This window comes from Amycolatopsis sp. (assembly GCF_025464955.1).
Taxonomy (GTDB): Bacteria; Actinomycetota; Actinomycetes; order Mycobacteriales; family Pseudonocardiaceae; genus Amycolatopsis.
This window is the reverse complement of record NZ_JAODNM010000030.1, coordinates 1-227631: the sequence shown is the minus strand read 5'-3', so window position 1 is coordinate 227631 and position 227631 is coordinate 1. Positions and strand designations below refer to the sequence as shown.

219 protein-coding genes, 1 tRNA gene and 4 pseudogenes (1 of these 224 only partly in view) are annotated in these 227631 nt (G+C 68.2%); 118 read left to right on the top strand and 106 right to left on the bottom strand.

The window, feature by feature from the left end; genetic code table 11:
* Window positions 1-650, top strand: partial view of a dipeptidase gene (locus JWQ81_RS05830; RefSeq protein WP_297538310.1) — the end only. It extends 706 nt beyond the left edge of the window; 650 of the gene's 1356 nt are visible here — the last part of the coding sequence; the start codon falls outside the window, past its left edge; its stop codon occupies window positions 648-650.
* A gap of 322 nt (window positions 651-972) precedes the next feature.
* Window positions 973-1821 (top strand): membrane dipeptidase, encoded by an 849-nt coding sequence (locus tag JWQ81_RS05825; protein ID WP_366942260.1) that lies wholly within the window; start codon window positions 973-975, stop codon window positions 1819-1821.
* Between the two features lie 102 nt (window positions 1822-1923).
* On the opposite strand, the gene JWQ81_RS05820 is transcribed toward JWQ81_RS05825, so the two are convergent.
* Complete coding sequence (locus tag JWQ81_RS05820; RefSeq protein ID WP_297538306.1) at window positions 1924-2346, bottom strand: nuclear transport factor 2 family protein; 423 nt, start codon at window positions 2344-2346, stop codon at window positions 1924-1926.
* Window positions 2347-2454: 108 nt separating this feature from the next.
* On the opposite strand from JWQ81_RS05820, the gene JWQ81_RS05815 reads away from it, so the two are divergent.
* The 4 genes from JWQ81_RS05815 to JWQ81_RS05800 all read left to right on the top strand — a co-directional run bounded on the left by JWQ81_RS05815 (window position 2455) and on the right by JWQ81_RS05800 (window position 5723).
* Window positions 2455-3411: a YafY family protein gene (locus JWQ81_RS05815; RefSeq protein ID WP_297538304.1), complete on the top strand. Its 957-nt coding sequence runs from the start codon at window positions 2455-2457 to the stop codon at window positions 3409-3411.
* 153 nt (window positions 3412-3564) lie between these two features.
* Window positions 3565-4203: a TlpA disulfide reductase family protein gene (locus tag JWQ81_RS05810; RefSeq protein ID WP_297538302.1), complete on the top strand. Its 639-nt coding sequence runs from the start codon at window positions 3565-3567 to the stop codon at window positions 4201-4203.
* Window positions 4200-4979, top strand: coding sequence for a cytochrome c biogenesis CcdA family protein (locus JWQ81_RS05805; RefSeq protein ID WP_297538300.1), 780 nt, complete (start codon window positions 4200-4202; stop codon window positions 4977-4979). Before JWQ81_RS05810 ends, JWQ81_RS05805 begins: the two co-directional genes overlap by 4 nt.
* A gap of 36 nt (window positions 4980-5015) precedes the next feature.
* Window positions 5016-5723, top strand: coding sequence for a hypothetical protein (locus JWQ81_RS05800; protein WP_297538298.1), 708 nt, complete (start codon window positions 5016-5018; stop codon window positions 5721-5723).
* Window positions 5724-5746: 23 nt separating this feature from the next.
* On the opposite strand, the gene JWQ81_RS05795 is transcribed toward JWQ81_RS05800, so the two are convergent.
* From JWQ81_RS05795 to JWQ81_RS05770, 6 genes are all read right to left on the bottom strand, one after another.
* Window positions 5747-6172: a YkvA family protein gene (locus JWQ81_RS05795; RefSeq protein ID WP_297538296.1), complete on the bottom strand. Its 426-nt coding sequence runs from the start codon at window positions 6170-6172 to the stop codon at window positions 5747-5749.
* A 76-nt stretch (window positions 6173-6248) separates the two neighbouring features.
* Window positions 6249-7781 carry a 2Fe-2S iron-sulfur cluster-binding protein gene (locus JWQ81_RS05790; protein WP_297538294.1) on the bottom strand — a complete coding sequence of 511 codons (1533 nt, stop codon included), beginning with the start codon at window positions 7779-7781 and terminating at the stop codon, window positions 6249-6251.
* Window positions 7736-8653, bottom strand: coding sequence for an FAD:protein FMN transferase (locus JWQ81_RS05785; protein ID WP_297538292.1), 918 nt, complete (start codon window positions 8651-8653; stop codon window positions 7736-7738). Before JWQ81_RS05785 ends, JWQ81_RS05790 begins: the two co-directional genes overlap by 46 nt.
* A gap of 16 nt (window positions 8654-8669) precedes the next feature.
* Complete coding sequence (locus JWQ81_RS05780; protein ID WP_297538290.1) at window positions 8670-8987, bottom strand: hypothetical protein; 318 nt, start codon at window positions 8985-8987, stop codon at window positions 8670-8672.
* 1 nt (window position 8988) lies between these two features.
* On the bottom strand, window positions 8989-9393 hold the full coding sequence (locus JWQ81_RS05775; RefSeq protein ID WP_297538288.1) for a hypothetical protein: 405 nt from the start codon (window positions 9391-9393) through the stop codon (window positions 8989-8991).
* 137 nt (window positions 9394-9530) lie between these two features.
* A complete protein-coding gene (locus JWQ81_RS05770) occupies window positions 9531-9950 on the bottom strand; it encodes a heavy metal-responsive transcriptional regulator (RefSeq protein WP_297538286.1) in 420 nt (139 codons plus the stop codon).
* Window positions 9951-10034: 84 nt separating this feature from the next.
* Here JWQ81_RS05770 and JWQ81_RS05765 point away from each other — a divergent pair, with 84 nt between their 5' ends.
* Window positions 10035-12269: a cation-translocating P-type ATPase gene (locus JWQ81_RS05765; protein WP_297538284.1), complete on the top strand. Its 2235-nt coding sequence runs from the start codon at window positions 10035-10037 to the stop codon at window positions 12267-12269.
* A gap of 20 nt (window positions 12270-12289) precedes the next feature.
* Here JWQ81_RS05765 and JWQ81_RS05760 read toward each other — a convergent pair whose 3' ends face one another.
* A complete protein-coding gene (locus JWQ81_RS05760; protein WP_297538282.1) occupies window positions 12290-13252 on the bottom strand; it encodes a M56 family metallopeptidase in 963 nt (320 codons plus the stop codon).
* Window positions 13249-13620, bottom strand: a complete 372-nt coding sequence (locus JWQ81_RS05755) for a BlaI/MecI/CopY family transcriptional regulator (protein WP_297538280.1) — start codon at window positions 13618-13620, stop codon at window positions 13249-13251. The genes JWQ81_RS05760 and JWQ81_RS05755 overlap by 4 nt, the downstream gene beginning before the upstream one ends.
* Before the next feature lie 156 nt (window positions 13621-13776).
* Between JWQ81_RS05755 and JWQ81_RS05750 the strand changes: the two genes are divergently transcribed.
* The 5 genes from JWQ81_RS05750 to JWQ81_RS05730 are packed head-to-tail and all read left to right on the top strand — an operon-like array spanning window position 13777 to window position 17811.
* The gene (locus JWQ81_RS05750; RefSeq protein WP_297538278.1) at window positions 13777-13980 is read left to right on the top strand and encodes a hypothetical protein; all 204 of its coding nucleotides are present in this window, start codon (window positions 13777-13779) and stop codon (window positions 13978-13980) included.
* Entirely contained in the window at window positions 13973-14896 is a 924-nt protein-coding gene (locus tag JWQ81_RS05745) for a cytochrome c biogenesis CcdA family protein (protein WP_297538276.1), read from the top strand. The genes JWQ81_RS05750 and JWQ81_RS05745 overlap by 8 nt, the downstream gene beginning before the upstream one ends.
* Window positions 14877-15554, top strand: coding sequence for a peroxiredoxin family protein (locus tag JWQ81_RS05740; RefSeq protein ID WP_297538274.1), 678 nt, complete (start codon window positions 14877-14879; stop codon window positions 15552-15554). The genes JWQ81_RS05745 and JWQ81_RS05740 overlap by 20 nt, the downstream gene beginning before the upstream one ends.
* Window positions 15551-15838 (top strand): glutaredoxin family protein, encoded by a 288-nt coding sequence (locus JWQ81_RS05735; protein WP_297538272.1) that lies wholly within the window; start codon window positions 15551-15553, stop codon window positions 15836-15838. Before JWQ81_RS05740 ends, JWQ81_RS05735 begins: the two co-directional genes overlap by 4 nt.
* A complete protein-coding gene (locus JWQ81_RS05730) occupies window positions 15835-17811 on the top strand; it encodes a copper resistance CopC family protein (RefSeq protein ID WP_297538270.1) in 1977 nt (658 codons plus the stop codon). Before JWQ81_RS05735 ends, JWQ81_RS05730 begins: the two co-directional genes overlap by 4 nt.
* 4 nt (window positions 17812-17815) lie before the next feature.
* Here the strand turns inward: JWQ81_RS05730 and JWQ81_RS05725 are convergent, their stop codons facing one another.
* Window positions 17816-19231 (bottom strand): PLP-dependent aminotransferase family protein, encoded by a 1416-nt coding sequence (locus tag JWQ81_RS05725; protein WP_297538268.1) that lies wholly within the window; start codon window positions 19229-19231, stop codon window positions 17816-17818.
* A 37-nt stretch (window positions 19232-19268) separates the two neighbouring features.
* On the opposite strand from JWQ81_RS05725, the gene JWQ81_RS05720 reads away from it, so the two are divergent.
* Window positions 19269-20165 (top strand): DMT family transporter, encoded by an 897-nt coding sequence (locus tag JWQ81_RS05720; RefSeq protein WP_297538266.1) that lies wholly within the window; start codon window positions 19269-19271, stop codon window positions 20163-20165.
* Here JWQ81_RS05720 and JWQ81_RS05715 read toward each other — a convergent pair.
* Window positions 20074-20472 (bottom strand): SDR family NAD(P)-dependent oxidoreductase, encoded by a 399-nt coding sequence (locus tag JWQ81_RS05715; protein WP_297538264.1) that lies wholly within the window; start codon window positions 20470-20472, stop codon window positions 20074-20076. The two genes, JWQ81_RS05720 and JWQ81_RS05715, sit on opposite strands and share 92 nt — an antisense overlap.
* A 65-nt stretch (window positions 20473-20537) precedes the next feature.
* Between JWQ81_RS05715 and JWQ81_RS05710 the strand changes: the two genes are divergently transcribed.
* Window positions 20538-21302 (top strand): SGNH/GDSL hydrolase family protein, encoded by a 765-nt coding sequence (locus tag JWQ81_RS05710; RefSeq protein WP_297538262.1) that lies wholly within the window; start codon window positions 20538-20540, stop codon window positions 21300-21302.
* Between the two features lie 193 nt (window positions 21303-21495).
* Window positions 21496-22764, top strand: a complete 1269-nt coding sequence (locus JWQ81_RS05705; RefSeq protein WP_297538401.1) for an MFS transporter — start codon at window positions 21496-21498, stop codon at window positions 22762-22764.
* Window positions 22765-22767: 3 nt separating this feature from the next.
* Here JWQ81_RS05705 and JWQ81_RS05700 read toward each other — a convergent pair whose 3' ends face one another.
* On the bottom strand, window positions 22768-23394 hold the full coding sequence (locus JWQ81_RS05700; RefSeq protein ID WP_297538260.1) for a LysE family transporter: 627 nt from the start codon (window positions 23392-23394) through the stop codon (window positions 22768-22770).
* A 171-nt stretch (window positions 23395-23565) separates the two neighbouring features.
* On the opposite strand from JWQ81_RS05700, the gene JWQ81_RS05695 reads away from it, so the two are divergent.
* Window positions 23566-24153, top strand: coding sequence for a pyridoxamine 5'-phosphate oxidase family protein (locus tag JWQ81_RS05695; RefSeq protein ID WP_297538258.1), 588 nt, complete (start codon window positions 23566-23568; stop codon window positions 24151-24153).
* Window positions 24154-24167: 14 nt separating this feature from the next.
* On the opposite strand, the gene JWQ81_RS05690 is transcribed toward JWQ81_RS05695, so the two are convergent.
* On the bottom strand, window positions 24168-25040 hold the full coding sequence (locus JWQ81_RS05690; protein WP_297538256.1) for a LysR substrate-binding domain-containing protein: 873 nt from the start codon (window positions 25038-25040) through the stop codon (window positions 24168-24170).
* Window positions 25041-25217: 177 nt separating this feature from the next.
* Between JWQ81_RS05690 and JWQ81_RS05685 the strand changes: the two genes are divergently transcribed.
* Window positions 25218-26132, top strand: coding sequence for a TIGR03620 family F420-dependent LLM class oxidoreductase (locus JWQ81_RS05685; RefSeq protein WP_297538254.1), 915 nt, complete (start codon window positions 25218-25220; stop codon window positions 26130-26132).
* 290 nt (window positions 26133-26422) lie between these two features.
* Here the strand turns inward: JWQ81_RS05685 and JWQ81_RS05680 are convergent, their stop codons facing one another.
* From JWQ81_RS05680 to JWQ81_RS05660, 5 genes are all read right to left on the bottom strand, one after another.
* Window positions 26423-27811, bottom strand: coding sequence for an SPFH domain-containing protein (locus JWQ81_RS05680; protein ID WP_297538252.1), 1389 nt, complete (start codon window positions 27809-27811; stop codon window positions 26423-26425).
* 52 nt (window positions 27812-27863) lie between these two features.
* Window positions 27864-28298, bottom strand: a complete 435-nt coding sequence (locus JWQ81_RS05675) for an NfeD family protein (protein WP_297538251.1) — start codon at window positions 28296-28298, stop codon at window positions 27864-27866.
* Window positions 28299-28378: 80 nt separating this feature from the next.
* The gene (locus JWQ81_RS05670) at window positions 28379-29188 is read right to left on the bottom strand and encodes a DUF3097 domain-containing protein (protein ID WP_297538250.1); all 810 of its coding nucleotides are present in this window, start codon (window positions 29186-29188) and stop codon (window positions 28379-28381) included.
* Between the two features lie 69 nt (window positions 29189-29257).
* On the bottom strand, window positions 29258-30025 hold the full coding sequence (locus tag JWQ81_RS05665; RefSeq protein ID WP_297538399.1) for an SCO1664 family protein: 768 nt from the start codon (window positions 30023-30025) through the stop codon (window positions 29258-29260).
* Window positions 30026-30082: 57 nt separating this feature from the next.
* The gene (locus JWQ81_RS05660) at window positions 30083-30658 is read right to left on the bottom strand and encodes a DUF3090 domain-containing protein (protein ID WP_297538248.1); all 576 of its coding nucleotides are present in this window, start codon (window positions 30656-30658) and stop codon (window positions 30083-30085) included.
* A gap of 103 nt (window positions 30659-30761) precedes the next feature.
* On the opposite strand from JWQ81_RS05660, the gene JWQ81_RS05655 reads away from it, so the two are divergent.
* Both JWQ81_RS05655 and JWQ81_RS05650 read left to right on the top strand, forming a co-directional pair.
* Window positions 30762-32702, top strand: a complete 1941-nt coding sequence (locus tag JWQ81_RS05655; protein ID WP_297538246.1) for a prolyl oligopeptidase family serine peptidase — start codon at window positions 30762-30764, stop codon at window positions 32700-32702.
* Window positions 32699-33604: an LD-carboxypeptidase gene (locus JWQ81_RS05650; RefSeq protein WP_297538244.1), complete on the top strand. Its 906-nt coding sequence runs from the start codon at window positions 32699-32701 to the stop codon at window positions 33602-33604. The genes JWQ81_RS05655 and JWQ81_RS05650 overlap by 4 nt, the downstream gene beginning before the upstream one ends.
* Window positions 33605-33651: 47 nt before the next feature.
* Here the strand turns inward: JWQ81_RS05650 and JWQ81_RS05645 are convergent, their stop codons facing one another.
* Window positions 33652-35076, bottom strand: a complete 1425-nt coding sequence (locus JWQ81_RS05645) for a DHA2 family efflux MFS transporter permease subunit (RefSeq protein WP_297538242.1) — start codon at window positions 35074-35076, stop codon at window positions 33652-33654.
* Between the two features lie 272 nt (window positions 35077-35348).
* Here JWQ81_RS05645 and JWQ81_RS05640 point away from each other — a divergent pair, with 272 nt between their 5' ends.
* On the top strand, window positions 35349-36086 hold the full coding sequence (locus JWQ81_RS05640) for a class I SAM-dependent methyltransferase (protein ID WP_297538240.1): 738 nt from the start codon (window positions 35349-35351) through the stop codon (window positions 36084-36086).
* Between the two features lie 43 nt (window positions 36087-36129).
* Here JWQ81_RS05640 and JWQ81_RS05635 read toward each other — a convergent pair whose 3' ends face one another.
* On the bottom strand, window positions 36130-37347 hold the full coding sequence (locus JWQ81_RS05635; protein ID WP_297538238.1) for an erythromycin esterase family protein: 1218 nt from the start codon (window positions 37345-37347) through the stop codon (window positions 36130-36132).
* Between the two features lie 112 nt (window positions 37348-37459).
* Between JWQ81_RS05635 and JWQ81_RS05630 the strand changes: the two genes are divergently transcribed.
* Window positions 37460-38161 (top strand): MerR family transcriptional regulator, encoded by a 702-nt coding sequence (locus tag JWQ81_RS05630; RefSeq protein WP_297538397.1) that lies wholly within the window; start codon window positions 37460-37462, stop codon window positions 38159-38161.
* A 10-nt stretch (window positions 38162-38171) separates the two neighbouring features.
* Window positions 38172-39362: a UDP-galactopyranose mutase gene (gene glf, locus JWQ81_RS05625; protein ID WP_297538236.1), complete on the top strand. Its 1191-nt coding sequence runs from the start codon at window positions 38172-38174 to the stop codon at window positions 39360-39362.
* A 33-nt stretch (window positions 39363-39395) separates the two neighbouring features.
* On the opposite strand, the gene JWQ81_RS05620 is transcribed toward glf, so the two are convergent.
* A complete protein-coding gene (locus tag JWQ81_RS05620; RefSeq protein WP_297538235.1) occupies window positions 39396-40271 on the bottom strand; it encodes an alpha/beta fold hydrolase in 876 nt (291 codons plus the stop codon).
* A 39-nt stretch (window positions 40272-40310) separates the two neighbouring features.
* Here JWQ81_RS05620 and JWQ81_RS05615 point away from each other — a divergent pair, with 39 nt between their 5' ends.
* The gene (locus JWQ81_RS05615) at window positions 40311-40739 is read left to right on the top strand and encodes a TIGR03668 family PPOX class F420-dependent oxidoreductase (protein WP_297538233.1); all 429 of its coding nucleotides are present in this window, start codon (window positions 40311-40313) and stop codon (window positions 40737-40739) included.
* 40 nt (window positions 40740-40779) lie between these two features.
* Window positions 40780-41292 (top strand): GNAT family N-acetyltransferase, encoded by a 513-nt coding sequence (locus JWQ81_RS05610; RefSeq protein WP_297538231.1) that lies wholly within the window; start codon window positions 40780-40782, stop codon window positions 41290-41292.
* Window positions 41293-41298: 6 nt separating this feature from the next.
* Here the strand turns inward: JWQ81_RS05610 and mptB are convergent, their stop codons facing one another.
* The 10 genes and pseudogenes from mptB to JWQ81_RS05565 form a co-directional block, all read right to left on the bottom strand.
* Complete coding sequence (gene mptB / locus JWQ81_RS05605; RefSeq protein ID WP_297538229.1) at window positions 41299-42936, bottom strand: polyprenol phosphomannose-dependent alpha 1,6 mannosyltransferase MptB; 1638 nt, start codon at window positions 42934-42936, stop codon at window positions 41299-41301.
* Between the two features lie 99 nt (window positions 42937-43035).
* Window positions 43036-44685: an ABC transporter ATP-binding protein gene (locus JWQ81_RS05600; protein WP_297538395.1), complete on the bottom strand. Its 1650-nt coding sequence runs from the start codon at window positions 44683-44685 to the stop codon at window positions 43036-43038.
* 11 nt (window positions 44686-44696) lie between these two features.
* Window positions 44697-45596, bottom strand: coding sequence for an ABC transporter permease (locus JWQ81_RS05595; RefSeq protein WP_297538228.1), 900 nt, complete (start codon window positions 45594-45596; stop codon window positions 44697-44699).
* Window positions 45593-46615, bottom strand: coding sequence for an ABC transporter permease (locus JWQ81_RS05590; protein WP_297538226.1), 1023 nt, complete (start codon window positions 46613-46615; stop codon window positions 45593-45595). Before JWQ81_RS05590 ends, JWQ81_RS05595 begins: the two co-directional genes overlap by 4 nt.
* A 12-nt stretch (window positions 46616-46627) precedes the next feature.
* On the bottom strand, window positions 46628-48391 hold the full coding sequence (locus tag JWQ81_RS05585; protein WP_297538393.1) for an ABC transporter substrate-binding protein: 1764 nt from the start codon (window positions 48389-48391) through the stop codon (window positions 46628-46630).
* Between the two features lie 339 nt (window positions 48392-48730).
* The gene (locus JWQ81_RS05580; RefSeq protein ID WP_297538203.1) at window positions 48731-49735 is read right to left on the bottom strand and encodes an asparaginase; all 1005 of its coding nucleotides are present in this window, start codon (window positions 49733-49735) and stop codon (window positions 48731-48733) included.
* Window positions 49736-49878: 143 nt separating this feature from the next.
* Window positions 49879-50313 (bottom strand): DUF397 domain-containing protein, encoded by a 435-nt coding sequence (locus JWQ81_RS05575; protein ID WP_297538201.1) that lies wholly within the window; start codon window positions 50311-50313, stop codon window positions 49879-49881.
* Between the two features lie 12 nt (window positions 50314-50325).
* A pseudogene (locus JWQ81_RS44800) lies at window positions 50326-50478 on the bottom strand (helix-turn-helix transcriptional regulator); the annotation flags it as partial.
* A gap of 445 nt (window positions 50479-50923) precedes the next feature.
* Window positions 50924-51535: a TetR/AcrR family transcriptional regulator gene (locus tag JWQ81_RS05570; protein WP_297538199.1), complete on the bottom strand. Its 612-nt coding sequence runs from the start codon at window positions 51533-51535 to the stop codon at window positions 50924-50926.
* Between the two features lie 431 nt (window positions 51536-51966).
* The gene (locus JWQ81_RS05565) at window positions 51967-54918 is read right to left on the bottom strand and encodes a carboxypeptidase regulatory-like domain-containing protein (protein WP_297538197.1); all 2952 of its coding nucleotides are present in this window, start codon (window positions 54916-54918) and stop codon (window positions 51967-51969) included.
* Between the two features lie 84 nt (window positions 54919-55002).
* Here JWQ81_RS05565 and JWQ81_RS05560 point away from each other — a divergent pair, with 84 nt between their 5' ends.
* Window positions 55003-55452, top strand: coding sequence for a MarR family transcriptional regulator (locus JWQ81_RS05560; protein WP_297538195.1), 450 nt, complete (start codon window positions 55003-55005; stop codon window positions 55450-55452).
* A gap of 109 nt (window positions 55453-55561) precedes the next feature.
* On the opposite strand, the gene JWQ81_RS05555 is transcribed toward JWQ81_RS05560, so the two are convergent.
* On the bottom strand, window positions 55562-56758 hold the full coding sequence (locus tag JWQ81_RS05555; RefSeq protein ID WP_297538193.1) for a cytochrome P450: 1197 nt from the start codon (window positions 56756-56758) through the stop codon (window positions 55562-55564).
* Between the two features lie 224 nt (window positions 56759-56982).
* On the opposite strand from JWQ81_RS05555, the gene JWQ81_RS05550 reads away from it, so the two are divergent.
* Window positions 56983-57972 (top strand): helix-turn-helix domain-containing protein, encoded by a 990-nt coding sequence (locus JWQ81_RS05550; RefSeq protein ID WP_297538191.1) that lies wholly within the window; start codon window positions 56983-56985, stop codon window positions 57970-57972.
* Here the strand turns inward: JWQ81_RS05550 and JWQ81_RS05545 are convergent.
* From JWQ81_RS05545 to JWQ81_RS05535, 3 genes are read right to left on the bottom strand one after another with little or no spacing between them, the layout of a single operon-like run.
* Complete coding sequence (locus JWQ81_RS05545) at window positions 57902-59182, bottom strand: acetyl-CoA hydrolase/transferase C-terminal domain-containing protein (RefSeq protein WP_297538189.1); 1281 nt, start codon at window positions 59180-59182, stop codon at window positions 57902-57904. The two genes, JWQ81_RS05550 and JWQ81_RS05545, sit on opposite strands and share 71 nt — an antisense overlap.
* Window positions 59179-60009: a CoA ester lyase gene (locus tag JWQ81_RS05540; protein ID WP_297538187.1), complete on the bottom strand. Its 831-nt coding sequence runs from the start codon at window positions 60007-60009 to the stop codon at window positions 59179-59181. The genes JWQ81_RS05545 and JWQ81_RS05540 overlap by 4 nt, the downstream gene beginning before the upstream one ends.
* A complete protein-coding gene (locus JWQ81_RS05535; RefSeq protein WP_297538185.1) occupies window positions 60006-60557 on the bottom strand; it encodes a MaoC family dehydratase in 552 nt (183 codons plus the stop codon). The genes JWQ81_RS05540 and JWQ81_RS05535 overlap by 4 nt, the downstream gene beginning before the upstream one ends.
* Window positions 60558-60666: 109 nt before the next feature.
* On the opposite strand from JWQ81_RS05535, the gene JWQ81_RS05530 reads away from it, so the two are divergent.
* Window positions 60667-62328 (top strand): AMP-binding protein, encoded by a 1662-nt coding sequence (locus tag JWQ81_RS05530; protein WP_297538183.1) that lies wholly within the window; start codon window positions 60667-60669, stop codon window positions 62326-62328.
* Window positions 62329-62340: 12 nt separating this feature from the next.
* Here JWQ81_RS05530 and JWQ81_RS05525 read toward each other — a convergent pair whose 3' ends face one another.
* Together JWQ81_RS05525 and JWQ81_RS05520 are read right to left on the bottom strand one after the other, a co-directional pair.
* Window positions 62341-62976, bottom strand: coding sequence for a GntR family transcriptional regulator (locus tag JWQ81_RS05525; protein ID WP_297538181.1), 636 nt, complete (start codon window positions 62974-62976; stop codon window positions 62341-62343).
* A gap of 102 nt (window positions 62977-63078) precedes the next feature.
* Window positions 63079-63753 (bottom strand): HAD family hydrolase, encoded by a 675-nt coding sequence (locus JWQ81_RS05520; protein WP_297538179.1) that lies wholly within the window; start codon window positions 63751-63753, stop codon window positions 63079-63081.
* Between the two features lie 355 nt (window positions 63754-64108).
* Between JWQ81_RS05520 and JWQ81_RS05515 the strand changes: the two genes are divergently transcribed.
* Window positions 64109-64957 carry a PaaX family transcriptional regulator C-terminal domain-containing protein gene (locus JWQ81_RS05515; RefSeq protein ID WP_297538177.1) on the top strand — a complete coding sequence of 283 codons (849 nt, stop codon included), beginning with the start codon at window positions 64109-64111 and terminating at the stop codon, window positions 64955-64957.
* Between the two features lie 489 nt (window positions 64958-65446).
* Here the strand turns inward: JWQ81_RS05515 and boxB are convergent, their stop codons facing one another.
* Complete coding sequence (gene boxB / locus JWQ81_RS05510; RefSeq protein WP_297538175.1) at window positions 65447-66868, bottom strand: benzoyl-CoA 2,3-epoxidase subunit BoxB; 1422 nt, start codon at window positions 66866-66868, stop codon at window positions 65447-65449.
* Window positions 66869-66870: 2 nt separating this feature from the next.
* Complete coding sequence (boxC, locus tag JWQ81_RS05505; protein WP_297538174.1) at window positions 66871-68571, bottom strand: 2,3-epoxybenzoyl-CoA dihydrolase; 1701 nt, start codon at window positions 68569-68571, stop codon at window positions 66871-66873.
* A gap of 273 nt (window positions 68572-68844) precedes the next feature.
* Here boxC and JWQ81_RS05500 point away from each other — a divergent pair, with 273 nt between their 5' ends.
* The 5 genes and pseudogenes from JWQ81_RS05500 (at window position 68845) to JWQ81_RS05480 (ending at window position 72900) form a co-directional block, all read left to right on the top strand.
* Window positions 68845-69234 carry a GntR family transcriptional regulator gene (locus tag JWQ81_RS05500; RefSeq protein ID WP_297538172.1) on the top strand — a complete coding sequence of 130 codons (390 nt, stop codon included), beginning with the start codon at window positions 68845-68847 and terminating at the stop codon, window positions 69232-69234.
* Window positions 69231-69419 (top strand): ATP-binding cassette domain-containing protein, encoded by a 189-nt coding sequence (locus JWQ81_RS05495; protein ID WP_297538170.1) that lies wholly within the window; start codon window positions 69231-69233, stop codon window positions 69417-69419. The genes JWQ81_RS05500 and JWQ81_RS05495 overlap by 4 nt, the downstream gene beginning before the upstream one ends.
* Before the next feature lie 151 nt (window positions 69420-69570).
* Window positions 69571-69699, top strand: a pseudogene (locus tag JWQ81_RS05490) (ABC transporter ATP-binding protein); the annotation flags it as partial.
* 496 nt (window positions 69700-70195) lie between these two features.
* The gene (locus JWQ81_RS05485) at window positions 70196-71422 is read left to right on the top strand and encodes an MFS transporter (protein ID WP_297538168.1); all 1227 of its coding nucleotides are present in this window, start codon (window positions 70196-70198) and stop codon (window positions 71420-71422) included.
* A 170-nt stretch (window positions 71423-71592) separates the two neighbouring features.
* On the top strand, window positions 71593-72900 hold the full coding sequence (locus tag JWQ81_RS05480) for a diguanylate cyclase (protein WP_297538166.1): 1308 nt from the start codon (window positions 71593-71595) through the stop codon (window positions 72898-72900).
* Here the strand turns inward: JWQ81_RS05480 and JWQ81_RS05475 are convergent.
* Complete coding sequence (locus JWQ81_RS05475) at window positions 72897-73637, bottom strand: TetR/AcrR family transcriptional regulator (protein WP_297538163.1); 741 nt, start codon at window positions 73635-73637, stop codon at window positions 72897-72899. The genes JWQ81_RS05480 and JWQ81_RS05475 overlap by 4 nt on opposite strands.
* 70 nt (window positions 73638-73707) lie before the next feature.
* Between JWQ81_RS05475 and JWQ81_RS05470 the strand changes: the two genes are divergently transcribed.
* From JWQ81_RS05470 to JWQ81_RS05455, 4 genes are all read left to right on the top strand, one after another.
* A complete protein-coding gene (locus JWQ81_RS05470; RefSeq protein ID WP_297538162.1) occupies window positions 73708-73830 on the top strand; it encodes a hypothetical protein in 123 nt (40 codons plus the stop codon).
* A gap of 64 nt (window positions 73831-73894) precedes the next feature.
* The gene (locus JWQ81_RS05465; RefSeq protein ID WP_297538160.1) at window positions 73895-75001 is read left to right on the top strand and encodes a DNA alkylation repair protein; all 1107 of its coding nucleotides are present in this window, start codon (window positions 73895-73897) and stop codon (window positions 74999-75001) included.
* A gap of 193 nt (window positions 75002-75194) precedes the next feature.
* Window positions 75195-76022 (top strand): M55 family metallopeptidase, encoded by an 828-nt coding sequence (locus JWQ81_RS05460; protein WP_297538158.1) that lies wholly within the window; start codon window positions 75195-75197, stop codon window positions 76020-76022.
* Window positions 76015-77331 carry a M20/M25/M40 family metallo-hydrolase gene (locus JWQ81_RS05455; protein WP_297538156.1) on the top strand — a complete coding sequence of 439 codons (1317 nt, stop codon included), beginning with the start codon at window positions 76015-76017 and terminating at the stop codon, window positions 77329-77331. The genes JWQ81_RS05460 and JWQ81_RS05455 overlap by 8 nt, the downstream gene beginning before the upstream one ends.
* A 4-nt stretch (window positions 77332-77335) precedes the next feature.
* On the opposite strand, the gene JWQ81_RS05450 is transcribed toward JWQ81_RS05455, so the two are convergent.
* Entirely contained in the window at window positions 77336-77920 is a 585-nt protein-coding gene (locus JWQ81_RS05450) for a helix-turn-helix domain-containing protein (protein WP_297538154.1), read from the bottom strand.
* 79 nt (window positions 77921-77999) lie between these two features.
* Here JWQ81_RS05450 and JWQ81_RS05445 point away from each other — a divergent pair, with 79 nt between their 5' ends.
* From JWQ81_RS05445 to JWQ81_RS05435, 3 genes are all read left to right on the top strand, one after another.
* The gene (locus JWQ81_RS05445; protein ID WP_297538152.1) at window positions 78000-79016 is read left to right on the top strand and encodes an NAD(P)/FAD-dependent oxidoreductase; all 1017 of its coding nucleotides are present in this window, start codon (window positions 78000-78002) and stop codon (window positions 79014-79016) included.
* A gap of 25 nt (window positions 79017-79041) precedes the next feature.
* Window positions 79042-79668 (top strand): cyclopropane-fatty-acyl-phospholipid synthase family protein, encoded by a 627-nt coding sequence (locus JWQ81_RS05440; RefSeq protein ID WP_297538150.1) that lies wholly within the window; start codon window positions 79042-79044, stop codon window positions 79666-79668.
* A 241-nt stretch (window positions 79669-79909) separates the two neighbouring features.
* A complete protein-coding gene (locus tag JWQ81_RS05435) occupies window positions 79910-84226 on the top strand; it encodes a GH92 family glycosyl hydrolase (protein ID WP_297538148.1) in 4317 nt (1438 codons plus the stop codon).
* Window positions 84227-84290: 64 nt separating this feature from the next.
* Here the strand turns inward: JWQ81_RS05435 and JWQ81_RS05430 are convergent, their stop codons facing one another.
* Window positions 84291-84683, bottom strand: a complete 393-nt coding sequence (locus JWQ81_RS05430; protein WP_297538146.1) for a hypothetical protein — start codon at window positions 84681-84683, stop codon at window positions 84291-84293.
* 109 nt (window positions 84684-84792) lie between these two features.
* On the opposite strand from JWQ81_RS05430, the gene JWQ81_RS05425 reads away from it, so the two are divergent.
* The 4 genes from JWQ81_RS05425 to JWQ81_RS05410 all read left to right on the top strand — a co-directional run bounded on the left by JWQ81_RS05425 (window position 84793) and on the right by JWQ81_RS05410 (window position 91968).
* Entirely contained in the window at window positions 84793-85542 is a 750-nt protein-coding gene (locus JWQ81_RS05425) for an SDR family oxidoreductase (protein ID WP_297538144.1), read from the top strand.
* Window positions 85543-85603: 61 nt separating this feature from the next.
* A complete protein-coding gene (locus JWQ81_RS05420; protein WP_297538142.1) occupies window positions 85604-88783 on the top strand; it encodes a GH92 family glycosyl hydrolase in 3180 nt (1059 codons plus the stop codon).
* A complete protein-coding gene (locus tag JWQ81_RS05415) occupies window positions 88780-90864 on the top strand; it encodes an FUSC family protein (RefSeq protein ID WP_297538140.1) in 2085 nt (694 codons plus the stop codon). The genes JWQ81_RS05420 and JWQ81_RS05415 overlap by 4 nt, the downstream gene beginning before the upstream one ends.
* Window positions 90865-90978: 114 nt before the next feature.
* Window positions 90979-91968: a malate dehydrogenase gene (locus JWQ81_RS05410; RefSeq protein ID WP_297538138.1), complete on the top strand. Its 990-nt coding sequence runs from the start codon at window positions 90979-90981 to the stop codon at window positions 91966-91968.
* Between the two features lie 50 nt (window positions 91969-92018).
* On the opposite strand, the gene JWQ81_RS05405 is transcribed toward JWQ81_RS05410, so the two are convergent.
* Window positions 92019-92885: a helix-turn-helix transcriptional regulator gene (locus tag JWQ81_RS05405; protein ID WP_297538136.1), complete on the bottom strand. Its 867-nt coding sequence runs from the start codon at window positions 92883-92885 to the stop codon at window positions 92019-92021.
* Window positions 92886-92976: 91 nt separating this feature from the next.
* Here JWQ81_RS05405 and JWQ81_RS05400 point away from each other — a divergent pair, with 91 nt between their 5' ends.
* The 4 genes from JWQ81_RS05400 (at window position 92977) to JWQ81_RS05385 (ending at window position 95747) form a co-directional block, all read left to right on the top strand.
* Complete coding sequence (locus JWQ81_RS05400; RefSeq protein WP_297538134.1) at window positions 92977-93165, top strand: zinc finger protein; 189 nt, start codon at window positions 92977-92979, stop codon at window positions 93163-93165.
* On the top strand, window positions 93162-93434 hold the full coding sequence (locus tag JWQ81_RS05395; RefSeq protein WP_297538132.1) for a hypothetical protein: 273 nt from the start codon (window positions 93162-93164) through the stop codon (window positions 93432-93434). The genes JWQ81_RS05400 and JWQ81_RS05395 overlap by 4 nt, the downstream gene beginning before the upstream one ends.
* A 33-nt stretch (window positions 93435-93467) precedes the next feature.
* Window positions 93468-94085, top strand: coding sequence for a hypothetical protein (locus JWQ81_RS05390; protein WP_297538130.1), 618 nt, complete (start codon window positions 93468-93470; stop codon window positions 94083-94085).
* Between the two features lie 105 nt (window positions 94086-94190).
* Entirely contained in the window at window positions 94191-95747 is a 1557-nt protein-coding gene (locus JWQ81_RS05385; protein WP_297538129.1) for a metallophosphoesterase family protein, read from the top strand.
* On the opposite strand, the gene JWQ81_RS05380 is transcribed toward JWQ81_RS05385, so the two are convergent.
* Complete coding sequence (locus tag JWQ81_RS05380; protein ID WP_297538128.1) at window positions 95736-96596, bottom strand: helix-turn-helix transcriptional regulator; 861 nt, start codon at window positions 96594-96596, stop codon at window positions 95736-95738. The two genes, JWQ81_RS05385 and JWQ81_RS05380, sit on opposite strands and share 12 nt — an antisense overlap.
* A 120-nt stretch (window positions 96597-96716) precedes the next feature.
* On the opposite strand from JWQ81_RS05380, the gene JWQ81_RS05375 reads away from it, so the two are divergent.
* Window positions 96717-97556: an SDR family oxidoreductase gene (locus JWQ81_RS05375; protein WP_297538126.1), complete on the top strand. Its 840-nt coding sequence runs from the start codon at window positions 96717-96719 to the stop codon at window positions 97554-97556.
* A gap of 71 nt (window positions 97557-97627) precedes the next feature.
* Here the strand turns inward: JWQ81_RS05375 and JWQ81_RS05370 are convergent, their stop codons facing one another.
* Window positions 97628-100420 (bottom strand): glycoside hydrolase family 3 C-terminal domain-containing protein, encoded by a 2793-nt coding sequence (locus JWQ81_RS05370; protein WP_297538124.1) that lies wholly within the window; start codon window positions 100418-100420, stop codon window positions 97628-97630.
* A gap of 284 nt (window positions 100421-100704) precedes the next feature.
* Here JWQ81_RS05370 and JWQ81_RS05365 point away from each other — a divergent pair, with 284 nt between their 5' ends.
* Window positions 100705-101211, top strand: coding sequence for a hypothetical protein (locus tag JWQ81_RS05365; protein WP_297538122.1), 507 nt, complete (start codon window positions 100705-100707; stop codon window positions 101209-101211).
* A gap of 209 nt (window positions 101212-101420) precedes the next feature.
* Here the strand turns inward: JWQ81_RS05365 and JWQ81_RS05360 are convergent, their stop codons facing one another.
* From JWQ81_RS05360 to JWQ81_RS05350, 3 genes are all read right to left on the bottom strand, one after another.
* Window positions 101421-103472, bottom strand: coding sequence for a M3 family metallopeptidase (locus JWQ81_RS05360; protein WP_297538120.1), 2052 nt, complete (start codon window positions 103470-103472; stop codon window positions 101421-101423).
* Between the two features lie 117 nt (window positions 103473-103589).
* On the bottom strand, window positions 103590-104312 hold the full coding sequence (locus JWQ81_RS05355; protein ID WP_297538118.1) for an MSMEG_4193 family putative phosphomutase: 723 nt from the start codon (window positions 104310-104312) through the stop codon (window positions 103590-103592).
* Window positions 104313-104367: 55 nt separating this feature from the next.
* On the bottom strand, window positions 104368-105207 hold the full coding sequence (locus JWQ81_RS05350; RefSeq protein ID WP_297538117.1) for an undecaprenyl-diphosphate phosphatase: 840 nt from the start codon (window positions 105205-105207) through the stop codon (window positions 104368-104370).
* A gap of 153 nt (window positions 105208-105360) precedes the next feature.
* Between JWQ81_RS05350 and JWQ81_RS05345 the strand changes: the two genes are divergently transcribed.
* The 4 genes from JWQ81_RS05345 to JWQ81_RS05330 all read left to right on the top strand — a co-directional run bounded on the left by JWQ81_RS05345 (window position 105361) and on the right by JWQ81_RS05330 (window position 108211).
* Window positions 105361-106329 (top strand): aldo/keto reductase, encoded by a 969-nt coding sequence (locus tag JWQ81_RS05345; protein WP_297538115.1) that lies wholly within the window; start codon window positions 105361-105363, stop codon window positions 106327-106329.
* A 141-nt stretch (window positions 106330-106470) separates the two neighbouring features.
* Window positions 106471-107487: a hypothetical protein gene (locus tag JWQ81_RS05340; RefSeq protein WP_297538113.1), complete on the top strand. Its 1017-nt coding sequence runs from the start codon at window positions 106471-106473 to the stop codon at window positions 107485-107487.
* Complete coding sequence (locus tag JWQ81_RS05335) at window positions 107484-107711, top strand: DUF5703 family protein (protein ID WP_297538111.1); 228 nt, start codon at window positions 107484-107486, stop codon at window positions 107709-107711. The genes JWQ81_RS05340 and JWQ81_RS05335 overlap by 4 nt, the downstream gene beginning before the upstream one ends.
* Window positions 107712-107734: 23 nt before the next feature.
* Window positions 107735-108211, top strand: coding sequence for a hypothetical protein (locus JWQ81_RS05330; protein ID WP_297538109.1), 477 nt, complete (start codon window positions 107735-107737; stop codon window positions 108209-108211).
* An 81-nt stretch (window positions 108212-108292) separates the two neighbouring features.
* Here JWQ81_RS05330 and JWQ81_RS05325 read toward each other — a convergent pair whose 3' ends face one another.
* From JWQ81_RS05325 to JWQ81_RS05310, 4 genes are all read right to left on the bottom strand, one after another.
* Window positions 108293-109177 carry an alpha/beta fold hydrolase gene (locus JWQ81_RS05325; protein ID WP_297538107.1) on the bottom strand — a complete coding sequence of 295 codons (885 nt, stop codon included), beginning with the start codon at window positions 109175-109177 and terminating at the stop codon, window positions 108293-108295.
* Entirely contained in the window at window positions 109177-110499 is a 1323-nt protein-coding gene (locus tag JWQ81_RS05320) for a M20/M25/M40 family metallo-hydrolase (RefSeq protein ID WP_297538105.1), read from the bottom strand. Before JWQ81_RS05320 ends, JWQ81_RS05325 begins: the two co-directional genes overlap by 1 nt.
* A 29-nt stretch (window positions 110500-110528) precedes the next feature.
* A complete protein-coding gene (locus tag JWQ81_RS05315) occupies window positions 110529-111434 on the bottom strand; it encodes an NADP-dependent oxidoreductase (protein ID WP_297538103.1) in 906 nt (301 codons plus the stop codon).
* A gap of 82 nt (window positions 111435-111516) precedes the next feature.
* The gene (locus tag JWQ81_RS05310; RefSeq protein WP_297538101.1) at window positions 111517-112164 is read right to left on the bottom strand and encodes a TetR/AcrR family transcriptional regulator; all 648 of its coding nucleotides are present in this window, start codon (window positions 112162-112164) and stop codon (window positions 111517-111519) included.
* 146 nt (window positions 112165-112310) lie between these two features.
* Between JWQ81_RS05310 and JWQ81_RS05305 the strand changes: the two genes are divergently transcribed.
* Window positions 112311-114782 carry a glycoside hydrolase family 3 C-terminal domain-containing protein gene (locus tag JWQ81_RS05305; RefSeq protein ID WP_297538100.1) on the top strand — a complete coding sequence of 824 codons (2472 nt, stop codon included), beginning with the start codon at window positions 112311-112313 and terminating at the stop codon, window positions 114780-114782.
* 82 nt (window positions 114783-114864) lie between these two features.
* Here JWQ81_RS05305 and JWQ81_RS05300 read toward each other — a convergent pair whose 3' ends face one another.
* Window positions 114865-115401: a CHAP domain-containing protein gene (locus JWQ81_RS05300; RefSeq protein ID WP_297538099.1), complete on the bottom strand. Its 537-nt coding sequence runs from the start codon at window positions 115399-115401 to the stop codon at window positions 114865-114867.
* 250 nt (window positions 115402-115651) lie between these two features.
* Window positions 115652-116569 (bottom strand): XRE family transcriptional regulator, encoded by a 918-nt coding sequence (locus JWQ81_RS05295; protein ID WP_297538098.1) that lies wholly within the window; start codon window positions 116567-116569, stop codon window positions 115652-115654.
* Window positions 116570-116679: 110 nt separating this feature from the next.
* Here JWQ81_RS05295 and JWQ81_RS05290 point away from each other — a divergent pair, with 110 nt between their 5' ends.
* The 15 genes from JWQ81_RS05290 to JWQ81_RS05220 all read left to right on the top strand — a co-directional run bounded on the left by JWQ81_RS05290 (window position 116680) and on the right by JWQ81_RS05220 (window position 131350).
* Window positions 116680-116901, top strand: a complete 222-nt coding sequence (locus tag JWQ81_RS05290; protein WP_297538097.1) for a hypothetical protein — start codon at window positions 116680-116682, stop codon at window positions 116899-116901.
* Window positions 116902-116912: 11 nt separating this feature from the next.
* Entirely contained in the window at window positions 116913-117902 is a 990-nt protein-coding gene (locus JWQ81_RS05285) for an adenosine deaminase (protein WP_297538096.1), read from the top strand.
* Window positions 117899-119167 (top strand): APC family permease, encoded by a 1269-nt coding sequence (locus JWQ81_RS05280; RefSeq protein ID WP_297538095.1) that lies wholly within the window; start codon window positions 117899-117901, stop codon window positions 119165-119167. The genes JWQ81_RS05285 and JWQ81_RS05280 overlap by 4 nt, the downstream gene beginning before the upstream one ends.
* 168 nt (window positions 119168-119335) lie before the next feature.
* Window positions 119336-120208 (top strand): alkaline phosphatase family protein, encoded by an 873-nt coding sequence (locus JWQ81_RS05275; protein ID WP_297538093.1) that lies wholly within the window; start codon window positions 119336-119338, stop codon window positions 120206-120208.
* A gap of 466 nt (window positions 120209-120674) precedes the next feature.
* Window positions 120675-121088, top strand: coding sequence for a hypothetical protein (locus JWQ81_RS05270; RefSeq protein ID WP_297538091.1), 414 nt, complete (start codon window positions 120675-120677; stop codon window positions 121086-121088).
* A 78-nt stretch (window positions 121089-121166) separates the two neighbouring features.
* Window positions 121167-121364, top strand: a complete 198-nt coding sequence (locus JWQ81_RS05265; RefSeq protein ID WP_297538089.1) for a VOC family protein — start codon at window positions 121167-121169, stop codon at window positions 121362-121364.
* A gap of 202 nt (window positions 121365-121566) precedes the next feature.
* Entirely contained in the window at window positions 121567-123216 is a 1650-nt protein-coding gene (locus JWQ81_RS05260; protein WP_297538087.1) for an alkaline phosphatase family protein, read from the top strand.
* 128 nt (window positions 123217-123344) lie between these two features.
* Window positions 123345-124268 (top strand): ABC transporter ATP-binding protein, encoded by a 924-nt coding sequence (locus JWQ81_RS05255; protein ID WP_297538085.1) that lies wholly within the window; start codon window positions 123345-123347, stop codon window positions 124266-124268.
* Window positions 124265-125113, top strand: coding sequence for an ABC transporter permease subunit (locus JWQ81_RS05250; protein WP_297538083.1), 849 nt, complete (start codon window positions 124265-124267; stop codon window positions 125111-125113). Before JWQ81_RS05255 ends, JWQ81_RS05250 begins: the two co-directional genes overlap by 4 nt.
* 6 nt (window positions 125114-125119) lie before the next feature.
* A complete protein-coding gene (locus JWQ81_RS05245; RefSeq protein WP_297538081.1) occupies window positions 125120-125830 on the top strand; it encodes a response regulator transcription factor in 711 nt (236 codons plus the stop codon).
* Between the two features lie 27 nt (window positions 125831-125857).
* Window positions 125858-126562 carry a response regulator transcription factor gene (locus tag JWQ81_RS05240; protein ID WP_297538080.1) on the top strand — a complete coding sequence of 235 codons (705 nt, stop codon included), beginning with the start codon at window positions 125858-125860 and terminating at the stop codon, window positions 126560-126562.
* Window positions 126559-127998, top strand: a complete 1440-nt coding sequence (locus JWQ81_RS05235; protein WP_297538078.1) for a HAMP domain-containing sensor histidine kinase — start codon at window positions 126559-126561, stop codon at window positions 127996-127998. The genes JWQ81_RS05240 and JWQ81_RS05235 overlap by 4 nt, the downstream gene beginning before the upstream one ends.
* Window positions 127999-128120: 122 nt before the next feature.
* Window positions 128121-128762, top strand: a complete 642-nt coding sequence (locus JWQ81_RS05230) for a DUF998 domain-containing protein (RefSeq protein WP_297538076.1) — start codon at window positions 128121-128123, stop codon at window positions 128760-128762.
* Window positions 128759-130804 carry a glycosyltransferase gene (locus JWQ81_RS05225; protein ID WP_297538074.1) on the top strand — a complete coding sequence of 682 codons (2046 nt, stop codon included), beginning with the start codon at window positions 128759-128761 and terminating at the stop codon, window positions 130802-130804. The genes JWQ81_RS05230 and JWQ81_RS05225 overlap by 4 nt, the downstream gene beginning before the upstream one ends.
* A 153-nt stretch (window positions 130805-130957) precedes the next feature.
* Window positions 130958-131350, top strand: a complete 393-nt coding sequence (locus tag JWQ81_RS05220; RefSeq protein WP_297538072.1) for a DUF1707 domain-containing protein — start codon at window positions 130958-130960, stop codon at window positions 131348-131350.
* On the opposite strand, the gene JWQ81_RS05215 is transcribed toward JWQ81_RS05220, so the two are convergent.
* The 4 genes from JWQ81_RS05215 to JWQ81_RS05200 are packed head-to-tail and all read right to left on the bottom strand — an operon-like array spanning window position 131335 to window position 134277.
* Window positions 131335-132120 carry a hypothetical protein gene (locus JWQ81_RS05215; protein ID WP_297538070.1) on the bottom strand — a complete coding sequence of 262 codons (786 nt, stop codon included), beginning with the start codon at window positions 132118-132120 and terminating at the stop codon, window positions 131335-131337. The genes JWQ81_RS05220 and JWQ81_RS05215 overlap by 16 nt on opposite strands.
* Before the next feature lie 45 nt (window positions 132121-132165).
* Entirely contained in the window at window positions 132166-132327 is a 162-nt protein-coding gene (locus JWQ81_RS05210) for a hypothetical protein (RefSeq protein WP_297538068.1), read from the bottom strand.
* A 13-nt stretch (window positions 132328-132340) separates the two neighbouring features.
* Complete coding sequence (locus JWQ81_RS05205) at window positions 132341-133606, bottom strand: HAMP domain-containing sensor histidine kinase (protein WP_297538065.1); 1266 nt, start codon at window positions 133604-133606, stop codon at window positions 132341-132343.
* Window positions 133603-134277 (bottom strand): response regulator transcription factor, encoded by a 675-nt coding sequence (locus JWQ81_RS05200; protein WP_297538063.1) that lies wholly within the window; start codon window positions 134275-134277, stop codon window positions 133603-133605. Before JWQ81_RS05200 ends, JWQ81_RS05205 begins: the two co-directional genes overlap by 4 nt.
* Before the next feature lie 204 nt (window positions 134278-134481).
* Here JWQ81_RS05200 and JWQ81_RS05195 point away from each other — a divergent pair, with 204 nt between their 5' ends.
* Complete coding sequence (locus tag JWQ81_RS05195; RefSeq protein ID WP_297538060.1) at window positions 134482-136950, top strand: glycoside hydrolase family 2 TIM barrel-domain containing protein; 2469 nt, start codon at window positions 134482-134484, stop codon at window positions 136948-136950.
* 150 nt (window positions 136951-137100) lie between these two features.
* On the opposite strand, the gene JWQ81_RS05190 is transcribed toward JWQ81_RS05195, so the two are convergent.
* From JWQ81_RS05190 to JWQ81_RS44795, 3 genes are all read right to left on the bottom strand, one after another.
* The gene (locus tag JWQ81_RS05190; protein ID WP_297538058.1) at window positions 137101-139176 is read right to left on the bottom strand and encodes a putative Ig domain-containing protein; all 2076 of its coding nucleotides are present in this window, start codon (window positions 139174-139176) and stop codon (window positions 137101-137103) included.
* 146 nt (window positions 139177-139322) lie between these two features.
* Entirely contained in the window at window positions 139323-139679 is a 357-nt protein-coding gene (locus JWQ81_RS05185; RefSeq protein ID WP_297538056.1) for a GGDEF domain-containing protein, read from the bottom strand.
* On the bottom strand, window positions 139630-139770 hold the full coding sequence (locus JWQ81_RS44795; protein WP_366942262.1) for a diguanylate cyclase: 141 nt from the start codon (window positions 139768-139770) through the stop codon (window positions 139630-139632). Before JWQ81_RS44795 ends, JWQ81_RS05185 begins: the two co-directional genes overlap by 50 nt.
* Window positions 139771-140566: 796 nt before the next feature.
* Between JWQ81_RS44795 and JWQ81_RS05180 the strand changes: the two genes are divergently transcribed.
* From JWQ81_RS05180 to JWQ81_RS05165, 4 genes are all read left to right on the top strand, one after another.
* Window positions 140567-140649, top strand: a tRNA-Leu gene (locus JWQ81_RS05180).
* 111 nt (window positions 140650-140760) lie between these two features.
* Window positions 140761-141231: an AbrB/MazE/SpoVT family DNA-binding domain-containing protein gene (locus tag JWQ81_RS05175; RefSeq protein WP_297538054.1), complete on the top strand. Its 471-nt coding sequence runs from the start codon at window positions 140761-140763 to the stop codon at window positions 141229-141231.
* On the top strand, window positions 141228-142265 hold the full coding sequence (locus tag JWQ81_RS05170) for a site-specific integrase (protein WP_297538052.1): 1038 nt from the start codon (window positions 141228-141230) through the stop codon (window positions 142263-142265). Before JWQ81_RS05175 ends, JWQ81_RS05170 begins: the two co-directional genes overlap by 4 nt.
* 129 nt (window positions 142266-142394) lie before the next feature.
* Window positions 142395-142550, top strand: coding sequence for a hypothetical protein (locus JWQ81_RS05165; RefSeq protein WP_297538051.1), 156 nt, complete (start codon window positions 142395-142397; stop codon window positions 142548-142550).
* A 48-nt stretch (window positions 142551-142598) separates the two neighbouring features.
* Here JWQ81_RS05165 and JWQ81_RS05160 read toward each other — a convergent pair whose 3' ends face one another.
* Complete coding sequence (locus JWQ81_RS05160) at window positions 142599-143627, bottom strand: hypothetical protein (RefSeq protein WP_297538049.1); 1029 nt, start codon at window positions 143625-143627, stop codon at window positions 142599-142601.
* 50 nt (window positions 143628-143677) lie between these two features.
* On the opposite strand from JWQ81_RS05160, the gene JWQ81_RS05155 reads away from it, so the two are divergent.
* Complete coding sequence (locus JWQ81_RS05155) at window positions 143678-144451, top strand: hypothetical protein (RefSeq protein WP_297538047.1); 774 nt, start codon at window positions 143678-143680, stop codon at window positions 144449-144451.
* Window positions 144452-145366: 915 nt separating this feature from the next.
* Here the strand turns inward: JWQ81_RS05155 and JWQ81_RS05150 are convergent.
* From JWQ81_RS05150 to JWQ81_RS05100, 11 genes are all read right to left on the bottom strand, one after another.
* The gene (locus JWQ81_RS05150) at window positions 145367-145705 is read right to left on the bottom strand and encodes a hypothetical protein (protein WP_297538045.1); all 339 of its coding nucleotides are present in this window, start codon (window positions 145703-145705) and stop codon (window positions 145367-145369) included.
* An 8-nt stretch (window positions 145706-145713) separates the two neighbouring features.
* Complete coding sequence (locus JWQ81_RS05145; protein ID WP_297538043.1) at window positions 145714-146304, bottom strand: hypothetical protein; 591 nt, start codon at window positions 146302-146304, stop codon at window positions 145714-145716.
* 251 nt (window positions 146305-146555) lie between these two features.
* Window positions 146556-147380 (bottom strand): inositol monophosphatase family protein, encoded by an 825-nt coding sequence (locus JWQ81_RS05140; protein WP_297538041.1) that lies wholly within the window; start codon window positions 147378-147380, stop codon window positions 146556-146558.
* Window positions 147381-147408: 28 nt separating this feature from the next.
* The gene (locus JWQ81_RS05135; protein ID WP_297538039.1) at window positions 147409-147756 is read right to left on the bottom strand and encodes a hypothetical protein; all 348 of its coding nucleotides are present in this window, start codon (window positions 147754-147756) and stop codon (window positions 147409-147411) included.
* Window positions 147753-148193, bottom strand: coding sequence for an NUDIX domain-containing protein (locus tag JWQ81_RS05130; protein ID WP_297538037.1), 441 nt, complete (start codon window positions 148191-148193; stop codon window positions 147753-147755). Before JWQ81_RS05130 ends, JWQ81_RS05135 begins: the two co-directional genes overlap by 4 nt.
* A 49-nt stretch (window positions 148194-148242) precedes the next feature.
* Window positions 148243-148965: a 7-carboxy-7-deazaguanine synthase QueE gene (locus JWQ81_RS05125; RefSeq protein WP_297538035.1), complete on the bottom strand. Its 723-nt coding sequence runs from the start codon at window positions 148963-148965 to the stop codon at window positions 148243-148245.
* Window positions 148962-149522 (bottom strand): 6-carboxytetrahydropterin synthase, encoded by a 561-nt coding sequence (locus tag JWQ81_RS05120; protein WP_297538033.1) that lies wholly within the window; start codon window positions 149520-149522, stop codon window positions 148962-148964. Before JWQ81_RS05120 ends, JWQ81_RS05125 begins: the two co-directional genes overlap by 4 nt.
* 501 nt (window positions 149523-150023) lie before the next feature.
* Window positions 150024-151220 carry an FAD-dependent monooxygenase gene (locus tag JWQ81_RS05115; protein ID WP_297538031.1) on the bottom strand — a complete coding sequence of 399 codons (1197 nt, stop codon included), beginning with the start codon at window positions 151218-151220 and terminating at the stop codon, window positions 150024-150026.
* The gene (locus JWQ81_RS05110; protein ID WP_297538029.1) at window positions 151217-152362 is read right to left on the bottom strand and encodes an MAB_1171c family putative transporter; all 1146 of its coding nucleotides are present in this window, start codon (window positions 152360-152362) and stop codon (window positions 151217-151219) included. The genes JWQ81_RS05115 and JWQ81_RS05110 overlap by 4 nt, the downstream gene beginning before the upstream one ends.
* Window positions 152359-152898 (bottom strand): ImmA/IrrE family metallo-endopeptidase, encoded by a 540-nt coding sequence (locus JWQ81_RS05105; protein WP_297538027.1) that lies wholly within the window; start codon window positions 152896-152898, stop codon window positions 152359-152361. The genes JWQ81_RS05110 and JWQ81_RS05105 overlap by 4 nt, the downstream gene beginning before the upstream one ends.
* A gap of 69 nt (window positions 152899-152967) precedes the next feature.
* Complete coding sequence (locus JWQ81_RS05100; protein WP_297538025.1) at window positions 152968-153426, bottom strand: helix-turn-helix domain-containing protein; 459 nt, start codon at window positions 153424-153426, stop codon at window positions 152968-152970.
* A gap of 191 nt (window positions 153427-153617) precedes the next feature.
* Here JWQ81_RS05100 and JWQ81_RS05095 point away from each other — a divergent pair, with 191 nt between their 5' ends.
* From JWQ81_RS05095 to JWQ81_RS05075, 5 genes are all read left to right on the top strand, one after another.
* Window positions 153618-154235, top strand: coding sequence for a GGDEF domain-containing protein (locus JWQ81_RS05095; RefSeq protein ID WP_297538023.1), 618 nt, complete (start codon window positions 153618-153620; stop codon window positions 154233-154235).
* 136 nt (window positions 154236-154371) lie between these two features.
* The gene (locus tag JWQ81_RS05090) at window positions 154372-154935 is read left to right on the top strand and encodes a winged helix-turn-helix transcriptional regulator (RefSeq protein WP_297538021.1); all 564 of its coding nucleotides are present in this window, start codon (window positions 154372-154374) and stop codon (window positions 154933-154935) included.
* A 48-nt stretch (window positions 154936-154983) separates the two neighbouring features.
* Complete coding sequence (locus tag JWQ81_RS05085; RefSeq protein WP_297538019.1) at window positions 154984-156276, top strand: helix-turn-helix transcriptional regulator; 1293 nt, start codon at window positions 154984-154986, stop codon at window positions 156274-156276.
* Window positions 156273-156827, top strand: coding sequence for a flavoprotein (locus tag JWQ81_RS05080; protein ID WP_297538017.1), 555 nt, complete (start codon window positions 156273-156275; stop codon window positions 156825-156827). Before JWQ81_RS05085 ends, JWQ81_RS05080 begins: the two co-directional genes overlap by 4 nt.
* A 37-nt stretch (window positions 156828-156864) precedes the next feature.
* Window positions 156865-157725, top strand: coding sequence for a hypothetical protein (locus JWQ81_RS05075; protein WP_297538015.1), 861 nt, complete (start codon window positions 156865-156867; stop codon window positions 157723-157725).
* Between the two features lie 192 nt (window positions 157726-157917).
* Here the strand turns inward: JWQ81_RS05075 and JWQ81_RS05070 are convergent, their stop codons facing one another.
* The 13 genes from JWQ81_RS05070 to JWQ81_RS05010 all read right to left on the bottom strand — a co-directional run bounded on the left by JWQ81_RS05070 (window position 157918) and on the right by JWQ81_RS05010 (window position 167636).
* The gene (locus JWQ81_RS05070) at window positions 157918-158505 is read right to left on the bottom strand and encodes a PIG-L family deacetylase (protein WP_366942261.1); all 588 of its coding nucleotides are present in this window, start codon (window positions 158503-158505) and stop codon (window positions 157918-157920) included.
* Window positions 158506-158543: 38 nt separating this feature from the next.
* Complete coding sequence (locus tag JWQ81_RS05065; protein ID WP_297538011.1) at window positions 158544-159398, bottom strand: 5'-3' exonuclease H3TH domain-containing protein; 855 nt, start codon at window positions 159396-159398, stop codon at window positions 158544-158546.
* Window positions 159398-160516, bottom strand: a complete 1119-nt coding sequence (locus JWQ81_RS05060; protein WP_297538009.1) for a glycosyltransferase family 4 protein — start codon at window positions 160514-160516, stop codon at window positions 159398-159400. The genes JWQ81_RS05065 and JWQ81_RS05060 overlap by 1 nt, the downstream gene beginning before the upstream one ends.
* On the bottom strand, window positions 160509-161075 hold the full coding sequence (locus tag JWQ81_RS05055; RefSeq protein ID WP_297538007.1) for a phosphoribosyltransferase: 567 nt from the start codon (window positions 161073-161075) through the stop codon (window positions 160509-160511). Before JWQ81_RS05055 ends, JWQ81_RS05060 begins: the two co-directional genes overlap by 8 nt.
* 86 nt (window positions 161076-161161) lie before the next feature.
* On the bottom strand, window positions 161162-161698 hold the full coding sequence (locus JWQ81_RS05050; protein WP_297538006.1) for a hypothetical protein: 537 nt from the start codon (window positions 161696-161698) through the stop codon (window positions 161162-161164).
* A 39-nt stretch (window positions 161699-161737) separates the two neighbouring features.
* Window positions 161738-162238, bottom strand: coding sequence for an XRE family transcriptional regulator (locus JWQ81_RS05045; protein WP_297538004.1), 501 nt, complete (start codon window positions 162236-162238; stop codon window positions 161738-161740).
* 188 nt (window positions 162239-162426) lie between these two features.
* Window positions 162427-163389: a radical SAM protein gene (locus tag JWQ81_RS05040; protein WP_297538002.1), complete on the bottom strand. Its 963-nt coding sequence runs from the start codon at window positions 163387-163389 to the stop codon at window positions 162427-162429.
* Window positions 163386-164423, bottom strand: coding sequence for a glycosyltransferase (locus JWQ81_RS05035; protein WP_297538000.1), 1038 nt, complete (start codon window positions 164421-164423; stop codon window positions 163386-163388). The genes JWQ81_RS05040 and JWQ81_RS05035 overlap by 4 nt, the downstream gene beginning before the upstream one ends.
* Window positions 164420-164911 (bottom strand): DUF6884 domain-containing protein, encoded by a 492-nt coding sequence (locus tag JWQ81_RS05030; RefSeq protein ID WP_297537998.1) that lies wholly within the window; start codon window positions 164909-164911, stop codon window positions 164420-164422. Before JWQ81_RS05030 ends, JWQ81_RS05035 begins: the two co-directional genes overlap by 4 nt.
* Complete coding sequence (locus JWQ81_RS05025) at window positions 164908-165459, bottom strand: SUMF1/EgtB/PvdO family nonheme iron enzyme (RefSeq protein WP_297537997.1); 552 nt, start codon at window positions 165457-165459, stop codon at window positions 164908-164910. Before JWQ81_RS05025 ends, JWQ81_RS05030 begins: the two co-directional genes overlap by 4 nt.
* Before the next feature lie 3 nt (window positions 165460-165462).
* Window positions 165463-166242: a reverse transcriptase domain-containing protein gene (locus JWQ81_RS05020; protein ID WP_297537995.1), complete on the bottom strand. Its 780-nt coding sequence runs from the start codon at window positions 166240-166242 to the stop codon at window positions 165463-165465.
* A 204-nt stretch (window positions 166243-166446) separates the two neighbouring features.
* Complete coding sequence (gene queC / locus JWQ81_RS05015; RefSeq protein WP_297537993.1) at window positions 166447-167151, bottom strand: 7-cyano-7-deazaguanine synthase QueC; 705 nt, start codon at window positions 167149-167151, stop codon at window positions 166447-166449.
* Window positions 167152-167153: 2 nt separating this feature from the next.
* Window positions 167154-167636, bottom strand: coding sequence for a hypothetical protein (locus JWQ81_RS05010; protein ID WP_297537991.1), 483 nt, complete (start codon window positions 167634-167636; stop codon window positions 167154-167156).
* Window positions 167637-167722: 86 nt separating this feature from the next.
* Here JWQ81_RS05010 and JWQ81_RS05005 point away from each other — a divergent pair, with 86 nt between their 5' ends.
* Window positions 167723-168007, top strand: coding sequence for a hypothetical protein (locus JWQ81_RS05005; protein ID WP_297537989.1), 285 nt, complete (start codon window positions 167723-167725; stop codon window positions 168005-168007).
* A 238-nt stretch (window positions 168008-168245) separates the two neighbouring features.
* On the opposite strand, the gene JWQ81_RS05000 is transcribed toward JWQ81_RS05005, so the two are convergent.
* A complete protein-coding gene (locus JWQ81_RS05000) occupies window positions 168246-168617 on the bottom strand; it encodes a hypothetical protein (RefSeq protein ID WP_297537987.1) in 372 nt (123 codons plus the stop codon).
* A gap of 674 nt (window positions 168618-169291) precedes the next feature.
* On the opposite strand from JWQ81_RS05000, the pseudogene JWQ81_RS04995 reads away from it, so the two are divergent.
* The 3 genes and pseudogenes from JWQ81_RS04995 to JWQ81_RS04985 form a co-directional block, all read left to right on the top strand.
* Window positions 169292-169474 (top strand): annotated as a pseudogene (locus JWQ81_RS04995) (helix-turn-helix transcriptional regulator); the annotation flags it as partial.
* Window positions 169475-169780: 306 nt separating this feature from the next.
* Window positions 169781-170695 carry a hypothetical protein gene (locus JWQ81_RS04990; protein ID WP_297538403.1) on the top strand — a complete coding sequence of 305 codons (915 nt, stop codon included), beginning with the start codon at window positions 169781-169783 and terminating at the stop codon, window positions 170693-170695.
* 31 nt (window positions 170696-170726) lie between these two features.
* Entirely contained in the window at window positions 170727-171407 is a 681-nt protein-coding gene (locus tag JWQ81_RS04985; RefSeq protein WP_297537985.1) for an SDR family oxidoreductase, read from the top strand.
* A gap of 22 nt (window positions 171408-171429) precedes the next feature.
* Here JWQ81_RS04985 and JWQ81_RS04980 read toward each other — a convergent pair whose 3' ends face one another.
* Window positions 171430-172068 (bottom strand): prepilin peptidase, encoded by a 639-nt coding sequence (locus JWQ81_RS04980; RefSeq protein ID WP_297537983.1) that lies wholly within the window; start codon window positions 172066-172068, stop codon window positions 171430-171432.
* Window positions 172069-172466: 398 nt separating this feature from the next.
* Between JWQ81_RS04980 and JWQ81_RS04975 the strand changes: the two genes are divergently transcribed.
* From JWQ81_RS04975 to JWQ81_RS04925, 11 genes are all read left to right on the top strand, one after another.
* On the top strand, window positions 172467-172934 hold the full coding sequence (locus JWQ81_RS04975) for a hypothetical protein (RefSeq protein WP_297537981.1): 468 nt from the start codon (window positions 172467-172469) through the stop codon (window positions 172932-172934).
* Between the two features lie 2 nt (window positions 172935-172936).
* Complete coding sequence (locus JWQ81_RS04970; RefSeq protein WP_297537979.1) at window positions 172937-173968, top strand: hypothetical protein; 1032 nt, start codon at window positions 172937-172939, stop codon at window positions 173966-173968.
* Window positions 173969-174092: 124 nt separating this feature from the next.
* Window positions 174093-174797: an SAF domain-containing protein gene (locus JWQ81_RS04965; protein WP_297538391.1), complete on the top strand. Its 705-nt coding sequence runs from the start codon at window positions 174093-174095 to the stop codon at window positions 174795-174797.
* Window positions 174797-175708: a chromosome partitioning protein gene (locus JWQ81_RS04960; protein ID WP_297537977.1), complete on the top strand. Its 912-nt coding sequence runs from the start codon at window positions 174797-174799 to the stop codon at window positions 175706-175708. Before JWQ81_RS04965 ends, JWQ81_RS04960 begins: the two co-directional genes overlap by 1 nt.
* Window positions 175705-177210: an ATPase, T2SS/T4P/T4SS family gene (locus tag JWQ81_RS04955; RefSeq protein WP_297537975.1), complete on the top strand. Its 1506-nt coding sequence runs from the start codon at window positions 175705-175707 to the stop codon at window positions 177208-177210. The genes JWQ81_RS04960 and JWQ81_RS04955 overlap by 4 nt, the downstream gene beginning before the upstream one ends.
* Window positions 177207-178124, top strand: a complete 918-nt coding sequence (locus JWQ81_RS04950) for a type II secretion system F family protein (protein ID WP_297537973.1) — start codon at window positions 177207-177209, stop codon at window positions 178122-178124. The genes JWQ81_RS04955 and JWQ81_RS04950 overlap by 4 nt, the downstream gene beginning before the upstream one ends.
* Window positions 178121-179014, top strand: a complete 894-nt coding sequence (locus JWQ81_RS04945; protein ID WP_297537972.1) for a secretion system protein — start codon at window positions 178121-178123, stop codon at window positions 179012-179014. Before JWQ81_RS04950 ends, JWQ81_RS04945 begins: the two co-directional genes overlap by 4 nt.
* A 44-nt stretch (window positions 179015-179058) precedes the next feature.
* Window positions 179059-179247, top strand: coding sequence for a hypothetical protein (locus JWQ81_RS04940; protein ID WP_297537970.1), 189 nt, complete (start codon window positions 179059-179061; stop codon window positions 179245-179247).
* A 442-nt stretch (window positions 179248-179689) separates the two neighbouring features.
* Window positions 179690-180049 (top strand): TadE/TadG family type IV pilus assembly protein, encoded by a 360-nt coding sequence (locus tag JWQ81_RS04935; protein WP_366942259.1) that lies wholly within the window; start codon window positions 179690-179692, stop codon window positions 180047-180049.
* Between the two features lie 137 nt (window positions 180050-180186).
* Window positions 180187-180597, top strand: coding sequence for a TadE/TadG family type IV pilus assembly protein (locus tag JWQ81_RS04930; protein WP_297537968.1), 411 nt, complete (start codon window positions 180187-180189; stop codon window positions 180595-180597).
* A gap of 95 nt (window positions 180598-180692) precedes the next feature.
* Window positions 180693-181118: a hypothetical protein gene (locus tag JWQ81_RS04925; RefSeq protein ID WP_297537967.1), complete on the top strand. Its 426-nt coding sequence runs from the start codon at window positions 180693-180695 to the stop codon at window positions 181116-181118.
* A gap of 76 nt (window positions 181119-181194) precedes the next feature.
* Here JWQ81_RS04925 and JWQ81_RS04920 read toward each other — a convergent pair whose 3' ends face one another.
* The 3 genes from JWQ81_RS04920 to JWQ81_RS04910 form a co-directional block, all read right to left on the bottom strand.
* Window positions 181195-182487: a hypothetical protein gene (locus JWQ81_RS04920; protein WP_297537966.1), complete on the bottom strand. Its 1293-nt coding sequence runs from the start codon at window positions 182485-182487 to the stop codon at window positions 181195-181197.
* A 998-nt stretch (window positions 182488-183485) separates the two neighbouring features.
* Window positions 183486-183803: a helix-turn-helix transcriptional regulator gene (locus JWQ81_RS04915; RefSeq protein ID WP_297537965.1), complete on the bottom strand. Its 318-nt coding sequence runs from the start codon at window positions 183801-183803 to the stop codon at window positions 183486-183488.
* A 4-nt stretch (window positions 183804-183807) separates the two neighbouring features.
* Window positions 183808-184875 carry a tyrosine-type recombinase/integrase gene (locus JWQ81_RS04910; protein WP_297538388.1) on the bottom strand — a complete coding sequence of 356 codons (1068 nt, stop codon included), beginning with the start codon at window positions 184873-184875 and terminating at the stop codon, window positions 183808-183810.
* A 247-nt stretch (window positions 184876-185122) separates the two neighbouring features.
* Here JWQ81_RS04910 and JWQ81_RS04905 point away from each other — a divergent pair, with 247 nt between their 5' ends.
* Window positions 185123-185560, top strand: coding sequence for a hypothetical protein (locus JWQ81_RS04905; RefSeq protein WP_297537963.1), 438 nt, complete (start codon window positions 185123-185125; stop codon window positions 185558-185560).
* A 128-nt stretch (window positions 185561-185688) separates the two neighbouring features.
* Entirely contained in the window at window positions 185689-188811 is a 3123-nt protein-coding gene (locus tag JWQ81_RS04900) for a BTAD domain-containing putative transcriptional regulator (RefSeq protein ID WP_297537960.1), read from the top strand.
* A 69-nt stretch (window positions 188812-188880) separates the two neighbouring features.
* Here JWQ81_RS04900 and JWQ81_RS04895 read toward each other — a convergent pair whose 3' ends face one another.
* Window positions 188881-189354: a winged helix-turn-helix transcriptional regulator gene (locus JWQ81_RS04895; protein WP_297537958.1), complete on the bottom strand. Its 474-nt coding sequence runs from the start codon at window positions 189352-189354 to the stop codon at window positions 188881-188883.
* An 832-nt stretch (window positions 189355-190186) separates the two neighbouring features.
* On the opposite strand from JWQ81_RS04895, the gene JWQ81_RS04890 reads away from it, so the two are divergent.
* The 7 genes from JWQ81_RS04890 (at window position 190187) to JWQ81_RS04860 (ending at window position 195185) form a co-directional block, all read left to right on the top strand.
* Window positions 190187-190399, top strand: a complete 213-nt coding sequence (locus JWQ81_RS04890) for a hypothetical protein (protein WP_297537956.1) — start codon at window positions 190187-190189, stop codon at window positions 190397-190399.
* 39 nt (window positions 190400-190438) lie between these two features.
* Window positions 190439-191647 (top strand): AAA family ATPase, encoded by a 1209-nt coding sequence (locus JWQ81_RS04885; RefSeq protein WP_297537954.1) that lies wholly within the window; start codon window positions 190439-190441, stop codon window positions 191645-191647.
* Window positions 191648-191691: 44 nt separating this feature from the next.
* Window positions 191692-193443, top strand: a complete 1752-nt coding sequence (locus tag JWQ81_RS04880) for a vWA domain-containing protein (RefSeq protein WP_297537953.1) — start codon at window positions 191692-191694, stop codon at window positions 193441-193443.
* 76 nt (window positions 193444-193519) lie between these two features.
* Window positions 193520-193774: a hypothetical protein gene (locus tag JWQ81_RS04875; RefSeq protein ID WP_297537952.1), complete on the top strand. Its 255-nt coding sequence runs from the start codon at window positions 193520-193522 to the stop codon at window positions 193772-193774.
* A gap of 109 nt (window positions 193775-193883) precedes the next feature.
* Window positions 193884-194480 (top strand): hypothetical protein, encoded by a 597-nt coding sequence (locus tag JWQ81_RS04870; protein ID WP_297537950.1) that lies wholly within the window; start codon window positions 193884-193886, stop codon window positions 194478-194480.
* Window positions 194477-194854, top strand: a complete 378-nt coding sequence (locus tag JWQ81_RS04865) for a hypothetical protein (RefSeq protein WP_297537948.1) — start codon at window positions 194477-194479, stop codon at window positions 194852-194854. The genes JWQ81_RS04870 and JWQ81_RS04865 overlap by 4 nt, the downstream gene beginning before the upstream one ends.
* Window positions 194847-195185, top strand: a complete 339-nt coding sequence (locus JWQ81_RS04860) for a hypothetical protein (protein ID WP_297537947.1) — start codon at window positions 194847-194849, stop codon at window positions 195183-195185. The genes JWQ81_RS04865 and JWQ81_RS04860 overlap by 8 nt, the downstream gene beginning before the upstream one ends.
* 548 nt (window positions 195186-195733) lie before the next feature.
* Here JWQ81_RS04860 and JWQ81_RS04855 read toward each other — a convergent pair.
* The gene (locus JWQ81_RS04855; protein WP_297537945.1) at window positions 195734-196444 is read right to left on the bottom strand and encodes a helix-turn-helix domain-containing protein; all 711 of its coding nucleotides are present in this window, start codon (window positions 196442-196444) and stop codon (window positions 195734-195736) included.
* A 318-nt stretch (window positions 196445-196762) separates the two neighbouring features.
* Between JWQ81_RS04855 and JWQ81_RS04850 the strand changes: the two genes are divergently transcribed.
* Complete coding sequence (locus JWQ81_RS04850) at window positions 196763-197596, top strand: hypothetical protein (RefSeq protein ID WP_297537942.1); 834 nt, start codon at window positions 196763-196765, stop codon at window positions 197594-197596.
* 92 nt (window positions 197597-197688) lie between these two features.
* A complete protein-coding gene (locus tag JWQ81_RS04845; RefSeq protein ID WP_297537940.1) occupies window positions 197689-198126 on the top strand; it encodes a hypothetical protein in 438 nt (145 codons plus the stop codon).
* Here the strand turns inward: JWQ81_RS04845 and JWQ81_RS04840 are convergent.
* Window positions 198095-199057, bottom strand: a complete 963-nt coding sequence (locus JWQ81_RS04840) for a bifunctional lytic transglycosylase/C40 family peptidase (protein WP_297537938.1) — start codon at window positions 199055-199057, stop codon at window positions 198095-198097. The two genes, JWQ81_RS04845 and JWQ81_RS04840, sit on opposite strands and share 32 nt — an antisense overlap.
* Window positions 199054-200109, bottom strand: a complete 1056-nt coding sequence (locus tag JWQ81_RS04835) for a replication-relaxation family protein (protein WP_297537936.1) — start codon at window positions 200107-200109, stop codon at window positions 199054-199056. The genes JWQ81_RS04840 and JWQ81_RS04835 overlap by 4 nt, the downstream gene beginning before the upstream one ends.
* A gap of 150 nt (window positions 200110-200259) precedes the next feature.
* On the opposite strand from JWQ81_RS04835, the gene JWQ81_RS04830 reads away from it, so the two are divergent.
* The gene (locus JWQ81_RS04830; protein WP_297537934.1) at window positions 200260-200835 is read left to right on the top strand and encodes a hypothetical protein; all 576 of its coding nucleotides are present in this window, start codon (window positions 200260-200262) and stop codon (window positions 200833-200835) included.
* A 26-nt stretch (window positions 200836-200861) separates the two neighbouring features.
* On the opposite strand, the gene JWQ81_RS04825 is transcribed toward JWQ81_RS04830, so the two are convergent.
* The 7 genes from JWQ81_RS04825 to JWQ81_RS04795 are packed head-to-tail and all read right to left on the bottom strand — an operon-like array spanning window position 200862 to window position 210795.
* Window positions 200862-203474 carry a DUF87 domain-containing protein gene (locus tag JWQ81_RS04825; RefSeq protein WP_297537933.1) on the bottom strand — a complete coding sequence of 871 codons (2613 nt, stop codon included), beginning with the start codon at window positions 203472-203474 and terminating at the stop codon, window positions 200862-200864.
* Between the two features lie 59 nt (window positions 203475-203533).
* Window positions 203534-205486: a DUF87 domain-containing protein gene (locus JWQ81_RS04820; protein ID WP_297538387.1), complete on the bottom strand. Its 1953-nt coding sequence runs from the start codon at window positions 205484-205486 to the stop codon at window positions 203534-203536.
* Window positions 205486-206766 carry a PrgI family protein gene (locus JWQ81_RS04815; protein WP_297537930.1) on the bottom strand — a complete coding sequence of 427 codons (1281 nt, stop codon included), beginning with the start codon at window positions 206764-206766 and terminating at the stop codon, window positions 205486-205488. The genes JWQ81_RS04820 and JWQ81_RS04815 overlap by 1 nt, the downstream gene beginning before the upstream one ends.
* Window positions 206763-206987, bottom strand: a complete 225-nt coding sequence (locus tag JWQ81_RS04810) for a hypothetical protein (protein WP_297537929.1) — start codon at window positions 206985-206987, stop codon at window positions 206763-206765. The genes JWQ81_RS04815 and JWQ81_RS04810 overlap by 4 nt, the downstream gene beginning before the upstream one ends.
* Window positions 206984-209239, bottom strand: coding sequence for a hypothetical protein (locus JWQ81_RS04805; protein ID WP_297537927.1), 2256 nt, complete (start codon window positions 209237-209239; stop codon window positions 206984-206986). The genes JWQ81_RS04810 and JWQ81_RS04805 overlap by 4 nt, the downstream gene beginning before the upstream one ends.
* A 3-nt stretch (window positions 209240-209242) precedes the next feature.
* Window positions 209243-209773 carry a pilin gene (locus tag JWQ81_RS44790; RefSeq protein WP_366942258.1) on the bottom strand — a complete coding sequence of 177 codons (531 nt, stop codon included), beginning with the start codon at window positions 209771-209773 and terminating at the stop codon, window positions 209243-209245.
* On the bottom strand, window positions 209764-210795 hold the full coding sequence (locus JWQ81_RS04795) for a hypothetical protein (protein ID WP_297537925.1): 1032 nt from the start codon (window positions 210793-210795) through the stop codon (window positions 209764-209766). The genes JWQ81_RS44790 and JWQ81_RS04795 overlap by 10 nt, the downstream gene beginning before the upstream one ends.
* A gap of 564 nt (window positions 210796-211359) precedes the next feature.
* Between JWQ81_RS04795 and JWQ81_RS04790 the strand changes: the two genes are divergently transcribed.
* The 10 genes from JWQ81_RS04790 to JWQ81_RS04745 all read left to right on the top strand — a co-directional run bounded on the left by JWQ81_RS04790 (window position 211360) and on the right by JWQ81_RS04745 (window position 224222).
* The gene (locus JWQ81_RS04790) at window positions 211360-212412 is read left to right on the top strand and encodes a hypothetical protein (RefSeq protein WP_297537923.1); all 1053 of its coding nucleotides are present in this window, start codon (window positions 211360-211362) and stop codon (window positions 212410-212412) included.
* Window positions 212409-213599 carry a DNA methyltransferase gene (locus JWQ81_RS04785; RefSeq protein WP_297537921.1) on the top strand — a complete coding sequence of 397 codons (1191 nt, stop codon included), beginning with the start codon at window positions 212409-212411 and terminating at the stop codon, window positions 213597-213599. The genes JWQ81_RS04790 and JWQ81_RS04785 overlap by 4 nt, the downstream gene beginning before the upstream one ends.
* Window positions 213596-215059, top strand: a complete 1464-nt coding sequence (locus tag JWQ81_RS04780; RefSeq protein ID WP_297537919.1) for a DNA cytosine methyltransferase — start codon at window positions 213596-213598, stop codon at window positions 215057-215059. Before JWQ81_RS04785 ends, JWQ81_RS04780 begins: the two co-directional genes overlap by 4 nt.
* Window positions 215056-215976, top strand: coding sequence for a hypothetical protein (locus JWQ81_RS04775; protein ID WP_297537913.1), 921 nt, complete (start codon window positions 215056-215058; stop codon window positions 215974-215976). The genes JWQ81_RS04780 and JWQ81_RS04775 overlap by 4 nt, the downstream gene beginning before the upstream one ends.
* A 63-nt stretch (window positions 215977-216039) precedes the next feature.
* Entirely contained in the window at window positions 216040-216765 is a 726-nt protein-coding gene (locus JWQ81_RS04770) for a recombinase family protein (protein WP_297537911.1), read from the top strand.
* A 181-nt stretch (window positions 216766-216946) separates the two neighbouring features.
* Window positions 216947-217537, top strand: a complete 591-nt coding sequence (locus tag JWQ81_RS04765; protein WP_297537909.1) for a hypothetical protein — start codon at window positions 216947-216949, stop codon at window positions 217535-217537.
* Window positions 217537-218586 carry a site-specific integrase gene (locus JWQ81_RS04760; protein ID WP_297537907.1) on the top strand — a complete coding sequence of 350 codons (1050 nt, stop codon included), beginning with the start codon at window positions 217537-217539 and terminating at the stop codon, window positions 218584-218586. Before JWQ81_RS04765 ends, JWQ81_RS04760 begins: the two co-directional genes overlap by 1 nt.
* Window positions 218587-218885: 299 nt before the next feature.
* Window positions 218886-219794 carry a hypothetical protein gene (locus JWQ81_RS04755; protein ID WP_297537905.1) on the top strand — a complete coding sequence of 303 codons (909 nt, stop codon included), beginning with the start codon at window positions 218886-218888 and terminating at the stop codon, window positions 219792-219794.
* A 94-nt stretch (window positions 219795-219888) separates the two neighbouring features.
* Window positions 219889-223194, top strand: a complete 3306-nt coding sequence (locus JWQ81_RS04750) for a hypothetical protein (RefSeq protein WP_297537903.1) — start codon at window positions 219889-219891, stop codon at window positions 223192-223194.
* Between the two features lie 44 nt (window positions 223195-223238).
* The gene (locus JWQ81_RS04745) at window positions 223239-224222 is read left to right on the top strand and encodes a PIN domain-containing protein (protein ID WP_297537901.1); all 984 of its coding nucleotides are present in this window, start codon (window positions 223239-223241) and stop codon (window positions 224220-224222) included.
* Between the two features lie 172 nt (window positions 224223-224394).
* Here JWQ81_RS04745 and JWQ81_RS04740 read toward each other — a convergent pair whose 3' ends face one another.
* The 4 genes and pseudogenes from JWQ81_RS04740 to JWQ81_RS44785 form a co-directional block, all read right to left on the bottom strand.
* Window positions 224395-225402: a recombinase family protein gene (locus JWQ81_RS04740; RefSeq protein WP_297537899.1), complete on the bottom strand. Its 1008-nt coding sequence runs from the start codon at window positions 225400-225402 to the stop codon at window positions 224395-224397.
* Window positions 225403-225948: 546 nt separating this feature from the next.
* Complete coding sequence (locus JWQ81_RS04735; protein WP_297537898.1) at window positions 225949-226272, bottom strand: hypothetical protein; 324 nt, start codon at window positions 226270-226272, stop codon at window positions 225949-225951.
* Window positions 226269-227303 (bottom strand): RHS repeat-associated core domain-containing protein, encoded by a 1035-nt coding sequence (locus JWQ81_RS04730; RefSeq protein ID WP_297537897.1) that lies wholly within the window; start codon window positions 227301-227303, stop codon window positions 226269-226271. The genes JWQ81_RS04735 and JWQ81_RS04730 overlap by 4 nt, the downstream gene beginning before the upstream one ends.
* A 12-nt stretch (window positions 227304-227315) precedes the next feature.
* Window positions 227316-227459: pseudogene (locus JWQ81_RS44785) on the bottom strand (RHS repeat domain-containing protein); the annotation flags it as partial.
* Between the last annotated feature and the right edge of the window lie 172 nt (window positions 227460-227631).

The following is a 227631-nucleotide window of genomic DNA, read 5'->3' as shown; positions in this document are numbered from 1 at the left end:
CCGACGGGTTCTACGACGGGATCCCCGACCTCAGCGCGGCCCGGCGGGCCGAGATCGCCGCCGTGCCCTTCGACGACGAGGGCTACCGCGGCGGTCTCGGCGTCGACGAGGTCTTCGGCGAGGCAGGCTATAGCACGCTGGAGCGCCTGTGGGAGCGGCCGACGCTGGAGATCAACGGGATCACCGCCGGGGGCAAGTACACAGTCATTCCGCATATCGCGACCGCGCACGTGTCGTGCCGGCTCGTCCCGGGCCAGCGCCCGGAACGGGTATTGAGCGCGATCACCGACCACGTACTCGCACGGAAGCTCACCGGCGTCCGCGTCGCCGTCCGGCCCGACGAGGGAGCTGTTCCGGCGTACACGATTCCGGCCGACCATCCGGCGATCCGGGCCGCGTCCGCCGCACTGGCCGAGGTGTACCCGGAGCAGGAGGTCCTGCTGGCGGTCATCGCCGGGACGCTGCCGGCCACCGCATTGTTCGAGGAAGTGCTGGGGGCCAAGACGTTGTTCTTCTCCTTCTCCACGGCCGACGAGAACCTGCATGCCCCCAACGAATTCCTGCGGATCTCCCGGCTGCGTGAGGGAATGCGGGCCTGGGAACTGTTGTGGCGGCTGCTCGCGGACGGCCCGCATCGGCTGGCCCGATGAGCGAGTACCGCTCCTACGGCTACCTCTCGCCGGGTACCGATCTGCCTGAGTTCGACCTGGCACCGGAGTTCGGCCGGGTTCCTCCGTACACCGCGGACCTGACCGCGGCAGAGGCCGAACGCTCCGCGCGGCTGCTGCACGACAACATCGTGATCAGCCTGCACGACCATCCGGTGCGGTTCCCCCGCGACATGCGCGAGACACCGGACTACAACCGCACGGGACGGCAGCACACGGCCTTCTCCGGGCTGCTGGCGTCGGGTATGACCGTGGTGTTCGACAACATGATGGACGGCACCGCCTGCGTGACCGGCAACGCGCCGTGGCGCTGGCAGGACATCATCACCGACCTGGGCATGCGGACATCGCACACCAGGACGACGTGGCCGTCATCCGGACCCTCGCCGACATCGAGCGGGTACACCGCTCCGGGCAGGTGGGTCTGGTGTTCGGGCTGGAGGCGGCGACCCCCATCGAGAACGAGATCGACCGGCTCGACGTCCTTTTCGGACTGGGGCTGCGCCAGATCGGGATCGCGTACTCGGACTCGAACGCGCTCGGCAGCGGGTTGAACGAGCCGTCCGACGGCGGCCTGACCACGTTCGGGCGGCGTGCGGTCACCCGGATGAACCGGCTGGGGCTCGCCATCGACGTGTCGCATTCCTCGGACCGGACCGGCCTGGACGTCTGTGGCGCCAGTGAGCATCCGGTGTTCATGACGCACGCCGGTGCACGGGCGGTCTGGGACACCGGCCGGATGAAACCCGACGACGTGTTACGTGCCGTCGCCGAGACCGGTGGGGTGATCGGGATGTCCGCGGCGCCGCACACCACCTTGTCGCGTAGCCATCCCCTGCACGACATCCATTCGGTCATGGACCATTTCCGGTACTGCGCGGACCTGGTCGGCATCGAGCACGTCGCGTTCGGGCCCGACACTCTCTATGGCGACCACGTCGGCCTTCACACCGTGTTCGGGCACCTGCTCGGCAAGACGACAGGAGACGGACCGCCCCACGAGAAAGTGCCCTATGTGGACGGATTGGAGAACCCGACGGAGAACTTCGGCAACATCTGCGGGGAATTGGTCCGAGACGGGCTCTCCGACAGCGAGATCGCGGCTGCGCTGGGCGGCAACATCCTGCGGGTGCTGAAGGAAGTCTGGGCATGACCGCTGCGCTCGGCCGCGCCGGGCGTCGTCTGAGGTTCCCCGGATCCACGCAACTCGCCGTCGAGTTGCGATGGTGGTGGAACCTGAGGGCCGGCGGCGGAACTAGCCGAGCGCCTGGATCACGGCGTAGGAGTCGAGGTAGTCGCGCCACTGCGTCACCTTGCGGTCCTTGATGGTGATCACGGAGACAAAGCGGTTGCCGTAAGGGCGTCCGTTAGCCACCAACCTGCCGTGCACGGCGTACTCGAGGACGACGACCGACGCCTCCCGGTCGTGGTGGACCCTCAGGTCGCTGAAGCTTTCCAGCACGATCGTGTCGCCGTAGTGGCGGTACAACTCGGCCAGGCCGTCCCGGCCCTCGACCTTCCTCGGATAGCCGGGAACCGTCACCACGTACTCCGTCACGGCGTCGTCGGCAAAAAGTTCGAAGAAGTGTCCGCCGTCGACCAGCCCGTCGAGTCCTGTCTCGATCGCGCGGAAGAACGGGTCGAGGGCTTTGAAGTCGTCCAGGTTTGCCATTGTCATGTCCGGTCCTTCGTTCGGTGCCGGACTGGGCTGTCCAGTACTCATGACCGACACGCTAGGACGTGACCAGGACAGTTACTGTCCTGGTCACGTCCTAGACTGACCGATGTGATCAGCACATCAGCGCGGCTCCTTCGGCTGGTATCGCTGCTGTCGACGCGTCCGGCGTGGACGAACCGTGACCTGGCGGAGCGGATGGAGGTCACCGAACGCACCATCCGGCGGGACATCGCCAAGCTCCGAGACCTCGGCTACGGCATCGACTCGGATGCGGGGCCGTGGGGCGGCTACCGCCTCAGCGCGGGCACCACCGTGCCACCGCTGAGCCTGGACGACGAAGAAGCGTTCGCCGTCGCGGTGGCATTGCGCGAAGTCGGGCTCAGCGGTGTTCTCGGCAGCGATCAAGCCGCCATGTCCGCACTGCTGAAGCTCCAGCGGCTACTGCCCGCGCGCCTCGCACGCCGGTTGGCTCAACTGGACGGGGCGTTCGTGCACACCCCCAGGCCGGTCGAACGCCATGGCCGCCCGGCCGTGTTGCTGGAGCTGGCCACCGCATGCCGGGAAGGCGCCCGTGTCCGACTGTCCTATCGCGACATGAACGGCAAGGACACCGTCCGCGAAATCGATCCCTACCAACTGGTGCGCACCAGCCATCGGTGGTACCTGGTCGCGCTGGATGTCGCACGTGGACAGTGGCGGACGTTCCGCGTCGATCGGGCCACCGAAGCTCGCACGATCGGCCAGTCGAGGTCGATCACCCACCCGCCCGACGCCGCCCTGCTCGTCGCCCGCATGCTCACCAGCAACTACCCGCTCTACACGAAAGTCCGGTTCCCGGTTTCACTGGAGCGGGCGCTTGAGCTAGTCCCGCCGAATCGTGGCGTTCACGAGGCCGATGGCGGCGACGCGACCGTTGTCACCATCGGCGGTTCGGATGCTGACGAACTCACCACGTACCTGCTCAGCCTCGCGACCCCGCTCCGCGTGCTGTCTCCGGACGACGTACGCGATGAGGTGCGGCGACGGACCCGAGAACTGCTCGTCGAAAACGAGACTGACGATTGAGCGTCGGCACGTTCGAGAAGCGCGATCAGCGGCCAGATCGCGGCGAGCGGCGTGAACCAGCCGAAGGTGTAGGTACGCAGGGTGCCAGGGACTCCTCCCGGACCGTCTACTAATCTACGTAGTAGATACGTATTTCAAGGGTGAGGAGTGGGCATGAGGCGGACAAATCGCCGCTGGGCCGTCGTCGGTGTCTCCCTCGCCCTGACACTCGCGGCGTGCAGCACCGGCACCGACGCCGTCTCGCCGGGCTCGACGTTCTCCTTCGTCGCGCCCGGCGGCAAGACGAAAATCTTCTACGACCCGCCCAGCGCCCGCGGCGTGAGCCCGGACATCTCCGGCGACGACCTGCTGCGCCCCGGCACCCACATCGGGCTGGCCGACTACCCTGGCAAGGTGGTCGTGCTCAACATCTGGGGCTCCTGGTGCGGCCCGTGCCGCGCGGAAATGCCCGAATTGCAACGCGTCTACGATCACACCAAGAACTCCGGAGTGACACTGCTCGGCATTGACGTCCGCGACGACACCCGCAGCGCGCCCCAGGACTTCATCCGCAACATCGGCGTCACCTATCCCTCGATCTACGACCCGCCCGGCCGGTCCCTGCTCACGCTGGAGGGCTACCCCCGCAACATCGTTCCCTCCACCATCGTCCTGGACCGCCACCACCGAGTCGCCGCGGTGTTCCTCATGGCGCTGCTGGCCGCTGACCTTCAGCCGGTCGTCGACCGCCTCGCCGCCGAGCCACCGCAACCAATGCCCGCGTCGGCAGGTTCACGGGGTGTCACGTCGTGAGCCTGACCGACGTCGCCGTGTCCGGCCCGTTGGCCTTGGCCTCGCTGCTGGCGATCACCGCCGGCGCGGTGTCCTTCGCCTCGCCGTGCTGCCTGCCACTGGTCCCCGGCTACCTCGCCTACCTCGCCGGGCTGGTCGGCGCGGAAGCCCCACCCGTCGATTCCGCCGGCGCGACCCGGCGCAGTTCCGGGCGGTGGCGGGTCGCCGGGGCCGCGATGCTGTTCGTCGCCGGGTTCGCGGTGGTGTTCATCGGCGCCACGATGGCCGTGCTGGGCGTCTCCGACGCGCTGCTGGCCAACGAGGAACTGCTGCAACGCATCGGCGGGGTCATCACCATCGCGATGGGTCTGGTGTTCCTCGGCGCGTTCCCACTGCTGCAGCGCGGCATGAAAATGCGCCACAAACCCCGGGACGGGTTGTGGGGTGCACCGCTGCTGGGCGCGGTGTACGGGCTGGGCTGGACCCCGTGCCTCGGCCCGACCCTGGCCGGAGTGATCGCGCTCGCCAGCGGCACCAACGTCGGCCCCACCACCGGACGAGGCCTGCTGCTGATCAGCGCGTACTGCCTCGGCCTCGGGTTGCCGTTCATCGCCCTGGCCCTGGGCGCCCGGTGGGCGGTCGGAGCCACGAGCTGGGTACGCCGGCACATCCGCCGCGTGCAGCAGGTCGGCGGACTGTTCCTCATCGCCATCGGCGTCGCGCTGGTCACCGGGCTGTGGGGCGAGGTCATCGGCTGGCTCCGCGGCCCGATCAGCGGTTTCACCGTCCCGCTGTAACTTCCATCAACGAATCCCGCAGCACAGGAGAACCTCATGGCAGGAAAGAACAACTCCAAGTCCGCCCAGGCGCGGTCCGCGCAGAAAGCAGTCGCGCGGGCCCGGTCGGGCCAGCGCCGCGGCGGGGTGCTGTTCGCCGGCGGCGCCGCGATCGTGGTGGCCCTGCTGGTCGTGGTGATCGTCGTGGTCGTCAACTCCCGGGGAGGGTCGGACACCGCCGCGCCGGACTTGAGCGGGCCGCCGGCAACCACCGCGGTCGGGCGCGACACCCCGCCGCCGTGGCCAGCGCCCGCCGACGCGGCCGGGGCGGTCCGTGCGGCCGGGCTGCCCATGCTGTCCGCGGAGGGCACCGTCGAACACATCCATGCCCACCTCGACGTCCTCATCGACGGCCGAGGAGTCGAGGTGCCCGGCCTGATCGGGATCGACCAGGCCGGCGGCAGCATCAGCCCGCTGCACACCCACGACACCACCGGGGTCATCCACATCGAGTCGCCGGTGGCCCGTGTGTTCACCCTCGGCGAGTTCTTCTCGGAGTGGGGTGTCAGCCTCACCGCCGACAACATCGGTGCCCTGCACACCGCCGAAGGCAAGACCCTCCGTGCCTACGTCAACGGCCACCTGCGCCCGGGCAACCCGGCCGCGTTGACGATGAACGCTCACGACGAAATCGCCCTGGTGTACGGACTCCCCCAGGCGTCGGCGCCCGTGCCGTCAAGTTTCACCTTCCCTGCCGGCGAATAGCGTGTGAGGTACGCCAGTGGCAGTCACGACGTCGCTGGCGTGGGGAGGCCGGTGAGGCGGCACAGGACTGTGAACCCGTCCTCAGTACCTGGCCAGTGCGCGTGGACCGCGTCGAGGCCGGCGCGACGTACGACTCCGCGCAGGACGGCGGTGACGATGATCGCGTCGTCCGCATAGCCGAGCACAGGGATGACGTCGGGGATCAGGTCGATCGGCGAGGCGAGGTAAATCAGCAGCAGGCCGAGCCGGACCCGCACCCCGCGCGGGAGCGTCGTGTCGGCAGCCAGTCGACGCACCAGCCGCAGCACGTCGGGCAGCAACCGCAGCGCTTCGCGCAGCAGACCCCCTTTCGGGCGCACGAGCGCCAGCACCAGCACTAGGGCCAGCCACGCCACGACGAGCGCGACGCCGACGCTGATTACCAGGTCCCACCAGAACGACCCCGTCATGCCCGTCCTTCACGCTCTGTCGGCACGCCGAAAACATGTCAGCCACCACCATACGATTCGATACGGGCCGGTCCCGCTACAGGTCCACGACCAGTCGCGGGCCGCGGGAGCGGGAAACACACGGGTAGATCACATCGGTGCGGTCGCGCTCGCTTGCGGGCAGTACGTCGTCGCGGTGGTCGGGGGTGCCGTTCAGGACGCGGAGTTCGCAGGTGCCGCAGAAACCTTGCTCGCACGAGGATAGCGCGGCAGGGACGGCGTCGCGGATCACCGCGAGGAGGCTGCGGTCTGCCGGGACGGCCAGGACTCGGCCGCTGCGGGCCAACTCGACGTCGAACGTCGCGGTAGTGTGCGGTCCGGTCGAGGTCTGTCGGGGGGCGAAGCGTTCGACGTGCAGATGCCGGTTCGGGAAGTCCGCGGCCATGGCCTGTTCGACTGCGGCGATGAGTGCTTCCGGTCCGCAGCAGTACACCACCGCTCCCTCAGGTGTGGCCGACAGCGCTCGAGTGAGGTCGGGAAGTCCGTCGGTGTCCTGGGCAACGAGGTGGATCCGGTCGCCGGTCGGAGCGGGTAGTTCGTCGGTGAAGGCCATGCTGTCGCGAGATCGGCCGCCATAGAGGAGCTGCCAGTCGATGCCGGCGCTCTCGACTCGGCGGATCATCGGCAACAGCGGCGTGATGCCGATGCCACCCGCGACAAACAGATAGTGCTCGGCCAGCGTGAGCGGAAAATGGTTGCTGGGACCCCGTACGGCGATAGCTTGTCCGGCGCGCAGCTGATGGATTTCGCTGGAGCCGCCGCGGCCGCCCGGCACTCGCAGGACCCCCAGCCGATAGCCGGCGCGGTCGGCGGGATCGCCGCACAGCGAGTATTGGCGGACTCTTCCCGACGGCAGCACGAGATCGACGTGCGCGCCCGGTTCCCACGCAGGTAGCCGGTCGCCATCGACGGCGGCGAGGCGCAGCGCGACGACGTCCTCGGCGGCCCAGCGCAACTCGGTGACCCGCACGGGCCACTCACCGGGTTCTCGGCGTCCTGGCGGCGAAATCGCGGATCCGGTGTCCTGAGTGGACGTCGTCGGCTGGTCGGGGTGCCGCCCGCGCAGGAGGCGGTAGGCGCCAAGGAACATGAACAGGCCGCCGAGGATGACCGCGCTCCCCCGGGCCAGTGTCGTGTCGGTTCCCGCGGTCAGCGCGTGCACAGTGACGAGAACGAACACCGCGAACGCCAGCCGGTGCACGTTTTTCCACCAGGTCCGCGGGATGCGCGCGGTCAGCAGCGAGGTGAGCAGGACCGCCGCCATCAGGTAGAACGCGGTCACGCCCCACGCCACGGCGACCGGGCGGTAGCCGGAGGTGAACGGGACCAGCACCTGCGGCAGACCGATGTCCACCCATTTGTCGATGGTCAAGGTCAGCAGGTGCAGGGCGAGGAACACGGCCGAGAGGACCCCGAGGAAGCGGTGCAGGTCCAGCAGCCGCCCCGAGGCGACCCGCGGGCCGAGAATCCGAGTGGCCAGCAACAGTCCGTGGACGACGGTGGCCGATGAGATCCACCAGGCGGTCAACCCGCTGGCGCGGGCGATGTACCACCAGATCTGGGAGTCCACTGCGCAAACCTTTCCAGCGGCCCAACGCGGTGGGCTGTACCGTCCTGCATGGTCAGGATCGCTGCGACACCATGGGTTTCCAGAATGGCGGACCCGTGTTCGAGGTCCGCGATCAGCGCCGCCTTGGCCAGGATTTCCGCCCAGTGGGCGTGCGCGGCGACGACGGTGACAGCGGCCACCGCGCTCGTTGCCGACGCGCCGGTGCGGGGGTCGATCAGATGGTGACGTTTCGTGCCGCCGTGGTGCCAGCGGCGACGCAGGCTGGTGGAGGTTGCCACCGCCCCCGAGGTCAGCGACACGGACGCCAGATCGCGGCCTGGACGGGTTTCGTCGCTGACCGCCACAACCCAGCCTCCTGAGGAGGGCGGTGTTCCCGCGACGCGGACATCCCCGCCGAGGTTGACGCATGCTCCGGCGGCGCCGCGGGTGAGGAGCTCCTCGGCGAGCAGGTCCGCGGCGTAGCCCTTCCCGATTCCGCCCAGGTCGATCCGGACTCCCAGCGGCAGCCGGGCGCGGCGGCGAGCGAGGTCGATGCCGGCGCATCCCGGGGTCGCGGTTGTGGGTGCCCGAGAGTCGACGGTGGCGGGAAGGGTCTCGAAGCTGTGGGTGTAGCCGGCGTTTTCCAGCGCCGGGAGCACCGTGGGGTCGTACAGTCCGCCGGTCAGTTCCCACGCCTCTACGGCCCGCCGCAGTATCGCCACGGTGACCGGCGTGAGCCGCACCCACCGGCCCGCTGAGGTGTTCAGGTGGCTGATTTCGCTGTCCGGACGGAATCGTGACCACCGGCCTTCCCATTCCGCCAGGCGTAGCCGGGCGTGCCGTAGCAGCCCAGGCGGGCCTGCTACGGCAATGACGTGTGCGGTGGAGCCCATGCTGGTGAATCGGGCTTCAACTGCCATTGCTGCGCGTCATCGGGGCCGCGGAAGTCACAGCGGCGGGTGCGGCCTGCGCGGGTGACGGCGTGGTCGACGGTGATCCTGCGGATGACGAACAACCACTGCCGGTGGACCGGGTCACCGGCGTGGCTCCACCGGCAGTGGCCGCGGGAATCGCCGCGCTGATCGGGGAAATTGTCGCGTCCGCGACAGCGTGTGGGCTCAGTGCCGCGACGACAGCGGTCAGCAGAGCGGCGCCTGCCACGGTCAGGCTCCCGATGAGCACTTTGGCCGCCGTTTTCTTGTCGGTCTGCTGCGGGTCGGCGACCATGTCACATGCCGCCCATGCCCATGCCCATACCCATGCCGCCCATGGATTGCTGCGAGGCGGCGCTCGGTGCGGGCATCGCGGTGGACGGCGCCGGGGCGGCAGAGCCGCTCATCGACTTGGGCATGTCGCCTGATTCCTTGCCCATGGTCATTCCCTCCTCCATCCCCATCCGCATCGCTTGGAGCTGCATTTGCATCTCCATGTCCATGCTGGGGCTGCCGTTTGCCGGAAGCGGCGGAGCGGGCACGGCCGCACTCGCCGCAACTGGTTGCGGAGTGGGAGTAGCAGTGCTCGAGGAGCTGCTGTCGGCGATCGCGACCGTGGCGATACCGACGGAAATGCCGGCGATCGCGATTCCGGCGGCGATGGAGAGCGTGGCGCGATGTCCCAGTTTTCCCAGAGCCATGACTTCAGCCTTTCCATTCTGCCGGTGGGGATTGGTGGCGATACCCGCCATTCTACTATCTACGTACGTAGATAGTAGATCAAGTCGGGACCGCGCTCCGCAACCCCCGGCAGATGGTCGACCGCCGGCGAGACGTGTCAGAGCTTCGCGATAGCCACGGGGTCGGTGTCGAGGATCCAGCAGACGCCCGACTCGTCATGCGGCGTCGGGGCACCCTGGTCAGCCCGGTCAAGCAGCGTCTGCAGGTGGGATTCCAGGGCGGCGAGTTCGGCGAGTTGACCACGAACCTGACCCAGCCGCGTGGTGAGGACGTCTCGGACATGCCCGCAGGGTGCGTCTCCGCGATCGCGGACGGCCAGAATCTGACGAACGTCCTGCAGCGACAATCCGGCCGCCTGACCTCGGTGGATGAACCGCAGCCGGTCGGCGATCTCCGGTTCGTAGTCGCGGTAGCCCGAGGACGTGCGCGCCGGCGGGGGCAGCAGGCCAGCGTCCTCGTAGAACCGGATCGTCTTCGTGCTGGTCCCGGTGAGCTTCGCCACGTCGCCGATCTTCATCCACTCATCTCCTTGACCTTCCAGCGCACTGGAAGGATAACACTCGCAACCGAGCCGACAGCCCACACACTCGGAGGCGCCGTGATGACCAACCGGACCATGATCGACACCCCTTCGCCGACCCCACCCACCCCACCGACCCCTACGACGGCGAGCCTGGAGTTCGCCGTCCACGGGATGACGTGTGGCTCGTGCGCCGCCCGCATCCAGCGCACCCTGGGCCGACAGGACGGCGTGAGCGCCGCGGAGGTCAACTTCGCCACCCGTGTCGCCCACGTGACCCTCGCCGACCACCACACCGACCCGGACGAACTGCAGTCCGCAGTGGACAAGATCGGCTACCGGCTCACCCCGCTGGCACCGGCCGCGCCTGCCGTCTCCGACGGTGACGAACAGGCCGCGGCGCAACGATCCTGGCTGCGCCGGATGATCGTGGGCTGGCCCCTCGCGCTGCCCGTGGCGTATCTGGCGATGTTCTCCGGGTCGATCGGGTCGCAACCGTGGGCACGATGGACCGAGCTCGCGCTCACGACCCCGCTGCAGTTCTACGTCGGCTGGCCGTTCCTGCGCGAAGCCGCCCGCCGGGCCCGCCACGGCACCGCGAACATGGACACCCTGATCGCGATCGGCACCCTCGCCGCCTATCTCTTCTCCACCGCGCAGCTCCTGTTCGGCGGCGGCGATACCTACTTCGAAAGCGCCGCGCTGATCATCGTGCTCCTCGCGGTGGGCCGCTACGTCGAAGCGCTCGCCACCGGCCGCGCCGGCAACGCCATCCGGGCGTTGCTGGAACTCGGCGCGAAACAGGCCCGCGTCCTGCGGGACGGACTAGAACTGATGATCCCGGTCGCCGAGGTCCGCATCGGTGATCTGATGCGGGTGCGCCCCGGAGAGAAGATCCCCACCGACGGCCACGTCACCGACGGCTCCAGCGCGGTCGACGAGTCCATGCTGACCGGCGAGTCGATGCCCGTGGACAAGACCCCTGGGGCGAAGGCGGCCGGGGCTACGGTGAACACCAGCGGGGCCCTGACCGTGGCAGCCACCGCCGTGGGATCGGACACCGCGCTCGCCCAGATCGTGGCGATGGTATCCGCCGCGCAGGCCGGGAAAAGCCGCGCGCAACGCCTCGCCGACCGCATCTCCGCGGTGTTCGTGCCCGTGGTGATCGCACTCGCGGCGGCCACCTTCCTCGCCTGGTGGCTCGGCGGGCACGACCCGGTCGCCGGGCTGGTCGCCGCGGTCGCGGTGCTGATCGTCGCCTGCCCGTGCGCACTCGGCCTGGCGACCCCCGTCGCGATCATGGCCGGCACCGGGCGGGGCGCGAAACTCGGCATCCTCATCAAGGGCGTCGAGGTCCTCGAACGCACCCGGAACATCACCACGGTGGTGTTCGACAAGACCGGCACCCTGACCCGCGGTGAGATGTCCCTGACCACCGTCCTCGCCGCGGCCGGCACCGACGACACCGAGCTACTGCGCCGCGCTGGCGCGGTCGAAGCCGACAGCGAGCACCCGATCGGCCACGTCATCGCCGCGGCCGCCCGGCAGCGAACCGGGGATCTGCCCCCGGCGCGGGATTTCGCCGCGGTAGCCGGGCACGGGGTCCGCGCCGACGTCGAGGGCACCGTGGTGACCGTCGGGCGACGCGGGATGCTCACCGAAACGGGGCTGGCCGTACCCGACGGGCTGGACCAGCGCGCGCAGGGGCTGGAGACCGAGGGACGCACCGTGGTGTTCGTGGGGTGGGACGGCGCGGTGCGGGGTGTGCTCGCGGTGGCCGACACGCTCAAGGACAACGCCACCGAGGTTGTCGCGCGGCTGCACCGCATCGGCCTGAAGGTCGTGATGATCACCGGAGACAACGCGCGCACCGCGCAGGTCGTCGCGGCCAAGGTGGGGATCGACCGGGTCCTGGCTGAAGTTCTGCCCTCGGAGAAGCAAGCGGAGGTGTCCGCGCTGCAGGCCGCCGGAGAGGTTGTGGCGATGGTCGGTGACGGCATCAACGACGCCCCGGCGCTGGTGCGGGCGGATCTGGGTATCGCGATCGGTACCGGCACCGATGTCGCGATCGAGTCCAGTGACCTGACGTTGATCAGTGGGGACCTGGGCGGAGTCGCGACGGCGATCAGGTTGTCGCGGCGCACCTACCGAACGATTCTGCAGAATCTCGGCTGGGCGTTCGGCTACAACGTGCTGGCGATCCCGCTGGCCGCGTCCGGCCTGCTCAACCCGATCATCGCCGGTGCCGCGATGGGCTTCTCCTCGGTCAGCGTGGTCGCGAACTCCCTGCGGCTGCTCCGGTTCCGCGACAAGTGAACCGCTCTGCGGCCGCCGGATCAGCACGCCATCGGACCGCACACGGACAGCCCGGTGGCGGCCAGCAGCCCGATCAGGACAGGCCCGGCGGCCACCCCGCCCGCGACCGCGGTCAAGGCGAGCCGCGTCCGCAACCGGCGGGCAGGTGCCGCAGGGGCGGCGAGACGCTGAGCCCGGGCGAGGACACCGACGCCGGTGGCACCCAGAGCGCCGGCCGGGATCGGCGCGACGCCGGACAGGGCAAGCAGTGCGGTGAGGACGTTCCGGGATCCGTGACGGCGTGCGGCGGTGTCGTCGGCGCACATTTCCAGCAGCCGCGCGACTTCGGACGCACCGGTCGTGAACAGGCCGACGCGCGGGAGGATCGCCGCCACACCTCGGGTGGCGGCCAGGATCAGGTGGTGGCGTCCGCTCAGATGGGCCTGTTCATGGGCGAGCACGGCCGCGAGGTGAGGTCCGTCGAGGGCGTCCACCGCGGCGCTGGTGACGACGATCGTGTGCGGCCGCCCCGCCACGCAGTAGGCGAGTCGCTGCGGGGCGTCGAGCACGATCGCCTCGACGCCGGCGATGCGGCGTCCGGTGAGCCGGGCCGACCGCGCGTGGTCATGGGTACTGGTCCGCGCGCGGGCCAAGGACCGGCCGAGCCGCCACGCCACGGCGGCGACCGCTCCGGCGGCGACCACGGTGAGGCCGACAAGTCCTGTTTGGACTTCGACGCCGTAGCGGCCCGTGGCGACCGAGCGCAGCAGCGCGAAGCATGCGGCGAGGACCGTGTCGCCCGGCCGGTTCCAGTTGCGCGCCATGTCCTGCGCAAGCATCACGACGGCGACGGTCCCGGCCGCCATGACGGTGCCGATCGCGGTCAGCCAGGCCGCGACGCCCAGGCGGGGTGCAACACCGCTGCGAGTGAGCCGCAGCAGCGGCCGTGGGGCGAGCACCGTGACGGCGGCGGTGTAGATCAGCAGGCAGGACGCGATGCTCATCCGGCGTCCTCGGTGTCGTTCAGCCGGGCCAGGGTGGCGCGCAGGGCGGCGGATTCCTCGTCGCTGATCTGTTCCAGGAAGTGGCTCAGCACCAGTGAGGGGTTGCCGCCGTCGTCGAGGGCGTCGCGCATCAGCCGGGCGCTGTGCTGCTCGCGGGTCAGGGTGGGCCAATAGAGGAAGGCTTTGCCTTGGCGTTTGCGGGAGAGCCACCCTTTGCGGTGCAGGTTGTCCATCGTGGACATGACCGTGGTGTAGGCGATCTCCCGGTCCAGGCGCAGGTCCTCGAACAGCTCGCGCACCGAGGTTGTGCCCTCCCGGTTCCACAGGCGGTCCATCACGACCGTCTCCAGTTCCCCGAACCCGCCCACGCCACTCCCTCACTGTTCGCTGAGCCGCTGCTCCGTCCCAGGGTACTTCGCCGCCGGCGGCCCGCTCAGCCCCTCGACTTCACCAAGATACTATCTACGTACGGAGATAGTAGGAACGCGCCGGTCACTGCCGGTCGCGGGACGTGAGGAGAGGCGATGCACACCCTGCTCTTGCTGGTCTGCCCCGTGGGAATGGGCCTGATGATGCTGCTCATGGGCCGCGGTACCCGTACCCGCGACACCACCAGCCCCGATCCGGGGACGGCGCAGGAGCTCGCCGCGCTGCGTTCGGAGCTCGCGGAGCTGCGGACCCGGCGGGAAGCGCCGGAACCCGAGCTCACCGGGTCGATTCGTGGGTGAACTGCTGGTCGGGACGACGTTGCTGACGGCGTTCCTCGGCGGTGTGGTCGCGTTGCTGGCGCCCTGCTGTGTGTCGGTGATGCTGCCCGCCTACCTCTCCACCGGGTTCCGCCACCGCGGCGGGGTCGTCCCCGCGACGCTGGTCTTCGGTGCCGGGGTGGCGACGGTGATCCTGCCGATCGGGCTCGGCGCGACGTTCCTGAGCCGCCTGCTGCTCACCCAGCACCTGTGGGTGTTCTCCCTCGGCGGCGCCCTGATGATCGCCGCCGGCGCCGCGACCCTGGCCGGCTGGAAACCGAACCTCCCGATGCCCGGCGGGCGCACGGTGAAGCAGGGCAGCTTCGGGTCGGCGTATGTACTGGGCGCGTTCTCCGGCGCGGCCAGCGCCTGCTGCGCCCCGGTACTCGCCGGTGTCGCGGTCCTCTCCGGCGCCGCGGCGTCGTTCCCGGTGGCCCTGGCCATCGGGGCGGCTTACGTCGCGGGCATGGTCACCCCGCTCGCGCTCGTGGCGCTGGCGTGGGACAAGCGCCGCGAACGCGCCACCCGGCTCCTCACCGACCGCACCGTCACGATCAGGGCGGGCCGGTGGACGCGGCAGATGGCACTGGGCAGCGCGGTCAGCGGCCTGCTGATGGTCGGAATGGGCGCGTTGTCGGTGGTGCTGGCGTTCACCGGACCCGGCATGGCAAGCGGCGGCTGGCAAACCACGCTCAGCGCCTGGCTGCAACATCTCAGCGCCCTCGCGCTCGACGCCCTGTCCTGGATACCGGGCTGGGTCCTGATCGCCGTGCTGGCACTTGGCTTCGCCCTCCTGATCCGACGAGCAACCCGGACGTCGTCACGCGCCGCCGAGGACAACCACCAATCCGACCCCCTGACCGTCGAGGAGAACCGCAGTGAGCAAGACCAGCGATAGCACCGCGCCCCGCCGATCCACCCGCCCCACCGGAGTCAGCCGGTCGACGCTGGTCGTCGTCGCGCTTGTCGCTGTCCTGGCGCTGGGGGCGTTGTTCCTGGTGTACCAGGACTCCCACACCACGGAAGCCCGCGCCACGGGCTCGAGTGATGCCAGCGGTTTCGCGCACGTCGCGGGCCAACCCGGTGTGGGCGTCCCGGCTCCGCCGTTCACTCTCGCCTCCAGCTCCGGTGGACAGGTCAGCTTGGCCGGGTTCCGCGGGAAGACTGTGCTGCTGTACTTCCAGGAGGGCTTGTCGTGCCAGCCGTGCTGGGACCAGATCCACGACCTGGAACAGAACCAAGCCGCGGTGAAAGCCGCCGGGGTAAGCGCGGTCGTGTCGATCACCACCGACCCGGCCGATCTGATCCGGCAGAAGGTAACCGACGAGAAGCTCACCACCCCGGTGCTCTCCGACCCCACTCTCGCGGTCTCGCAGGCCTACAACGCCAACCAGCACGGGATGATGGGCGACATGCGCGACGGCCACAGCTTCATCCTGGTCGGCCCCGACGGCACCATCCGCTGGCGCGCCGACTACGGCGGTGCCCCCGACTACACCATGTTCCTGCCCACCAGCAAGATTCTCACCGACCTGGCCGCCGAGCGGACAGCGTGACCGAACCGCCGCTTGTGGTGATCACCCTGCTCACTCAGCCCGACTGCGGGTTCTGCGACCATGCCAAGACCGTCCTCGACCGTCTCGGCACGCACTATCGCCTGCAGGTCAACGAAATCGACCTGGCCGGCGCCGAAGGCCGGCGCCTCGCGACGCAAGCGGGGGTCCTGTTCGCGCCGGGTGTGCTCGTGGACGGCAGACCGTTCTCGTTCGGACGGCTGTCGGAACGCAAACTCCGTCGAGCCCTGGAAACCGTTACGACGCAGCACGATCGCAGACCATGAGGCGCACCAACCGGCTCGGGCATCGGATCGTGGCGGTCTCGGTTGTCGCGGCTGCGCTCTGGCTGCTGCTGCCCGGCCCTGCGGCGTCGGCGCACGCCACGCTGCTGGGCAGCACACCCCCGGCCGGCTATGCGGTTCCGACCGCGCCCACCGAGCTCACCCTGGACTTCGACGAACCCGTCAGCATCACCGCCACACCGCTGATCCTCACCGGTGCCACCGGCCCGCAACCCGCTCTGGGACGCGCCGGACTGTCACTGGGCGGGCGGCGCTTGTCCGCGCCGGTGTCGGGGCATCTTGCCGACGGCGGCTACCGCCTGCACTGGGAGGTCACCGCCGAGGACGGCGACCTCGTCTCCGGCATCAGCACGTTCGCCGTCGGCACCGCTGCCCCCATCCCGGCCGGCGGCGTGGTCTCCGGCGACGCGATCGACTCACCACTGGTGATCGTCCTGCGCTGGGCTCTGTTCTCCGGACTGTTCCTCGCACTGGGCGGGCTCGCCGGCGACGTCCTGGCCCGCCGCGTCGCGCGCGAAGCCAGCACCGACGACACCGAGCCGCTGCCCCCACGACCATTACTACTGGCAGGCGCCACCCTGGGGACACTCGCCGCGATCGGTCTCGCCCTCAACCAGCGCGGTCTCGCGCTGACAGCGTCTCCGGCCGGTCTCGTGCTGCTCGTCGAAGTCGCCGGGTTCGCCCTGGCCGCCGTACTGGCCATCGTCGCTCGCACCCTCCCCCGGATCACCGGTGTCGCGAGCGTTCCACTGCTCGCGGTCGTGGTCGCGGAAGGCATGCGGGCACACCCGCATGCGGACTCCCCCGTCCTCGGCACCGCCCTGACGATCGTGCACCTGCTCGCCGCCGGGGTGTGGGTCGGCGCCCTGGTCCAGGTGCTGCGGGTGGCACTGACGTGGCGGAGCCGGGCGGGGTGGACCCGTTTGCTGGTCTACGACTACGCCCGCCTCGCCCTGGTCCTGCTGGCGCTCGTGGTCGCGACCGGCACCGCGGAAGCACTCATCGTGCTTCCATCGCTGGTGTCGCTGGTCGACACCTTCTACGGCCTGGTGCTACTCGTCAAGATCGTCTTGGTCGCCGCCGTCATCGTGCTCGCCGCGGCGGGCAGGCGAAGGCTGGGCCGTTCCCGCCGGAACCGCACAGTGCACCCGCTCGGCCGGAGCGCGCGCGGCGAAGTCGCCATCCTGACCGGGGTGCTCGTCGTGACGTCGGTGCTCGTGTCGGTGGCGCCGGCGCGACCGGTCAGCAACGACCTCGCCGCGCCACCGCCGGTGACCGGCGTGGTCGTTCCCGCGGGCACGCTGGCCGGACAGGTAACGGTTATCGCCACCGCCAGCAGCGGCCGGCTCGTCGTCCGGATGAGCACACCCGACCGCGACGACCTCGGTACCGACAACGCCGACACCCCGACCGCCGGCACCGCACCGCCCTACCAGCTGGCGGCAAGCGTCACCGCCAACGCGGCAAGCCAGCGCGCGCTGACGCTGCGGGGCTGCGGCGCGGGCTGCTTCACCACGCCCGTCGACTGGGCCGCCGGGATCAACGACGTCCGGCTGAGTATCGCCGCGCCACCCTGGCATGGAGGCGACGTCGACCTGGACATCCCGTGGCCCTCCCGCGCCGACCCCGCCGTACTGGCCCAGGTGCTCACCGCGATGCACGCGGCGGCGCGCATCGTCGTGCACGAGGCTGTCACCAGCGATTACGACGGCTACCCCGGCGCGGAGTCGGTGCTTCCGCTCAGTGGCACGGAGTTCCTCGCCACCGAGCCCTACGGCAACGGCGGCATCACGCCCGTTGTGCTCGCCACCACCGAGTCAGGTACGGAGCTCGGGTTCGGCTTCCCCCAGGGACAGGTGGTCCGGCTGTTCGTCGGTGCCGACGACCGCATCCTGCGCGAGGAGTACGTCACCCCCAACCACCTGATCACCCGCACCTTCGAGTATCCGGCGTGACGTCTCACGGCTGGTTGTTGCGGGCCAGTGCCTCGCCGATCCGGCGGGCGCCGTCGGGAAACGCGCCGGGGTTCGGACCGGAGTAGTTGAGCCGCAGGTACGAAGCGGGGGGTTCGGCGGGAAACCACTCGTGGCCCGGCGCGACGAGCACCCCGGCCGTTTCGCAGTCCCGGACGAGCCGTGACAGGTCGGTGCTGTCGGGGAGCCGGACCCACAGGTTGAGCCCGCCCTGGGGCAGCCCCTCAAGGTGCGCGGTAGGGACGTGCTCGAGCAGTGCCTCGGCGAGCAGGTCCCGACGCGCAGCCAACTGGTGACGGAGGCTGCGCAGATGAGTGCGCCACGCGGGCTGCGTGACCACGTCGAGCGCGACGGCTTGCAGCAGGCCGCTGACGTACATGGACACGACGTGAAGGTCGGCCAGGATGCGTTCACGGGCCGGGCCACGCGCGATGATCCCCGCGATGCGCACCGCCGGGGAGACGTTCTTCGTCAGTGACCGCAGGTACACGACGTGGCCGCTGTCGTCGCGAGCGGCGATGGGCGTCGGGTCGGCGGTGATCCCGAAGTCGTGCGCCCAGTCGTCCTCGATCAGGAACGCGCCGTGGTGGCGCACGATGTCCAGTACCTGGTCGGCCAGACCGGGTGACCACAGCGCGCCGCTGGGGTTGGCGAAGTTCGGCTGGGCATAGAAGGCTCGGGCGCCGGTCCGGCCGAACGCGCGGGCCAGCTCTTCGGGGTCCGGTCCGTGCGTGCCGCTGGGCACGGGCACGATCTGCACGCCTGCCTGCATGGCGGCGTGGATGGCACCCCAGTAGGTGGGTGACTCCACCAGCAGCGGCCGACCAGCGCCGACCAGCACGCGGAACATACTGCTCAGTCCGCTCTGGCTGCCCGGCAGGATGAGCACGTCGCTGGGCGCGGGCGGCGTGACGCCGACCGGTGCGGCGGTGCCGAGTTCGTTCGCGAACCACGCCTGGAGTTCCGGCAGGCCCGCGGCCGGGGGCCGGTTGACGACCGCGTCGCTGCGGGCGGCACGGGTGAACGCGGCCCTGACCAGGCGCTCGGGCAGCAACTCGCGGTCCGGGTAGCCCGAGTGCAACGCGATCACGTCGTTCGAGGCGGTCCGCAGCGGCGTGGACAGCTGTGCCGTGCGGTTGTCCGGCGTTCCGAGCGCGGCGGTCTGCCAGCCGTAGTCGTTCGGGCGGGCGACACGGATCGCACGCACGAAGGTGCCCACGCCGGGACGGCTCTCGACCATGCCCTGCGCGGTCAACGTCCGCAGCGCCTTCTGCACCGTGACCGGACTCGCCCCGTACCGCGACACCAGCGCCCTGGTCGAGGGCAGCCGCGCACCCGGCGGGGCCGTCGCGAGCCACTCGCGAAGTCCCGAAACTATCCGCGAACTGCTATCGTCCGACATGACACTGAATAGTAGCGCTACTCGCCCAGCGCCCGCTGTGCTATCCCCCTCCCGGGCCGGACTCCGGTGGGGTCTGCTCGGGGTCGCGGCGTTCTCCTTCACCGTCCCGTTCACCCGGATCGCCGTCGAGACCGGCACGATGTCGCCGCTGTTCATCGGGTCCGGCCGCGCCATCATCGCCGGACTGCTCGCCGCCGCGGCGCTGACGATCACGAGGCAGCGCCTGCCCCGCGCGTCCCAGTGGGGACGTCTGGCGATCGTCGCCGGTGGCGTGGTCGTCGGCTTCCCGGTGCTGACCTCGTACGCCCTGACCACCGTGCCCGCCGGCCACAGCGCCGTCGTGATCGCGATCCTGCCCGCCGCGACCGCCGTGACGGCCGTGGTCCGTGGCCGCGAACGACCCCGCGCCTCGTTCTGGGTCATGGCCGCTGCGGGCGTGGTCGCCGCCGTCGGGTTCGCCGCGGTGCAGGGCGGCGGGTTCACCGGCCTGCACCGGGCCGACCTACTGCTGATCGGCGCCGTGGTCGCGGCCGCCATCGGCTACGCCGAAGGAGGGCTCCTCGCACGCGAACTCGGCGCCTGGCAGACCGTGTCCTGGGCGCTCGTGCTCGCCGCGCCGCTGATGATCGCCCTGCTGGTCGTGGCGTTGGCTCAGCATCCCGTGAGCGGCACCCCGATCCAGTGGGCCGCGTTCGCCTACCTGGGCGTGGTGAGCATGTTCCTCGGCTTCTTCGCCTGGTACCGCGGACTCGCCATCGGGCCGATGGTGCGGGTCAGCCAGGTACAGCTGGTCCAGCCCGTGCTGGGGATCGCCTGGGCGGCGTTGTTCCTGCGCGAACAGCTCACCTGGCCCACGGTGCTCGGCGGTATCGCGGTGATCGCGTGCGCCGGGATCGCCGTCCGCGCCCGGTTCGGCCGACCGCCTGCGGAGTGAGTTCGGCGTCAGTCCGACGAGCGCCGTGGCCAGCCCGGATCGCGGGCAGGAACGCCTGGGATACGGCTGGCACCCCGACAACGTTGATCTCCAGTTGTTCGCGCAGGCGGTCGAGAGGCAGGTGTTCTATGGGGCCGGAAAAGGTGACTCCAGCGTTGTTGATCAAGCCGCTGAGCGGTCCGATGTCCTTCGCTGCCGCTGCCGCTGCCAGCTGCGCAGCGTCGGTGACGTCCAGCGCTATCGGCCGGATACGCTCGTGGACTGGAGCGTGAAGTGCGCCGCGGCATTCAGTATGACCCGGTGCCACCGGTGTGAAGTGATCACGCCGACTGGCTCGACGGACGACGAACGCGGCTGGGATACGATCCGGACATGAGCAAGCGCTTAGTCTGCCTCGGCGACTCCTTCACCGAGGGCGTCGGGGATGACGACGACTCCTACCCCAACGGCGTGCGCGGCTGGGCCGATCGGACGGCTGAGCAGCTGGCCATCGGGAATCTCGAGTTCCAGTACGCGAACCTCGCCGTGCGCGGCAAGCTGCTCGCCCAGGTGCTCAGCGAGCAGTTGGACGCTGGTCTGGACATGCGCCCCGACCTCGTGACCCTGTACGCGGGCGGCAACGACCTGATGCGGCCCAAGGTCGACATCGACGCGCTCATCGACGAGCTGGACAAAGCGGTCCGCCGGTTCGTCGAGTCCGGGGCGAAGGTGGTCCTGTTCACCGGTGTGGACGGCGTCGAAGACGCCCTGTTCCGCAAGATGCGTGGCCGCGTCGCCATCTACAACGAGCACATCCGGCTCCTCTCGGCCCGGCACAACACCGTTCTGGTGGACATGTGGGCTATGCGGCAGCTGCGCGACCGCCGCCGGTGGGCCCCCGACCGCCTGCACCTCAACGCGTTCGGCCACACGGAGATCGCGATCGCCCTCCTCGACGCCCTGGGCGAGCCCCACACGCTGGTGCCGGCCGCGCTCGGCGTCCGCGAGTACGTCGATCCGCGTGCTCAGCGGCGCGAGAACCTGCAGTGGGCCAAGGAATACGCGCTGCCGTGGGTCCAGCGCCGCCTGCGCGGGGAGTCCTCTGGCGACACGATCCCGGCCAAACGTCCCGTGCTCGCCCCCGTCGTCACGCCCTGAGGGGGCTCCGCCACCAAACTGAGCCATTCGATCTTCTGGTCTGGACAACCACCGGGTCCCTCGTGAGAGGGTGTGCACCCACCGGTGATGCCGGTCACAGGAGGCGGTCAGCGTGACACTCGACAGCGAAGAAGCCGGCAAGGCTCTGGCCACCGACGACAGCGATCGGCGTAAACAGGTTCGCCGGGCGGCCATGGCCGGGGCCATCGGGACGACCATCGAGTGGTACGACTTTTTCTTGTACAACACCGCCGCGGCCCTGATTTTCCCGCACCTGTTCTTCCCGGCGTCCAGCGGTTACGCCGGCGCGATGCAGTCCTTCGCCACGTACGCCGTCGGCTTCGCCGCCCGCCCGGTCGGCGCGGCGATCTTCGGCCACTGGGGCGATCGGATCGGCCGCAAGAGGACGCTCATCGTCACCCTGCTGATGATGGGTATCTCGTCCGGGATCGTCGGAGTGCTGCCCGGTACCGCGCAGATCGGCGTCGCGGCCCCGCTGATCCTGGTCGCGCTGCGGCTGATCCAGGGCATCGCGATCGGCGGTGAATGGAGCGGATCCGTTCTGCTCGCGATGGAATGGGGAGACCAGCGCAAACGCGGACTTCTCGCCAGCTTCGCGCAGGTCGGTGTGCCCGTCGGGCTGGTGCTGGGCACCGGGGGCATGACCCTCCTTTCGGCGACGCTGTCCGACGCGGCGTTCGCGTCATGGGGCTGGCGGCTGCCGTTCCTCGCGAGCCTCATCCTGGTCGGCGTCGGACTGGTGATCCGGTTGCGCATCCTGGAAACCCCGATGTTCGCGAAGGTCGTCGCCGACAAGAAGACGTCGGCGAACCCGGTCGGCGAGGTGATCAAGCGGCACTGGCGGGAGATCCTGCTTTCCGCTGGGCTGCGCTTCAGCGAGCAGATGCCGTTCTACCTCTTCACCAGCTACGTCCTGGTCTACGTGGTCGCGGAACGCCACTTCAGCAAGACGTTCGTGCTCAACGCCGTGCTCGTCGGAGCCGCGCTCGAGCTGGCGTTCATCCCGTGGTTCTCCCATCTCTCCGATCGCTTCGGCCGGAAACGGGTGTATCTCACCGGTTCGGTGCTGACCGGCTTGATCGCCTTCCCGTACTTCGCCGTGCTGACCAACAGCGGGCAGGCGGTGATCTTCCTGATGATCGTGGTTTCCATGATCCCCCATGGCATGCAGTACGGGCCGCAGGCAGCGCTGATCAGCGAGAGCTTCCCGACCCACCTCCGCTACGGCGGCGCCGGACTCGGTTACCAGCTCGCCTCGGTGTTCGCCGGCGGGCCCGCGCCGCTGCTCGCGACGTACCTGCTGCACGCCACCGGGACGCCGTACTCGATTTCGATCTATATTGTGCTTTCCGCTGTGGTGACGGTGTTGTGCGTCGCGCTGCTGCCCGACCGGTCGCATTCGGACATCACCAGCGACTCGACCTATCTCCGCAAAGCCTGAAGCTCAGCTTGTCAGCAGTCGCACCGCCAGCACAGTGATCACCACACCGGAAGCCAACGCGGTCACCAGGCGGGCTCGCCGGCCGGCGAGCGCACGTCCGAGTACCGCACCCCCGACCGCGAGGAAAGCTTGCCAGCTGGCCGAAGCGCCGAATGCAGCAAGGACGAATACCGTCCGCGCGCCAACTGAGTCCGCCACGGCCGAATGGTCGCCCGTCACCAATGCGGCGAAGTAGACGACAGTCGTCGGGTTGACCAACGTGACCCCCAGCAGGCTCACGTACGCCCGGGTGCCGTCGACCGGCGGAGGCGTCTGCACCGCGGATGCGGTGGCGCGTCGGTGGGTTCGGACGGCGTTGAGGGTGATTCGGACGGCGAGCGCGATCAACATCAGCGCTGAGACCACGCGCAGCGGTCCCGCAACGGGCGTGATCACCGCGGCGAGTGCCGTCCCGCCGAGAACCGCAACCAACGCGTACAGGCCGTCAGCAGTCGCAACGCCAAGAGACGCGGCCAATCCCACCCGGAGGGACGTTCTCGCGGACACCGTCACCAGGTACGTCCCGACCGCGCCGACCGGCATCGCGATGCCGTAGCCGGCTACGAGGCCCGCGACGAGCGCCGCGGTCATGACAGCGCGACAGAGGGCCTTCCCGCCGGGCCGACCTGCTGCTGGACCGGCGCGGCGGCGACGGTGGTCAGCAACTTCGGGGCGCTTGTCGAGGTCATGGGCTTATCGTGCGGGGCGTCCGGTCCGGCGGCAACAGGTTTTCGACAGTCGGAAGGCGGCATACTCGAAACCATGGGAAAGAGCTATGACCGGATCGACGGCAGGCTGCGGACGTTCATCGAGGAGCAGCCGGTCTTCTTCGTGGCGAGCGCGCCCCTGGCCGACGACGGACACGTCAACGTGTCCCCGAAGGGCCGCTCGGGTTCGCTCACGGTCCTCGACGAACGGACCGTCGCCTACCTGGACTTCGGTGGGAGCCACGCGGAGACGATCGCGCATCTGCGGGAGAACGGCCGGATCACCGTGATGTGGTGCGCCTTCACCGGTCCGCCGAACATCGTCCGGATCCACGGCCGCGGCATCCCGGTGTTCCGCGACGATCCACGGTTCCCCGAGCTGATCAGCCGGTTCGGTGACGCCGACGCGCCGGGGTTGCGGGCGATCATCGTGGTGACCGCGGAACTCATCAGCGACACGTGCGGGTTCGCGGTGCCGTTCATGGACTACCGCGAGGAGCGTTCACTGCACTCCGACTACTTCGACCGCAAGACCGACGAGGAGTTCGCCGCGTACTGCGAAGGCAAGTCGACCAACCACGCCAGCATCGACGGTCTGCCCGCGCTTCCCCTGCCGCTGCCACCGCGCGCCTTGAGCGCGTGACAGCGTCTTGAGTCTCACGTCGGACCGGTGAGTTGGGCTTCGGCGTACCTGCGGAAGGCCGCCACCAGGCGGCTGCGGTCGTCGGCGCGAGTGGCCAGCACGACGTGGCTCGGCTCGACGCCGTCGAGCGGCACGGTGGTGAGATCGGGGCGGACGCTGCTGATACCGGCGGCGGCCGGGATGATCGCCACGGCCTGACCACTGGCGACGAGTTCGAACTTGTCCTCAATGGACTTCGCCACGGGACCGCCGGATCCTGGTTCGACGCCGGTGAAGGCGTCCCCGGCAGGATCGGACGCCCGGATCCGGGGTTCGTCGACGAGGTCGTCGAGAGTGACGGATTCCTTGCCTGCCAAGCGATGGCTCACCGGGACGAGCACCACCCGGGGTTCGTCATAGAGCACCGTCACGCGCAGCTTGTCGGTGGGGAAAGGCAATCGGGTGACGGCCGCGTCCACCCGGTGGTCCAGCAGCGCCGCGCGCGGTTCGTTCCAGTCGAGGTACCGGGTTTGCACTTCGGCGTCGGGGTGCCGGTGACGCAGCTCGCGCACCGCCGGAGTGATGATCATGTTGGTGATGAAGCCGATGATGATCCGGCTGGGCTGGGCGGCGGCCCGGGTGCGCGAAACGGCCTGCGCGGTGGACCGCAGCGACGCCTTGGCCAGCGGCAGGAAGACTTCGCCGGCCTCGGTGAGCGTGCTGCCTTGTGGGGTGCGGTCGAGCAGGCGCGCGCCCACTTGCTGCTCGAGGCGGGCGATCTGCCGGCTCAGCGACGACTGGGTGAGGTGGAGGGCGGCTGCCGCGCGGCCGAAGTGTCGATGCTCGGCGACGACGGTGAAACACCGCACCAGCCGAAGGTCGAGGTCCACCGGAGGCGAGTCGGACATGCGTCCAGCGTACCCCTCAGGAGTCCACCAATCGGACACATACCTGCAGTGAGCTGCGGTGATGCGCAAATCGGGATGCTGCTTGCGAAACATTCATTGGACGTCGAGTGCGCTGCGTAGCCAAGCTGGAACCACCGGGCGAGCACGGTCACGGTGCCGCATTTCCGAGGAGGAGCTATGGATACGACCACGGTGGTAGGGGCCGGCCGCCGAACGCTGGGGCCGGTCGGGGTGTACCTGCCGCTCCCGTTCACCAGCGCGCCTTCGATCGACCTGCAACGCAAGGCCGTCGGGCGGCTGGAACGCGCCGGCTACCGCACCGCCTGGACCAACGAGGTCGTCGGCGGCAAGGACGCCCTCGTGCATCTTTCCGTCCTGCTGGCCGCCACCCAACGGATGGCCTTCGCCACCGGCATCGCGAACATCTGGGCCCGGCCTCCCCAGATGGCGCACGCCGCGTCGGCACTGCTGGCTCAGGCCTATCCCGGCCGGTTCGTCCTCGGGCTCGGGGGCGGCTACCCGCAACAGGCGGAAAGCGTGGGCCGGACGTTCGGCAGCCCGCTGGCCACCATGCGCGACTACCTGGACCGCATGCACGCCGAGACCTGGCCGCCTGCCCCCGACACGGCATATCCCCGGATCATCGCCGCGAACGGTCCGAAAATGCTCGCGCTGGGCGGCGAGGTCGCCGACGGCGTGCTACCGGCCGGGCTGCCGCCCGAGTTCACCGCGAGGGCGAGGCAGGAGCTCGGCCCGGACAAGCTGCTGGTCATCGGACTGACGATCATCCCGGACACCGACGCCGACCGGGCGAAGGCGGCCGCCCGGGACACGGTGGCGGCCCGCCTCGACCAGCCGTGGTACTCGGCCGGCATGGCCCGACTCGGTTACTCCGACGACGAGATCGCGCAGGTGAGCGACCGGCTGGTCGAGGCGACCGTCGCCTACGGTGACCCGGCCGCGATCGCGGTCAAGGTCCGCGAACACCTGGCCGCCGGCGCGGATCACGTGACGCTCATGCCCTCGACCGACGCCGACTTCACCCTCGGCATCGACCAACTCGAAGACCTCGCCCCAGCACTGGTGTCCTGAAAAAACCGGGCATCTTCGGCGGCGCTCCGGTCGTATCCGTGGGGTCGGGAGCGTGGAACTCAGCGCGCTGAGTGTGGAACTCGCGGCGTGCACCGGGCGGTGTCGGCGAGTCCCACCCTCGCGGAGCCGAGTCCCACACCCAGCTCCCCCACCACCGCAACTCGACGGCGAGTTGCGATGGTGACCGAGCCCAGCGGCTTGGAGGGATGCCGAACGTGGGACTCGCCCTGAGTATTGAGAAAACTCAGGGGATCTACCGCGAACGGTAGATCCCCTGAGCGGGCGGAAGATCAGCGGTGCGGACCACCGAAGGGGCCCTGCTGCGGGAACGGGCCGCTGGGCGGTCCGTTGGGTCCCGCGGGGGGTGGCGACTGTCCCGGCGGCGTCTGGCCCAGGGGCGGGCCCTGGTAGCCGCCACCGGCAGGACCGGTGAGCGGTTGCGGACGCGGCGCCGGACTCAGGCGCTGCGGCGCGGGCTGCTGGGCGGTCCGGTCCGGTGCCTCGTCCTCGGCGGCACCGCCCTGCGGTTCGTCGGAGGCCGGACGCACCGGCGCGGGACGCGAGACGGAACCGAGCGGGCCCGGGACCTCCTTGCGGGCAACGGCTTCCGCGGCCGCGACCGCTTCGGCGACCCGCGGGTCGGTCGAGGTGTCGAACCAGTCGGACACCTCGTCGTCCTCCATGTCCGGCTTCGCGACCTCGTCGTACTGGGCGGGCTCGTACCGGAAGACGCCGTCGTCACCGGGCGCGCCGAGCGCCTTCGCGAAGCCTTCGAGTGCCTTGCCGTAGTCGCTCGGGATCATCCAGACCTTGTTGGCGTCGCCCTGTGCCAGCTGCGGCAGCGTCTGGAGGTATTGGTACGCCAGGACTTCCGGCGTCGGCCGACCGGCCTTGATCGCCGCGAACACCTTTTCGATCGCCTTGGCCTGCCCCTGTGCCTGAAGGTATCGCGCGGCTCGCTCACCTTGGGCGCGCAGGATGCGCGAGGTCCGCTCGGCCTCGGCCGCCATGATCGTGGCCTGCTTGGCACCTTCGGCCGCCAGGATCTGGCTTTGCTTCTGACCTTCGGCCGTCTTGATCGAGGACTCGCGCTGACCTTCGGCGGTCAGGATCATCGCGCGCTTCTCCCGGTCCGCGCGCATCTGCTTCTCCATGGAGTCCTGGATGGACGGCGGCGGGTCGATCGCCTTCAGCTCCACGCGGGCGACCCGGATCCCCCACCGGCCGGTCGCGTCGTCGAGGACGCCGCGCAGCTGGTGGTTGATCGAGTCACGCGAGGTCAGGGTCTGCTCGAGGCTCATCCCACCGACGACGTTACGCAGGGTCGTGGTGGTCAGCTGCTCGACGCCGACGATGTAGTTGGAGATCTCGTAGACCGCGGCGCGCGAGTCGGTCACCTGGAAGTACACGACGGTGTCGATCGACACCGTCAGGTTGTCCTCGGTGATCACCGGCTGCGGCGGGAACGAGACGACCTGCTCGCGCAGGTCGATCCGGGACCGCACCTTGTCCAGGAACGGCACCAGGAACGTCAACCCCGGCGAAGCCACGGTGCGGAACCGTCCCAGCCGCTCGATGACGGCGGACTGCGCCTGCGGGACCACCATGATCGATTTCGCGACCGTGATGATCACGAAGAGCACCACCAGCACGACAACGACTATTGCTATCGTCGACAAGACTTTTTTCCCTTCTCGCTCCGATATTTCGAGCCATATTTCGAGCTGTGGTTCACGGTTCCGCCGCCACGACCGCGGTGGCACCGGAGATCTCCACGACCGTCACCGTGGTGCCCGGTTCGAGACTGTGTCCTTCGGAAAGGCTGCGGGCCGACCAGACGTCCCCGGCCAGTTTGATCCGGCCGCCGCTTTCCGCGTCCACGGTGGAGATGACGACGGCGCGGGCGCCGATCAGCGCGTCGGTGTTGGTCCGTGTCCCCGGCCCGCCGAGGAAGCGCCGCTTGAGCGCCGGGCGCCCCAGCACGAGCAGGGCGACCGACACCACCGCGAACACGGCGACCTCGACCACCACGTTGTCGGTCAGGGCCGCGCCGCCGGCGCCGAAGAGCGCGGCGACCCCGAGCATGATGAGGACGAAGTCACCGGAGAGGACCTCCGCCATCATCAGCACGAGGCCGACGATGAGCCATACCAATGCCGCTGTCATGGACATATCGTGTCAGAAACGCACTGTATGCACCGGGGGGACGACTCGACGTGACCTCCGCGTGACCTGGCGTGAGCGGTTCATCCGACCTCTCCGACGGTGACGAAATCGATCAGCCGTTCCACCGCGCCGATCAGCGGGGTTTCCAGGTCGCGGTAGCTGCTGACCGCTGCCAGCACCCGCTGCCAGCCCTGATACGGCTCGCCCCAGCCAAGCGCGGTACAGATCCCGACCTTCCACTCGATCGAGCGGGGCACCGACGGCCAGGCCTTGATCCCGACGGCGGCCGGTCTGACCGCCTGCCAGATATCCACGTATGGGTGACCGGTGACGAGCACGTTCTCGTCGCGGACGGCTCCGACGATCCTCGACTCCTTGCTGCCCTTGACCAGATGGTCGACCAGTACCCCGAGCCGGCGTTCCGGACCGGTGCCGAACTCGGCGACGCGCTCGGCGAGGACGTCGACGCCGTCCAACGGTTCGACGACCACGCCTTCGACCCGCAGGTCGTGGCCCCAGACCCGTTCGACCAGCTCGGCGTCGTGCTTGCCCTCGACCCAGATCCGAGAATCCTTGGCGACCTTGGCCTGATGGCCTTGGACACGCACCGAGCCGGACGCCGACACCTTCGACACCGGCGGCGGCGCGGCCTTCGGGGGGACGAGCGTGACATGTTTGCCGTCGACCAGGAATCCGGCCGGTTCCAGCGGGAACACCCGATGGTTGCCGTGCCTGTCCTCGAGGACGACGTTGCCGTATTCGAGGCGCACCACCGCCCCGCAGAAGCCGCTGCCGGCTTCCTCGACCACGAGGTCGCGTTCGGCCGCTACCTCGGGGATCTTCCGGCGGCGAGGCCCGGCCAGCACATCGTCATAGGAATGGGAGCGCACGGAGTGCGACGCTAGAGCCCGGACGCACCGACGTCACCGCGCCACGCCGGACTAGGACACTCACGAGTCCTAGAACAGTGGCCAGGGAACCGCTCGCCAATCGTCACCAGGGGCGGGGAAAATCCCTTCGGTGACAAGCTGCTCGGCTCGCTCATAGATGGCGCGGATCTCGAAACCGGTGAGGTGTGACGCGAGCGTCTCGCCGAGCGGGCCTTCGAGGTCTGCCATCAGGGTGTGCAGTTTGAGGAGCGACTCTTCGGGGATCGGTTCGCCGATCCAGCCCCACAACACGGTGCGCAGCTTCGGGTCGGTGTGGAAGCAGATGCCGTGGTCCACGCCATACGCGCGGCCGTCGAGGCCGGCCAGCAGGTGGCCGCCCTTGCGGTCGGTGTTGTTGACGACGACGTCCAGCACGGCCAGGTCGCGCAGGCCGGGGTGGTTGGCGTGGGCGAGGACGGCGGGCTCGCCGTTGCGGTCGTGCGCGTGGAGCACAACCCGCCAGTTGTCGGGCAATTCCTCAGGGGCGCGGACATCGACGAGCTCGTCTTCGCCGGTCTCCACCCACAGCTGGACCATGCCCTCGCCGAACGGCCCGTCGCGCAGGGTCGTCGGCGGGATCGCGCCGAGGTCTACCGACTGCGAAACCAGGTAGGCCGCGACCTCGCGCCCGGCGAGGGTGCCGTCGGGGAAGTCCCAGAGCGGTTTTTCCCCGGAAACCGGTTTGTAGACCGCGTTGCTGACGACCCCGGCGAGTTCGATCTTGCAGAACAACGTGACGTTCGAGGCGTCGACCAGCCGTCCTTCGACCTCGAGCCGCCCATGGGTGAGCAATTCCATGGCCGCCGGATCGGTGAGGTCGACGGCCGGCTCGGGTGCGTCTGCCACTGGTTCGGCTCAGTCCTCGAGTACGTCCGCGTCGCGGCGGTAGCCGTTCTGCCGCGGGCAGATGTGACCGGCCGGGTCGAGCGGCTCGGCGCAGAGCGGGCAGGGGCGGCGACCGGCGTTGATCACCCGGTCAGCTCGCTCGGCGAACGCTCTGGCGGCGACCGGGCTGAGGAACACGCGGACCGCGTCCGGGCCCTCTTCGGTGTCGTCGAGCACGACGGTTTCGTCGACCTCGCCTTCGGTGACGGCGAGCAGTTCGATCACCACCGCGCTGCTGTCGGCGTCCCAGCCGAGCCCCATGGTGCCGACGCGGAACTCCTCCTCGACCGGCACGGTCAGGGGGCCGACGTCGACGAGGTCGTCCGGGACTTCCTCGGGGATGTCCGCGCCGAACCGGTTGGCGACCTCTTCGAGCAGTGAGTCGAGGCGCTCGGCGAGCACCGCTACCTGTTGCTTTTCGATCGTCACACTGATCGTGCGGACGTTCTCGGACGCCTGGAGGTAGAAAGTGCGGTCGCCTGGTTCCCCGACGGTACCGGCGACGAACCGGTCGGGCTGGCGGAAGACATGGATTACGCGAGGCATGACACCTAGAACCCTAAGCCACACCCCCGTCCCCGGCATCTGCCGCCCCGCATTCGGTGGCCGATCCCACCCCTTGGCGACCAGGCGACTGCTAAGTTCAGGTGTGTCGACGATCGCGCCTTATGGAACCTGGACCTCGCCCGTCTCCGCCGCCGATGCCGCAGCCGCCGGGGGTGGGGCGGACTGGCTGGACGTGGTGGACGGTGAGGTCTGGTGGACCGAAGCCCGCCCTGGTGAGGGCGGCCGGGTGGCGCTGGTGAGAGCCGCCACCGGGGGCACGATCGACGAACTGCTCCCCGCGCCGTGGAACGCCCGCAACCGCGTGCACGAGTACGGCGGCCGGCCGTGGGCGGTGGTCGACGGGTTGGTCGCCTTCACCCACTGGGACGACCAGCGCGTCTATGTGCGCGACCTCACCACGGGCCGCGTGACGCCGATCACCGCCGATCCCGAAACGCCGCATGGCGTCCGCTACAGCGGCCTGCGGCCGGGGCTCCCCGGTGAGCTGTGGGTCGTCCGCGAGACCAGCGTCGGCCCGCTGCCGACCGACGTCGCGCGCGACCTCGTCGCCCTCGACGTTCAGGGTGGCGAGCCGCGAGTACTGGCCGCCAGCCACCACTTCCTGACCTCGCCGCAGCTCTCCCCCGACGGTGCGCACGCCGCGTGGCTCGGCTGGGACCACCCCGCGATGCCATGGGACGGCACGGAGCTTTGTGTGGCCGAAGTGGCGCCGGACGGCACCTTCGGACCGCACCGAGTCCTCGCCGGCGGACCTTCGGTCGCTGTGTGCCAGCTCGAATGGGAGAGCGCAGACAACCTGCTCGCGCTGCTCGATCCGGCCGGCTGGTGGAACCTGCACCGGATCTCGCTCGACGGCACGGTGTCGAACCTCGCGCCCGTGGCCGAGGAGCTCGGTGGTGCGCTGTGGAAAATCGGCTCCAGGTGGTTCACCCCGCTCGGCGCGGGCAGGCACGCCGTGCTCAACTCCGGTCGGCTGGCCGTGCTCGACGAGCGGACAGGCGACGTGTCACTGGTCGCCTCCGCCGCCGAACTGACCGCATGGAGCCCGTGCATCGCCGCCTGTGCCGGCGGAGTGGTGGGCGTAGCAGCAGGTCGACGCAGCGAGAGTGCGGTGGTCCATGCGGGCCTCGATTCGTCATCGCTGGTCGAGCTCCGCCCGCCCGCGGTGCAGACCGTGTCCCCCGAGTACGTCCCGAAACCGATCGAGCGGGTGTTCACCACGGCTGCGGGCGAGCCTGTGCCCGCGTACGTCTACCCGCCGTCGAATCCGGGGTTCACCGCGCCGGACGGGGACCTGCCGCCCTACGTCGTGCACGTCCACGGCGGGCCGACCGGGCGCAACTACCCGACCCTCGATCTCGACTTCGCGTTCTTCACCAGCCGGGGCATCGGGGTCGTCGCAGTCAACTACGGCGGCTCGACCGGGTACGGCAGGCGATTCCGTGAGCGGCTGCGCGAGCAGTGGGGTGTGGTCGACGTCGAGGATTGCGTCGCCGTGGCGGAAGCGCTGGTCGACGAGGGGACGGCCGACCGCGACCGGCTGGCCATCCGCGGCGGCAGCGCCGGCGGGTTCACGTCGGCGGCGTCGATGACCACCGTCCGCACCTACCGCGCGGGCACGGTGAAGTACCCGATCCTCGACCTCACGCAGTGGACCGGTTCGGGGGGCGAGACGCACGACTTCGAGTCGCGCTATCTCGACGGGCTGATCGGATCGCTGCCGGAGCACGAACAGCGCTACGCCGAGCGGTCGCCGATCAACAATTCGACGGCGCTCGTCGGGCCGGTGCTGTTCCTGCAGGGCCTCGAGGACCTGATCTGCCCGCCGCAGCAGGCCGACCGTTTCGTCGCCGCGCTGCGGGGCAGGGACATCCCGCACGCCTACTTGACGTTCGAGGGCGAGCAGCACGGCTTCCGCAAGGCCGAGACGATCATCGCCGCGCTGGAAGCCGAGCTTTCCTTCTACGGTCAGGTGTTCGGCTTCGAAACCCGCGGAATCCCCGAGCTGGACCTGCACCGGTGAGGCCGCCTCGCTTGGCGCGGGGCGCCACGATCGCGTTGGTCGCCCCGGCCGGTCCGGTCCCGGAGCAGTTGGTGGACGCGGCCGTGCCGGTACTCGAGTCGTGGGGTGTGCGGGTGCGGATCGGCGACTGCGTCCGCGCTCACAGTTCTCCGGTGAAGTACCTCTCGGCGTCCGACGAGCGACGCGCCGCGGAGTTCAGCGACGCTTGGCTCGATCCGGATGTCGGCTGTGTTCTGGCCGCCCGCGGCGGTTACGGCAGTATGCGGATGCTCGACCTGCTGGACTGGACGGCGTTGGCGGCCGCACCACCGAAGGTGTTCGCCGGGTCCAGCGACGTCACCGCGCTGCACGAGGCCATCGGCATCCACTGTGGACTGACGACGTTGTTCTCCCCGATGCCGGCAAGCACCAACTTCGACGATACCGCCGCCGAGCACCTCCGCCAGACCTTGTTCGAGCCGGAGAAGGTGCTGACGCTGACCGCGTCCGGTGGTGAAGCCCTGCGCGGCGGGGCTGCCCGCGGGAAGACCTTGGGCGGCAACCTCGCTCTCGTCACCGCCGGTATCGGGGCTCCGGAGCACGTCACCGCGCGCGGCGCGATCGCGGTGCTGGAGGACGTCACCGAAAGCATCTACCGCATCGACCGGATGCTGACCCAGCTGCTGCGTTCAGGCTGGTTCGACGGGGTCGCCGGGATCGTGCTGGGCTCGTGGACGGCCTGCGGCGACCTCGCCGACGTCCGGGCGCTGATGGTCGACAGGCTGGTGCCGCTCGGTGTCCCGGTTCGCTGGGAGTTCGGCTTCGGCCACCTCCCCTCCGCGCCGACCGTCCCCCTGGGCGTCACCGTCGACCTCGACGCCGACGCGGGCACCCTCACCCTCGCCGAACCCGCGCTTGCGTAAGCGGCACGCTCGTGAGTGTTCCGGCCGCTTAAAACCGGCCAGAACGTTCACGAGCGTGCCGTGCGCGGGTTGCGCAGAATGGCCACGGCGATGCCCGCGGCGAGCAGGACGAGGACCGCGCTCGTGGCGAACGCAAGGTGGTAGCCGCCGGTCAGCGCGGACGGTCGATCTTCGCCGGTCGCACTCAGCGACGTCGTCCGCGTCGCGGCAAGCACGGCCAGCGCCGCGAGCCCCAACGCTCCCCCGACCTGCTGCGAGGTGGTGAACAGGCCCGACACCAGCCCGGCCTCGTCGGCCTTCGTCCCGGACATCCCCAGCCCCATCAGCGCGGGCATCGCCAGGCCGAACCCCAGCCCGATCAGGAGCGACGCCGGCAGGAAGTCGGCCGCGAAAGCGCCGCGCGCAGGGAGAAACGTCAACCAGCCGAAACTCACCACGATCAGGCCGAGGCCGGTGAGTAGCACGGCGAGCTCGCCGAACCTGACGTTCAGGCGGGCCGACATACCCAGTGAAACGGCCGCGATGACCACCGCGATCGGCACCATGGACAGACCCGTTTCCGACGCGTCCAAGCCGAGAACCTGCCGTAGGTAAAGCACGGCGAGGTACTGGAAGCCGAACATCGCGCCGATCAACAGGATCTGCACGAGGTTGACCCCGGACACCGTGCGGGAGCGGAATGTCCCCAACGGCAGCAGCGGTTCCGCTGCTTTGCCCTGCCGCACCAGGAAAGCTGCCAGCAACAATAAGGACAGCGCACCGAAGCCGAGCGTGTGCGCTGAAACCCAGCCGAAGTCCGCGACCTCGACCACCGCGTAGACGCCGACCATCAGCGCGGTCGTCACCAGCAACGCTCCGGAAAGGTCGGCGCCACGACGTCGGTCCGCTCGGGGGTCGCGTTCGAGCAGCCGGACGGCAAGCCCCATCGCGGCCAGTCCGATCGGGACGTTGACGAAGAAGATCCAGTGCCAGCTCACGGCCTGCGTGATGACCCCGCCGGCGAGCGAGCCGAGTGAACCACCCGCTGCCTGGACGAAGCTGAACGCCCCGATGGCCTTCGCCCGGTCGCGCGGCTGCGGGAACAGCGTGACGATCATGCCGAGGATGACCGCTGACGCTGCCGCGCCGCCCGCCCCCTGCACGAACCTGGCGGCGACAAGCATGGCCGGCCCGGACGAGACCCCGCACCACACCGACGCCGCCGTGAACAGCGCAAGCCCGAACAGGAACACCCGCCGGGCACCGAACAAGTCGCCCAGGCGCCCGGCGAGCAGCAGCAGTCCCGCGAACGCGATCACGTAGGCGTTGACGACCCACGCCAGACTCGACGCGGAAAACCCCAGGTCGGCCTGGACCGCCGGAAGAGCGACGTTGACCACGGTCTGATCGAGGATCACCATCAGCGCCCCGGCGCACAGCACGGCCAAAGCCAGCCGGCGCGACCGGACTTGGGGCGGGGTGAGTGTATCCACGGTGACCTCCATAGGTGCATGTTCTGTAACAGCACCCATGATCTGTTCCCGTGGAGGTGCGCGGAAGAAGGCACTTTCCTGTTTCAGGGGCACATCGGTGTACCCCTGCAGCTCAGGCCCCCGGCAGCCGCGGAATCACCCTGGGGCGTGGGCCGTTGCCCAGGTCGGCCATGGCCGCGGCGAAGTCCTGCGACGCGCATGCGAGCGTGGGACTCAGCGGCGTGGGTGTGGAACTCGCGGTGTGCCAGGCAGGCTGTGCCAGGATCGGTTGTATGCCTTCCACCTTCGAGAGCTCTGCCGGGTCCGTCGACGAGGCCGTGGTCAACGACTACGACACCTTCGGGGAGGCGTATGCGGCCGAAACCGAGACCAGCCTGATCAACGCCTATTACACGCGGCCCGCGATCTTGGACCTGGCCGGGGAGGTGACCGACCGGCAGATCCTCGACGCCGGCTGCGGCTCCGGCCCCCTGTTCGAGGCGCTGCGCGGGCGGGGCGCCATCGTGACCGGCTTCGACTCCAGCACCAAGATGGTGGAACTAGCCCGGCAGCGACTCGGCGACACCGCGGCCCTGCAGGTCGCCGATATCGGCAGCCCGCTGCCGTTTCCCGACGGCACGTTCGACGATGTCATCGCGTCCCTGGTACTGCACTACCTGGAGGACTGGACCGCACCGCTGGCCGAGTTGCGGCGCGTGCTGCGGCCCGGCGGCCGACTGATCATGGCCGTCAATCACCCCACTGTTTTCAAGCTGCTCTATCCCGAAGCCGACTATTTCGCGACCGTCAAGTGGTCCGAGGAGTACACCTTCAGCGGCCAGAAGGGCACGCTCACGTACTGGCACCGGCCACTGCACGCGATGACCGACGCCTTCACCGCAGCCGGCTTCCGCACAGCCGTCATCAGCGAGCCGCACCCAGCACCAGGCGCCCGCGAGCGGTTCCCCGACGACTTGGGGGAAAGGCAAGCTTTCCTGTGCTTTCTGTTCTTCGTACTCGAAGCCGTCTGACTGTCGCGACAACGCGGAGGCCAACCACGCTGGCGGCGACTCGCTACCAGTACTGATGCTGTTTTCCGTCGGTGTCGGCGACGAAGATGACCGCGTCGGCGCCTTCCAGCGCGGCCGGGTCGAACGGGAGGTGTCCGCGCACGATCGGTTCGCCCATGCCGATCGACGAGGGAAGCGCCGCACGGAGGGCCGGTGTCCGGAACAACGCGCGTCGGGTAGTCGCCTCGGCCAACACGCCCTGGAAGGTGTCAGGGGCGCTGTGCGGGTTGGCGTCGGTTGCCAGGAACACATATCGCTCGCCGAGAGCGAGCCCGGCGAGCGCGCCGGCGCTCCCCCAGCTCGCCTCGGCCTCGCCGACCTGCATGTGGGACTGCGCACGCTGAAGGTGCACGTTGTGCGCGAACACCAGACTCGGTCCACGTTTCTGCTCCTGGGCCACGATGTCCAGGAGGTTCTCGGCCATCATCTCGGTACGCAGACTGAGCAAAGTCGCGATGCGGTCGGGTGCGGAGCCGGCCATGGCCGCGTGATAGCGCAGCAGGCCCTGGGCGGTGCGCGCATGCGCGACGGCGTGGTCGTAGCCGGGCGGGTCGACAGGGCGGAGGCCGGGTGCCGCGCGGCGCAGCGCGCTCGCTAGGTCGTCCGCGACGATGCGGAGGGCACGAGCGTGGTCGGAGCCGCCTATGGACACTGCGGGGTCGAACGCCGCCGCCTCGGTCTCCCAGTTCGCGTCCTCGCCGAGCAGCACGTCGAGCTCGCGGACCGATTCGGGCCGCAGCGCAGCGGGCAGGTAGTCGTTGACCGCGGACAGTGCGCGTCGCGGGCTCGGCGCACTGTAAGTCTCCGTGGGCGCGTCGAAGCCGTAGAAGCGAACCCGGTCCTGCGGCGCGCGGCCGGCATTGTGTGCGCGGAGCCATTCAACGAGCTCTCGGTTACCCGGCACGGCGCCGAACCCGTGGCTGAAGCCGGACGCGAGCACCTTGTCGATCTCTCCCGCGCCTCCGGCCACGTAGCCGTCGACAACGGACGCAGCGAAGAAGTCGGTCTCCAGCACGATTGACCGGTACCCCCGCTCGACGAGGTGACCAAGGATTTCGTTGCGCAGCAACGGGAATGCCTCGATTCCATGGGTCGGTTCGCCGAGGGCGAGCAGGATCGGCGGCTCGGCCCGCGCAGCGAGCAGGTCGTCGATGCCTCGACCCAGGCTTGCCGGGTCGTCGAGTTGGCAGGCGATCTCACGCAGTGATGTGGCAGTGGACATGGATACCCCTTTCGGAATGCACTGCCTTCGACAGTATCGTTGAAGAATCGAGTGAAACTTCCCTGACATCGACCTCTGCTTGATAGGTTCAAGCCTCAAACGGAGGTGCGAGCTGCGACCCATCGACCTGGCCCGGGAACACGGATTGTCCGCCCAGGCGATCCGCAACTACGACGACGCCGGCGTCCTCCCGCCAACCGAGCGCAGCGATACCGGCTACCGGCGCTACACACCACTGCACGCGCAGGCCTTGCGCTCCTTCGTCGCGTTGCGCGGCGGCCACGGGCACCAGCAGGCAACCGAGATCATGCGCGCGACCAACCGGGGCGACACCGAGTCTGCGTACCGGCTCATCGACGCCGCGCACGTCGCGCTGCTCGCCGAGCGCGGCACCCGCACCGAAGTCGCGACGGCCCTGGGTGCGCTGTCCACCACGGCACCCGTTCCGGTCAACGGCCGACCGCTGACGGTGGGCGAACTCGCGCGCCGGCTCGGCGTACACCCGGCGACGCTGCGGACCTGGGAGACCGAGCGCATTCTGCGTCCCGAACGCGACCGCGCGACGGGTTACCGCGAATACGGACCGGACTGCGTGCGCGACGCCGAGATCGCGCGGCAACTGCGCCGAGGCGGGTACCCGCTGCGCCAGGTCGCGCGGTTCCTCGAGTCGCTGCACGAAGCGGGCGGAGCGGACGCGCTCAGTGCGTTCCTCGACTCCTGGCAGGCCAGGCTGACCTCGCGCAGCCGTGCTCTGCTCGCCGGTGCGGCACAGCTCGACGCCTATCTCACTCTGCTCGATCAGGCCACCCGGTAACATTCCGCGGGTGAATCTCGTGGGATATGACCTCGTTGTTGTCGGTTCCGGGTTTTTCGGTCTGACGGTCGCGGAACGCGTGGCGAGTCAGCAGGGCAAACGCGTCCTCGTGCTGGAGCGCCGGCCACACCTCGGCGGCAACGCGTACTCCGAGCTCGAACCCGAGACGGGGATCGAGATCCACAAGTACGGTGCACACCTTTTCCACACCTCGAACAAACGCGTGTGGGACTACGTCACCCGGTTCACCGAGTTCACCGACTACCAGCACCGGGTGTTCTCGATCTATCAGGGCAACGTCTATTCGTTCCCGCCGAACCTGGGTTCGATGTCGCAGTTCTTCGGACGGACCCTCTCACCGACCGCGGCGCGGGAACTGATCACCGAGCAAGCCGGCGAGGTCGATGGCGAGAGCGCCACCAACTTCGAGGACAAGGCCATCTCCCTGGTCGGTCGCCCCCTCTACGAGGCGTTCTTCAAGAACTACACCGCGAAGCAGTGGCAAACCGACCCCAAGAACCTCCCTGGCGCCAACGTCACGCGCCTGCCGATGCGGTTTACCTTCAACAACCGCTATTTCAACGACACCTACGAGGGCCTGCCTGTCGACGGGTACACCGCGTGGCTCAATCGGATGGCCGAGCACCCGAACATCGACGTCAGCCTGAACACCGATTTCTTCGACGTGCGCGACGACATCCCGGCCGGCATTCCGGTGGTCTACACCGGGCCGCTCGACCGCTACTTCGACTACAGCGAAGGTTGGCTGGGTTGGCGCACCCTGGACTTCGAGCAGGAAGTCCTGCACGACTGCGGCGACTTCCAAGGCCTTCCGGTGATGAACTACGCCGACGACGACGTCGCCTTCACCCGGATCCACGAATTCCGGCACTTCCACCCGGAGCGGACATATCCGCAGGACAAGACCGTCATCGTGCGGGAGTTCTCCCGGTCCGCCGAGAAGGACGACGAACCCTACTACCCGATCAACACCCCCGAGGACCGCGAAATGCTCGGCCGGTACCGGGCGCTCGCCAAGAAGGAAGCCGCGCAGCGGAGCGTGCTGTTCGGCGGGCGGCTCGGGACCTACCAGTACCTCGACATGCACATGGCGATCGGGTCGGCGTTGAGCATGTACGACAACAAGATCGCGCCATTCCTCACCGAAGGGCGGCCGCTGGACGGCTCACTGGAGGGCTGACTCGAACCGCACCCGCACCCGCCCGCGTTGCGCTCAAAGGACGCGACGCAGGAACGCCAGGATCTCGGCGTTCATCTGTTCGTGGAACCGTGGGCGGTCGAAGCCCGGCGGGTCCTGCGAAGGTGGGAACGCCGGGTTGATCATCTGCGGGGGAAACGGGCTCAGGAAAGAGAAATGGCCGGCGTTCGTGATGGCGCGGTGTTCGACGAGGGCGCTGTCCGGTACGCCGTTCTTGACGATTTCGGCCTGCCAGAGCGGCGTGTGCTGGTCCTTCTGCCCGGTCAGCAGGAAGATCGGGACGTCGACGTCCTTCAGCGCCCCCTCTTCCATGAACCACGGGGTCGCGGGCGCCAGCAGCACGAGGGCTTTGATCCGGTCGTCCGCGACGACGTCGACCGGATGCGGCTGGTGGTCATCGGTCTCGTTCGGGAACGCCATGGGGCGTCCCCCCGCGAGAGCCAGCGCGGTGTAGCCGCCCTGGGAGTGTCCGACGATCGCGACCTTGCCCGGGACCAGCTGCGGACCGAAGACCCGGTCGCCGTGCGCCCAGTCGATGACCAACCGGAGGTGGCGCGGGCGGTTGGCCAGGTTGGCCGCCGTACCGGCGAGCTCGTTGTTGTCGCGGTTGTTGAGCGGGTGTTCGGGAAGCACCACCACGAACCCCTGCCTCGCCAGATATGCGGCGAGGTCGCGATAGAGCAGGTGCGATCCCCCGGTACCGTGGGAGATCACGACCAGCGGATACGGGCCGGGCGCGACGGGGCCGTTCATCGCTACTTCGGCGACGTAGGGGCCGAGGCGTTCGGGGCGTTCGGGAGTCTCGGTGGGGTACATGATCAGCGCGGGGAACGCCCGGCCCATCTCGGTATCGGTCAGTTCGAGCGACCGGCAGCCGGCAAACTTGCTCATGCGGGGTTCACTCGCGCAGGGTACAGCTAAGTTCTAGGTATGCGACTGGGTCCCGATGCCGCCCGCGCCCGTTTCGCCGAAGCACGGGTGGCGACGTTGGCCACCGTCGGCGTCGACGGGGTCCCGCACCTCGTCCCCGTGACGTTCGCCGTAGCCGGGGACGCGATCTTCTTCGTCGTCGATCACAAGCCGAAAACGACCACCGACCTGCGACGGCTGCGCAACATCGCAGCGAATCCGGCGGTCAGCTTCCTCGTCGATGTCTATGACGAGGACTGGACAGCGCTGTGGTGGGCGCGCGCGGACGGCGTCGCGAGGGCGTTGGGAGATCCGGCTGACCGCGTCGAACCTGTACGAGCGCTCCAGTCGAAGTACGCGCAGTATCGGGAGCGTCCGCCGACCGGTGTTGTCGTCGCCACCACCGTCGCCCGCTGGAGTGGCTGGGCCGCCACCGACCCGACCCGGTAAAGCGGATGCCCGCGGAGGGCGGAGCGGGGAGGATGACCGGATGTTCGTCCGCCCTGAACGTCCTGAGGACGTCGAAGCTGTCCATGATGTCGTCGGGTTCGCCTTCGCCAGTGCCGAGAAGCCGGAGCCTCCGATCGAGGTGGCTTTGCTGAAGGAGCTGCGAGGCGATGCCGGTTGGCTACCGAAGCTGTCGCTGGTCGCCGTCATCGCCGGCGAGGTCGTCGGGCACGTCGTGTGCACCCGCGGGCGGGTCGACGACAGCCCGGCGCTCGGGCTCGGCCCGCTCGCGGTGCGCCCTTGCCGGCACCAGCAAGGCGTCGGCAAGGCGTTGATGCATGTGGTGCTCGGTGCCGCCGACGCCTTGGACGAGCCGCTGGTCGTTCTTCTGGGTGACCCTGGCTACTACCACCGCTACGGGTTCGTCACGGCTTCGGAGCTCGGCATCTACTCGCCCGATCCGGCCTGGGGCCGGTACTTCCAGGCTCGGCCACTCTCGGCGTACCAGCCCATTGCCGGGAAGTTCGCCTACGCGGAGCCGTTCGACCGACTCTGACGCCGGCTAGCCCGTGACGGGAGCGACTGTGTCCGGGGTGTTCGCGGCGGGCGGGCGGGGCAGGGTGAGGAACTCTTCGTCCGGTTTGCGCCACGCGGCGATCAGGCCCAGCGGGTCCGGCCGGAGGAGCGAGGCGGCGGCGTAGAGGCTCGCGGCGATGACGATGGCGATGAACCACCAGTCGTAGAGGCCCTGTTCGCCCGTCGGGTAGTAGACGAGCACGAGGAATACCGACACCGCGACGACGACCGCCAGGTGCTTGCGCTGCCACTTGAACGCCGAAGCGATGACGAAACCCCAGGTCAGGTACCAGGGAAGGGTAGGCGGCGCGATGATGGCGAGCGCGAGCAGCGCGACCGACATGCGGAACACGGCCTGGTTGCCGCCGTTCCTGGCCAGCCACCACTGGCGGATGATCAGGGCGACCAGCCCGATCCAGCCGATCAGCCTGGCCACCGTCACGAACGGTGACGAAGGCACGTTGATGATCAGGTTGACCAGCGTATGGAAGATCTCGCCGATGCCGGTCGGGAAGTTGAGCCAGTTGGCGATCAGGCTCGGTGCCTGCAGGCCGGTGATCCAGCCGAAGTTCAGCGAACCCATCGACGCCCAGGTGCCGAGGAAGAACACCACCGCGAAGATACCGACCGACGGCAGCAGGGCGCGGACGAAGTTCTTCACCTTGCTGTCTTCGGGCAGGTGGTTGGCCCAGATCCAGACCAGGAACGGCAGCGCCAGCACCACCGACGGCTTGATCAGCGCGGCGACGGTGACCAGGAAGATCGACAGCGCGTGTTTGCGTTCCAGCACCGCGACCACGCCGGGGGCGAGGAAGCCGAGCATCAGCAGTTCGTTGTGCGGGCCGCCGAAGAGGTGGATCACCGTCATCGGGCTGGCGATGGCGAGCCACATCGTGATCGGCAGCTTGCCGCCGAGGTGCTTGACGAGCCTGGGCAGCGACCACAGGATGCCGCCGAGCCCGACGACCAGCGCGAGCCGCATCAGGATGACACCAAGGATCAGGTTGTCCCCGCTGATGGAGACGATGCCCTTGGAGATCAGCAGGAACAGCGGCCCGTACGGCGCGGGCGTGGTCTGCCAGAGCGGGTGCACGTTCTGCACGACGTTCTGCAGCACCTGCAGCTCGATCGGGCCGTTCTTGTACGGGTCGAGCCCGTTGAGCAGTTGGGCGCCCTGGCCGAGGTAGGAGAAGACGTCGCGGGTGAACAGCGGCGGCGAGATCAGCAGCGGCGCCATCCACGCCGCGGCGGCCGCCACGATCGGCTTGCTGCCGACGCGGCCGTCGAGCGCGTAGCGACCCAGGCGCACCCACGCCCACACCACGAGGCCGAAGCCGGTGTACAGCACGAGGTTGGCCAGCACACGGCCGTGTCCGTACCGGATCCAGGACAGCGGACCGCTGCCGAGGATGGGGTCGCGGATCAGGATGCCGCCGGCGCCGAGCGCACCGAGCATCAGCAAGGTGCTGCCGATGGTCCCCATCGCGATCGTGCGGTACGGGAACCGGGAGGGCACCTTGAGCCGGTCGGCCAGCGGGCGCGCCGGGGCCGGCCGAGTCGTCTGCGCGGTGCCGAGGCCGCTGGTGGGCCCGGCCTCCGGCGCGGGGTCTGTGGTGGTCGCCATGTCGAGGTTGGAGATTACACACCGCGTCCGGTCCGGCTCGCGGCAGCCAGCCCGTTTCCGCGCGCCCCGGCCGTTCCTGTGGCCCGGCTGTCGGACCGCTCAGGCTGTCTCCACCCGGCGGACGCCCCCGGGCAGGGCGGCCAGCAGTGTTTTCGTGTACGCGTGCCGGGGATCGAGCAGGACCTGCTCGACCGTGCCGTTCTCGACGATCTCGCCCCGGTACATCACCGCGACGCGGTCTGCGATGTTCCACGCCAGGCCGAGGTCGTGGGTGATCACCAGCGCGGCGAGGCCGAGTTCGCGCCGTAAACCGAGCAGTAGCGCGAGGATCTCCCCGCGGACGGACGCGTCGAGCGAAGCGACGGGTTCGTCCGCCACCAGCACACTGGGCTCCAGCGCGAGCGCGCCGGCGATGACCACGCGCTGCCGCTGGCCGCCGGAAAGCTCGTGCGGCAGCCTCGACAGGTAGGTCTCGGCCGGACGCAGTTCGGCCGCTTCGAGCGCTTTGGTGACGATTGCCCGTTCGTCCCCGGCCAGGCGGTGGATCCGAGGCCCCTCCGCGACGGCCTCATAGACGCTGTGACGCGGGTTGAGCGCGCTCGTGGGGTCTTGGAGCACGAGCTGCACCTGTCGCCGGTAGGCACCCGCACCGGCCCCGGATCGGGGCACCGGCGCGCCGTCGTAACGCACCACGCCCGAGGTCGGCTTCTGCAGGCCGAGCAGTGTCCTGGCGAGGGTGGTCTTACCGGACCCGGACTGGCCGACGAGCGCCACGATCTCGTCGCGGTGCACTTCGAGGCTTACCCCGGCGACCGCGTCGACGTGCGCGCCGGTGCGATCGCGGAAGGTGACCCGGAGGTCTTCCGCGGCGAGCAGCGGACGCCGGTCGGTCCCGGAATCCCGGACAGGTTCGGGCGGGATCGGGCTGCTCGACGCCGGCGCGTAGCGCGAAACCTCGTCGCCCACGGTCGGGAACGCGGCCGCGAGGGCCTTGGTGTGCGCGTGTTCCGGTGCCGCCATGAGTTCCGCGCTGGGCCGGTGCTCGACGATCTCCCCGCGGTACATCACCGCGATCCGTGCGCAGGTCGCGGCGAGCACCGACAGGTCGTGGCTGATCATGACCAGCCCGAGCCCGCGTTCGGCGACCAGTGTGCTCAGCAGGTCGAGTACCTGCGCCTGCACGATCACGTCCAGGGCGGTGGTCGGCTCGTCGGCGATGATCAGCCGCGGTTCGCAGGCCAGCGCCATCGCGATCATCACGCGCTGCTTCTGGCCGCCGGAGAGCTCGTGCGGGTACGCCCCGGCTCGGGATCTGGGCAGGTCCACCTGTTCGAGCAGTTCGCCGACGCGGGCGTTGACCCCCTTGTCACCGAGTACCTCGCCGGACGGGGCGTGCAGGCGGATGGGCTCGGCGATCTGGTCGCCGATCTTGCGCACCGGGTTGAGCGCGTGCATCGCGCCCTGGAAGACCACCGACGCCTCCGCCCAGCGCACCGCGCGCAGCCGGCCCCACTTCATCTTCGTGACGTCTTCGCCGTCGAGCAGGATCTCCCCCGACACGGTCGCCGAAGACGGCAGCAGCCGCAGGACACTCATCGCGACAGTCGACTTGCCCGACCCCGACTCCCCCGCCACGCCGAGGGTGTCACCGGCTTCGAGCCGCAGGTCGACGTTGCGCACCGCCGCCACGTCACCGCCGCCGGTGCGGTAGGTGACGTCGAGGTTTTTCAGTTCCAGCAACGGGTTCACCAACAGGGGGTTCACGAGCGCTGTCCCTTCAGCCGCGGGTTCAGCACGGTTTCCAGCGCGCGGCCGACGAGGGTGAAGGCCAGCACGATCACGACGATGGCGATACCGGGCGGGAGCAGGTTCCACCACGCTCCTCTGGTCACCGCGCCGTTGTTGAGCGCGGTCTCCAGCATCGAGCCCCACGACACGGCGTTCGGGTTCCCGACGCCGAGGAACGCCAGCGTGGCGTCGGCGATGATCGCGTTGCCGACGACCAGGGTGGTGTTGGCCAGCACCAGGGGCATCACGCCGGGCAGGACGTGCTTGCCGATGACGTGCAGGTGCCCTCCGCCCAGCGCCCGGGAACGCTCGATGTAGGGCCGTCCTTCGATGGTCAGCGTCTGCGCCCTCACGAGCCGGGCCGTCGTCGGCCACGCGGTGACCCCGATGGCGATGATGACGGTCGTCGCCCCCTGCGGGAGCACCGCCGACAACGCGATCGCCAGCACCAGCGACGGCAGCACCAGGAAGAAGTCGGTGAACCGCAGCAGCAGCGCGGAGATCCAGCCGCCGAAGTGCGCGGCCGCGATCCCGACCACCGTGCCGATCAGGACGGACAGGATGGTCGCGGAGAAGCCGACGAGCAGCGAGATCCGGGTGCCCCACAAGGTCAGCAGCAGCACCGAACGGCCGTCGATGTCGGTGCCCAGCAGGAACTGCGCGCTCGGCGGCTGGAGCAGCCCGCCCTTGGCGTTGGTGACGTCGAGCCCGGACTGGTCGACGATCCAGGGGGCGAGCACGGCGAACAGGACCGTGAGCGTGAGGAAGCCGAGCCCGATCAGGCCGCCCTTGTTGCTCGCGAACTCGCGCCACATCTTGGCCGCGCTCGCGCGGCGGCGCTGCCACGCGATGGCCGAAGCGTTCGACGTCATGCTGTCCGCACCCTCGGGTCGAGCACGCGGTAAAGGAGCTCCGCGAGCAGGTTCATCAGCACGACAGCGCCGGCCATGACCACGAAGACGCCTTGCAGCACCGGAAGATCCGGTCCGTGGATGGCGGTGTAGAGCAGCTGCCCGATCCCGGGCCAGCTGAACACCGCCTCGACCGACACCGCACCGGACACGACCATCCCGAACTGCAGGAAAACCAGGGTGACCGTCGGCAGCAGGGCGTTGGGGACGGCGTGGCGGCTGCGGACGAGGTCGTCGCGCAGGCCTTTCGCCCGGGCGGTGGTCAGGTACTCGGCGTTCATCTCCCCGAGCAGCGACGAGCGCATGACCAGCATGTACTGCGCGTAGAACACGACGAACAGCGTCACGCACGGCAGCACGAGATGGTGTGCGACGTCGATTCCCTGCGCCCAGAACCCCGGCCCGGCGTCGGGCGAGTGCATGCCGCGGCTGGGGAACAGGCCGCCCGTGCCGACGAGCAGCAGCAGGCCCAGCCAGAACTGCGGGACCGACCACAGGGTCAGCGCGATCCCGGTGTTGGCGCGGTCGAAGAAGCTGCCGCGGCGCCACGCGGACCGGACGCCGAGCCACAAACCCAGCGCGACGGCGATCAGCGTCGCCGAGCCCACCAGCAGCACGGTCGGCCAGATCCGTTCGGCGATCATGTCGGCGACCGGGCGGTTGTCGATGTAGGAGGTTCCCATCTCCCCGTGCAGCAGGCCGATGAGGTAGTCGACGAACTGGCGGAGGACCGGCTCGTCGAGTCCCATCCGGGTGCGCAGCTCGGCCAGCTGCTGCGGGTCGGTGGGCCGGTCGCGGGTCATGAAGGTGACCGGGTCGCCCGGCAGCAGCCGGAACAGGAAGAACCCGAGGATCACCACGAGGATGAGGCTGGCCACCGCCTCGGCGATTTTCGTGGCCACGTAACGGAACAGGCCGCTGCCGCCGCGGCGCTCACCGGGATCGGTGAGCGCCGACGGCTGGTCGAGTACCTCGGTCACCTTTGCTGCGCCCTATTCCCGGTCGTCCGAGGTCTTGCGGCGAGAGACGACGAAGAAGCCGCCACCGGCGAGTACCAAGACCACGACCACGCCGATACCAATCCACAGGCCGGTGTGGCTGTCGCTACCCGACGCCGACGTTGTCGCGGTACCGGCCGGGGTAGCGCCCCAGTAGCCCCAGTAGCCGGTCTGCTCCAGGATCACGCCGTTCGGTTCGGGCTGCTTCATGAACGAGGAGAAGTTGTCCGAGCGGTAGGCCTCGAGCGCGTTGTCGTAGTCGAGGACGACGTTGACGGCCTGGCTGTAGAGCCGCGCCTGAGCCTCCTTGACGATGACCGCGCGCTTCACGGGGTCGAACTCGGTGGCCTGCTGCTTGTAGAGCGACTCGAACTGCGTGTCGCAGAAGGACGTGTCGCTGCTGCCGCCCTTGCCGTCGGCGTTCGGTCGGCTGGCGCAGGTCTGCAGCGACAGGGCGTAGTCCGGGTCCGGGCTGGTGCCCCAGCCCGAGATGGCCAGGTCGAAGTTGCCGGCAGTGGTCCGGGCGTCGACGTCGTCGTCGGAGACCAGCTGCGGGGTCACGCCGATGCCGATGCTCTTGAGCCACCCGGTGATGTACTCCGTGGTGCGCTGGTCGAACGCACGGCTCGCGTGCGCGACCAGCCGCAGGGTGACCTTCTTGCCGTCCGGGCCGCTGCGGATGCCGTCGGCGCCCTTCGGGTATCCGGCCTGGTCGAGAGCGGCATTGGCGGCGGCCGGGTCGAACCCGAGCTTCTCGGCGGGGCTGGGTGCCCAGGTGTAGTCGGCGAAGATCGGCGGGACGACGCTGGTGCCGACCTGGGCGTAACCGCCCATGACGCGGTCGACGATGGTCTGCGGGTCGATCGCCTGCGCGATGGCCTTGCGGACCCGGATGTCCTTCAGCGCGGGGTTGGGGTCACCGATCGGGGTGTTGGTGCTGGACTCGGCACCGAAGTTCATGATGATCTCGTTGTAGCGGTGCCCCGGCGCGCTGTTCGTCGTGATGTTCGGCTGGCCCTTGAGGGTGTTGAACTGCGTCGGGGTGAGCCGGTTGATGATGTCCACTTCGTTGTTCTGCAGCGCGCTGACCGCGGCCTCGGCGTCCTTGAAGATCAGCCACTGGACGTTGTCGACCTTGGGCGCGCCGCGCCAGTAGTCCTTGTTCGCCTTGAACTTGACGTACTCGCCCGGTTTGTAGTCGGTGATGATGAACGGCCCGTCGCCCACGCCGATTACCGGGATCGAGTCGGTCTCGGCCGAGCTGAGGTCCTTGATCGGCGCCCAGACGTGCTCAGGCACGATCGGCACGTCGATCGCGAGCATGTTCGCCTGCGGAACCTTGTTCTTGATCACCAGCGTGTAGTCGTCGGTCGTGGTGACCGAGGCGAAGTTGGTGACGTAGGAACCGTTGACCGTGCGCGCGGTCGCGTCGGTCAGCATCCGGTTGAAGGTGAACGCGGCGTCCTTCGCGGTGACGGGCCGGCCGTCGGACCACTTCATGCCGTGGCGGATGTGGAAGGTCCAGGTGAGCTTGTCCGCGGAGTTCGACCACGTCTCTGCCAGCGCGGGCGCCGGCTCGGTGTTCGTCGACGACGGCAGCGTCAGGAACTCGTAGTTCAACCTGGCGATCTGGGTGGAGGCCAGCAGGTCCCCGGTGAACGGGTTCAGATGGTTGATCCCGGTGACGATCGCGACCCGCAACGTCTTGCCGGGTTGTTGCGCCTGCGCGGGGGCCGCGAACGGGCCCGCCGCGAGCATTCCGGTGGCCAGCACCGCTACGAACGCGCGAACGCGTCTCCTTTTCGCCGACTTCGTGAACCATGTCGACCGCGTTTTGCCCACCACGACCACCTCTGCTTGCTCGATTGGCCTCGCCCCAAGAGGTGAAAAGTAACCACATGCAGTCATAGCCGCGCAATATCTCACCAGCCGCGGCCGACCCGGTCCGTTGATCACCGGTCACCCCTGTCGCGGCACCCTATTACGTTCGGTCACCGGATTTGGGGGTTTCGGCGGTTCTGGGCGCCGGATTGAGCCGTTCAGCCCCATTTCGCCCAGATTCGGCCGTGAATCGGCGATGCTCAATCGATACGCGCGTCAGCCGTCGAGCGCGGCGAACGTGGCGGCGATGGTGTCGCGGGAGGCGCCGGTGGCGAGGAGCTGGCGCAGCAGGATCCGGGCTTTCAGCGGGTCCAGGAATCCCGCATTGAGCAGTCCGTGCCGCTGCAGGTCGTGCTCGGACCCGGGGAAGCCGTAGCTGGCATGGTGGATGGCGCCGGCGCCGGTCCGGCTGGCGAGCACCACCGGGATGCGTGCGGCGTACTCCCCCAGCAGGTCGACGGTCTCGGCCGGGACATGTCCGACCCCGAAAGCCCCCACCACCAGGCCGTCGAGGTCGGCCCTGACCGGCCGCAGGAGCGGGAAGTCGTCACCGAACGCGGCGGTGACCAGCGCGACGTTCGCCGGGAGGTCACCGGAGCCGATCCACGTCCGGTCGCCGGGGTGCGCGAGGTACCGAACCCGCCCCTCGACCAGGTGCCCGATGGGTCCGGTGTCGGGCGAGGTGAACGCGGCGATGCTGGTGGTGTGGGTCTTGCGGACCCGGCGAGCGGCGTGGACCTCATCGGCCATCACCACGAGCGTGCCCAAGCCCCGCGACGCCGGCGCAGCGGCGGCCTGGACGGCGGCGAGCAGGTTGGCCGGACCATCGGCCCCGGCCAGCGAGGGGTTGCGCATCGCCCCGGTGACCACGACGGGCATCAACGTGCCGAGGGCGATGTCGAGGAAGTACGCCGTTTCCTCAAGAGTGTCCGTGCCCTGGGTGACAACGACCCCGTCGACGCTATTGACGCTGTCGACGCTGAGCGAGTCGATGAGCCGAACCAGCTCGGTGAGGTCGGCGAAGCTCAGCGACGCGCCCGGGACCGAGCGGAAAGTCCTGGCCTGCACGGTGACCCCGGCGGCATCGAGCCCGGGTACGGCGGCAAGGAGATCTTCGGCGGTTAGTGACGGCCGTGCACCGGGTCCGTCAGCTGACGCCGTCATGGCGATGGTGCCGCCCAAGGCGATCACGGCGATGGTGGGGCGTTCGTCGGTGGCCACCCCCGCACGCTAACGCGGTCAGGCGCCTCCCGTGTGCTCCGCTCGCGAGGAACGAGGATCGCGCGGACCTGGCGTTCTCGGTACCGCCGACAGCAGGGAGCCCCGGCGTTCACGAGGCGCCGGGGCTCCCTGTCGTTCGCCTTCTAGTGGCGTGCTGCCTTTTCGAGGAACGCCGACCACGAACCCGGCGCGAGCACCAGGTGACCGGCTGCCCGGTCCTTCGTGTCCCGGATGCCGATCGCGTCCGAGGAGAGCGCTACCTCGACACAGGCATTGTTGCTGCTAGACGCTTGGCTTTTCCGCCACGCCGCGCGGGCGGGGTCGACGTGCTGCTGCCGCGCCATGCGTACAGCAACTCGTTGTTCGAGTTCGTCGGCCGATTCGCGGGGAAAGCCGTGTTGCATCACCGCCGCCGCGTAGGACTCCGTTTGGAGCAGCCCGGGAATGGCGTCGAGGGTGAAGTAGTGGACCGAGTCTGCGTCGGCTTCCAGTTCGAGCAGGTCTGTCGTCCGCCCCAGGACCGTATTGGGATACGTCTTCCACCAGTCGCGGCGCTTGGCTTGGCGGGCCAGAGTCACCAGCGCGTCCGTGACGTCCTCGGCGACGCCCAGTACCTCGCACAGGGCGAACGTGTCGTCGCCGCTGATGGCGATCTGCGCGGTCTCGATCCTGGACAGCTTCGCTTGCGAGAACCCGGCGAGCTTGGCTGCTTCCGTGACGTTGAGATCAGTGCGTTCGCGCAGCTCCTGGGGGGGTGCGAGCGAGTCTTCGTCGACGAAGGGGCGCGGCCATCCCTGAGTGTCCTAGTCGGAGCGCATACAGCCGAACACGGATGGTCACATCCGCAACGGGCCGACCGGGGAGCGGGAAATGGCTACACGAATAGGTGACGCGGGCTGGGCGAAGACCTGCGACTTCGCCACGCGGGAGTTCCTGGATGACGGGTTCCTACACCTCTACCGCAAGGCCGAGCTGGCCGATCTGGGGTGCCAGTGGCTCGTGCCGTGGTGCCAGGAGGACGACCTATATCCGGACCGGCATCCGCGCGTCGAAGTCGTCGCCCGGTTGGTCAAAGCCATCGAGTCCTGCCCTCGCTGCGACGGCTGCTACCGACGCGGCCGCGACTCGCGAGGCCAGGCCTGGGAGCCGGGCGGGCTCGTCGAAGACGGAGCGGGGCGCCCGGAGGGTTCACGAGCGTTCGGGGCGCCCCGAGTCACGGAGGCGGCCGATGGCGATGTCGAGCGCGGCTTCCAGATGGGTGAGGCTGCCGGTGGAGAGCATGATCATCACCCCGCCCTGGATACCGGCCAGCAGCGCGGCCGCCGACTGGTCGCTGTCTACGTGCGCGCCGACCTTGCCCTGGCGCTGCATGTCGCGGATGCCGGCGGCGATTTCGTCCTCCCAGCGGGTGAGCAGACCGGTGACGACGGCTTGGGCTCCCGGGGTGCTGCGTCCGATCTGCGACATCAGCATGCTCAGCGGGCAGTGCAGGCCCTGCTTCCGGTAGCGCTCGATGACCGTGTCGCGCCACTCCTGCCAGGCACGCCACGACGTCAGGTTGCTCAGCTGCGGTTGCTGGTCGGTGAGCACCCGCTCGGCTTCGAAGCCCGCTACAGCGAGGAGCAGTTGCTCTTTGCCGTCGGGAAAGTAGTGGAACAGCTGACTCTTGCTCGTGCCGGTCCGGTTCCGGACGTCGTCCAACGTGGTGTCGACGACCCCGCGTTCGCGGATTTCGGCGGCGGCTCCTTCGAGAATTCGCTGCCGGGTGGCCATTCCCTTCGGGGTCAGCGTCCTGGTCACTTCGAGCCCTCCCTGTAATTTGGACTTCCCAGTCCATTTTTATCGTGCCACGTTTGAACCGGCGAGTCCAGTACGTCGTGTCGGGGTCTGGTCTAAGGCAGCAGGGACTGGGGCGGCCGGGGTTCGTGGACCGGATCGGAGTCCCAGGTCGGTGGGGCTGGTGGGGTTGGCCGATCCGGTGCCGTTGTGTACGAAACGTCCCCCGATACAAAAGATTTGTACTAAACGTCCCCCGAGTCGCTGGCGCGCCGGCCGCAACGCCACAACAGCACCCACTGCCCCATCAGCCCCACGACGTTGCCCCGAGGGCTTGAAGCTGGGACTCCTGCGACTCGCGTTGCGAATGGGACACACGCCACGCGAGAGGCCGTCGTCGCGCACGACGTTCGCCCCCGGCCCCCCGTCCTTGCAGCTCTAAACCGCCACCCCCGCTAACCCGCCGAGTGCTTCAACTCGACGTCGTGGCGCAGCGGGTGCCCCTCCGAGCTCAGGTGCAGCGTGCTGACCGCGGGCGGGTATCCGCGGGCGAGGGTGGTGTAGCGGCCTTCTGGCAGGCCCTCGAAGGTGTACCGGCCCGCGTCGTCTGTGTCGGTCAGCGCCACCACCGCGCCCGCGGCGTCGAGCAGGGTGATCCGGACCCGGCTCGCCGGGTGGGCGTCCGGGCCCGCGGTGACGACGCCGGACAGGCGGGTCACTCCGGTCAGTGCGACGTCCTCGCGGGTGTCGCCGCCGGCGGTGACCGTGACCGTCCTCGCCGCGGGCTGATGGGACGCGGCCTTGACGACGAGGGTGTAGTCGCCGTCGTCGAGCGCGCTGAACGCATAGGCCCCTTCGGCACCGGTACGCCGGGAGCCCGCGACCATGCCCTGGGAGTCGGTCAGCGTGGTCAGGGCGCCTTCCACGGCGGTGCCGTCGGCCCCGGAGGTTACGGTGCCGACCAGCCCGCCCGAGTCGGACAGCAGGACGTCGACCACCACCGTGCCGGCCGCTTTGCGGACGGTGACCGTCGACGCGGACGGCCGGTGCGCCTCGGCCGCGGTGATCAGTACGAACGTGCCCGCTCGCGGTGCTTCGACCCGGTATCGGCCGTCGGCCCGGGACACCCCGCGGGCGACCTGCCGTCCGCGCCGGTCGATCAGGGTGAGCACGGCCCGGTCGACGCCGCTGCCGTCCGCGGCGCGGACGAACCCGCGGATCCGGATCCCGCCCAAGCCGGTCTGAGACGTCGGTACGACCTGTGCGACCGGAGTCAGCGGTACCTCGTTCTCGTCCTTCTCGTCGATGGGGACTTCCGCGTTGCCGGTGGCGAGTTCGTACAGCAGCTGACGCAGGTTGACCAGCTCCTGCCAGACCCGTTCAGCGTCGGGTGTCCACGGTTGCGCCAGCGCCAGCTCGGCAGCACCCAGCTGGGCCAGCGCGGTCTCCTTGGGGCCTTCAGCCAGGGCCGTGACCGCTTCGGCCAGCGCGCGGCACGGGACCGCGAGGGCGTGTTCGATCGTGGGACGCCGGCGCAGGGTTCCGGCCAGCCCGCGAGTGTGCCCGGCGATACCGCTGTAAAGCGTCAGCCGGTGTCGGGTCCGGCGCGAGCCACTACCCCACGGCAGCGCGCCCACCAGCGGCGCGGCAACCAGCAGCAGTTGGCGGAGTCCGTTGTCCAGGCTGCGGGTGCGCGCGTCGAGGTCGGGTTCGTGCCCGCCGTTCTCGATCCGGTCACCGGCCGCGCGCAGCAGCTCGGCGAGCGTGCCGAGGAAGGTGGATTCCACTGTGGACACGGTGTCCCTGGTGCTCAACGGCGTCAGCAGCAACGCCACCACGATCCCGATGGTCGCACCGAGCGCGGTTTCCTCCAGCCGCAGCACGAGCAGTCCCGCGGAGAACTCGTGCAGCGCGCTGTAGAGCTGGGACACCATGATCGTGATGAAGAAGATCATGTAGGCGTAAGAAAGGCGCTGCAGGTAGAACCCGCAGAACATCGCGCCGACGATCACCACGAGTACCCAGGTGGTGCTGCCGGCGGTCAGGTGGGCCAATCCGATGCCGGCGCCGAGGCCGACGAGGGTACCCACCACGCGGTTGGTTGCCTTGATGAACACCTCCGACCGGGTCGCGGTGCCGGTGAACGCGACGAAGGCGGCGATCACCGCCCAGTAGTAGCGGGCTTCGGACAACTCGCGGCCCGCCACGATCGCCAGTGCGCCGGCCACCGCGACCTGCACGGCTTGCCTGCTGGTCAGCGAAAGCCGCAGCAACGGATTCCAGGAACCGCCGCGCGGCTTGACGTCTCCGGCCGCCGACACGGAGCCGGGGAGGTTGCCCAGTGCGAGGGTCACGGCCGGTTCGAAGTCGTCGGAGGGCCGTGGGTCGTCGGCGCGCTCGATGAGCGCGACGTACTCCGCTATCGCGCAGACCAGTCTCCGGGAGTCGGACTGGTTGCGGCCCGGCTTGGTGAGCAGGCGACGGGCGGCGCGGTCGGCCGCGACGTAGTCACCGGCGCCGAACAACCCGAGGATGCGGGCCGCTTCTACCTGAAGTCGCGTGTCGGCACCGCGCAGGCCTTCGGTCGCGGTAACCAGCCCGTCGATGGCGAGTTGGGCGTCCAGGATCATGCGTCGCAACGACGAGGGCGAAAACCCGCCGGGCAGCGTCGGCAGTTCGGCGGACCAGGCCTCGATCATCAACGCGGATTCCGCGAGCCGGGTCTGGGCCGCCCGGATCCTGCTCTGCCAGCGCTTGACCTGGCCGGGGTCGGTCACCTCGGCCTCGAGCAGGCCGGCACACGCGCGGGCGACCATCCTGGACCTGACCTTGAAGGCCCGGCGAGTCCGGCGAAGGGTGTTCTTCGGGCTGGTGCGCAACACGGTGATGGACAGCAGCAGCACCCACGCGGTGGCGATCGCGATCTCCGCCAGCAGCGACGGGAACGTCGTCAGAGTCGCGTGCATGAATGCAGCGAAGAAGTAGCCCATCCAGATCATGAAGCCGTAGAAGAAGAACGCGACCCCGAAGCGGCGGACGAACACCGCCAGGAACATCACGACGACGAACACCGTGAGCATCAGATCGGTGTTCCCGCCCACCGCGATCCCGGCGAGCATCCCGAGTCCCATCGCGACCGGGAAGAACACCGCGGTGCGCACCTTCAGCCAGACGCCGGTGCCGCTCAGCGCCATCGAGCCCATCATGGCCGTCACCGCGCCCAGCAGCATCGCGATCAGAGTGCCCTGCGCACCCGCGTGCGTGAAATGCGCGTAGGTGTACTCGACACCGAGGGCGGTGGCCATGCCCACCACCGCCGACGTCGCCGTCTGCAACCTGGTCAATCCCGGGTCCGAGGCCAGCGCCCGGTCCCGGAGGCGTCGTAGGAAATCCGACGACCCGCTCATCGTCCCCCGTCTCAGTGGTTCGGCGAGATATCGGTATGATGCCGACATCTACCGGTATCATACCGCTGAAGGGGCTGGCTGGACATGGACGCGATCGATCTCATCGAGGTCCACTCCGCGATCTTGGTGCGGAACTTCGAACTGCTGAGCCGCCGCACCGACATCTACGACGAGCTCGACCGCGCGGGCTACCTCCTGATCCGGACGCTGGAAGCGAAAGGAGCCGCCGACATCAACACCCTTGCCGCCACGCTCGGGCTCGATCCGTCCACCGTCGGCAGGCAGGTGTCCGCGATGACCGGCGGCGGCCTGGTCGACCGGGCCCCAGCCCCGACAGACCGGCGGCGCAGCGTCATCACCGCGACCAAAGAAGGGCGCCGGCGCGCGGAAACCGTCCACCGCCGCCGCCGGGAAAGCCTCGAGGAGATGTTCGCCGGCTGCGGTGAGGACGAGCTGCGGGTGATCGGCGAATCGTTCGCCCGCTACAACGCGGCCATCGCCGAACACCACCTCACGCCCGCCAACCAGGCCTGACCCCTCGCTCCCGACGTCCCACTTTCGCGCTTTTGTGGGGTCGTTGCGCACGCTAAGCATCGCAACTCGACGGCGAGTTGCTGTCCTCGTGCTCGGCGGGACTCGCGCGTCACAGGGCGTCCCAGGCGACCGGAAGTTGTTGCAGACCGCGGATCATCAGGTTTTCGCCCAGCGAGACGTCCTCGGGCGGGACGGCCAAGCGCAGCGTCGGGAACCGGCGCAGCAACGCGGGAAGCGCGACCCGTAGTTCGACGCGCGCGAGCTGCTGCCCGAGGCACTGGTGGATACCGTGGCCGAACGCCACCTGCCCGCCGGACGCTCGTCGGATGTCGAGGGAATCGGGGTCGGGGAACTGCGCCGGGTCACGGTTCGCCGCCGCCAACGACACGCTGACGGTGTCACCGCTCTTGATCAGCTGACCGCCCAGTTCGACGTCCTCCAGCGCGGTGCGGACAGTGAGGGGAACCACGCTGAGGTAGCGCAGCAACTCCTCGACCGCCTGGTCGGCCAGGTCGGGTTCATCACGCAGCAGAGCGAACTGGCCGGGGTGGCGTAACAGCGCGAACGTGCCGAGCGCGATCACGTTGGCCGTGGTTTCGAGGCCGGCCCCGAGCAGCAGCACCCCGATGTTGGTCAGCTCCTCGTCAGTGAGGTCGGTGGTGGTCAGGTCGCTGAGCAGGTCGTCGGTCGGCTCGGCCCGTTTCGCCCGCACCAGTTCCACGACGAATTCCCGGAGTGCGGCGAAGGCTTCGAACACCTCTTGACCGGATCCGGCCAGCACCGCCGCGTGCTTCTGGAACTTCTCGCGGCTGGCATAGGGCACTCCGAGCAGTTCGCAGATCATCAGCGCCGGGACCGGATGCGCGAACGCCGTTACCAAATCGGCCGACGAACCTTGCCGCTCCATGGCGTCCAGGTGCTGGTGGGTGATCTCCTCGAGGCGCGCGGTGAGTTGACGCATGCGCCGGACAGTGAACTGCCCGATCAGCAGCCGCCGGTAGCGGGTGTGTTCGGGGGCGTCGACGCCGGTGAGGTCCCCGGGCTGGGCCGGCGGAAGGTCTCCGGAGGCGGTGCCGGGGAACGGGTTCCGCATGAGTTCGAGCCGGGCGCTGAACCGTTTGTCGGCGAGTACCGCGCGTACCAGCGTGCGGCTGGTGACCAGCCACCCCTCGTGCCCGTCGTCGTAGGCCAATGCGCTGACGGGGTTTTCCTCGCGTAACCGGGTCAGCTCCGCGGGCGGATCGAACGGACATCCGGGCGGGTGCTCGGTCGGCAGCGGTGCGGCCTCGGGCAGTGATTTCGTCATGCCGGTTCCCCCTTCGCAGTTCTTCGGACAACTTCGACGCTAAAACTGGTTTCCCAGTCGGTCAACATAAGTGTGCGACTTTTTCCCTCTATGGAGGCACTTTTAGGCGTTTCATTGCAATGAGCTGACCGTGAATGCACGCATATGTCGTTGGGTCATTGCACTGCGCGTCGAGCGAACGCACACTGGACACCGACCATCGACGAGACCGAAGGCGGGGACGGATGCCGGGAGGCAGACTGAGCTACGAAGACCGTCGGCGCATCGCCTCGGGGATGGCAGAAGGGCTCGGGTACGCCGAGGTGGCCAGGCGAATCGATCGGCCCACGTCGACCGTCAGTCGCGAGGTGACCCGCAACGGCGGCCCGGCCGGCTACCGGGCGGACTACGCACACCACGAGACCGTGCGGCGCGCTCGTCGGCACCGGCTGATCGACACTCCGGCGCCGCCGGCCGCCGAGGTCGCCTACGGGCGGGATCCCGATGCGGTGCGCGCGTTCGAGGATCAGTTCGCCGCGGTGATCGTCGATACCGGGCTTCCGCGGATGGTGGCCCGGCTGACTGCCTGTCTGTACGTCACCGACTCCGGCAGCCTCACCGCTGCCGAACTGGCCGACCGGCTGCGGGTCAGCCCGGCGTCGATCTCCAAAGCCGTCGCCTACCTCGAAAGCCAGGACCTGATCCGGCGGGAGCGCGGGCCTCGGCGGCGAGAGCGGTACTTCATCGACGACGACGTCTGGACCCGGGCGTGGACGTCGAGCGCCCGGATGAACGGCACCTGGGCGGACGTCGCCCGCCTCGGCGCCGAAGCGCTCGGTGCGGCCACGCCGGCCGGCGTCCGGGTGCGCGAGATGGGCGAGTTCTTCACTCAGCTGGTGCAGGACATGACCGGCGGCATCTCCGTCGCCGACGCCAGCGACGCGCTCACTGTCCTCGCGGCGCTGGTCGAGGCCGCCGAACCGTTCGGTGTGAGGGAGTTGGCGAACGCCTTGGGATGGTCGGCGAACCGGGCCGAAGACGCGCTGCGTGACCTCGCCGACGCGCCGAAGATCGCCGACCCGTTTGCCGTACGACGTACCGAATCCGGCGCCTACACAGTGGTCACGAGGTTCGACAGGCTCACCCCGGCGCAGCGCGAAGGCCTCAGCGCAGGAAGCCGAACTTCCGGGCCTCGGCGGTCAGCCGGTCGCGGTGCTGCGGGTGAGCGATCCTGATCAGCGCGTCCGCCCGCTGAGAGAGGCTTCTCCCCCGCAGCTCCGCCACGCCGTACTCGGTGACGATGTGGTCGACGGTGTTCTTCAACGTCGTGACGACGCTGCCCGGGGTGAGCTGCAGGTTGATCCGGCTCGCCCCGTCGTGGGTGGTGGAGTGCAGGACGAGGAACGCCTTACCTCCTACGGAGTACATCGCCCCGCGGGCGAAGTCGGCTTGCCCGCCCGAGGATGACCAGTAGCGCCCGCCGATGGTCTCACTCGCGGCCTGTCCCATCAGGTCGACCTCGCTGGTGGCGTTGATGGAGACGAAGTTCGGCTCCTTGGCCACCACGCGCGGGTCGTTGACCCAGTCGACGGGTTCCAACGCCACGGAGGTGTTGTTGTCGAGCCAGTCGTAGAGCCGTTTCGTGCCGATGCAGAAGGTCGCGACGTGTTTGTTGCGCTCGTGGAGCTTGCGGGCGCCGGTCAGCGCGCCGGCCTCCATCAGGTCCAGCACGCCGTCGGAGAGCGCCTCGGTGTGCAGGCCGAGGTCGCGGTGCCCGGCCAGGGAGGTGAGCAGCGCGTTGGGGATCCGGCCGATGCCGATCTGCAGGCAGGCGCCGTCGGGCACGCGCTCGGCGATCAGGTCCGCGATGCGCTGGTCGCGGTCGTCCGGTGGGGGCACGGTGGCCTCGTACAGCGGGCGGTCGACGCGGGTCCAGCCGGCAATCTGGCTCAGGTGCAGCTGGTTGTGCCCGAAGGTGCGGGGCATCTGCGCGTTGACCTCGAGGAAGAACGGGATCTCGCCAATGAACGCGGCGGTGTAGTCGGCGTTGGTGCCCAGGCTGAAGTAGCCGTGGCGGTCGGGCGGGCTGGCCGCGGCGAGTGCGATCGTGCAGCGCGTGGACTTCCTGAGCAGCAGCGGCATCTCGCTGAAATGGTTCGGCACGAGATCGCAGTGGCCGTCCCAGAACGCCTGCCGCGAGCCGGCGCCGAGAAAGTAGTCGACGTGCTCGAGCTTGCCGGGGAACTCGCCGTCGATGTAGCGGCGGCGCAGATACGGGTCCATCCGGTGGATCCGCACGCCGCGCAGCTCCTCGGCGTGCGCTTCGAGGGTGTCGATCAGGCCGATGGGCTCACCCAGCGTCAGCGGCACGATCACGTCGGCGCCTTCGGGAATGTGCGCGAGTACGTCCTCCGGCTCGTTGGGCCGATCCAGTCGCGCGGTCATCCGGGGTATCCCTCCTCGCCCGCCGCGGCGAGCAACCGCCGCGCCAGTTCCAGGCGCGGCTTGTCGATCATTTCCCCGTCCATCCTGACTGCCGCGCCCCCGGAACCGGCTGCGACGTCCATCACCCGGCGCGCCCAGCCGAGCTCCCGCTCAGTGGGGCTGAACGCCGCGTTCACTGCGGTGACCTGCTTGGGGTGTAAGCAGAACTTGCCGCCGAACCCGGCATTGCGGGCGCGTCGCGCCGAGTCGGTGATCCGGTCCGGGTCGTCGAGGTCGGTGCAGACGCCGTCCACCGGCGCGGCGAGACCGGCCGCCCGCGAGGCGATGACGAGGCGGGACCGCGCGTAGGCCAGCTCGGGCTCGTCGTCACCGGTCGGGGTGATCCCGGCGTCGAGGCCGAAGTCGAGGTTGCCGAACAGCAGCCTCCGGACCCCGGGGATCTCGGCGAGCGCGTCCGCGTCGCGCACGCCGCGTGCTGTCTCCACCAGTGCCAACAGGCCGACGCCGGTCGGCAGGCGTGGCACGGTGGCGCGCACTGCAGACACGTCGGCTTTGGGCAGGACGACACCCAGCAAACTCCGCGCCTCGGCCAAGGCGGCGAGGTCGTCGTCGTACCAGGGGGTGTCCGCGGCGTTGATCCGCACGACGGCCGGGTGCTCGGCGACCCAGTCCGCGACGGCTGCCCGGGCGTCGGACTTGCCGTCCGGAGACACCGCGTCCTCCAGGTCGCACAGCACGACGTCCGCCCCGCTCGCCGCGGCCTTGGCGAACCGATCGGGGCGGTTGCCCGGGACGAACAGCAACGACCTCGCCTGTTCGGCGTTCATGACGGGTCGTGTTCGTCGAGCCCGGCCGCGCGGCGTGACCGCTCGTCCCAGACCGGCTCGACGGCGGCGAACCGCGGACCCTGTCCACGCCGGTAGACCATCAACGTGCGTTCGAAGGTGATCACGATCGTCCCGTCCTGGTTGAACCCGGCCGTCCGGACGCTGACGATGCCGACGTCGGGATGCGAAGAAGAATCGCGCTTGGTCAGCACTTCGGACTGGGAGTACAGGGTGTCGCCCTCGAACACCGGGTTCGGCAGCCGGACCCGGTCCCAGCCGAGGTTGGCCATGACGTGCATGGACACGTCGGTCACGCTCTGCCCGGTGATCAGCGCCAGGGTGAACGTCGAGTCGACCAGCGGCTTGCCCCAGGTCGTCTGGGCCGCGTAGTGCCGGTCGAAATGCAGCGGGGCGGTGTTCTGGGTGAGCAGCGTGAGCCACGAGTTGTCGGTCTCGGTGACCGTGCGGCCCAGCGGGTGGCGGTAGACGGCGCCGACCGTGAAGTCCTCGAAGTACCTGCCCTGCCAACCCTTTTCACCGTCGTCCATGTGCCGATTATGTGCCGCTGAACCGACCCCGGCAGCGGGAGCGCGTTTTGGCGACCGAGTGTCGCGGTGTTCCTTGCGGGTTCGACGTCGATCTTCGTATGTTGGGGTGATGACCACCACTGCCGGCGTCAGTCCCGCCGATTTCCCGGTGTCCTTCGACTATCCGGCAGTGCCGGTGGGTTCGATCCTGGCCGGCGCGGCCGCGCGCTACGGCGACCGGACGGCGTTCGCGCACGGTGAGCGTTCGCTCGGGTTCGCCGAGACCTACATCGCGGCGTGCCGGTTCGCCAACGCGCTGCGTGCCGACGGGATCGGCCGCGGCGACGTCGTGTCGATCCATTTGCCGAACTGCCTGGCCTATCCCGTGGCCTACTACGGGATCCTGCTGGCCGGGGCCACGTTCAGCCCGGCGAACCCACTCCTGCCCGCCGACGACCTGGTGGCCCAGCTGACCGACTGCGGCGCGGTCGCGGTGGTTACGTTCGGGCCGCTGTCGGCCACCTTGACCTCGGTGCTGGCCGACACACCGGTGCGCCGGGTCGTGGTGGTGTCGCCGGTCGCCGAACTCACCGAGTCGCAGGTCGAGTTCGAGGCGTTCCACGGCGATCAGCCCGACACTCGCCCGGACGTCGAGATCGATGTGTTGGCCGATCTCGCGCACATCTCCTACACCGGCGGCACGACAGGCCGTTCGAAAGGCGTCTGCCTGCCGCACCGCAACATCGTGGTCAACAGCCTGCAGAGCACCTGCCGGAGCGGTTCGGTGCCCGTCCTCGACGCGCGCGGCGACCTGACAATCGAGCAGATCGGCGACGAACGGGAGTGGCCGGGACGGATCGGCAGCGGCGTCGCGGTGACGCTGACGCCGTGGTTCCACGCGATGGGGATCATCGGCGGCCTCAACGTGCCGGTGCTCAGCGGAACCACGCTCGTGCTGGCCGACCGGTTCGACCCGGTCCGCTACCTCGCCGACGCCGAACGCTGGCAGGTGACCACGATCGGCGGCGCCCCCGCGCTCTACGCGGCGTTGCTCGCCTGCCCCGATTTCGCCACGCGCGACCTTTCGTCGGTGCGGGGCGTGTCCTCCGGTGCCGCTCCCCTCGCCCACGAGGTGATCACCAGGCTGCAGGCGCGGTTTCCCGGCGTGCCGATCATCGAGGGCTACGGGATGACCGAGATGACCATGGGCGCGGTCGTGTCGCCGACGCACCTGTCCGGGGTCCGCAAGGTCGGGTCGGTGGGGCTGCCGATTCCCGACACCGAGATCAAGATCGTGCCGGTCGACGGTGGCGAGGACGCGATACCGCCGAACACCGAGGGCGAGGTGTGCCTGCGGGGTCCGCAGATGATGACCGGCTACCTCAACCGGCCGCAGGAGACCGCGGCGGCGCTGGTGGACGGCTGGCTGCACACCGGTGACATCGGGCTCCTCGACGACGACGGCTACCTGTTCATCGTCGACCGCAAGAAGGACATGCTGCTGTACAAGGGATACAACGTCTATCCGCGCGAGCTGGAAGAGCTGCTGCTGGCACAGCCCGGCGTCCTCGGGGCGGCGGTGGTCGGCAGGCCGCAGGCCGACGTCGGCGAGCTTCCGGTGGCGTTCGTCGTCACCGCTCCCGGCCACACCGTCGATGCCGAGAAGCTGGTCGCCGCGGTGAACGCGAAAGTGCTGCCGTACAAACGCCTCCGCGAACTCCGGTTCGTCGAGCGGATCCCGGTGTCCGCCGCGGGCAAGATCCTTAAGCGTGAACTCCGCGACCGCCTCTGACGCAGGAGAACCTCAGGCGGTGAGGCTGCCCAGAGCCCGGCCGAGGTGGTCGCCCATCTCGGTGCGGGCGCGCTCGATGTCACCGGACCGGATGGCGTCGAGCAGGTCGCGGTGTTCGCGGGCGAGGTCCTGCGAGCCGGGGTAGGACGAGCTGAGCTGAGCCAGGCAGAGCTGCATTTCCTCCTGCATCGCCGGGTAGATCCGGCTGAGGCGGGTGCTGCCGGCGGCGTCGACCAGCGCGAGGTGGAACGCCGTGTGCGTTTCGACGCGCTCGCCCCAGCTCGCGTCGGCGGGGAGGGCTTCCATCTCGGCGAGGCGCTCCTCGGTCGACGCCAGCGACGAACCGTTTTCGATGATCACCCGGACGGCTTCGAGCTCCAACGGCGTCCGCACGAAGAACAGATCGCGCACGTCGGCATCGGTCAGCTCGGGAACGGTGAGCGACCGCCCGCCGGACTGCCGCACGAGGTTGCGCCCGACCAGGACCTGCAGCGCAGAGCGGACCGTCGGCCGGGCCACGCCGAACGTGGTCGCGAGGGCGTTTTCGGTCAGCGTTTCGCCAGGGCGCAGCTCGCCGCTGAGGATCTGCTTGCGTACCTCGGCCACGAGCGCGTCCCTGGTGCTCGTGGTCTGCAATGTCACTACCACTTCAGCCCCCTTTTCCCAGGCCGCAGCCTAACAGTCAGACCGCATAACCGAGTCCGGGTGAACGGGGATTGGTCTGCGGTGCGATTGTCCCCAGCCGGAAGGTCACCGCGCGCTGAGGTTCACCTGCTCGACCGTCTTGAGCAGGCCGTTGAGGTCGGGCAGGACGGCGTCGGCGATCGACGGGTCGTCGGTCGCCGCGTGCCGGTTGATCCAGACGCGCGGGATCGCCAGTTCGCTCGCGGGCACGATGTCGTGGAAGTAGCCCTGCGCCACGTGCACCCAGCTGTCGCGGGTGGCACCGAACGCGGTCTCGAACCGGGTGAAGTGGCGGTGGTCGGGCTTGTAGGAGCCGACGTCTTCGGCGGTGACGACGACGTCGATCGGGACACCCAGGCGCCGCTGGGTCTCGCCGATGAGGTCGCGGTCGCAGTTGGTCAGCAGCGCCAGCCGCCAGCCCGCGTCCCGAAGTTCGGCGAGCGCGCCGGCGGTTTCGGCGAACGCCGGCCAGTACGGGATCCCGGCGGCGAGCACCGACGCGTCGTCCTCCAGCAGGTCGAGCCCTGCTTCGCGCGCTGTTCGGCGCAGAGCCTCCGCCATGACCAAGCGATACCTCATGCCCGGAGTCTCACGCTGCACCTGGCGTTCGTGCCCGCCGTACAGCTCCAGCAGCTGCGCGCCGCGGCCGGGAAACAGCAGTTCGGCGCCGGTGGCGATGCCGTGGCGCCAGTCCACCAGCGTGCCAAAGCAGTCGAATGTGGCCCAGCGAGTCTCGGTCATGTCACTATCCCATCGTCATCGGCTATTCCGTCAGTTTGCTATACGGTTATACCGAATACAAGGTGAGGCGACAAGAGCCCTGGGTTTTCCGGGTGGAAACGTGACGGTATGCACACAGTGTGTGAGGTACGTGCCAGCTTGAACATGTTGCCCTCAGTTACCCACGTATCTACGGGGTCCTTGTTCGGACAGACCGACTGGCGCACTCCGGCCGCCATCGCACTGCTGGCCGCGTCGACAACCCGGCCCGCGCCTTCCGACTCCAAAGGGCACAAAGGCACAAAAGAGCCCGCCCTGATCGGTAACCTGAAACGTCAGGTGACCACATGACCAACCCAGCGAAGCCGGTGAGCCCATGTCGGAAGGCGGACCACGTCCCCAGGTGACCAGGCGGCGCGAGGTCAGCCACACCAGCGCGCGCTCGATCCTGATGACCGTGCTCGGCGAGTACGCGCTACCGCGCCAGGTCCCGGTGTGGACGTCGACGCTGGTCGACGTCCTGGCGCTGTTCGGGATCGAGGAGAAGTCGGCGCGTCAGGCGCTGGCCCGCTCGGCGAACGAGGGCTGGCTGGAGTCGGAACGGGCCGGACGTCGGGTGCGCTGGTGCCTGACCCCGCCGGGCCGGCGGCTGCTCACCGAGGGCGCGCAGCGCATCTACGAGTTCGGCCAGGAGCGGGCGGCGTGGGACGGCGAGTGGCTGATGCTGCTGGTCTCGGTCCCCGAAGCGCAGCGCGACCTGCGCCACCGCGTACGGACGCAGCTCACGTGGGCGGGTTTCGGCTCGCCCGTGCCGGGGGTGTGGGTCAGCCCGGACACCTCACGCCAGGCCGAGGCGAACCGGATCGTCGGCGAGCTGACAGTCGACTCGCCGCCCATGTCGTTCATCGCGTCCTACGGCAACGTCGGCAACGAGCACGACATGGTCAGGCGTTCGTGGGACCTCAGTGAACTCGACCGGCACTACGAGGACTTCATCGACGAGTTCACCGGCGTCGAACCGAGTGCCGGCGAAGCGATCCTGCATGCCCAGACGCGTCTGGTGCACGAATGGCGGCGGTTCCCGTTCCTCGATCCCGGCCTGCCGTCTCGGCTGCTGCCGGGGAACTGGAGCGGGGTGAAAGCCGCGGCGCTCTTCCGGCGCAAGCACGCGGACTGGCGCGACGCCGCCCAACTCCACTGGGACAAACTCCTCCACGCCCCCTGACGCGACGCGACGGCGTGGGCACTTTTGTACTTTTGTGCCCTGGTTGAGCTCTCAAGCAGGGCGCACCGTCGGCGAGTCCCACGGTGACGGAGCCGAGTCCCACGCCCGGTTCTGCCACCGCCGCAACTCGACGGCGAGTTGCGCGGCAACGACCCACACACGCGACCGACCCGTGTGAGTGAACGGCAGGTCCCCCGATACCCCACGCCGACGACAGGACAGGCCGTGCAGAACAGCGTCACAAGCACCCGGCCGGGACGTGTAGGTACTCCTTTGCTGATCCGAGGGTCGGTTGTGTCGTGTCGGTACCCCGCCGACGAACCTCACCAGTCGCACCGACACCACCCCGGCACCACAAGCAGCCGCCGAGCGGTGGCCTTGAGGCAACGCCGTCGCAACTCGGCGGCGAGTTGCGACGGGCTGTGCCACCCACGGATACGACCGAAGAGGCACAAAAATGCCTGACGCGGGCCTCGGATGCACCAGGCCTTACCGCAGGTGGACGTACTCGTAGTCGAACGGTTTGCCGTTGATGCCGTTGGCCGGCGGCGCCACCCAGCTCGCGATCTTGCCGCGCTCGTAGACCGGGTGCATCAGCGAGCGGACGAACGCGAGGTCCTCACCGGTCGGCAGCCACCGGCTCCGGTTCGCCTCCCAGGTGTGCTCGTCGACTACGGCGCCCTCGGGGGTGATGTGGTGGCCCGAGTTGAGCCCGACGGCACGGTTGAACCCCGGGTGGGGCAGCTTGAACCGGAAGCTGATGCCGTTGTCGTCGAGGATCTTGTTCCAGCGCTTGAGGCCGTGCTCGCAGTCCGCGATGTACTCGCCGCGCAGGTCCAGGTTAAGTGCGAGCAGGGTCTGGACCTCTTCGGCGCCCCAGGTGCCGTCGGGGTTGGGCTTGTCCAGGAACGTGCTGCCGCCGGTGAGCTGGTGGTCGTCCTTGCGGCGGGCCTCCTGCCACCGTCCTTTGAGGCCGGCGGTGTAGTAGTTCGCCGCATTGGTCGAGGTCTCGCTGCCGAACAGGTCCAGCGACACGGTGTAGTGGAAGTTGATGTACTTCTGGATGATGTCGAGCGGGATCCCGCCGTGCGCGGCGATGTCGGTCGTGTCGTACTCACCGATGAGCTGGGCGCTGCGGGCCACCACGCGGTCGACGCCGGTGGTGCCGACGAACATGTGGTGCGCTTCTTCCTTGAGCATGAACTCGCACGTCCGCGAGAGCGGGTCGAACGCGCTCTCCTTCAACGTCCCGAGCTGGTACTTGCCGTCGCGGTCGGTGAAGTAGGTGAACATGTAGAACGCGAGCCAGTCGGCGGTTTCCTCGTTGAACGCCCCAAGGATGCGAGGGGCGTCAGGGCTGCCGGAGTTGCGGAACAGCAGCCCCTCGGCCTCCTCGCGGCCTTCCTTGCCGAAATAGGCGTGCAAAAGGTAGACCATGGCCCAGAGATGGCGACCCTCTTCGACGTTGACCTGGAAGAGGTTGCGCAGGTCATAGAGGCTGGGCGCGGTCAGGCCGAGGAGTTTCTGCTGTTCGACCGATGCCGGCTCGGTGTCGCCCTGGATGACGATCAGCCGCTGCAGATCCGCTCGGTATTCGCCGGGGACCTGCTGCCACACCGGCTCACCGGCGTGTTCACCGAAGCCGATCGTGCGGTCGGCGTTGCGTTCGGCGAGGAAGATGCCCCAGCGGTAGTCCGGCACGGTGACGTGGTCGAAATGCGCCCAGCCCTCTCGGCCGACGGCGACCGCGGTGCGCAGGTAGACGCCCTGAGTCGCCAAGGTGGGTCCCATTTCGCCCCACCAGTTGAGGAACTTCGGCTGCCAGCCCTCCAACGCCCGCTGCAGGCGGCGGTCCTCGGCGAGGTTGACGTTGTTGGGGATCTTGGCGTCGTAGTCGATTTTCTCCGGCATGGTCAGACTCGCTTCCGGTCGAAAACGGCCTTTTGCCCGGTCCCGTAGCGGCGTAGCGCGCCTTCGGGGCCGGACGCGTTCGGCCGGATGAAGATCCAGTTCTGCCAGGCGGTGAGCCTGCCGAAGATCTTGGTTTCGGTGGTTTCGGGACCGACGAACCGGTGGTTGGCTTCCATCCCGGTGAGCGCGTCGGGGCTGAGCGCGGCTCGGCTTTCGACGACGATGCGGACTTCGTCTTCCCAGTCGAGGTCGTCGGGCGCGTCGGTGACCAGGCCAAGTTCGTTCGCCTCGCTCGGCGAGAGGGCGCGGTCCTTCTCGCGGCCGAGCCAGTCGAGGTGCTCGGTTTCGCCGTAGAACCGTGACTGCAGCCGCGTAATGTCGTTGCCCATCGGGAAAGGACCGAAGTTCGCGTCCGACAACGTGATCGCGGCACGGTCCGCGCTGTCTTCGTCATCAACAGGGGGTCCGTCCAAAATGTACTGACGGTCGGCGGCGAGAGCGAGTTCCAGCAGTAGGCCGGCGAAGCAGCTGCCAGGTTCGATGAGCGCGATCAGGGTGCGGCTGGTGACGTCGAGGCGTTTGAGTGTCCGCTTGTAGTAGTGGGTGATCTCGTTGCACAGCCAGTCGTCGGCGTTGCCGAGGATCGTCCGCTCGTGAGCCAGGACCCGGTCGGCATCCCCGGTGGTGCGGATGAGCCAGGTGCCGAGCTCGGTTTCGTTGGTGCGCAGACGCAGGATGAGGTCGTCGAGTTCGCGGGTCATCGCGAGCAACCAGGTGCCGGCGCCCTGGGCGTGGACTTCGGCGCCGTCGATCGGAGCATCGGTGTCCGGGCCTCGTACGGTGATATCGACGGTCCCGCGGAGCCGGTCGAAGCTCGCGGTGACGTACCGGTAGGTGATGCCGTCGGCGTTCGCTTCGCCGGCCAGCGGTGTCAGTGCGATGCCGGCGGCGTCGAGTGGGCGCGTGCTCTGCTTGGCGAGTTCGAGTGCGCGAGCCTGGACGGCGTCACGGAATCCTCGCCGAGGCGCCAGTTCGTCGACGAGCTTCCAGTCGACCGCGGTCTTGCCTTTGACGCCGTCGCTGCGGGTCGCGAAGACGTCCGCGCGATCTTTGCGGACTCGGCGCTTGTCCACCACGCGGGTCAGTCCGCCGGTGCCGGGCAGGACCCCGAGCAGCGGGACTTCCGGCAGCGCGACCGTCGACGCATTGTCGTCGATCAGGATAATTTTTTCGCAGGCAAGCGCAAGCTCGTAACCGCCGCCGGCGCAAGCGCCGTTGACCGCGGCGAGCCAGGCCTGCCCGGAGTTCGCGGCGGCGTCCTCGATGCCGTTGCGGGTCTCGTTGGTGAACTTGCAGAAGTTGACCTTCCACGAGTGCGCCGACGCCGCCAGCATCCGGATGTTCGCCCCGGCGCAGAAGACGTTCTCCTTCGCGCTGGTCAACACGACCGTCCGGACGCCGGGGTGCTCGAACCGCAGCCGCTGGACCGCGTCGTACAACTCGATGTCCACTCCGAGGTCGTAGGAGTTCAGCTTGAGCTCGTAGCCGGGGACGAGTCCGCCCTGTTCGTCGACGTCCATCTCGAGCCAGGCGACCGGTCCGTCGATCCGCAGCCGCCAGTGCCGGTAGGTGTCGGGGTGGCGATCGAAGGTCACTTCGGCCGGTCGCACCGCGGCGGGTACGGGTTCTGCGGTGACCGTCATGTCGAACGCCTCCTCATCGTGGCGGATTCATGGGGAAGACTCATTGTCTACATGAGTCGATTATGTCGTCAAGTTTATGTAGCACGTAGATCGAAGATGAGAGCCTTGGCAAGTTTCATTGCACTAGCACGCGACTCACCCGACTTGGAAGTAAAAAGGCCCATCTACCTGGCACTTCGCCCGCGACACGCGCGGTCGAGCTGCGCCTGGTGTTGGAATACCCACTCGAATTATCTAGACTACTGACACAATCGAAACAGGGAGCTGGTTGGTTTGGAATTCGAGGTGGACCGGGCCGGCGGGGTGCCGGTCTATGTCCAGCTCGCCCGTCAGGTCCGCGAGGCGTTGCGGTTGGGCTGGCTGCGGCCGGGCGACCGGCTGCCGACGGTGCGAGAGGTCGTCGCCGCCAGCCGCGTGAACCCCAACACCGTGCTCAAGGCCTACCGCCTGCTGGAATCCGAAGGGCTGGTGGAGGGACGAGTAGGCGCGGGCACGTACGTCAAGGCGTCGCTCGGCTCGGTCGCTCCGGAAGCGATGGCGCGATTGCTCGTGCAGTGCACCAGGTTGGTGCAGGAAGCGCGGACCGCCGGAATGGAAGACGAGGACATCTACGCGCTGGTGGGCGCGGTCCTCTCGGAGAAAGAGACGGAGCAAACCACGTGAGGACCACTGTCGCGGCCGAAGATCTGGCGGTCGAGGTGACCAAGGGCGACATCGCGCTCGAGGTCGACGGGCTCAGCAAGCGGTACCGCCGACGGCCGGTACTGCACGACTGCACGTTCACGGTGCCCGCCGGCTGGGTCACCGCGTTGGCCGGATCGAACGGCGCCGGCAAGACGACGCTGTGAGCATCATCGCCGGGCTGCTCGCCCCCAGTGAAGGACAAGTGCTGGTCCACAATGGATCGGGCGGAGCGCGTCGGCCCGTCGCGGGTGCCGACCCGCACATCTCGTTCGTCTCCCAGAACAGCCCGTGTACCGGCAGTTCTCGGTGGCGGACATGCTGCGGCTGGGCAACAACCTCAACCGCAGATGGGACGCCGCGCGCGCCGAAGGCGTGCTGGAACGGTTCGCCATCCCGCTCGACCAGCCGTGCGGCAGACTCTCCGGCGGACAACAGGCCCAGGTGGCGTTCGCCGTCGCACTCGGCTCCCGGCCGTCGATTCTGCTGCTGGACGAGCCGCTGGCGAACCTCGACCCGGTCGCCCGCCGCGAAGTGACCGAGGAACTGCTCACCGAGGTAGCCGGCACCGGGATGACCGTGCTGATGTCCACCCACGTGCTGACCGAACTCGGCGGGATCGCCGACAACCTGCTGCTGCTGGCGGACGGACGGCTGCTGCTCGACGGCGACCTCGACGACATCCTCGCCGCACACGTTCGCTATACCGGCCCCCGCTCGGACGCCGCGCCGCCACACAGCGAGGTCGTACACGCCCGGCACACCGAGAGCCAGTCCAGCTTCCTGCTGCGCCGGCCACCCGGCGACCGGCAAGTCCGTCAAAGCTCCCGGCCCAGATCCCGATCCGTCCCAGCTCAAGCTTCCGCATGTTCCGCAAGACGCACACAGCCCGCGGTCGGAGCGGTACGGTGTGTGCTGCTTTGCTGGGATAGGGGGAATTCGAGTGAGCGACAAGACGAACAGGCCAGCACGGGTACGGGATGCCCTCGCGGTGGGCGAATTCCGAGCTATCTGGCTGGCCGAGCTGCAGTCCGTCCTCGGCGACCAGATCGCGAGGCTCGCACTGTCCGTCTTGGTCTTCCAGCGGACGAACTCAGCCGCCTGGTCGACGTTGACCTACGCGCTGACGTACCTGCCGGACCTCGTCGGCGGCCCGCTGTTGGGCGGACTCGCGGACCGGTACCCCCGCCGTACGGTTATGGTGACCTGCGACGTCGTGCGAGCGACACTGGTGGCCACGATGGCAATCCCCGGCTTCCCACTTCCCCTGCTGGCCGTCGTGCTGGTCGTCGTCCAACTGGCCAACGCGCCGTTCAACTCCGCGCAGGCCTCGGTCATGCCCACGGTCCTGGTCGGTGATGACTACGTCGTCGGGCAGTCACTGCTGAAGGTGACCAACCAGATCGGTCAACTTGCGGGGTTCGCCGCCGGCGGCGCCGTGATCGCAGCACTGGGAGCCGATGGGGGTCTCGCAATCGACGCCACGACGTTCGTAGTGTCCGCAGCGGTCATCCGCTGGGGCGTGCACTCACGGCCGGCCTCCGGCGCGACGGGTGATGAACCGATATCCACGCTGCGCCGGCTAGTGGCAGGTGTCAGCACGATCCGGAAGGACCCACGACTGCGCACGCTGGTCGCGGCGGCGTGGCTGGCCGGATTCGTCATCGTGCCAGAGGGTCTCGCCGTGCCCTTCGCCGCGGAGATCGGCGGTGGCTCCACCGCCGCGGGATTCCTCTTGGCCGCGCACCCCGCTGGAATCGCGCTCGGCGCGTCGCTGCTTGGCAAATTCGTACCGCCGGCCGTTCGCCTGCGGATAGTAGGACCGCTGGCCATAGGCGCGATCGTCCCGCTGCTGGGGTTTGCATTCCGTCCCCCGATCGCAGTCGCGATCGTGTTGCTGGTCCTTTCCGGCAGCTGCGCGGCCTACCAGGTGATCGCCAGCACGACATTCATGCGACTTGTCCCCGACGCCGAGCGAGGCCAGGCTTTCGGGCTCGCAGGCTCGGGCCTGATCGCCGTGCAAGGCATCGGGCTCCTAGTCGCCGGAATACTGGTCAGCGTGCTGCACTCCCCCGCACGGACAGTCGCGGTGATCGCCGCGGCAGGCGTGCTGTTCGCTGTCCCGATCGCGACGACATGGCGGCGCGCGCGCCTCACCAATCCGCTCTGACCGGGAACACGCGTACGTCGCCTTCGATTGCTCAACTGCTCGGCAGTCACCAGTTCTGGCTCTTACGCATCGCTGACACCCCCCTTCGCACACGAACTGTGGCGCGATCAAGTCGCCGACCACTCGAACGGTTGAGTGACAGTCAGTACCGGACCGGTTACGTTCCTCAGATGGTAGGGGGACCTGTCAACCATGATGATACGGGCGGGCCGGCGCACTCCGACACCGTCCGATCGTCTGCGCGCAGGCCCGGCGGCTGGGCACTCTGGCAGTTGCCGAAACGCGGTCTCGTCGGCTACGTGATCGCCGTCGACGTCGCGGCCTTAGTGGGTATGGTCTGGGCCCTCATCAAGATCCCCATGACCACGACGGAGATCTTTCCGACCGCGGTGCTGGTCGGATGCACGATCACCTACACCGAGCTGTCCAGACCGATCGAGAAGATTCGCGAGCGCTTCGCCGGCATCCCGCATATCGGCCTGGACACCGTCTGGATGTTCGCGGCGGTATTGGTCGTGCAACCCGCGCTCGCCGCCGTCGTGATCACGGTGTCGTTCTTCTACCGGTGGCTGCGTGTCCAGCACAACCCGTTGTTCCGGCGCACGTTCTCCACTGCCGCGACTGCCGTGTCCGGCTACGCCGCCGTGGGATTCATCGCGCTGTTCAGCCACGGGTCGTTCCCGCGGATGCCCCGAGACATTCCGACCTTCCTCATCGTCACCGGCGCCGGACTGGTGTTCCTGGTGACCAACACGGCGCTGATGACCGTCGCGGTCTACTACGGCGCATCGCACAAACGAGTGCGTGATGCACTGGGCAGCCTTGCCGACTACGCGCTCGAAGCCGCCACGATCGCACTCGGCGTCCTGCTCGCGTGGACGCTCACCGACTGGCCGATCGCCTTGCTGTTCATCATCGGGATCACCCTGGTCCTGCACCGCAGCGTCCTCATCCGGCAACTGCGTGCCCAAGCCCGCATCGACGCCAAAACCGGACTGCTCAACGTCACATCCTGGTCCGAAGGCGCCGCGGACGAACTGAGCCGCGCGCTCCGCGATGGCCACCACACCAGCTTGCTCATGCTCGACCTGGACAAGTTCAAGCTGGTCAACGACCGCTACGGACACCTCACCGGCGACAGGTTCCTGCTCGCCGTCGCCGACACACTGCGCGGCGAGGTGCGCAGCGGCGACCTCGTCGGCCGGTTCGGCGGCGAGGAGTTCGTCGTGCTCCTACCGCACACCACGGGCCACCACGCGCACGCGATCGCCGAGCGGATCCGCAGCTGCGTCGCCACGGCCGCGGTACCACTGGGCGGCCAAGGGGATGCGCCGACAGCCGCCGGTACGGTGTCCATCGGGGTCGCGACCTCCCCGGCACACGGCGTCACACTCGACGAAGTACTCGAAGCGGCCGACAGTGCCTTGTACGAGGCGAAAACCGCCGGCCGTAACCGCACTCACCTCGCTGTCTCCTAGCCCGCGGGCTCTTCGGACAATCGCCGCAGCCACTCGTGCAGCATGGTGATCTCGCTCGTACTCAAGGTCGTCTCAGTCTGGTTGAGCGCCGTCGACAGCGCGACAGCGAGCGTGCCCACCGCCGGCGGCTCGGTGGCGTCAGGGGTTTCGAGGTCCCCGCTGATCAGCGACGCGAGCATGGCGTCCCGGACCTGATGCGACGTCGTCTCGTCGACCCGGTCGACCGGCTGCGCGATCAGACTGAGCGTCACGCCGACGTTCGCCGCGGCGATCTGACGCGCCGCCGAGGCCGGAGCGACCCGAAGCCGACCCAGCCGCGCCACCGCGGTCAGCAACTCGAGCAGCATCGCCTCCGCGCTCGACGTCAGATTGCACGGCACCCCGGGCTGGATCTGGCCGTACAGCAGCACGTAGAACGACGGGTGTTCCAGACCGAACCGGACATGGTCGTCCCAGCCGTTGCGGATCCGCTCGACCGGGTCGGTGGAGCCCGACTCGGCGTCGGCGGTCTGGACGTACTGGGTGAACCCGTAGTTGACGACCGCGTCCAGCAGCCCCTGTTTGCTGCCGAAATGGTGGTACAGCGTCGGCGCCTGAACCCCGGCGCGCTCGCAGATCGCGCGGGTGGACACGTTCTTGTCCGGCGACTCGTGCAGCAGCTGCCCGGCCGCAAGCAGCAGCCTGTCCCGCGCTCCGCCGAGCTTGGGCCGGTCCGCCTTGGTCGCACCTTCGGTCATGTAGCAAGTGTACCGCTATAGACGCTATAGGTCTCCGTATATCATCTATGGCAACCGGGAGGAGAAGACCATGCAACCAGCACCCGTCCAGGCCTACCTCAAGGCCAAACTCGCTTCCGACGTCGAAGGCCGACTCACACGCTCGCTCCGCACGCGGTCGTCCACGACGACGGCGACCTCATCACCGCACTGACGATCGCACCCTGAGAAGATCACTCGAGCCAGCCCGACAGTCGACCGAGAGAGAAGCAGGCCCCGTGCCCACCGCAGACGAACTGCTCAACGCCGCGGCCGTCCGCGGACTGGCCCGATGCCTCACCGCGGCCGCACCCGGCCTCGACCTCGCCGAGGTCCGCCGATCCGCGAAGTCGTTGACAGGGCTCGCTTTGCGCGAACGCAGCGACCTCGTCCGCGCCGCACTGCTGCACGACCTCCCCGCCGAGTACACCGGCTTCGAAACCATCATCCGCGCCGCACTACCCCAGGAGAACCTGCGCGGGTGGATGATCTGGCCGATCACGTCGGCAGCGTCCCAACTGGCGCTCACGGACGGCAGCACGGCGGCCTTCGACTCCGCCATGGCACTTCTGGCAGACCTCACCCCACGACTCACCGCGGAGTTCGGCATCCGGCCGCTGCTCGACGCCGATCTCGACCGCGCTCTGCCGATCGTGCTCAGCTGGACCACGCACGTCGACGAGCACGTTCGCCGGCTCGCCAGCGAAGGAACCCGGCCGCTGCTCCCCTGGGCCAAGCGCGTCCGCGCGATCGTCGCCCGGCCTGCGTCCACCGTCCCGATCCTGCACGCCCTGTACCGCGACGAGTCGGACTACGTCCGCCGCTCGGTGGCCAACCACCTCAACGACATCTCCCGAGGCGACCCCGATCTCGCCGCCTCCGTCGCCGCGGAGTGGCTGGCCGGCGAACCCGACGAGCAAACCCGCCAACTCGTCCGCCACGGACTCCGCACACTGATCAAAAAGGGCCACCCGCAAGCCCTCGCGCTACTGGGTTTCACCCCCGCCGCCGGGTTGACCGTCGACGGCCCGACGCTGACTGCCGACACCGTCCCTGTCGGCCAGAGCCTCGAATTCTCCTGCACTCTGACCAACACCGGTCACGAAGCGGCCCGCCTCGCCATCGACTACGTCATCCACCACCGCAAGGCCAACGGCAGCCTCACACCGAAGGTCTTCAAGCTGACGACCAAAACCCTGGCGCCGAACGAAGCCGTCACCCTCACCCGCGCGCATTCGTTCAAGGTCATCACCACCCGCGTGTACCACCCCGGGCAGCACACGATCGAGCTCCAGGTCAACGGCGAGACCTACGGCAAAGTCGCCTTCGACCTCCTCGCTTCTTGAACAGCTTTCTGATCGTGGACGTCGCGCGCTGTCGATTGCGCGTTTGTAGAACTGAGGGTGTGCGGGGTGATGACTACGGGTGCTTTTGCCAAAGCCGCAGCTGTATAGCTCGTTATACACTTTCCTCACCTCGACGCTTCACTGAAAACCCGAGGCCCCACGAGAAAGGGCGGTACGGGCTAAAGTGTGCGCGATGCGGATCTTGCTCTCGGCGGACATGGAAGGCGCGACGGGCGTCACCTGGACCGACGACGTCATCCCCGGAACCGAACAGTGGCAACGCTTCCGGCGGCTGTTCACCGGGGATGTCAACGCCACGATCGCCGGGCTGTTCGACGCGGGCGCGACGGATGTCCTGGTCAACGAGGCACACTCGTCACAGCGCAACCTGCTGCTTGAGGACCTCGACCCACGTGCGCGCATGCTCACCGGCCGGCACAAACCGCTGTCGATGATGCAGGGCATCGACAGCGGCGTCGAAGGGGTCGTCTTCCTGGGCTATCACGCCGGTGCGGGCTTCGACGGGGTCCTCTCGCACACCTACCTCGAGAACCAGATCACCGGTGTGTGGCTCGACGACATCCCGGCCAGCGAAGGCAGGCTCAACGCCGGGATGGCGGCCGAGTACGGCGTCCCGGTGCTGGTGGTAACAGGCGACGACAAGGCGTGTGACGACGCCCGCGACTACGCGCCGGACGCCGAACTGGTGCCGGTCAAGGAGTGCGTGAGCCGGTACGCGGCCATCTGCCTGCCGCCGGCGCGCACCAGCGAACTGCTCAGGACCGCGGCCGCCGAGGGCATGGTCCAGGCAGGTCGGCTCGCGCCCGAGCGCGGCGCGCACCGGATCGAGGTCGAGTTCGACGCGAGCCACCTCGCCCAGGCCACCGCCGTGATCCCGACCGTCGAACAGATCGGCGTCCGCCGGGTCGGCTTCGACGCGCCGACCATGACCGAGGCGATGAAGGCGTTCAAGGTGGTCACGGCCATCGCCGCCGGAGCGGTACAGGGGATCTATGGCTGAGTTCGACGTGGTCGATGTCTGTTCGACCTTGATCCGGTTCGACACCACCAACCGCGGCAACGGCGACTCCGAGGGCGAGCGTGAAGCGGCGGAGTACGTTGCCACGCTGCTGGCCGACGCCGGTGTCGACGCGAAGATCATCGAGGCCGCGCCCGGACGAGCGAACGTCATCGCACGGATCCCCGGATCCGATCCGAGCCTGCCCGCGCTGCTGGTCCAAGGCCATCTCGACGTCGTCCCCGCCGAAGCGAGCGACTGGTCGGTGCCGCCGTTCTCCGGCGAGGTGTCCGACGGCTTCGTCTGGGGCCGCGGCGCGACGGACATGAAGGACTTCTGCGCGATGGTGCTCGCCGTCGTCGACTCGTTCGCCCGGTCGGGCCAGCGCCCGCGGCGGGACCTCGTCCTCGCGTTCGTCGCCGACGAGGAGGACAAGGGCGACTACGGCGCGCATTGGCTCGCCCGGGAGCACCCGTCACTGTTCGAGGGCTGCGCGGCCGCGATCAGCGAGTCCGGCGGCTACACCTACCACGTGCCGGCAGCCGACGGGCGGATCGTGCGGCTTTACCCGGTCGCGACCGCCGAACGCGGGACAGCCCACCTGCGGCTCACCGCGCGCGGCCGGGCCGGGCACGGTTCGCGGCCGAACACCGAGAACGCCGTCACCCGCCTGGTCGACGCCCTGGGCCGGATCACCGCGCACCGATGGCCCGTGCACCTCACGCCGACCGTGCGCGCGTTCCTCGAACGGACCGGCGACGCGCTCGGCGTCGAGGTCGACCTGACCGGCGAAGCTGCCATCGACGCGACGATCGCCCGGCTGGGCCCGGCCGGCGGGCTGGTCGTGCCGACGGTTCGCAACAGCACCACGCCAACGATGCTCGAGGCCGGGTACAAGGTCAACGTGATCCCGACCGTCGCCCACGCGCAGGTCGACACCCGCGTGCTGCCGGGCACCGAAGAGATCCTGCTCGCCGAGATCGACGCGATGCTCGGCGAGGGCGTCGAGCGTGAGTTCGTGGCGCACCAACCGCCGGTGCAGGCGCCGGTGGACTCGCCGTGGTTCGAGGCGATGGCGTCGGCGCTGCGGTCACAGGACCCCGAGGCCGTGGTCGTGCCGTACTGCATGGGCGGCGGCACGGACGCGAAGGCGTTCAGCCCACTCGGGATCGACTGCTACGGGTTCGCGCCGCTGTATCTGCCGGCGGGTTTCCCCTACCGCGAGATGGCTCACGGCGTCGACGAACGGGTTCCTGTCGAGGGGCTGCGGTTCGGCGTTCGGGTGCTGGACCACTTCCTGTCGAACTGCTGAGCTCTCACACCGGTGAACCGGGCCGCGCCCGGACGTGGGCGCGCTCCCCCTGTTTACCGAACAAGCTCAGGAACTCGACCGCTTCGTCGTCCGGGCTACCGAACCAATGCGGCTCGCGGGTGTCGAACTCGGCCGCTTCGCCGGGTAATAGCACGATGTCCCGATCGCCGAGCACGAGCCGCAACCGTCCATTGAGGACGTAGAGCCACTCGTAACCTTCGTGGACCTTCGGATCGGGGTCACGCCGTCCCCCGTTCGCCGGAATCACGATCTTGTAGGCCTGGACTCCCCCGGGCCGGCGCGTCAGCGGCAGCATGGTCATGCCGTGCTGGATGACCGGCTTGAGGTGGATCCGCGGATCGCCGGTCGGCGGCGCGCCGACGAGCTCGTCGAGCGGGACACCGTAGGCGCCGGCCAGCGGCAACAGCAGTTCGAGGTTGGGTCGGCGTTGTCCGGACTCCAGCCGGGACAGCGTGCTCACCGAAATCCCGGTCGCCTCGGACAACTCGGCGAGCGTCGTTTCGCGCTGCTGCCGGAGCGCGCGCAAGCGGGGGCCGACGGCGTCGAGGGTCCGGTCCAGATCGTCCATGCGCCCAGTTTGCCATAACGGCAACAAAGGTTGCCACTTCCTCTACGGCTGGCGCATGGTCGTGGTGGAGGTGGTCACCATGACCGAGAACAGGAAGAAGTACGACGTAGTGGTCGTCGGTGGCGGGGCCGCGGGCTTGAGCGGGGCGCTGATGCTGGGCCGGGCCCGGCGTTCGGTGGCCGTGGTCGACGCCGGTTCGCCGCGCAACGCCCCGGCCGCCGGCGTCCACGGGTTCTTGTCCCGCGACGGAATGAAGCCCGCCGAACTGCTGGAAGCCGGCCGGGAAGAGGTCCGGCGGTATGGCGGCGAACTGCTGGACGGGGAGGTCACCGACGCCGTCCGCGAGGGTGACGGGTTCGCCGTGTCGCTGGCGGATGGACGTGTTCTCGGTGCCCGGCGATTGCTGGTCACCACGGGGCTCGTCGACGAGCTGCCCAACGTGCCCGGCCTGCGGGAACTGTGGGGCAACGACGTTCTGCACTGCCCGTACTGCCACGGCTGGGAGGTCCGCGACCGGGCGATCGGCGTCCTCGCGAGCGGGCCGATGGCGGTCCATCAGGCGTTGATGTTCCGCCAGTGGAGCGCCGACGTCACGCTGTTCCTGAACGGCATGGCGTCGCCGTCCGACGAGGAGAGCGAACAACTCGCGGCGCGCGGCATCCGAGTCGTCGCCGGAGAGGTGGAGTCGCTCGAGATCGTCGACGGTCACCTGGCCGGAGTCCGGCTTCGCGACGGCGACGTCGTCGCCCGGCAGGCCCTGGCTGTCATGCCGCACGTTGTCGCCCGTTCGGGGGTCCTGCGGTCCCTCGGGCTGGAGCCCGTCGCTCATCCGAGTGGCGTCGGCGAGCACATCGCCGCCGACCCGACCGGACTGACGGCGGTTCCCGGGGTCTGGGTCGCGGGCAACGTCACCGACCTCGTCGCCCAGGTTCTCCCCGCTGCCGCGGCGGGCGCCACGGCCGGCGCGCACATCAACGCCGGCCTGATCGCCGAAGACACCCGGCACGCCGTCGACGCCTACCGCGAGCCGTTTTCCGCCGTTATCGAAGCCCGCGTCAGCGAACTAGTGATGGGAAACCGCCGCCATGGCCTCTGAACAGCACAACCACGAAGGACACACCGTGCCTGAAGTATTCGACGAGGTCTTCTGGGAGGAGCGCTACCGCTCGACCACCGCTGTCTGGAGCGGAAACCCCAACGCCCAGCTCGTAGCCGAAGCATCGGACCTCCCCGCCGGCGCGGCACTCGACGTCGGCTGCGGGGAAGGCGCCGACACCCTGTGGCTTGCTTCGCGCGGCTGGCAGGTGACGGCGGTGGACTTCTCCACGGTCGCGTTGCAACGCGCGGCCGCGAAAGCCGAGGAACTCGGGATCGGTGAGCGGGTGGACTGGGTGCACACCGACGTCGTCGACTGGACACCGGCCGTCGGTTGCTTCGATCTCGTGTCCGCCCAGTTCATGCACCTGCCGGCCCAGCAGCGTGACGTGCTGTACGCGCGGCTCGCGGCGTCGGTCGCGCCGGGCGGGTCACTGGTGATCGTCGGCCACCACCCGTCCCACATGCACTCCGCGATGGACAGGCCGGAGATGCGCGGCATGTTCTTCACCGGCGAGGACCTCGCGGCCGCGCTGGACCCGGCCGAGTGGGACGTCGTCGCCGTGGACGCCCGCTCGCGGCCGGCGATCGATCCCGACGGCCGCGAGATCACCCTGCAGGACGCCGTCCTCCACGCCCGCAAGCTCCGCTAACCGCAACTCGCCGTCGACTTGCGATCGTTGCAAGCCCTAAGCACCGCAACTCGACGGCGAGTTGCGGTGTCTTATACGTCCGCTAGGCGAAACGGGTTAAGGCTCGTTGTCCGATTCAGGTCAGATTCCGGCGCGGTTCTTGACATCGATGTCACTCGCGGGCTTCGCTACATCCGCGCCGCTCTCGTCCCCACTGATCGGCACCCGGTTCGACGCCCCGCCAACACTGCTTGGAGCAATGATGCCCCGAAGCGCGAGACCATCGGTCCGCACTCTCTTGTCCGTCGTTGTCATCGCCTCGAGCCTGGTCGCCCTGCCGGCGGCGGGCGCCGCCATGGCCCAGGCCGCGACACCCCCGGACTTCTACTCCTCGTTCGAAACCGGCGACCCCCAGCCGACCTGGAACGACACCGTCGACACCGACGCAGCCGGCAAGCCGAAGGCCTTCGGGGTCAACGGCGCCAACGGCACCGCGATCCCCGGTGACATCCGGGGCAAGATCACCGAGTCGAGCGCGAGCAGCGAGAACACCGCCGGCGGCGAGGTCGTCGCGAACCTGTTCGACGCCTCCACCGACTCCAAGTGGCTGTCCTGGAACCCGACCGCGTGGGCGCAGGCCACCCTGTCCGAGCCGACGTCGATCACCCACTACGCGCTGGCGTCGGCGAACGACTCTCCCGAGCGCGACCCGAAGGCGTGGGCGCTCCAGGGCTCCAATGACGCCCAGGCGTGGACGGACCTCGACACCCAGACCAACCAGTCGTTCGCGGCGCGGTTCCAGCAGAACGACTACAAGCTCGCGGCACCGAGCGCCGCGTACAAGTACTACCGGCTCAACGTGACCGCCAACAACGGCGGACCGATCCTGCAGGCCTCCGAGCTGCTGCTGGCCAACGACGACCCGGCACCGCCGCCGCTGCCGAACATGCGCACGTTCCCCGACAGTGGGCCGACGAGCGGGTACACGAACAAGAACAACGTCGGCTTCACCGGCGTCCGCGCGTACCGCTACTCCGGCACGCAGACCGTCGCCGGCCACGGGTACTCGTACAACAGGATCTTCGACGTCAACATCCCGGTGACGCCGTCGACCGAGCTGTCGTACAAGGTGTTCCCGCAGTTCATCAAGGACGACCTCAAGTACCCCAGCAACAACGTCGCGGTGGATCTCGCGTTCACCGACGGCACGTACCTCAGCGACCTCGGTGCGGTCGACCAGTACGGCTTCGGGCTGTCCCCGCAGGGCCAGGGCGCCGGGAAGGCGTTGTACGCCAACCAATGGAACGCGATCCGTTCGGCCATCGGGGCCGCGGCGCAGGGCAAGACGATCGCCCGCATCCTCGTCGGTTACGACAACCCGAACGGTCCCGGGCAGCTGCAGGGCTGGCTCGACGACATCAAGATCTCCGCGACGCCGACCCCGCCGGTCAGCACCAGGCCGTCGGACAACGTCCTCACCACCCGCGGCACCCTCGCGAACAGCACGTTCTCGCGCGGCAACAACTATCCGGCCACCGCGGTCCCGCACGGCTTCAACTTCTGGACTCCGGTCACCGATGCCGGCTCGAACAGCTGGCTGTACAACTACGCCTCGCAGAACAACGCGCAGAACCTGCCGTCACTGCAGGCGTTCAGCGTCAGCCATGAACCGAGCCCGTGGATGGGTGACCGGCAGAGCTTCCAGGTCATGCCCTCGGCCGCGGCCGGGGTCCCCGATCCCGATCGGGCCGCCCGCGCGCTGACGTTCAAGCACGACAACGAAACGGCCCGCGCGCACGAGTACAGCGTGCAGTTCGAAAACGGGATCAAGACCGACATCGCGCCGACCGACCACGCCGCGATGATGCAGTTCACCTTCCCCGGCAACGACTCCAGCCTCATCTTCGACAACGTCACGAACGAGGGCGGGCTGACCCTCGACCCGGCCACGGGCACGCTGAGCGGGTACTCCGATGCCAAGAGCGGGCTGTCCGCCGGTGCGGGGCGGATGTTCGTCTACGCGACGTTCGACAAGCCCGTCACCGCGGGTTCGAAGCTGACCGGCGGGGGCTTGGACAACGTCCGCGGCTACCTCCGGTTCGACGCGGGCGCGTCGAAGACGGTGAACATGCGGATCGCGACCTCGCTGCTCAGCGTCGACCAGGCCAAGCAGAACCTGGCCATGGAAATCGCGCCGACAGCGACGTTCGACTCGGTTCGGGAGGCCGCGCAGCAGGCGTGGGACAAGCAGCTCGGCGTCATCGAGGTGCAGGGCGCGTCGCAGGACCAGCTCACCACGCTCTACTCGAACATGTACCGGCTGTTCCTCTTCCCGAACGAGGGCTTCGAGAACACCGGCACCGCCGACAAGCCCGTCTACAAGTACGCGAGCCCGGTTTCGCCGAAGACCGGCACCGACACCGCGACCCAGACCGGGTCGAAGATCGTCGACGGCCAGACCTACGTCAACAACGGGTTCTGGGACACCTATCGCACGACCTGGCCGGCGTATTCGCTGCTCAGCCCGGACATGGCCGGGAAGATGATCGACGGGTTCGTCCAGCAGTACCGCGATGGCGGCTGGATCGCGCGCTGGTCCTCCCCCGGCTACGCCGACCTGATGACGGGCACGAGCTCCGACGTCGCGTTCGCCGACGCCTACCTCAAGGGCGTGACGAACTTCGACGTCAAGTCGGCCTACGACGCGGCGGTCAAGGACGCCACCGTGGTGCCGCCGAGCTCGGCGGTGGGTCGCAAGGGCATCGACCGGTCGAACTTCCTCGGCTACACCCCGAACACCACGGGCGAGGGCTTCTCCTGGGCGATGGAGAGCTACGTCAACGACTTCGGCATCGCGAACCTGTCGAAGAAGCTCGCCGACGAAGCCGCTCCGAACGACCCCAAGAAGAAGGAGTACGAGGAGAACTACACGTACTTCACCAACCGCGCGCAGAACTACGTGAACCTGTTCGACAAGAACGTCGGCTTCTTCCAGGGCAAGGACCCCGCCGGCAAGGTCACCACGCCGGACGCCCAGTACGACCCGCGAGTCTGGGGCGGGGACTACACCGAGACCGACGGCTGGAACATGGCGTTCACCGTGCCGCAGGACGGCCAGGGACTCGCGAACCTCTACGGCGGCAAGGACAAGCTGGCTAACAAGCTGGATGCGTTCTTCGCCGACCAGGAGACCGCGAACTTCCCCGGTTCCTACGGTGGCGCGATCCACGAGATGCGGGAAGCGCGGGACGTGCGGATGGGCCAGTACGGCGCGTCCAACCAGCCCTCGCACCACCTGCTCTACATGTACGACTACGCGGGTCAGCCGTCGAAGACGCAGGCGAAGGTCCGTGAGGCACTCTCGCGGCTCTACGTCGGCAGTGAGATCGGCCAGGGTTACCCGGGCGACGAGGACAACGGCGAGATGTCCGCTTGGGACATCTTCGGCTCGCTGGGCTTCTACCCCCTGCAGATGGGCAGCCCGAACTACGCGATCGGCTCTCCGCTGTTCACCAAAGCCACCGTGCACCTGCAGAACGGGCACGACCTGGTGATCAACGCGCCGAAGAACAACGCGAAGAACGTCTACATCCAGGGCCTCAAGGTCAACGGCAAGGCGTACACCTCGACGTCGCTGCCGCAGTCCCTGATCGCAGGAGGCGGCACCCTGGACTTCGACATGGGCCCGAACCCCTCCCAGTGGGGCACGGGTGCCGGTGACGCGCCGAAGTCGATCACAGAGGGCGACGCCGTTCCGACGCCGCTGCACGACCTCACCGGACCTGGCCAGGGCACCGCGTCGACGTCCGACGGCAGCAACGTCACGCCGTTCTTCGACAACACCTCGAACACCGAGGCGAAGGTCACCGGCACGCTGCAGTACCAGCTGAATTCGGCCGACCAGGCGGTGACGCACTACACGCTGACGTCACCGAAGGGCGCGGGCGATCCGAAGAACTGGACACTGCAGGGTTCCTACGACGGGAAGACGTGGGCGGTCGCGGACACCGAGACCGACCAGAGTTTCCAGTGGCGCCAGCAGACGCAGGCGTTCAAGGTCGCCAACCCGGCGCACTACACCTACTACCGGGTGCAGGTCACCGCGAGCACCGGTGGCTCGGCGTCACTGTCCGAAGTGGAGCTTCTCGGACAGCCGGACGCGGCTTGCACGCAGACCGTCACCGGCATCCACCAGGGTCCGCTGACGGTCACGAGCGGCACGGCGTGTCTGCAGAACGCCACCGTGAACGGTCCGGTGAACGTAGCGAAGGGCGCGAGCCTGATCGCCAAGGGCGGCACCATCTCCGGACCGGTCAGCGCGTCGGGTGCGGTGTCGGTGGAGCTGTACGGGACGAAGGTCGGCGGCCCGGTGGCGATCACCGGGGCGACCGGCACGGTCATGATCGAGCTGGCCGACATCGGCGGGCCGGTCGCGCTGACCGGGGACAACGGTCCGCTGATCGCGAGCAGCAAGGTGGGCGGTCCGCTCGCCTGTACCGGCAACCAGTCGGCACCGACGAACAACACCCTCGCGAACACCGTTCGTGGTCCGTCCGCCGGACAGTGCAAGGGACTGTAACCACCTAGGCCGAAAGGGACTTTCCGGTCGCTGAACGCACGGAAAGTCCCTTTCGGCGCGTCAACTAGTAGAAGTCGGAGTCGCTCAGGGCGAGGTCCACGGCCGCATAGCTGGCCGCCGCAAAGCCCAGGAAGGCAAACCCGAACGCCACGTGACCTGCGAAGAACGAGATGACTCCGACCAACGCGCCCCCGACCGCCGACCCGATCCAGAGCGCGCTCAGCACGAAAACCAAGTTGGCCATTCCGCCGTAGAGCAGATCAGACCATCGACTCCGGAGAATCATGCGGTCCAGCCGCCAATTCAGGAGTCGGCATAAGAGCCCGAGCACAAGCACGGCTCCGGCGCCTGCCACCACCAACCAGGGGCTCGTGAGCGGCACTTCGCCCTCTCTCGACCCGAGCCAGCAAATGCCCAAAAGCGCCACCCCCACTACGCCCACCGCGCCGAATTCCACGAGTCCTCCCGCCTGCCGTGAAGTCGAGCCGCTCCTGTTGTCACATTCTCCGGGGCTGTCCAGTCTGTGCGGTGACAGTGGCAAGTAGAGGACTTCAAGGGTGGACGATGTGACAAAACCGATTCTGGTCACCGGCGGTACGGGCACGCTCGGCCGCGAGGTGGTGCGGCGGCTGCTAGCGGCGGGACAGGATGTCCGGGTGCTGACCCGGCGGCACCGGCCCGCCGCCGAGCACGCCTGGGCGGTCGGCGACCTTGCCAGCGGCGAGGGCATCGCCGGAGCCGTCGACGGGGTGGCCACGATCGTCCACTGCGCGACGTCCGGACGCGGTGACGCGGCGGCGACCCGGCGTCTGGCCGACGCCGCGAAAGCCGCCGGGGTGACGCATCTGCTCTACATCTCCATCGTCGGCATCGACGCCATCCCGATGTTCTACTACCGGGCCAAGCTCGACGCCGAACAAGTGGTCGAGGGCTCCGGGGTCCCGTGGACGATCCTGCGGGCCACCCAGTTCCACGACCTCGTCGCGACGATGTCCTCGGCCCAGCACCGCCTGCCCGTGCTGTTCGCGCTGTCCGGCGTCCGGTTCCAGCCGATCGACACCGGGACCGTCGCCGACCGGATGATCGAGCTCGCACTGGCCCCCGCGGCCGGACGCGTGCCCGACATCGGCGGCCCGGAGGTCCGCACCAGCGCCGACCTGGCCCGCGCCTACCTCGCCGCGACCGGCCGGAAGCGCCCGGTCGTGTCCCTGCGGCTCCCCGGCAAGATCTTTCGTGCCTTGCGAGCGGGCGCGAACCTGACGCCCCAGCACGCCACCGGCAAGATCGCCTTCGAGGAGTTCCTCAAATCTCGGTGACGCCCAGCGTGAGCCATGCGTTGCGTCGGCCGGGGAGGCGCGCGGCGGTTAGGCTGTGCGGGTGACGATCACCAGCTTCGCGTCCTCGTTCGAAACCGGTGATCCACAGCCGGTATCCGCAGGTGAAACCGCGCGGGTGGATGCCGGTCCCGGTCACTCGCCCACGGCGAAGACCGGCGTCGGCTTCACCGGTCTGCGAGCCTTGCGGTACGCGGCGGGCACCGACGCCCGGACGGTCCTGTTCGACGTCGAGATCGCGGTCACCGGGCACACCGAGCTGTCGTACGTGGTCATGCCGGCCTCCGACGAGCAGCCGACGTACCGCAGTACGTTCGTCGCGCTGGACGTGGAATTCGACGAAGGTCCAGCCGGGATCTCCGCGAAGGAGCAGGGCGAGTCGAAGCGGCTCTACCTCGACCAGTGGAATCTCGTCCGGCACGACCTCGGCGCGTTCGCGGGCCGGACGATCCGCCGGATCGTGCTCGTCGTCGACCCGCCGGAACGGGGCGGGACCGAGGGCGCCGTAGCCGGTTGGCTCGACGACGTCCGCATCGCCGAGCGGGAGCCGCAGGGCCCGATCGACCCCGTCGACCGCGTCCGGACGACCCGCGGGACGCACTCCAGCGACCAGTTCTCGCGGGGCAACAACTTCCCCGCCACGGCCGTGCCGCACGGGTTCAACTTCTGGACCCCGGTCACGAAGTCCTCGGTGACGAACTGGATCTACGAGTACCACCGCGGCAACAACGCCGACAACCGGCCGGCGCTCGAAGCGTTCGCGTTGAGCCATGAGCCGAGCCCGTGGATGGGCGACCGCCACACCTTTCACATCCTGCCCGGCGTCGGCGAGGTCAAGCAGGACCGCAAAGCCCGCGCGCTCGCGTTCAGCCACGACAACGAGACCGACCGGCCGCATCACTACGGCGTCGAGTTCGACAACGGGATCACCACCGACATCGCGCCGGCAGACCACGCCGCGCTGTTCCGGTTCGCCTTCCCCGGCAAGGGCGGCTGGCTGCTCTTCGACAACGTCACGAACCGCGGCGGTCTGCGACTCGACCCCGCCGGCCCCGGCAAACCCGCAATCATGACCGGCTACACGTGGGTCAAGAGCGGGCTCTCGACCGGCGCGCGGCGGATGTTCGTCTACGCCGAGTTCGACTCCCCCGCCACGGGCGGCCGCAAGCTCCGGAACCCGCCGTGGCGCACGGTCACCGGGTACCTGGAGTTCGAGACCCCGGTCGTCACCATGCGCATCGCGACGTCGCTGATCAGCCTCAAGCAGGCCAAGCGAAACCTGGCGCAGGAGATTCCCGAAGGCATCACGTTCGACCAGGTCCGCGCGAACGCCCGGCAGGCCTGGGCGGACGTCCTCGGCCGGGTCGAGATCGAGGGCGGCACGGACGACGAGCTCACGACGTTCTATTCGAACCTGTATCGCCTCTTCCTCTACCCGAACTCCGGCCACGAGCTCACACCGTCGGGCGAGCGGCACGCCAGTCCGGTGATCCCCCGATTGTGGCCCAGCACGCGCAAGCGCACCGGCGCGAAGGTCGTCGACGGGCAGATGTACGTCAACAACGGCTTCTGGGACACCTACCGCACCACCTGGCCGGCGTACGCGCTGTTCACCCCCAGCAGGTGCGCCCGCATGATCGACGGGTTCGTCCAGCAGTACCGCGAAGGCGGCTGGCTCACCCGCTGGTCCTCCCCCGGCTACGCGAACCTGATGACCGGCACCAGTTCCGACGTCGCCTTCGCCGACGCGTACCTCAAGGGCGTCCGGGACTTCGACGTCGACAGCGCCTACGACGCCGCGGTGCGCAACGCCACGGTCACTCCGACGAGCAAAGGCGTCGGCCGCAAGGGCCTGCACAGCTCGATCTTCCTGGGCTACACCCCGACGAGCACGGTCGAAGGCCTTTCGTGGGCCCTGGAGGGCTGCATCAACGACTTCGGCATCGCGAACCTGTCCGACGCGCTCGCCGCCGAACGCGGTCCGAAAGACCCGCGCCACCAGGAGTACCTCGACAACGCTGCCTACTTCCGCCAGCGGGCGCAGCACTACGTCCACCATTTCGACACCCGCGTCGGCTTCTTCCAGGGCAAGCAGCCCGACGGCCGGTGGCGAGCGGAGCCCGACGCGTTCAACCCGGGCGCCTGGGGCGGCGACTACGTCGAGACCAACGCGTGGAACACCATGTTCTCCGTGCCGCACGACGGCCCGGGACTCGCCGCGCTCCATGGCGGAGCCGGCGGCCTCGAGTCCAAACTGGACACTTTCTTCGCCACCCCGGAGACCGGACGCGACGTCGGCGCGTACGGCGGGCTGATCCACGAGATGACCGAGGCTCGCGACATCCGGCTCGGGCAGTTCGGCCTGTCGAACCAGCCCTCGCACCACATCCCCTACATCTACAACTTCGCCGGCGCGCCCGCGAAGACCCAGCGGATCGTGCGAGACGTCCTTTCGCGCTGCTTCCTCGGCAGCGAACTGGGCCAGGGCTACCCCGGCGACGAGGACAACGGCGAGATGTCGGCCTGGTACGTCTTCAGCGCGCTCGGGTTCTATCCGCTCGCGGTCGGGAGTCCGGCGTACGCCGTCGGATCGCCGCTGTTCACGAAGGTGACGATCCGCCTGGAGAACGGCAAGGACCTCGTCGTCAACGCCCCCGGCAACGACGCGGAGCACGTCTACGTACGCGATCTGCGGGTCGATGGCAAGCCGCACGGGGTGACGCTGGCGCATTCCGCAATCGCCGGTGGTGCCGTCCTCGACTTCGAGCTCGCGACCGAGCCGAGCGAGTGGGGCGTCGAGCCCGTCACGGCGTCCGCACCGGCTCCACTGACCGACCTGGCGGGCCAGGGACGCAGTCCCGACGCCGACGACGTCAGCGCGCTGTTCGACAACACGAGCCGCACCGAGGCCACATTCACCTCGGCGACACCCACGGTCGAGTTCACTGTCGCGGGTGAACCGAGGACTGTCACGATGTACACGCTGACGTCGGGTGCCCGTCGCGGCGACCCCCGATCATGGGTGCTCGAAGGCTCGGCCGACGGCGTGACCTGGTCGGTACTGGACGAGCGGCGCGGGCAGAGCTTCCGCTGGCGACGTCAGACCAGGCCGTTCGTCCTCGCTGAGCCGGCCGCGTACGCGCACTTCCGGCTTCGGATCACCGAAGGCACGTCCAGACGCGTCGCCTTCGCCCAATGGGAACTCCTGGCGGAACTCGGATGATCGCGAAGTTCTGGGAGTACGTGCGCGACCGGGCCATCGCCACCGACCCCGGTTACACCCGCCTGCGCCTCGGCCTGTCCGCGGTACTCGGGATCCTCATCGCCATCGTGGTGCTGAAACTGGTCGGACTGCCGCTGCCGATCATGCTGGTCGCCGCGATCGCGGCGATGATGACCGCGTTCACCGTCAACGACCCCACGCCCCAGGCGCAGGCAGTGACGCTGGTGCTGGGGTTCGTCGCCGGCGCGAGCCTGCTCACCATCGCGAGTATCGGGGAAACCGTGCCCCCGACGGACATCGTGCTGTTCGTGTTGCTGATCTTCGTGGCGGTGTACTGCCAGCGGTTCGGCAGCCGCGGGATCGCGCTGGGCTCGCTGAGCTTCTTCATGTTCTTCTTCGCGATGTTCCTGCAGATCCGGCTGCACCAGATCCCGACCGTTCTGCTCGCGTTGGCCGTCGGCATCGCGTCCAACGCGCTCGTCCGGTTCGTACTGCTGCCACGACGCCGTGAGGCTGAGTTTTTCCGGCTGCAGAAGGCTTTCCGCGCCCGGCTCGGCGCTGTCATCCGCGGAGCCGAGGGGTTTCTCGCGAGTAACGGCAGCGAGCGCAGCACCAAGCAGCTGCGGCGCGCCAACGCCCGGTTGCACGAGGCTGTGCTCCTCATCGACGACGCGGTGAACGACGTGTTCAACGGCGTCGAGGCCGACCAGCTGCGCAGGCGGTCGATCGAAGTCGAGTTGGCCGTGCAGTGGCTGTCGAAAACCGCACAGCGCACCTGTGCGAGCGATCTGGGCCCGGGGGTGCGCGACGAGTTGATCGCCTCGCTGCAGCGGTTCCGCTCGCTCATCGAGCGCGACCCGCATGAGGTGCCGCTGATCAGCGAAACCGGGGAATTCAGCAAAATGCTCGTCGAGGGAAGCCGCCTCGACGCCCACCCCAAAGCCGGTGATGAGTTGCGCCGCGCCATCGCCGAGCTGGCGGTCGCCGACGTCAAGGCCCAGCGCGTAGTCATCCACGACAACCTGGCCGCGCCCGAGCCGGAGCCGGCACCGGCAGAGAAGACCAAGGTCTTCGCCTACGACAACCAGACCCGCAGCGCGATCCAGGCCGTGATCGGTGCCGGCCTCGCCGTGCTCGGCGGGCAGGTGGTGTCCCATCAGCGCTGGTACTGGGCCGTGCTGACGGTGTTCGTCGTGTTCCTGGGGACGTCCTCGACCGGCGCCCGGTTCGTCAAAGGCGCGCGGCGGCTCGTCGGGACGCTGATCGGCATCTTCGGCGGGGTTCTGCTGACCCTGCTGGTCAACGGCAGTGTGCCGGCCATCCTCGCGCTGCTCATGGTGTCGATCTTCGGCATGGTGTACATGTCACGGATTTCGCAGGTCGTCATGGCGTTCTTCGCCACGGCCATGCTCAGCATGCTGTACAGCCTGCTCGGCACGTTCACCTTCGAAGTCCTGTGGATCCGGCTCGCCGAAACCGCCGTCGGCGCGGCCGCCGGGTTCCTCGCCGCCGTGGTGATCGTGCCGGTGCGCACGCGCGCGGTGATGGTCGGCGACATCGAGGACGTGCTCGGCGACCTCCACGACTTCCTCGACCAGACGAGCAAGCTGCTCACCGGCGCGGAGAACGTCAACGTCATCGAACTGTCCCGGGAGCTGGACCGGACCGTCGAAAAGGTCCGCGCCACCATCGAGCCGCTGACCCACCCGATCAACGTCAGCACCGCCCGCCGGGACTACGGCTGGTACGTGCTGACCACGCTGGAGACGATCGCCTACCGAGCCCGGCACGTCGCCGCGAGGTCCCAGCCTGGCGCACTTTCGGGTGAAGACCGTCGGCTGACCCTGTTCACCGACCGGATCATCGCCAACGTCGACGTCCTGACCTACGCCCTCGGCTCGCTCGGCACAACCAGGCACGGACAGCTCGTCCTCGACGACGGCACGCCCGTGTCGGACGAGGTCGCCGACCCGCAGGCACGGTCCGTACTGTCCAGTCTCGGCCAGCTCGACAACGCCGTCATCGCGCTGGGCCGGGCTTTCGACGTCGACGCGGTAGCCCCGGCACACGTCGTCGCGTAGAAAACACCCGGTCGGCATCGATCAAGTGGACAGTGACCGGACGCACCCGATCGGCGCAGGTCGAGGCGGATAACATCGGGGTAAGAAACCGAACGCTCACGCAGGAGATATCCAATGACGCAAGCCCCTGTCAACGTCACCGTCACCGGTGCGGCCGGCCAGATCGGTTACGCGCTGCTGTTCCGCATCGCGTCCGGCCAGCTGCTCGGCGCGGACACCCCGGTGAAGCTGCGGCTCCTGGAGATCCCGCAGGCGGTCAAGGCGGCTGAGGGCACCGCGATGGAGCTCGACGACGGCGCGTTCCCGCTGCTCGCCAGCATCGACATCTTCGACGACGCGAAAGCCGCGTTCGAGGGCACCAACGTCGCGCTGCTCGTCGGCGCGCGCCCCCGCGCCAAGGGCATGGAGCGCGGAGACCTGCTCGAGGCCAACGGTGGCATCTTCAAGCCGCAGGGCGAGGCCATCAACGCCGGCGCGGCGGACGACATCAAGGTCCTCGTGGTCGGCAACCCGGCCAACACCAACGCGCTGATCGCCCAGGGCCACGCCCCCGACGTCCCGGCCGACCGCTTCACCGCCATGACCCGCCTCGACCACAACCGCGCGCTCGCGCAGCTGTCGAAGAAGCTCGGCGTGTCGGTCACCGACATCAAGAAGCTCGCCATCTGGGGCAATCACTCCGCGACGCAGTACCCGAGCATCTTCCACGCCGAGGTCAACGGCAAGAACGCCGCCGAGGCCGTCAACGACCAGACGTGGCTCGAGGACACCTTCATCCCGACCGTCGCCAAGCGCGGCGCCGCGATCATCGAGGCCCGCGGTCTCTCCTCCGCCGCGTCCGCCGCGTCCGCCGCCATCGACCACGTCCACACCTGGGTCAACGGCACCCCCGAGGGCGACTGGACCTCGGCCGCGGTCGTGTCCGACGGCTCTTACGGCGTCCCCGAGGGCCTCATCTCGTCGTTCCCCGTCACCGCGAAGAACGGCAAGTACGAGATCGTCCAGGGCCTGGAGATCGACGCCTTCTCCCGCACCCGCATCGACGCCTCCGTCGCCGAGCTCGTCGAAGAGCGCGACGCCGTGAAGAAGCTCGGCCTCATCTGACGCCTGGCCGACTCGGACTCGTGAGTGTTCCGGCCGCTTCTAACCTGCTTCTAACCGGCCGGAACACTCACCAGCCCTAAGCCCGCCTGCACCTGGGTGATCCGCCGCATCGACTCAGCTTCGCTCAGTGCGAGCGTCGACAGCGTCGAAAGTGCGGCCACGTAAGGCTGCGTCTGCACCTCGTCGTCCAGGAAGACGCTCGACCGCATCAATTCGACGAGCACCAGCGGCCCTGTTGCAGGAAACTCCATCACTACGAACGATCCGAGCTGCCCCTCGTGCGGCCCAGCGCCCGCGGGCAGAACGCGAATCGACACATTCCGACGCTCACCGAGTTCACGGATCCGGGCGAGCTGCGTCGCCAAAACTCCGGCATCGCCGACCGACGTGAACAACGCCGGCTCACCGAGGAAGAAGATGAATTCCTGCCCCTCGGTGCTCAGGATCCGCTGACGAGTCGCTCTCGCGGCCAAGAGCATCTCGACCCGTTCCCGATCCGTGCCGGTCGCCAGCAGCCAAGCCCGCGCATAGTACATCGTCTGCAGCAAACCTGGAACCAGCATCGGCGCCCAGTTGGTGACTCGGCGGGCCTCTGACTCGCATTCCGCCAGAGTCACCATCGCCTTGGGCAACGACGCCAGCCCCTGGCCCCACCCCCACCAGCCTGACTCGTCCAAGCTTCGCGCTGCCGCCAGGAGCTCGTCTCGAAGAGCGCCGCGTACGCGATAGACGCCGAGCAACAGCGCCACTTCTTCGACGGACACCCGGCGACTGCCCGTCTCCAGACGCGACAACGCCGACTTGTCGCAGTCAACGGCCTCCGCCGCGTCTCGCATGTTCAGGCCGGCGTCTTCACGGCAGACGCGCAACTGCGTGCCCAGCGCTTTTGCCTTGACACCAGGGGATTTGTGAGCCAATGGGTCCTCCGGTGTCTCACCCTTGCAACAAGATTGCCACGACCGCCTGCGTGATTACGCTGGGGAGCACAGTACACACCGGAGGTAACCAATGTTGCATTGGCAGCAGGCGGCGGGGAAGCGTCATGCGCTCGATGGACCCGTGCCGAACGAAGGCGGGACGTTCACGACGTTGTGCGGAAACGAGGTGACCGTGCGGCGCACGGACGTCATCGAGCTCGGCGGGGATTGGCTCGATCCGACCTGTGTTTCCTGCGACAGTGCCTGGCGGGCAAGGTGAAAGCTCAAGATCGCGACCTGCTCGACAGCGTCCGCCGGCTCCACAGCACGCTCACCCAGCGGACTGTGCTGCTGACGCGGGTTCAGTCCAATGTGGACATCTTCGCCGAAGGACTGCGCGATCTGGGGCACGATTTCCACGACCTCGGCGGCCGGATCCTCACGCGAGTCACCGAACTCGACGCCGATCCCGACCACTCCCCTCGTCTGACGCCTCGCCGCGCCCGGACAGCCGACCGGCTCGCCGAACTCGTGGCCGAAAGATCTTGACGTCCAGGGCACCGGAAGCGCTACCGTTCCGGCGTGATCAACGAAGAGGCTGCCCGGCTGGGGGCAGACGCGGCACGCAAGTTGGCGGAGCTCGGCTGCTGTGACATCACGCCGGGCCTGACCGACGACGAATTCGCCGGCATCGAGGCGGAGTACAACTTCGAGTTCGCTGACGACCATCGGGCGTTCCTCGCCGCCGGACTGCCGGTGAACACGCCGCGTGTGCCGGAAGACGGCGTGTACTACACATGGGATGAGCCCTGGCCGGACTGGCGCAACGCCACAGCGGACGACTTGCGCTACCGCCTCGCCTGGCCCGCCGAGGGAGTGCTCAGCGACGTCGAGGAGGGCACGCTGTGGGACTCCAGCTGGGGCGAGCGCCCGGCGAACACGGCCGAAGCGCTGGAGACCGCGAAGCTCGAGCTGGCAAAACTGCCGAAGCTGATCCCGGTGTACGCGCACCGGTTCCTGCCCGCCGGCCGCGGCACCTTCGGTCATCCGGTGCTTTCGATCCACGGAACGGACATCATCTACTACGGCATGGACCTGTCCGACTACATCCACCACGAGTTCGGCGGCCCCGGCCTCGACCGCGGTGACGAGCGCTGGACCCCGAAGGCGACCGTGCCGTTCTGGAAGGACTTCCTGTAGCCGCAAGGATCCCCAGCGTGACGTGGCCATGCTTCATCCTCAGGACAGCTCACGTTCATGACGTCCACTTAGGTTCGTCTGGCGACCGAGCCCGAGGAGATCCCCATGTCCGACACGCCAAAACACACCGTCAGCCGCCGCGGCGCGCTGGGACTGCTCGGGGCCGCGAGCGCCGCGCCACTCCTCGGAGTAGGCACCGCGAACGCAGCGCCGCAGACCGCCGCGTTCGTGCCGAGCATCGGCAACGGCGTCACCCCCGTCCAGGGGCTGCACCTGCAGTTCGGCCGCGACCCGGCACGCCAGATGGTCGTCTCGTGGATCACCGACGGCTCGGTCAAGCGCCCGCGGGTGCTCTACGGCACGCTCGACGGCGGCTTCGGCGCCTGCGCCCAGGCCGACACCCGCACCTACGTCGACGGCACGTCCGGCCGCACGGTCTGGATCCACCACGCCGAACTCGACCGCCTTCGCCCGGGCACCGAGTACATCTACGCAGCTCAGCATGATGGCGCTACTCCTGATGCCGCGACGTTCCGCACCGCGCCGTCGGGCCGCTCGGTCTTCACCTTCACCAGCTTCGGCGACCAGTCCGCGCCGCAGGTCACTTGGAAGGCCGACGGCACGTCCGGCCTGGATGCGAACTCGACACCCGCCACCAAGGACATCGTCACCGGCATCGAGACCGTCGCCCCGCTGTTCCACCTGCTCAACGGCGACCTCTGCTACGCCAACCTCGACGTCGACCGCGTCCGCACCTGGAACAACTTCTTCACCAACAACACTCGCTCCACCCGCTTCCGCCCGTGGATGCCCGCCGCCGGCAACCACGAGATCGAGAAGCAGAACGGCCCGATCGGCCTCGACGCCTTCCAGGCCTACTTCCAGGTCCCCTCGACCGAAACCGACGCCGAACTCGCCGGGCTCTGGTACTCCTTCACCGTCGGGTCCGTGCGCGTGATCGTCCTGCAGAACGACGACAACTGCCTGCAGGACGGCGGCGACGTCTACATCAACGGCTACTCCGGCGGCCGCCAGCTCGCGTGGCTGCAACGCGAACTCGCCGCCGCGCGCGCCTCCCGGGACGTCGACTGGGTCGTCGTCGCGATGCACCAGGTGATGATCAGCTCGTCCGACGCCAACGGCTCGGACCTCGGCCTGCGCGAGAAGTACGGCCCCCTGTTCGACAAGTACAGCGTCGACCTCGTGCTCTGCGGCCACGAGCACGACTACGAGCGCTCTCTGGCCGTGCGCGGAGTCGTCTCCGGCAGCGAAACGCTCACACCGAACCCCGTTTCGGCCGCGACCGACGTCATCGACTCCACCCACGGCACTGTCCACATGATCCTCGGCGGTGGCGGCGTTTCCGGTACCACCAACGGAAGCTTCTTCAAGGACGGCACCGGCAAGGTCATCACCGCAGTCTCGGCGACAGCCGGCTCGAACGGCAAGCGCGTCTCGACCTTCGTCAAAGAGCAGACGGTCTGGAGCGCCGTCCGCGACATCGAACACCCCTACGGGTTCGCGGCTTTCACCGTCGACCCCGGTCGCCACCCCGGCGATACGACGTCGATCCACGTCACGTACTACAACGTCAACAAACCCTCCGGCGAGCTGTCGGTCTTCGAGAAGTTCACCCTGCGCCGACGTCGTTCAGACGGCTGAATCGGCTGAGTCGCTGTCGGAGGCCGTCCAGCTGCCCAGCAGCCGGATGGCCTCCTCGGTTCGAGACCCGGCCTCGACGTTGTACACGCAGAGCTTCTGGTCCGGGTCCCCCGGGATCTGCAGGACCTCGTAGGCGAAAACGAGCTCGCCGAACTCCGGGTGGTGGTGCCGCTTGATGCCGTGGTGGTGCCGCAGCACCCGGTGGTCGTTCCACCGGTCCGAAAACCCGGGACAGCGCAAGGTGAGCTCGCCGACGAGGTCGCCGAGCTGCCGGTCGTTCGGCCGCTGGCCGGCCTCCATCCGAAGAACCGCGGTGATTTCGGTGGCCGCCACTTCCCAGTCCGGGTACAGGTCGCGAGCCGCGGGGTCGAGGAGCACGAACCGGGCGAAGTTCCGCCGCGTCGCGGGCATGGCGTCGAAGTCGGTGATGACGGCCCGCGCGAGCCGATTGCTCGCCAAGACGTCCGTACGCCGTCCGAAAATGAACGCCGGGACGTGGTCGAGGGTCTCAAGTAGTCGGTACAGCCCAGGACGGACACGCTGCGGCGGCGAGGACGCATGCCTGGCCGGTGGACGAGACGACAGGTCAGTGAGGTGCTCACGTTCCGTGTCGTCGAGCCGCAGCGCACCCGCGAGCCCGGCAAGGACCTCGGCGGAAATGTTGCCGGACTTGCCCTGCTCCAGCCGCGTGTAGTACTCCGTGCTGACGCCGGCGAGCCGCGCGACCTCGTCGCGACGCAGCCCTTGCACCCGCCGCCGACGTCCGTCCGGCGCGAGCCCGGCGTCGGCAGGCTGCAGCCGCGACCTGCGCGAACGCAGGAAGTCGCCCAGTTCCGTGCCTTGAGACATCAGTCCATTGTGCCCTGGCGGCACGGCTGCCGCGCCGCCGAAGGTAGCCCTGCTGGTACCAGTTTCAGCGGGGCTTCTCTACGCCCCCAAACCCGCTGCCACGGCTGCTTGGCTGAGGACATGGCTTCCTCAACCTGGTTCATCACCGGCTCCAACTCCGGAATCGGCAGGCACGTAACCGAACACCTCCTGCGCGACGGACATCGTGTCGCCGCCACCGCGCGCAAGCCCGAACAACTCGACGATCTCGCCGAACGCTACGGCGACCGGCTGTGGACCGCGGCCCTCGACGTCACCGACGCCCACGCGGTGCGGACCGTCGTCGACCGCGCGTTCGCGGAACTGGGCCGCGTCGACGTCGTGTTCTCCAACGCCGGATACGGGCTCATCGGCGCCGCCGAAGAGTTCACCGACGCCGAAATCGACCGGCAGCTCGACACCAACCTGCACGGGCCGATCCGCCTGACCCGCGCGGTCCTGCCGCACCTCCGGGCCCAAGGTGGTGGCCGGATCCTGCAGACCTCCAGTATGGGTGGCCAGGTCACCTATCCCGGGGCGAGTCCCTACCACGCGGCGAAATGGGGCATCGAAGGGTTTCTCGAGACGGTGGCGGGTGAAGTCGCCGAATTCGGAATCGACATCACGCTCGTCGAGCCCGGCAATGTGCTGACCAGTTTCGCCGGGCCGTCGCTCGCCCTTGCCGAGCCGATGGACGAATACGCGAACGGACCGGTCGCGTCGCTCCGCCGGTTCATGACCGAACCCGATGGGGTGGTGTCAGCCCCAGCGTCCGATGTGGACAAAGTGGCCGACGCCATCATCGACTGCGCGTCAAGTCCGGCCGTGCGCAGGCTCGCCCTCGGTAGCGACTCTTTCCAGTCGATCCACGACGCGTTGAGCGGCCGCCTTACTGCACTCACCGCCCAACGCGTCGCTGCATTCAGCACTGACGCCAGCTGACGTCCTTGCCGGTTGTTGTGGTTATTACTGCGTTCTACCCTTCACGCCCAGCTGTATAGGTCGTTATACATCTAGCTGGGCAGCGTCCACCGCTGCTGGACAGCGGCGTTGCAGTCCCAGATCTGGAGCTGCGTGCTGTTCGCCGTCGAGGCCGATGGGTCGTCCAGGCACCGTCCGGACACCGAGTTGAGCAGTGAGCCGTTCGACTGCGCCTGCCAGACCTGCGCACCGGAACCGTTGCAGTCGTAGAGCTGGACTTTCGTGCCGTTCGCTGTGCCGGCCGACGTCACGTCCATGCACTTGCCGAGCGACTGCAGCGCGCCCTGGGCGGCCACGGTCCAGACCTGCGCACCCGTGCCGTTGCACTGGTAGAGCTGCACCGCGGTGTTGTTGGCCGAACTCGCGCCGCGAACGTCGACGCACAAGCTCGCCGACACGCCGGCCACGATCGGTCCGGCCGCTCCCCCGGTGCCGCCACCGCCACTGGTCGCCGTCCACACGAACGTCGTCGTGCCGGTCGCCCCGGTGCCATCGGTGGCCGTCACCGTCACCGTGCTGGTACCGGCGGCGGTCGCGGTACCGGAGATCGCGCCGGTACCACTGTTGACGGCCAGCCCGGCCGGCAAGCCGGTCGCGCTGTAGGTCAGGGTCTGGCCGGACGCGGAATCCGTAGCCTGGATCGGCAGGCTCGCCGCCGTGCCCACCGGGCTGCTCATGCCCTGCGGGTTGGTCACGGTGACCGCGTTACCGGTCGAGGTCGAGCTGACGACGAGGCTGCCGGTGAGCTGAGGGCTCGCCGACGTATCGCCCACCTGAATCCGGTAGGTGCCCACCGCGGTGGTCCAGCCGTTCGAGGCGGTGTTCCAGTAGGCGAGGTCGTGCGAGGTGATCGGGAAGCTCACCGTGGTGCTCGCACCCGGCTGCAGGGTCACCTTGGTGAAGCCCTTGAGCTGGGAGGGCGGTTCACCGGTGGTCGCCGGGTCACCGATGTACAGCTGCGCGACCTCGGATCCGGCGCGCGTGCCGGTATTGGTCACCGTGGCCGTCGCGGTGGACTTTCCGTGCGCGTCAGGGGCGCTCACCTGGAGGTTGCTGAAGCCGAAGGTGGTGTAGGACAGCCCGAACCCGAACGGGAACAGCGGGGTGATGTTCTTCGCCTGGTACCAGCGGTAACCGACGTTGAGCCCTTCGGAGTACTGCACGTTTCCGTTGGTGCCCGGCCACTGGGCCTGTGTCGACGCCGGGACGTCAGCCAGGCTCTTCGGGAAGCTGACCGGCAGCTTGCCCGAGGGGTTCACGTCGCCGAACAGCACCGCGGAGATGGCGTTGCCGTCCTCCTGTCCGGGGTACCAGCCTTCGAGGACACCGGCGACGGAGTTGACCCACGGCATGGTGACCGCGGAACCGGTGTTGAGGACGACGATCGTGTTCGGGTTGGCGGCCGCGACCGCGGAGATCAGGGCGTTCTGGTTGCCCGGCAGGTCGATGTTGCCGAGGTCGCCGCCCTCGGACTCGTTCATGCTGACGAAAACCACGGCCACCGACGAGTTCTTGGCCAGAGTCGCCGCGGTTCCGGTGTTGTCGCCGGCGGCGTACTGGACGTTCACCCCGGCACCCGCGCGGCTGGTAATGCCCTGCAGCGGCGTCACCGTGCCGGACGAGTTGACCGCCGCGCTCCCGCCACCGGCGGTCAGCGGGGAGGTGTTGGCGTCCGTGCCGATCACGGCGATCGACTTGGCCGACGTCGTGTTCAGCGGCAGCGCGCCGTTGTTGTTGCGCAGCAGCACAGTGCCCTGCTCGGCGATCTGCCGGGCAGCCGTCACGTGCGCGGCCGACGTCACGGTGGCGCCGGTCGAGCCGTGCGGGGCGTTGTCGAACAGGCCGAAAGTGAACATCTCGGTCAGGATCCGGCCGACCATACCGTTGAGGGTCGCCTGCGTGACCTGGCCGTTCGTAACGGCGGTCTGCAGCGCGGAGCCGAAGAAGTCACCGCCGGGCATTTCCTGGTCCATGCCCGAGTTGGCCGAGGCGACCGTCGAATGTGTTGCGCCCCAGTCGGAAGTGACGAAACCGGGGAAGCCGAACTGGTTGTCCAGCGCGTTGTTGAGCATGCCGGGGTTCTGGCAGGCGTAGGTGCCGTTCACGGTGCTGTAGGAGCACATCACCGACGACGCCGCGCCCTGCTGGACGCTGGTCTGGAACTGCGGGAGGTAGATCTCCTGCTCGGTGCGCGCGTCGATGATCGCGTTGTCCGAGGGGGTGTTGCGGTTGGTCTCCTGGTTGTACACGCCGAGGTGCTTGACCTGCGCGAGTTCACCGGTCGACTGGACGCCTTTGATGTTGGCCGCGCCGAGCTGCCCGGCGAGGTACGGGTCCTCGGACATCGACTCGAACGCGCGGCCCCAGCGCGGGTCGCGGACGATGTTGATCGTCGGGCCGAGGTCGATCGTGGAGCCCTTGCCTGCCTCCTCCGAACCGACCACGGCGCCGTACTGTTGTTCTGCGGCAACGTCCCAGGTCGCCGCGGCGGCGACCGGAGCGGGAAGCTGGGTGACCCCGTTCAGGCCCTCCCCCACGCCCGCCGGGCCGTCCTCGAGTCCGACAGCGGGCACACACAGCGCCGGGATGGCCGGCGTATTGCCGACGTAGGCGCCGCCCGTGCCGTGCAACAACGAGATCTTCTGGGCTTGGCTCATCTGGGCGAGTAGCTGCGAAACCCGTTGCGGTACAGGCGCGGTCGACCCGACCCAGGGACAGACGGCGTTGACAGCGGCGGGTGTGGCGTCGGCGGTCTGACCTACGACCGCCGCACCGGCGGCGAGGCCGATGACCCCGATCAGACTTAACCAGCGGCGAGCAAGCATGGTGTCTCCTCACTGAGCACACACAATCGGCACGAATAGCGACCGTGCTGCCCACGCGAAGCGATGAAGTGGTCTGGACCTGTAACGCGTATCAGCAGCGCTACGTACGGTTGCATATGTTGCGACCCGCAACAATTACGATTCGGTCAAGATGACGACGTCAATCAGCGAAACTGGTGAAACCATTCGGCTCAGCGGTCACCGGTACCGATGGACGGGACGTCTCCCGCCCCCGCAAGGAAACCCGGTACCCCCAGCAGCCGAATTGGACTACTGATTAGGCGGTGTTCCCCTACACCGCCGAGCGGCCTGCTCCCCCGCGCCTGGCTAGTGCATACCTGACGCTCGGACACTTCCCCACCGACTTCGCGCCCTGGTGGGCAGCGCACTGGCTCGTGGACGGATACGACGGCCCCGCATTACGGGAGCTCGCCGGCCTCAGCGCGTCCGAACCCCCGCAGATCCACGACCTGCTGCCGTCGACCTTTGCCGAGATGAGGATCGCACCACTAACCGAGGCTGCCGCCGCAGAGTTGGTCTTCAACGACCTCGCTCGGCTCTACTTGGCTGGACTCGCCGATGAACTTCAGGTCATCGGCACTGTCGAGCAGCTGGTCTCCGACTCGGCATATTCCGACGCGCTCCTCGCGCCCCCTTTGGCAGAGCTGTGCGGGTTCTACGACGAATGGGAGAGCGGCGGCTGGGGACGCCCGCAGTCCGAGCTCGCAACATTCGTCCGGGAGTCCTGCGTAAAACACGCCTCACGGGGTTCGTGGGACTCAAGTGGTTGAACGTGGAACTCGCGCACGGGGAGACGTATAGGACGTTATACAGCCAGAAGTGGCTGGGTGAAGGCCCAGTTGAGTGCGCCTTACGCCGTGAAGGTGGCCTTCACGGCACGTCGCAACGTCACACCTGCCACATCAGCCCCGCCAGTCACCCCGGACGACGTTCCAGCCCTGCACTGTCGTACGCCGAAGGCTGCCGCGGCCGCGGCCGCTTACGCTTCGGTGAGGCCTCGGCGCTTGAGCAGGGGCTCGATCTCCGGGTCGCGGCCGCGGAAGTTGCGGAAGGCGACCATCGAGTCGATGCTGCCTCCCCTGCCCAGCAGCTCACGGCGGAAGTGGTCGCCGTTGGCCCTGGTCAGGCCGCCGTTCTCCTTGAACCACTCGACGGTGTCCGCGTCGAGCACCTCGCTCCAGATGTACGAGTAGTAGCCGGCCGAGTAGCCGCCGCCGAAGATGTGCGAGAAGTACGTGCTCCGGTAGCGCGGCCGAATGCTGGACACCGCTACTCCTGCCTTCTCCAGCGCGGCCGCCTCGAACCGCAGCACGTCGTCGACTTGGTCGTCCACGCGCAGGCTGTGCCAGGCCTGGTCGAGCAGCGCCGCCGCGAGGTACTCGGTGGTCGCGTAGCCCTCGCCGTAAAGCTGCGACTCCAGCAGCTTGTCGACCAGGTGCCCCGGAAGCGGTTCACCGGTCTTGTAGTGCTTGGCGTAGTTGGCGAGGACCTCCGGCCACAGCATCCACATCTCGTTGACCTGCGACGGGTATTCGACGAAGTCGCGCGGGACGTTGGTGCCGGAGAACGTCGTGTACGTGACGTCGGAAACCAGCGAATGCAGCGCGTGCCCGAACTCGTGGAACGCGGTGATCACCTCGTCGAACGACAGCAGCGTCGGCTCACCGGCCGGCGGGCGCGGGATGTTGAGGTTGTTCACCACGACCGTCTGCGTCCCGATCAGCCTCGTCTGGTCGACGAAGTTGTTCATCCACGCCCCACCGCGCTTGGAGTCGCGCGTGTAGTAGTCGCCGAGGAACAGGCCGAGCCCGCTGCCGTCGGCGTCGAAAACCTCGAAGATCCGCAGTTCCGGGTGGTACTTCGGCAGGTCATGCCGCTCGACGAAGGTCAGCCCGTACAGCCGGTTCGCCGCCCAGAACACGCCGTCGACCAGCACTCGGTCGAGCTCGAAGTACGGACGCAGGGCTTCGGCGTCGACGTCGTATCGGTCGCGCCGGACCTTCTCCGCGTAGAACATCCAGTCCCACGCCTCCAGTGTCGCGCCGGGCTCGTCGAGCTCCAGCAGCGCCTGGAGTTCCTCGGCCTCGATCTTCGCGTTCGCCACCGCGGCAGGCGCGAGCCGCTCGAGCAGCCCGACCGCGGCTTGGGCGGTCTTCGCCGTCTCGTCGGCGATCACGTACGACGCGTGGTTCGGATGACCGAGCAGCGCCGCACGTTCGGCACGCAGGCTCGCGATCCGCGCCAGGCGCTCCTTGTTGTCGTACTCGTTGTCGTGGTTGCCGCGCGTGATCGACGCCGTGAACAGCCGTTCCCGCAACGCGCGGTTCTCCAATGACGCGAGCAGCGGCTGGTTCGTCGGCAGGTTCAGGTTCAGGACGTACTTGCCGGCCTCGCCCCGCGACGTCGCGGCTTCACCGGCTGCGGCCACCGCGTCCGCCGACAGCCCGGCCAGCTCGGCCACGTCGGAGACGACCAGCGCCGACGCGTTCGTGTCCTTCAGCAGGTTCTGGCCGAACTGCGTGGCCAACGACGAGAGTTCGCCGTTGAGCTCCCGCAACCGCAGCTGGTCCCGCTCCGGCAAGCCGGCGCCGGCGCGCTGGAAATCGGTGTGATAGCGCTGAAGCAGCCAGCTCGACTCCTCGTCGAGACCGAGTGTCGCGCGGGCCTCGAACAGCGTGTTGACCCGGCCGAACAGGTCCCCGTTCAGGTGAATCGAGTCGTAGTGCGCGGCCAGCAGCGGCGCGATCTTTTCCTGGACGGCTTCGATGGCCTCGTTGTTGTCCGAACCGGTGAGGTTGAAGAACGTCCCGCCCACCCTGGCCAACAGCCTGCCTGACCGTTCCAGGGCGACCACGGTGTTCTCGAACGTCGGCGGCTCGGCATTGTGCGCGATGGCCTCGACTTCGGCGGACTGCTCGGCCAAGCCGGTTTCGAACGCCGGGAGGTAGTGCTCGTCGGCGATCCGGTCGAACGGCGGCAGGGCGTACGGAAGCTCGCTGGGTACGGCGAACGGGTTGTCCTGCGAAATCATCGGCCTTGCTCCTGCTTCGTCGACTCACCTGGTAGGAGGTTCACCCTACTGGCGGCCGTGCCAAACCAAAGTAGGCTCAGCGAAGTCTGCCCTCCCGATCACCGCGGCACGGCGCGCTCAGCGGCCGGTGGTCCCGCCGACGACGGCATCGCTGGAACTCGGCGCGGCCTTGGCCCGGCCGCGACGCTTGGCCGGGGGCTTCGGCGGAGGTGGAACGATACCGCTCAGGTCGCCGCCGTTGTCGTTCGTCCGCAGGACAAAAGGCCTGGTCTCGGTATACCGCACGACCGAAACCGACGATGGGTCGACGACGATCCGCTGGAACGCGTCGAGATGCTGCCCGAGGGCGTCGGCGAGGATCGACTTGATCACGTCCCCGTGGCTGCACAGCAGCCAGATGGCGTTCTCGCCGTGCTCGGCGGTGATGCGTGCGTCGTGCTCCCTGACCGCGGCGACGGCCCTGGCCTGCATCGCGGCCAACCCCTCGCCGCCGGGGAACACCGCGGCCGACGCGTGTGCCTGCACCACGCGCCACAGCGGCTCTTTGAACAGCGTTTTGAGCTCGCGGCCCGTCCAGTCGCCGTAGTCCACTTCGGACAGCCGCGGCTCGACGGTCTTCGCCAGCCCGCGGGCCGTCGCGAGCGGAGTGACCGTCTGCTTGCAGCGCAGCAGCGGGGACACGACGAGCGCTACGAGCGGAACCGGTGCCAGGCGCTCGACCAGCGCGTCTGCCTGGGCGCGGCCGGTGTCGTCGAGGTTCACCTTCGGCGTGCGCCCGGCCAGGATGCCCGAACCGTTGGCCGTGGACTTGCCGTGCCGAAGCAGGATGACGGTGCTCACGACGCAACCATACGTAGTGCCACGGCGACCTTCGCGCGCCTCCCACCCACTGGCGTCAGGTTGCGGGACCCGCGTCCGGCGCCAATGCGCCGGTGAAGACGAGCACGAAGAGCACCACACCGAGCGCGATGCGGTAGACGATGAACGGCAGGTAGCTCTTCGTCTTGATAAATGCCATCAGCCAGGCGATGACCACATAACCGACCGCGAACGCGACGAGGGTGGCGAGGATGGTCGGGCCCCACTGCGCCGGGACGCCGTTCTTGCCGATGTCGGTGAGCTTGTAGAGCCCCGACCCGAACACCGCGGGCACGGCGAGCAGGAACGCGTACTCGGTGGCGTCGGCGCGGGTGTAGCCGAGCAGCAGCCCCGCGCTGACCGTGCCGCCGGACCGCGACACCCCCGGCACGATGGCGAGTGCCTGCGCGAAGCCGAATCCGAGGCCGTGCGGGACGGTGAGGTGGTCGAGGTCGCGGGTTTTGCGGCCCACCCGGTCGGCAATCCACAGGATGACGCCGAACACGATCAGCATGGTCGCGGTGATGCGCAGGTCGCGGAAGGAGTGGTCGATGGCGTTCTGGAAGAACAGCCCGAGTACGACGATCGGCAGTGAACCGATGATGATCAGCCAGCCGAGGCGCGCGTCCGGGTGACCTCGCCAATCCTTCTTGAACAACGAGTAGAACCAGGCCACCAGCACGTGGCCGATCTTCTTCGAGAAGTACAGGATGACCGCGAGCTCGGTGCCGATCTGGGTGACCGCGGTGAACGCGGCCCCCGGATCGTCCCAGCCGGCGAGCGCCGCGGTGATCCGCAGGTGCGCGCTCGAGGAGACCGGCAGGAACTCCGTCAGGCCTTGGACCAAGCCCAGTACCAACGCTTCGAACCAGCCCATGTCAGACGGCCCCCGCCGCGGTGAAATGACCAGTGACCCGATAAGCGTGTTTTATGGCGTTTCGCACGGTTGGTGACACTAACGGGGCCATTCGCCACGACACTACTTACCTTGCGTAAAGCCCGGCCAGGCCAACGACTAGGCTCGGCCGCCGTGGAAAAGCGACAGCTCGGCCGCTCGGGACTCCGGGTGTCCCGGATGGCCCTCGGCACGATGACCTGGGGCGACGACACCGACGCCGAAGAGGCGGCCAGCCAGCTGGTCGCCTTCGTCGACGCGGGCGGGACGCTGGTCGACACCGCGGACATCTACACCGAGGGCGAGGGTGAACGCGTCCTCGGCTCGCTGCTCGGCGACCTCGTCCCGCGCGACGACATCGTCCTCGCCACCAAGGCTGTGGCCCGGCGCACCGACGGGCCGTTCGGCGGCGGCGCGTCCCGCGGGGCCCTGCTTTCCGCGCTGGACGGCTCCCTGCGGCGGCTCGGCGTCGATCACGTCGACCTCTGGCAGCTGCACGCCTGGGACAACACCGTGCCCCTGCACGAAACCCTCGCCGCGCTCGACTTCGCCGTCTCCAGCGGAAAGGTGCGCTACACCGGGGTGTCGAACTACTCCGGCTGGCAGCTCGCCACCGCGGCCGCGTCCCCCACGACCGCGCAGCTGATCTCCGTGCAGATGGAGTACTCGCTGGTCGAACGCGGGGTCGAACGCGAACTCGTGCCCGCCGCCCTCCACCACGGCGTCGGCATCCTGCCTTGGGCGCCACTGGGTCGCGGCGTCCTCACCGGCAAGTACCGCACCAGCACGCCGGCCGATTCACGCGGCGCGTCCGCGGCCTACGCCGGGTACGTCGAGCAGCATCGCACCGACCGGGCGTCCCGCATCGTGCAGGCCGTGGTGACCGCCGCGGACGGCCTCGGCACCTCGCCGCTCGCGGTCGCGCTGGCCTGGGTGCGCGACCAACCGGGCGTGGTCGCTCCCGTCGTCGGCGCGCGTGACACCGGGCAGCTCACGGGGTCGCTGGCCGCCGAAGACATCACGCTCCCCCGGGCGATCAAGTCCGCGCTCGACGACGTCAGCGCGATCGACTTCGGCTACCCGGAACGCGGGACGGGCCGGTGAATCGGCCAGTCCGCGGACCGGTGCGCACAGTGATTCGCACCGTGATCAGTGCGACTTGCGGGTGACACGGACGTGACGACTCGGGAATCCTGGGGGAAACTAGCCATGACAGTCCACCGACAAAACGCTGGAGGCCACTCAGTGCGACGGTTCGCCACCAAATCGCTGGTCGCGATCCCGCTCGCGGGTGTGCTGCTGGTTTCGGGCTGTTCGGGCAAGCAAGGGCCGTCGGACAGCCTGCAGGTCGTCGCGAACCCGGTCGCGGCGGTCGCCGCGGTGTCCCCAGTGGCGGCGAAGAAGCCGGTGGGTCAGGTGCTCGCGGAGCCCTCCTCGGTGACGGCCGTCGCGAACGACCCGTCGACCCGCACCCTCGCCGTCGCACTGACGAACCCGCCGTCGCTGCGGCTGTACAGCCTCGACGACCTCACCGCCGCACCGCGCACGGTCGCGCTGGCCGGGCCGGTCGAGCACCTCAGCGTGTCGCCGGGCCAGTTCCTCGCCAGCGTCCCGACGAAGTCGCAGATCGCCAAGATCACCGCTCTCGCGGGCCACGTCACCGAGCTCCCGATCAAGGGCATCCCGTCGGCCGCGATCACCGTCGGCGCGCAGACCTACGTCGCCGTCCGCGACCGCAAGGAGATCGACGTCCTCGACGGTGACAAGGTCACCAAGACCATCGGCGGCCAGCTCTACAGCGCCGACGACATCCTGACCGCGGGTGACACCACGATCGTGCTCGACCGGCTGCGCACCGCGGTGTTCCGGGTCGACGTCGCGGGCGGCACGGTCGCCGAGGGCCTGCGCGCGGGCGACGGGGCGACCAACGCCGTCGCCGACTCGTACGGCCGGGTGCTGGTCACCGACTCCCGCGACAGCTCGCTGCTCGCCTTCTCCGCCGATCCCCTGCTGATGCGCCAGCGCTACCCGGTGCCAGGCGGGGCGTACGGAATCGCGTATGACGCTCAACGCAACCTCGCCTGGGTCACGTTGACCAGCAGCAACGAGGTCGTCGGCTTCGATGTCCGCGGTGGTGAACCGGTCGAAAAGTATCGCTTCGCGACCGTACGGCAACCCAACTCGGTTACCGTCGATCAGCAGACCGGTCACGTGATCGTCGGCTCGGCCGCCGGAGAAGGGACCCAGGTGATCTCACCATGACGGCTGTCGACGAGGCGGTGGTCGAAGGGGATTGGGAGTACCGCCCGCTGCGGATACCCCCGGAGGTGTCTCGGCGGGCGGCGGCAACGCAGCTCTCCATCCACGCGGAATTTGCCGGCTGGGAGCTGGCGAACGTCCGGCTCTACTCCGACGGCACGCGGCGCGTGTGGTTGCGGCGCAAGCGAACCGCAGCCATGCGGGCGTTGCCGGGCCTGATCACCTGACCGCCGGTATGGGGGCGTCGTCGGTGCTGGAGCTGACGGCGTGTCTGTGCGAAGCGGGCGTCCCGGTCTGGATCGCGGGCGGCTGGGGCATCGACGCGCTTGTCGGGCGCCAGACGCGGACGCATCGTGACCTCGACCTGATCCACGACGTCACCCACGAAGCCACGGCACTCACGGTGCTGAGCGTCCGAGGATTCGCCGAGATGCTCGACGCGCGACCGGTCCGTTTCGTGCTGGAGCGCGAGGATGGCCTGGAGCTGGACCTGCATCCCATCGCCGTCGCGCCGGATGGCTCGGCCCGTCAGTCCGCGGACGATCAGGGCGGGTTCTTCGACTATCCGGCGGACTGTTTCGTGACCGGTGTCATCGACGGCGTCGTCGTGCCGTGTGTTTCCGCGGCGCAGCAGGTCTACTTCCACCAGGGTTACGAACCGACCGAGCGCGATCTGCACGACATGGCTCAGCTACGCGCCGCTTTCGCCATCACCACCCACTTCTGACACCCTGGCCACCATCGCAACTCGACGGCGAGTTGCGGTACTTAGCGCCCGCAACTATCGCAACTCGACGGCGAGTTGTGGTCAGCGGGAGCGCTGGGTGGCGTGGACGATGGCGGCGAGGCGCGGGAGGATCTGCGCGGCGGCCTCGAGTGGCAGTACATGCCCGGCACCCTGGATGACGATGGCGGTGCCGTTCTCCACCGCGCCGGCGAGCGACTCGACGTCCTCGGCCGGGATCAGCCTGTCCCGCTCACCCACGATCGCTGTCAGCGGTGTGCCCGCGGCCAGCAGCAGCGCGGCCTCGCGGGCGTACGCGTCCAGTGCCGGCCTGAACAACGCGATCGTGTGCGGCCAGTTGCCGCGGATCATCTGCACGGTCAGTTCGACGTCTTCGGGCGCCGGGTCGTCACCGAACAACCACCACCGCAGGCCCGCGCTGACGGCCTTGCTCGTGTGCTCCCGAACCAGGCCGACGATCTTCGAGCCCAGCACCGAACCGAGGTCTCTCACCAACCTGCCCAGCGCGTTCGGCCACGCCGCCGAAGCCTCCGTCGCGAGCCCGCCCGCCGACGTCGCCAGCAGCACGAGCCCGGCGACACGCTCGGCGAACAGCTCCGGATGCCGCTGGGTCAGCGACATCACGGCGAGGCCGCCCATGTCGTGCCCGACCAGCACCACGCGGCCGGTGGGAACGGCGCCTTCGAGGAGCTCGGCGAGGTCGTCACCCAGCCTCGCCATCGTCGCGTCCGCCCGTGACACCCGCCCGGAGCCGCCGTGGCCGCGATGGTCGTACGCGAGCACGTTGACCGGGCTTTCGACGGCGTCCGGCAGCAGCGGTGCCAGTCGCCACCAGCTGCGGTGGTCGAGCGCGTAGCCATGGGAGAACACGACGGTCACCGCCGCTGCCGGGTCGCCCCACCGGGCCACCCGCAGCAGGGTCCCGTCCGCGAGCTCGAACGAGGTCATCAGGAGGAACGCAGGAACCTGTCCAGTACGCGGACGCCGAACTTCAGCGCGTCCACCGGCACCCGCTCGTCGACGCCGTGGAACAGCGCGGAGAAGTCGAGGTCCGCGGGCAGTTTCAGCGGGGCGAACCCGAAGTTGCGGATGCCGAGGGATTGGAACGCCTTCGCGTCCGTGCCGCCGGAAAGCATGTACGGCAGCGTGCGGGCACCGGGGTCTTCGGCGAGCACCGCGGCTGTCATCGCCTCGACCAGCGCGCCGTCGAAGGTGGTCTCCACCGGTGGGAGTTCCATCCACTCCTTCTCGATGTCCGGGCCGAGGATCTCGTCGAGCTCGGAGTTGAACGCCTCGAGCCTGCCGGGCAGGATCCGGCAGTCCACCGCGGCTTCGGCGACCGACGGGATGACGTTGGACTTGTAGCCGGCGGTCAACATCGTGGGGTTCGCGGTGTCGCGGAGCGTCGCGCCGATCATGCGGGAGATGTTGCCGAGCTTGGCGACCGCGCCGTCGATATCGTCCTCCGGGAAGTCCCAGCCGGTGATCTCGGTGACCCCGTCGAGGAACTCACGCACAGAATCGGTCATGACCAGCGGGAACCGATGGTTACCCAGCCGGGCGACCGCTTCCGACAGCTTCGTGACCGCGTTGTCGTGGTGGATCATCGAGCCGTGGCCGGCGGTGCCGCGCACACGCAGCTTCATCCAGCGGATACCCTTTTCGGCCGTCTCGATCAGGTACGCGCGGACGTTGTCCTTCAGCGTGATCGAGAACCCGCCGACCTCGCTGATGGCCTCGGTGACGCCTTCGAACAGCTCCGGGCGATTTTCGACCAGCCACTGCGCGCCGAACTGGCCGCCGGCCTCCTCGTCTGCGACGAACGCGAACACGAGGTCGCGCGGCGGCACGATCCCGTTCAACTTGTAGTGCCTGGCCAGTGCCAGCGTCATGCCGACCATGTCCTTCATGTCGACCGCGCCGCGGCCCCAGACGTAGCCGTCCTGCACCGCGCCCGAAAACGGATGGACCGACCACTCCGAAGCGTCGGCCGGCACCGCGTCGAGATGCCCGTGGATCAGCAGTGCGCCGCGACTCGGATCGGCTCCGGGCAGGCGGACGATGACGTTGTGCCGGTTCTTGCCACCGGACTCGACGTAGGTGATCTCATAACCGGCGTCCGTGAGCTTCTCCGCGACGTACTCGGCCGCGACTCGCTCGCCGACCAGGGTGTCCGGGTCACCGGTGTTCGTCGTGTCGATGCGGATCAACTCGCTGGTCAGCGTCACGGCTTCGGCGGCGGCTGTCTCGATCAGGTTCGGTTCGCTCACCCGGCATTCCTACCATTGCCCAGGCCGGACTAGCCCACGGCGAGGGTGATCTTGCCGCCGCTGTGGCCCTCGGCGCTCTCGCGCTGCGCGTCGGCGGCCTCGGCCAGCGGGTAGTTCCTGCCGAGCTGGATGTCCAGCTTTCCGCTGGTCACGCCCTCGGTGACGACCTCGAGCAACGGGACCCGGGTGTCGCTGTCGCCCCCGGAGAACGTGATGCCGAGCGCGAAGGCGCTGGCGTCGGCGATCGTGATGAGCCGCTCACTTCCGCCCAGCAACTCCACGGAGTCCGGCAGTACGCCGTGGCCGCTCGCGTCGAAGACCGCGGAGACCGGTTGCGGCGCGGCCTCGCGGACCCGCTCGGCCCAGCCGTCGCCGTAGAGCACCGGGATCGCGCCGAGGGACTTGATGTCGTCGAGGTTCCGCTGTCCGGCCGTGCCGATGACCGTCGCGCCGAGGGCGACCGCGAGCTGGGTCGCGAACCGGCCGACGCCGCCGCTCGCACCGTGGATCAGCAAGACGTCATCCGCGGTCACCGCCAGCGCGCGCAGCACCCGCAACGCCGTCTCCCCGAACACGGGCACAGCGGCCGCCTGCTCCCACGACAGAGACGCCGGCTTCCGGATTACCGCCGAGGCCAGCGCGTACTCGGCATACGAGCCGGTGTCAGACCAGCCGAACACCTCGTCACCGACAGCCAGATCCGTACCGTCGCCGACGGCGTCGACCACTCCGGCGAGCTCGGCACCCGGGATCGTCACGCCGTCGAGCGGCGCGCCCTGGGCCATCCCGCCGCTGCGGATCTTCCAGTCGAGCGGGTTGAGCCCGGCGACCCGGACGGCGACCCGCACCTGGCCTGCACCCGGTTCGGGCGTGGGAACGTCCTCCTCGCGCAGGACTTCGGGACCGCCGTACTCGGCAAAGGTGATGGCACGCATGCTTGGTCGTCTCCTCGGATCAGTGGCTGGCCACACAGTTCTACCGCCAAAGCCGAAAACGCGCGCGCCGCCGCCAATGCCCTTACGAGGGAGAACCCACACCGTCCGCCAGGTACTGGGTGACGGCGTCGATGACGAGCTGCGCGGCCCGCTGCATGAAGACGTCGTCCGGGCTGAGCAACCACTGGATCTGCAGGCCGTCCATCACCGCGATCACCGCGGCGGCGCCGTCGGTGACGCCGACGTCGTCGCGGGGGCGTCCAGTGCGGTCGGCGATGGCGGCGGCGATGGTCGCCCGCAGGCTGGCCATGCGGTCGCGGAAGTACTGCTGAGCCGGATGACCGTCGGTCACCGACTCCGCCGCCAGCACCGAGAACGCCTGCACGATCCCCGGTTTGCCCTCGTTCTCACCGACTGTCCGCACGAGGTGCGGAAGCAGCGCGGCACCCTCGGGCGGCTCGCCCGACAGGCCGTCGACGCCCCGGCCGTCGCGGTAGCGCAGCACCTCGATGAGCAGCCGGTCCTTTGACCCGAAATGGTGAAGCACGCCCGCGTGTGTCATGTCGGCGCGCTCGGCGATCTCGGTCAGCGACGCGTTATGGAACCCCCGCTCGCTGAACACCCCGAACGCCGCGCGGAGCACCGCCTCGCGACGCTGGGCCGTCTTGACCTGCCGCTTGGTGACCCTGGGTCCTTCGGGCGCGGCGTCGACCGCCACTCGGTCCGTCACGCTCCGAGTCCTCCTCCTGGTCCACGGCGGGACCTTTCCGCTCTCTGCCCAGGCTAGACGATCCCGGCCGCTCGAACGCTTACATTCATGTAAGTAAGTTCGTACACTCGGGGTTGAACCCACTGCTGAGGAGTTGGAGTACCGCCTTGAGCATTTCGGCTCGTGAAGAAACGACCACCGCCGAACAGGTCGAGGGCCTGCTGGCCGCGCTCTCGCTCGAAGAGCGGGTGCGGCTCCTGACCGGGGCCACCACTTGGAAGCTCTACGAACTCCCCGCGATCGGCCTGCGCGCGATGGCCATGTCCGACGGGCCCATCGGCGTCCGCGGGGTCACCGAGGAGCGACTGAGCTCGGCCCAGCTGCCGGCGCCGTCGGCGGTCGCGGCGACCTGGGACGAGAACCTGGTCGGCGGGCTCGGCGCCGTCATGGCCGACGAGGCGCGGGCGAAGGGCGCCGACGTCGTCCTCGCGCCGGCCGTGAACCTGCAGCGTTCGCCGGTCGGCGGCAGGAATTTCGAGTTCTACTCGGAGGATCCACTGCTCAGCGGGCGTATCGCGGCGGCGTTCGTGACCTCGATCCAGGCGAACGGCATCGGGGCCTGCATCAAGCACTTCCTCGGCAACGAGACCGAAACCGAACGCACCGAGTACATCGCCCGCCTCGACCCGCGCACCTTGCGGGAGGTGTATCTCGCCCCCTTCGAGCCAGTGGTGCGAGAAGCCGGGGTGTGGACGCTCATGGCCGCCTACAACGCCGTGGACGACGGTGTCGAGACCGCGCCGGCGACCGAGCACGTGCGCCTCCTCAATGACGTCCTGAAGGGTGAATGGGGTTTCGACGGGGTCGTCGTCAGCGACTGGACGGCGACGAAGACGACCGTGCGGTCCGCTCTCGGCGGACTGGACCTCGTCATGCCAGGACCCGGCGGACCGTGGGGGGACGCCCTGCTCGACGCCGTGCGGCGAGGTGACGTCCCCCAGGACGCGATCGACGACAAGGTCCGGCGGCTGCTTCTGCTCGCGGTCCGCGTCGGCGCGCTGGACGGGATTCCGCTCGCCACACCCCGCGCGTCCGGTCACGACCCCGCGACGATGTCGACCCTGCGTGCCGCGGCCGCACGGTCGACTGTCGTGCTGCGCAACAAAAACGCGCTGCTCCCGCTCCCGGCGTCGACCGGGCGGATCGCGTTGCTCGGCGCGAACGCGGTTGAGCCGTTCGTGCAGGGCGGGGGCAGCGCACACGTCGACGCACCGCACCTTTCCCTGCCGCTGGACGAAGTTCAGCGAGCGTTCCCCGGCGCGATCGTCACGGCGCACCGCGGCGGCGCCACCCTCCGGCACCTCCCGTATGCCGACAACCTCGTCGAAGGCACCGAGATCGGCCTCGAGATCCTCGATGACGCCGGGCGGATCCTCCAGCGACGCACCGAAAGCGCGCCCTGGCACGGACGTGTCGCCGGGCTGCCCGCCGCGGCCGACACTGTCCGGGTCACCGCGACGCTGCGGCTGGAGGTTCCGGGCGACCACGTCATCGAGATCGCTTCAGTGGGGCGCCACCGCATCGAGGTCGACGGTGAGCTGATCAGCGTCAGCGATCAGGTCGTCGGTCAGGACGCCATCCTCGACTCCTCGGCGAACCACCCCGAGGGCGTACTGAAGACCGTCACCGTCGACGCGCCGCGGGACGTGCGGATCGACGCGACGGTCCAGGTCGTGACACCCGGGCTGTTCGACCGCTTCGCCAGCGCCGAACTGCGCTACCAGGGCCCAGGGCCGACTGCCGACGAAGAGATCGAGCAGGCCGTCGCAGCGGCCCGCGCGGCCGATGTCGCGGTGGTCGTCGTCGGCACGAACTCCGAAACCGAGTCGGAGGGCTGGGACCGGCCCGACCTCGAACTGCCGGGACGCCAGCACGAACTCGTGCGCCGGGTCGCGGCCGCGAACCCCCGGACCGTGGTCGTCGTCAACGCCGGCGCGCCCGTGCTCCTCCCCTGGCTCGACGAGGTCGACGCCGTGCTGTGGTGGTGGCTTCCCGGGCAGGAAGCCGGCGGGTCACTCGCGGACGTCCTCAGCGGAGCTGTCGAGCCGTCCGGTCGGCTGCCGTGGACGCTGCCGGCCCGCGCGGCCGACGTTCCCGTACCCGACGGCGTCCCGGTCGACGGCGTCATCGACTACGCCGAGGGCCTCGACGTAGGGCACCGCGGCTGGGATCGCGCCGGTCGCACACCGGCTCGGGAGTTCGGCTTCGGCCTGGGCTATTCGACGTGGCATTACGGCGCGCCGACGGTCGCGCCGTGGTACGAAGGCCAGCCGACGACAGTCACGGTTCCCTTGCACAACAACGGAACCCACGACTCCCGCGAAGTCGTCCAGGTCTATCTCGAGACGTCAGCGGGTCCGTTGCGACCGGTACGCTGGCTCGCCGGGTTCGCGACCGCCGACGTGGCCGCCGGGGCACGGACCACTGTGGACGTCCAGCTGGCGCCGAGGGCGTTCGAGGTCTGGGACGAGCCGACGCACACCTGGCAGACGCCGTCCGGCGAGTACCGAGTCCACATCGGACGGTCCAGCCGCGACCTGCGGTGCGCCGTGTCCCTGACTGTCCCTGGCCGCGGCTGAGGTCCACTGCCGTTCCCTCGGGGCCACCCCCGTGGCGTTCAACGCCACGGGGGTGGCCCCGAAGGGTCCTTCGACGCGCGATTCAGTTGTAGAAGTGGATGTACTTGAAGTCGGCCTTGTTCACGTTGTGGTGCGCGTAGGTGCCGTCGCCGCCCCAGTTGTAGTCCTCGACCTCGACTGTGTCACCCGTGGCCGAGTCGACGACGGCGACGTGGCCGTAGGTGCCGACGTCGGTCTCGGCGATGGAGCCGGGGGTCGGGACGTTGTCGACCATGTACCCGTGGCGCGCGGCGTTGTCGTCCCAGTTCTTCGCGTTGCCGTAGTTCCGCACGCTGATGCCGTGCTTGTTCAGCTGGTAGGCGGCCCAGGACACACATTCCCGGTTGTACATGTTCCAGGTGTCGAGCTTCGAGTCCTGCTTGATGTTGCGCCACGTTGCGGGGTAGTCGTCACCGATCACCGCGGCCGAGGAAGCGGTGGGAGCCGCTGACTGGTCGCCGAGGAGGTTGGCCGAACTCATCGAGCCGTACCCCGGGGCCGCGACGGCTGTCGCCGAAAGTGGAGCCAGCAAAGCGGCTGCGGACAGCACGGCACCCAACGTCTTATGCGCAGAAAACACGGAGAGGTTCCTTTCACGGCAACGCGGAGTAACCGGACTGAGGGCAACCGGGACTACTTCGTTGAGGAGAAACGGGGGAACAATGGGGACGATCGGGGGAATGTCGATCACGGTGCGCACACGGTAGCCACGAATGGAGTACCCCGAACAGCGCTAAGTGGAATACCGACCATGACCGGCTGTAACGAACAGCATTTGTCCTGGTGGGCGGGTTGTCAGCTGACGGCCGTCACAGAATTGACGAAGCCGGTCACCATTCCCAGTGGACCCCGTGGATGCCCGGACGCGTGTCCGCGACGGTCAACATCGCGCTCCGCGTCGACCCGACGGGCAGCTGGTCCGAGAACTGCCGGGGACCCGCCAGGCTGCGCTGTTCGAATCCGCGGACGAGCTTCGGGATGCGGGTTGCGAATTGCACCTGGCAAACGTATTGACGAACGGGCCGGGTGAATCGGCGATGGCAGGAATCGGTCACATTCCCCGGCCCGAACCGCAGTTCGTATTCCATGACCGTGGTGTCGCCGAGCCCGAGCGGCCGGTCGAGGACGAGTTCGAACATGGTCAGCCCCGACGCCGGGTCGGTACGCATCCGGCCCAGGTGGCAGAAGCGCACATCGGTGACCTCCGGCGGCGGCTGGCCGGGAACGTCGGACTGGTAGTACATCAGCGCGCGGCTGACCCCGTCGAGGGCTGCCTCGGCGACCATCCGCACGCGCAGCATCCGTTCCTGGCTGTCGTTGTCGACGGCGAGCTGGTCGTGAATGGACCAGAAATGCAGCTGGCCGTCGGGCGGCGCCGCGAGTTCGGCGAAGATGGGCCTGCCCGTCGGCCACAACCGCCGCCGCTCGACCGTCCCGATAGGACGGCCCAACCAGCGGCCGCGCGGCGCTTTGGGACCCAGCAGGCCGGCCAGTGCGCCGGCGGGCAGCGCGAGGACCTCTTCGAGGTGTTCGACCGCGTGCAGGGACTTCGCCCGCTCGGGACGTGAACGGCCCTGCCGCCAGTACGACAGCGTGGCCCGGGAGACGACGACCCCGCGCAGCGTCAAGTGATGGCGGAGGCGGTCAAGGGTCAGCCCCGTGTTGGCGATCGCCGCGTCCAGCGCAGCGGCGAAGGACCCGGCGCCGGGATCGCCCGGCGCGGGGCACCCGTCCTGACCTTCTCCCATGCGTCCTCATCTCCGCACGATCTCCGCACGCGATGTTCCGAAGCATCCACATTGGACGCCCCGATGTCCAGGATGGATCTTGGAAAACCCCCGCGGCCTCGGCTCGGCGGATGGTAGGAAGCAGGGTGATCACCGACGGCGGGCCTGCCGATCCTTTCGCCGGCCTCGACGCCTACCTCGGGCTTCCGCACGTCAGCGGGTTGTGGATGTCACCCGGCGGAAGCAGGCTCGTCACCGGTGTGACGCGGGCGAATCGCGAGAAGAACCGCGACGTCACGGCTCTGTGGGAGGTCGACGCCGGACCTGCTGGGCTGAAACAGCCGGGTTGCTAACGTTTGTGTCCGTGGCCCTGACCGAGTTCGTCCGCTCGTTGCCGAAGGCCGAGCTGCACATCCACCTCGAGGGCAGCCTCGAAGCCGAAATGCTGTTCCGGCTGGCCGAACGCAACGACGTGGCGTTGCCGTGGCCATCGGCCGACGCCCTGCGCGGCGCCTACCGCTTCGACAGCCTCCAGTCGTTCCTCGACCTGTACTACCAGGGTTGCCGGGTGCTGGTGCGTGAGCAGGACTTCTACGACGTCACGCGCGCGTATCTGGCCCGGGCCCACGCGGACGGGGTCGTGCGGGCAGAGGCCTTCCTCGGACCGCAGAGCTTCACCGAACGCGGCGTCCCGGTCGGCGACATCCTCGGCGGGGTCCTCCGCGCCATGGACGACGCGCGGGCGGAAGACGGCATCAGCGCCGGCTTGGTGGTCACCGCCCAACGCCATCGCAGTGAGGCCGACGCCTTCACGTTGCTCGACAGCGTGTCGCCGTGGGCGGACCGGATCGCCGGGTTCGGCCTGGGCGGGGCCGAGGTCGGCAACCCACCCTCCCGGTTCACGCGCTATTTCCGGGAACTGCGTCAGCTCGGGTTCAAAACCACCGCGCACGCCGGGGAGGAAGGACCTGCCGCCTACGTCCGGGAAGCCGTCGAACTACTTCAGGTCGACCGCATCGACCACGGCATACGCGCGCTCGACGATCCGAACCTCGTCGAACTCCTTGCGGCTTCGCGGATTCCGCTCACGGTGTGCCCGCTCTCGAACGTCAAGCTGAAGGCGGTCTCCAGGCTCGTCGACCATCCGCTGCCGGCGATGCTCGCCGCCGGACTCACCGTGACCATCAACTCCGACGACCCCGCGTACTTCGGCGGCTACGTCGTCGACAACTACGTCCAGTGCGCCCAGGCCTTCGGTCTCAGCGCCGACGCGCTGGCTGCGCTCGCAGCGAACAGCATCGCGGCTTCTTTCCTCTCCGACGCGGAAAAAGACGCACTGGGCAACGTCTCGTGACGAACCCACCGGACCTGCGGCGGCGGCTCGGCGTCGGGGACGCCGTCGTGATCGGGCTCGGCTCGATGATCGGCGCGGGGATCTTCGCCGCACTCGGACCGGCGGCCCGCGCTGCCGGTTCCGGGCTGCTGGCCGGTTTGGCGCTCGCGGCGATCGTCGCGTACTGCAACGCGACGTCGTCCGCGCGGCTGGCCGTCCGCTATCCCGAGTCCGGCGGCACCTATGTTTACGGCCGCGAACGCCTGGGCGAGTTCTGGGGCTACCTGGCCGGCTGGGCGTTCGTGGTCGGCAAAACCGCGTCCTGCGCCGCGATGGCGCTCACCGCCGGCTTCTACGCCTGGCCGTCCCACGCCCACACGACAGCCGTCGCGGCCGTGGTCGCACTGACCGCGGTGAACTACACCGGGATCCAGAAGACGGCCTGGCTGACCAGGGCTATCGTCGCGACCGTGCTCGCGGTACTCGCCGCTGTCGTCACGGCCTGCCTGACCTCGGGCGCGGCGGACGTCGCGAGGCTGGACCTCGGCACCGACGCCACGGTCACCGGCGTGTTGCAGGCGGCCGGGCTCCTGTTCTTCGCCTTCGCCGGCTACGCGCGGATCGCGACCCTCGGAGACGAAGTCCGCGACCCCCGGACGACCATCCCCCGCGCCATTCCGCTCGCCCTGGGCATCACGCTCGTCGTGTACGCCGCCGTCGCGGTCGCCGCACTCGCCGTACTGGGCCCGCAGCGGCTCGGCGCGGCGACGGACGTCCTGGCCGAGGCCGCGCAGGCCGCCGGAGTGCCGGCGATGACGCCGGTGATCCGGGTGGGCGCGACCATCGCGGCACTGGGGTCTCTGCTGGCCCTGATCCTCGGAGTCTCGCGCACGACACTCGCGATGGCCCGGGATCGGCATTTCCCGGCCGCGCTGGCAGCGGTGCACCCTCGCTTCGGCGTGCCGCACCGCGCCGAAGTCGTCGTCGGTGCAGTGGTCGCGGTGCTCGCCGCGACCACCGACGTCCGCGCGGCTATCGGCTTCTCCTCGTTCGGTGTGCTCGTCTACTACGCGATTGCCAACGCGTCCGCGTGGACGCTCACGCGGGCAGAAGGCCGCCCTCCACGAGTCGTGCCGGTTCTCGGCTTCACGGGCTGCGTTGTCCTCGCGTTCACGCTGCCGCTCAGCTCGGTCCTCAGCGGTGTCGCCGTGCTCGCCGCCGGAGCGCTGCTCTACGGCCTGCGACGGCACCTGGCCCAAGCAAACGCACGGCACGCGGACGGTTAAGTGCGCGTTTACCCACGCACGCGCATCGAATTCGAAGTCAACACCGGCTTCACCGCCGGCAAATTCTCGTTATCCCGTGACGTTTCGTCGACCAAAGTCGGTACTCGGCAACCACCGGAACTGAAACGATTCGATTTCACTCCGTGATCGCCCAGAGCAGGAGCCAGCATGTCCTTGTCACTTGCCCGCCGAGCCGCGTCCGGCGCGTTCGCGCTGGTCGCCACGACCGCACTCACGACCGTCGTGACGTTCACGACGCTGCCAGCGAGCGCGGCGCCACACGCCTCGGTCCCCCGGCCTGACCACATCGTCGTCCTCATCGACGAGAACCACGCCCAGGGTGAAATCGTCGGGAGCCCGGACGCGCCGTACATCACCGGGCTGTCCCAGACCGGCGCGAACTTCACGAACTCGCACGCGGTCACCCACCCGAGTCAGCCCAACTACCTCGCGTTGTTCTCGGGCGCGACCCAAGGCGTCTCGGGCGACACGTGTCCCAAGAAGGCGTTCACCACGGCGAACCTCGGCGGCGAAGCGATCGCGGCGAACGTGGGCTTCGCGGGTTACTCCGAGAGCATGCCCAGCGCCGGCTACACCGGCTGCACCTCGGGCACCTACGCGCGGAAACACAACCCCTGGGTCGACTTCGCCGACGTCCCGGCGAGCGACAACCTCACGTTCTCAAGCTTCCCGACCGACTACACGCGCCTTCCGGCGGTCTCGTTCGTCGTGCCCAACCTCCAGGACGACATGCACGACGGCTCCGTGGCCAAGGGCGACACCTGGCTGCAGCACAACCTCGACGGCTACATCCAGTGGGCCAAGACCCACAACAGCGTGTTCGTCCTGACCTTCGACGAGGACGACAACGGCCCGGCCAACCAGATCCCCACCATCATCACCGGTGCCGGGGTCGTCACGGGCAACTACAGCGAGAACATCAGCCACTACAGCGTCCTGCGCACCATCGAAGACGCCTATGGTCTGCCCCACGCGGGCCAGAGCGCGTCGGCGACTCCGATCACCGACATCTGGTCCTGACCAGCGGTCCCGGGTGGTCGGCGACCGCCCGGGGCCACCGCGGGACAGAAGGAGGCTCGGGCCGTGACGCGACTGCGGTGGATCAGCGGGATCCTCTGGGTGTGGAGCTGGTACACCGTGTACCTCGAAGTCTTCCGCTGGCGGCACCTGACCAGAACGCTCCGCCTGAACCCGCCGCCACCGCTGCCGGGGACCGACGTCGCGCCCCGGGCCGGCCTGCCCCTGCAAGCCCTGCGCATCTGTGCACTGACAGCACCGGCGGTCTTCGCCGCGGCTTCCGTCGTAGCGTCCTCACGTGCGCGAATGCCTCACGCGACCGATACACAATCAGTGAGAAAATCGGCACCGCAGCGGCCAGAAGCACGCTGACGACGACCCGTACGCACCTCAAGTTGTAGGCTCAAGCGGAAGTGGGCCCGGCAAGAGGGGAACAGGCAGTGCGGCGATGTGAAGCGAGGGTGGGCTGATGGCTCGTGATACGCGCTCGGCCGCGGGACAACGCCCGAAGTTCGGCCGCGTGGATCCGTTCTGCTGGCTCCCGGTGTTCTGCCTGCTGCTCATCGCCGCCCTGATGATCGCCAACAAGCTCGTCCTGGTCGGCGTGGTCTTCGTCGTACTGGCGATCCTGCTGACGCTGTTCGACTCCTGGTCCAACCGCCCCGACCCGCCCGAGCCGTACCAGGACGAATACGACGAGTACGACGCTGCCCCGCCGCCCCCGCGCGAAAGGCCGCTCCGGCAGCCTCGCCAGCCGTACGCGCCGCAGAACGAGCAGCCGCCCCCGCGCCGTCCGGCCCCGCCACGCCAGCAACCTCAGCAGCAGCCCGGCCGCAACCCCCAGCGGCCGAACCGGCCCCGCCCGGCCGACCGGCAGCGCTGAAAGACCGTTTCGGCGGCGGACAGGTTCCCGAGCACATACTGAGCGCCTAGGAAATTCGCTTCGCTCCGGAGGCTAGCCGTGACCACGGTCAGCGTTCGTTACATCGTCGACGACGTCGAGGCGGCACTGGCGTTCTACACCGGCATCCTCGACTTCGACCTGGTCATACACCCGGCACCGGCCTTCGCCGTCGCCTCCCGGGGCGACCTCCGCCTCCTCCTGAGCTCGCCGCACGGACCGGGTGGCGGCGCGCAGCCCGCGGCAGACGGCAGTTGAGAGCTCTCGTCGTCCCGCCGTGAGGTTAGCGGCCGGTTAGCGCAAGGGACTTTTTCGCTTATCGCTGGGTTCTGCGACAGACAAATCCTTGCTCACGCGCGCGCGTTCATCGGGAGTTGGTTCCGGGGTCGGTTCGGGTTCGCCTTGACCGTCTGGACTGCGCCGGGCGGCCGGATCGCGGCCGCCGATCCGAGGAGGAACCTTGTCACCGACCCCCTTGCGCCGAGCCGCCGTGCTCGCGGCCGCAGGACTTTTGGCCACCGTCTCGGCCACCCCGTCGGACGCCGCCGCCGCGCACCCGCCGGCCCACGCCGCGCGTGTGCTGCTGGTCTCCGTCGACGGTCTGCACCAGAGCGACCTCGCCTGGTACGTCGCGAAGCACCCCATGTCCGCGTTGGCGGCTCTGGTCGGCACCAGTACCGAGTACGCCCACGCGAAGACGCCGTTCCCGTCGGACTCCTTCCCCGGCATGGTCGCGCAGGCCACCGGCGGCAACCCCGGCACCACCGGCGTCTACTACGACTCGACGTACAACCACGCCCTGCTCCCCGCGGGAACGACGTCGTGCCAAGGCAAGCCGACCGGCGCCGCGGTCGACCTCACCGAAGACCTCGACAAGAACAAGACCAGCATCGATGCCGGCCAGGGACTCGCCGGGCTGCCGGGCAGCATCCTGTCCATGACCGGAACCCCGCGGACACTCCTGGACCCGGCTCAGCTGCCGGTCGACCCCAAGACCTGCAAGCCCGTCTACCCGAACCAGTACCTGCCGGTGAACACCATCTTCGAGGTGGCCCGTCAAGCCGGCCTGCGCACGGCGTGGTCGGACAAGCACCCGGCCTACGACATCCTCAGCGGACCGTCCGGAACGGGCATCCAGGACCTGTTCACCCCGGAGATCAACAGCGCGGTACCCGGTGCCGCGGCGGGTTCGGACTGGACCACCGACAACGCCGCCACCAGGCAGTACGACGCCTACAAGACGCAGGCCGTGCTCAACGAGATCGACGGCTTCGACCACAGCCGCAAGACCCGCGTCGGCACCCCCGGGATCTTCGGCCTGAACTTCCAGACCGTCTCCACCGCGCAGAAGCTGCCCACGTCGGACGGCAAGACCGGCGGCTACCAGGCCGACGGCACCCCCGGACCACTGCTGGCCTCCGCACTGGACTTCGTCGACGCCCAGATCGGGCAGTTCACCGCGGAACTGAAGAAACAGCACCTCAGTGGTGACACCACGATCATCCTGTCCGCGAAGCACGGGCAGTCGCCGATCGATCCCGCCGCGCTCAACCGCGTCAACGACGGCCCGCTGCTCGACGGGCTCAACGCCGCGTGGAAGAAGGCACACCCCGGCGCGAGTGATCTCGTGGCACTGTCCACAGACGACGACGGAATGCTGCTGTGGCTCAACGACCGGTCGCCGGCAGCCACCACCTTCGCGAAGAAGTTCCTGCTCGCGCAGTCGGGTGCCGGAACCACCATCACCGGCTCCGCCACGAAGTTCACCCAGTCCGGGCTGCAGGCCGTCTACGCCGGAACCGACGCCGACCGGTACATGCACGCCGCGCCGGGAGATCCCCGGGTCCCGGACCTCATCGGTATCGCGCAGCACGGCGTCGTCTACACCGGCGGCACGAAGAAGATCGCCGAGCACGGCGGAGCGGCCCCGGACGACCGCGACGTACCTCTGATCGTCAGCAATGCCGACGGCGACCACCACGTCGTACGTGACGCCGTGGAGACCACCCAGATCGCCCCGACGATCCTCGCCGCGCTCGGGCTGAACCCGAAGTCCCTCCAGGCCGTCCAACGCGAACACACCCAGGTCCTACCCGACCGGCGTTCTTAACCAAATACCCCGCCGGATCTTCATCTGATCCTCAGGAACCGGGGCCAGGGTTCAGGGGTGACTCCACCTCCCCGACCGGGCCCCGGTTCCCTGACAGCTCGCACGACTGCCCCGGAAACGAGCGCGACATGATCGAAGCTCGGGCAGTGTCCAAACGCTACGGCGAGAAAACCGCCGTGGACGATCTCACCTTCACGGTGAAACCCGGTGTCGTGACCGGCTTCCTCGGCCCGAACGGCGCCGGGAAGTCCACCACGATCCGGATGATCATGGGCCTCGACGCCCCCTCCGCCGGCCGGGTGACGGTCAACGGGCGCCTCTACGCCGAGCACGCCGCTCCGCTGCACGAAGTCGGCGCCCTGCTCGAAGCGAAGGCGGTCCACACGGGACGGTCGGCGTACAACCACCTGTACGCCTTGGCACTGAGCACCGGTATCCCCCGGCGCCGCGTCGACGAGGTGATCGACATCGTCGGACTCGCCGACGTCGCGCGCAAGCGGGTCGGCGGGTTCTCGCTCGGCATGGGCCAGCGGCTCGGCGTCGCCGCGGCGCTGCTGGGCGACCCGGCCACCCTGGTGCTCGACGAGCCGGTCAACGGCCTCGATCCGGAGGGCATCCTCTGGATCCGGAACCTGCTGCGCAGGCTCGCGGCCGAGGGCCGGACCGTGTTCGTCTCTTCGCATCTCATGAGCGAGATGGCGTTGACCGCCGAGCACCTGATCGTCATCGGGCGCGGCAAGCTCATCGCCGACACCTCCGTCAAGGACTTCCTCGACAGCGCGTCCCGCCAAGCCGTCCGGGTCCGGACGACCCAGGCCGTCGAACTCCGCGACCTGCTCGCCGGTGCCGGAGTGCACGTCACGAACGTCGAACACGAAGTGCTGGAGGTGTCCGGGCTCACCGGCGCCGAGATCGGCAAAGTCGCGTGCGCGCACTCGATCGCGCTCGAGGAGCTCACCCCGGTCCAGGCCTCGCTGGAAGAAGCGTTCATGGAACTGACCCGGGACGCCGTCGAATACGGCGAAAGCCACCTCGAGAGGAAAGCGTCATGACCGCGAGTGTCGCCACGCCACCCGCAGCCCCCAGCCCGGCGCCCACCGCGGACCTGCCGGACGACCTGAAGGTCACGCTGCCGAGGCTCGTGCGGTCGGAGTGGCTGAAGTTCTGGTCGCTGCGCTCGACCACGTTCAGCGTCACCGCGACCATCGTCGGCATGATCGGGCTCGGCTGGGTGTTCGCCGCCGTCGACGCGAACCGGTGGCCGGTCATGCGGGCCGGCGCCAAGGCCCGCTTCGACCCCACCTCGGTCAGCCTCGAAGGGTTCTTCATCGCCCAGCTGGTGGTCGGCGTCCTCGGGGCGCTGATCGTCAGCGGTGAGTACGGGACCGGGATGATCCGGGCGACCCTGTCCGCGGCGCCCACCCGGCTGCCGGTGCTGTGGGCCAAGGTCATCGTGTTCGCCGTGGTCACCTTCGTGGTCACCACGGTGAGCGCGTTCATCGCGTTCCTCGGTGGACAGGCGTTCCTGAGTTCGCAGCACATCGAGACGACGCTCGGCGCGCCGGGCGTGCTGCGCGCGGTGTTCGGCACCGGCCTCTACCTGACCGTGGTCGGGCTGCTCGGTGTCGCGTTCGGCTGGATCGTCCGGCACACCGCGGGCGCCATCGCGACGCTGTTCGGGCTGCTTCTGGTGCTGCCCGCCCTCGGTGACGCGCTGCCGGACAGCTGGGCTCCGCACATCGTCCCGTACCTGCCGAGCAACGCCGGACAGGTGGTACTGACCGCGCACCCGGAAGCGGGCATGCTCGCGCCCTGGACCGGGTTCGCGGTGTTCTGCGTGTACCTGGTGGTCGGGATCGCGGCTGCCGCGATACTGCTCAAGCGACGGGACGCCTGACCGGTCATGTCCCAGCTACTGGTCCTCGAGGACGACGACACGATCGGCCGCGTGCTCGAGTCGAGCCTGCGGCTCCACGGTTATGGCGTGTCGTGGGTACGCACCGGCCGCAGCGCGCTGGCCGAAGCCGCGTCCGTCGACTTCGACCTGGTACTGCTGGACCTCGGTCTGCCTGACATCGACGGGGTGGAGGTGTGCCGCCGGTTGCGCGTCACCCTCCCCTCGGCGGTGCTCGTCATCCTGACCGCCCGCACGGAGGAGATGGACGTCGTCGTCGGTCTGGAGGCCGGCGCCGACGACTACCTGACCAAGCCCGTGCGGCTGGCCGAGCTGCTGGCCAGGGTGCGCGCGCACCTGCGACGCGGAACGGCCGAGGTCGGCGGCACGCCACCGATCACCATCGGCGAGCTGAGCGTCGACGTCGCGGGGCGGCGGGTGACCCTGGCCGGCCGTGAAGTGCGGTTGCGGGCCAGAGAGTTCGACCTGCTCGCGCGGCTGGCCGAGGAGCCAGGGGTCGCGGTCAGCCGGACCACGCTGATGACCGAGGTCTGGGACACCCACTGGTACGGCTCGACCAAGACCCTCGACGTGCACATCGCCGCGCTGCGCCGCAAGATCGGTGAAGTCGCGCCGGCCGAGCGGGCTCCGCAGATTTCCACCTTACGAGGCCACGGATACCGGCTGGAGCGGCCGGGTGTCCATGCCGGTCCGGGCTAAACTCTTGACGTCAGAGGGAGGTTTCCGGTGCACATCGTGATCGTCGACGACGAGGCCGCCGTCCGCGATTCCCTGTCCCGGACGCTGCGTTTCGAGGGTTACACCATTACCGAAGCCGCGGACGGGGCGCGCGGGCTCGACCTCATCCGCGCCGAGCAGCCCGACGGGGTGATCCTGGACGTGATGATGCCGGTGCTCGGCGGCCTGGACACCTGTCGGTTGCTGCGCGCCGAAGGCAACTACGTCCCGGTCCTGATGCTCACCGCGCGCGGCGACGTCAACGACCGAGTCACCGGGCTCGACGCCGGGGCCGACGACTACCTCGCCAAGCCGTTCGCGCTCCAGGAACTGCTGGCCAGGGTCCGCGCGCTCCTGCGACGTACCGAATACAGCGGCGGCACGGCCTCGTCGGCGGTGACCAACGCACCTCGGCTTTCCTTCGCCGACGTCACCTTCGACCCCGACACCCGGGAGGTCGCGCGTGACGGCCGCGCCATCCACCTGACCAGGACCGAGTTCACCATTCTCGAAACGTTTCTGCGCCATCCCCGGATGGTGCTGACGCGGACGATGATGTTCGAACAGGTCTGGGGGTACGACTTCGGCGCGTCGTCGAACGGGCTCGACGTCTACATCAGCTGCCTGCGGCGCAAGCTCGAGGCCGAAGGCGAGCCACGGATCCTGCACACCGTGCGCGGAGTCGGGTACGTCCTACGCGAAGCGCCACTGTGACCGGCCGAATCCGACGGCTGTTCCGTCCCCATCACTGGGCGGACATGTCGCTGCGGAGCAGGCTGACGATGATGGCCGCAGGTGCCGTCGCGGTCGCCGTCATCGGTGTCGCCTCGGCGTCCTGGCTGCTCGTGCGCGCCAAGCTCTACCAGCAGTTCGACACCGAATTACACTCCTACGCACAGCTCGCCGCCACGACGAAGACCCCCGCCGATGCACTGACGACGTTGCGAGAGACCGACCGGCGCGACGCCAGCGCCGGGCCGGAGCATTCCGCCGGGCTGGTCGTGCAGTTCCTCACTTCGGACGGCAACGCGACCGGGCCGGGAGTCGGGGCTTTCGCGGGTATACCGATCACCGGCCAGGCGCGCCAGATCGCGCACGGACAAGTGCCCGACGGGTCCGAAGCCGTCCAAATCGGACACGACCACTTTCGCGTGTGGACAGTGCACACCGCAAGCGGCGCCGCTCAGGTCGCGCGTGGCTCCGAGGCGATCGACGACACCCTCGCCCAGCTGGGGCTCTATCACGTCTTGATCGGCGTCGTCGGTGTCGCCGGCGCGGCCGTCGTCGGCAGGGCAGTGGCTCGCGCGGCCCTGCGTCCGGTTGACCTGCTGACCGCGGGCGCCGAGCGCGTGGCGCGCACGCAGGACCTGACCGCTGAGATCCCGGTGAGCGGCAAGGGAGAAATCGCCCGGCTGTCCGACGCGTTCAACTCGATGCTGTCCGCACTCGCGGATTCGCGTGCTGCCCAACGACGTCTCGTCGAGGACGCCGGGCACGAACTGCGTACGCCGTTGACCAGCCTCCGCAACAACGTCGAGCTGCTCATCCACGAAAGCACGCAGACCGATCCCGCCAAAGTGCTGTCGTCAGTGGACAAATCCCGCCTGCTGAACGATCTCGACCTGCAGACCATCGAGCTGACGACGTTGATCGGCGAGCTGGTGGAACTGTCCAAAGAGGACACCGCGCCGGAGCCGCTGGAGCTCCTCCAGCTGGCCGATGTCGTCGGATCGGCGGTCGAGCGAGTGCGCCCCCGAGCCCCGGCGATGCGGTTCGAGACGGCGATGGACCGGGCGGAGGTGCTCGGACGTCCCGTCTCCCTGGAACGGGCGGTGCTGAACCTGCTCGACAACGCCGCGAAATGGGGGCCGTCCACCGGCACGGTCCACATCGTCGTCCGGACCGACGGCGAGCTGGCCACCCTCACCGTCATCGACGAGGGCCCCGGTATCCCCGACGACGACCTGCCGCACGTCTTCGAACGGTTCCACCGCGCCGATTCGGCCCGATCCATGCCCGGGTCCGGGTTGGGCCTGGCCATCGTCGAGCAGGTCGCGAAGCTCCACGGCGGCGGCGTGCACGCAACCCGTGCCGACAGCGGCGGCGCCGAGGTGTCCATGACACTGCGACTGGCCGACCGGGACTCGTGAGTGGCGCGGCCGGTTAGAACCGGCCGAAATGCTCACGAGCCCGGCGCCTCCGCAACGGATTCTTAGCCAAACCCGGGAAAACCTTCATCTGATCCTCATCGTGGGCGACGACCGTTCTGGGTGTGGCCACCACGATCCTCCCGCCGGCGGAAACCGGTCTCCGTGTTCGGACGTTCGCGTCCCTCGGCACCGGGCTGGTCTGCGCGGGGGCAGCGATCATCGGCTACCTGACCGTCGCCCTGCGCGCCCAGGTCGATCCGCTCGCGGACCCGGTGAGCGACGACGCGTTCTACCGCGAGGGCGAGGTCCTGTTCGTCACCGCGATCCTGCTCGTCCTGTTCGGCGGCCTGCTGATCGCGGCCGCCGCGACGCAGGCCGGGATGAGGCCGTCGAGGTCCACGACCGTCCTGTTCGGATCGTGGGGCGCCGGGCTCTCGCTCGTGGCGGTGTTCCAGGGCAACCAGAACGCGGCAGACCCGACCTGGCACGGCGAGCTTCACCGGTTCGGTGGTGCCGTGTTCCTCAGCTGTCTCCCGTTGGCCTGCTGGACACTTGCGCGCACGCTGTCCGCGCAGGAGAAGTGGGTGGCGGTGTCACGCCGTTTGGGCAGGCTCGCCGCGATCAGTGTCGTCACCGCGGCCGCGTTCGGACTCGCCCAAGTCGTCCCCGCACTTCCTGAAGGCCTGCTGGAACGAATCGCCCTGATCGCCGAACTCGCAGTCCTCCTGGCGGTCGCTTCAGCCGCCCGAAAGGCAGCCCGATGACCACGATCTTGATCGCCATCGCGTGCGCGATGCTCGCCGCCTGCTTTTTCGCCGCCGCCGTCGCGTTGCAGCACAACGCGGTCCGCACGGTCAACCACGCCGACTCGGTGAGTGTCGGAGCGTTCGGCCGGATCGTGCGGTCCCGGCGCTGGCTGACGGGCACTTCACTGGCGATCACCGGGACCGCGTTGCACGTCACCGCGTTGTCGCTGGCACCGCTGGCGATCGTGCAGCCGATCGGTGTGCTGAGCCTGGTGCTCACGGTGGCGCTGAGCCGCCGGACGGTGAAGGTTCCGCACCTCGGCAAGGCCGTTGCCGCCGTCTGCGCGGGAGTCGCCGGTTTCGTGGTCCTGGCCGCGCTGACCGGTTCGGCCTCGACGACCGCGGTGCACCTCGCACAGATTCAGCCGCTGGTCGTCGGGGCGCTCGGGCTGGCGGCGCTGGGGCTCTGCACCCGCGGCCGTGGCAGGTGCCTGGTGCTCGCGACGTCCACGGCCATCCTCTACGGACTCGGTTCGGCACTGGTCCGCCTCGCCACCCAGGACGTCCTCACGCACGCCGTGTCGAGCGGACTCCCGCTGGCCGGCGAGGCGGGCGTGCTGATGCTCGTCGGCGGCTGGCTGCTCCACCAGGCCTACGCGGCCGGTCCCACGGCCGTCGTCATCGCCGCCACCACCGTCATCGACCCGCTCACCGCGGTCACCGTAGGCCTCGTCGTCTACGGGGAAGCCGCGCGCGCCAACACCTTCTCGACCGCTCTGCAGCTCTGTTTCGCCCTGCTCGCCGTGGGCGGGGTACTCGTCCTCGCCCGCTCCGTCCCCGATTCAGCCGAACCGAAGGAACGCGAAATGCCCACTGCCCCCGAACCCGGCCGGCCACTGCGGATCCTGATCAGCGCGGACACCTTCCCGCCGGACATCAACGGCGCCGCGCACTTCGCCGCCCGGCTCGCCCACGGGCTGGCCGGACGCGGGCACGACGTCCACGTCGTCTGTCCCGCGACCGCGCGCGGACCGCGCGAGGACGTCGTCGGAGCGATCACCGTGCACCGGGTCGCGTCCTGGCGCACACCGTTCCACCCGGACTTCCGCGTCTGCTCGCCCGGCCGGGCGGCCAAGGCGGCGGGACCGCTGATCGAGCGGCTGCGGCCGGACGTCGTGCACGTCCAATCGCACTTCTCACTCGGTCGCGCCATTTTGAAGGCCGCCAGTGAGCGCGGTATCGCCACCGTGGCCACCAACCATTTCATGCCCGAGAACCTGCTCGGCTACGCGCCGATCCCGCATGGCTTGAAGGCGCCCCTGGCGCGCTGGGCGTGGCGGGACCTCGTGCGGGTGTACCGCCAGGCCGACGTCGTCACCGCGCCCACCCCGCGTGCGGTCGAACTGCTCGCAACCCACGGTCTGCCGGAGGCGGCACACGCCGTCTCCTGCGGAATCGACGTCGCCCACTACGCGCCGGAGCGCCGGGAAATCCACACTCGGGGCACGTCGGTCTTGTTCGTGGGCCGCCTCGACCGGGAAAAGAACGTCGACGAGCTGATCCGCGCGGTCGCGACATTGCCGGGTGTGCGCGCCGAACTGGTCGGCGACGGAGCCTGCCGTCAGCGCCTCACCGAGCTCGCGGAATACCTCGGGGTCGCCGGCCGTATCCGTTTCCACGGCGTGGTGTCCGACGCCGATCTCGTGCGCGCGTACCGCAGGTGTGACGTGTTCTGCATGCCAGGCACCGCCGAGCTGCAGAGCCTCGCAACCATGGAGGCCATGTCGGCGGGCCTGCCGGTGGTCGCCGCCAACGCCATGGCCCTGCCGCATCTCGTGCACCACGGCGTCAACGGTTTCCTTTACACACCGGGAAATATCAACGAACTCGCCGGGCATCTCGCGACGCTCACCCAAAGCCAGGAAGCCCGCGCCGAAATGGGAGACGCGGGCCGCCAGATCATCACCGGCCATGACATCGGCAACACTCTGACGGCCTTCGGCGACCTCTACCGCAAAACACTCGGCGCAACGGAACCGTCCGCCGCGCTCACGTCGTGACACCGACAAAGCCCTGACGAACCGGGCATCGCGCAACAACAAGGAGGTTACAAGGTGAATTCACGTGATCCGGACACCATCGCCGGCAACGTAGACAGTGTTGACAGTGTTGACAGTGTTGACAGTGTTGACGGCACTGACGGGGAAACCCCGGTGCCTCTCGCCGGCGTCCGGTGTTCGGACGCCGAACGGGAGCGGACGAGTTCCCTGATCCACATCGCCGCAGGCGAGGGGCGGTTGTCCCTCGCCGAGGTCGACGAGCGGCTCGCCCTCATCTACGACGCCAGGTACAGGCACGAACTGGACGCCCTGACCGCTGATCTGCCGCCGGCGGAGGCCACCACCGCCGGCTGGAGTCGCGTCATGACCGGAGTACGCCGCCAACTCGTCGACGACGTGTCAGCTTTGTTCGGGCGCCAGGCGGGACTGATGACCCGGCGACGGATGGTCATCGCGCTCGCGGTTCTGTTTTTCCTGTCCTCGCTGGTGATCCTGGCAGTACACGGCATCACCAGCGACGGACCCGAGCACTACCAACCAGGCTGACGAACCGTCTCGTCCGAGCGGGTGACGGTCAGATAGCCGACCAATGCGACGATGACGAGCCCGAGTACCAGGCTCACCAAGCCGGTCCCGACGTCAGCTCCTCCCCTGGCCGCAGGCACCCCGAGCCAGTCCGCAAAGGACGCACCGAGCGGGCGGGTGACGATGTAGGCGAACCAGAAGGCGAACACGGCGTTCCAGCGGAGCTTCCAGTGGCCCACGACCGGAATCAGCATGACGGCCGCGAAAAGCACGCCTGAGCCGAAATACCCGAGGTGCAGGGTGGTCGCGGTCAAGTCGCCGACCGCGGTACCGAGGGCGAACGTCGTCATCACGGTCACCCAGTAGAAGATCTCGCGACGGAGCGTGTGGACACTGTGGATGGACAGCGTCTTCTCACTCGAATACCAGGACAGCAGAACGACGGCCAGCACCACGACGAAGAACGACGCGGACACGGCATAGGGAACACCCAGCTGCACGTGGAGACCGTCGGCGACCATCGTGCCGAAGACACTGACCATGACCACGGTCAGCCAGTACCGCCAAGCCACATAACGGCCTGCCGAGAACTGCAGGACAAAAGCCACCGCCAGGGCGATACCGGCCAGCCCGACGGCGACGATCGGGTCGATGGTGTGGGCGAGGAAGTCCGACGTCGTCTCCCCCATTCCCGTGGTCAACACCTTGATGACCCAGAACAGGACCGTCACCTGGGGGACTTTGCTGAGCGCGGGGCGTACCGCGAGTTGGTTGTCGATCGGCAGAGACAAGGGGGTCACCGTTCGCATGGGGTTCAGCTGGGAGTTGACGGGAATTCAGCCGTGCTGGTGTCGCGGAGCCGTGTACTGCTTCTCGGCCCATGCCGCGCGTGCGCCGGAGTCGCCGATCCGCACGACCCTGACAGCCGAAACCATACCGAGGACGACGGTGAGCGCCGCCACGGCGTCCAGCGGCAGTCGGCCGGGGAAAACAGGCATTCGGGATCCCGGCTCAACGATCTTTACGTCGCAGAGCCTTCCGGAGAATTCTGGGAGTTTTCTTGGCCGCGTCCGCGCTCGGCACCTTCAGCCGGAAGGTCGCGCCTTCGCCGTCGGTCTTCACCGCCGCCACGGAACCGCCGTGGTGCGCGGCGATCTCGCTGACCAGCGCCAACCCGAGTCCGTAACGCCGCGCACCGCCCTGAGCACCGTCCGCCGGTGTCGTGGCGAACCGGGCGAACAACGTCGGCAGGATGGCCGGGTCGATGCCCGGCCCGTCGTCGGCGACCTCCGCGACCACCGCCCCGCCTGCCGAGTCGACCGACACACGGACGCTGGCACGAGCGTGTCGGACGGCGTTGTCCAGCAACGCCGTCAAGGCACGGCCCAGCCCGGTTTCCGACCCCAGCACGACGTTGCCGCTGGTCGTGGACAAGCTCAGGGAGACGTCACGTCCCTCGGCGGCGGGCCGCACCGTCTCGACCACCCGTTCGGCCAGCCTGCCCAGGTCCACCCGCGCCGAGACGACGGATTCGCGGGGGTCGACCGACAGCAGCAGGTCGTCCAGGATCCCCGCCAGCTGGCCGGTGTCCCGGACCAGGTTGTCCACATCGGACTCGAGCGTCACCGGATCGGGTCGCTGCCGCAGCGACCGGCGGATCAGCTGCGCGCGGGTACTGAGCAACGTCAGTGGCGTCCGCAGTTCGTGGCCGGCGTCAGCGACGAATCGGCGTTGCAGGGCCAGCGCGTCGGCCATCGGGGCCACCGCCCGGCGAGCCAGCCACGCCCCGATCGCCGCCGACAGGACCAGCCCGAAGCCGCCGATCAGCGTGAACGCGTCCAGCAGGCGCGACCGTTGCGCGTGGTCGGCGTCGAGGTCCAGCGCCGCCTGGATGACCCCGTCCGGTCCGTACGGCTGGGTCTGGACGCGGAATTCACGGTGGCGCAGGACCAGGTCGACGGTGTGGGCACCGTGGTCGGCCGCGGTCAGGTCCAACTGGGCGGTGTCCGGCAGGCCCGCGGGCAGCCCCGGGCTCGCTGTCACAAGGCCGGCCTTGCGCATGATCAGCCAGATCCCGGCGGGCGGGTCGTTGACGTCGTCGGCGCGGGCGATGGCGGCGTCGATGAGGTCGTTCTGCGCCTGGTGCTGGGTTTGCAGCACGATCAGGATCGCCACGCCGGACAGCACGAGCACAGTGATCGCGACGGCCACACCGGTCTGGATCCCGATGCGCAGTGCGGTCCGGCGCAGGATCGCCGCATCCCGTGATCGGCTCATTTCCCGCGTCCCAGCTGGTAACCGCGGCCCCGAACCGTATCCACGACTCCGCGTCCGAGCTTGCGCCGCAGGTAGTGCACGTAGGTCTCGATGACGTCCTGGCCGGCGTCGTCGAACACCAGCACCTGAAGGTCCGTGCGAGTGAAGACCCGCGAAGGCCGCCCGGCCAATGTCGCCAGCAACGCGCATTCGCGCTCCGAGAGCCGAACCGGGGCCTCGGAACCCATCGTCGCCTGCCGGGTGTCGAGGTCCAGCGCTCCGCCCGGCAACGGCAGGACACGGGCGGTGTCGAGGTGCCGGCGCCGCAGCGCGCGCAACCTGGCGAGCAGCTCGTCGATGTCGAACGGCTTGGCCAGGTAATCCTCGGCTCCCGCGTCCAGCCCCGCGACCCTGTCGGCCGGGTTCCCCAGCGCCGACAAGACGAGCGTCGGCACCGTGACACCGCGGCTGCGCAAGCGGATCAGCAGGTCGAGCCCCTCCACCGCCGGCAGACCGCGATCGAGGACAACGACGTCGTAGCGGCGCGTCAGGCCCAGGTGGAGACCGCGCTGACCGTCCGTAGCGGTGTCGACCTCGTAGCCCTCGTCGACCAGCAACGTGCTCAGCATGTCCACCAGTTTTGGCTCGTCCTCGATCAACAGCAGCCGCGGGGGATCTTCTGGGGAACTCACCAGCCCATTCTTACCCGCCCGGATTGGGTGCGCCCGGTTCACCCGGGTTTCACCCCAGTTACGGAAACCGGCCCCATAATCCCCCATATGTCAGCGGAGATCGACGCTGTCGGGGCAGGCAGGTTGAACAGGCCGTGCACACGGTGTTATATCGGCGGGGATGCCGCCGACAGCAGCGGCACAGCGGTGGCACAGGATGGTGCGATGACGGGGGTGGAACCTGGCGACGGACCTGCCCGGGAGACCGCTGCGCCGGAGAACGCTGCATCGCGGCAGAGCGGCAAGGGCCATCCGCGGCGCCGGTTCCTGATCGGGCTCGGCGCGGTGGCGGCCGGGTCCGCCGCGGTGGTTCCGGCGTTCCTCGGTGGTGGTACTCCCCCGGTCAAGGTCGGCCAGTTCGGCGACGAATGGCTGTTCGGCGCGTACCAGCCCGGCTGCACCGATGCCGAGTTCAATGAGCACGACCTCGAACCGGTCACGGTGCCCCACTGCGTCACGCCGTTGTCGTGGCAGTCCTGGCAACCGACGTCGTGGGAACGCGTGTGGGTGTACCGGCAGCACTTCGACGTGCCGGACTCGCTGCGCGCCGGACGGGCGTTCGTCCGGCTGGACGGCGCGCTCAGCACGGCGACGGTGTTCCTGAACGGACGGCCGGTCAGCGAGCACGTCGGCGGCTACCTCCCGTTGACCAGCGAGGTGACAGCGCTGCTGAAGCCGTTGAACAACGTCCTCGCGATCGCCGTCGACGGCCGGTGGAACCAGGACGTGCCGCCCAACTTGCCGCGTTTCCCGTACCCCAGTGCGATCGACTTCTACCAGCCTGCCGGGCTGTACCGCCCGGTTCACCTGATCGGTACGCCGAAGACCTACCTCTTCGACGTGTTCGCGCAGCAGGCCGACGTACTCACCGACGCCCGCACGGTGTCTCTGCAGTGCGTCATCGACGCCGCGAAGGCCGTCACGGCTCCGGGCAAGCTGACCGCGACACTGCGTCAAGGCGGTCCGGTGCTGGCCACCGCGTCCGTCGACCTCGTCGAGCTGCCCAAGGGCCAGACCACCGTGACGGTCACGCTCGACGAACTGGCCGCGGTGCGCCTGTGGGACCTCGACGACCCGGCGATGTGCGACATCGACGTCACCCTGTCGCTCAGTGGCAAGGACGTCCACACTTACCACGTGCGGACCGGGCTGCGGGACGCGCAGTTCAGCGACAACGGGTTCACGCTGAACGGGAAACCAGTGAAGCTGTTCGGCCTCAACCGGCACCAGTGGTACCCCTACGTCGGCGGCGCGATGCCGGACCGCGTGCAGCGGCAGGACGCGCACCTCCTGAAGTCCGAGCTGAGCTGCAACATGGTGCGCTGCTCGCACTACCCGCAGTCCACCGCGTTCCTCGACGCCTGCGACGAGCTGGGGCTGCTGGTCTGGGAAGAACTGCCCGGCTGGGATTACGTCGGCGACGACGCATGGCAGGCGCAGGCGCTGCAGGACGTGCACGACATGGTCGTCCGCGACCGCAACCACCCGTCGATCATCGTCTGGGGCACGCGGGTCAACGAGACGCTCGGCCAGGCCAAGCTCTACGACCGCACGGACCGCCTCGCCGCGAGCCTCGATCCGACACGGCCGTGCACGGGCGCGGTGGCGGGCGACCGGGGGTACCGATCCTCGCTGTCCCCGGTCCGGGCCGGGGCCGGCGTGTTCTCCTTCAACGACTACAGCAGGCCGCTGAACCCGAACACGCCGCCGACGCTGCGTCCACCGCGCTCGGGCGTGCCGTACCTGGTCAGCGAGTCGATCGGCACGCTCGTCGGTCCGCCGCACTTCCGGCGCACCGATCCGGTGTCGGTGCAGCAGCAACAGGGCGTGCTGCACGCGTGGGTCCACGAACGCGTGGCGGCGAATCCGGGCTACTGCGGACTGCTGGCCTGGTGCGGGTTCGACTACCCGTCGGGCTGGTACCACGCGGTCAAAGGCGTCAAGTACCCCGGCGTGATGGACTTCTTCCGGAATCCCAAACTGGGCGCGGGTTTCTACCGCGCACAGCGGGATCCGGCGGCCGGCGCGGTGATCGAACCGGCGTTCTACTGGGACTTCGGCCCGTCCTCGCCGCCCACCGGGCCTGGCCGGGGTTCGGTGATCTGGTCCAACTGCGACAAGCTGATCGTGACCATCGCGGGCCAACGCCCGGTCACCGTCCTGCCGGACCGTGCGACCTTCCCGCACCTCGACCATCCACCGTTCCTGGTCGATCTGCTCGTGCCCGCCGGCCGGCAACCCGAGCTGTCCATCGAGGGCCAGGTCAACGGCAAACCCGTGCTGCAGCGCAAGTTCAGCCCGGACCCGGCTTACGACGTGCTCTCGGTTGTCGCGGACGACACCGTGCTGACAGCGGACGGCCAGGACACCACCCGCGTCGCGCTGCGCGCCCTCGACCGCTACGGCGCACCGCGGCCCTACGTGGACGGCGCCCTGTCTGTCGGCGTCGACGGGCCGGGCACCCTGATCGGCGATTGGCAACTCGACTTCGCCGCGCTCGGCGGCGCGGGCGCGGTGTGGGTCCGCTCGGTTCGGGACACACCGGGTTCGGTCACGCTCTACGCCCTGCACCCCACGCTCGGCACCGCGTCCGCCGAGATCACGACGACCTCCTCCCCCGCCGCGCTCCGCTAGTTCACGCCGTCAAACCCGCCCACCGGTGTTGACCTCGTCGCGCGTCATGTCCTTTTCGCAACTCGACGGCGAGTTGCTGTTCCACATTGCTCTTGCCTTGACGCGCGGGCGACCGAGCCGGCGTCACCGCCGACCCGGTCGCCCGGGCTGTCAGCCCTCCACGCGGTGTGAGGTCCAGAAGGACGTCAGGTCGGTGGAACCGGCAGCGGCCTGCGCCGCGGCCTTGAACTCGGCCGCGGTCGACACGCCGTACCAGTGCGACTGGGCGTACGTCTTGAGCAGGTTCGCCATCGCGGTGTCGCCGAGGAGCCGCTGCAGGTCGTGCAGCATGCACTTGCCGTAGCCGTAGACCACGGTGGAATACCGGTCCGAATGCGCGTCCCAGTAGGCCATCGAGTTGGTCAGCTTCTCCGCGCTGGACGCCCAGGTGATCCCGCAACCGCTGCCGGTGACACCGCGGTAGAGGTCCGTGGCGTAGTCGGTGAAGCTTTCGTCCAGCCACGGCGAGGTGTACTCGTCGTCGCCGACGATGCCGTACCACCACTGGTGGGCCAGCTCGTGCGGAAGCGCGGTGGTGGACACGAGGTCCATCACGAAGCCCGGATACTCCATGCCGCCGAACCAGAAGTTGTTGTCCAGTACGACGTCCACCTCACCGTAAGGGTAGGTGCCGAACCGCCCGGCGTGGACGTCGATGGAGTCCGCGGCCAGGGTGAGCATCGAGTTGGCGCTGCTGGTGGAGATCCCGCTGACGGAGTACACGTTCACCCGGACACCCTTGCCCGAAGTCGTCGTGATCTTCGTGAACGGTCCGGCGCCCCAAGCGAAGTCGCGCACCTTGGCGGCAGTGGCGTGTGTCGTGGTCGTGCTGCCGCTGGTGGTCTCGGTCGACGTGCCGGTGGCCGGTGTCAGCAGGCTCGTCGGGTGCACGAGCGTCACGTCGAAGTCGCTGATCAGCGAGTAGAACGCTTCACCATTGTTGGTGTAGGGGTCCAGGTGCCACCCGGCGCCATCACGCACCGCGAGGATCGGCAGTGCGTTGCCGATCATGTTGAACGCCCCGTCGTGGCCGAAGCGGTCGGCGCCGCTGGGGACGACGATGCCCAGGTCGAAGCCGATGGTGGCGGACTGGTTCTGCGCCAGTGGGCTGGGCAAGGTGATCTTCAGCGCGGTGCAGTTGACGCTGAGCGGCGAGGTGGTGCCGCCGGTGACATTCGTGACCGTGATCGGCGTCGACGGGCAGCTGCCGTGGTAGTTGTCCCATAGCCGCAGGTAGACCTCGGGCAGTGCGGACGGCGAGCCGTTGGTGAAGCTGACCGATTCGTGGCCCGTCCAGGTGTCGCCCGCCGTGTTCGACGTCAAGCTCACCGTGTACGCGGGGTTGACCGGGGTGCGGGTCGTGTCGGACGGCGCGGTCCCGATGGTCCAGCTGAAGGTGGCACTCCCGGTGTTGCCGGCGGCGTCTTTGGCCGTGACGGTCACCGACGAAGTGCCGGCCGCGGTGGGCGTGCCGGTGATCTTCCCGGTAGCAGCGTCGATGGCCAGCCCCGAGGGAAGGCCGGTCGCGGCGTAGGTCAGCGCGTCGCCCTGCGGGTCACTCGCCTGAACCTGCAGGGAAACCGCCTGGCCGACGGCGCTCGACTGGTTGCCCGGCGACGTGACGACGGGGGTCTGTGGGTTGCCCGCCCCGGTCGTCAGCGAGAAGTCGTCAAGCAGGAAGTTGGTCGCCAGGCTCGAGTCCTCGGTGCCGGTGACCTTCAGCGTGACGGTCTGCCCGAGGTAGCGCGACATGTCGAAAGTCCGCTGGACGTACCCGGTGTTCTTGTCGAGGTTGGAGTAACTCGCCAAGGTGTCGGATCCGGCCTGCACCACCAACGTGTCGTACTTGGCGCTGCCCGTCTCCTTGGTGTCGATGTGCGACCAGTAACTCAGCGACGCCGACGTGCAGCCGGCGGGCAAAGTCACCGTCTGGGAAAGGGTGTCGGTGTGCGTGCTGCCGTAGCCGTCCAACCAGGCGACCTGCGTGCCTCCGTGCGCGGGCTCGGCCGCGGTGGCGGCGGAGATGACGCCGCTCGTCTGCGTCCACGGGGTGGTGCCGCTTTCGAAGTTGCCGTTGCCGACGAGCTGGTCACCGCAGGCCGCGGCCTGCGCCTGCGGGGTGACGACAGCTACTCCCAACCCGCTGAGCGCCAGTATGAGCGCAGCAGAAAGTACCCTCGTTCTCATGGGGTTTCCCTTCTCGGGCCCCGCGCCTCGGAGCCAGGGACAGCGTCCCCTTTGTCCGACTGCCCAACAACCCGCCATGAGTACTGTTTTCTTGCGGCCACGGGAATACGACGCTTGCGGCGCGCATTCGGCCTATCGAGGAAGGCTCAGGCGGCGGTAGCAGTGACGACCTGGTTGCGCCCGTTGGCCTTCGCCCGGTACATCGCCGTGTCCGCGGCGTGGAGGACGCGGTCGACAGCGGTCCCGGCGCCGGGGTACGCCGCGGCCCCGATCGACACCGACAGCCCGTCGATCTCCGTCACCTGCTCGTCGAACGTGACGATGACTTCGAGACGGGCGATGCCGCGGCGGATGCGCTCGGCGACGGCTCGCGCTCCCGCTTCGGACACCTCCGGCAACAGGAGGACGAACTCCTCACCGCCGGTCCGGCCGAACGAGTCGTACGCGCGGAGTTCAAGCCCGGATCGCGTCCGCCACCGACCGCAGAACCGCGTCCCCTGCAAGATGTCCGTGGGTGTCGTTGACGCGCTTGAAGTTGTCGAGGTCGGCGATCAGGACCGCGAACGCGTCGTGTCTGCTCTCGGCGCGGGCAATCTAGCCCGGCGGCGCGATTGCGCCATTCAAGGTTGGTGAGGAGCCCGGTCTTAGCGTCCTGAGTGGCCAACTCCTGCAGCTGCCGCATCAGCACACTGCGATGCAGCACGACGACGGGCAGCAGCACCGGGGTAGCCGACGAGCAGTGCGGCCATGAACCCCGCCAAGGCACGGCGGACCCGCGACGAGACACGCGAGCACCCTGGTCGCCCCGCTGGACAGGACCCGCCAGGCCGGCCAGCTCGTGATCGATCGGGACACCCGCAAGCCGAGATGCCGATAGATGAGGGCCGTAAGAAGCGCGGCGAGCAACGGCGGAAGCTCAGGGCGCCACCGCCGATCCAGACCGACGTCAGCGCCACGGCTGCAAGCTCGACCCCGACGTAGTACGGGAGAACCCCACATGGCGCCGTCCACAACGCCCAGTCACCAGGCCGGACCAGAACCGGTCTTCCAGCCATCAGCCCGCCCCCAGGCTGCGTACCACTCGTATGCGCTCAGTTCCTCTTCGTGACTCCCGACCAGTATCGCCCTCCCTTGCGGGCGGAATCCAGCACGAATCGACACCGCTGAACGCTTGCACGGTGACCGTGAGTGACCTTCAGCTCGCGCAGCCACCAACAGCGGATACCCTGAGCAGCCCCTGCACCGAACACAGTCCGCTGACCGCCAGGACCGAGCGGCCCAGCAACACCGCGTAACCAAAAACCGAAGATCATCCCACTAGCCCGACACCCTGAGGAACAGACCCCGGGTGAACAACATGCTGAACCGCCGTATAGTCTTCTTCCATCAAGTCCGAGTGGCGGAATGGCAGACGCGCTAGCTTGAGGTGCTAGTGTCCTAACGGACGTGGGGGTTCAAGTCCCCCCTCGGACACATATTCGTCGCATATCTGCGACACATAACGTACCAGTGCTCACAGGCACTCCAACACGCTAGTTCACGGTGTTCGTCGCACCCCCATCGCTGCCGGTGGGGGTGTTTGTCGTGACCGGCTCCGTGATCAAGCCGGTGGTTATCCCGGCAACACCCCTGCAGCGCGACGGACACGCGACCGGGCTCCCGGCAACCCTGCGCACCCTCCCACTTCCGTCGGTCCCGACACCCCGCACCAACACCGCCGTATACGGACTGGCCGCCGTGGACCGCCGGGGCCGCATCGCCGACCACGCCATCGTGCACGCGCTCGGCTGGCAACCCGGCACCCGACTGGACATCCGCGAAACCCACGGGCTCCTCCTCATCCACGCGGATCCGCGTGGCGTGTTCAGCGTGACCAAACAAGGCCATCTCCGGCTGCCCGCACCCGTTCGACACCGCTGCTGTCTCGTCCCTGGCGACCGGGTGCTCCTGGCCGCAGACCCAGACCGGGGCCTACTGATCGTGCACCCGCCCGCTGCGCTCGATGACATACTCGCCCAACGGCACGCCGGACTTCTTGGCGGTGATTCCGCATGACGACACACGCCGTTCCCAGAGCGCCGACCGCGACGTCGGCCGATCTGGATGCCGCTCGCCTGCTGTTGTCCCGGATGGGGCTGTCGGCCGAAGACCTCCTGGCCAGCCCGACCGCTCGGCCGCCGGTGCCGACGTTCGCCGAATACATCCCCATCGTCTCCGCTGCCGTCACCGACGGGACCCGCCGGGTCTACGGCTCCTACTGGAACCGCATCCTCGACCATTGGGGCGACCGTCACCTCGACGAACCCACCCCCTCACAGATCAAGCAACTGGTCGAGCATGTGAAGGTCAACGTCGTCGCCCGCCGCAACGCACGCGGTGGACGCAGTGCGGGCGAGCATCTGATTGCGGCCCTGCGCTGCGTCTACCGCCACGCCGAAGACGACAACCTGATCAACGCGGCCGACAACCCGGCCAGAAAGGTCGCCAAACCCCGACGCCTCCCGTCCACCCGACGCGCCGTCGCCGACACCCGGCTCAATGAGATCAACCACGTCGCCGCTACCACCGGCAACGACCCCGCCCTCGACAGCCTGATACTGCGGCTGCACACCGAGACCGCGTGCCGTCGAGGCGGCGCACTCGCCCTCCGACCCCAGGATCTCGATCCGGCCCAATGCTTGATCTTCCTACGGGAGAAGGGCGAGACAGTCCGCTGGCAACCCGTGTCACCGACCCTCATGACGCACCTTCAGCAACACGCCACCGACCGGCGCGCACCTCGAGCCGGACAGCTGTTGCGCTATGTCAACGGCCGACCGATCACGAGCCGCCGCTACGACCATCTCTGGACACGCCTCGGCAAACACCTTCCTTGGGTAGCTACGCAACAGATCTCGACCCATTGGCTCCGTCACACCACTCTCACCTGGGTGGAACGCAACTTCGGCTACGCCGTCGCCCACGGGTTCGCCGGTCACACCGACGACGGCGGCGATGCCGGAACCACCACGACCTACATTCGGGCCACCGTCGAAGAAGTCGCCGCCGCGCTGGCCGCACTCACCGGAGAACCGCACCCGCTCAGCTAGCTCGAACACCGACTGTGCCGTCCTGGCCGCGAAGGCGTGATCGAACGCTTGCTCTGGCTCCTCCCCCCTGCGTCGGGGGAGGAACCGCATTCTCTGACTGGCCGACCGGTATATCGGAGAGTCCCGCCGATGACGCGACCGGAAGTTACCAACTTCTTTGCGCTGCTTGGACTTGACCAAACCGATACTGACCTTGCCGACTGGTTGGTGATGCGGGCACGGCTTGATGTCAGGCTGACCGATGTCTCAGGTGCGCAACTCAATTCGCGAGCGCGGGTCGCGTGAGTAATCGACGTTTGCCGCCGTCCAGCCTCCACAACGACCGCGCTGCGCTCAGATTTCTCCGCGTAGTGGCGCCGCATACCTCCCCAACTCCCACCGGTAGCGCTGACACTGAACGAACTCGGAGTTGCCGCGCAGCACAGCCCGGACGTCGGCAACAGTCGGCACGATGTCGGCGGCGAAGTAGTTTGCGATGAGTGCTTGGACCTCTGCTGCAAGCAGCGGCTCGGACTGCCGGGCCAGCACGATCACGACCTGCTGCTTCACGGACGGCTCGCTGGGCACGGCCAGCATGACCTCCCGCAGCTCAGCGATCCCCGCCTGCTCTTTTAGTCTCGCGCCCTCGATCTCAGTCAACAAGGACACCAGGACCGGGACGCCGTACTGCTCGAACACCTGCCCGAGCCGGGTCCGCCGGTCGACGTTGGCCACCAAGAGCGTTGCGCCGGCCGCAACCAGGCCCCCGACCAGCCAAGGTGACACGCCGAGCTGCCGGCCAACGAACCTGACGAGGGCGGTCAGCGCCCATCCCGGTGAGATCACCAAGTTGCCGGCGACGTTCCCTTTCCTGACTCCATCGGCGAGATCGACCGCTGACGCTGCTGCCTTCCGCCAGTCTGGTGGGGCGAACCCCGGCTTGCGCAGGTGTTTGTCTTCGGAGAACACCACGCACGGGGCGATCAGCTTGGCCAGGCGTCCGGTAGGCACGTCATCCGGATCGGTGATGGCGAGCACCTGAGGGTCAGGATCGTCCGCGTCCGATACCGTGACGAACCGCAGGATAGGCAGGTAGTACTCCTCGAAGTGAGCGCGCAGGACGCTCAGCGGGACCGGGCTCGACTTGGCGATCTTCGGTAGATGCCGGTACACCTCGTCATACACGTGGTCGGGCGCGTAGAGGACCGCTGTTCCGAAATCAGTCATCCGGAGCAGTCGCGACCTGAAGTCCTTCCGGCAGTCATTCTCGACGCTGCTGAGCAGGGCGTTGGCGTCCGTGATGCCGACCAAGCGGGGCGTAAGCGAGCAGTACGGATCGAGGCGCACCCCCTGCGCACCCACCGCGACCTGCTCGTTCGTCATGGAGTGAGGGTACAGATCACCACCGACAGTTCCAGTCTCATCCGCGGGGCATGGAGTGGTTGCAGTTGGAGGCGACGATCGCCTCGTTGACCTTCGAGCAGCTGGCGCGCTCGGCCGAAACGTGGGTAGACGACCTACCTCGGCAGCGGGCTCGCCGTCGCGTCATCGCCGACCTGGAGTTCGCCCACGGTCGCATTGCGTCCCGCTGGATGCGGTGGGCCGACACCTTCGGACTTCCCCACCCGTCCCTGACCGCTGACCCCGCCGACATCCTCGATCACCCGTATTGCCTGGTGGACGATGACAAGGTCGGTATCTATGTGGCGGGGCTGCTTCCGGTGTATGACGCGGCCCTGGCGATCCTGGCCGGCGACCACACCCCGTCCGCCGACTACGAGCTGCTGTCCGCCCCGTGGCGCCGGGCTTGCCTGCCGTCTCGATTCACCCCGACCACGCTGTACGGACCCCACACCCAGACCGCGCTGGCGTCCCTGTCCTCAGTGTGCCGGTTTCCGCGGTCCTGCCTGACCCGGATGGTTCGCACCCGCCGCTCGATCAGCACCAAGGACTGGGACTCGGCTGCAGACACCGTTTACCAGGCCACCCTGAAGCTAGGCTTTCCTTACCGGGGCAAGTGTTTGTATTGGGAGGCCGTGGCCAGCGCCGAGACTGCGATGGACCAGTCCCCAACCTACCCAGAACTCATCCACGCCCTGTGGGGGTACGCCGCTGTCCAAGCGTTCGCCGGCCAACTCCCGACGGAGTCCGAGGCGTTGCTGGCCGCTCCGTATCGAGCAGGTGGGCGCACGCTTCCCCCAGTCTGACCGGAACCGGCCTGCGGCCGGTTCCGGCGGCGACGATGCCGTCGATCCCTCTGCCATCGGCGCGCGCGATGTGGGTGGGGGGTGCACAGGACCAGTCGGTGATGTCCAGGCCGGAGCCGCGCAGCCAGTCGGTCCGGGGCAACGTCCCGACACCGACGACCGCGAGATCGGCGATCGGGATTTCTCCGCCGTCGAGGACGAGGTGAACCGCGTTCCCGATGTCGCCCACCCGCGGACACCGCTGCCAAGGTGCAGGTGAACCCCGGCGTCGCGGTGATGTCGCCGGTGTGGGTGCTCACAGCCGTCGCAGCCCATCCAGGATTCGTTCGAAGAGTGTCTGATCTAGCGGTGTGCGTTGGCGTAGTGCCCGCACGGCTGCCGCTTGTTCCCGTTTGGGATTGACGTGGTGCTTGTCTGGCGGGTTGAGCGGTATCTCATCGAGTGTGCCGATGCGCGGGAGGTACTGGGTAGCCGTCGGGGTGTCGACGTTATGCGGCCGGAACCAAAACCCGTCCGGCATGGTCAGTGTGTCATCGCCGGGAACGCGGCGGTGCCGCCCGGAGTATCCCGGCGGAGGCTCGCGAACGAGCTGTTCTCCGGTGGCATGGTCGCGCCGCGTTCGCCCTCCATCCGTGGCGCCAGTGGCCACGACGTGATCACCGATGCCCTAGCCGGGCGCCCAGTAGCGTGTATGAGTTTCGTTGTGGATAGGCCATGTCCGCGGTAACGCTCTCCATAGTGTTGTGGCTGCTCACGCGGGCGAGGCGTGTAGATCATGTGGTTGGGGTGTCAGTGAAACGTCCGCCCGTGCGGCCATCCAGAGCGTCAATGCGGCGACTATGAGGCGGGGATGCTGCGGCGGTGCTGCTGGCCTGCGTGTTCGTCGTGTTCCGCCTGGTTGGACATGTAGTCGTGTCAGAAGGCGGCGTGTCCGGGATTGTCTGGCGAAGGTGGCGTGGCCGGAGCAGCGCCAGTACGGAAAGGCCAAGGTTTGCCTTGGGCGCGCAGCGCCGGCCAGTCCACGGGCTTGACGTAGTCGGGATCGCCGAAAGGGATGATCAGCGTTGCTTCCGGGTCTTCGCTGAGGCGTTTCTCGTTGGCCCACAGAACTTGTGCGGGTGACAGGTCTGACTGGGGCAGGTACTCCTGTCGTTCAGACCGCCACACGCGCGTCTGGACGACGCCGAGAAACATCAGCAGGACAACAGCGACGGATCCGAGCGTCGCCGTAACGGTCCACCACACGACCCCCATCGGTAGAGCTATCCCGTTGCTGGGTAAGGACGTGTGGGTGAGGGCAACAGTGAGTCGAGCCCTGGAACTATCCCGCGCTCGTGGTCCGCGTCGGGCGTCCAGTACGAGTCGACCATGTCGCGAACGGACACTGGAAGTTGGTTCGGGCCGACGGGCACGGTGACGTCGTCCAGGATCTTCCACAGTGTCTGGTCCGCTGGTTCGGGATGGACGTCTGCGCCGAGCGCGCAGCGGTGGCGGTCGATGGCTTCGACCAGCTTCCGTACAGAATTGTGTTGCCACTGAAGAAGTTCGGCCTTGTTGAGGTTGTCCTCCGACGCGCCTGCTCGTGTTTGCGTGATCCGATCCTGGACCATGCGCCGGAAGGCGACGGCGCGAGCGTGCCACTGGCAATAGTCCTGCTCGTAGTCGGATGACTGGTCGACCCCGAGGCGGGAGCGCCGTTCGTCACGACGCCACCGGCGCGCCCGGATGTCTTTCTCAGCTCCCATCTGCATCGCGATCAGGATGCCCCGCACGCGACTGGCCAGCGGCGGCCTGGTCAGGATCGCCCATAGCCCAGGGGCAGCGCGGTCGGGATTGAGGTTTTCACTGATCAAGTCCCGGAGTTCTTCGTCGCTGGATTGGATCAGGTCGTCAGGACGTTGTGCCGCCGCGATTGGTCCATTCGATCGGCTCGCCGACTGCCAGGCAGGATTACCGCACTCGGTCGGGTGCCAACAGTCTGCTGATTCACTGGTCACTGTGGCCGCTCCTTTCCGGCGCGGGTGATCGGTTGGTCTGCTGAGGTGAACCGCGGTGGTCGGCGCGACTTCCCCAGCGGCACTCGGGTCTGTGCGAGACGCAGCGGTCATGGCGTGGCCGGTTGGGGCCAGTAGGGCGTGTCACGGGCGATGTCCATCATCGGCAGGAGCGTGTCGGCGAGGGCTGGGGTGGTGGCCAGGGTGCAGCGTGAGCGGGTGGTGTGCGGACTGCCGTCGGCGTCGAGGACGAGGGCTCCGGCTTCGCGGGCGATGATCGCGCCGGAGGCGTTGTCCCAGGTTCGGTTGCCGAACAGGATGGCGGCATCGAGGGTGCCCTCGGCGAGCCAGACCAGGTCCAGCGCGGTGCTGCCGAGTCGTCGGACTCCTTGGGCGCGGCCGGTGAGTCGGCGGTCCAGGTCGGTGCACAGGCGGTCGCGGGTGGCGGCGTCGGGGCCGCTGCCGTAGTCGCACAGCCCGATGAGCGCCTCGTCCAGCGTGCCGGTGGTCGAGACGGTGATCAGGTCGCCGTCGCGGTAGGCACCTTCGCCTGTGACTGCCCAGTAGCGGTGTCGCAGGAACGGCAAGGCGGTGATGCCGAGGACGGGCTGGTGGTCGTGGACCAACCCGAGGGCGATCGCGCACAGCGGGCCGCCGTGGGCGAAAGTAATGGTGCCGTCGATCGGGTCGAGCACCCAGTAGGTGTTCTCGTCGCCGAAGGCGCCGTGTTCCTCACCGAGGAACCCGACTGTGGGATCCCAGTCGTGCAGCAGGCCGCGGATGAGGTGTTCGACGGCAAGGTCAATGTTGGTCACCAGGTCGCGGTCGCCCTTGGTGGCGACGTGGGTCGGCTGATGGTTCAGGACGTGCTGCACCGCCAGGTCGACCGCGCGCGTCGCAGCGGACAGGGCGTGATCGAGATCGGGTATGGGCATCGAGGCTTCTGTCCTTGCGGCGCGGCGGTCAGGCGAGCCGCAGCATCGAGGTTTGCGCGACCACGAGGCGGGGGGCGAGCCGGTCGCTGGGCGCGGGCAGGGTGATCAGCCCGTCGACGATCTCGTTGAGCGTGCCGTCCCGTTGCCAGGTGATGCCGCCGGTGTGGTCGGTGCGCAGGCCGCGCGCGTCGGTGGTGTACCGCACGCGCAGGGCGTCGGCCCAACCCTCCGGCCACGTACGGACGCCGTGCATCTCGACCACCTGGCCCTCAGAGTCAAGGGTCGGCAGGAACATCCAGCCCGCGTCGTGCAGGTCGATCAGGCGTAGCAACTCGGGGAATTCCGCCAGCGCCGCCGAGTGTTCCTGTGGGGTCACGGTGTCCACGCCCACCACGGCTTGTCAGCGGACAGGGTGCCCGCGATCAGGCCATTCCTGATGGCCTCGGGGTGCAGGGCCGCAAGATCGGGCTCGTCGGCCCACCAGTGCATGGTCGGTCGGCGATCGGCAAGGTGGTCGAGGTCGGTGAGCGTCACGTCGAACAGAAACGCCACTTCGGAAGCGTGGCCATGTTCCAACGTGGTGATGTCGTGCTCGACCACGGCGCAGAAGTCCAGGTGAGCGATGCTCACCCCGAGCTGGTCGAGCAGCGTTCGGCGAAGCGCCTGTTCGACAGGTTCCCCGTCTCCGACGGCGCCGCCAGGCAACCGATGGATGCCCCTGTCATCGGCGATGAGCAAGAGCTTGTCATCGTGGCCGATCAGGGCGTAGGTCCCGACCCGAGGCCCTGTGGCGGGGATGTCGTCGTCGCTCATTGTGGACCACCTCTCAGCGGAAACGTTGCGGGGCAGGATTGTCGTGGTGTCAGCGAGCACGGTCGTTCTCCCACAACAAGGTGTGCAAGCGGGTCGAGAGGTGCCAGCCGCGTTCCAGTACCGGGTCAGCCAGCAGCCGCATCCGGGCCAAGACAGTGGCGCTGTCGGTGCCCTCGGGCATGACCCATACCGGGGCGAGGCCGAAGGCCGAGACCAGATCCTCGACCTCGTCGAGGTCGCTGGGGTCTTGCACCACGAACTTCCAGATCGCCTTGTGAGTGGTGACAAGCTGGTGCAGGACGGTGGGCCGGATGCGCTGGTGGCGGTGCAGTCCGGAGTGGGCGAGCTTGGGTGAGACGTTGAACTGCGTCACTGCGGCGACGATGTCGGGGGTGGGTGCGAGGGTGCCGGAGGTTTCGATCTCGATGTCCGTGGCGAGCCCGGCGTCTCGGATCGCGTGGGCCAGCGTGCCGACGACGCGCGGCTGCAGCAGCGGTTCGCCGCCCGTGATCACCACCAGTCCTCGAGGTTCGGCGGCGAGCCAGCACAGGACGTCCTCCACCGATATGACCTGGTGTTCGGCGTCGAGGTCGTAGCGGCTGCCGTCGTGGGTTTGTGCGCTGTCGCACCACGAACAGGACAGGTGGCAGCCGAAGAGCCTGATGAAGCGGGCGTAGCGGCCGGTGCTCGGTCCTTCGCCTTGGAAGGTCGGGCCGAAGGTCTCGTTGACCACGAGGTCGCGGTCGGCGTCGGGCACGGTGGGCAGCTTCACGCGGTGTCCCCCGGCCCGTAGTCGGCTGTGTTGAGTTGGGTCTCGCGTACGAACACCCGTCCAACGCGGGCATTGTCCGCGCACGGCAAGCCAGCGAGGACGTGTTGGCTCATGCGACGCAGCAGCACAGCGACGGCTTCGACGGTCGGCCACGCCAGGTCGGTGGCCAGCGTCTCGGGTTCGCTGGCGGTGTGGTCGGCCCCGAAGCGGAACACCTTGCACCCCAATGTGGTGGTGAGCGTTTCCACGAACGGATCGTCGAATCCGAGCATGGTGCCGTGATCGAGGTGGGTGTCGATCCAGTGCCGGACAGCAGCTTTGAGCGCGCCGAACTCGACGACAGTGACGTCGCTGCTCAAATGCGGCGCGGTCACAGACACGGTGACACGCCAGGAATGCCCGTGCAGGCTAGTGCATTTCCCGTCAAGGTGCGGGAGACGGTGCGCGGTTTCGAAGGTGTGCTCGATGGCGACGCGATGCACGGTCGGCAGGTCGTCGTCCGGCAGGCGAACTGCCAGCGTGTTAGCCGGGTGACTGTGCGTTGTGGCAACGAGCATCGGCGACCGCGGTTCCTTTCCACAGGGGCGTTGTTTGCCTTCAAGTAGGTCTGCGGCGGAAGGTCGGGGGAAGGGAGTGCTTCCGCCGCAGGCTGGTCCAGTCAACGGCGGGTGATCATCGGTATCCAGAGCGTGCGTGCGGCGCAGATGAGGCGTCGTGCCCCTGACCTGCGCAACCAGAAAGCAAAAGCGCCGGCGGACTGCGTGTGGTTCGCCCGATTGGTGGCCTGTCCGGTCCTATCGAGTGAGCGCGATCTAGCTGACGCGCTGAATGGCGATCGGTCCGGTCGACCACACGACGAACTCGCGTCTGTGTTCAGGATCGGCCCCTTCGGGGCCGTAGGAGTGACCAGACCAGCGCGAAGACAACGGAAGCTGCCAGCGCTGCCCCAGCCTTCGTCGCCGAAACGGATGCGTCCGTGCGTGAGGTAGTAGGTGGTGTCGTGCGGGTGGGTGTGTTCCGGTGCAGTGAAGTCGGGTGACAACTTCGCGCTGAGAGGCTTAGCCTGTGGCGGACGACATGGTCGTATCCCAGTCGATGTGGTGGCCTGTGAGCCAGCTGGCTGTGTTGCGCGGGCCCTTCTTGAACTTACGTGGCAGCACCAAATCCCGGATGATTCTCTTCGTCAGGCTGGGAATTGCTGTGCTGCCCATGCGGGCGCTGGTCGCGACGACCTGTTCCACTCGGGTGCGGCGTGCCTGTTCGTAAGTCGTGAACGCCGCGTCGATCGTGGTGCAATCGCGTAGACACTGGCCGAGGACGACTCCGTCCTCGATCGCCATGGACGCGCCGTGTCCGGCGTTGGGTGCGGCGACGTGCGCGGCGTCGCCGACGAGGAGCATGCGGTTGGCGTGCCAGCGTGGTGTGGACGTGATGTCGTAGCCGTTGCTGCCTGTGATCTCGGTGTCGGTCGCTTCGATGATCGCGGACGCCGATGTCTTATCACGAGCCACCAGGTCGAGGGCCCGTTTCTTCCATTCTCCGGGCGAGGTGTCCGCCAGCTGTTGTCTATCGAGCTCGGGGCCTGGGATGTTGACGAACCACCAGGTCCTGCCGTCGGGTGCGGTGGTGTAGGCGAAGAACACTCGTTTGCCGTAGATCATGCGGTACACCCCGGCTCGAGGATCGACGGGCGCGTCGGTCGCGTAGCCGCACAGCGTTGTGGCGCCGGTATAGCGGGGTTTCGGCGCCTCGGGGTCGATCAGTGAGCGGGTGATCGAGTGGATTCCGTCCGCACCGATGAGCAGGTCACCTTGGGCGCGGGAGCCGTCGGCGAACGTGGCGACCACGCGGTCCGACGTCGTTGTCGCGCCGGTCAGCCGCTTGCCGTGCTCGATGGGGATGCCGCGGCGCTGCATCTCGTCGTGCAATACCCGGTACAGACCCGCACGCGTGATCGTGTGCGGGCCGTGAGCGCCGGCCGATCCGCCCCGGATCGGCACCTCCCCAAGGCGTTTGCCGGTGCCACTGAAGAACTCGACCGCGTTGGCCGGGAACGACTGATCGAGCACGGCCTGCTCGGCGTCGACGGCGCGCAGAGCGTCAAGGCCGTTGTTCATGACCGTCATGAACGCGCCGACGTCGTCGGCTCCGGTGGGGTAGGCCTCGTAGACGATCGAGTCGATACCGGCTTTCTGCAGTGCCATCGCCGATACCGGCCCGGCGATACCGCCGCCGATGATTAAGGCCGTGGTCATGATGCTCCCGTCGGATTGAGTGCCGTGGATAGGCGGACTAGCTCGTGGACGTCGGCGTCGAGTCCGTCGCCGACGGGCAGCGCGACCGGCATCGCCTGCGAGGGCACGGGTCGCTTGGCTGAGTGGGAGGCCAGTGCGCGCGCGAGCCTGCCGGCCAGTTCATGGTGGTCGAGGTCGCCGGCTGGAGCGGGGTCTAGGTAGGGGCTGATGCGCACGAGGCCGTCGCGGCATTCAACGACCCTCCGGTAGTAGCGCCGGTGCGTGCCGCGCAACTGGAGGGCATCCTGCCATCGCTTGCTGGGAACTCGTTGGAGCTCGTCGTCGGGGAATTCGGTGTGCAGTGCCATCCACAGGGGCGCGAGCTGCTGGTATTCCCGCCGGTGGCGCCACCAGATACGCGTAGCGGCCAGCCGCATCGCCGCAGCGGGGTAGGTCACGCCGATGAGGAACACGAGAATGCCCGGCAGTAGCAGGATCGAGGCGGCGAGCGCGCCGATGACAGTCTCGGCGGCGCCGGCACGCGAGACCAGTTCGGGCGAGTCCGCTCCACCGATCCAGCGCAGCGCTATGGCCGGTATGAACACGCAGTTCGCCAGCACGATCGCCGCCAGGCCCACCGAGGCGACCCGCAGGCCTCGTGCGACTCGGGGCGCTGCCGCACGGGCGTAGCGCCGAGTCCACACGCACGCCATGGCGAAGCCGATGGCCATGTAGAGGTCGGCGGTGATGAAGAACAATGCGACGGTGGGTACCGAGTGGTCGTTCGTGCGAGCACCAGGCGGTGTCCGCGCGGCTGAGACGATCAACACCAGCTCTGCGATGAGGAGGGGAAGCGCGTACCACGCCGCTCGGCGCCGCGCAGACCGCCGATCCAATGTGGAGAAGACGAAGAAGGAGACGAGGCTGTAGACACCGAGCAGCAGCACCCCGTGCTGGATGAGCCTGCTGATCATCGGCGGTAGTCCCGCGACGACGGCGCCATGATCGGCTGCGAGGCCGAACGGGAACGCCACGGCCAGGCAGGCGACCATGCTGGTCACCGTCCGCAGCGGCACGTTTCCCGGCGCTCGTGCCAGCCGGACGCCGAGCCACAGCAACACCAACGCGGACAAGGCGCCGTAGGCGACCATCAAGACCGTCACAGCCACCCCAGCCGGTCGTGCAGTGCCGCCTCCATCCGCTGCGCCGGCTCGCTGACACGGCGAGACGCAGCCATGTGGTCGAGTACCGAGGCCCACTCCAGGATGATCGTCGCCGTGGTCTCGGCCTCGCGTTCCTGCTCGGTGTCGTAAGACGTGCGCCGCAGTGCGCGTCGGACGGCGTCAGGCTCCAGATCGGGGTACTTCTCGCGGAGGGCGTCCGCGGACAGGGCTGCCAAAAGCTGGTCGTCGTTCTCGGTGCTCTGGTGCCCGGCGAGGAGGTGACCCAGCTCGTGCAGGATGATATGACGCTGGTGCGGCGCGCTAGTTTCCTGCTGATAGAAGATGTAGTCGGTCGTTGCGGTGGTGAACCACACGCCGAACGGCCCGGGGACCGGGATGGGATGTGCCCGCAGCTGAATTGGCTTGCCGCGCTGTTGGCCGACTCGCTGACAAAGTTCGACCACATCGAGAGGCGGGCGGATGTCCAGCTCGTTGAGCAGCCGCCGGCACCGACGACGCAGCTGTCGTTCGTTCACCAGCACACCCTCCTCATCCGGATTCCGTCACCAGCGTCTCGCGCCGGACACATCAACGGCCACCCGTCGTCACCCGATTGCTGGACGTTCCCCTTCAGCCTGCTGATCCCGATAGACGACGTTGAGCAGGTCCATCACAAGCTGACGCCGTTCCGGTGACAGCTCGCCGGCTCGCATGGCCATCAGCTGCGTTTCGCTGTCGCCCGCGATCACGTTCAGCCGTTGCTGCTCGGCCTTCAGTTCCTCCAGTTGCTGGTCGACCCGGTCGGTGACCTCGTCGTCGAAGAAGTAACTGACTGGAACGCCGAAGAACTTGGCGAGTGCCTGGAGATGCTTGAAGGTCAGATTATCTTTTCGAGCCTTGCGAAGCTGCCAGATGTAGCTCTGCGAGATCTTTTCGCCGTCCGAGGTAATGGCGGCGGCCACGTGCTCGTTGCTGTACTCCTGGCCGTCTCGCCTTGCCGCCATGACGAATAAGTGGTTCAGCTTGTCAGCAAAGCTCCGTCCCGGACGTGCCTGCTGGGTCATCAAGCCCTCCTCGCCCACCCTCTGCTTACACCGATGGAAGGGACCAATCGGGTGACGGCGTTTTCGTCAGTTGAAAACACCGCGATGTCGAGCTTAGACTCCCCTGGATCGCAGTTCAACTGTTGTGTCACCGGCTGGGCCGCCGCGGCACCTTCGTCAGTGCAAGCGACTCGTTCGTTGGGAGTTGGGTAATGTCCCGAAGTGCAGCACGAACTTCCGCCGACGCGGCCTGCTGCACGGCCTGCGGGCGACCCCTGACCTGCGGTTCGACCGACAAGCTGACCGGCCTGTTGGACAGGTGGGCCTGGGACGAGGCGGCCGAGGCGATCACCGCCGACCTGGGGCGTGGGACAAGCGTTCTGCTCCTGCTCGACCTCGACTACTTCAAACAGGTGAACGACACCTTCGGCCACCTCGCTGGCGATGCGGTACTCAAAGCGGCAGCCGACGTCATCCGTCAGGCTGTCCGCGCAGGCGATCTCGTCGGCCGATACGGCGGCCACGGTGGCGATGAGTTCCTGGTGCTGCTGCCCGACGCCGATCATCGACGAGGCACCAAGATAGCCCAGCGAATGCGGGAGCGACTGAGCAGCGCGGCCATCGCGATCGTGGCCACCAGTGGTGAACACGTGCTGTACACCGGCCTCACTGCCACGATCGGTGGAGCCGTTCATGCGGCGGGCGACGAGCCTGAACTCGCCGACATGGTTCGCCGGGCCGATGCGGCGTTGCTGCAGGCGAAACGCGCCGGCCGAGACCGCGTCGCGATCAACTCCAGACCGCTCACTTGCACCCACAAAAATGCCTGATCGAGTGACTGCAACTTTGCTGGTTGAAGATATGAGTCGTTCGATCTAAGATCAACCTGCAACCTAGTTCGACTGTGGTGAACAGGACTTGGCGAAGCGTCGTCGATATGAGTGCATGTCCGCATCCATCCGGTCGGTGACCACGTACGTGAGACCGGGAGGAACCATGGGACAACTGCAAACTTGCGTCGAAGGCAGCCGTACTCACACTCGAGGGGCCAGCGCGACGACTTCGCTTTCTCGACGTGCACGTGAGTCGGCGATCGCCGCCGAGGACGCCGAGAAGCTCCGTAAACTGCACGACGCCAAGCAACTGTTCAGCGGCGACTGGATGAATCCCGTGCTCGTCGCGCTCAAAGACGGACCCAAGCACTACACGGAACTGGCGGCGTTGGTCCGTGCGATGAACACCGCCGGCTCTGATAGCTGGTCGGGCAAACCGCGAGTACTTCACGACCGGGTGCTGACCCGCACGCTCAAGTCGATGACCGCGGACGGGCTCATCCTGCGACACGAGGAGGTCGGAGCCTTCCCGCCTTCGGTCCAGTACGCGATCAGCAATGCCACTGCGGAAGCGCTCGACGCGCTGGAACCGATGGTCGCCTGGGTAGACAGACACCCAGACCTGATCGAACGTGCGCAACGTCGTCGCCGAAGTGAGAGCATGGAAAGCGCCAAGCCCACGGTCGGTCGTACCTGAAGACGTCGATCGATCGGTGCAACACAGCACGCCACCATACTGACCTGCATGAACGTTGGCACGGTACTGTGGATGAGCCAGCAATTGGGGGTCACGATGACGAAACGACGAGACGCCCTCGCCGCACGCCGTGAAGCACTCGGTTTTACCCAGGAGACATTCGCTCAGGAACTGGGAGTGGAGCTCTCGACCGTCGGGCGATGGGAACGTGGTGTTCTGACGCCCCAGCCATGGCGCCGCTCTAACGTCGCAAAGGTACTCAAGCTCTCGCTTGAAGAACTGGATTCGCTCCTGAATCCGGCACCACCTAGTAGGGCCGGTCACTCACTTGTCACGCGACGCGAGGCCATGGTGGATGTCGGCCTTCTCAGCAGCGCGGTCATCGCTGGCGATGTGCTGGACAAACACGATGCGTATTCCCCGCTCGTCGGCACAGATTCTCCCGCCCCTTCGGGGACCGTCGAAGGGATTTCGTCCCTTGTGGCTGGCGTCCATCGCGCGTATCAAGCCGCGCGGTATGGCGAGGTTGCTCGGCAGCTGCCGTCGGTAACTTCGGCTGTCCAAGCGCTGATGACTGAGGGAGCAGCGAAAGATCGACGGCAGGCGTCCGGTTTGCAATGCAGCGTGTTCATCGCGGCGGCCAAGCTCGCGATCAAGGTAGGAAATGCCGAAGCTGGGTGGGCAGCGGCCGAACAAGCTCAGGTTGCGGCGGAAGCAGCCGAGGACGTCTGGGGCCAAGCAGCCGCGGCGCACCAGCGCACCTGCGCGCTCCTTCGTGCGGGACTCGGTGAGGACGCGGAGCATGTGGCGGTCGTCGCCGCCGATGGCTTGCGGGGCAGCGACCCACAAAGCGTGACCTGGCGGGGTGCATTGACCTTGATCAGCGCGATCATCGCCGCGCGCCGCAACGATACCGTTGAGGCACGCCGCCGACTCGACCATGCCGATGTCCTGGCTCAGCGCCTTGGCACGGACGCCAACATCGGATGGACCGCTTTCGGTCCGACGAACGTACAGATTCACCGAGTGTCGGCAGCGATCGCACTAGGCGATCCCTATGGCGCCCTGGCGACTGCAGAACGGGTCGACATCGCCACGTTGCCGGTGGGGCTTCACGGCCGTCAGGCGCAGTTCCACCTCGACAGCAGCTGGGCCCACGCGCAGCTGGGGGAAGATCCGCAGGCAGTCATCCACCTGCTGGATACAGAGCGGGTAGCTCCTGAACTCATCGGAGCCAACCCCAGTGCTCGCGCGCTCATCCAGGACCTGCTCACCCGCGAGCATCGTCGCGCGGTGCCCGGCCTGCGCGGTCTTGCCTTGCGGGCAGGGGTCGCGACGTGAGCAGCGAGCCACGATGGCTGTATCTGGTGGTTTCGGCCGCTCCGCCGGTGTTGCGAATCAAAGAGTTCATCACAGCGCTGTACGGCGACTGCTGGAAAGTTTGTTTGATTGCGACGCCAACCGCCGCGTCGTGGATCGACCTCGATGCGTTGGCCGCTGAAACCGGGTGCCTTACGCGAATACACACAAGCCCGCCGCGACAGCAGGAATCGCTGCCACAGGCCGATGCTGTCGTCGCAGCGCCGATGACGTTCAACTCAATAAACAAGTGGGCAGCTGGCATCAGCGACACCGTCGCGCTGGGCGTACTCAACGAGATGTTGGGCACCGACGTTCCGCTCATCGCTGTTCCCTGCGTCAAGGCTGTTCTCCGCAAGCATCCCGCCTACCCTCACAGTGTCTCCAGACTCGCAGACGCAGGCGTGACGATGCTCGACCCTGACGCGGTGACCACGCGAGCCGAAGATGGCCTGTCAACCTTCGACTGGCCGCAGATCAGTGCCGCCCTGCTTGAGGCAACTCGGGCTGACGTTGACACCAGCCGAAAGTAGCTGCCTCGTAGTTCACTTTCGCGGGCCGCCGCTGCTGATGCGGGAGAACTCGTTCGCGACGCGACGAAGCCAGGGACTCGCGGCGCTTGATGACCGTGACGGTACGGGTGGTCGAGACGTCGAGGATCGTCATCCCGAAGGTGAGGCTGCAAAAAATGTCGTACCATGCTGGCACGGTATGGGGGTGACGATGAATCCGAAGCCTCGCGCCGAAGGCGCTGGCGAACGCAAGAATCTGCATCCGGCGACGCTCGCCGCACTCTGGGCCGTCAGCAACGGCCAGTGCTACGCACCAGGGTGCGTCATGCCCGTCGTTCTCGAGGTCCGGCCTGGCATCTATAAAAAGAACTCCCAAGTAGCCCACATCTACGGCGTCAAACCAGGCGCAGCTCGTTATCAAGACGACATGGACGCGCCTGAGCGAGACTCGTTTGCTAACCTGCTTCTTCTGTGTCTGGGGCATCACGAGGAGGTCGACGGCGACGAGGATCGCTACCCGCCGGAGACGTTGGAAGAGTGGAAAACTGCGCACGAAGGCTCCGCTAATTCTGTACTGAACAGCTTGACCGTGCTGGACACGAAGGGACTAATGGAGCTGCTTACTGAGATCGCCGAGCCACCTCTCAATCGGCTGGAGACCATCACCAGGCGACTGGAAGAGACCGGCACCGTTACTGCCGACACGGTGAACGAGCTCAAACAGATCATTGCAGTCATGTCCGATACGGGCGCCGGCATCGACGCGCACACAGCACAGACCTTGTCCTACGCCGCAGAAGTACTCGGCACCAACGACTTCAGCAACAGCGCCCGTCTGCTCGCCGAAGCAGCAGACATTCTACCCGACGTGGTCAAGGAGATGAGCCGAGCCGCCACCACAATGACGCAATTCCAGTAAGCCGTTGACCTTGCCCAGGGCCAGTGTCGGGACGGCCTCGAACTTCTGGACGAAGTCGGCGGGTCGCACACGGCCCGCCGACCTGGGCATAGCCGCGTGGTTAAGCAGTCCCGGCGGTGCGTGAAGCACGCTGGCGGCTGCACGAAGATCGATTCACGTTTCCGACGAACGGGAGTACGTCCATGGCCTGATTTACAACGTGGCCGCGGCCGGTAGTCGGCCGAGTACAGGTAACGGTACGAAGTTCTCGGCGTACCGAGCGCCAATGCGACTGCCCCAAAGCCGAGCGAGCGTCTCGGCCATCGGGCCGAAGTGGTCGCCGATGGGCTGCGAAGCGTGCGCTGCGAGGGCTTTCCATTTGGTCTCGTAGGTGTCGGAAACGTCGACGATAGTGTGCGCCGGGATCGGGCCGTCGGCGGTGAGGCTGTTGTAGCTGTCGGCGGTGTAGAGGCGCTGCGGACGGCCGGTGGCGATGACGACCTCGGGTAACGCGGCGGCGAGGGTGTCGGCGAGGCCGCGGTGCTCAGGATGGACGTCGCGAAGAGAATGGGTGATGACGACCTCCGGGCGCACAGCGAGCAGCAGTTGGCGCAGCGCGGCCACGGTGGGCCAGTCGTACTGGTAGAGCTTGGCCCCCAGGATCGCCGCTCCGGCGGCGGCTTCGCTGTCCCGGCGTGGTTCGTGGTGGTGTGGGACGGCGATGGTGACGGCCGCGCCGGAGGCTGCGCATCGCGCGAGGGTGCCTCCAGCCCAGAGTTCGGCGTCGTCGGGGTGGGCCATGACGGTGAGTACTGAAGTCGGCGCCGTGAATGTGAAGGTCACCAGAGTCCGAGTTTCCCAATCACGTCGGCGGGTTTGGGCAGTTCGCGAGTCGGGTGGCCTGCGGGCTGACGCGGGAGGTCGAGGTCGGTTCGCATCCGGATGAGGTCGCGCCAGGCGAGCACCTGGTGCCACTGGTCGGTGATATTGGCCTTCTTCGACCCGATCAACCGTCCAGAGTCAGGGAGTTGGTCGAGGTGAAGGCCATCGGCCAGTAGCCGAGCCGCTATGGTGGGGCCGATGCCCTTCACCCCAGGGATGTTGTCGGCCGTGTCACCCTTCAAGGCGCAGAAGTCGGGCCATTGCACGGGTGTGACACCGTAGCGTTCGACGACCTCGGCTGGACCGACGTGCCGCCGGCCGCGTTTCATCATCGTGTTGAGAGCGGTGACTTGGTCGGTGAGCAGTTGGTAGAAGTCCCGGTCGCCAGACATGATCCAGACCTGTCGGTTGGAGTGCTGGCGTTTGGCGGTGGTGACGAGGGTGGCGATCACGTCGTCGGCTTCGGCGGTGTCGATCTCGATCCAGCCGATGTCGAAGGCGGTCAGCGCCTGCTGCACATGAGGGATCGCGCGCAGGGGCTTGAGCGCAGCCTCGTCGCGGACTCGGTTGGCCTTGTACTCCGCATCGGCTTCCTTGCGGTCGGCGGTTCCGTACTCGCCGTCGAAAACGACCAGCACCTCGGGTAGGGAGGGCATCTCCTCGCGGATCGCGACCTTGAGGAGCGCGAAGAACCCGAAGACAGGTGTCAGGTCGCGGGTCTTGTCGCGGGAGAGAATCGCAGCGGGGAAGCCGAATGCCGCACGCCAGAGCAGGTTGTGCCCGTCAACCAGGAGCAAGGGGACGTCAAGCATTACCGAACCGCCTTTATGAATGTCTCAGCGACTGTGGTCGGCAGATAGTCCCGCGAGCGGTAGTACGCAGCCTCGGATAGTTCGCCGTAGCGTAGCGGATCACCGAGCAGGTGCTCGGCGGCACGCCAGAGCCCATACTCGCCACTCGATCGGGGAACGACTACCCCGCCAGCATCGCTGCCCGTACCGACCAAGGCCGGGAGGTTGTCCACGTCGAAGGCCACGACGGGCGTGCCGACACTCATCGCCTCCAGGGCGACGAGACCGAAGGTCTCTCGCACCGACGGCACGATAACCACGGCGGCCCCAGCAAGCCACTCCTGCACCTCGTCCCAAGCCAGTCCGTCACCGTGGATGGTGCCGAGGCGCAGGTGGGCCGCTGAGTGGCGGCACCAGTCCAGTTCCTTGGCTTGGGCGCCATCGGCGACCTCGAACCCGGCCCCGGCCGTGATCACCTGGATTGGACGCTCTACGAGTCGCCCGGCATCGAGCAACCCTCGTACGTTCTTCTCCGGCCCGAGCCGGGCGAGGACCCGGACGGGTCCGCCGCTCCGAAGTGCTTCGCGGCGAGACTCCGACGGTCGGGCGCCCTTGCGCAGCAGGGCGTTGGGAACGGTATGCCAGGCGCGAGTGTCGTAGCCACGGCCGACGGCCTGGTCGAGCACAGTCGGCGAAGGTACGACGACGAGGTCGACGCGATCCAGCGCGGGCCGCACATCCTCGTCGTGGCCGAGGACGTGCACGGCCAGGACTCTGCGGACGCGCCCTGCCGGTGCAACGCGCCCGAAACCCCACAGCGCGTCAACGTACACCGCGACATCGACCTCGTACTCGTCGAACACCTCGTTGAGTTCGCTCGCGACGCTGTTCTGCTGAGCGAGGAGGACGCGGCGCAGGTCATCGTCGGAACTTGGGAACCCGACAGAGGGGAATTCGAGCGGTATTTCGTCACGTGGCCAGTACATGCGCGACGCCGAACTAAGGATCAGGGCGCGGTGCCCGAGCTGGCGCAGGCCGCTGGCAAGTGCGGCGGTCGCGCGTTCCATGCCTGCGGCGGCATTGTCGCTGTAGGAGGCCAGAACGAAGGCTACGGTCAGTGGAGCGGCTGCTTCAGGCATGGCTGGTTGCTTTCGTCGGAATGGGCAAAGGTTCGGGGTCGCCGTCGGCGGGTGGTTTCTCCCAGGGGAAAACGACCCAGTCCGAGACCATCCAGATCGAGTAGTCGGGCAACGTGGTCGCGCCGGAGTTGAGGCACAGGGTTGCGGTGAGCAGTTGAGCATCCGGGGCGAGCAACTGACCGAGGTCGCGAATCACGCGGCGCAAAGTCGCACCCGAGCCGCAGATGTCGTCGACTAGCAGAACCCGTCCGTGGAGTCGTTTGCCTTTCAGAGCAAGGACTAGCGCTTTGAGGTCGAGATGGACGGTGCCGGTCGCCCGCTCATATGCGGCGGAGCTGGTGTTGTGGCGGGCGCGAACAGAACCGGCACGCGTTCCGAGGGCCGAGGCGATCACGTGCGCTGGCACGGTACCGCCTTCCGCAATCCCGATGACGTTGTCGACCGGGCCGTGGTCACGGAGCACCGCGCAGGCCAATAGCGTGGTGGCCTCCCGCAGGAGATCAGGTGTCACTCGCCAGAGGTGCTGCCGTTCGAAGACGCGTGACGAGGTGGGCAACATTCGCTCCATTCGTTATCAATTAAGAGGCATGACACTCAACGGTCGACATGGTGAGTTAAGGCAGAAATCAAGATTCAGGACGGCACTCATATCTCCGGCGTGTTCTTCGGCAACGGTTGCATGAGATGAGCGAGCCGGTGGAGTGTGCGGCGAGCCGGGAAACTGAGCAGCGTCGAGAGATCAAACGCCAGCCATCCCAAGAAGGCCGAGGCGTAGGCTGCCGCGTCCGGCCAGCCATGGCGGGTGAGGTGGTAAATCGACAGCGGCATTACAGGCGTACTAAGGAGTCGCCACAACCATTCAAAACCGGTGTTCAGCTCAGCGAGATTCGGCGGCGGCGCCGGCGGCGTCCTCTTACCAGTACGGAAGACGCCGACGATCAAGAGGGCCAGCACAGGAAGGAGGGCGACTCCTCCCACCCAAGCACCCCATGTCGGTAGTTCGCCAAGCGCGTTCATCGCGCAGAGGTAAATCCAACAACTCATAAGCAACCCTGCCACCGTCGAAGCCAAAGCAAGAATGCCGTATCGAGTGAGTGTCTTGACATACACCCCTTGCGCAACAACAGCGGCAACCTCTTCGGCAGGTTCGTTTTCATCGTTTCCGAGATAATGACCGGACACAGAGTATCGAATTCCTCTCGTCTATTTCACATTTTTCGTTTACCCTGCTGCGGAGCGGAGCTCGCGCAGTGCACCGACAAGCTGCTGCAGCGAGATACTGGCCAGATTGGCCAGCGCGACGAGCGCTCGCGAATCCAGCCTCTCAATTGCTTGACTCCCCTGCGGCCCCTGCGAAGCTCGAACGGCAGCCCAACGTCGAAATTGAGCAAGCTGGGGATTCTCGGTGCGCGCGAGTGCCTCCAAATTGACGTCGATGTGGCCGTGCCCAGGGTCTACGAATGCTCGTTCTTTCGCGCGACGGAGAAGTTCATCTGGCGGTTCATCCAATGCTGCACAAACCTCGAGCAGCCGCTCGACGGTCATACGGCGGGTACCCAGCTCGTAGGTAGCGAGCGTCTTCAAGGACAGCTCGTCGTCAGGATTCATCTGCGCGCGGAGTTGCTTGCGTGTCCAGCAGCGGTTCTTCCGCACCGTGCGCAGTTCATCGCCCAGTAGTCGCGCAAAGTCGCCCAGCTGGTCGCTGGTCGGCAGTAGGTCCATGGCTTCTCCTTCGTGCGGATTAAAAATTCCGGCTCGACGCCAGGGAGATTGCGGAGCCGAGCTGGAGCCGGAGGCCTTGTTCCGACAACCGAGTGATCGGCTAAACACCGACCGCACTCGTCGGCGGTGGCCCAGGTTGCGCGCAACCGTTGTCCCCGAGGCGCACGTCCGGTGTAGCCGTGGCAAGGTCATGCTGAGCCGTCCCGTCCGGTCAGCGCCAGATCGTTCACCGTGTGCAGTGGTCGCAACGTGGCGATCTCGGCCGCGTCGGGCTGGTTGCGCCAGACTTGGCCGTCAGCGCGGATGACGGTGAACCCTCCGGCCGCTTCCCGTGTGCGTAGCCGCACGGCAACGGTGCTTGCGTCGAGGTCGGCGAGCAGGTCGCGCGCTTCGTCGTCGGACAGTTGCTCGGCGTCGGCGAGCGCGGCGCCTTCGCCGATCGGGAGCATCTGCAGAAACGTGACGCCGCGCACGCCGAGCGACGCGGCGAGGTCCACCATTGGCTCGACGCTCATACGCGCTGTGGAGCGCAGCAGCACGGTCTGGATCTGCGTGGGGATGCCGTGGGCGACCGCCGCGCGGATCCCGGCAGTGGCGCGGTCAAAGCTGCCTCGGCCGCGCCACCGGTCGTGCCTGGCGGCATCGGGTCCGTCGAGGCTGACCCGGACGGCGTCCACACGGTTGGACAGTCCTTCCACACGGCGGGCCAGGTGGGTGCCGTTGGTGGTGACGCTGACGGCGCAGCCGCCTGCGGTAAGGGTGTCGATCAGGATGCCAAGGTCGCGCAGGAGCAGGGGCTCGCCGCCGGAGATGTCCACGCCGAGAATCGGCGATTCGCCCAGGACGTGTGCGATGCGTCGGCGGTCCGGTCCTTGGAGCACGCGCACCGCCTTGTCGTCGAGGCAGTGTGGGCAGGCGAGATTGCAACGCACCAGCGGTGACCAGCACACGCTGACCGGCATGGCGTCCTCGATGTCACCGGGGTGCACGACCGGCCATGAGGCGACTTCAGCCCCATGCAGGCGGGTGCGGCCGGGCGGGACCGGTCGCTCGGCGCGGTGTGTCTGTCCGGTCAGAGGGTCATGGACGACAGCGGTGCCGCCTCTGATAGCGGTGGTGAAGGTGCGGGCAGGGGTCATGGGCGATGTCATCGCAGTACCTCGCAGTTGTGGAGCAGATCGGTAAGTGCGGTGGTGAACTCGCGGGCGCGGCCGGCGGGAGCGGGTTTGCGCATGAGGTCCCAGTAGCGGGCGAGGGTGGCAGGCCAGCGGGCGAGCTTGTGGTGCCATTGCTGCTCGGCGTCGGGCGGGTCGAGGTGGAAGCCGACGGCTTGGCGCAGCGGGATGACCAACAAGCCAGCGGCAATGAGGCAGGCACCGAGATAGGTGTCCTCCATGCCCCAGCCGATCCGGCTGAATTCCGCATCGAAGCCGCCAACGTTGAGCACGGCGGCTCGTGGCACGGCGAGCAGTGCGGTGACGACCATGCGGGCGAGGTCCCAGTCGTAGTAGCGCTGGCCGTGCCCAAGATCGACGAAGTCGTGGGTGGCGTCCAGCGGGCGCCCGTCGAGCGGTTCGGTGAAGGTAATGCCGGTGTAGAGCAGAGGCTTACCGACCGGAGGTCGCCAGGTAACCCGGTGGTCCGCGGCGAGGTTCGGGTGTTGAGCGAGGACGCCGTGCCCGCCCTGGTGGAGGTCGTAGGGCAGGTTGTGGCGGAAGCCGACGAGCACGGTGGTGTCCGAGGCGCGGGCGGCGATATCGGTGATTACATGCGGGGGCAATACCATGTCGGCGTCGAGGTAGAGCACCGTTTGTCCCTGCGCGAGCGCGGTGCCGAGGTTGCGCGCGGTGGCCGCGCCCATGCGCTGGGGCAATCGGACCGCATGGGTGACGATGGGATGGGTGTCGGCGATGGTGGCGGTGTCATCGCTGCTCGCGTCGTCAACGACGATGACCTCGAACTCGAACCGGTGGTGCTGGTCTTCCAGCGCGTTGAGCACCGCTGGCAGGCAGTACGCGACATCGCACGCCGGGATGACCACGGACACCGAACGGCTGTTGGCCAGCCACAGGTCGGATCTGGTGGGCTCGTGCCAGCCGATCCCGGCTATCGCTTCCCAGCCGTGCGTGCTGCTGGCATGCAGGTTGTTGCGGCGAGCCAGCTCGTCGAACAAGGTGGTCGTCATGCCCATCCCCATCGCGTCAGGACGGCGAGCCCGTCGGTCCAGGCCCACGGGCCAGGCATGATCGACGTGACGTCCAGCCGGTCGAGGTGGTCGAACGCGCGCTGGAGTGCGAGCAGGTAGAGCGGTTCGACGATGATCAGCATGCGGCTCAGGTTGGGCGCGGCGGTGAACTCGGCGTCCAGTTGGGCCGACACCGTCTTGTTGTGTAGCGCGAGGGCTTGTGCCTTGGTGGTGAGGCGCCGGTCGTAGGTGTTGATCACATCATCGGGGCGCAGCAGGCCGTGGGCTGCCGACAGGATCCGGGTCCGTGCCCGTCGGGCTGGGTGGTCGGCGAAATGTTCGCGCAACGGTGGGACGCAGGCGCCTTGGTAGAGATCCCATGCCGGGATCGGTCTGCTGGTGACGAGCTTATCGCGGGAGCAGTTGAGGATGATCAGTCCCTGCTTCGGTGCGAGCGGCTGCTCCGGCGAGTACTGCCTGGTTGTCATGGTTCGCGCACCACCCGCAGGCCGATGCCGGGCGAGCGCAACTCGGTCGGTGCGGCGTTGAGGAAGGTGCACCTCGCGTACAGCGGTGGCGCGGCGTAGGAGCCGCCGCGCAGGACCGCACCTTCGCCCATCGCTGTGCTGGAGGTCCATTCCCAGATGTTTCCGGCCACATCGAGCAGCCCTTCGGGGGTCGCTCCGTACGGATGGGTGTCGACCGGAGTGACCGAGCCGTGTCCGGAGTCGCGCAGGTTCGCGTACGCCGGTTGCCATTCCTGATCGCCCCAGGGCCAGCGTCGGCGTTGTGGTCCGGCTGCCATCCACTCCCACTCCGCCGAGCGGGGCAGTCGTCCGCCGAGCTGCGTGGCGATCTCGGCGGCCTCGGCGTGGTTGACCTCGGTGACCGGGAACCGCGGGTTGGCAGGCGGGTCGGGCAGGTTGCCGTACGCGATCGGGGTGCGCGTCCACAACAGGGTGTGGATGAGGACGGTACGGGCGTCGTCGCCGAACTGGCACACCCCGCCGGGGACTTCGATCCACTCCAGGTCCATGACCTATCCCCCGATCAAGAACAGGTCTTCGACGTTTGCGTCGGCGCGGATCCGGCTCTTGGTCTCGTTGGGACGCAGACGCATCCGGAGGAGAGCATCACTGATAGCCCAGAACGCCTCCTCGGCTTCTTGTTGGGTTCGGGCGAAGACCGCGTAGTTGTCGGCGAACCGCACGACCCGAAGCCCACCCACTGACCTGTCTACTTGCGACAGACGAAGGTTGATCAGCATGGGTGCCAGTCCGGATCCGGGCGCGATTGGTTCGGGCATGGCGGCCAGCGCGGTACGCAGGCGGGCGAGGAAAGTGCCGTCGTGGATGTGCTCGGCGGCCCAGTTGATCGCTTCGTCGACTGTGGCTCCTAGTGACACGGAGGCGACGTCGAGGTCCGCCACCCACCGGTATCCGGCGTGCCGATACTCGGCGGCTTGGCGTAGCGCGGTGATCCGGTTGCGGTGCGGCCGGAACCCGGAAACCCAGTCCTGAAAAGCGCGGGCTTCGAGGATGGGTTCGATGGCGTTGCGCATGGCGCGGTGGACGAGCCGGTCGAGTACCGGCGGGACGAAGGTGGGCATCCGCTTGCCGGTGTAGGTCGGTATCTCGATCTCGCGCAGCGGGCCGGGTTGCCACGTGCCGTCGACGAGTTGGTGTGCGAGCAGAGGGAGCAGGCCGCTAGCCTCGCGACGCAGACTCGCCCAGGTCATCCCGTCCGCGCCGGAGCTCGATCCGCGGCGGCCGCCCTGGCGAAGCGCCTTGCGGAGGTGTTGTTCGGACAGCAAGGGCATCAGCGAGTGCGACTGAGGCAGCCCGATGTGGGTTGCTGGCGCAGGGTTGCGCTGGTGCGCTACGGTGTTCGGTGCTTGGGCGGCAGGAACGGTCCCCTTGCCACGCAGTACGGGTTCGCATCCCAGCACGCGCGAGCTGTGGCTCGGGGAAAGACGGCCCCGCCCAGGCCTTTCCGACGTTGCTTTGCTCATGCTGGTCACCTCCTACGCTGCACGGTAGGTCGTTGGGTCGGTGATGTCGTTGTGCTCGAACGCTTCCCGCCGTTCGGTGCAGGTGCCGCACGTTCCGCAGTGCGCTGTGCCACCTCGGTAACAGGACCAGGTGCGTTCGAAGGGAACCGCCAGCGCCGCGCCGAGACGAACGATGTCAGTCTTGCTCAGGGCGAGAAACGGCGCGAGGACCTCGAAGTCCTCGGCAAGCAGGTTCTCGTTGGCGGCGCGCGCAGAAAGGGCGAACCTCTTGACGAACTCGGGACGGCAGTCCGGGTAGATGGCGTGATCACCGGCGTGTGCGCCGAAAGCGACGGCGTCAGCCTTGCGGGCAACCGCGACCGCGACCGCGATGTCGAGCATGATGGCGTTGCGGTTGGGTACGACCGTGGCGCGCATCGACTCGTCGGTGTAGTGCCCATCGGGCACCGACACGTCGGCGTCGGTGAGAGCCGAGCCGGTGAGCAGGCGACCGAGTTCCGCCAGGTTCACGATCTCGTGCGGACAGCCGAGAACAGCCGCGATGCCGGCAGCGTGGTCGAGTTCGATGCGGTGGCGTTGGCCGTAGTCGAAGGACAGCAAGGTCAGCTCGGCCCTGCACGCGGCGAGCCAATAGGCCAGCACTGTGGAGTCCAGACCACCGGAGGCAACGACGATCGCGTGGCGCGGGTGACGATGCGCGGGGGGTTCGACGGACATTCTCACCACGTCCCGCACAGGCTTGACGACGCGCGGGCCGCGCCGACCACCGCAGTCCACGGCGGTAGCCCCATTCCCGGTTCGGGACGTTGGAGCCACCGCAGCCCCTCGGTGGCGCCGTCGGGCGCGGGCAGAGCGAGTGACTCGCTACGTCGTTTCCACCCGACCTGGATGTGCACGAGGTCCTCCCACGTCGTCAGGCGCATCGTGGTACGCGGCCCGGTCAGGAAGACCCAGTCGGCTGGTTTACTGGGTACGACCATGATCGGGACGCGGAACATGTGACGGACAAGGAAGTTGTTGACCTCGGCGGCGAATCCGGCGCGCATGATGAGCGCGTCGACGACTGTGCCGAGCCGGAGGTGGACTTCTCCGGTGCTGGAGTCGATGCTGGTCGGCCAGTCGAAGGTGCCGTGGTAGTACTGCGAAAGTCGGTCAAGCGGATCGTCGATCGTGTCATGGTGGTACTCGGCTATAGCGGTCATGGTGGCCTCCCTGGATGTGGTGCGTGCGGGGTAGGGAAAAGCTGAGGGCGTTGTGAATCCGCGATCAGCTCCGCCGCAGGTCGGATGTGCGAGCAATCGGCGGCGACCGGACGACGTCGTTGGACTGGTCCGCGCCGAACAGGTGGTCAGGTGGCTCCCGCGCGGTGTGGTCGGCGCTGGTCGAGGAGAACCTCGCGCAGCGCGGCGCGCAGGCGACCGGCTTCGACATTGGTCAGGCGGGCGAGATCGCCACCGGGGAACTCGACCTCAACCAGGTCGGGAGCCCGTCGCCGCAGGTGCAATGCTGTTGGCTTCCCCTCGCTGTCTCGGCAGACGACCCGAAGGTGATGCCAGCCCAGTCGTCGCAGTAACGTTGCTGCGGGCACAGAGCGCGATGGTCGCCTCATCGGCTCGTCCCGTTCCTGATCATGCCCAGCCCGTGTGTTCCGGCGGTAGCGATCGCGTGCCGCAACGTCGGACTCGGCGGCTGGTCAGGTGAACGTCGATGCGAACCGGTGTAGGCCGAGGCCAGACGCTGTCGGCGTCGGTATGCCAAGCGCAGCAGGCAACAGAGGAACACCAGCGCGGCGGCGGCCGTCATCACGGCGATCAACCGCGCTCACCGCCGCCGGAGCTGGGAATCGCGGCGGGACCAGGTCTCGGGGTGGTGGTCCCGCCGCGATATGGCAGCAGAGCAGGGCGCCCCTTGACGGCGGGGGAAACACCGTCGAGGGCCTGCTCCGCTGTGCTCGTCGTGCCTTGGTCTTCGGCGCGGCCAGGTGCACCTGGCACGTGTGTGTTCGCCGCTTCGGTCGCCAACGTGACGGCAGAACGGAACCGGACTGCGTCCCCAGCGTCGAAGACCGCGGACTCCCCTGGAGGGGCCACGATCACGACCTGGGAGCCGCGCACGAGAACATGCAGGGGCCGCTCGCGGCCGGCGAAGTCACGGCACCGCACGATCCACGGTCCGCTGTTCATCGTGCATCACCGCCGCGCGCGGTGTTCCTGCTCGGTTCCCGTCGACACACCGGCTGCACGAAGAAACACGGCACAGCGAGCTGAGTCTTGGGCCATCGCGAAACACACGGTTTCGCGAATCGCTGGGAGAGTGACATCATCTACTCCAATATCAGCGAGCGCCTAATTGTATTGTTTACTTGTCGTCACCTTCCGCGAATTACTCGAACCCGCATCGCGATTGGCGCCTGCAGACCGCATTTCCGGCCGAAACAGGGGGCGCCCGCCGCCCACATTTTTTGTCCTGGCAGTTGGACCGCTAACGCCTACGATCAACTAAACGGACGACACGCGAAGCGGACCAGAGCGGCCATGCGGCGGGGATGGGGCGCGCATGGGGCGGCAGGCACTGTGACCTGCGCAAATACCGGCAACATGTTGTCTACGTCGATCGGGTGGTGCATCTTGACACGATGCGTGACCGGCTCTTCAATGCGTCGAGGCGGTGATGCAGTGAGGCTGAGGCAGGGCAGAATTCGCAGTGCTCGTTGGTCCTTCAGCGACGGGTACAGCCTACTCACCTCGCGCAACCTCGACCGCACCCCGCAAGCAGGCTCGGTTCTGGAACACCCTAGGGTTGACCTGGCCAAACAACGACGGGACTATCAGGGCGGCCTAGCGGAACGGGGACAAGCATGACAGCACGAAGAGCCAACCTGGCGCGACGCCGCGCGGCTATGGGATTCACCCAAGAAGCACTGGCCGAGCATCTCGGACTCGAACGGTCCACTGTAGGCCGTTGGGAACGCGGGACGGGAACTCCTCAACCGTGGAACCAACCCGATCTCGCAAAAGCGCTCGACGTTTCTCTCGGCGCGCTTATCGATCTGCTCGTGCCCGATCGATCGGGCACACATCCTTCTGTCATCCGTACCGACGTGCCCACTGTTGCGCGTAGCGTGGTCGCTGAATTTCATTGGTCGGATTGGCGCCAGACCGGCCAAGCCACTGTGCTCGATCCGCCCTGGTCGATCGCCGGGACGATGCAGGTTCTTCACGAGGTTGCGGGAGGCTCGATGGATCGCCGTGGGTTCTTGATCGTCACTGGTGGCGCACTGGCAGGTTTGGGCGGGCAATGGAGTTCGTCTCTGACCGGTGTCCGGCAACCAGCGACGGTCCCCGACTTGCCCCACGACCGCCTCTCGGCCGCGACCCTGGACCGGCTCGACCACCGGCTGGCTGATCTCCGCCGACTCGACGACGCGCTCGGCGGTCGCGAGCTTCACCAGCTCGCCGTTGCCGAGTTCCGGTGGCTAACCTGTCTTGCCGATCACGCCGTCTACGACAGCGCTGCCGGGCAGCGGCTCTTCGGCCTCGTGACCGAAGCGGCCCGCCTGTGTGGCTGGTTGCACTTCGATGTCGCCCACCACGCCGCCGCCCAGTCGTACTACGTCGCGGCGCTGCGATCCTCGGCCAGCGCAAACGACTCCCTTACCGGCGCACACGTCCTGGCGTGCATGAGCTTCCAGGCGACTCTCACCGGACACCACCAGGAAGCGGTCACGCTGATCGACACCGCCGAAGATCAGACCAAGCACGCAGCCACACCTCGGCTGCGGGCGATGCTCGCCAGCCGGAAGGCGCGGGCCTACGCGAAGGCCGGTGATGCGGCAGCGTGCGGACGCGCGCTCAACGAGGCCGAACGGCGTCTCGACGTGACAACGCCGGGAACAGTGGAGCCGGATTGGATCTACTTCTTCGACGAGGCGGAGCTCGCCGCGCAGGCTGCCGCATGCTGGGTGGACCTCGACCAGCCTGCCAAGGCCCGTCCGCTCATCGACAACGCGTTGAGCAGCATGAACCCCCTCTACGTCCGCGACCGGACGATCTACCACGTCCGCAGCGCGGAGGCTCACCTGCACGCCGCCGACCTCGAACTGGCCTGCGGTGAACTCCGCACGGCAGCGGGCCTCGCACGACAAACCGGTTCAGTGCGCTCCATCGACACGATCCGCGCCGCGCGCGAGGGCATGTCGCGGTACGACCGTGAGCCTCGGGTGAAGGAGCTGGATCTCGACCTCGCCACGCTGGCCGCATAGTCCCATGCGTGGCTCTCGCAGAGTCGCACTCGTGACGGGCGCGAACCGGGGCATCGGCTATGCCATCGCCAGCCAGCTCGCCGAACGCGATCTTCATGTCATCACCACAGCCCGAGACGCCGAGCAGGCCAGCAAAACCGCTGCTCTGCTCGGCGCTCGAGGGCTTGTTTCCTCCGGGGTGTGCCTCGACGTGACGGAGCCCGACACGATCACGGCCGCCGTCGAGCACGTCCTCAACGAGCACGGCCGGATTGACGTTCTGGTGAACAACGCCGGGATCAGCGACGGGAACCAGCGACCGTCGAGCATCGACATGGCGTTGATTTCACGGGTCTGGCAGGTCAACGTGCTGGGCGCGTGGCAGTGCGCGGCGGCCGTCATTCCCGCGATGCGCGCATCCGGTTACGGACGGATCGTCAACCTGTCCAGCACGCTTGGCTCCCTTCACCACATGAACCGACCGACCGAGCCCGCCTACCGGGTCTCCAAAGCAGCCCTCAACGCCGTCACTCGGGTTCTCGCCGCTGAACTCATCGACAGCGGAATCCTCGTGAACGCGGCGTCACCCGGCTGGGTGCGCACCGACCTCGGCGGCCCGAACGCACCTCGCAGCGTCGACCAAGGCGCCGACACGCCCGTCTGGCTCGCCACGCTCCCTGACGACGGCCCCACCGGAGGCTTCTTCTACGAACGCGAGCCGATGGAATGGTGAAGTGGACGCGCGTACTGCCGCGTCATGTCGGCAACACGCTGATCGAGATCAGTGCGCCGAGCAGAAGAAATGGCCCCATCGGCAACAGCGAGCCTGGGCTCGCCCGCCGGGTTGCCCGGAATAGAAACCACACGATAGCGGCAAGGAACCATCCCAGGAACGTGGCCGCCAAGATGGCCGACCAGCTCATCCAGCCCAGAGACAACCCCAACAGCCCGCCGAGCTTCACGTCGCCGGCCCCGAGCCCTCCACCCGAGGCCAAGGCGAGCACGAGGTAGAAGGCGGCGAGGATCGCCATGCCGCCAAGTGCACGAAGGAAACTCATGCCACTGGAGTGCACGACCGCCGAGATCGCGAAAAGCACACCGAGCCCTGCGATGCCGGCAAACACCAATGTGCTGGGCAATCGCTGCTCGACTGCGTCGATCACGGCGAGAGGAACACCGACTGCGGCGAGGTAGCTGTAGGGCAAGAGGTCGAAGTGGTCGCCAAGTCGCCAGGCCAGAATGCCGAACAAGGTTGCGGTCAGCAACGGGGCCGTTGGTCGCGCCCTCAGCAGGCCGCGGGGATTCGACGTGAGGAACCGTCGAGTCCAGATCGCCAGCGCAGCGCCAACGAGGATTCCGCAGCCCGCCCACGACGCGATCAGCACACCGGACATAAGTTAGCCCCGCCGCCTGTGACGTTCAGTAGTCGATTCGGCGCCCACGTTGCCCCCAAGAATGCACTGGTCTCGCCCCAAGTGTTACTCCGGACGAACTCAGCCAGTCACCCACATAGCCCGAAAGAGTGAAACTTCCCTAGACAAGGCATACCGACTTCAAAGTCAGCCCCATACGGACTTTGCAGTCCGTGGGGGTGAGTGGTGTAGACGTGGTGTGTATCACCGATGAAAGCTAGACGATCTTCACTGATATCCGGGGGTGGAATGTGCTACTAGGGGTGACCTTCAGCACTCGGGGCGGTCGAGTCGCGGCGTTGTTCGCGATGGGAGCGGCGACGCTCGCACTAGCGGCGTGTAGTTCCGGGAGTACGAGCAGTCCTGCGGCTGGCACTTCGGTGCCCGCGGCACCGACGTCGACCTCGGCTGCGCCGACCACGACCGTATCTCCGGTAGACAAGGCCAAGCAGGACGCACTTGCAGCGTACAACGGCATGTGGCAAGACTTCGTGGCAGTCGGGACGACCTCGGACTGGCAGTCGCCGAAGTTGGGTCAGTACGCGACAGGGATCGCTCTGACGAACCTGTCGCGTGGCTTGTATGCCGACCACTACAACGGCTTGGTGACGAAGGGCGCACCGGTTTTGAACCCCAGCGTGTCCTCTGTGGAACCGCCGAACGATCCTAAAAAGATCATCGTCACCGACTGCGGTGACTCGACACATTGGTTGAAGTACCGCGCGGACACCGGCCAACTCGCCGACACACCGGGCGGTCGCCACTTGATCAACGCCATCGTCGAAAAGCAATCCGACGGCTCGTGGAAGGTATCCGACTACGGCGTACACGACCTGGGGACGTGTTGAGCATGCGACGTATCGCGACCATCACAGGAATTGTGGCCCTCAGCATGCTCGGCGTGTCGGCCCCCGCGCTCGCTGACGGCTGGGGCAGCACGATCTGCAGCCAGGTGCCTTCCCCTGCCTGCGACCTCGGCGCGGGCGCAGGTGGCGGCAACGGGAAACCAGGTGGAAATCCCGGCGACAGCAAGCCCGGTCACCCCGGCACAGGCAATCCCGGCAACGGCAGTAGCAACAGCAATCCTGGTGACACGCTCATCGGAGGGAAGTCCAATCTGGCGAGCTGCTCCTACGTCAAGAGCGACTTCCAGCCCCCGCCGAGCGGTGTGGTCACCGCCGCGTACACCCGGCCGTTGAACTTCGACGGTGCCACCGTGCAACCCGCTGTGTTCACGCGCTCGATTGCGCGTACAAGGGTGATCGCCCAGCCTGTTGCCGGTCCCGCGCCAGAGCAGAAGGGTTCTTGGTACGTGTGGCATTGCTCCACTCCCGGCATGACCGACGCGCTCTTCCGGGCACCGGTGTGGATCCCCGACGGCCAGCAGCCGGGTGCCGCACAACTGCCTTCTCCCGCCGAATTGGCGCAGATGGCCTACAAGCAGTTGCGGCTGCCCACGCCGTCGATCGCGGCGAACCCGGCGGGCGAGCAATTGGTCAACCTGCCGACCTGGATGTGGCTGTCCAGCGGCTGGGGGCCGGTGTCGGCGACCGCCACCGTCCCCGGTGTGACGGTGACCGCGACCGCGACACCGACGTCGGTGTCCTGGTCGATGGGCGACGGCAGCACGGTCACCTGCACCGGCGCGGGCAGCCCGTTCCACCCCGGCTCCGACCCGAAAGCGGCCTCTCCGGACTGCGGTCACACCTACCGGACGTCCTCGGCGAGCCAAGCGGGAGAGGCGTTCCCAGTGTCAGCGACCGTGCACTGGACCGTCACGTGGGCGGGCGCGGGTCTGGGCGGGGTGTTCCCGGGCCTGACCACGACCGGCAACGCGGCCTTCCGAGTCGCTGAGTCCCAAGCCCTCAACAACGGCGGCTGATCCTTCCGGGCAAGCCCGGCCTCGACACAACGACAGACACCAGCACCACATCCCTCCGCTCGCTGATCACCACCTGGCGACGCGGCGTACTAGACCCATGCCTGGAGGTACTGGCGTGAACAACATGACCACCAAGCCGGACACGATCCGGCCGTCCGGCTCGACCGGCGGCCCGTGGGTCTCCGACGGCAAGAAGCCGCCCATCTCGAGGCTGCGCGGAGGCGGCCGGCGGCGCAGTGTCCCGCACCTACTGCTGGGTGCACTGCTCGTGCTCGTGTGCGCGGCGGTGTTCCTGGTGGTGTCGCTCAACTCCGGCAACCGGGAACCGGTGCTGGCTTTGGCGCAATCGGTGGGTGTCGGGCAGGTGCTGACCGCGCAGGATCTCAAGCAGGTCGATATCGCCGTCGATGCCGGTGTGTCCGTTGTGGACGCCAGCCAGGCGGCCAGTGTGGTCGGCAAGACGATGTCCACGAGCCTGTCCGCCGGTTCGCTGCTCACCCTGGGAGCGGTGGGTACGGGCGGTTTCCCCTCGGCGGGGCAGGCCCTCGCGGCGCTGTCGCTGAAGTCCGGACAGTTCCCGCCCGAGGTCACGCCCGGCTCGCACGTGTCCGTGGTGTTCGTGCCCGGTCAGTCGGGCGCCACCGTGGCGAGCCCGCCAACGACGGACCAGTCGACGGTGTGGCCGGCGGTGGTCACGAGCGTGACCTCGCCGCCCAACCAGCAGATCACGGTGATCTCGGTGCAGCTCGGCGAGGCCGCCGCCCGCCAGATCGCGGCCGTGCCCGCGGGTCAGTTGTCCGTGGTGATGGTCTCGGGAGGTGGTCGCTGATGTTGGTCGCGGTGTTGTCGGTGAAAGGCTCGCCGGGGGTGACCACGTTCTCCGTCGCGCTGGCCGCGCGGTGGCCTGCGCCGGGTCGCGCCGTGCTGGTCGAGGCCGACCCTTCCGGGGGCGACCTGGCCACGCGGTTCTCGCTGGAGTCCACGCCGGGGCTGCTGAGCCTGACCGCGGCAGCTCGCCGAAGCGCTGATCCGGCGATGGTGTGGCAACACGCCCAAGCACTGCCAGGTGGGCTGCCGGTCGTGGCCGCGCCCCCGGACGCCGACCGTGCCCGGGGCGCGTTGTCCGCGCTGACCCCCGACCCCGCCGCCGGGGCAGGCATTCTGCGGGCGGCGGCGAACGTGGCGGACACGGTGGTGATCGTGGACTGCGGCCGGATGGACTCCGGGTCTCCGGCGCTGCCGATCGTGCGCGCGGCGGACGCGATGGTCCTGCTCACCGGCGCGCACGCGGACGACCTCGCGCACCTGCCGCGCCGGTTGCCGGCGATCAGCCGGTGGTCGGCGCATCCGGTGATGCTGCTGGCCGGCGAGGGCTACTCCCCCGCCGAGGTCGCCCGCGAGCTGGGTGTGCCCCCGCTGGGCCGGGTGCCGGATGATCCGCGTGGCGCGGCCGTGCTGTGCGGGCGGCCCAGTACGGTGCGGTGGGGCCGCACCGGACCGGCGCATTCGCCACTGGGACAACTCGCGCACAAGGTCGCGAAAGTGCTGGTGGCACAGCAGGCCCCGCCGCCGGACCTCCCGCACCAAGTGCCGGTCCCCCACCGCCCCGTGCCGGTGCTCCGGGCGGTGCCCGGTGTGCCGGGCAGCCCGGTATCGGCCAACGGCGTACGGCCAGCGCCGGTCCCACCCGGCCACCCGACCTTCACCGGCAGCAACCCCCGGGGAGGAGCGGCGTCATGACCTACCCGCCGAACAGCAACGGCTACCCGCCCCCGGTCCCGCTGCGCCCACACCAGCAGAATCCCCCGCACGGTGGCTGGCAGCAGACCCCGCCAGCCCGGCCGCCAGCGCCCCCTGGCTACGCCGGCTCGTCCACGCCCGACGCGTTCGGGGCGCCGGAACCGGTCGACACGTCGGCGGCCGTCGGCCGGCTGCGCCAGCACCTGCGCGACACCCTGAGCACCGAGCTGCCGCACAGGGTCGAGGACCAGCAGCGGCGCTCCGGCTCCTCGGTCACCCGCGAGGCCCGGCGTGCGCTGGCGCAGGCGATCCTGGACGACGCGATCGCCTTGCACACCGAACGCGAACTCAACGCCGACCGACCGCTGGTCGGCCCGGCGGTCGAGCAGCGGGTGATCAGCGAGGTCGTCAACGAGCTGTTCGGCATGGCCGGGCTCCAGCCGCTGCTCGACGACCAGCGGGTGGAGACCATCAACGCCAACCGGTTCGACCGGGTCTTCGTCCAGTACAACGACGGCCACCGCGCCCAGGTCGCCCCGATCGCGACGTCGAACGAGGAATTGACCGACCTGGTGCGGATGCTCGCCGCCCGCGCCAGCAGCCAGGAGCGGCGGTTCGACCAGGGCTCGCCCGCGGTCAACCTCCAGCTCCCCGGCGGGGAGAGGCTGTTCGCGGTGCTGGGCCTGACCGCGGGCGGGGTGACCTCGCTGTCGATCCGCCGGCACGGCTACCTCACCGTCACCCTCGCTGAGCTGCGGGCTCGAGGCACGATCGACGCCGGGCTGCAGGAGTTCCTGCGCGCATTGGTGCGTGCCAAGAAGAACCTGCTGATCACCGGCGGCACCGGAGCGGGCAAGACGACGCTGTTGCGGGCGTTGGCCGCGGAGATGGACCCGATGGAGCGCATCGTGACCATCGAGGACGCCTTCGAACTCGGGCTTGAGCTCGACCCCGACATCCACGCCGACGTGACCGCCTTCCAAGCCCGCGAAGCCAACATCGAGGGCGAGGGCGCCATCTCCCAGTCCGAACTGGTCCGCTGGGGTCTGCGCATGAGCCCGGACCGGGTGATCGTCGGCGAGATCCGGGGTCCCGAGGTGATCCCCATGTGCAACGCGATGTCGCAGGGCAACGACGGTTCGATGGCCACCCTGCACGCCTCGTCCTCCCGGATCGCCTTCACCCGCCTGGCCTCCTACGCCGCCCAAGGCGCCGAACGGCTTCCCCTGGAGGCCACCAACCTGCTGGTCGCCTCGGCGGTGCACTTCGTCGTGCACCTCGCGCGGGGCACCGACCGTGCCACCCGCGTGGTGTCCTCGATCCGCGAGGTCGTCGGCGCCGACGGACCGCAGGTCATCTCCAACGAGATCTACCGCCCCGGCGCCGACCGGCGCGCCCGCCCGGTGGCCGGGTCGATGCGCACCGACAACCTCGACGACCTCGTCGACGTCGGCTTCGACCCCGCCGTGCTGGAGCAGCCCGAAGGCTGGTGGGGATCATGACCGTCACCCTGGGCACCGCCGTGGCCGCGCTGCTCGGCCTGGGCGTCGGCGTGGGTCTGCTCCTGCTGATCATCGGCTGGCTCGGCGTCGACCCCGCCAGGCCCCGCCGCGTCCGGCCCCGGCGCCGACAAGGTGCATCTGGTGATCAGAGGCAGGCCCTGCGGATGGGTCTGGCGGTGGTGATCGGGTTGCTGACCGGGCTGGCCACCGGCTGGGTCGTCGGCGCCGTGCTGGCCGGTCTGGCGTGCTGGGCGCTGCCGCGTGTGCTGGGCCGCGACCCCGAGCACGCTCGCCGGGTCGCCCGCATCGAGGCCGTCGCGACATGGACGGAGATGCTGCGCGACACCCTCTCTGCCGCCGCCGGTCTGGAACAAGCGATCCTGGCTACCGCGCCGCTGGCGCCGCCGGCCATCCGCGGCGAGATCACCGAGCTGGCCGCCCGCATCGAGAACGGCGACCGCCTCGCGCCCTCCCTGCGTGCTCTGGCCGACCAGCTCGCCGACCCGACCGGGGACCTGGTGATCGCCGCGCTTGTGCTGGCCGCCGAGCAGCAGGCCCGCCAGCTCGGCGACCTGCTCGGGTCGCTGGCCCAAGCAGCCCGCGAGCAAGCCTCGATGCGGATGCGGGTGGAAGCCGGACGCACCCGCACGCGCACCTCGGTGCGAATGATCGTGGGCACCACGCTCGGCTTCGCCGTCGCCGTGGTGCTGCTCAACCGCCCGTACCTCTCCGCCTACGACTCGGTGGGCGGACAGGTCGTGCTGCTGATCATCGGCGTGCTGTTCTCCCTCGGGTTCGGCTGGCTGGTGCGGATCGCGCGCGTCACCGAACCCACCAGATTCCTCTCCATCACCGGCGACCCGACCCCGAGCCACTCCTCACAGGAGGGCGAAAGGCAGGTGGAACACCTGTGATCACCGCACTGGTTCTCGGCGCCGGACTCGGCATCGGCTTGTGGGCCCTATCCGTGTGGCTGTTCCCGCCCCGACCCGCACTGGGCGCGGTCCTGGCCCGCACGACCGCTCCCCCGGCGCCGACACCGATCCTGGCCACCGAGGACACCGGCTGGGCCGCGCGGATCGGCCACCCGTTCATCGCTCCGCTGCGCTCCCTCGGCCTTCCCGGCGAACGGCTGTCCCGCGACCTCGCGGTCATCGGGCGTCCGGTGGCCACGCACCTGGCGGAGAAGGCGACCTTGGCCATCGCCGGGCTGCTCGCGCCGGTCCTGCTGCAACTGCTGCTCACCGTCGCCGACCTGTCGCTCGGGATCGAGTTCCCGATCGCCGCCGGTCTCGTGCTCGCCGTGACCGGGTTCTTCCTCCCTGATCTGCAGGCGCGGACCGACGCGGCGAAGCTGCGCACCGGCTTCCGCCACGCCCTGTCCGCATATCTCGACCTGGTGTGGATCGCTCTCGCCGGAGGTGCCGGTGTCGACAGCGCGTTGAACGACTCGGTCACCATCGGCCGCGGGTGGGCGTTCGAGCAGATCGGGCGGGCACTGGACACCGCGCGGCTGACCCGCACCACACCGTGGGCGACGCTGCGGCAGCTCGGCGAGGAACTCGGCGTCACCGAACTCGCCGAACTGGCAGCCTCGGTCAGCCTGGCCGGCACCGAGGGCGCCAAGGTCCGCACTTCCCTGGCGGCCAAGGCCGGGGCGCTGCGCACACACCAGATCACCGACGCCGAAGGAGACGCCGTCGCCGCGACCGAACGCATGTCGCTGCCGGTGATGCTGCTGTTCCTCGGCTTCTTGGGGTTCATCGCGTACCCGGCACTCACGCAAGTCCTCAATGGACTGTGAACGAGTTCGGGGCATCAAGGGGAAGAACACAGGAGGAGAAAGAAATGTACCACCACTGGATGGCGGTGTGGACGGGACTGAAGGCGCGGTGGGAGTTGTTGCGCCGTGAGCCAGACGCCGGGTACTCGACGGAGACGGTACTGGTGACCGCGCTGCTGGTCGTGGCCGCGCTGGCGATCATCGCGATCATCATCGCGAAGGTGACCGCCAAGGCCAACGGAATCAGCCTCTAACGCCATGACCGGCACCACGCTCTCACCGCAACCGCCGTGTAGGGAGGCAACGAACATGGCGCTTGAGTCATGTAGTTGGCGCTCGGGTGGCGCTTGGCCATCAGGTTTGCGCTCACAAAGATCGGCAGACGCCAGTTCCCGCCAGGGGATTCACGCCGCGCCAGGCATTCTTGCCTCGTCTCGATTGCACGGGACATGTCGGTCATGCTCGAAGAAACCGCCAACTTCGCGGCACCTGCTCCGCGCTCGTACATGGCGGGCCACCGGGATTTACACCTGTCTCCCCAGGAGCCGACCGCGGACAAGCCCGCCCCAACCGCCAACTCCACCGAATCCCTACACGCGGGGACAACGCTCGCTGCCGCGACAGCGTCCAGGCCGACGCACGGGTGCGGCGAGCCGTGTTCGACGCGCGCTGCGGGGTGATCGCGGCTCGGTCAGTGTGGAATTGGTGATCGCGACGCCGCTGCTGTTGTTCATGCTGCTGGCGATCATCCAGTTCGCGCTGTGGTCGCACGCCACGCACATCGCGCAAGCCGCCGCCTCCCAGGGGCTTGCCGCCGCGCGAGCCCAGGACGGGACCGCGGCCGCGGGCAGCGCGAGCGCGCAGCAGATGCTCGACCAACTGGATTCCGGGCCGCTGACCGGTGCCAACGTGAACGCTGATCGCAGCGCGACTGCGGCGTCGATTCGGATCTCGGGCACCGCGACCTCGGTCGTGCCGTTCCTGCATCTGCCGGTGCACGCTGAAGCTGTCGGTCCTGTCGAGAGGTTCGTTCCCGACTTAGCAGGGGGCGGGTGATTGCCTTGTCAGCAAGGAAAATATCAGCATCACCGACGTCTGTCACGCACCCGCTGCAGGGGCTGACACGGCCACCGGGGCACCGGCGGCGTGGCTGGCGGCAGTGGGCTGCGTGGTGGCGCGCGGACCGTGGCTCCGTGGCGGCGGAAGTCACGCTGGTGGCCCCGTTCCTGATCATGTTGCTGGTGTTCGTCGCGGTGGTGATCCACCGGGGTGTCGACGCCCGGTTGCGGCTGGATGACGCCGCGCACGAGGCCGCCCGCGCGGCCAGCATCCAACGGACCTCGCCGACCGCGATCACGGCGGCGCAGTCCACCGCGGCCAGCGCGCTGTCCTCGGCCGGGGTGAGCTGCCAGTCCCTGGCCGTGGACACCTCCACCGGCGGAATGCAGCCGGGCGGCACGGTGTCGGTCACCGTGTCGTGCACCGTGAACTTCAGCGACGCCCTGGTCCTCGGCGTCCCCGGCCAGAAACAGCTCTCCGCCACCGCGGTCGAGCCGATCGACACCTGGCGGTCGGTCGCGGTCAACACCGGGGGCGGATCGTGACCCGCCGGGGGCGCCATGCCCGCGCCACGTGGTGGACACGCTGCCGGCGATGGTGGACACGGGGCGAGCCATGGTGGCACGCGGACGAGGGCCGGGTGACCGCGTTCGTCGTAGTGCTCACCATCGGCATCCTCGCCCTGGCCGGACTCACCCTCGACGGCGGCCTCGCGCTCGCGGCGAAGGTCCAGGCCAACGGCCAGGCCCAAGCCGCCGCCCGCGCCGGCGCCCAGGCCATCGACCTGACCGCCTACCGAGCCACCGGCACCCTCCAACTCGTGCCCGCCCAGGCCGTCGCCGATGCCCAGAGCTATCTCGCCGGCATCGGCGCGTCGGGCGCGGTGACGGTGACCGGTGACACCGTCACCGTCGCGGTCACCGCGATCGAGCACACCCAACTTCTCGGCATGGTCGGAATCTCCAGTCTGACCGTGCACGGCCAGGGAAGTGCCCACCCGCAACGGGGCGTGGTGAACGAAGACCGTGAGTTCGCGAATTCTGAAGCCTCGTCTGGAGGGAACTGACGTGGTTACCCCGCACAGGACGGTACCAGGACCCGTCGGTTCACGAACTCAGGTGAGTGTTCCCGCCGTTGTGGCGTCAATCAAGGTCGTCGTAGGTGCCGGGTGGATCAAGCGCGGCGCTGTAGCGAAGTGCACCTTCGACGGAGAGCCCGAACAGATCGCAGAGTCTGCGTATGTCGCCGCCTGTTTCGTTGAGTTCGTAGAGGATCCGGTCCTCACGCAGCGCCTGTGCCGACATGCCCAAACGTTGCGTCAGCCATTCGATCCGCACCGGGCCGAGATGGTTGGCACTGTTGTAGTGGATGAACAGGTGCTGGTTCGCGGTATGCGGCCAGCGTTGGCTGCGGTGTTCGAGATAGTCGTGCAGCCGTTCCCGAACGGGCGTGGCCATCGGGATGCTTCGACCAGGCAAGTGCAACCGGCCGTCGTGGATATCGGTGAGCTGCAGCGCGCGCAGCTGGTGGGGCTGCAACGCGTAGAAACCGACCAGAGCGGCGATTACGGCCTGCGCGGGGTCCGGGGAGAACAGTGCTGCGCGAATCTGCTCGACAGGTTGCGGCAACGGAACGCGGTCGGATGGTTTGTCGGCCCGGATGCGCGTGGTGGGATTGATGAACACGACCTTGTGCGCCTTCAGCGCGCCCATGATCGAACGCAGACCCTGCAACATGGTGTGACGAGGCGTACCGGAGGCGGGCAGGACCGCCAGGACGTCTTCGCGAGTGATCTCGCGCAGGTGCTCGTGCCCAGAGTCAGCCCAGGCGAGCAGGGCCGGCAATGCCCAGCGCAGCTTCAGCCGGATGGTTTTGCCAGCGCGCGGTCTACTCCTTGGCGGCACAGTACTGCCGTCCTTCATCACGTCGAACCAGATCCGCAGTCCGGTGACCATGTCGGCGGGCAGAGTGGCCGTCTTCGCGGTGAACCAGCGTTCGATGGTGGGGACGCGGTCATCGTTGAGGAAACCGGTTATGGCCAGCACTTCGAGGATCCGGCGTACTGGTACGTCCAGCGTGGACAACGCGGTCACCTCGCTGGCGTTGATGGCCGCGCCGGGGGTGTCCTGCAGTCCGAGCAGGATGTGCAGGCCGGCGCGGGTGCGGGTGGCGACTCGGGTGTCCCAACCATGATTGCGGGCATGTTCGGTGACGTGGTCGTCGAGGTAGGACGCCAATTCGGAATCTCGAGGTGCGGGGAACCGGCTGTACTTGCCGAGATGCACTTCTCGGCGCAAGGTGAGTGCGACGAGTTGCTGGTGGTTCACCGGTGTCCGGGATGGCTTCGGTTGCGCGGCCCAAAGTCGCCGTCGCTGGATTCTCGCGGTACGGGCCGCGCGGACGCCGAGGCCGGTGAACATGTCAGCGAAGAACAACTGGTGGCCGTGTCGGCGAACGTAGGCACCCAGGTCCTCTCGCGCGTCTTCTGGAATCCAGAGGGTTTGCTTCCGACATGGTCGGCAGGTGCCGGCGACGTCGACATGGAGTCGGCGCCGGCAGGCTTGACAGTCGGCAAGAGCGGGGTGGTTACGGCGCCACGAGCGACATCCCTCGCAGAGCCAGTTGTTGCCACGTCGGGTTCCCCAAGCATGGCAGTCCGAGCAGGAATCTGTTGTCAGAGGGGAGAAACGGTAGCAGCGTATGCACAGACCTGCTGTGTAGTAGTCGTTGGTGGAGCCGCATTTTCGGCACGGTGGCGGGGTAGTCGGGCCGGAGGGCTGGCACTGGTGGCAGTAGTCCGAACCCGATTGTTTGACTGGCCGCTTGCCGCACCGTGTGCACGGCCTCGGTGTTGTATGGTCGTTGTCGCGCAGGGCGTCGAAGATGGTCCATTGCATCTCTGGATTCGGCGGCGTTGGGCTGGCAGCGAAGCGTGCGGTCGGCCCGGGGCAACGATTTGGTGGCCCGGAACGATTCCCGGTAGGGCCTCTGCTGCGGAACATGTCGGCGAAGAACAGTTGATGGCCGTGCCGAGCCGCCTCGACGATGTTGTCGTTTCCGAGCATGTCGGCGTGGCGCCAGCACAATCGGCAGACTCCGAGATCTGGGTCTACTGCCAGGCGGCGGCCGCACGCCGCGCAGTCGCCCTCGTGCCTGCGCTGCCGCCAGCCGCGGCAGCCTTGGCACAGCCATTTTCCCGTCCTGGTCGCGCACCAGGCGTAGCAGTCGACGCACGAGTCGATCCTCAACGGCGAGAACCGGTGGCAGCGTGTGCACAGCCCCGCGCTGTAGTAGTTCTCCGTTGTGCCGCATCGTGTGCACGGTGGCGGAATCTGCGGTCCGCCAGGCTGGCACTGGTAGCAGTACCGCGACTGGCGGTGCTTGACTGGTCGCTGGCCGCACGTGTGACATGTCTGGGGCCACGGCCGACCGCTCATGCCGGTGGCGTGGTCCGGTGTCGGCCGAACCGAGGCGTGACGACGGTGCCGCCGGTCGTGGCTTCGGTGGTCTTGGGCGGAGTGAGGGCGGCGACCTTCTCCGGCTCACGAATGAGCAAGTCGGTCGGCTCGCACTCCAAGACCGCGCAGATCACGTCAAGGTCATCCAAGCGGATGGTGGTGGGGGTACCGGTCCATAGGGCGGACATTTTCCCGGCGCTGACCTCGAGCCCTGCATCAGCCAGTCTGCGCCGGAGTTCGGTGGATTTCCAGATTCCCTGTTCGGCGGCTCTCATCCGCATGTTCCATCGCATCAGGTCACCTTTGCTCACTGGTGAGGCGGGATTCCGCTCGCTGGTTCGCCGTGGCCCAGGCGTGTTCGATGTGATCGGCGTGGACGTGGATGTACCGGGTGGTCGTCGAGAGCCATTCGTGACCGAGTATCTCTTGTATAGCTTTAAGATCCATGCCTCGCAGATACAGCGACGAGGCGCAGAAGTGCCTCAGTCCATGCGGTGTCAGTTCTCCTTCCCACGCGGGAAGCCAGCGACTGATGGCTTTCGTCAGTCCCGTCCGCAGGGTGTCGTCTCCGGCGCGGGTATTCAATCCGGTGTGACGGTCACGCCGTTCGCTGGGAAGCAGGGGTGCGTCGGGGTCGGACCAGTCTGGTCCGAATTGGTGACGGACGTCGGTCAGCCACCAGTCCATCAGAGCGTCGACATCGTTGATGGCCGGTACGACTCGTGGTTTGGGGCCCCGGCCGCGGCTGCCCTTGCCGAATCGGACGTGCAGCTTCCCGTGTCTGCCGATGTCTGGTCGCCAGTCACGAATGTCCAGCATGACGGTCTCGTTGATCCGCAGCCCGGCTCGGCGCCACAGCGAGGCAGCCAGGTAGTCCCGTGCTGCTGGAAGGTATTTCCGGGCGTGAGGCAGTGCGTCTCGCCACGAAGTGAACAGCACGTCGATGTCGTCCTGCGACGGAGGGACTCGCGATGCCACGTAGTCCGGTCGGCAGGGACGGTTGAACTCGTCGACGGGTTGTTCGAAGACGTGACCGGTCAGAGCGTGGATGTCGCCCTGGTAGCGGAGAACAAGAAAGTCGAAGAAAGCAGCCAACATCCCGGTCTTGTTGTAGACGGTGGACGGGGCCCGGCCGCGCTTGCGCTGGTCGTACAGGAACCGGTCGACGTCCTCGGCGTGTGCGGTCCAGACGGGACGGCCCACGAAATGGAGGAATTCGAACACGACAGATCGATAGCCGGCAACGGAGTCGTCGGTGACGCCGGCGCCAAGCAGCGCGAGCGCGAACTGGTCGACCAGTTCTTGCTCGAAGTCTTCCAGTTCCTGGGCCGTGCGCAGCCGTCGCGCGGACCCCAACGATCGCACCTCAGCGAGCACTACGGACACCTCGGTTCAGCGAAGGACGAGTTATGTCGTGAACATCACGATTCTGTCGGAAATCTCGAACGTTGGTCGGTTTTTCCACGCGAACGAGTGAACCCGTCTCCACCTGCGCATAGCCCTGACCAGGGCACCTGCGCGCTGCCGGAACTCACAACAGTTCAGGTAATCGAGCCATGACCACACCGCCTCGCCCACACCAAGTGCAGCACCTCACAGGAAGGACCGCAAAATGGCCACCGCGCAAGAGATCGAGGACCGTGTCGAGCAGGCCGACGCAGCACGCAGCGCGACAAGAGCTGCTGCGGCACAGCAGGTCAGCGCGCTCGCCGAGCGCCGAGCCGCCATTGCCGAGCAGCTGGCCGACATCGACGACCAACTCGGCGACACGCTGGCCACCGCCAGCAAGGTCATGAGCATCACCGAGTTGGCCACGTTCACCGACATCCCTGCCGCAGACCTCACACACTGGCACACCCCGGGAAAACCGAGCCGCAGCAAACGCAAGAAGCCCACCACAGGTACAGCCGCCACCGGGAATACCACAAGCCGGGGACCGTCCACGACGAAGACGTCGACACCCGGCCAGGAACCCGCACCAACCGAGCCCGCCGCATCCCGCACCGCCGCTGCGCAGGCGCCCGCGCGCGTCCCGGCCGAGGTGTCCTGACGTCCATCGACGACGCCCGCCGGGCAACGTCGTCGGGGTAGGCCGATTAAGACTGCGGGCGCACGTCGCCTCTCGGGGTGGTGCCCGTCGGGCCGCAAACCCTGTACTGCCAAGGAATCGAGTTAGCCGTGACCGCAACCTCACATCGATCCCGCCAGCAACCCGCGAGGCAATCGGGTTCGGCTCGTCGTGCCTGGCGGCGGGTGGCCGGGGCCGTCCGGTTGTTCGGCCGGCTGCTACGGGGTCTGGTTGCCGCCATCGTGCTGACCGCGCTCGTCGGCGGACTGCCGTGGGCGTTGGTGCACTACGTCGGCTGGCCGCTACCGCACCACGTCCCGACCTGGCCGGACCTGCAAGATTTCCTGATCACCCCGATGAGCACCGCGTTCCTGCTGGACTTCCTCGCCTGCGCGTGCTGGATCGTGTGGTTCTTCTTCACCCTCGACGTGCTGCGCTGCACGATCGACATCGCCCGCGGCGCACGGTGGCCGGACCTCTCCAGCGCCGGTCCGGTGCACACGATCGCGGGCGTGCTGATCGGCGCGGTCCTGCTCGCGGTGCTGGGCAACCGTCCCGCAACCGCCCCCAGCGACCCGTCCCCGGGCGCGCTGGGCACCGGGACACCGGTCGCCTCGACCGCGCCGGCCTGGCAGAACACCGCGTCACCCAGCACGTTCACCGTGCGGGAGGCAGTGTTCAGGACCCAGGCCGACGACGCCACAGCCGCGAGCACGCCGGCGGCATCGTCTCCGGTGTCGGTGATCGTGCGCTCGCCGGACAACGGCGTGCACGACTCGTTGTGGCGCATCGCGCAACGCACACTCGGCGACGGCGCCCGCTGGCCGGAGATCTTCCACGCCAACGAAGGCAAGCCGCAGCCCGGCGGGCGGACGTTCACCCAGCCCAGCCTGATCTACCCCGGCCAGGAACTCGACCTTCCCGCCTCCGCGGCGCCACCGCCTGTAGCGCCTCCGGTGACAACGCCACCACCAGCTCCCGCTCCCCCATCTTCTCCCCCGGCCACGTCACCGCCGACCACGGCACCGCCGCCCGCCAGCTCGATACCGTCAACTCCGGCACCACCCACCCACGCCTCGGCGCCGGCCACCGGCTCGCAACCGGCGACTCGGGAACCGGGCTTCGGATGGGGGCAGGACCTGTTCGTCGGCCTCGGGTTGGCCGCCGCGGTCAGCGCGGCCTTGCTGGTCGCGCGTCGCCGTTACCGTGCCCGGTACCGGGCCGGCAGCGGCGATCGTGAGGACTTCCCGGTCGCTCCGGTGGTCTACCAGCTGCGGCTGGCGCACTTGCGCTCCGAGCAGGACGACGAGACCGACCTCGACGGCAACGACATCGACGGCGCCCCGTCCCGGCGCGGTGTCGTTGCTCCGGCGAGGATGATCGGCGCACCGGAGACCGGCTTCGACGAGGACACCGCAGTGGCTGCGCGCTTGGGGGTGCGCGATGGCAGGGAGATCGCACTGAACCTCGCGGTCGCCCGTGGACTCGGGCTCGTGGGCGCCGGCGCCCCGGCGGCGGCCCGCGCGCTGCTGGTCTCCGCACTGAGCACCAGCAACGACCACAAGGCGGGCGCGGCCGGTACGAGCGTCGTCGTCCCCGCCGAGGATCTCCCGCCGCTGCTCGGACGCGCAGCGGCCCGCACGCAGTTGCCTGCGGCCCTGCGCGTGGCCGACAGCCTCGATGCCGCGCTGGACGTGCTGGAGGCCGAGATCCTGGTCCGCGCGGGTGCCGGCACCACATCCGGGAACGAGCCTGGGGCCTGGCCCGCGCTGGTGCTGGCCGCCACCGTGCACGAGCACCAGCGGCCGCGGCTGCAAGCGGTCCTGGACAACGGCTCGCCCTTCGGGATCACCGGGCTACTGCTGGGCCAGTGGCAGCCCGGTGTCACCGCCTACATCCGCGCCGACGGCACCGTGTCGGCCACCAGCCCCGGCCTGGGCGAACAGTTGCGCGGCGCCCGGATGTTCCGCCTCGCCGACGCCGACACCGCTGTCCTGCTGGAGCTTCTGCACCACGCCGACCCCGAGCCCTCCACCCAGAACGAGGCGCCAGCCCCGCGAGGGCCACGACCGTACGTCCCACCGCCAGCAACCCCGCCCGCCCCCGCGCCCGCGATGGCCGGCCCCGATCCGGCCAGCGAGGTCAGCAGCGTGCGGCCGATCCGGGACATCGAGCTGGAAGTCACCGAGACGGCCGAGCCACCGGCGGTGACCGACACCGAGCTGGAGATCATCGGCCCGCGTCCCGTGCAGGCGCCCGGCGTCCGGCTACGTGCCAACCAGGACCTTCGGCAACCCGTCGCAGACGCGGCACCGAGTGCCACGACAACGACGACCGCCGGCGAGGTCGGCCGCGTCGCCGGCGCGAGCACGGTGGCGCCGGCCGCAGACGCTGGCGCGCGAGCCTCGGTGCCGGTTCGAGTCGAGGTACTCGGTGCTCCGCGGGTGTTCTGGCGGACCGGCCACGACACGACCGACGCGCGGGAGGTCACCGGGGCGTTCCAGCCTCGCACCCGTGAGTTGCTGGTGTTCCTGGCCCTGCACCCCGACGGCGCCAGCCGCGAGGCGCTGGTAGCGGCGTTGTGGCCGGACACGCCTTCGGAGCGCTCGACCAACTCGCTGAACACCGCCTTGTCGCGGTTGCGGCGCTCGGTGAGCGCCGCAACCGGCGGCACCCTGTCGGAGATCGTCATGGCGGGCGAATACCGCTACCAGCTGGACCCGGCGTTGGTGGCCGTCGACTTCTGGCACTTCGACGCCGCCGTGGCCGCCCGCCGGGCCGCCACGACCGACCAGCGCCGGGTGGACGCCTACCGGGCGATCGTGGACAGCTACGGCGGCGCGCTGGCCGACGGCATGAGCACGGAGTGGCTCGAGACCGCCCGCGAGGCGATCCGCCGCGACGCCATCGACGCCGTCGCCGCGCTGGCCCGCGCCCTCGTCGCTGACGACCCCCAGCAGACCCTCGACCTGCTGGAGATCGCCCGCGCGTTCGACCCGCACAACGAAGCCCTCTACCGCGACATCATGCGGCTGCAGGACCGGCTCGGACTGACCGACGCCATCCCCCGCACACTGACCCTGCTGACCACCAGACTGGCCGAGGTCGACAACCGGCCCACCGAGCACGCGATCGGGCTGGCCGCCCGACTACGCCGACGCCACGACGACAGCCCCTCCGCTCAGCCCACATCAGCCTCCGGCGGCGGGCGTAGCCGCTCCGCGGCCGGGTGAGTGGCCGACATGGTCACCGAGCGGATCGGGCTCCGTCGTCCCGCCCCGGACTGGCTCAGTCAGAATTTTCTAGTCGCCGTCATCTTCGTCGTCGTCGATACCGCCGGAGTCGAGCTCCTCGATCCCGGTCAGCGTGCCCACGTCACGGCCGCGCCGCCGGCTGTACGCCTGTGCTTGCGCGATGAGTTCCGTGTGCGCTTCCGCCCAGTCGATGAAGGGGTCGGCAAGTTCCAGGAATTCAAGAGCCTCCTGATTCAAAGAATAGAATACTTTAGGCGGAAAGGTCTCCATGTCGCGTTCGCGTGCCAAAAGACCTTCTTCGGTCATTTTTTTCAGCGTCCGCGCCAGCATGCTATCGTGCAGAATAGCGTGTTTGTCCGACCATTCTTCACCGATGGAATACGAGTTGATAGTGGAAAGTATCTCGACTCGCCGCATTGGACCATCCGACAGCGTGACCAGGATGGCCAGTGTCCACTTGTCCCCGACGAGGTACTTCAGGTCATACAACCGTCGAAGAAACCTCTCGGCCCCCACCTTCATAGCGTCTCCCGTGTCCCGTGACCCGGCCCCCTCGCCGCGCCTGTCATCCCAAGGTGCGGCAAGCGTGCCCCCGTGCCCGCCGCCGGCGTGATCGTGCCTGTTCAGCGCGACCGCACCGCCCCACACCGCCTCTCTTCGCATCGGCAACGAAGATGTCCACATTACGCCAAACGGCGGATGCTGCGCAGCGTATTCCTGCTCAATTCATACCGTGAGTATATGTCACGCAGAGTAGCGATGTGGGTGTTGCCCTGCACCCACGGTAGCCTCCAGTGGGGGTTCATACGGGGGATCATGTTGGGGATCAACCGGGGGTTCACCTTAGTGGACCAGTTCATGCGGGCCGGGAAGGTGCTGGTCAAGCGCATCGCAAGGGGATCCGCTGGTGTCCCAGACTCGCTTGGCCACAAGCCGGAAGACACATCGGGGCGGGCTGGCTGGCCTGCACTCTCTCGCCCCCACCTGCTTCACTTTCTGCTATCCCCTCACTTTCTTCCCCTCCTTCCTTCACCTTTCTATTATTCATTTCTTCTCCCTCCATTTCTTCATATCCCTGCCCTGCTCGCCACCTCACTCGTTACCGGCGGCCGGCGCGCCCGGGACCCAGCGCGAATTCACTGCCGTCAACGCCGGGAATTCCGACCGTACGGACGGCTTTCTATTCATCAACAATGGCGGCGGCGCGCCCGCACGAAAAGAGTCTTGAAAATTGGTGGTGTTTTGTGTTGCGCGCGGCGCGGCGCAGAGTCATAATTGAATTGTCACCGGGAAACCGGAAACCACACCGAATACCACACCCGGCGCGAGCCATGTCCAACGATAGGAGCCGATGATGCCGCACACCAATGACGATGTGATGACGTTGCGCCGCGCCGCCGGATTAGCCGGGCACGACCACGGCTGGCAGCACGCGGAATCGGTCAACAAGGGCGACGTGGGTGGCCTGTACGCCGATCCCGTTGTGCCCGAACGATTCCACGCCGTCGCAAGTTGGTACGCCGCCGCCTACGCCGACGGAATTACCGGGTTCTTCGACACCAAGTGACACCGCCCGACGACTGCCAGACCGAAAGGACGCCCCGCGATGACCACGCCAGCCACGCCGACGACCGCCCCGGCGGCACCCGGTACCACCACCGCCGCCCCGGCGGGCGGGCGGTTGCCCAATGGTGAACTCCGCCGACGGGTGGCGGAAGTCCTCGCCGCCCGCGCGGGTACGGACATGACCCCGCGCACCATCGCCGCCGAACTCGGCGGGAAGTCCTCGGGGGCGATCGGCAACGCACTCGCCGCGCTCACCGCTGGCGGCTACGCCGAACAGACCTCGGCCAAACCGGTCCGCTACCGGTCGACCCCGACCACCGCCGACGCCGCCGCCGCGCCGGTGGCGGTCCCGACCGGTACGCCCCGCCGCCGCCCCCGCACAACGCCGCGCACCACCACGCCGCCCGCAACCACCACGCCGACACCGCCCGCCCCGACAGCGGCTCCGCCCGTGACCGGTCCGGTTACCCGCCCGAACGGGCAGCTCTACCACCCGCGCACGCTGTCCGGGATTCCGGACGTGACCGCCCTGCGGAAGTTGCGTGACGCCGGGGTCGCGGCCCTGTTGTACGGACCACCCGGAACCGGGAAGACGTCGGTGATCGAGGCCGCGTTCGGCGACCTGATCACCATCCAGGGCGACGGGGACACCACGGTCGCCGACATCGTCGGCGAGTACACCCAGACCAAGGACGGGAACTTCGAGTTCGTGCACGGCCCGCTGGTCCGCGCGATGCGCGAAGGCCGGACCTTGCTCATCGACGACGCCACCCTCATACCGCCGACCGTGCTCGCCGTGGTCTACCCCGCGATGGACGGCCGCCGCCAGATCATCGTCAAGGCCCACGGCGGCGAGGTCGTCGACGCCGCCCCCGGTTTCTACGTCGTGGCCGGACACAACCCCGGCGTGCACGGCGCGGTACTGACCGACGCGCTCGCGTCCCGGTTCTCCGTGCAGATCCAGGTGTCCACCGACTACGACCTCGCCGCCCAGCTCAAGATCGACAAGCGGGCGGTGGCGGTGGCACGCAACCTCGCCACCCGACAGGCCAGCGGCGAGATCAGGTGGGCACCGCAGCTGCGGGAACTGCTGGCGTTCCACAACCTCGCCGACGCGTTGGGTGCCGACGCCGCCGCCGGAAACCTGATCAGCACCGCCCCGGAAGAGGACCGCGACATCGTGGCGACCGTCGTACGCACCGCCTTCGGTAAAACCGTCGCCCCGCTGGCACTCGGTGCCCGCATCTAGCCACAACTCACCCGCCCGACCGTTTCCGGAAAGGACCGACCGTCATGACCGCGCACACGATCGCCGACCCCGCCGCCACCGGTTCGGCCGTGTTCCCCGCCGCGCCCGGATGGGACGCGCTCTCCGCCGCGCTCACCGCCGAGGTCCCCGTGATCGCCGACCGCGACGACCTCATGGTCACCATCGCACCCGGTGCCGGACACGGTGCCCCGGCGTGCTTCCTGCACGCCACGGCCGTTATCGAAGTCGACGGTGCCCACATGCCGGTCGACCCCGCCACCGCCCGCCCGCACCTGACCAGCGACCGCACGCGCTACGCCCCCATGTGGGGCGCGCTGACCCACGAATGCGCCCACAGCAAACACACCCGGTGGCACGCCGCCGTACCCGAGGACACCGACCCCGCCATCGTCGACGCCGCCCTGCTGCTCGAAGAGCCCCGGATCGAACGCGCGCACATCCGCCGCCGCCCCGATGACCGACACTGGCTGCGCGCGTGTGTGAAGACCATCGTCACCGGTGGGCTCAAACTGGACGACCCCGCCTTCCCGGCGGCAATGACCCCGCGCGACGCCGCCCACACCGCCGCGCTGTTCCTGGGACGCACCGACGGCGGCATCCTCACCCGCGCCGAAACCGCCCCCGTCGCCCGTGCCGTGGAGACCGTGCTCGGCGCGGAGAAACTCGCCCAACTGCGGGCGGTGTGGCGCGCGGCATTCCGGGTAGCCGACGACGACACCGACGCCATGATCGACCTCGGCCGTACGTGGTGCGAGATCATCGGCCCCGACCCCGACACCACCCCGCCGCACCTGTCCGACCCCGCCGACCCGTGCGGCACCCCGTCGCCGTCACCGCTGGCCGACGCCATCGGCAAGACGCTGGGGAAGGTGGCGCGCGCGGTCGCGCGGGCGACACTGCCCGAGGACCCCGCCGAGACCGCCGCCCGGAGGAAGGCCGCCGACGACGACGCCCGCCGCCGCGCGGACGAGGCCGCCGAGAAGGTCTTCGCCGCCACCCCCGGTCGTTCCCGTCACGGCGAGACCAAGATCGGCGGCACCCGCCCGCCGACCGCCGCCGAACGCACCGCCGCGCGCGTGCTGGCGCGCGCGTTGACCACCGCCGGGGTCCGGGACCGGGTCGCGACGAAGACCACCTCGCCGATCCCGCCCGGACGGCTGCGGATGCGGGGCGTGCTGGCACGCGAGGCGCAACGCGCCGCCGGGGCCATGCCCACCGCCGAGCCGTTCACCCGCACCACCCGCACCCCGGTACCGACCCCGCCGTTGCGCCTCGGCATCGCGTGCGATGTGTCGGGGTCGATGGGCGGGTTCGCGGGTCCGGTCGCCTCGACCGCGTGGATCATGGCCAACGCCGCCGCGCAGGCCCCGGTGCCCGCCGAGACCGCCACCGTGATCTTCGGCTATCAGGTCCGCCCGATCACCCGCCCCGGGACCACACCGAAGTCGGTGACGGAGTTCGCCGCGCGGGACGACTGGGAGGCCATCGACACCGCGATCGACGCTCTCGACGGTGCGCTCGGCCTGTCCCGGCCCGGTGCCGCGCGGCTGCTGGTGATCGTGTCCGACGGCTACGTGCCCGACCAGCTGCGGCGCAACGCCCAACGGCTTGCCGATCGGTTGCGCGCCACCGGATGCGCGGTGTTGTGGTTGTCCCCGGACGACGACGGCGACCCGCTGACCGGGGCGACCGTGCACGTGATGGCCGACCCCACCACCACCGCGCAGGCCATCGGCCGCGCCGCCACCGCCGCCCTGCGCGCCGCCACCCACTAGCCCGGCGGGGTCCGGGGCGGGCCGCCCGCCCCGGACCCCCGCCGACAACCGACCCACCTTCGGAGGTGTTCCGACCATGAACGACAACCGCATCGCGACCGTGGCCGACCTGATCGCCACGCTCGGCCGCTACGACCCCGCCACGCCCGTCCGATGCGCCACCCAACCCGGCTACCCGATGGAGCACACGCTCGCGCGCGTCGCGTGCACATCGGACGACGCCGACGGCGACGGCACACCGCCGACCGACCCGCCCGTCGTGTGGCTCGGCGTCGGTGAGCAACTGGGATATCTGCCCGCACCCGCCGCCGACATCTTGGGGTGGACATGAAACCACCACGACCAGCGCGCACCGAACTCGCCACCCTGGCCCCGATCCGCCAGTGCCGCGCCCGGAACGAGTCCGGCAAGGCACCGACCACACAGACGAAAGGCTTGTCATGACCGCCGTGATCACCCAACTGGACCAGACCGCAGACGCCACCACGACCTGTTACTCCTATACCCGCATCGTCCAAGTCGGCGAGCACATTGTGAGTGTCGCCATCGACCGTGACGCCTGCATCGACCGCAGCCTCGCATACGTCCAACTGATCGACGACCAGACGAGGTGGAAGCTGCTCGACGATGAGCCCGCCACCACCTGGTGGGACACCACTCCGACCCCGAGCACGCACGTTGACGCCGCCGCCGTACTCGGCCCGGTCGCCAACGAACTCTTGCGCCGTGCCAGCACAATCCTCGCCCCGGCACCGACCACGCCCACACTGTCGCCCCACGTTCTCGACGCCGTCAGCGCCCTGCTGGCGACGATGTACGGCGACAACGGCGACCGCCGCATCACCCCAGACGACATCGCCTGGGCGACCACCTACGGCGGCAGGCTGCACGTCATCGAGCACGACGAGGGCAGCGTCACCTTCACCAAGGCCCACCGCGAGCAGTGCCCGTTCATTACCAGCTCGGGCAAACAGGACTGTGACGACGACTGCGACTTCGAACACCCCGCCGACCCGCAACGACGGCACGGCCAGTGAGCACCACCGCCGACTTCTACGACCAGCGCGGCCCGTCCGCAGTGCGGCTCGGCTCGATCCAGGGCGACGCCGACCCTGAAACCGTGCGCGGCCTCGGGTGCGGGCGGCTGCTGCTGGCGGCGACCGACCCGTTCACCTACGGCGACGGCGCGGCCGACCTCCTCGATTGCTGGATCGACGAAAACCTCGGCCACGGCTACCACCCGCGCAAGGGCTGGCCGTGGTCGTGGCCGGACAGCCGGGACACTGACTGGGTGTTCACCTACATCCACGGCCGGGTATGGATCACAACTGGCCGGGCGTGGCTGCCCGCCGAGCCCCTGGTCGAGCGCTACAACGCAACTAGTGAATGTGAGGGGAGCAAGCATGACTGAGGACAATCAACCGAGCGCTGAGAACAAGGTCTCCCGGCTCTTGGACTTCCAGGAGCGCTGCCCGGACTGCGCTGTCGCGGTCGGCGAGGCACATCCCGGCGACGAGTACGACGGGTGCGATGTCGCGCGCTGTCTGGTCACTGGACTCCAACGGCTGAGCTGCGAAGCCGACCACGACTGCGGCCAGGACGTGTGGACCGGGTGGTGGCCCGGACAACTCGACTGCGAACAGCTCGGCTGGATGATCGGCCCCGGTCTTCCCGACCTCAACCGCCTCTACACCCAGGCCGTGTGGAACCCCGAACGCTGCCAGTGGGTAAAACCCACCTGAATCGCCTCGTCCTTGCCCTGCGGCGACTTCCGACGTGTCCGCGCCGCCCTTGCACGGCGGCCTGTGGCTCACACCCTGACCTGGACTTCCCCACATTCATACGAGCGCGCCGAAGATCGCGACCTTCACCGGGAACGAGCTTTCGCGGCGTGTCGATCCCGATCACGCAGTCCCTAACGGGCTCGTGCCGACAGACCTACCTCTTCCGCCCCACCGCGGAGAGGTTTACGCCCTCGCCCACAAACCCCCCAGCGCCGGCCGGAGTCGTGCCTGTCGAGACGCCGACTCCTGGTGGGCGCACCTCGCCAGCCAGACGTCGACGCGCTGTCCGTAACACTTCATCCCGGCCGCGATCATGCGTCCCCCATCCCGGTACCCGCCGTCGCCAGTGACGAAGCGGTTGCGGGAACCACCACGTAGTCCGCCAGCCGAACCGGACTGCCCCACGGTCAAGCCATCGTGTCGGCCCGGTAATCAGGCGAACGCAAACGTGGTGGTGTCCCAACGGTCGCCGTTGGGACACCACCACATTCGGGCATGTTGTGCGGTTAGTTCGCTGCTGTTGTGGCAGCTGCCTCCGCCGGGGCGAGCGCGAAACGCCTCGGCTTGTCGTTGGTCTTCGCGGCGACACCGTCCTCGACGAGCTTGTCCAGGGCGTTGCTCACCGCACCCGAGGATTTCCCGCCCAGTTCCTTGGCGATCGCGGTGGGACCGAACTCCTGGCCGGGGTGGTCGCGCAGGTAGTCCTCGACCATCCCGCGCAACGCGCCCGGTACCAACCGTGGCTTGTCACTCGCCGGGTCGGCGGCGGTCGCCGCGCCATCGTCTGCAGCTTGTGTCTCGTCGCTGGCAACGGGCTCGGCGTCGCCGGGGTCAGTCTCGTCGGCTGTGGGGAAGGTCGGTTCGGTACTCGGCGATTCGGCGGCTTCCCCCTCGGCGGGGGCGGCGTCGATATCGGTGATCGTCCACAGGTCGGCGGCGCGCCGACCGCCCTCGACGATCCCAGCGGTGCGGGTGACGCTGCCGTCAGCCTCCCACTTGACGAGGATCTTCTGCGCGGTCGACTTCCCGATCTTCGCCGCCACGGACAGGTCGGCAGCGGAGCTGTTCGGGTTGGTGTGCAATGCCTCCCACAGCTTGTCTTCGGTGTCCGTGCGGGTCGTTGCGGCGGTCTTCTGGTCGGGAACCGACCGCAGCGCGGTGGCGGAGCGGGTCGTGGCGGTGGTGCTGGTTTTGCGGGTGCGGGTCTTGCTGGACATGACGTCCCTCGATTCATGGATTTGTGATCGGTGGTGGTCATGCCCCGGCCGGAGCGGATGTGGCCCCCGGTGCGCTGCCGGTGTGTGCGGGCTACACCACTATGAACGCTTCCTTCGGCCCATGAAGTCAAGCGGCGTCGGCAAACAAGACGACCGTCTCGTGTGGATGGTGGTGTTGACCTGTGAATCGTTGCTCCACACGGGTCCAATCCGACCACGACGGCCACATAGGCGTTGACAACTCCGCGTTCACGAAGCGTCCATACATGTCGGCCAACCCGGCCCGTCACACCGCATAACCGAAGGGACGTATAGACAATGACGACCGACCACGACAACCCCGAACCACCCGAACCAACCCCCAGCGCCACCGTGGACACCCCGCAACCCGCCCCCGCACCCGTGGCCGCCAACGCAACCACCGGGGCGTCACAGCCGCATGACGAGGCGTCGATCCGGGAATGGGAAGGGCTGAGGGCGGACACGATCATCCTCACCCCGGCGTTCACCGCGACACCGATGCGGAGCCCTGACAACGTCTGGGCGATGCTCGTGTCGGCGGTCGCCATCGTCGGCGACACCGATCCCGACCGTGCGGGCGAGGTGGCCCTGTTCGCCGGACAGTGGGTTGTCGACCAGCCCCCGGCCGATAGCCTCTACGACGGGGATCTCGTCGTACGCCTGAGCTCACGAGCGAGTACGGGGCACGAGAACGAACCACGCTCGCGGGACGTCTCCACCGATGTCGAGATGCTGCTGGCCCGCCACGGCCGCTGGCAGCGAGTCGCCCAGTGGCACGGCGTCGACGATCACTGGCCACGTATCGTCGCGCCCACTGCCGCCGCCGTGATGGGGCTGCACTGCGATCTCACCGAGGCGGTCTCGGGGTTCGAGGACACGGTTGCGCTCGACGCCGAAGCGGGCGACGAGCTGGGCTGGAACCGTCGCAACCTCGAGGTGCGTCACACCGCGCGGATCCGGGCCGACGGGACGATCGCCCTCGCCGACGGGCGGGTATTTGCGACCCCATCCGGTGCGGCCACCGCGTTGAGCGGCCACCAGCAGAACGGCTGGGTCACGTTCCAGCGGGCATCCGACGGGCGGACGTTGGGCGACCTGCGCGCGGAGCTTCGCGCACGGAGCGGTCAGTAGTCCGCGCGCATTCCCGTACATGTCACACCGGATGCGGGCGTGCGGCGATACCGTCGCGCGCCCGCATCCGGATACCCCGGAAGAGGTGCACCATGACCCGATATGAGTCCACAATAGAATGCTTAGTCCTGTGGGGAACGCGAGCCGGGATCGGCCCCGGCTACACATTGGAGGCCGTCGCCGTCCGGCTCAGCGAGGACATCGCCGAGCTGCGCGACGAGGGGGGCATCCCCGCGCACGTGCGCACCGTCATCGGGATCCTGCCGCAGCAGCGGGTGCTGGAGATCCGGGTCGAGGGTCTGTCGGTCGAGGCCGACCCGGACCGCACCACCATCCGCGAGGTGGCCAACACGCTGTTCGAATTGGCCAGCTACTTCAACATCGTCGCCCTCGACCCCGCGACCCCGCCGCTGTTCACCCAGCGCATCCTGCTCGTCGGTCCCGACGGCCACCCCTTCAGTGCTATGGTGGGCGCGGCCGTCGGCGACGTCGAACCTCTTACGGCGCAACGGAACCAGTCGGACGCGTAGCCCCCGCGTAGTCGTCTCCCTTGTACCGGTAGGACTGGATTTTCACAGTCTGACCAAAGTCCGGCGCGTCGATCATCATCCCGCCGCCGATGTAGAGCCCGACGTGGTGAATGTGCGCGGCGGTGCCGTAGAAGACGAGATCCCCGGGCAGCAGCGGCTGTCCGTCGGGTACGCGCGGCCCCGCCCGGAACTGCGAGTCCGCCGTGCGGGGTAGAGTGACACCAGCTGCCTTGTAGGCGGCCGAGGTGAGACCGGAGCAGTCGAATCCGCCGTCTGCCCCGCCATTGCCTCCCCACACATACGGCAATCCCCTTTGCCCACAAGCATGATTTATCGCGGCCAGCGCAACCGCGCTGGTCGCCTGGATGGCGTTGCAGTCGCCCGTGCCCACCGACGCGGCGGCGTCCGAGTACTCCTTGGCCTGGTCCAGCACTTCCTGCACGTACCACTCCGCGTGGTTGTAGGCGAAGATCGCCGAGTGCAGATCCCCACGTCCCGCCCCGCTGTCGCACAAGTAGTACGCGGCGGCGTAGATCGCGTCGTGCGGGTTGTACCGCGACGGCAGGCTCGCCCCGCCCGGCGGGAGCGGGTGCCGCGCCACCACACCGTCGAAGGTGCCCTGCAGGAACTGCATCGGCCCAGCGGCCCCAAAAGCGTTGGCACCGCTGGAAACACCCGGCAATGTGGACCGACCGTGGTTGGTCTCGATCTTACCGATCGCAGCGAGGATCGACCAGTCCAATCCTGGGCATACCCCAGCGGCCTCGCGGTAGAGGGCGAGGTAGTCGGCGGGAATGTCGGCCAGCGCGGTAGCGCTGGGCTGGCTGCCGCCGCCCAACACCGCCGAGATCGCCCCGGACACCCCGGCGGCGATCAACAACGGGATCAGGATGATCACCCCGATCGCGGCCACGCCCACTTTCGCGATCACCGCCTGCCCGTGCTCGGGCCGCGCGAGGTCGCCGGCGGCATCGGGGCGGGCGCCGGGGCCATCAGCGCCGGCGAGTCCGCGCCGCTCTGCTCGTCGTCGGCCTCGGTGACCGGCGGCGGGACGTGCGGCCACGCACCCAGCAACTGGTGCAGACCGCGCCGGACGGGTGTTGCGCCGTGGCTGTCCAGCGGGAGCCAGACCTCGTCGGCGGGGCTCGGGTGCTCCGCGGCGGGGTTGAGCAGCTCGGCCGCGGCGGTGGCCACCGGCACCGAGTCCGGGTCGTCGAGCTCACGCCACACCTTGTGCAGCAACCGGCGGGCGGTGGCCTCGCGCCGGGAGGTCGGCAGCCAGATCAGCAGTGGTGTGGTGATGCCGGTGGCCTCGGCCAGCGCGGCGTACCCGGTCAGCTTGCCGGTGAGTTTGCCCAGGACCTCGGTGCCGAAGTCGTACTCCAGGAAGAACTCGACAGTCTGCCCGTGGGCGGTCCACCGGCCGTAGGCGTCGGGCTTGATCAAGTCCCCGAAGTGGCGTGCGCAGCGGGCCTCGGCCCACCACGCATCCAGGGCGGCGTGCTCGCCGGGATCCGGGTGGCGGGCGTGGTCGACCAGGGCGGTGAACCACTCGTTGACCCCGACGGTGTGGGCCAGGCGCAGGCTGTGGGCGATGCCGAACGCGCGGTCGTGCCGGTAGCCGAGCTCTTTGACGTCGAGGCCGTCCTCGGCGGCCAGCACCGCGGCCCCGGCCGGCGCGAGCACGTAGTGCATCGGGGCCGTGCCGACCGAGACGAAGGGCTGGAAGCGGTCGAGCACGCCCCACTGGAACAGCTCGCGCAGCCGCATCCGGCCCGACCGGAAGCTGGGGAAGGCTAGGGCGGTGACCTGGTGGGCGGTGAGGACGCGGTGCTCGTGGACCATGCGGATGATCCACCGGTCCCGCGGTGTCAGCCGCCAGGCGAGCAGACCTTGATGGTCGGCGGTGTTGGCCGCGCGCGGAGTCGGCCGGGTCGCTTTGTGGCCGCGCAGGGAGCGCTGCCTGGTGGGGTTAGTGATCATGGGGCGAGACCTCCAGTGGTTGATGGCGAATGTTCTTGCCTGTCGTGTTGTCACGACGTTCATGGCAAACACTTTCGGCGAGAGGGATCCCTCTGGCCGGATGTGAGAATTCAGCGTCAGTGCGACTCTCTGGGTGGCATCATGGTGGCCATGACGTCGCATATCGGAGCGCTCTCCGCTGGTCAACGCAAGATTTCGGGTCACCATGGGCTGCGCAAACCGCCGCTGAAGACCCGTTTGCGCACCGTCGTTCGTTTACTTGACGCCGGTACGATCTCGGCTGTCGTGCTGCTTCCCCTGGTACCGCACTATTACGACCATCAGGCATGGTCTTTTTGCCTCAGTCTTATCGCGGTTTTGCTGCCGGTTGCGCTCGTCTTCGTCCGGCACATGGTGGTCATCAGCTACTGCAGAGACGCCAGTGGCGTAACGGAGCTTCGTCGCATGTCGACGCGGTTCTACTGGAATTCCGCCTTGGGTGTGACAGCGATCTTCGTCACTCAACTCTTCCTGCCGAACAACTTGAAGGGGATTGATACGGCGTTCCTGACCATCATCGTGTTGGCCTTGAGCAGGGCAACCGACGTGCTCACGATCATGCAGAATTTTCGCAAGATCCAATCGAGCGTCCCGTACATCTCGTTACGCACGATCGACAAACGAAGGGGGATTACCTCTCGGGAGTTGAACGGCCGTGACCGCAAGCTCACCCACTCCCGTCGGTAGTCCGTGGTCGGTCATACTTGTACTGGTCAGCCGTGGCGGCGTGGGTCGGTGCTGCGAGGCCGGACCACTGGCCCCGTCGCCTGGCCGCGGTTCGCCGGCCTCGACCCCGCGGTGGGCCTCGTCGGGGGCCGCGAGGGCGAGCCGCCGCTAGTGGTCGCGGCGGCCGTGCGGGTGTGTAGCGCGCGTCGGGCCATGGTGCGGATTTCCCGTGCACGGCCGGGGATCGCGCGCGGGAGCGGCACGGTGCGCATGGTGAACGGCTGCGCCTCCTCGCCGCCCAGGACGAGGCGGACGGCGGCGTGGAAGACGCCCAGGTGCGCGAGGTCGTGATCGGACAGCCGCGGCGCGGTGTGCCGCGAGAGCTCGCGGGCGTCCTCGGGACTGGCGTTGAAGAAGATCTTGCTGCGGGCGTTGGTGGACATGCCCTCCCGCAGTTCCCGGGGAAGCTGCCCGAGGTGCTGGTGGGCCAGGGTCATCGAGACCCGGAACCCCCGGGCCTCCGCCAGCATGTCCTCGATCGGGTAGGGCAGGTTCAAGAAGTTGTGGCACTCGTCGATGATCAGCGAGGCGTCTTTGCGCTGGCGTTGCGGTGTTCGGGCGCGCCCGGTGGTGGCCTGCCAGGTCCGCGCGACCACCAGCGACCCGACCAACCGCGTTGTCTCCTCCCCCAGGCTTCCCTTGGGGATGCGGACGAGGCAGATGCCGCCGTCGAGAACCTCACCCATGTCCACGGTGGAGTGACCGCCCGCGATGGCGTCGCGAACGAAGGGCCGCAGCAGGAACGCGCGCAGCTTGTTCATCAGCGGCGAGATCACCTGGCTGCGGCTGGAGTCGGTCAGTTCCTCATACCAGCTCCAGAACCCGCGCAGGACCGGGTCGGTGACCCCGGCGGTGACCCGGGAGCGGAACGCCTCGTCGACCAGCAGCTTGGGCAGGTCGGCCAGCGTCGCGACGCCTTCCTGGGTGCGCAGGGTGAGGCAGGCGGCGCGCATGACGTCGTCGGTGCGCGGCCCCCAGAACGCCGAGTACACCCGCCGGAACACACTGACGAGGTTGTCGACGGTCAAGTCGGTCTCCCCGCCGTCCAGCGGGTTGAGGCAGGGCGGACGGGACTTCGAGTCGGCGTCGAACAGCACGACCCGGTCCGCCGCCGAGCGGGGCAGGCGCGACAAGACGTCGGTGACCAGGTCACCTTTGGCGTCGATCAGCACGATCCCGCGCCCAGCCTCGGCGTCGTCGAGGATCATGTTGCCCAGCAGGGTGGACTTGCCGGAGCCGGTGGCGCCGATGATGTGCAGGTGGTGTCGGGCGTCGGGCACCCGCAGCGCGACCGGGCGCTCGTGTCCGGTGTCGGTGATCCCGATCGGCTTGGCCTGGGGGCCGGGGGTGGCGATGCCCGGCGGTGGGGAGATCGCGCGGGCACCGGCTCGCTGCACGCCGGGGATGGACTCGTCGGTGGGCAGGTGCGCCAGCGCCGCGAGTTCGTCGACGGAGAGCAGGTCGCCTCGGTGCAGGCGGCGTTCGTCCAGGACGGTGCCGGGGTGGCGGAGGCGGTGGCGGCCGTAGCGGTTGTGCTCGGTGTAGGAGGCGAAGGACGCGGCGAGGGCGTGTGCCCGGCCGCGGGCCACATCCCGGGCACCGCGGACCTCGCGCTCCCCGGCGTCCTCGGGCAGGAGGGTGGCGACGGCGTAGCGGATGACCGTCTCGAACTGGCTTCCGCGTTGTTTGGCGACGATGGCGCGGTTCTGCGCGGAGTACTCCAGCGAGGTCTGCGGATCGCTGTGCAGCTGCCCGGACTTGGTGGCCTGCCGGGTGCGGCCGGACTTCACGCCCGGCGTGATGACGTCGAGCAGTCGCCCCATCACGTGGGTGGAGCCGCCGGTGTGCACCCGGCGCGCCGAGCGGCGCGCCTTCGCGACGCGGCGGCCGGCGACCGGGCGGGCGAGGACCTGAACGCAGGCGTACTCCTCGCGCCCCAGGCCCACGGGCGCGCCGATGAGCGCGCGGATCGGGTCGGCGTCGAAGGCGGTGCGGATCGGCAGTGCCTCCGACCGCGCGAGGCGCAGTTCACCGCCGACGACCAGGCGCCGCTGTCTGTCCCCGGGTGGTGGCAGTGGTGGCTCGGCCGGGCCGACGCGGGTGTGCGAGCCGGGCCACGCGGCCTCGACGGCGCGTTCGACCAGGCCGGGTGGGATGACGCCGGGTACCCAGAGTCGGATGGCGACACCGGCCTCGGAGAACACGTACTCGCAGGCGACGTGCGGCTGGCCGGCGAACGCGCGGCGCCAGGCCGGGCGCAGCAGCCCGACGAGGTTGGACCACAGTGCCGCGCCGCCGGCGGGGTCGACGGTGGGCGGGGCGAGCACGGTGATCTGGCGGGCGTCGGCAACCAGCGCGGCACGGCGGCGCCCGGCCAGCCACCGCCGCTCGCAGACCACCACGAGGACCGCGAGCACGACGACCACCGCGACGGCGGGCCACCACACGGCCAGCCACTGCCCGACCGGGGTCACCAGCGCGTGCAGGGCGCCCCAGGGATCACTCAGGTAGCGGCCGAGAGGTCCGCCGGGCAGGCCGCCGCCTGGCGGCGTGGCGGCGGAGAGCGGGTGAAGGAGAGCAGCGGGTATCACAGCAAGCATGGCGAAAGTCCTTTCACCAGAGGAGAACTAGTTCCCCCCGAAGGCGGGTGACAGATGCGTTACGCGGCGTCGAGCTCGATGTGCTCGTCGGTGCCGGTGGACCCGAACTCGTCGCCGTCGCTGGCCTGTGCCATGTCGTCGGCGAAGCCGAGATCGACGTAGGACTGCTCGGGGTCGGCGTCACCGGTGTTGTCGGCGTTCTCGGCGTAACCGGCGAGTTCGGCGGGGTTGCTCGTGACGAGGTAGTGCTCGGTCGGCGAGGCGATGGACTGGAACGCCACGCGCTGGGTTCCGGCCGAGAGCAGGCCCTGGCCCTTGTCCGCCGACAACAGGAACTGACGCTCCCCTGCCGACAGGTCGAAGGTCGCGGTGATCTCGTCGATGGCCTGGGATGCCTGGCGGAGCAGGATCTGGGTCGCGGCGTTGGCGACGACGGCTTTGCCGAGGTCGCTGCCGAGGACGTCGGCGGTGTCCTGGGTGGCGACGGTCAGCCCGGCCCAGTGTTTGCGGGACGCTTTGGCCATCCGGAACAGGAACTCCGCGCCGGAGCGCTCCTTCATCAGCAGCCACGCCTCGTCCACGACGACCAGGCGCGGGCGGCGGATCGCCGGGTTGGACACCCGCCGCCACACCGCGTCCAACGTGAGCAGGGTGCCGATCCCCTTCAGCTCGTCGGGGAGGTCGCGCAGGCTGAACACGATCAGATGGCCGTCGGGATGGGTGGTGGTCTGCCCGTCGAACAGAGAAGAGAACGCGCCCTCGACGTAGGGGTGCAGCTTCGCGGCGAGGTCAGTCGCGGCCCGGTCGCCGGCGTGCCCGGCGGCGGCGAGCTGGTCGCGCAAGGTCCGCAGCGTCGGCGAGGGCCGGGTCCAGGTGCGGGCGTCGGCGGTGATGCCGACGGACTGGTAGGTGGCGGCGATGGCACGGTCCAGCGCGGCCCGTTCGCCCGAATCCGGTTCGCCGCCGATGAGGACAGCGATGACGGTGTGCAGGAACAGGCTGCGCCGGACGAGGGCGTCTTTCGGGGCGGTGCGGCGGCCGTCGTCGGTGCGGTGGATGGGCAGGTCGAACGGGTTCAACCGCACATCGGCCGCGCCGAGGTGGACGTAGGTGCCGCCGACGGCGGCGGCCAGCCGCGCGTACTCGTCCTCCGGGTCGACGACCGCGACCTCGATCCCCCGGTACAGGCTGCGCAGGAGCTCGAGTTTCACTAGGTAGCTCTTGCCCGCGCCGCTGCGGCCGAGGATGACGGAGTTGTGGTTGTGCATCCCGTCGCCGAACCGGTCCCAGTGCACCAGCCCCTGGCTGCCGACGTTGTAGCCGTAGAGCACGCCCGAGGGCGCGGCCACCGAGGTCGGGTCGGCCGCGGGCAGGTCCGGGCTGGTGAACGGGAAAGCGGCCGAGAGCGCGCTGGTGTCAAAGGTGCGCCGCATGCCGATGAGGTCCAGGCCCATCGGCAGGCAGGACACCCAGCCCTGCAGTGACCGGTAGGTGGTGTGCTTCGCGTCGAGCAGCAGGCTCGCCGCCAGTGACCGCAAGGCACCGACTTCGTCCTGCAGCGCCCGTTCGGTGGGGGCGTGGATGGTGAGGTAGAGGCCGACGCGGAACAGCTTCCCCTCGCCGCGGGCGATGCGGGAGGACAGGTCGTAGGCGTCTTCGGTGGCGGCCTCGACCTGCGGGTCGTACAGGCGGCCGTGCTCAGCGGTGTGCCGCCGGCCGCTCTCGAGTTTCGCGAGCTGCTTCTTGAGCCGGTTCGCGGCGGTGGCCGGGTCGATCGGCTCGACGTGCAGGGCGACGTCGAGGCGTCCGGGGTAGGTCAGCAGCGGAGCGAGCCAACCGGGGTGCACCTCGCGCGGGAAGCCGGTGACCGCGAAGCTGGACACCCACTCGTTGCTTACTTCCAGGTGGCGCGCGCCGACCGACAGGGCGTCGGGGGTGAACGCGGCGGCACGCGAGGCGGGCCGGGTGGCAGGGCGGCGCTGGCCGCGCCGGGTACGGGCTCGGGTGGTCATCACGACCGCCCCCTTCCATAGTCGAGGTCGTCGTCGCTGCTGTCGTCGTAGTCCCAGTCGTCGAGGTCGGCGTCCGGGTCGGGCTCACCGCGGCCGTCGGCGCCGCGGCCGTCGTGCCAGAGCCCGGTGTCGGCGAGGTCGTCGTCGGTCAGGTCGCTGCCGCCGGAGGTGGTGATGACCTCGTCTGCCCCGGCCAGGCCCGCCGACAGGGGCAGGAAGGTGTCGGGGTTGCAGGCCGACGCGAGCACGCTGGTGGCCTGTCCGGCGTCCAGCGGGGTCACGACGATCCCGGCCGGCGCCAGCAGCTCGACCGCCTCGCCCAGGCGGCGCACCAGTCGCGACTCCGCCGCCCGCCGCACCCCCGCACTCGCCCGGCCGGTGTCGGTGTTCGCGCGCCGTGTGCCGCGCGTCAGCGCGCTCAGCACGGCCAGCGGGGAGGGTCCGCCGAGGCCGTCGGTCGGGGCGGCGGTGGCGCCCATCGGCTCGCGCAGCACCAGCAGCACCTGCCGGCGCAGCAGGTCGGTCTGCTCGCCGAGCTGCGCGAGGTAGTCGGCGTGCTCGACCGCGGCGGCTTCCAGCGCCGGGTGCGGCAGTCCGCCGGCGCGCGCGAGCAGTTCGGTGATCTGCCCGGACAGGTCGAGACGTTCGGTGCGGACAAGGATCTGCACCGGCGCGGTGAGCGAGTGCAGGTAGCGGCCGAAGCTGGCAACCAGTGCCTCTTGCTCGGACGGTGTGCGCAGGGCGAAGTTGACCGTGGAGGCCACCGCGACGACGGCCAGGCCGTCGGCGCCGAGGTCGACGACGCCGGTGTCGGTGATCGCCTCGGCGGGCAGCCGCAGCGCCGACGGCGAGATCTCCTCCCCCACGCGCGCTGTGGTCTTGTCCTTGCCGTTGTGCCCGCCACGCCCGGTGGCGGCAGCCGTCTGGCTGGTGAGCCAGGCCGGGGCGGGCCGGACGCCTTCGGGGGCGGAGACGCGGTGGCGTGGTGCGACGCGCTGGCGGATCGCGGCGAGCAGCATCCGGTCCATCGAGATGCCGTCGCGGTGGCCGAGCGCGAGAATCGCCGCGCTCGCGGCGACCGGGACGGCCAGTGCGAAGAACACGGGGATCGGCAGGAACGCGTGGGTGGCGGCCCAGGCGGCGTAGAGCACCAGGCCGGTGACGCCGAGGATCGCCAGCTGCCGGGCGGTCAGCGGTCCCAGGACGCGGTCGCGCATGTCGACGTCGGCGGGGATGCGCACGGCGTAGGACCCGGCGTTGGGGGGCTCGCGGTAGCTCATCGGTGGTCCCCTCGCCGGTGGCCGCGCCGTGCCGCGGGGGCGCGGGGCGAGCGCATGGCCTGGGCGCGCGCGGCGTCGCGCGGCCGGGCAGCGGAGGTGCGCCGGCGGCGGCGTTGCCGTGGGAGGTGGCCCTCACGGCGGAGTTCGGCGGTGACGTCGCGTTGCAGTTCGGTGATGTCGTCACACGTCAGCCCGTCCGGGCTGTAGTCGGGCGTACTCATGGTGTTCCTCCGGATGTGGGTTTCGGCGGTGCGGTCCGGCGCGGGGGTTTCGGGAGGTCCAGCGGGAGCCGCAGCTGCCGTCCGCCGCGAGCGGCGGGCCGTGGCGGCGGGGCCGGTGGCGCGGGTGTGGCGGGCGGGACTCGGCGGACCCCGTCCAGCGGCATCGGGTACTGCCCGGAGCGGGTGGGCCGGGTGCCCTTGTAGGGGTCGAACGGCAACTCCAGCTGCGTGCCGCCCGGCCGGGGGCGTGGCGGCGTCGCCGGCGGCGGCCCGGCCGGACGTGGCGTGCGGGTCACGTCCAGCGGCAGCGGGTACTGGCCCGAGCTCCTCGGCCGGTTGCCCCGGTACGGGTCGAACTCGAACTGCAGTTGCTGCCCGCCACGACGGCCGCCACCGGGACCCGGCTGGCCGGGTAAGGGTGGTGGCGGGGTCGGAGTGACCCGGGCGACGTCCAGCGGGAGCCGGTACTGACCGTCGCGTCCGAGGACCGGCTTGTTCTCCGGCCAGTCATCGCCCAGCGGCAGCGACAACTGGACGCCGCTGGGTGCGCGCCGGGGGCCGAAGGAGGTCTTCGTTCCCCGGGCGGGGTAGCGCTGGTGCGGCGGCGTGGGCAGCTTGCCGCGCTTGAGGCCGGTCAGCGGCAACACGTACTGACCGCCCGACGTGGTGGTCGGGTTCGCGTACGGGCTCGTGCTTCCACCGCCGCCGCCACGGTTGCCACCGGACGGGCGCGGCTTGCGGCCACCTCCGCCGCCGCCGAGCAGGCCGAAGGTCTTGTAGGCGAGGAACCCGCGCACCAGCGACCCGACCAGCGACCGGCCTCCGCCACCGCCGCGGATCGAGCCCAGAATCCAGAACGGGATCTTGAACAGGATGTACATCAGCGCGATCGCCACCAGCATGTTGATCACACCCGCGCCGGTGGCGCCGAAGATGGTGAAACCGCCGGGCGCGAGGAACACCTTGACCGCCACGATCAGCGTCAGGGATTGCCCGACCTGGATGGCCAGGCAGCCGCCGTAGGCTTTCCACCACCACTTCGCGATGCCGTCGGTCTGCGGCAACGCGTGGAACATCAGCGCCAGCGGCGCGCCCGCGATGAGGATGATCGTCAGCGCGACGCGGACGATGTAGGTGACCAGCAGAACCAGCAGCATCCCGGCCAGGACGAGGCCGATGATGACCAGGAAGAAACCGCCCTCGTTGTTCTGGGCGAGGATCATGTTCTTCAACGTGTCGGCCGCCGAGCCGGCGTCAACGCCGCTGCCCATGATCGCGGGAACCAGCGCGTTGGCGATCTCGATGCCTTTGGTCGCCACCCACAGACTCAGCGCCCCGGACAGGAACCCCACGACGAGTCGCGGCGCGATCTCCTTCACCGAGTGGCGGGTCTGCAGGGTCTCGTAGCTCATCACCAGCACCCCGGCGATGAGGACCAGCATCGCGTAGCTGACGAGCAAGATCTGCCACGAGTTGTCCCACAGCTCACCGATGCGCGGCAGCGAACTCGGTGTCGGCGTGGTGAGCAACGTCGCCGAGAGCAGGTCGAGCAGCGGGTTCAGCGCGGCGGTGACGACGCCGGCGAAGAAGTCGTTGATCGCGTTGGTGATGCAGCCGCCGATGTGGGTGAATCCGCACTCCTGCTCACCGGTGCCGCCGGCACCGGGCTGGCCGATCCCCGGTCCGCCCGGCGGCAGCGTCGAGGTCGGCGGCTGCGGGATGCAGCCCTCGCCCGTGCACGGTGTGGTCGATGTCGGCGCGCCGCTCGGCGAACACTGGGGCAGGGGAAGGCTGGGGTCGCACGAAGGGAGCGTCGGCAGCGTGGTGGGAGGCGGCAGTGGCACGCCGGTCGTCGGCGGTGTGGTGCTCGGGGCGGGCTGGTGGCACAGGGCCAGCGGTGAATCCGGAGTGCACGGGTCACCGGTCGGCAGCGGCAGTGGCGGGTTCGGTGCGGGCTGCGCGGCGGCCGGCCCGGAGCCGGGTGCGGCGCTCGCGGTGACGGCCAGGGTGCCACCGAGCAGGACGACCAGGCCCAGCGCCAGCATCGCCAGCGCCCGGCCTCGCGTCATGCGCGGCAGCCACCGCACCCGACGGCTGCGCCGGTTGGAGCGCGGGGTGGTGCTCGGCAACGTGAGCGGCGGCCGGGCCGTTCCAGCGGGCGCGGTGCGTGCCTGGCCGTGTTCCTCGGCGCGCAGGCGGCGCACGCTCGGTGCCGCCGGTGGACGGTGGCGGGGGTGCCTGGTCGGGGTCATCGCCTACGCCCCCACGATGCCTTTGAGGACGGTGACGACCAGGGGCGCGAGCGCGGCCAGGACGTAGCCGATGCCGGCGGCCTTGAAGCAGACCTTGGCCTTCTCGATCTCCCCGGGGTCGCCGCCGCCCATGACGTAGCGGACTCCGCCGATGGACAGGAACAAGGTCGCCAGTCCGGCGAGGATGCCCATCACGTAGTTGCGGGTGTTGGTCAGCACCTCGTCGATCGACCCGGCCAGCGCGAGAACCTGGGTGGTCTCCGCGTGCGCGGTCGGGGTCGAGAGGACCAGGGCGAGAACGGCCAGTTCGGTGACCACGGCCAGACGCCGGCGCAGCCTGCGGCGATCGCTCCCCGGCTCACGAGGGATCGCGGGTATGACGACCTGCTCGTCGGTCGGCCGGGACGTGCACGAGCGGGCGAGGCCACCTCGCCGGGCCGCGGTGGTGTGGCGGGTTCGGGGTCGGCGGCTGGGCCGGGGTGTGGTGGGGCGGCGGTCGGGACGGGGCTTGCGCGGTGTTCGGGTCAGGCGCATCGCGGCACCTCCGGAGTCAGGTCCGACGGCGCTGCTGGCCGGTCGGGCGGCGTGGTGGTCGCGGAAGCAGCTGGTTTCCTCCCGCACCCCTGAACTCCGGATTCCTGGCCCTTTCGGGACACCCGACGGCGAGCTTTTCTCGCGACATGCCCGCTCAGTTCGGTCACGGAAGGTGACGACGCGCGGGCGGCGGTCACGGCACGGGAGGCGCGGGAGATGAGCACCGCGTCAGCGACCTGGTCGGCCAGATCCCGCTCAGCCGGGCCGGCGGACGCCTCGGCCGGGGCGTCGTCGCGCAGGTAGGCGAGCAGGCGGTACTCGGCGCGCAGCCGGACCTTCTTGACCGCCTCGTAGGTCAGTCCGCGGTCCTCACCGGCGGTCGCCAGCGGCAGTCCTTCCAGCCGGGTGGCGCCGATCAGCTCGGCGTCCTCGGCGGTGATCGCGCCCTCGGCCACAGCGCGGGCGAGGACGAAGTCGGGGTGCCCCCACGGCATCTGCGGTGTGGCCGAGCGGAAGCCGCCGCCCGAGGGGACCGGTGCGTCCAGTGCCTCGCGCACGGCGGTGTGGCCGGCGCGGTAGGCCGCCCAGCGCAGCCGCAGCATGATCCGCGGTTTGCGCAGATCGATGTGCGCGAGTTCCTCCACGAAGCCGGCTAAGACGGCGGCGTGGATGTCGCTGGGATCGCCGACGAACTTCGCCGAGAGCGTCGCGGCGATTCTGGTGAGCGCGGGGAGTGCGACACCGACGCAGGCGACGGTCCAGGTCCCGCCGCCGGTGCGGGAGAGCAGGACCAGATGCGCCCAGACCGCGTGCCGTAGAGCCTGCGTGCAGCCGCGCTCCAGCAGCCGCTCGCGCAGCTCGTCCACGGGCACCCGGCGGGCGGGCAGGCCGGGGAACAACCGGCCGTCGACCGACACCGGCTGCGGTCCGCTGGTCAGCCACCCGAACGCCGCGCGGGCGGCGTCCAACGGCATGGAGTCGCGCCCGAATGCGGGGCGCGGAAAGGCGGAGTTGGTGACCATGAATGGCTCCCTGGGTGAGTCGGTGGAAAGCGACTCATCCAGGACACCGCAGGGGGTAGTACCGAACTCGAACCGAAGTGGTACCGGACGCTGACCAACCTAGTACCGATGATCTTCAGTGATCATCTTCCCGGGGACTTCACGATCATCACCTGCCCCGCGCGGAGGCGATCGGGAAGACGGCTCGCGATCGCCGCGTGATCATCGGTAATACCCACTGAGCTGTGGCTATGCGGTTGCGGTACTAGTTCGGTACTAGTTCGGTTAGAGCTGCAGTCACGCGCCCGCACCACGGAGCGAGCGTTCAGCGCGAGACGCAGCCAGGTCCCCAAAAAATTCTCACCACGCCGCGCAACGCCCTTCCGCGGAGACGGGGATCAATTCCCGCGCGCGTGAGTCCGTAAGCCTTTTCCAGTCGCCTATGAATGGCGACAAGGGCCAGAAGAATTGACAAGAGAAAGTTCGGGTCCGGCTGTCCCCCAGGTGCCCGTATTTCGGAGTTCAGGGATGTCATCAGCGCCTCGCATCGACGCCGGCGCATCACCTGCTTGACGGAGGACACCCGTGACCCAGCCCGCCCAGTCATCCCCGCGCGGACCGCGCCGCCGCAGCGACTCCACCCGCCCGCCGGCCACCCGCCGGGGCGGCGACCGCCGCCCCTATCCGACCGCTTCGACCACCACCCGGGTCAGCCCTGCGCGGCCCGCCTCGGCCGGGGCGAAGGCACGCTCGCGGGGCTCGAAGTCCACCCCGACCCCGGCGACGGTGTGGACGGCCGGCCCGGTCCCGATCGACCTCGACGCGGCCTGGCCGACGCCGATCCTGGCGAGGATCGTCACCTCGTTCAGCGTCCCCGGCGCGCGCGTCGTGCTGCTCCCGTGGCCGGGCACCGAGCACCGTCCCCGGCTCGCCGCGGTGGGTGCCGACGGGGTGATCGACCACGCTCCCGGCACCGAGCCGGACGCCGAACTCGCCGGCGCGCTCGACACGGTCGACGGACTGGACCGGACCGGGCGTGTCGTGCGCGTCGCGGTGGATCCGAGTGCCTCGGGTCCGGCGTCGGAGCCGTTCTGGGCCGACCTTGTCGGCGGTCCCGACCGCGCACCGGCGGCCTTCTGCGAGCCGGCGCCCTCGGGTGTGGACAGCGGTGTCCTCGACGGTGCCTCGGCCGGTGCGGAGCAGGCGGACCTGATCGTCACCAGCCTGCGTCCCGAGCACTCCGGTGATCGCGGCGGCGACGTCGTGGCGTTGCTCGCGGCCCGCCTGCTGCGGCTCGGCGGGATCCTCGTCGTACTCACGCACTGTGACTGGGCTCGGGGTGAGTTGGTCGACCCGAGCGGGCCGGTGGTGGCCTCGGCGCAGAACGCCGACCTGCTCTACCTCCAGCACATCGTCGCCCTGCACGCGCCGGTGCGCGACGGCGACTTCGCTCCCGAACCCGACGGCCCGGCGGCCGAACAGGACGCCCGCGCGCGGCACCGCGCCGAGTCGCGGGGGCTGCCCGCCCCGCACCGGCGCATCCACTCCGACGTTCTTGTGTTCGCCAATCCGCATGACCACGAACCGCCTCGCCCGGGTCCGGCCGGCGCGGCGTTCGAGACCGGGGTCCTGCGATGACGACCGCCTCGGTCCCGAACCCCGCCCACCCCGGACACCGCCGCCAGGAAGGCACTCCCATGGCTGACGGCCACTCGCCGCACACGCTCAACGACGACTCCCCCGCCACCACGCACGAGGCCGCCGAGACCTCCGGTGACACCGTGCCCGACACCACCCAGCGCATCCCGCAGACGGTCATCGACGACCTCGACCCGTGCGCCGGAAGCGCTCACGGCGAGGAGGAGAACCTGCCGGTGTCGGTGTGGACGACCGCGCAGACCTCCCCTGCCGCGCAGCGCAAGAACCGTTACACGCCCGAGTCGACGGCGCACCCGGCGAAGATGCTCCCGGCCGTCGCCGCGCACGCGATCGCCCACTACACGGAGCCCGGCGATCTCGTGCTGGACCCGATGTGCGGGATCGGCACCACACTGGTGGAGGCCGTGCACGCCGGGCGCCGGGCGGTCGGCATCGAGTACGAGCCGCACTGGGTCGATGTCGCCCGCGCCAATCTCGACCTCGCCCGCGAGGCCGGGGTCGACCACGACGCGCGGGTGTTCCACGGCGACGCCCGCCAGCTCGCCTCCCTGCTGCCGGCGGAGTACGTCGGGCAGGCCGCGCTCGTCGTCACGTCGCCGCCGTACGGGCCGTCGACGCACGGGCAGGTGTCGGTCACGCCGGGCGGCGGGGTGCAGAAGTACCACCACCTCTACGGCAACACCCTCGACCGCGGGAACCTCGCCAACATCGGCCACCACCGGCTGCTCGCCGGGTTCACCCGCATCCTCGCCGGGCTGGCCGGCTACCTGCGCCCAGGTGGGCACATCGCCATCACCATCCGCCCGTGGCGTGAGCACGCCGAGCTGATCGACCTGCCCTCGCAGATCCTGGCCTGCGGCCGGCAGGCCGGGCTGGTCCCCGTCGAGCGGTGCGTGGCGCTGCTCGCGCGGGCCGCCGAGCACGACCTGGTCGCCCGCGGGTCCTTTTTCCAGCGCGACTTCATCCGCAAACAGCGCGAGGCCGGACTGCCCCTGCACCTGATCGCGCACGAGGACGTGCTGGTCTTCAGGACCTCACAGCGCAGGAGCGCAGGTTCTGGAATCTCGACTGAACTTCCGGAATCCCGAAGCAGCGTCAGCGACCCTACGCGACCCGCCGGGAACCCGACGGGTGACTCGAACGTGTCGCAGAGCTGGGCGGCATGAGCACCCGACCGCGCCGCGCGCCGCGCGAATCGGGGCACCACTCCGCCCTCGCCCCCGTCGCCGTCTCGATGGCGGCGGCGGGGGCGGTGCGGGCGGCCACCCCACCAGAACCGGTGTCGGTCGCGGCGAGTCAGGGTCCGGTCATCGGGTCGGTGTGTACCGGCTACGGCGGACTGGACCTCGGCGTGCTGGCCGCGCTCGGCGGCGGCCGAATCGCGTGGTGCGCCGACCCAGACCCGCACATCACCCGGATCCTCGCCGAGCGGATGCCCGGCGTCCCGAACCTCGGCGACGTCCGCGCGATCGACTGGACCGCTGTGGAGCCGGTCGAGGTGCTCACCGCCGGGTTCCCGTGTCAGGACATCTCCGCCGCCGGGCGGCGCGTCGGTATCGAGAAAGGCGAACGCAGTGGACTGTGGGCAGACATCGTGGCAGGCGTTCGCGTACTACGACCCGCGTTGTGCGTCGTGGAGAACGTCGCCGCGCTTCGCTGGAAGGGCGGAGGTCTCCACCGTGTACTCGGCGACCTGGCCGAAGCGGGGTATGACGCGCTCTGGCGTAGCGTCCGCGCCGCCGACATCGGCGCGGCACACCGACGCGAAAGGGTGTTCCTGCTCGCCTGGCCACGCAGCGTTGCCCGCCCGGATGCTGCCGACACCGCAGGCGCGCGATGGCAACAACCGGGGGCCAGCCGACCCGGCACGGCGTCGAGCCGGTGGGCACCAGGTGAACCTCCACGACGCGGTGGACGCGGTGATGAAACTGCTGCCGACACCCACCGCGTCGGATGCGAAGAACTGCACCCACAGGACTCAGCGCGGTGGGCCGTCACTGCCCGACGAGGCTCGGCTGCTGCCGACCCCGAGGGCGTCGGACACGGGTTCGGCGGGACGCCGGGCGAGCGCGGGGTTCCGGCCGCCGCTGTCGCAGCAAGTGCTTCCGCTGGTGGACCCCGAGGCGTTCCTGCCGACACCACGGGCGACCGACGGGACGAAGGGCTGCCCGGCGCAGCGGGGCTCCAAAGGCGACCTAATGCTGCCCTCGGCGGTGATGCGACTGTTCGCCCCGAGCGCGCACGACGGCACCTCGTAACCGTCGCCGTTCCGGAAGCCTCGTCGCCGTCGGCCTGCTCCGAGGTGGACTGGCGCGACTACACGCCGGCCGTGCGACGGTGGGAACAAGTGCTCGGGCGACCGGCACCTTTTCCCACACAGCCGGGCACGCACGGCCGGCCCGTGCTGGCGCCCGCCTTCGTCGAATGGCTCCAAGGGCTCGAGCCGGGCCACGTGACCAGTCTGCCGCTGCCGCGGACGGCCATGCTCCGAGCCCTGGGAAACGGAGTGGTGCCACAACAAGCCACCCACGCGGTCAGTCTGCTGCTCGCCGACCTCGCCGCAGTCCTGGACAACGCCGGCGACAGGCATCTCCCCGGACACGGGCAGGAGGCGAACGCAGCATGACCAGCCCCGACTCGCCACCCGAATCCCGCCCCGCGTTGAGGTGCCTCTCGCTCGGTGCCGGGGTCCAGAGCAGCGCCGTGCTGCTGCTGGCGTGCGAAGGCGTGATTCCCCGCTTCGATGTCGCCCTGTTCGCCGACACCGGCTGGGAACCACACGCGGTCTACGAGAACCTCGCACGGCTGCACGCGCACGCCGAGAAGTTCGACATCCTGGTGCGCACCGTCTCGGCGGGCAACATCCGCGACGACGCACTCGACCCGGCCCACCGGTTCGTGTCGATGCCACTGCATGTCCTCAACCCCGACGGCTCCCGAGGCCTGGCACGCAGGCAATGCACGAGCGAGTACAAAATTTCGCCCCTCAAGAAGGCGGCACGCGAGCTCCTCGGCTATCCCCATCCGCGCCGCGTTCCGCGTGACGTGTACGTCGAGCAAGCCATCGGGATCAGCACCGACGAGTTCACCCGCGCGAAGGACTCGGGCGTGAAGTACCTGCGCAACGTGTTCCCGTTGATCGAGCTGGGCTGGGACCGCACCCGCTGCGCCGAGTACCTGGCCGAGAGCGGATTCGGGCACACCGTCAAGTCCGCTTGCATCGGGTGTCCCTTCCACGGAAACGCCGGCTGGCGGTGGATCCGCGACAACGACCCCGCCGGATGGACCGAGGCGGTCGAGTTCGACAAGGCCATCCGCGACGGGTACCCCCACGCCACCGAACAAGGCCAACACCTGCGCGGGCAGTACTTCCTGCACCGTTCCTGCCGACCGCTCGATCAGGTCAACCTCGACCCGCCGGCTACCGCCCAGCGGCACCCGCGGCTCGTCATCGCCGACCCAGCGGACGCGGCCGACCCGGACGGGTGCTCGCCGTGGTCCTGCCGCTCCGGCAGCTCCGTCGATGACCGCCGCGCGGTTTGACCCCGCGCTCACAACGCAGTACCTCTCACAGCCGCGTCGCGGCCACTTGAACGGAGATCCACGATGCCTGCGAACACCCAACGAGTTGACCCCGACGACGAGGTTCCGCGGTGGGCCGCGACCGCTGGTCGCACGTCGCCTGCTCAGCGTCTGGCAGTCCGCACCACCCAACTGTTCCGCTCGCAGCGCCGAAGGCGAACCGATTTGCGCAATCCGGTCGGCGACGAGTTGAACACGCTGCCGCCGGTCTACCCGCAGACGCTGCGCGACTATCACGCCGTCAACCTCACCCAGGCCCGCCGCGCGTCCGAAGATCTCGTACGCGCAGGCTTCAACACCGGAGCGGTGCCCTACGGCTACCGCTCACAACGCGCGCGAATCGCCCTACAAGGACAACGGCCACGCTGGCGGACGCGATTGGTGATAGAGCCGGTCGAGGCAGCCGTCGTGAAGATGGTCTTCATGTGGCGGGGCATGGAGCGACTCGCTCTCGAGGACATCCGGAAGCGCCTCACCGAGTCGCGCTACCCTCCGCCGCTCAACCATGACACCGGGCAGCCGGGCGTCTGGACGAGTACGGCGCTACGGGCGATCCTCCACAATCCGAAGTACACCGGATACCAGGTATGGGGACGCAGTCACCACGGCCGACAGGTTCCGCGGGACCAGTGGGTGTGGTCAAGCGAGCGGGCACATCCGCCCTTGATCACGGCGGAGGAGTTCGCCACTGCGAACTCGCACTCGAGTGCTACGACGCCGTCCGACGTCCGCCACGGACGCGCAGCCTAGCCACGTACGAACTTATCCGCAGACCCGCCCTACGGCCGCCCGGCATTCGCACAGTCGCACCAGCTCGTCGTGATGGTAGTTGACGGCCAGCGCCGACCCCTGATCCGTCATACGGGCTCCGCGAGAACCGCGGAACACCTCGCGCAGCAACAATCCTCCGAGTACGAAAGAAGCCACCGAGATGGCAGTCAACGACAAACAAGGCGCCGGCACCCGGGCGACCGTGGGGCGGGGACGCCGAACACCGACAGGACTGGATCAGCTCATCGACTGCATCAACCCGCACCCACAGCTCAGCCTGCCGACGGCCCGACCTAGCCCCGACGTGGTCGGCGAGCACGTGACGCCGGCCGCGGCCCCCAACAAGCCGACGTACTTGTCACAGCCGCAGGGGCTGCCAGTCGCGCGTCTCCTCGAACATTCACCTCGGAGCGAGGTGCACTACACCGTAACCGCGATGGATGCCCACGGACGGCTCGCCGACCGATCCCCGCTCCGTATCCTTGGCTGGCTACCCGAGGCACGGGTTTCCCTCGGGGCAATCAGAGGCGTCCTGATCATCGGCAGACGGTCTGACGGCCCCGACACCGTCACGCGCCAAGGCCACCTTCAACTCTCCGCGTCAATTCGCCACGCCTGCCGCCTTCAAGCTGGCGCGCGGCTCCTGGTCGCGGCCTATCCCGATCGCGGCCTTCTGGCCGCCTACTCGGGTTCAGCACTCGATGCGATGGTGCAGGCGTACCACGAGTCCCTGCGAAGCGAGGCGGCCTGATGAAAGACGCAGACATTGAGGCTGCCCGGCTCTTACTCACGCGCCTCGGGATCAGCCCCGAGCAGCTTCTCCAGGCTTCCCGCGACAGTGAAACTCTCCCTACGATCCGCGATTACATCGCACGGGTCGCAGACGCCGTTCCACCCGGAACACGCCGCGTCTACGACACTTACTGGCGACGCATCATCGACGTCTGGGGTGACCGGCGAATCGACGAACCGACCCCGCTGGAGATCAAACAGCTAGCAGAACATGTCAAGCTGCAGGTCGTCGTCCGAAAGAACTCACGAGGCGGACGAAGCGCAGCTGAGCACTTGATCGCCGCCCTACGGTGCATGTACCGACACGCTGTGGCTGACGGGCTCCTCGCCGACGGGGACAACCCAGCTACCCGGGTCGCCAAGCCCAGGCGGCTTGCCAGCACCAGGCGCGCACTGCCTGACGCTCGGCTGGCTGAGGTTAACGAGACCGCCGGGGCGACCGGCAACGATCCTGAACTCGACTTGCTTCTCCTGCGGCTGCACACCGAGACCGCGTGCCGCCGAGGCGGCGCGCTCGCACTTCGGCCAAACGACCTGGATATCGAGCAGTGTCTGATCTTTCTACACGAGAAGGGTGAGACGGTGCGCTGGCAGCCGGTGTCTCCGACACTGATGCGCCATCTCGTTGCCCATGGCCAGGAGCGGGGCGCCCATCCGGGTGACCAACTGCTGCGATATCGGAACGGCCGTCCGATCTCCGCCCGCCGTTACGACTACTTGTGGCAACGCCTAGCCAAGAATCTTCCTTGGGTTGCGAGGCAGGGCATCAGCACGCACTGGCTTCGCCATACGACGCTCACGTGGGTCGAGCGCAACTTCGGCTACGCGGTCGCGCGCGCCTACGCTGGACACAACGGCAAGAGCGACACGGGTACAACATCCACATACGTGCGAGCAGACGTTCAGGAGGTCGCCGCCGCGCTGGCCGGACTTACCGGCGAACCACACCCGCTCGCGGCGGACAATGAACCACGACCCCAACAGTGGATCCAGCCTTATGCCGCATAGGACTTCAGCACATCCGTCCAGCTGGCAGCACCGGAGTTCACCAAGCACCGGAACGACAACGATCGACGAACGTCCGAAACCCCCACACCATTACCGATGTCTGGCGACTACTCACGCGGACGAGACAGCGTGGCGCAGCATCGGTGCTGCCAGCCTACGGAGGATACTGCCTGAATGGAGAAGCAGGACGCGGAGGTGCACCGTCCCGGTACGGTGCAGTCGGATGCCGCCACTTGGCAGGGAGGTCGCCGCGGCCGTGTTCGACTCTGTTGCTCACATGCCCTGAGTACCCTTGTGTAATGGACTTGACCCACCTGCTCCGTTTCGGTGGCAACCGGCACCTGTCAATCACAGTCGGTCAGCCGACCATGCTTCAGCCTGGCGCCGGCCGACACCGGCTGTGCTTCCCGCTGAATTTCGATACCCGCGGGACGGTCCCGAAGGGCGTCGTCGTCGGACTGACCGGCCACTTGTGGCTCGGCCAGTACCGTACGGACTGGGTTGGTCCGTGGACGACAGACAAGCCTGTCGTCACCTACGACGTGCCGTTTCAGGAACAACTCGTCGTCAGCGTCAGCGACGAGCAGCTTGCTGTGCTCGAACAGCGCCGCGCGGACGGCGACCTGAACTTTTCCTTCGACGTCAATGCAATCATCGGTTACGACCCTAGCTTGCCGAGTGGAGCATCGGCCGATGAACGGTGGCCCGCCGCTACCGTTCAGGCCCCAGTCCAGATGGCTCGTGAAGCGTGGGTCCGGCTCCTTGAACAGAGCAGCAGTGGCACCTCCCTGGCGGTCGTCGTCCCGATCTCGTTGACCAGGTCTGTCGACAGCACGATGGGATCACACCTCCGCGGGGCAATCCGAAAGATCAACAACGGTGACTACGCGGACGCGGTTACCGAGGCGCGCAAAGCCCTCGATGTTCTGACTGAATCTATGCCGGGGGCGCCGACCGAACGAGCACTGCTCAGCGTCAAAGCGCTCGATCGCACATACAGCCAGCGTTTCGCGTTGCTCAAGTCTGCCGTCCAGTCATTTGCCAGTCCGTCGGCGCACGGCGATCAACTTGCGAAGACTTTTCAATGGGACCGCGTGACCGCGTCTGCAGCGGTGTCCGCGATTGCGGCTTTGGTCGCCTGCCCGTTGCCGGACTTCCCGGACCCCGACGATTTCAGCCGCGAACCTGTGGAACGTTCCACCAAGTGAGCCGGACCCACGAAGACCGTCTTCCTGGTCAAGCAGTTACGCCACAACCTGCTGATTCTACGTACGAGCTGCCATCTGGCCGGACAGGAGCGTCATGAGCGAGTCACAGGTGGCTGGTTTCAAGGACAACTCGTTGACCGATCAACAGGAGCGTCTAGCAAGACGGTTGACTCTGGTCGGCTCCGGTCCAGCCATTCTCTACCGCGAAGCATGCGAACTTATGGCTGAGCAGCCAGCCCGACCCAGCGCAACGCACTTGATCGGCCACCTCCTGCGGGAGGTGGAGAGCGCGGTCCGGAGCGTACTGCAGCCGCCGGGTACCGAAAAGCTTTCTGGGCATGTAGCCAAGGTGCAGGCAACTCTGCAGGCCATGGGCATCGATGAGGAGGAGCCGGTCAGCCGGTTCTGGATGGGCATAGCACGCGCTGACAGTCCTCAGCGTCTCGTCCGCTGGGCTCACCGCAACGGCCTCGACGCACCTCATCCGGCAGATAAGGAATTCCTGACCGTCTGCGCGGGCATGCAGGCACTGTTGGAAAGGCTGATGGACGAGTTCGAGCCTAAGTGGGCTGTCGTTGGGCAACGACTAGACTCGTTGCTGGGGTTGCCAACTCCGTCAACTGATGACGCGAAAGCGGTCCGGCAACGCATCCCTTCGGATCCGGTGGCCCGTGGCTACTTCTTCGACCGCGCTGGCATTCAATGGCTCGGTCCACTCGTCGAGGCTGGCTTTTTCTCGGCACCTCCCGACCCGATCATCGACGAGGACGACGGAACGGTGGTGCTGCCGTTCTGGCCGGATTCGCGCTACCTGGCACGCGTGGCACCGGAGGCTCCGTCCGAGGTGGTCGCAGTAGCGGCGGAAGTCCCACACAGTCGTAACAGCCGAATCAACTACGACCTCGTTTCGATTGCTGTGGCCGTGCCGGTCGAGGAAAGCCTGCGCTTGGTGGACCGCATCATTGACGAGATCCAGACCGGTCCGGGAGTATTGATTCCCCAGCAGGTTGGCGTGCTGAGCGAGCACCTCGCGGCCGGCGGGCATCCGGATACCGCCGTTCGCCTGCTTCGCGCACTGCTAGACACGGTCCCAGCCGTTGGTGGGTCCGCAGGTGAGATGGACACTTACACCTACGCTGACATCCTGCGCTCCCATGTTCCAGCATTGGCCCGAGACGCGGGCCGGCTGACGATCACCTTGCTCATCGACCTGCTTACCCAAGCCACGTCTGCAAGTGTCGCCCCCGAGTCCCCTGCTCTGGTCGGACCCCGGCGCGCCGACTGGTCCACGGTCTGGCGCCCCAGCGTGGCTGGCGACTCCTTCCAAGACGACTTCGACCCGACCAACACTTTGGTGACTGCCGTCCGAGACACCGCACTACAGTTGATCGATGTCGGCGAAGTCTCGCTTTCGGAGATCATTCATACGCTCGACGCCGCCGCTGGAGAGGTATTCCAGCGTCTCGCTCTCCATGTTCTCGCGCACCGCGGCGGCGATGAACCCACTTTGGTCGCTTCCCACTTGCTTGACCCTGCTCTGCTGCACGCGCGTGGAGTCGACATGGAATATTTCGACCTAGCCCGCCAACGGGGCACGGACTTGAACCAGACGGATCGCGACCAGTTGTTCGAGCTGATCAGTGCAGGCCCTCACCTGCAAGACCGGATCGACGGCTACACCCACTCTCACCGCGAACCACCGCCAGAAGCGATGATCCACGCCTGGAACGGCCGGTGGCAGCGCAACCGCTTTGCCGCCCTGCGCGCTGCACTGCCGCCGGAGTGGCTGACCACCTACCAGCAACTCGTCGACGAATTCGGCGAGCCTGCTGAACAGACGTCTGTCACAGGCGACGCGAGCAGTGGTCTTGTTGAGCCAGCGCCAGTCTCAGCAGGCACGCTCGAGACCATGCCGAACAGGGAGCTGGCCGCCTACCTCAACGAGTGGCAACCGCTAGAGGATAGTCCCCAGGGCTGGGCGGGCGCCACACCCCGAGACTCTCTCAGCGCCGCGATCGAGCACGACGCAGCTCAGCGTTCACGCGACGCGATGGACTTCAGCGACTTGCCACCTACCTACTTGGCTGCCATCTTAGAAGGGTTGCGCGCCGGAGCAAGCCAAGGCAGCCAACTGCATTGGCCGGAAGTCCTCGAGCTGTGCGCGCAGGTTGATGCCAGCGCAACTGCGGAACTCGCGGCGTCTTCCAGAGGACTTCGGACGTGGCGGGACGCGCGCATGACTGTGCTCAATCTTCTACTCATCGGGCTGTCGTCGGCAGATATGCCGACGGATGAGAGAGACGGGATATGGAGCCTCATTGCCAGCGCTGTCGCCGATCCAGAGCCAGGGGTTTCCGAAGAGGACCGCCTCCTCGACGGCGGTTTCGGCCTGCAGGGCGTGTCAATGAACACCATCCGCCCAGTGGCGATCCGAGTCGCGATTGCGTGGGCATTCTGGGCGCGGTCCAATGACTCCGAGGCTGACGTGTCCGTATTCCTAAAGTTGCTGGCGCGTCACCTCGATCCGCAGGTGGATCCGAGCCAGGGCGTTCGCTGGATCTTCGGTGAGTATTACGCCGCGCTTGTCGAGGTTGACTACGACTGGGCTGCTACAAACCGCGACCGCGTCTTTCCTGCTGCTCCGGAGTCGCTCGTTCTGTGGGAGACCGCGTGGACCGGGTTCCTGTCCTGGGGATCGCTCAATCACGAGGTTTGGCTTCTGCTGGAACAGCACTATCGCCTGGCGGTCGAGCGGATACATTCGGGTGCTGATGATCGCTTGTCGCTCGCCCGGGAGTTCGAGCTGGGCAAGCATCTAGTGGATCGCTATATGGCCGGTGATCTCGACCTAAACGACGACTCGTTGCTTCGCTTACACTACTGTCGAGTCTCCGACATTGCGCGGGCAAATTTGCTGGAGTTCGTTGGCCACAGCATAGTCAACGGCGTCGGTTGTGACGTGGAACGACTGGCATCGTTGTGGAACTACCGTCTAGAAGCTGCGCGTGATGCGAAGGACGGCGGAAGCCGTGAATTGCGCGGATTCGGCCGCTGGTTCGCTTCCGGCGTGTTTGACAACGAGTGGGCTCTACGGCAACTCCTTGAGGTGCTCACGATAACCGATCTAGGAGGAACGGAGGATCACGTCATTAAGCGCCTGGCGACCCTCGTTGACGCCTACCTTGTTCTCAGCCTTAAAGCCTTGGAAGCGCTCATCCGCAGACGAGAGCGTGACGGTGCAGCGACCTGGGCCTTTTCACGTCAGCTCGAAAATATCAAGGGCATGGTGACCGCCGGGCTAGAGAGCCCGGATTCATCCGCGCAGCAGCTCGGATCGACGATCATCAGCTTGCTGTTCCGACACGGCTACGATATTCGCGACTTACAGGGTGAGAGGTAAGTAGGCAGGACCAGACCTTGAGCTGCACCGGGTACCATATCCTGATGCTTCACCTACTCGTTGATACCTCGATCTGGCTTGACCTCGCCAAACGTCGTGATGGTCAGCAGTGGATCGTTCCGCTGCGAGTACTGGCAGCGCAGGGCAAGCTAGAGCTGCTCGTCCCTGAGCTCGTGCTCGATGAGTTCGAGCGCAACCGGCCACGCGCGGAAGCCGCAGCTACAACCAGCGTTCTGGAGCGGTTCCGGCTGCTCCGCCGTGACCTTCACGAGTACGGCGGAGACGAACACCGCCCATGGCTTGAGGACATGACACGCCACGTTCCACTACTAAGTGCGAGGACCCTCCAAAACTTCTCCGAAATCGCCGCCCTGCTCAACAACGGCCGACGCATAGAACCGACCGATACCGAGCACGCAGGAGTCGTTCGGCGAGCACTGGACAAGAAAGCACCCTTCCACCTCAACAAGAACAGCGTGGCCGATGCCCTACTTGTGGAGTTGTACAGCTCGACACTTGCGAGCGGCGAGGGCAGCCACCACTACGGATTCGCGACATCCAACTATCAAGATTTTTCGCTACCTAACGGCGACCGAAGGCAACCACACTCCGACCTGACGCCACTATTCGACGAGGAACGCTCGCACTACCTCTTCGATCCTGACAGTCTGTTCGCATTCCTGGTGGACCTGTTCGGTGAAGAGTTTACAGAAATCGCCGAGGAAACTGCCGCCGTCCAACAGGAGCCGCGAACATTGCCCGAGATCCTGGAAGCCGAGCAAGAGTTCTTCGACAAGATCTGGTACGTGCGAAAGTTGATTCATGAAGAGAAGGTCGAGGAAGGCGAACGCGAATCATTATCCCCGGAGGGCGCCGACCGCGTACGCGTCTCCATGCGGGCGATAGAGGAGAGGTACGGTGCCGAGAACGTCGGCCCATGGGACGACTGGGGATGGGGTTTCGTGCACGGAAAGCTCTCTGCGTTGCGATGGGTACTTGGCGACGACTGGGACTTTCTAGACACATAGACATCGACGGTTCAGGTAATCGGCATCAATAGTCAGCCGACATGGGCGGGGTGCTTACTAGGCCACAGGTGTCACCAACCTTGCCATCCGAGACCACGGACCGACCTTGGTTCACATCGTTCATGAGCCACAAGTAGCGAACCATTAAGAACAAGTGCTTTGACCAGCAGATTCAGTTGAAACCCAGATAGCCATTGGCGCGGCGTGCTGCTATAGTTAGTCGCATGAACACGCATCCTGCGCATTGAACAGCGAGGAACTCACGCTTTGACACCAGCGGCGGATGCGCGACCTTCTTCGACACTACCCACGCATCCGACGAATTCGATCGATGAACCACACTGCTCCCAACCCGCTCTGTACGCTGCCGATTCCACACCTGACGCCCCGTATATCGAGGGTTCCGCAAGATCACCGTGACCGAACGCAGCGTCCACGCATCACCTGCCCGATGCCGGTTACGGTCAGGATCAACATGCGACGGGCACGGCACACCACGCTCATTGAGCTCCCGGGCGATACCCGCCACGCTGCGACCGCCGAGCCGGCGTTCGAACATCCACCTCACCTCAGGCGCCGTCACCGGATCGGGATCGAGACGCTGCAGACGACGACCCCAGTGAGCGTGCGCGACGTTCGGATGAGATCCCGCATCGACCAACCGATACCCATACGGCGGCCGCCCACCAAGGTAACGCCCCTGCTCGCCCGCCTGAGCCTGCATCGCGGCCAACACCCGGTGACGAGACCGGAGAACCTCACGCTGCGACTGCGCACCCAGCACCGTCATCAGGGCCCGATGCATCGGACTCCCCGGATCCACAGCCCCGCCAGCTTCCGGCAACCACACCTGCACACCCTGGCGCTGGAACAGAGCCGCCATCCGCATGAACTGGTCACCGTAGAACGCGCGCTCATACTCGCCGACCACCACGGCGTCGAACTGGCGATCGGGGCCCACGAGCGCAGACAGCGGCATCGCCGCCTCGGGTCGCGCAGACCACGGCAAACGTCGCGAACATCCAGCGTCGAAGAACTTCGCCACGATCGCACCCCGGCCCGCGATCACGCTCTCCGCAACCTCACGCTGCCAACCACGCGACGACAAGCGGTCCTGATGCTCCACCGTCGACGTACGGCCGTAAAACGCGAACCGCAAGCCAAGTTGGATTCCGCTCACGTCTGGCGGCTCCCGAGTGGCCGCTCGCTGCGGCCGCTCAACCCACCGACTGAGAGCATCGTTGTCATCCTGCACCATGGCCACACGATCACTTCCGTTCCGGACGCCTTTCGCCCGGAGACGCGGTACGCGGCCTTCGATGATGTCGGCTACCAGACTCATCACCCAGATGGCAGATCGTGAGTAACCGCACGCGCACCACTGCACAACAGTTCGTCGACACCGGGTCGAACCACCCGCACCACACTGCCGCGACCCGCGCTCTGCACGGCTACGTACGGTGGTGCAACGCCAACGCTCGTCGTCACCCAGGTGTCCTCGCTGCGCAGCTTCCTGAACGCGCACACATCCGCAAGCAACGCCAGCATCGCCGGGGCAACGTGCACCTCACGAAGCCTGACCAACGTGTGTGGTCACAGCACTAGCCGGCGATACACCGAGTAGTACTTGCCCGCGACAACCGACTCTCGCTGATGGTATCGCTCGCGCGCCCTTCCACTCCGCACCAGTTTCATCAAGTCGAGACGACCGCCGATTGAAGACGTTCTACCGTGGTGCGGTCACTCCCTTCATCGTGAGGTTGAGCTGTCGACCATCCCCTCGTATACCGAAGCTCTGCGCCCAGACCTGGGCTCCTATCGGCGGAAATTCTTCCGGTCCGTGAACAACGGTGTCCGCCACGTTGGGGATATTGACGTGACCGTAGGTGTCATAGTCGAGCAAGTACAGACCCAGCCCAAAGGGATGGTGACACACAACCTCAGCATGAACGGTCTCACCCGGCGTGATCTGAACAGGCACCACGTTGCCCGGCTTGTGCATATCCCACGAGGGATCCAGGTGTTTCGGGTGTGCCATCACACTACTCATTTCAGCCAATGTCTCGGATACCGGTTCAGTTGTGACACTTGCGACGCCGGGATCACAACCTGTGTCGAGTGTCCATCATATCCATACTCGTAGCGAGCGAACTTCGCGTCGAAGTCACGCTTGGGCATCACCACTTCGATGACGCCCTCGCCGTAGGCCTGTGCGTACTTTTCAGCGACACTACGGTCTCGCGTGAAGTATGCAGAGTCATCCCCACCCTCCATCTGGAATTGCGACGCCTGGAACCCATGGGTGTACATACACTCCCCCATGCGCCGTGGTGGCGCTTTGAACAGCGACACAGTCTCGTTCTGATCAGGTTTCGGTGCCGGCGGTCGAGGCACTCCGGTAGGGCCACCGGTTGGCTTCGTCTCAGGTGTTGGGTCATCGCCGGTGCTGAAGGGGTTTCGAATCCGCGGCATCGATGCGGGCGTCGGCGGCCCGTACATGCCACCGGCGTAGTACCCGACCAGTGCCCCAATTCCGACGTAAAACGCCGCCCCCACGAGTGGTAGGTCCATGCCGCCAGTGAGTACGACCGAGGCCACCAAGCCGACGGCGACGACCGCACCTACGAGTGCGCCTACGACAGCGCCAAAAATGCTCCATTGGCCAGTGGGGTCGTTGGCGTTGAGCGGGTTGCCGACCGCGTAGCTGTACGGTGCCCCTGTGGTGTCGATCATTGGATCGACGGTGAGGAATTGGGCTGTGACGGGATCGTAATACCTGGCCTTCAGGTACACGAAGCCTGTTTCATCATCGGTGTAACCCTGTCCGTACTGGAGTGAAGTCGCGGCACCGGTATGTCCGCTGACTTTTCCGTACGGGGTGTATGCGTAGGTGCGACTGACCTGGCCAGCGCTATTGGTCAAGGCCCTGGTGTTGCCTAGTTGGTCATGGAAGTACCACGATGTACCGGCGGTGTTGATCTGCTCGATTGGCAGGCCGCCCGGTCCATAGATGTAGCTGCTTGTTCCGTCGCCGACGAGGTTGTCGCCGTCCCACGTGAAGGTGGATATTGTGCTACCCACGGTTTTACTGGTGCGTAGCCCGGAGCCATCGTACTTGTAGCTAGCGCTCCCGGATGGGGTGTTAGCAGTGGCTAGCCGATTGGCCTGGTCGTAGGTGTAGGTACTTGGCGAACCAGTCGGAGGTGTGGTGACGGTCCTGTTTCCGACGCCGTCCAGGGTGTAGTTCGTAGCACCAGCTGGCGGACTCTTGCAACTGGGGTTTGAGGTTCCCCCCGAGCGGTGGACAGTGGGTTAAGCAGCTTTCGCTGCACCTGTCAGGGATTGCTCGTAGCACACAGGACTGATCATCCCGATAGAGGAATGTCGGCGATTAGTGTTGTACCACTCG

Bases quoted from the DNA above. Each gene is read 5' to 3' on its own strand.
- JWQ81_RS05820 (WP_297538306.1), bottom strand. From the start codon at position 2,346: ATGACAATGGCAAACCTGGACGACTTCAAAGCCCTCGACCCGTTCTTC.
- JWQ81_RS05810 (WP_297538302.1), top strand. From the start codon at position 3,565: ATGAGGCGGACAAATCGCCGCTGGGCCGTCGTCGGTGTCTCCCTCGCC.
- JWQ81_RS05800 (WP_297538298.1), top strand. From the start codon at position 5,016: ATGGCAGGAAAGAACAACTCCAAGTCCGCCCAGGCGCGGTCCGCGCAG.
- JWQ81_RS05795 (WP_297538296.1), bottom strand. From the start codon at position 6,172: ATGACGGGGTCGTTCTGGTGGGACCTGGTAATCAGCGTCGGCGTCGCG.
- JWQ81_RS05785 (WP_297538292.1), bottom strand. From the start codon at position 8,653: ATGGGCTCCACCGCACACGTCATTGCCGTAGCAGGCCCGCCTGGGCTG.
- JWQ81_RS05780 (WP_297538290.1), bottom strand. From the start codon at position 8,987: ATGGTCGCCGACCCGCAGCAGACCGACAAGAAAACGGCGGCCAAAGTG.
- JWQ81_RS05775 (WP_297538288.1), bottom strand. From the start codon at position 9,393: ATGGCTCTGGGAAAACTGGGACATCGCGCCACGCTCTCCATCGCCGCC.
- JWQ81_RS05770 (WP_297538286.1), bottom strand. From the start codon at position 9,950: ATGAAGATCGGCGACGTGGCGAAGCTCACCGGGACCAGCACGAAGACG.
- JWQ81_RS05765 (WP_297538284.1), top strand. From the start codon at position 10,035: ATGACCAACCGGACCATGATCGACACCCCTTCGCCGACCCCACCCACC.
- JWQ81_RS05760 (WP_297538282.1), bottom strand. From the start codon at position 13,252: ATGAGCATCGCGTCCTGCCTGCTGATCTACACCGCCGCCGTCACGGTG.
- JWQ81_RS05750 (WP_297538278.1), top strand. From the start codon at position 13,777: ATGCACACCCTGCTCTTGCTGGTCTGCCCCGTGGGAATGGGCCTGATG.
- JWQ81_RS05730 (WP_297538270.1), top strand. From the start codon at position 15,835: ATGAGGCGCACCAACCGGCTCGGGCATCGGATCGTGGCGGTCTCGGTT.
- JWQ81_RS05725 (WP_297538268.1), bottom strand. From the start codon at position 19,231: ATGTCGGACGATAGCAGTTCGCGGATAGTTTCGGGACTTCGCGAGTGG.
- JWQ81_RS05710 (WP_297538262.1), top strand. From the start codon at position 20,538: ATGAGCAAGCGCTTAGTCTGCCTCGGCGACTCCTTCACCGAGGGCGTC.
- JWQ81_RS05705 (WP_297538401.1), top strand. From the start codon at position 21,496: ATGGCCGGGGCCATCGGGACGACCATCGAGTGGTACGACTTTTTCTTG.
- JWQ81_RS05700 (WP_297538260.1), bottom strand. From the start codon at position 23,394: ATGACCGCGGCGCTCGTCGCGGGCCTCGTAGCCGGCTACGGCATCGCG.
- JWQ81_RS05695 (WP_297538258.1), top strand. From the start codon at position 23,566: ATGGGAAAGAGCTATGACCGGATCGACGGCAGGCTGCGGACGTTCATC.
- JWQ81_RS05690 (WP_297538256.1), bottom strand. From the start codon at position 25,040: ATGTCCGACTCGCCTCCGGTGGACCTCGACCTTCGGCTGGTGCGGTGT.
- JWQ81_RS05685 (WP_297538254.1), top strand. From the start codon at position 25,218: ATGGATACGACCACGGTGGTAGGGGCCGGCCGCCGAACGCTGGGGCCG.
- JWQ81_RS05675 (WP_297538251.1), bottom strand. From the start codon at position 28,298: ATGACAGCGGCATTGGTATGGCTCATCGTCGGCCTCGTGCTGATGATG.
- JWQ81_RS05665 (WP_297538399.1), bottom strand. From the start codon at position 30,025: ATGGAATTGCTCACCCATGGGCGGCTCGAGGTCGAAGGACGGCTGGTC.
- JWQ81_RS05660 (WP_297538248.1), bottom strand. From the start codon at position 30,658: ATGCCTCGCGTAATCCATGTCTTCCGCCAGCCCGACCGGTTCGTCGCC.
- JWQ81_RS05640 (WP_297538240.1), top strand. From the start codon at position 35,349: ATGCCTTCCACCTTCGAGAGCTCTGCCGGGTCCGTCGACGAGGCCGTG.
- JWQ81_RS05635 (WP_297538238.1), bottom strand. From the start codon at position 37,347: ATGTCCACTGCCACATCACTGCGTGAGATCGCCTGCCAACTCGACGAC.
- JWQ81_RS05620 (WP_297538235.1), bottom strand. From the start codon at position 40,271: ATGAGCAAGTTTGCCGGCTGCCGGTCGCTCGAACTGACCGATACCGAG.
- JWQ81_RS05615 (WP_297538233.1), top strand. From the start codon at position 40,311: ATGCGACTGGGTCCCGATGCCGCCCGCGCCCGTTTCGCCGAAGCACGG.
- JWQ81_RS05610 (WP_297538231.1), top strand. From the start codon at position 40,780: ATGTTCGTCCGCCCTGAACGTCCTGAGGACGTCGAAGCTGTCCATGAT.
- mptB (WP_297538229.1), bottom strand. From the start codon at position 42,936: ATGGCGACCACCACAGACCCCGCGCCGGAGGCCGGGCCCACCAGCGGC.
- JWQ81_RS05595 (WP_297538228.1), bottom strand. From the start codon at position 45,596: ATGACGTCGAACGCTTCGGCCATCGCGTGGCAGCGCCGCCGCGCGAGC.
- JWQ81_RS05585 (WP_297538393.1), bottom strand. From the start codon at position 48,391: ATGCTCGCGGCGGGCCCGTTCGCGGCCCCCGCGCAGGCGCAACAACCC.
- JWQ81_RS05565 (WP_297538197.1), bottom strand. From the start codon at position 54,918: ATGAGCGGGTCGTCGGATTTCCTACGACGCCTCCGGGACCGGGCGCTG.
- JWQ81_RS05560 (WP_297538195.1), top strand. From the start codon at position 55,003: ATGGACGCGATCGATCTCATCGAGGTCCACTCCGCGATCTTGGTGCGG.
- JWQ81_RS05555 (WP_297538193.1), bottom strand. From the start codon at position 56,758: ATGACGAAATCACTGCCCGAGGCCGCACCGCTGCCGACCGAGCACCCG.
- JWQ81_RS05550 (WP_297538191.1), top strand. From the start codon at position 56,983: ATGCCGGGAGGCAGACTGAGCTACGAAGACCGTCGGCGCATCGCCTCG.
- JWQ81_RS05545 (WP_297538189.1), bottom strand. From the start codon at position 59,182: ATGACCGCGCGACTGGATCGGCCCAACGAGCCGGAGGACGTACTCGCG.
- JWQ81_RS05540 (WP_297538187.1), bottom strand. From the start codon at position 60,009: ATGAACGCCGAACAGGCGAGGTCGTTGCTGTTCGTCCCGGGCAACCGC.
- JWQ81_RS05535 (WP_297538185.1), bottom strand. From the start codon at position 60,557: ATGGACGACGGTGAAAAGGGTTGGCAGGGCAGGTACTTCGAGGACTTC.
- JWQ81_RS05530 (WP_297538183.1), top strand. From the start codon at position 60,667: ATGACCACCACTGCCGGCGTCAGTCCCGCCGATTTCCCGGTGTCCTTC.
- JWQ81_RS05520 (WP_297538179.1), bottom strand. From the start codon at position 63,753: ATGACCGAGACTCGCTGGGCCACATTCGACTGCTTTGGCACGCTGGTG.
- JWQ81_RS05515 (WP_297538177.1), top strand. From the start codon at position 64,109: ATGTCGGAAGGCGGACCACGTCCCCAGGTGACCAGGCGGCGCGAGGTC.
- boxB (WP_297538175.1), bottom strand. From the start codon at position 66,868: ATGCCGGAGAAAATCGACTACGACGCCAAGATCCCCAACAACGTCAAC.
- boxC (WP_297538174.1), bottom strand. From the start codon at position 68,571: ATGACGGTCACCGCAGAACCCGTACCCGCCGCGGTGCGACCGGCCGAA.
- JWQ81_RS05480 (WP_297538166.1), top strand. From the start codon at position 71,593: ATGGTAGGGGGACCTGTCAACCATGATGATACGGGCGGGCCGGCGCAC.
- JWQ81_RS05475 (WP_297538163.1), bottom strand. From the start codon at position 73,637: ATGACCGAAGGTGCGACCAAGGCGGACCGGCCCAAGCTCGGCGGAGCG.
- JWQ81_RS05470 (WP_297538162.1), top strand. From the start codon at position 73,708: ATGCAACCAGCACCCGTCCAGGCCTACCTCAAGGCCAAACTCGCTTCC.
- JWQ81_RS05460 (WP_297538158.1), top strand. From the start codon at position 75,195: ATGCGGATCTTGCTCTCGGCGGACATGGAAGGCGCGACGGGCGTCACC.
- JWQ81_RS05455 (WP_297538156.1), top strand. From the start codon at position 76,015: ATGGCTGAGTTCGACGTGGTCGATGTCTGTTCGACCTTGATCCGGTTC.
- JWQ81_RS05450 (WP_297538154.1), bottom strand. From the start codon at position 77,920: ATGGACGATCTGGACCGGACCCTCGACGCCGTCGGCCCCCGCTTGCGC.
- JWQ81_RS05445 (WP_297538152.1), top strand. From the start codon at position 78,000: ATGACCGAGAACAGGAAGAAGTACGACGTAGTGGTCGTCGGTGGCGGG.
- JWQ81_RS05435 (WP_297538148.1), top strand. From the start codon at position 79,910: ATGCCCCGAAGCGCGAGACCATCGGTCCGCACTCTCTTGTCCGTCGTT.
- JWQ81_RS05415 (WP_297538140.1), top strand. From the start codon at position 88,780: ATGATCGCGAAGTTCTGGGAGTACGTGCGCGACCGGGCCATCGCCACC.
- JWQ81_RS05410 (WP_297538138.1), top strand. From the start codon at position 90,979: ATGACGCAAGCCCCTGTCAACGTCACCGTCACCGGTGCGGCCGGCCAG.
- JWQ81_RS05400 (WP_297538134.1), top strand. From the start codon at position 92,977: ATGTTGCATTGGCAGCAGGCGGCGGGGAAGCGTCATGCGCTCGATGGA.
- JWQ81_RS05385 (WP_297538129.1), top strand. From the start codon at position 94,191: ATGTCCGACACGCCAAAACACACCGTCAGCCGCCGCGGCGCGCTGGGA.
- JWQ81_RS05380 (WP_297538128.1), bottom strand. From the start codon at position 96,596: ATGTCTCAAGGCACGGAACTGGGCGACTTCCTGCGTTCGCGCAGGTCG.
- JWQ81_RS05375 (WP_297538126.1), top strand. From the start codon at position 96,717: ATGGCTTCCTCAACCTGGTTCATCACCGGCTCCAACTCCGGAATCGGC.
- JWQ81_RS05370 (WP_297538124.1), bottom strand. From the start codon at position 100,420: ATGCTTGCTCGCCGCTGGTTAAGTCTGATCGGGGTCATCGGCCTCGCC.
- JWQ81_RS05360 (WP_297538120.1), bottom strand. From the start codon at position 103,472: ATGATTTCGCAGGACAACCCGTTCGCCGTACCCAGCGAGCTTCCGTAC.
- JWQ81_RS05350 (WP_297538117.1), bottom strand. From the start codon at position 105,207: ATGGGCTGGTTCGAAGCGTTGGTACTGGGCTTGGTCCAAGGCCTGACG.
- JWQ81_RS05335 (WP_297538111.1), top strand. From the start codon at position 107,484: ATGACGGCTGTCGACGAGGCGGTGGTCGAAGGGGATTGGGAGTACCGC.
- JWQ81_RS05325 (WP_297538107.1), bottom strand. From the start codon at position 109,177: ATGACCTCGTTCGAGCTCGCGGACGGGACCCTGCTGCGGGTGGCCCGG.
- JWQ81_RS05315 (WP_297538103.1), bottom strand. From the start codon at position 111,434: ATGCGTGCCATCACCTTTGCCGAGTACGGCGGTCCCGAAGTCCTGCGC.
- JWQ81_RS05295 (WP_297538098.1), bottom strand. From the start codon at position 116,569: ATGGGAGAAGGTCAGGACGGGTGCCCCGCGCCGGGCGATCCCGGCGCC.
- JWQ81_RS05290 (WP_297538097.1), top strand. From the start codon at position 116,680: ATGGTAGGAAGCAGGGTGATCACCGACGGCGGGCCTGCCGATCCTTTC.
- JWQ81_RS05275 (WP_297538093.1), top strand. From the start codon at position 119,336: ATGTCCTTGTCACTTGCCCGCCGAGCCGCGTCCGGCGCGTTCGCGCTG.
- JWQ81_RS05270 (WP_297538091.1), top strand. From the start codon at position 120,675: ATGGCTCGTGATACGCGCTCGGCCGCGGGACAACGCCCGAAGTTCGGC.
- JWQ81_RS05255 (WP_297538085.1), top strand. From the start codon at position 123,345: ATGATCGAAGCTCGGGCAGTGTCCAAACGCTACGGCGAGAAAACCGCC.
- JWQ81_RS05250 (WP_297538083.1), top strand. From the start codon at position 124,265: ATGACCGCGAGTGTCGCCACGCCACCCGCAGCCCCCAGCCCGGCGCCC.
- JWQ81_RS05245 (WP_297538081.1), top strand. From the start codon at position 125,120: ATGTCCCAGCTACTGGTCCTCGAGGACGACGACACGATCGGCCGCGTG.
- JWQ81_RS05225 (WP_297538074.1), top strand. From the start codon at position 128,759: ATGACCACGATCTTGATCGCCATCGCGTGCGCGATGCTCGCCGCCTGC.
- JWQ81_RS05210 (WP_297538068.1), bottom strand. From the start codon at position 132,327: ATGCCTGTTTTCCCCGGCCGACTGCCGCTGGACGCCGTGGCGGCGCTC.
- JWQ81_RS05205 (WP_297538065.1), bottom strand. From the start codon at position 133,606: ATGAGCCGATCACGGGATGCGGCGATCCTGCGCCGGACCGCACTGCGC.
- JWQ81_RS05195 (WP_297538060.1), top strand. From the start codon at position 134,482: ATGACGGGGGTGGAACCTGGCGACGGACCTGCCCGGGAGACCGCTGCG.
- JWQ81_RS05190 (WP_297538058.1), bottom strand. From the start codon at position 139,176: ATGAGAACGAGGGTACTTTCTGCTGCGCTCATACTGGCGCTCAGCGGG.
- JWQ81_RS05170 (WP_297538052.1), top strand. From the start codon at position 141,228: ATGACGACACACGCCGTTCCCAGAGCGCCGACCGCGACGTCGGCCGAT.
- JWQ81_RS05165 (WP_297538051.1), top strand. From the start codon at position 142,395: ATGACGCGACCGGAAGTTACCAACTTCTTTGCGCTGCTTGGACTTGAC.
- JWQ81_RS05160 (WP_297538049.1), bottom strand. From the start codon at position 143,627: ATGACGAACGAGCAGGTCGCGGTGGGTGCGCAGGGGGTGCGCCTCGAT.
- JWQ81_RS05155 (WP_297538047.1), top strand. From the start codon at position 143,678: ATGGAGTGGTTGCAGTTGGAGGCGACGATCGCCTCGTTGACCTTCGAG.
- JWQ81_RS05150 (WP_297538045.1), bottom strand. From the start codon at position 145,705: ATGGGGGTCGTGTGGTGGACCGTTACGGCGACGCTCGGATCCGTCGCT.
- JWQ81_RS05140 (WP_297538041.1), bottom strand. From the start codon at position 147,380: ATGCCCATACCCGATCTCGATCACGCCCTGTCCGCTGCGACGCGCGCG.
- JWQ81_RS05130 (WP_297538037.1), bottom strand. From the start codon at position 148,193: ATGAGCGACGACGACATCCCCGCCACAGGGCCTCGGGTCGGGACCTAC.
- JWQ81_RS05120 (WP_297538033.1), bottom strand. From the start codon at position 149,522: ATGCTCGTTGCCACAACGCACAGTCACCCGGCTAACACGCTGGCAGTT.
- JWQ81_RS05115 (WP_297538031.1), bottom strand. From the start codon at position 151,220: ATGACCACGGCCTTAATCATCGGCGGCGGTATCGCCGGGCCGGTATCG.
- JWQ81_RS05100 (WP_297538025.1), bottom strand. From the start codon at position 153,426: ATGACCCAGCAGGCACGTCCGGGACGGAGCTTTGCTGACAAGCTGAAC.
- JWQ81_RS05095 (WP_297538023.1), top strand. From the start codon at position 153,618: ATGTCCCGAAGTGCAGCACGAACTTCCGCCGACGCGGCCTGCTGCACG.
- JWQ81_RS05085 (WP_297538019.1), top strand. From the start codon at position 154,984: ATGAACGTTGGCACGGTACTGTGGATGAGCCAGCAATTGGGGGTCACG.
- JWQ81_RS05075 (WP_297538015.1), top strand. From the start codon at position 156,865: ATGCGGGAGAACTCGTTCGCGACGCGACGAAGCCAGGGACTCGCGGCG.
- JWQ81_RS05070 (WP_366942261.1), bottom strand. From the start codon at position 158,505: ATGGCCCACCCCGACGACGCCGAACTCTGGGCTGGAGGCACCCTCGCG.
- JWQ81_RS05065 (WP_297538011.1), bottom strand. From the start codon at position 159,398: ATGCTTGACGTCCCCTTGCTCCTGGTTGACGGGCACAACCTGCTCTGG.
- JWQ81_RS05060 (WP_297538009.1), bottom strand. From the start codon at position 160,516: ATGCCTGAAGCAGCCGCTCCACTGACCGTAGCCTTCGTTCTGGCCTCC.
- JWQ81_RS05055 (WP_297538007.1), bottom strand. From the start codon at position 161,075: ATGTTGCCCACCTCGTCACGCGTCTTCGAACGGCAGCACCTCTGGCGA.
- JWQ81_RS05045 (WP_297538004.1), bottom strand. From the start codon at position 162,238: ATGGACCTACTGCCGACCAGCGACCAGCTGGGCGACTTTGCGCGACTA.
- JWQ81_RS05040 (WP_297538002.1), bottom strand. From the start codon at position 163,389: ATGACATCGCCCATGACCCCTGCCCGCACCTTCACCACCGCTATCAGA.
- JWQ81_RS05035 (WP_297538000.1), bottom strand. From the start codon at position 164,423: ATGACGACCACCTTGTTCGACGAGCTGGCTCGCCGCAACAACCTGCAT.
- JWQ81_RS05030 (WP_297537998.1), bottom strand. From the start codon at position 164,911: ATGACAACCAGGCAGTACTCGCCGGAGCAGCCGCTCGCACCGAAGCAG.
- JWQ81_RS05025 (WP_297537997.1), bottom strand. From the start codon at position 165,459: ATGGACCTGGAGTGGATCGAAGTCCCCGGCGGGGTGTGCCAGTTCGGC.
- JWQ81_RS05020 (WP_297537995.1), bottom strand. From the start codon at position 166,242: ATGCCCTTGCTGTCCGAACAACACCTCCGCAAGGCGCTTCGCCAGGGC.
- queC (WP_297537993.1), bottom strand. From the start codon at position 167,151: ATGTCCGTCGAACCCCCCGCGCATCGTCACCCGCGCCACGCGATCGTC.
- JWQ81_RS05010 (WP_297537991.1), bottom strand. From the start codon at position 167,636: ATGACCGCTATAGCCGAGTACCACCATGACACGATCGACGATCCGCTT.
- JWQ81_RS05000 (WP_297537987.1), bottom strand. From the start codon at position 168,617: ATGAACAGCGGACCGTGGATCGTGCGGTGCCGTGACTTCGCCGGCCGC.
- JWQ81_RS04980 (WP_297537983.1), bottom strand. From the start codon at position 172,068: ATGTCCGGTGTGCTGATCGCGTCGTGGGCGGGCTGCGGAATCCTCGTT.
- JWQ81_RS04970 (WP_297537979.1), top strand. From the start codon at position 172,937: ATGCGACGTATCGCGACCATCACAGGAATTGTGGCCCTCAGCATGCTC.
- JWQ81_RS04965 (WP_297538391.1), top strand. From the start codon at position 174,093: ATGACCACCAAGCCGGACACGATCCGGCCGTCCGGCTCGACCGGCGGC.
- JWQ81_RS04960 (WP_297537977.1), top strand. From the start codon at position 174,797: ATGTTGGTCGCGGTGTTGTCGGTGAAAGGCTCGCCGGGGGTGACCACG.
- JWQ81_RS04955 (WP_297537975.1), top strand. From the start codon at position 175,705: ATGACCTACCCGCCGAACAGCAACGGCTACCCGCCCCCGGTCCCGCTG.
- JWQ81_RS04950 (WP_297537973.1), top strand. From the start codon at position 177,207: ATGACCGTCACCCTGGGCACCGCCGTGGCCGCGCTGCTCGGCCTGGGC.
- JWQ81_RS04940 (WP_297537970.1), top strand. From the start codon at position 179,059: ATGTACCACCACTGGATGGCGGTGTGGACGGGACTGAAGGCGCGGTGG.
- JWQ81_RS04915 (WP_297537965.1), bottom strand. From the start codon at position 183,803: ATGCGATGGAACATGCGGATGAGAGCCGCCGAACAGGGAATCTGGAAA.
- JWQ81_RS04905 (WP_297537963.1), top strand. From the start codon at position 185,123: ATGGCCACCGCGCAAGAGATCGAGGACCGTGTCGAGCAGGCCGACGCA.
- JWQ81_RS04895 (WP_297537958.1), bottom strand. From the start codon at position 189,354: ATGAAGGTGGGGGCCGAGAGGTTTCTTCGACGGTTGTATGACCTGAAG.
- JWQ81_RS04890 (WP_297537956.1), top strand. From the start codon at position 190,187: ATGCCGCACACCAATGACGATGTGATGACGTTGCGCCGCGCCGCCGGA.
- JWQ81_RS04885 (WP_297537954.1), top strand. From the start codon at position 190,439: ATGACCACGCCAGCCACGCCGACGACCGCCCCGGCGGCACCCGGTACC.
- JWQ81_RS04880 (WP_297537953.1), top strand. From the start codon at position 191,692: ATGACCGCGCACACGATCGCCGACCCCGCCGCCACCGGTTCGGCCGTG.
- JWQ81_RS04875 (WP_297537952.1), top strand. From the start codon at position 193,520: ATGAACGACAACCGCATCGCGACCGTGGCCGACCTGATCGCCACGCTC.
- JWQ81_RS04870 (WP_297537950.1), top strand. From the start codon at position 193,884: ATGACCGCCGTGATCACCCAACTGGACCAGACCGCAGACGCCACCACG.
- JWQ81_RS04860 (WP_297537947.1), top strand. From the start codon at position 194,847: ATGACTGAGGACAATCAACCGAGCGCTGAGAACAAGGTCTCCCGGCTC.
- JWQ81_RS04855 (WP_297537945.1), bottom strand. From the start codon at position 196,444: ATGTCCAGCAAGACCCGCACCCGCAAAACCAGCACCACCGCCACGACC.
- JWQ81_RS04850 (WP_297537942.1), top strand. From the start codon at position 196,763: ATGACGACCGACCACGACAACCCCGAACCACCCGAACCAACCCCCAGC.
- JWQ81_RS04845 (WP_297537940.1), top strand. From the start codon at position 197,689: ATGACCCGATATGAGTCCACAATAGAATGCTTAGTCCTGTGGGGAACG.
- JWQ81_RS04835 (WP_297537936.1), bottom strand. From the start codon at position 200,109: ATGATCACTAACCCCACCAGGCAGCGCTCCCTGCGCGGCCACAAAGCG.
- JWQ81_RS04830 (WP_297537934.1), top strand. From the start codon at position 200,260: ATGACGTCGCATATCGGAGCGCTCTCCGCTGGTCAACGCAAGATTTCG.
- JWQ81_RS04825 (WP_297537933.1), bottom strand. From the start codon at position 203,474: ATGCTTGCTGTGATACCCGCTGCTCTCCTTCACCCGCTCTCCGCCGCC.
- JWQ81_RS04820 (WP_297538387.1), bottom strand. From the start codon at position 205,486: ATGACCACCCGAGCCCGTACCCGGCGCGGCCAGCGCCGCCCTGCCACC.
- JWQ81_RS04815 (WP_297537930.1), bottom strand. From the start codon at position 206,766: ATGAGCTACCGCGAGCCCCCCAACGCCGGGTCCTACGCCGTGCGCATC.
- JWQ81_RS04810 (WP_297537929.1), bottom strand. From the start codon at position 206,987: ATGAGTACGCCCGACTACAGCCCGGACGGGCTGACGTGTGACGACATC.
- JWQ81_RS04805 (WP_297537927.1), bottom strand. From the start codon at position 209,239: ATGACCCCGACCAGGCACCCCCGCCACCGTCCACCGGCGGCACCGAGC.
- JWQ81_RS44790 (WP_366942258.1), bottom strand. From the start codon at position 209,773: ATGCGCCTGACCCGAACACCGCGCAAGCCCCGTCCCGACCGCCGCCCC.
- JWQ81_RS04795 (WP_297537925.1), bottom strand. From the start codon at position 210,795: ATGGTCACCAACTCCGCCTTTCCGCGCCCCGCATTCGGGCGCGACTCC.
- JWQ81_RS04785 (WP_297537921.1), top strand. From the start codon at position 212,409: ATGACGACCGCCTCGGTCCCGAACCCCGCCCACCCCGGACACCGCCGC.
- JWQ81_RS04780 (WP_297537919.1), top strand. From the start codon at position 213,596: ATGAGCACCCGACCGCGCCGCGCGCCGCGCGAATCGGGGCACCACTCC.
- JWQ81_RS04775 (WP_297537913.1), top strand. From the start codon at position 215,056: ATGACCAGCCCCGACTCGCCACCCGAATCCCGCCCCGCGTTGAGGTGC.
- JWQ81_RS04770 (WP_297537911.1), top strand. From the start codon at position 216,040: ATGCCTGCGAACACCCAACGAGTTGACCCCGACGACGAGGTTCCGCGG.
- JWQ81_RS04765 (WP_297537909.1), top strand. From the start codon at position 216,947: ATGGCAGTCAACGACAAACAAGGCGCCGGCACCCGGGCGACCGTGGGG.
- JWQ81_RS04760 (WP_297537907.1), top strand. From the start codon at position 217,537: ATGAAAGACGCAGACATTGAGGCTGCCCGGCTCTTACTCACGCGCCTC.
- JWQ81_RS04755 (WP_297537905.1), top strand. From the start codon at position 218,886: ATGGACTTGACCCACCTGCTCCGTTTCGGTGGCAACCGGCACCTGTCA.
- JWQ81_RS04750 (WP_297537903.1), top strand. From the start codon at position 219,889: ATGAGCGAGTCACAGGTGGCTGGTTTCAAGGACAACTCGTTGACCGAT.
- JWQ81_RS04745 (WP_297537901.1), top strand. From the start codon at position 223,239: ATGCTTCACCTACTCGTTGATACCTCGATCTGGCTTGACCTCGCCAAA.
- JWQ81_RS04735 (WP_297537898.1), bottom strand. From the start codon at position 226,272: ATGAGTAGTGTGATGGCACACCCGAAACACCTGGATCCCTCGTGGGAT.